We start from the raw sequence: 212,401 nt of genomic DNA, 5'->3' as shown, positions 1-212,401 counted from the left end.
AAAATCGACCCCCAAAATATTAGATTTTTGGTCTAACTTTTGGGGGTCGGTACAGTTCCCTGATTTAACGGTCACTGCTTTTTCTTTACTTCTCTTCTATTAACTCTGATTCCAGCAATAACAAAGCTGCAGCGGCAGCCCCTTCTTCATCATCACCCTCATAAGAGCCGATGACGTCCTTGCCGAATAGTCCGACCCCTCTATAAATTTTACCGTCTTTACACATTCCCACTGCATCCTTACCAAATAAACCGGTTCCGCGATATATTTTATTGTCCTTGAATGAGCCGACTTGATCCTTGCCGAAAAGACCGCTGCCCGTATAAATTTTGCCATCTTTATAAGAACCAACAATGTCTTTACTAAACAAACCGGTCCCCTCGTATACTTTCCCGTCATCGAAGATCCCAAGAGCATCCTTGCCAAAAAAGCCAGAACCACGATATATTTTTGCCATAGTCATCCCTCACTTTCTTGATTCATGCTTTAAGTATAGCATGAACTGCTTTTTTTGGTCCTCTTAAGAAGGTTTCGAAAAAAATGCACAGAACTAGATTTCTCCAATTCTGTGCATCGGTCACTCATGATTTTTTATAAATTACATGATTTCAATATCTAAATCAATATCCTCATCTGCCAGTGAATCTGCTGCGCTTCCTACTTCAGCGATTGGTTTTTTCAAGGCGACTACGATACCTGCCGTGATGACTACTCCGACCAAAGTGCCTGCAATATACATCAACGGATTTTGTGCGACTGGAGCAACGATCCATCCGCCCCATGGTGCTGGATTTCCCGCACCTAATACCATCGCTACCGCTGCACCGACAGCACTGCCGATCATATTAGCCGGTATACAGCGCAGCGGGTCTGCTGCTGCAAAAGGGATTGCACCTTCTGAGATTCCGACTAATCCCATGACGATCGCAGCTTTGCCTGAATTTCGTTCCTCCAACGAGAATTTTTTCGGCGCAACCAATGTCGCAACCCCCATCGCCAAAGGAGGAATACAAATAGCCGCACCGATTCCTGCCATAATAGATAGAGCTGTCGCACTAGGCATCCCGGTCACTGAATCGATCGTGCCTACCATTGCGGAGCCAAAGCCAAAAGCAACCTTATTGATTGGTCCGCCCATGTCTGAGGCGATCATTGCGCCTAATACCAAACCTAACACAACCATATTGGTAGTCCCCATGGACTCTAACCAAGCAGTCAGTCCAGTCATTAATCCGGCAATCGGCTTACCGATCACCCAATACATCAAGCACCCCACGATCGTCGTACCGACTAATGGAATGATAAAAATCGGTCCTAATGAACGCAAGCTGGAGGGAAGCTTGATTTGTTTCAAATAATAAACAACCACACCGGCTAATAAACCAGACAAAATTCCACCAAGAAAGCCTGCTCCAATATTACTGGCGATCAAGCCGCCAATCACTCCAGGTGCCAGTCCTGGACGATCGACCATCGAGAAGGCAATATACCCTGAAAGAATCGGCACCATCATCCCTAATCCAGTGATACCGATCGTTGCAATATCTGCCAGCATTCCCTCTTCCGGAACAGCGGCACTGCCGGAGAAAAGCACACTCAAGGCTAATAAAATCCCACCAGCAACCACAAAAGGAATCATGTAGGACACACCGGTCATCAAATTCTTTCTGGTATCTTTCAACAAACTGATCATTTCTTTTCCTCCTATTTCACGTGATGTACATTGGCAATCAAGCTGCCAAGATTTCGCACATTTCTTTTTGTACTCTTAGCCTAATTTTGACTGAAGCTTTTTGACGATTGCATCTGCTTTATTGATGCAGTCTCCAGCACTCACACGAACGACCGGCTTGCCTTTAAAACGTTCCTCGTTTTTGATCCCGATATTGTTGGTTAAAATCACGGCATCTGCAGCAGCAATCTGATCACTTGTCAGCGCATTTTCGATCCCAATCGAACCTTGCGTCTCCACGTGAATAGCTATATTGTTTTTCTTGGCTGCGACCTCTAAACTTTCGGCGGCTAAATACGTATGTGCAACTCCTGAAGGACATGCGGTTACGGCTACTAATTTCATTTCTTTTTCCTCATTTCATTCTTCTATTTTTTAGTTCAATACCATTGCTAAACTATCATTGATCACTTTAACGATCTCTTTTTCACTGGTCGAGGTTTTCAACAACTCACGAAATTCTTCATGGACCAGCTTACGAGACAGTCCTGCGATGATTTTTAAGTGTTCGTCTCCTGCACAATCTTCTGGGACAGCTAGTAAGAAAGCCATCTCTACAGGTTCTCCGTCCAAACTATTCCATTCTACTGGCTGCTGAAGCCTTCCAAAGGCAACCGTACACTCTTTTACATGCTTGCTTTTGCCATGAGGGATAGCAATACCAAACCCGATTGCTGTCGAGGTCAGTTCCTCACGATCGATCACACTTTGAAAGTAGCCGGCATAATCCGTTAAACGATCAGTTGATTCGATTCGTTTGGCTAATGCCTCGATAACTGCTCGACTCTTTATTCCTTCTACTGCTAAATCCACTAACTCCTCTGTAATGACCTCTGTCATACTCCTACCTCCTGAGAATTCCTTGATAAATCTCTTCTGCACTCTGTTGATCGAAAAAGTGCTTTATGTTCACCTCTGAGCGAACGATTTTATGAATATCCGCAATAATTCCACGAACCAGTTTTCGCTCACTTTGGGCTACACACATTAACAAAACGTACGAAACTTTTCGCTGATCCCATAAAATTGGTTTTTTTAACGTGAGAATCGATACTTTCGTTTTTAATACATTTTGTGGAGCCGCATGCGGGATGGCTACCCCCGTCTCCAGTGCGGTCTCACCCAATTGCTCCCGCTCAAAGACTTCTTGTCGAAATGCTTGAGTGACGATCCTTTCTTTTTCCAACCGATCGATCATATGGTTCAGGCACTCGGTCTTGTTTTCGAACTGCTGATGGGTCTCTATAAAACCCGGATCGATCACCTGCTTTAACGCATCGAATTGAACATTTTGCTGGCTGTTTTCTTCCTCCTGATAAAAGAAATCAGAATACAAAGAAGTGATGTTTTTAATGTCTTCCTGTGTCACCAGCGTGGATACCTTGATGATCGGTTTGTCGATATCAGTCAAATGGATCGATGAAATGATCAGATCCACGTTCTCCAGATTTTTCTTATACAGCTTATCGACAGTGGTCACCTCGGCGATATCTTGTGCTGGTAAAATACGTTTGATTTTGTTATAGATCAATTCTGAAGTACCCACACCTGTCGGACAAACGATCAAAATCTTTTTCCCATTTTGACTTTTTTCCAGAGATACTTGAAAATACATCGCTAAAAAAGCTACCTCTTCATCATTGAACTGAATATGCAGCTCCTGCTCTACATTCGCCAGAGCATACCACGTCGAGCTGAAAATAATCGAGTATTGATTTTTGATCTCTTCCACCAATGGATTCGTGATCTCGATGCCTAATTTCAATCGATAGACCATCGGAATAAAATGATTGGAAAAACGTTCTCTTAATACGTCATCCTCTGTAAAATCGACTTGCATAATCTCGCTCATGGTCTTTAAGACCCTTTGAATGATCGGGGCATATTGTTCGAAGACTGCTTCCGAGCTTGAATGAACTTTGATTCCATAGCCCAAAAGCTGGCGATTCACGTAAGAAACATCATCCTCTCGATAGGTGATCGCTAGCTCTTCGCAAACAGCTTTTACTAATCCACTGGCTAAATAGTAGGTATCGATCATTTGAATCTGATCGAACAGGAATTCACTTTCTTCAATATGCCTGTTCTTACTTAGACGATGAAAGAAAACCAGCATCCGTAAAAACAACGACTTCTGATATTGCGCTGGAAAAAAGAGTTCCTGATTGTGTTTTAGCAGTTGAATCTGTTCAAATACCACTAAGACCAGCTTTGGTTCGAAAATCTGGTGGACCTGCTCTTGTCCTTTCAATGAAAAAAGCATGTCATCCGAGATGCCAACATGACTGAGCCATTGCTCCATGAACCGAAATAAGGCTCGCTGGATTTCTTCTTCTCCGTCTTCGATACACGTTCCTCTTTTTGAGGGAACGATGGTGATTCCGTAGCTCTCACTGATTTTGTCAAGATCTACCGCGATCGAGCTGGGACTGGTATGAAACTGTCTAGCCAGTCGTTGTTGGGTGATCGTTGCTGCATCGACCAAGAGCATTTTAGCAATAGACAACCGGCGATCCATTGGGCTGAAAGTCTCAAGCATGATCTGTTCGGATTCCCCGATGGCTTCCAATAGGGCCATTTTAGCCTTCGCATCACCGATCAGTTTTACGCCGATCCGCGGCTTTTTCTCGATCACCACTTTTTCTGCGGAAAACACACGTTGAATCTTATCCAGATCGGAATAAATCGTTCGACTGGTTTTGCCTACTAGCTGTGCATAATGAGCCACCGGTAGATAATTCTCATTTTGCAAAAGCAGCTGGATCAATTTTTTTTGGCGTTGATTCAGTCCTTCCATTTGTTTCCTCCAATTGTAAGCGCTTATCAATCTAACAAAAATATAGCATAGACATTTTGTGCTGTATAACACATGTTGTTTACACATTAATGTTGAAATTTTTCATTTCAATAAAAATAGACTGCAGATCCAGCCTAATTACTGAAGATATCTGCAGTCCTGATTATTAATTTTCTTCCAGTGGGTGTTCTATCGGTTCTTCTTTTTCAAGATAGACCTCACGAGGCTTGCTGCCTACAGAAGGTCCAACTACCCCTTTTTCTTCTAATTCATCCACGATCCGTGCTGCTCGATTGTAGCCAATGCGGAAACGACGCTGCAGCAAAGAAATGCTGGCTGTCTGCATCTCGATAACCAATGCTTTAGCTTCTTCATACAGATCATCCTGAGGAACGTCTGATGGTGACGTGGTCGTCTCTTCAGTCGGCATCATTTTTTCCTCGTAATGGGCTTCCTGCTGATCGGAGACAAAAGTCACGATCCGTTCCACCTCGTGATCGGAAATAAAGGCGCCCTGCACCCGAATCGGTTTGTTTTCACCCATTGGTAAAAACAGCATATCGCCTCTTCCTAACAGCTTTTCTGCACCATTGCTGTCAATGATTGTTCGAGAGTCTGTTCCGCTTGAAACAGCGAAGGCGATACGTGAAGGAACGTTGGCTTTGATGATCCCAGTAATGACATCCACACTCGGACGTTGCGTAGCCAAGATCATGTGAATACCAGCGGCACGTGCCATCTGCGCCAAACGTGTGATGGCATCTTCCACCTCATTGCTGGCCACCATCATCAGGTCCGCCAATTCATCCACGATCACGACGATAAACGGCAGGATCGGACGATTTTGACCATCCTCTAGATTTTTTTGGATGATCAGTTCATTGAAGCCAGAAATATTTCGTACACCGGTCGCCGCAAACTTCTCGTACCGTTCTTCCATTTCCTGAACGACCTTTTGCAGCGCCTGAGCAGCCTTGCGGGGATTCGTGACAACAGGTGTCAGCAAATGCGGCACCCCATTGTACACATTCAGTTCCACCATCTTTGGATCGATCATCATCATCTTGACCTCGTGGGGCTTAGCCCGCATTAATATACTGGTGATGATGCCATTGATGGCCACCGATTTCCCGCTTCCCGTGGAGCCGGCAATCAGCAAATGCGGCATTTTGCTTAGATCAGCGGTTCGCACCATCCCCGAAATATCGCGGCCTAACGGAACCTCCAGCAGCTTATCTGGATGGCTTGGCTGTGCTTCAATGATATCCCGGAAGGATACGGTACTGATCGTATTATTGGGAACCTCGATACCGATCAATGATTTCCCAGGAATCGGAGCCTCCATCCGTACGTCCTTTGCTGCTAAAGCCAAGGCGATATCGTCTGTTAAGCTGACAATTTTGCTGACCTTCACACCAACTGCCGGCTGAATCTCAAATTTGGTTACGGATGGTCCTAGACTGGCTTTTACAACAGTCGCATCTACACCAAAACTGTCGAAGGTTTTCTCCAGTACCTTGATATTGTTTTCAATGATTTTGTATTCATCGCTTTGATCCGTTGCAGGAATGGAGTCCAGCAAGCTGGAAGAAGGCAGCTGATAATCGCGATCTTCCGGTTCAGCATTGATCTCAAATTCCAAATCTCCTGTGTCTCCCTCTTCAGGATTCACCATCTCTTCTTGCGGCAACGGTTCTGACACCTCAATATTTCCTTGATAAGCTTCGATCGGTACTAGCTTCATTTGTTCGGGTTCTTGCAGGTGGGTTTCTTGATTTTCTTTAGCCAATTGTTCTCCAGGAGTCAACGAGCGGACACGGTTGCGTTGCTTTTCTTCTGCTGCAGCCTGCTCTTCAGCTTGTTTTTCGGCTTTCAGCTTCGCTTTTTCCGCCTTTTGGGCTGCCCGCTTTTCAGATTTAACAGCTTTTTTTTCATCCGACTCGGAGAATTTCTCTTTCAAGAAGTCGATGCCCTGATTCAACACATCCGTCACTTGCGAAAATTCCATCATGGTGAATAAGTAGAGCCCTAAAATCAAAAGCAGCACTGCAATGATGTAACTGCCTACCTGTGAAACCAGAAAATGCGTCAAGCTGTACAATGCCCCGCCAAACATCCCGCCGCCGACATTTTGGCTGACTTGATTTCCTAGAAAATCCGTCATCAGCAGATCCCATGTCGTCTGCAAAACATTTGGATTCTGGCCTTCGACATTTGCAAACAATCGTGCATGAAGAATCAGCAGAATACCAAGGTATGCAACACCAATCCCCGCCCATCGTCGAATCTTGGTTACTTTCAAGCTTGTATTTTTAACCACCAGTAGGACACCATATATCCCTAACAGCAGCGCTAAGAACTGATACGTATTGCCGCCGACCATGCGCAGCACATTGGCGATTAAATTCCCTAGAAAGCCTAAGCTAAGAAGGGAAAACACCGCAAATAGAATAAAAACTAAGCCGATGATCACGATCAGGCGCTGTTCTTGCAGTTGTTTTTGCTTTTTGGTTTTTCTTTTCTTTTTAGTACGCTTCTTTTGCGCCATTGTATCCCTCTTTTCATCTGTTTCATTATACAAAAAAAACGAGGCAAACAAAAGTTTTGCTAGAGTTTTTATCCGTGGGCATTCGTTGTTCCACTTTTTACTTTCGACAGTAGTTTTACCGCGTATTTACCAGTTAAAGGTGCTGAAAACACCGCTTTTTCTGGCGAATTGCTTCAGATGAAAAATGTTCCTTAGCGAAAATTTAAGAAATCATTTTTTTGATAAAAGAAAGCCGCCTGATTGATCAGAAGTCGTCTTCTTCCAATCTGCCAAGCGGCTTTCAAAAATCATTATTCATGTAGGATGTCTCAATCGAGTGGGATCTATTCTGCTGGCAACTCCATGGCTTTGCCAAACCATTTTTCCGTGATTTCGGCATAACGGCCATCTTCTTCCAGCTTTTTCATTCCTTGATTGATTTTATCCACCAGTGCTTTGTCCCCTTTTCGTGCACCTACGGCTAAACTATCGCCTTTGAAACCTGGATTGAACAAATTGAAATCATCCAACTTATCATTTTGCTTCAGGTAGTATTCCGCATAGATCACAGAAACCAAAATACCATCCAAACGTCCATTTTCCAGATCCATAAAGGCTTCATTAAAGCTGGCATACTGGACCGCATCTTCGTCTTTGACTAAATCCTTTAATTTCTCGGGATTTTTCAAGAAGGATTCATAACTGGACGAACTCTCCTGCGTTCCTAGTATCTTGTCCTTCATTTCTTCACGCTTCGTGATGCCGCTGTCCTTACGGGTCATGATGATATGATCGTTTTCAGCATAAGGAATCGTAAAGCGAACTTTTTTCTCCCGAGCCTTTGTCACTGAATAACCGTTCCAAATCAAATCGATCGTGCCATTATCCAGCTCGTTTTCCTTCATTGACCAATCGATTGGTTGAAATTTAGGTGTAATACCATAATCTTTAAAAATCGCAGTGGCTATATCTACATCGAAGCCCACGATCTCCCCCTGGTCATTTTTGAAACCTAGCGGAACAAAAGTGTCATCTAAACCGATCGTAATCTCTTTGGCATCTTCTATCTTCGTCCAGCTCTCATCGCCAGAAGCTTCCTTTTCTTTCCCACAGGCCGCTAGATTGATCGTCATCAATACTGCCAAAACCCCAACTACCCATTTTTTCATTGTTTTCCTCCTCTTTTTCTGGTTGCATTCAACCAAACCTCTTACCGTTTATTCTTCAGGAATACTCCACTGCTCACCAAACCATTTCTCAGAAATTTCGCCGTACTTGCCTTCCTCCTGCAATCTGTCAAATGCTTCATTGATTTTTCCAACCAGCTCTGTGTCGTCTTTTCTAGCACCAACAGCAAAGTTTTCATTCTTGAACCCAGCGTTGAAAACTGTAAAATCATCCATTTTCCCGGCTTGCTTCAAGTAGTAATCTGCGTATACTCGATCGATCAGCAGTCCATCGATTCGACCACTTTCCAAATCAATAAATGCCTCGTTAAAGCTGGCATATAAAGTAGCATCTTGATCTTGTACCATATCCTTCAGTTTATCTGCTTGTTGAGTGAAAGCCTCATACCCAGAAGAACCTTCCTGTGCTCCCAGCACCTTGTCTTTTAAATCTGCGTCTTTTGTGATGCCGCTATCTTTTTTGGCTACGATCACCTGTTCATTTTTGGCGTATGGTTTTGAAAAGGCTACCTTCTTCTCACGCGCTTTCGTCATCGTGTAGCCATTCCAGATCAGATCGATCGTGCCATTATCCAATTCATTTTCCTTCATCGACCAGTCAATCGGCTGGAAGGTTGGTTTAACGCCGTATTCTTCAAAGACAGCAGTAGCTAAGTCAATGTCGAAGCCTATGATCTTCCCATCCTCATCTTTGAATCCCATAGGAACGAAGGTGTCATCCAATCCAATCGTGATTTCTTTTGACTCTTCTACTTTTTTCCACGTGTTTTCGTCGCTGGCTGCATTCTTTTCATTTCCACAAGCACTAAGAAGGGTTAAGCTGATCACTGCTGCTGCCCCTAATACAATTTTTTTCATGTTCATGTGTTTTCCTCCTTATTTGATTGGTTCTACCTTTAATAATTTATCTGCAATATTCTCAGCAAAAACGAGATCATGGGTGACCACAATCTGGGTGACTCCGTCTGCTTTCAGTTCCAAAATCAAATTTTCAACCTGCTGCCGCAACGCAGGGTCCAGCGCGCTGGTAGGCTCATCATAGGCCAACACCTTCGGATTCATCGCCATAGCCCGAGCGATTGCCAACCGTTGTTTTTGTCCGCCCGATAATTGGAAAGGATAGCTGTTCAGCAATTCGTCGATCCCCAATAGACTTGCCAGATTTTCTGCTTTTTTCGTGTAGGTCTCTTTGTCCTGCTTAAGCACCAACCGTGGTCCGATCGTTATGTTGTCCAAAACATTTAGATGAGGAAACAACTGGAAATCTTGGAAGACCACGCCGACGACTTGTTCGGTCTGTTTACTGGCAGCGGGGTCAAAGGGCTGTCCATCAAGTAAAAAGGTACCGCTGTCTGTGGTTTCCAAACCTGCGAGTGTTCGCAGCAAAGTAGTCTTTCCTCCGCCGGATGGCCCTACGATCGCAAGAATCTGACCGTCTGGGATCACCAGATCCAAATCATTGATAACTTTTTTATTGCCAAACGATTTATTGATTTTCTTTAGTTCAATCATAATTTTTCTCCTTCAGTCCTGTCGAATAGGTTTCTGTTTAGCGATAATAATTCAACCGGTTTTCCAGCTGCTTCATAATGACTGTAGCGATCCCGGTCATCACGAGGTATATTATAGCTACTCCTAATAGTGGAAGCAGCGTAGTGTCGCGTTCCATCGCGATCTTTCCAGCACGCATGACATCGGATAGACCAAGGATATACACCAAAGAGGTGTCCTTTACTAAATTGATCACTTCGTTGCCGACAGAAGGCAGCACGATCTTCACGACTTGAGGAATGATGATCCGTGTGATTGTTTGAAAAGGCGTCAATCCCAACACGCGAGAGGCTTCATATTGGCCCAAGGGAATCGACTGAATCCCGCCGCGAAAGATTTCAGCATAATACGCAGCATAGTTCAAAATGAAGGCAAAGAGAGCAGCCTCGAAACGGTCGAATACGATCCCTACTAACGGCAATCCGTAGAACACAAAGATCAATTGCAAAAGCAGCGGAGTGCCCCGCATGATCCATACATACAGTTGCAGGATCCATTTGATGGGTCTAAATCGACTGGATAATCCAAATGACAGCAGGATTCCTAAAGGCAAAGAACCAATGATCGTATATAAAAATAGTTTTAGTGTAGTGGTAGCTCCGGTCAGCAATTGCGGCATTACGTCGATTAAATAAGTCATCTTGATGTTTCCTCCCCAGCTCGTACGACGCGCGTACGGCGATATCCTCTTTTTGATTGCAAACGAACAAAAAAGTCCTCTGGTTTTGTTAACCAGAGGACGTATGATCACGTGGTTCCACCTCATCTTTGTCTTTTCCTCACAGAAAAAACCTCGTTTAGTCATGGTCAGCGGTGAAAACAAAAAAATCCTTTAGTCTTTCGACTAAAGGACGTACATTACGTGGTTCCACCTTTTTTCGCCGCTGCTTCACAACAGACGGCCTCAACTGGTCATCATGACCTTCGCTGTAACGGGCTCTCCCGGATCAGCCTACTGATTCAGCTGATCGACTCAAAGATGTGGTTCACAACTCCCCGCTGCCTCTTTCCACCTGCCAGAGACTCTCTAAAAGCGAATGACCTGCTACTCTTCTTTTCATTGTCGTTCGATTAAGTTGTTTCTAACTTTACACCGCTGCGGATTATTTGTCAATCAATTTTGTCATCATTTTTTAATTTTTGGATAAGGCTCATTTTTCAACAAATTGGAATTTGGTCCATGGCCGCAAATACTCCAGCAAGACCAGTTCTTCTTCGGGGATTCTGCCGACCAGGTTTTTCCGGGCATCTGTATGCGGCTCTAGGATAATCTGCAATTCATTTTTATACTTTCCAAAGTCATCATTGCCGATCACGACATCTCCGATTTTAAATTCCTGTTGATGATCATGCGGCGGATTCTCTGTGTCACTGTACTTCACTCGAACCTGAGTAGAGCGAACCATGAGAGCAGTGATATCGCCACGACGAAAATGCTTCGTATCCGAAATAATTTTGCGTTCTATCTCACTTGCTTCAGCCACCATCTCGATACCCAAACTAAGTTTGTAACGGTCTACTGCCGCTACCTTTTCCAGTTCTTCATCTGAGGCATAGGCATTTCCAATGATGACCGTATCGATCAAACCAGTCGCAAACATGTGACGAGCCTGCAGATCGATCGGCAAATCCCGATGCATCTCCAATGTCGGCAATCCATCATTGATATCCCAAGGCCCATATTCGGCTTGATGACTTGTGATAAAGGCTGCTGTTTTGATCCCGTGCCTTTTAAAGCGCTGGCTGCACGAAACAAAGAAGTCATATGGTAACGCGCTGCCTCTTTGCGGATAAAAATTGTGGCAGCCGTATAAGAATGGCTGATTGGCTTCATAGGATAAAATATTTTCCAGATAGGCCACATTGTTGCTCATATTCAATTCGATTGCTAGCCCATAAGGATTGTACGTCAGCATTGCCTCTTTACTACCGTCAAATCCCTCGTCCAAACGAATCCCTTGTGCTCCTAGTTCCGCAAAGAAACCTAAGTCATCATAGGAAATTTTTAAGTCATCAAAAATCGAAGGAGCAATATCTAAAATCGTTTCAAATCCTAAGTTTTTAGCATATTCAATGATACTCTTGAACTTCTGGCTTACTTTTTCTTTACCTTCAGTTACCTCAAGCATGCTCATAAAAATCCGTTGATACCCCAGATCAGCAGCCTTTTTAATGTATTCCCGGTCTTTTTGGGGATCGCTGTGATCCGGGTAAACGGAAATTCCTAATTCTCGCTTCATGAATGTCCTCCTGTACGGTGTTTTTGCTTATTTTATTGGAGTTCTGTTAGCCCATTTTGTTCAGCTACTTCTTTGAACCAGTAACCTGATTTTTTAATAGTTTTGATTTGTGTGTGGATGTCGTTGGAGATAAAGCCATATCGATTTTTATAAGCATTCAACCAAGACCAGCAGTCAATTGGTGTCCACATATGATAACCGAAGCAATTCGAACCTTCTTCGATTCCTTGATGCAGCCATTCCAAATGCTCCTGTACAAAGTCAATTCGATAGTCATCTTCGATTATGCCCTCTTGGTTCAAAAAGCGCGTCTCATTTGAGACCCCCATCCCATTTTCAGAGACATACCAAGGGATATTTTTGTAATTCTCTTTGATGTTTACGGCGATATCGTACAACGCCTTTGGGTAGATCTCCCAGCCGCGATCCAGGTTTACTCTTCTTCCAGGCATGTCAAACGCATCGTAATAACGGTCTGGCATCCAAGAGCCCACTGAATTTGGAGCAACATCAGGCGCCTTCACTCGATTTGGGTGATAAAAGTTCACCCCAAGGAAATCAACCGTGTTTTCCTGCAAAATCGCTTTTTCTTCATCCGTACTTTCCCATAAAACGTTGTCGTTGGACAACAGTTCTTCCAATTCCGCTGGGAAATGGCCGTAAATCGCTGGTTCTAAGAACATTTTGTTGTTCCAAAGCTCTGCAATTCGAGCTGCTTCTTGATCCTCTGCACTGTCGGAAGCCGCATAGGTTGGCGTCAAATTCAAAATGGTGCCAATTTGCGCATCCTCAATGGCCAGCTTACGAAATGCTTGAATGGCTTTAGCCGAAGCAAGATTCAAATTGTAAGCCACTTGAACGGCTTTTTTACCATCTACAATGTTTGGATAATGAAATTGGAAAAGGTATTCTCCTTCTACTACTACCATTGGCTCGTTGTGAGTCGCCCAATATTTTACGCGATCGCCAAACAATTCAAAACAGCGTTTGGCAAACCCGATGTATAAATCGACTACTTTTTTCGATTCCCAACCACCATATTTATCAAATAATTCCACCGGCAGGTCAAAATGATGCAAATTCATTACCGGCGTCATGTCTTCTTCCAACATCGTATTGATTACATCGTTGTAATAACGCACAGCATCTTCATTCACTGTATTGGTTTCTAAATCATCGATCAAACGGCTCCATTGAATACTGGTACGCAGACTGTTCATCCCGATCGAGCGCATCATGCGAATGTCTTCTTTGTAGCTGTTGTAAAAATTAGAGGCGGTGTCTGGCCCCACCTGATCATAAAAAGCAGTTGGTTCGATCTCATAATGGTAATCAAAAACGTTGGCATGCTGTTTATTAAAACGTCCTTCGCTTTGTGGGCCTGAAGTCGCTGCGCCCCACCAAAAATTTGCTGGAAATTGTTTCATTTTCTTCTCCCTGCTTCTAAAAAGTTTTTTGACTAACAAAGGGATTCAAGGACCCATCGATCCTCGAATCCCCATTGATTAATTTGCTTGTGCTTCGCGTTTTAATTCTTGCTTAGTAGAAAGCATAACGAAAGGCATATACATAACGATTGAAATTGCTAAGTTCACTGCGGATAATACCGCACCAGAAATACTTTGTGTTGCTAAGAATCCGCCTAAGATTGGTGGTGTTACCCATGGTGGCATAACAGTTGCTGGCGGCACTAAGCCGAATTTTGTAGCAAAGTAAGCAGTCGTTACACAGACCATTGGCGTTAAAATAAATGGAATGAACATGATTGGGTTCAATACCAACGGCAAACCAAACATTAATGGCTCATTGATGTTGAATACGCCAGGAGCTGCTGCCAAGTTGTTTACGACCATAAATGCTTTATGCTTACGCCCTACTAAATAAATTGCGATGATCAAGCCAAGGGTTACCCCAGTTCCCCCCATGTTAACGAATGAATCGATAAATGGTTTGTTTACGATATAAGGAGCTGTTTCCCCTGCGCTAAGTGCTGCCATATTTGCTTCAATGGCTGGCGCATTGATCGCTTGCATGAATGGGTCGATCATGTTGGCACCATGCAACCCAAAGAACCATAAGAATGGCGTAATGAAAGCAATCAGTAATGCTGAACCATAGGAATTCGCCAAGCCCATGAATGGTTCTTGTACCATTGCATAGAAAGATGCAAACATATCTTCAACACCAAAACCTGCGATAACTGCTGCAACTAACCCGAATAAAGAAATCGTAATCATTGCTGGGAACAATGCCGCAAATGATTTTGCAACTGCTGGCGGAACGCCATCAGGCATTTTAACAATCAATTTAGGATTGCCCAAAAGACGACGAAATAGTTCAGTCACAACAATCGCGACGATCAAAGCGACGAATAAACCGCTAGAGTTCATGCCGCTGGTAGCTGCACCTAATGTAAAGAAGCAGGCTACTGAAACAACACCAGTTGAAATACCGTCTTTGCCGTAACCATTTGCCAAATTATAAGCAACTAGAAAGGCAATAAAGACAGATAACACACCAAAAGTTCCGTTCCAAACGCCTCCGCCGAATCCTTTCCAAGATTCGCCGCCAAAAATGCCATTCATAAAGTTGCCGAAAGCTGGAATGGTCAACGATAGGTTATTGATCATAACCGCCAAGGCCCCTAAGATCATCAGCGGCATGGTAACCATAAATGAATCACGAATTGCAACTAAGTGTCGCTGTGCGCCGATTTTAGACGCTACTGGAATAAAGCGCCGTTCCATAAAATTAATAAATCCATCCATTGAGATATCCCCCTAAATTTAGTAATAATCGTAAAATGAGGTTTTGCCTGTTTTTACGATCGCTGTATCCTTGTTCTCTCTCACTTCTATCTTGCCGAGCAGGACCGCTTGGTCGATCGTTAAGCTGCCTACTATCAATTCTGTCCAGGCCTCGATTGACCCTAAAATATCTGCTTGCTTTCCTGAAACTTTTTCAACTCTCCCAGCTTGCACCCGCCATTGACCTTTGTTCCAAGGACAAACAGCATCCTCCGTCACTTCAATGATTCGTCCATCGATTTCAAAAGAAGGAGAATGTAATAATTGCTCGAAATTGATGATTCGACTCATCATATAAGGCTGCTGATTGATTGTGATGCCTGCTTGTTCACTGAAACAATCTTCTAAGCATTCATGAATCGGCGCTGCATAGGTAAAGTCCGAAAATGAAGAAACGTGCGCTTTGACATAGCTCAATAGCTTTCGCAAAGCAAAGACGTTCTCATAACCCAGTTCATCGATCTTAAAGGTGCTTCCTTCAAGTCGATAAATCAGATAACCGCAGGCCCTTCCTTGCGGATCATCGCACACGGTGTAAAAGCGGAATGGGAAGTACGCATCCAAGCGATCCCACCACCATTTTTCTCTAATAACTGTCGCGAGCTGATCTCTTTCAATGAAACGCTGATGAAGCGTCATAATCTCCTGCTGCATTTCTTGCCAGTTTCCACGTCGGACCTCTCCTGCCGCTTCACTTTTAAAGAAGCGAAACTGATCAGCAGGGATGTGATAAAGCTTTTGGCGGATCGTTCGTTCAAAGCCGAATTGACGATAAAAGGGCTCTGAAAAAGGTGCCAGCTGTGCGAAAGGAATTTGCTGCTGATGCAGGTCATGCAAAATTTCGCGCATCACATCCGAAACGCCGCCTTTTCCGCGGAATTCTGGATAACTGGCCACATAGCCGATACCAGCCATCGGAATCGTTTCTGAAAAAAGCCGAACTTTAAAATGATTGACCATCACCAGGCTGCTTAATCGCTCTTTTTGGAAAGTCCCATAGCAATCCGCATGCTCATATCTTGACAGGAACAACGGGTCCTTCATGACCGACTGCCGCTTATTAAAGGCATATTCGATCAAATCGGCAACAGCTTGCAGTGTTTGCCGATCCTTCAGCAGTTTCATGTACTCACTCCTACTCTGCTAAACGCTGATACACTTCAACTACTTCTTTCGCAAGATCGTTGAACGTGATAGCAGTCATCAAGTGATCCTGACTGTGAACTGCCAAAAGTGTAACATTCATTGGATTGCCGCTTGCTTCAGCTGTCAGCAGACCGGTTTGGGCGTGATGGGCTTCCACTAAGCCCTGTTCAGCCGTTTTCAATTTTTCTTCCGCGGCTTGAAAGTCGCCTTTTTTGGCTGCTTGGATAGCTTCCATAGCATCGCTTTTGGCATTTCCAGCATTGATGATCAATCCCATTACCGCTTCCAATTGTTCTTGCGTCATTTGCTCACTCATTGTCAAACCAACTCCTTTTATTGATCCATCAATTCGATCGCTGTTTTCAGTACGCTTTCGCCATTCATCATGCCGTAGTCCTTCATATCGATCACATCTAATGGAATATTTTTTCCTGCTAATTTTTCTTCAAACTGTGCTTTCATAAAACGAACTTGGGGGCCTAATAGCAAAACGTCGACTGGTTTGGCTGCATCTTCTAATTTTTCATCTGCTTCAGAAGCTGAAACTGCGAAAATATCTGCTTCGACGCCTTGATCTGCAGCTGCTTTTTCCATTTTTGTCACTAATAAACTTGTACTCATTCCAGCTGAACATACTAACATAATTCTTCTCATGATTTTTCTCTCCTTGTTTTTTGATAGGTTCACTTTATATAAAGCAACTATCGTGCCAAGTTTTTCAAAGCGTTTTCCTTGATCTGATAAGGGTTTGACTTTACACACAAAAAGAAAAGGGATTACACACTGTGCAATCCCAATTCAATACTATTATCAAGAAAGGTTTTGACGATATAGGCTTTGTCATCTTCTGTCAGTATAACCTCAAAGGCCTGCTCCAGTGGTTTGAGCTGCATCGTCACCTCCGCAAACATCGAGATGTTCTCCTGACGATAGTGATAAAGCTCAGGAAACTCTGGTCGTTGCAGGTCTTTCTTTATTTTGTCTACTACAAAAGCGATATGGATCATCATTCCCTGAAGCACGTTTGGATCAATGATCAGTCCACGGTTTTTCCGAATCCGTTGAATCCCTTCTTCCGTCATGTTGAAGAGTTTTCTGACATCGATTTCCGGCGAGAAATCATCCGTCAATGATTCAGCCATTTCTGGCAGGGAAATTTTGGTTCCAAGGATGTCCTGAAATTCCAAAATCTTTTGCCGATTGAACAAGTTCAACGCTGGTACGAATGGAATTTTTTGGTAATGGATCTCCATCGTGCCGACGATCGCCACGATGTCTTTTCGAGCAATCAGCTGGTCGATTTTATGCTTAAAGCTTTCGCGCTCCAACGACTGCATTTGAATCACTTCAAATTCATCTGGATCTACCAGCTGAGAAACAACTTGATTGAGCTTCTTAGAAACACCTTCCCCAGTAAAACAGGCCACGATAATAACCTTTTTCTCATCCTTTGGTTCTGGCTGCTCCATTTGAATCAGGTTATTGAACATACCGACGACACTGTGGTAAATATCTTCTAATGAACGTCCGAGAATTGCCAGTCGGACACTTTCCAATACCAGCATCGTGCTGGCCATGGTGATAACCTTAGTACGAATCCCCATCTCGTGATAAATCAAATTCCCAAAATTATTTGGCGATCCCATGTCAGTCAGCAAGATGATCCCTTCTGAAAAGTCTTCCTTTGACTCGGCGATCTGATTGCGGATCGTACGGTACATCTCTTCTGTTTTGACAGTCAATGGCATGTTGAAGGCTCTGCCGTATTGAATTCCTAACAATTCCTGAACGGTTTCCAGCATACTTGAAGCAGTTGAGCGTCCGTGCATGACTACGATAACCTCTACTTGCTTTTCTACCTCCGAAGTATCGACGCTGGTTTCCATCGTCAAGAACATCGTGATAAAGCCAATCTCATCCAACGGAATCATCACATCGTATTCTTCCTCGATCCGTCCAGACAATTCGATGGCCAGTTGAAACTCCTTTGAATACTTTCGGCGGATTTCATTTAGATTCGGATGAGGAATGATCTGATTGGCTCGAATCCGTTCGATTGTTGAATTTAGATGCAGTGCAAAAGCGAACCGCACTTTTTCTTCATAGGTACGTTCTAATTTTTTCGAAGCGATCTCATACATCTCGTTGATCAAGCTCCAAAGATCGTCAGAAATTATTTCACGATACGCATTGGTATGCGACAATTCTTCGACATACGTTTCAAAATACTGCTCGACATCCTCGGTAATCAATTCCTCCAAATCGATCTCTGATAAATTCTCACGGTTCAAATTGTCTAATTTATAGGTGATCGAATGATAGACATCCATGTTCTTAGTAGGGTCCTGGCCCCAGACAACCTCTTCGGTACCAGGCTTGAAGCTCAGAAATAGATTTTTTCGATCCATGAAGGGACCTAGCTGTTCCGGTTTGTCCTTCATATGTAATAACCCCTTTTGGACATTGACAGGAAGGTCTTCCTCCGTGATCAGCAGTTTTTCTGAATCACTTTTTGTTTGATAGTGTAAAAAAGCTTTGGCACAAACCAGCTTTAAATCTCGTTTTAATTGACCGATATTGCCTTCCACTTTATATAGTAGAAACGCGAGCAGGCTGCGTTTATCGATGGTGATGTCTTGCATCAGCCGATTGGATTCTTGCTGCAGAAACTCTTTGATGATGTCTAACCGTTCATCCAATGACCGTTCTTCTAACGAAGGCAGTTCGATTTGCATAGGAATTCGTCGATTGAAGGTAGATAAAAAGGTCGCACTAGTTTCAGTAGTGGCTCCTAATATTTGGACAGAAGCGGTATGCTCCTGGCTGTCGCCCAAGGGTCGAAAAACACCTTTGTCAATGAAGGTAAACAGCATCTCCTGTCCTTCCGGCGGCAGTCGATGAATCTCATCTAAGAAAAGAATCCCACCATCCGCTTGAGCCATCAAGCCCTCCCGCGTCTCTTCTGCCCCGGTAAATGCCCCGCGTTTAACACCAAACACATGTCCATACAACAACTGAGGATTTTGGGCATAGTCAGCACAGTTAAATGTGATAAATGGTGCACTGGCATCCAGAACACCTGATGAAACCGCAAAGCGATACATACACTCCGCAAACATGGTCTTGCCGGTTCCGGTTTCTCCGAAGATGATCGTGTGCAAGCCCCTGGGTGGATACAAAATCGCGGCTTTGGATTTTTGGATTTGACTCTTTAAAGATTCTTCCCGTCCAATCAAGTTATCAAACGTGATGTGACTATCCGCAGTTTTAGCGATCACCTGAAACTTGACTGGGCGACCGTCAATTTTTTTGACAGAACCGTCTTTTGTAAGTTCATTCAAATAGCGGCTGATATTCGTGCGGTCAATTGCCATCTTTTCAGCCAGCTCTTGCGCCGTCCACTCACGATTCTCCTGTGTTAAAACATCTAAGACTTCTTCTTTTCTGCCTTTCAAAACAGCACCTCCTATGAAGAAACGGTATAAACCAATTTTAATTATACTTGCTTTTGTAAAAAAATTCTAGTAATCGTTTTCTTTGAATACACTCTCGCAACTGTTGATCTTTGAGATCTATCAAAAAAAGACAAACCTCGAAAGATTTGTCTTACTCATTTATTCTTTTTCCATCGCTGCTTTCAACGCTTGAGCCAACGCGCTTTCCTGCGGCTCCTCTTGGGTATTGATTTTTTTCAATAAGCGCCGTTCTTCATGCTTGGTCATTTTTTTCTTACGATCATTTTTGGTCGGCATTTTTTCTGTCGTTCCATCGTACTTGCAACGGAAGTAAGCGCCGTTCTTTCCGTCAATGATTTCCATCTTGCGGTGGCATTGAGGGCAACGGTGATTGGAGACTTTGGGATCTTTCCGCCGACGGTAATTACACTCTGGGTTCGTACAGTTGTAAACTTTCCCGTCACGCGTATTTTTCTCACGCAGGAAGGAGCCGCATTCCGGACACTTTTTCTGCGTGATTGAGAAATCCTGATACTTTTGCTCGCTCTGCTTGACTTCAAGCACCAATTTTTTGGTATCCTCTTCGATTTCTTTCAAAAACTGTTTGCCAGAATACCGACCGTTGGCAATGGCTTCTAATTGTTTTTCCCATTTTTCAGTCAGCTCTGGAGTCACAAGAGAAGGATTGACTAATTCCAATAGTTGTTTTCCCTTCGGACTTACCTGCAAGCCGTTTGGCGTTCGTTCCATCAGCTCAGATTTGATCAATTTCTCGATGATTTCTGCACGAGTCGCTGGCGTTCCTAGGCTGTGTTTCTCCATCAACCCCAATAAAGTTCCCTCATTCAGAGGTTTAGGCGGTGTAGTCAACGCTTTTTCAATACTAAAATCTGGTTGGATTCGCATGCCTTTTTGCCATTGGATCTGACTTGTTGCGGTCTCCGTTTTCTTCCAGCCGGCTGTCAGGATCTTGGCTTGTCTAAAGGTAAAGCTTTGACTGCCAAAGATTACAGTGACTTTTTGCTGGCTCTCCTTGTGAGGTTCTGCAAATAAGCCCAAAAACCGAGAGACAATCATACTGTAAATGCGTTGTTCATCGTTTGAAAGCTTTTCATAGCGAGGGCGTTGTTCTGTCGGCAGCAAAGCATGATGATCTGTCACTTTACTGTCTTGGAAGACCTTCGTTTGTCTGACCTGTCCGCCATTTTTGATATAAATTTTTACTTCAGGCGCAAAATCACTGACGGCCTGCAAGCGTTCCTTCATTGTCGCCTTCATATCGCTGGTCAGATATTTGCTGTCTGTCCGAGGATACGTGACAATCTTATGCACTTCATAAAGGCTTTGTACAAGAGACAACGTCTTTTTGGCCGAAAATTGATAGCGCGCATTTGCTTCTCGCTGGATCTCGGTTAGATCATACGGCAAGGGAGCGGGCTCTACCTTTTCCTTTTCAACGATCTCTGTGACCGTGCCTTTTTGCTGCCCCAATTCTTTAACCAATTTTTCTGCTGCCTCTCGTTCGGTGATCGCATAAGGATTTTTTTGATTCATTTTTGCCTTTTGATCCTCTACCTGCAGCGAGATGACAAAATAATTTTGCGGGCGAAATTTCTCGATTTTTTTCTCCTGTTGACGCACTAAGGACAATGTCGGCGTTTGTACCCTTCCGGCAGATAAATTGTCTTCGTATTTAACAGTCAGTGCACGAGTTACGTTTAAGCCAACTAACCAATCGGCCTTGGCTCTGGCTAAAGCCGAATAATACAGGTTGTCGTATTCCTTGGCTGGCTTCAATTTGCTGAACCCTTCCTTGATAGCTTTATTGGTTTGAGAAGAGATCCATAGCCGTTTGACCGGCTTGTCGAATTTGACATATTCTAAAATCCAACGTGCGACCAGCTCTCCCTCACGACCCGCATCTGTAGCAATCACTGCTTCGGAGACGTCATTGCGTTTGGCCAGCTGTTGGATCGTTTTTAATTGGCCGCGCGTTTTTGGCAATGGCTTGGTCCCGATATATTTTGGGATCATCGGCAGTGTTTCCATCTGCCAGCTTTGCCAGTCCTTGTTCAGATCTTCGGGCATTTTTAAGCCCAATAAATGACCAAGGGCCCAAGTAACGATTACTTTGGGTCCTTCGTAATAGTTCTTATGTTTTTGAGTCGCGTTAAGCACCTTGCTTAAGTCTTTTGCAACACTTGGCTTTTCCGCTAGAATTAGTTGTTTCATAAAGTTCCTTTCTGCTCTCGATCGTTAACGGCTGATCGTTTTCTAACAATGCCAGACCCCAATATTGCTGCAGGTAATCATCGCATTCTTCACACCAGCGTTCATCGTCTTCATTCCAAAACGCACTAAGATAATTATGTTTTGCACTGTGTAAGTGATAGTCATTGGACATTTTGTGCCATTGATCCAAATAATAAGCTTCGGCTTCTTGAAAAGAATCAAAAACCTTTTCCTCAGTCACATCTTCTTTCCAGTCTTCAAAAAACCACCATGGCTCATTATCCCCATACATTTTTATTACTTGATACATGTGGTTCCCCCTTTTCTCTCAAAGGACATCATAAAGAGCAAATACATTTTTTTCAAGTGTTCTGTTTCCCATCAAAATTTTTCATTTTTCTGCTGATTCTCTCATCTCTACTTTATCACAACAGTCAAGAATTGAGTATCTCATTTTTGAAAGAATAAAAGACCTTCCATTGAAATAGAAAGTCTTTTGCTGTTTTTAAGCTCTTTTTGACCGCTTTGCAAAAAACAAGGCACTTAAAATCCAGAAACTGTAATAGATGCACGTGAAAATGAATTGCTCATTTTCCGCAAAATAATAGTAGTAAATCACCATCGAAGCAATTCCACTGATCACAGCTCCCAAAATAAAGCGTTTCCCCTTTTCTCGATTCAACAATAAAATGCTGTATCCCGAAATGATCGCACAAAGCCCACATAGTCCAACAACAAACCAGTCCATAGGCAGCATTCTCTCTGCACTCCCTTCTCTGTCTAACCCATAGTAGCATATTCTTCCCATGAAAAAAACAGCGATTCATCATTCGAATCACTGTTTTTCTTCATTAAATGTATTGAAGCGTCTTAGCTTCTTTATACGCATGGTCGATCAATCCACCGCCCAAGCATTCCATGCCGTCATAGAAAACAACCGCTTGTCCCGGAGTGATCGCTCGAACAGGCGCATCAAACATCACCTCTGCTCGATCATTGTCCAGTAAACGAACAGTGACAGGCACATCTTGTTGGCGATAACGGAATTTAGCAGTGCAACGAAATTCCTGTTCTTTCAGATCATTTGTGGTGAAATGAATCTCGCTGGCATCCAAGCTGGTCGCATACAACGCATCATGATGGAAGCCTTGTCCAACGTACAATGTATTCGTACTTAGATCTTTTCCGATCACAAACCATGGTTCTTGAGTTTTGCCGCCGCCGCCAATCCCTAGACCTTGGCGTTGACCGATCGTGTAATACATCAATCCATCATGCTGCCCTTTAACTTCTCCATCTAAAGTCACCATGTTGCCTTTTTTAGCTGGCAGATAGTTGCTCAAAAATTCTTTGAAGTTTTTCTCGCCGATGAAGCAAACACCTGTCGAATCCTTTTTCTTCGCAGTGGCCAATCCAGCACGTTCCGCAATAGCCCGTACTTCCGATTTCTCCATTCCGCCTAAAGGAAACATCGTTTTTGCTAATTGTTCTTGAGACAATTGGCTCAAAAAGTACGTTTGATCTTTGTTATTGTCCACGCCACGGAGCATATGAACAACGCCGTTTTCGTCCGTTTTCACTTGGGCATAATGTCCAGTCGCTACATAATCTGCTCCTAAACTCATGGCATAATCAAGAAACGCGTTGAACTTGATTTCCTTGTTGCACATCACATCTGGATTCGGTGTACGACCTGCACGGTATTCCGCCAAGAAATACTCGAATACTCGATCCCAATATTCTTTTTCAAAATTAACAGAATAGTAGGGAATCCCAATTTGAGCTGCCACCTTGGCTACGTCCTTGTAATCCTCTGTAGCGGTGCACACCCCGTTTTCATCCGTGTCATCCCAATTTTTCATGAAAATACCGATCACATCATAGCCTTGCTCCTTCAATAAAAGAGCTGTGACTGATGAATCGACCCCGCCGCTCATGCCGACGACGACGCGTGTGTTGCTGTTTGACACATTTTTCACCATCATTTCATTATAGATTCCGAAAATTCTACGATTTGAAGGTCGCATCTTTCAGTATGACGTATTATACGACAAAACGGGGGATTTTTCGACTATTTCTTTTCAAATTGCTTTTTTGTATTGTTTGTATTAATATAAATAATACAAAGGAGGAGTTCAAATGATCTTAGAAATTGATCCTCATTCAGATGAGCCGATTTACCGCCAATTGCGACAGCAGATCATTATCGGCATTGCCAAAGGAGAATTGAGGCCGGGCGAACAGCTGCCGACGGTTCGACAAATCGCTGACGAGCTGGGCGTGAACAGCATGACTGTTTCTAAAGGCTACCAATTATTGAAAGAAGAAGGGTATCTCTTAGCAGATCGCCGCAAAGGAACGGTCGTCGCCGAGTTGCCAGTTACACAAACCAAAGAAAAAGAATCTGCTTTGACCTTGCTCTTGGCGGAACTGGTCTTGTCCGGAATGGACAAGCAGCAGCTAGACAAATTGATCAAGCAAATTTTGAATGACTTTCGAAAGGACGAGCTGCAATGAGAATATTCATGGTGTTCATAATGATTCCCTGTTACCTGTTAATGGCCTTTATGATGTCGTTAGCTGCAAAACCCCACAACCATGTCGTGCTTGAGAATACTTTGCCGCTGGACAAGTTGAAGCATCCTGACGTGTTGGCTCTGACTATGCATTATCGAAAGCGCCAATTTCAACTGGCAGGGATACTAAGTCTTTTTTCACTGGTTCTACTGGTTCCAATGAAGGATTCGATTTTCATGACGCTGTTCTTCCTGCTGATTTTTATGGTGTCGTTGAGTTTCTTTTTGCAAATTCGCTATATTCGGCGGATGAGAGAATTGATCGTCAAAAACGAGTGGCAAGTCGTAGAAGTCCCGATCCAAGTGGATACCCAATTAATCATGAACAAAAATCAGCGACTGGTTTCCATTAAATGGTTTTTACCCAGCCTGCTGCTATGCTTGCTGCCCGTTCATTTCATGCGAAGCGGGCAACTGACTTGGTTGTTTGTGCTGCTCTCGTTCGGACTCCAGCTGCTGTTTCTTGCAATTTGGTACGGCATCAGCCGCTTGCCGGTAAAAGCATTGACAGACGATCAAGCAATCAATCAACAATACAATGATCTGACAAAATTTCATTGGTCCTTTTTAATGCTGGTGATCAGCTGGCTCTTTCCATTTTTAACGCTCTTACCTGCCTGGTCGCTGGTACTGTCCGCTTCCGTATTTTCAATGATCGCATTCGTACTTTTTCTGCTGCTGCTGTTTTTTTGCGCCTTTACCTTCTACTGGTTGTTCCGTTTGAGAAGGAAACAAGATGCCTTATTGGCTCAGACTTCTTCTTTTCGTTACCATGGCGATGACTATTATTGGCGATATGGCTTCTATTACAATCCAGATGACCGCAGACTAATGGTCCCTGATCGAATCGGCTTCAACCTCTCGGTCAATCTGGCTCGTGTCGGCGGAAAAATCTTTTTGGGGATTACTGGTGTGATTTTGGTAGTGACTATGTTCATCTCCATCGTGCCGCTGTACGTTTTGGATTTTCATCCGAATCCAATGACGCTTCAGGTATCGGAGCATCAGGTGCGATTGGACGGTCCCTATGTTGGAAAAAAGAGGATTCCGTTAAAAAAGATCCAGCAGGTCGCTTTGCTCGAACAGCTGCCAAATAGCGGAACCCGGACGAACGGGATGGCCACTGAAAACTATGCGGTGGGCAGTTTCCGTGTAAAAGGAAAAGCTGCCACTTTCTTGGTGGATCACCGGTCCACACCTATTCTAAAGATCAAGACCGCCGATCGCGACTATTACTATACAAACCGCGATGCAAAACAAACGCTGACAGACTACCAACGACTCAAAGCAAAACACAACTAGTTCGATGAATCAAAAAAGTCAGGACAAACGATCCCAGCCATCCGTTTTTAGGAGGGTGTTTGTTCCTGACTTTCTATTTTAATTTTTCCATTTCCTGCATCTTAGCTGCAGCGATCTCATCGATCAAGTTTTCTGAGATCGGTGTCCCGAACGGCAAAGGTCTTTGAAGTAACGCTCTTTCGGGTGCATCAACACCGACATTGATATCTTCGGCAATAGGAATACTGTAGTGATGAATATGCCCATGCAGATTTCGGATATTCAGGGTCTTGCCCAGCAGCATCGGGTAATGAGTCAAATAGTATTGATGATGATTGAATTTGACGATCGTTCCGACATCATGAAACTCAAATTTAGAACTGCCGTCTTTCTGTTTTGGGTCATGATCAGCTAAAAAATTGAAAAATGATCGAGAATCGTGATTGCCTTTAATAAAAACGATCCTTCCGTTCAACTGAATCAATTGCTCCAGCACCTCCAGATTGCCTTTTTCGTACAATGGATGCATCGCCACATCGCCTAAATGATAGACGGTGTCCCGCTCTTTCACCACAGCATTCCAGCTGGTTACCATTTGTCGATTCATCTCCTCAACCGTCTCGAATAAACGCGGCGCAAAGTCATTGTCGCCTAGTAATCGTTCGTGAAAAAAATGCGTGTCAGAAATAAAAAATTTCATCCGAATCACCTACAATATATCTAATGGTTGTTTGTGGCTTGGTGGCGGAAACTCCTGATCGATCAGAGCACATTCCTCTTCGCTCAGCCGAATGTTCAGTGCTTGCAAATTGTCTCTCACATGCTCAGCATCGCCAGATTGCGGAATCGCCAGAGTAGAGCCGTCTCGGACAGCCCAAGCCAGCAAAATCTGAAAAACGGTTCGATGGTGCAGATCGGCGATCGATTTCAAGACCGAATTGTTACGCAGATCACCACCCAAGGTATCTCCTTGAGCAATCGGTGAATAAGCCATCAGAGGCAGGTCTTTCTCTCGCATCCAGGGCAGCAGGTCATATTCGATCCCTCGGCTGCCCAGATTATACAAGACTTGATTCGTCAAGCACTGGGTTCCCTGCGGCACTTCGAACAGCGCTTGCATCTCGTCAACATCAAAATTTGACACGCCCCAATGGACGATTTTTCCGGTTTTCTTTAAACGCTCCAGCTCAGTTACCGTTTCTTCCAACGGCACATTGCCGCTCCAGTGAAGCAAGTACAAATCTAAGTAATCAGTCCTTAAACGTGCTAAGCTTTTATCCAAGGTGGCTTCTAAGTCTTCTTTTCCAGCATGCCATGGATAAAATTTAGAAACTAAATAGAGATCCTCGCGGGCAAAAGCAGCGATGGCCTCTCCTACCAAGCGTTCGGAACGTCCGTCGCCGTACATTTCTGCTGTATCGATCACTTTTGCTCCTGCTTCAATCCCTGCGCGCAATGCTTGGATCTCCTGCTCTCGTTTTGCTGGGTCATCGCCCATATGCCACGTGCCTAGACCGATAGCAGGAATTTCCTTTGCATCCATCATAATACTCACTTCCTTCACCTCGTTTCGTTTTAGTATACCTGTTTCACCAAAAAATCAAAAAGGTTACGACCAAAACTAGCTGTAACCTTCCTGCTGATACCTCATTTTAATGATTGCGATCACGACCTCCAGCTGGGTCAGATCGTCCAGCTGAGTGGGATCAAAATCCTTGCGGCGTCGAAAATACTTTCCGGTATCGATCAAATGAAAAATCTGGTTCCATTGTTCAAATTCCGATAGATTGTTTAGGTGACCGATGGGAAAAGCCGCACCATCACAAATTTCAGACAGCCGGAAAATCAGATAAGCGGTGTCAACGACTCTTCGATCCTGCAAAGGCCCATGAACTGGGATCAGTGCCTTTTCCGGCCGATAGGCCAAATACCAATCCAACAATTTAAAAAAGGCCGGCCAACGGAACGCTTCTTCAAACATTTTTTTGGTGTCAGGCATGTCGCGAAACAGCAGCGGCACGATATAGCCGTCCTTGTATTCCCAACAAGGCAAAAATTCCAGACGATGCGTCATATACCTGGTGACATACCCTGATCCTTCATAACGAAAAAGACGGTATTCCTCTACACCATAGCGCGAAAACTGTTCGGTCAAGTAAGCGCAATCATCGATCGAAACGGTTAGACAGTCCTCTTGATTGTACGTGGAGTTCGTATGGACTGGAGGGATGGTATTTATTTTTCGCATCAACTCTTCACCTCTTTTTCAACAGTTTTTCTTGGTAATTCCAGTGTACCATACTCTATTCCAGATGCCGCTTCTCATGCAAAAAAAGAAACAATTTCTCGGGGAGGTCCCAAAAAATTGCTTCGTTTGTTTAGTTTTCTTCTTTTACAAATAAACCACGATCGACCATTCCGTCCAACAAGAAATAGAATTTTTCCTGCAGCAGCTGATGCTTCTCGTCCTTGAAAATATTGACGGTTTTTAGGCCGTTGGCTGTCGTGATCGACATCTTCAATTGTTGAAGGTCTTTAGCGACGGTAATCTTCAGCTTGAATCCTTCTTTACTTTGCGGAGTCGCTTCCAACGGTCGGACCAGTTGAAAGTTTCCTGAAGTTGTTTCGGTAAATCCATTGTCCCGCAACGTATATTTTTTCGCACTTGGCGCGATCGCGTAAGTCACGGCTGCTCCTTGGACAGTTGCTGTTTTGTTAAATGCCATAATCATCACCTCTTCATTTTCTATTCTATCTAATTATAGAGGGATTTTGTTCGCATTTCAATCTACTTTGTCAGTTCTTTGATGCATTGAATCAAGGTTTCCGTAAATCGGGTAATCTCTGCTTGAGTATTTCCATAGCCAAAGCTGATTCGAATGGATTCCTTGACCTCAGGACTGTTCTTTCCGTACATGGCTTCGAGCACATGAGAAGGATCAATCGTTCCGGCCGTACAAGCTGAACCAGTGGAAATCGCCATGCCCTTCAAATCCAATTTCATCAATAACAGATCATTGGTGATGCCAGGAAACTGCAGATTTAAGACGTGCGACAGCTTATTTTCTAAATCGCCGTTGACATGAAACTCGATCTGCTTTCTTTTTAGTTCTTCCAGAATGTAGCTCGTAAAAGTTTCGTAGGCGTCCTGTCTGGCTGTTCGTTCTTCCTTTGTCAACAGTGCCGCTGCCTTGGCCATTCCATAGATTCCAGCAAGATTTTCAGTCCCAGGGCGGCGTTTTTCCTCTTGCTCTCCGCCATGCAACAATGCTGGCAAGCTGACAGCATCATTTTTAAAAAGAAATCCTACGCCTTTAGGGCCATTGATTTTATGTGCAGAGGTGCTGAGAAGATCGATTCCCCATTCGTGAGGGCGAATCGTTTGATTGCCATAGGCTTGAACCGCATCGGTATGAAAATAAGCAGGATGCTCCTTCAGCATTGCTCCGATCTCTTTGATCGGCATTAGATTTCCGATCTCATTGTTGCCGTACATGATCGAAACCAGTGTCGTATCCGGCCGTAATGCTTGTTTTAACGCTTCAAGGGAAAGGTGTCCTTGTGGATCGACCGGCAGATAGGTGACTTCAAAGCCTTCCTTTTCCAAATAGCGCATCGTATTTAGAACGGCGGGATGTTCCACTGCTGTGGTAATCAAATGTTTGCCTTCTTTTTGACGTGAACGAGCCGTTTCGATGATCGCAGTATTGTCGCTTTCGGTACCGCCGCTGGTAAAAATAATCTCATGGGGCTTCACCTCAAGGCTGTTTGCGATCACTTCCCGGGCTTCTTCCAATTTTTCAGAAGCTTTCCGTCCAAACCCGTGGATGCTGGAGGGATTGCCAAAATAATCGGTCATGATCTCCCTCATTGCGTCAATCACCGCAGGGTGCATCGGACTTGTTGCTGCATGATCTAAATAAATGCTTTCCACTTTTCTCGAACCTTTCTTAGTCATAGTAGGCTTATTCTAGCATAAGTTGACAGCTGTAAACAAAAAAAGGACACCACAATGCCCTTTTATCCGTTTTTTATTCATAATCCTTTTTTTCTATCGTAAATAATGGACTAACCGACTGATTATCATGGATTCGTTTCACTGCCTCGCCCATCAAATCAGAGCAAGTAATGATCGTCAAATTCTTTGGATGACGGCTTTCGTCTGTTAAGACGGAATCCGTGATACAAATATCTTTAATGTCTGTTTTATCTAAACATTGCTTCGCAGAATCAGACAATAGCCCATGGGAAGCACAAGCAACGACTTTTTTGGCACCGCTCTTTTTCAAGGTTTTCGCCGCCGTTTTGAATACTTGGCCGGTATTCAAGATATCATCCACCATGATGCAAGTTTTGCCTTCAACATCACCAATGACATAGCCGCTTTCTGGATTGCCCTCTTCCGTCAAATCAACGATTGCAATCGTCGTATCCAGGTATTCAGACAAGCTGCGCGCACGCTGTACCCCGCTGTTCTTCGGTGAAACGACGACATAATCGTCTCCCACCATGCCTTTTTCGCGATAATAATGGGCGAATAATGGCATCGTAAATAGATTGTCCACCGGAATATCAAAAAATCCTTGTACCTGGACCGTGTGAAGATCGAGGGTCAGCACTCTAGTTGCTCCCGCATCAGAAAGCAGATTGGCGATCAATTTTGCTGTGATCGGTTCATGCGGCTTAGCCGTTCGGTCTTGTCTTGCATAACCGTAATAAGGTAAAACGACGTTGACCGTTTTTGCACTCGCACGTTTCATAGCATCAATCATGATCAAAAGCTCTAGATAATGATCATTCACCGGTGCATTCGTTGATTGGATCAAATAAACATCATATCCCCGAACGGTCTCCTCGACATTGACAGCAATCTCGCCATCGCTAAATTGTTTGACTGTAGACTTCCCTAACTTTGTACCACAAACAGCAGCGATCTTTTCTGCTAAAGGCTGGTTCCCATTTAGACTAAAGATCTTAAATTTCTTCTCGCTATTTTGTTCCGTCATGATGTTGATTTCCCTCCAAGCATTCTGTATCCATAGTTTAACATATTTTTATAAACTTGATGACTATTTTAAGGAAATGAAATGGTGCCGTTTGCCCATGAAGCAGGAATGATTTTTTGATAATTCCCCCAATTGTCATGGATCTTATAGTAGCGTTTGCCTGCAGCAGATTCGTAAAAACCATATGCGACTACCCAGTGATTGCCATAGGTGCTTCCGAGAACCTTCAAAACGCCGACCATCACGGGCTTGCCTTCAGAGATTCGTTTGACCGCGCGCTGCCAAGCCCCGACGCTGGTAAATCGGCTGCGGTACGGACTGTTGACATGAGCAAAAAAACGGCACAGACCGAAACTGATTTGAACAGGCATCGTGGGCGCATCAATCGGCTGCAGATAAGGCTTTAGTTGAGGGATCATCGTTCGATTGCTGCTCGTTCCCTTCCGCCGTACATCCACAGGCAGGATCTGTTCATCGATATAATCTTGATAATAAGCTAACAGCACACTGCTGGCATAGGTGCCGCACAAAAAACCACTTGGTGTCTTCCAATGCTGATAGGTTTTGAATCGTTCCGCAGGTAAGGATACCCACTGATTGATCGGATAATCCATCTGTTCCTCCTATGACTATTTCTTTTGTATATTCTTCTAGTCTATATGATAATAGAGAAGGAAGAAAGGGGAATGAATTGAATGAACAAGGAAATGCTCAAAAAGGATTTATACACGGCCGTCAATGGGGACTGGATCGATCAGGCGGCCATTCCAGCTGACAAGCCAGCAACTGGCGGTTTTCAAGACTTGGTGGACGAGATCGATGACCTCATGATCAAAGACACTCTCAACATGAAGGAACACCCTGAAACCATCCCGAATGAGTTGATGAAGCAATATATCGCTTATTACACACTTGCTCAAAATTACGAAAAACGCGACCAGGATGGAGCAGAACCCTTACTGCCTTTATTGAAACGGGTTGAAGACATTTCTAGCTTTGATGATCTGAATCAACAGCTCTCAGACTGGCTGCTTTCCGGTATGCCGCTGCCTTTTGGTCTAGACATCGATGCGGACATGAAAAACACCAAAATCAATGCACTGTTTGCTGGTGCGCCGGGGTTGATCTTGCCGGACAAAACCTATTATGCAGAAGGGCATCCGCAGGCCCAACAACTTCTAGACATCTTTAGTGATATGACCTTACAGCTGTTCCAATTGGCTGGTGTCTCTTTGGAGAAGGCAAAAGCATACACAGAGGAAGCTCTTCGTTTTGACCAATTATTGGCCCCTCTTGTGAAAAGTGCCGAGGAAAGTGCGGATTACAGTAAGATGTACAATCCTCAAAGCGCTGAAGAGTTTGTCCAACACAGTACACACCTTGCATTGAAGAAACTGCTGCAGGATCTGATCGGAGCGCAGCCTGAGAAAATCATCGTTACTGAGCCCAATTATTTCGAGCAGATGGATGCATTTGTTAATCCTGAGACTTTCTCACTAATGAAAAGCTGGATGATGGTGATGACCTTGAACTCGCTGACTGGGTATCTAAGTGAAGAGTTCCGCCAAGCTGGCGGGATATACAACCGTGCCTTATCTGGAGCACCTGAAGCACGGCCACAGAAAAAGGCGGCTTTCTATTTAGCTTCTGGCCGTTTCAGCCAGGTCGTCGGCGATTATTACGGCAAGAACTATTTTGGTGAGCAGGCCAAAAAGGATGTTCGGAAAATGGTCGAGACGATGATCGTTGTCTATCAAGAACGGCTGGCCGCAAATCGCTGGCTGAGCGATGAAACTCGAGAAAAAGCAATTTTGAAATTGAACACCTTAGGGATCCATGTCGGCTATCCAGACAAGATTCCGGCTATCTATACACAGTTTAACGTTGTTTCCGCTGAAGATGGAGGCACCCTGCTTTCCAACGCATTGCATTTTAGCCGATTGTCTCGGGAAGATGAATTTAAAAAATGGAATAAAGAAGTGGATCGCGACGAGTGGGAAATGAGTGCTGATACGGTTAACGCCTACTACCATCCATTTCGAAACATTATTGTATTTCCGGCAGCAATTTTGCAGGCGCCTTTTTACAGTCTGAAACAATCAAAGAGTGCCAACTACGGCGGGATCGGTGCCGTGATCGCCCACGAGATCTCTCACGCCTTTGATAACAATGGAGCCTTGTTTGATGAATACGGCAATCTGAACAATTGGTGGACAGAGACCGATCAGCAGCAGTTTAAAAAACTGGCAGAAGAGATGATTCAACAATTTGATGGACTGGAAATTGCTGGCGGTACGGTCAACGGGAAGCTTACCGTGTCAGAGAACATTGCGGATGCTGGCGGTTTGAGCTGTGCCTTAGAAGCAGCCAAACGAGAAGCAGATGTTGATTTAGCTGCTTTCTTCATCAATTGGGCTACGATCTGGCGGATGAAGGCCCGTCCAGAATATGCCCAGCTGCTTTTGTCGGTAGATGTTCACGCACCAAACCAATTAAGGGCTAATGTACAAGTTAAAAATATCGATGATTTTTACCAAATCTTCGACATCACTGAGCAGGATGCAATGTACCTTGCTCCAGAAAAACGCGTGCATATTTGGTAAAAAAAAGAGATTGAAGCCTCGTTCGCTTCAATCTCTTTTTTGACTTAATTTTTTGGTTTCTTTGAGTCGATGGCGTATTGACGGCGTCCGCCTGGTTTTGGCACCAAATCTCCGATCATGTTGCCAAAGCCGCCTTCTACGCGTAATTCGTGACCATTTGTATAGTCTGAACGTTTGCTGGCAAGATAAAGAACTGCATTGGCAATGTCCTGCACTTCACCGATACGACGGTTGGCAGTCATTCTTCTTCTGCCTTCTTCTACTTCTTCATCCTCATAGAATTTCGTAGACAATGGTGTTTTCACGAAACAAGGCAAGACGCAGTTGCTGCGTACGCCGTATTGTCCCCATTCTCCAGCGATCATCTTAGACAACATGTTCACGCCGGCCTTACTTGGGCTGTAAGCACCGGAGTAGGTCTCCGGCGCGATCGAAGCGATCGTTGAGATATGGACCATGCGTCCAGATTGCTGTTCAATCATTACGCGGCCCACCCGTTGTGAAACCAGGAAATAACCGTTCAGATTCACATCGATTGTACGCTTCCATTCATCTAACGCAAGATCTTCCAGTGGACTGAATGTAAGGATCGCTGCAGTTTGTACCAATACATCGATTCGACCGAAATCCGCCTTAACTGCTTTTGCCAAACCGTCTACCTGCTCTTCCACTGTTGAATTGCAGGCATATCCTTTAGCTTCTACACCGTACGTGCTCGCAAGCTCTTTCGCATAGCTTTCTGTTGCTTCCTCGTTTAAATCAACTAATGCCAATTTGGCACCTTGCTCAGCAAAATCGTTGGCGATCTTACGTCCCATTCCTCCTAGTGCCCCTGTGATAATGACCACGTCACCAGCTAAATCTAACCATGTTTTTTCCATTGCTTCCTAGCCCCTTTTGCTATTATTCTTCTATCTTCAACTATACGTTACTCTTCGGAATTAAACTAATTGCTTTTTTTGATTAATCCATAGGTTTGCGTGATACATCTTCTGCGAAAAACTGCTGCAGAATCTCTGTTCCAAACGGTGGATCTACTGGATAGATCAATACGGGATTCAACAATAACGGCGAAAAGACTAATCCGTAAAGCTCCTGAACGAATGCCGTTGCTGCGATTTCGCTTAGACTATGCAACCGCGCATGCTTCTTGAAGGGTCCTACCCGATAGGTCAGATGCTTTTGTGTTGTATACAGCTTTTTGCATGTCTCGATCGAATGATACAATTCATGCGCGATCAAAATAGTTTCGATGCTCGTTTGCTCAGTTACAAAATGCAACCGCGTCTCTGCTTTGATCCATGCTTCTCCTGCATCGATCAAGCTTCGATTTAGAAAAACCTGATCCGGCAAAGTAATCCTTGCCAGCGTGTAATCCTTTTTAGTCACAGCAGAGACTTCTTCAAAATAGTGAATGGCTATCTGTTGTTCCTCGAGATACTGGGGAATACTCTGATAATCCACTTGAAAAGTCTGTGCCGCAGCTCGCCCACAGTCTAGAGCTTTCTTAATCAAACCGGCACGCTCATTCGCAGGAATCTTGTGTTCAAGAAAATCCTGCTTTAACAAATAGCGGCCGAAAAACTGTGGATCTTTTCCCTTCAATCCTAAAATTTGTTGGATTACTGATTCAGCCGCCATTTTTTTCAACCTTACTCTTTCTATTACTTGAAGCGATTTGCTGCAATAACGATGATTTCTTCGGTGCCGACGATCTCACTCATTTCAATATCGATCAGCATCGTCAATTGTGTGAAATCTGTACTGGCAAAGTCCAGCAAACGCGGGCCTACACAGAAATAAAAATCCGGGCGGATAATCAAATCACTTTGGTAATTCGCCATGCTTTCCCACAATTGAGTGACCTGTTCCAAATAGTTTTGGATCGATGTACGAACCACCTTCGCATGGGCTCGCTGTACACGAATGAACCCTTTTTTATCGATCACGCGAATCGCATCACCGGTTTTTGCTGAAGAAGCACCGAAAATATAAAAATTGTCCGTTTTTTCGATCAAATCTACTTGCTCAGAAGGCAAACGAAAGTCCTGTTCGGCTATCGAACGGGCTTCTTCTGGCGTTGCCGCACTTTGCAATTCAGTTGCCTGTGCTGCAGTGGACCCAGAAGCCCGTGCAGTGATTTTCTGAGTTTGCGGATCAATTTCGATATGGACCTCGACACTATCTTCAGTCGCTCCACTTTCGATCGCCATATCGGTTACTTCCCGTTTGATGGCTTGAATGTCCGACTTAGTTGGGCTGGGAACGATCCGTTCAACCACGTCCTGAACAGCTGCTAGAGCAACTCCGATCGAGGAAATCACTTCAGCATTTTCAGGGATTTTGTAATTCAAGGCCATGCGCTCTGCTGTGTACTTGATCAAGGATGCCACTCCGCCGCCAACACCTACCAGTGTCATTTGGTTGCTCTCCAACTGGTATTTTCGGGCGAGCGATTGGATGACGGGTTCGATTTTCTCAACGGCTTTATTCAGTATTTGGCGGGCCACTTCCTCCACGGAGATTCCTAAATATTCCGCAAGCGGCTGCATGGCTTTTTTTGCCGATTCGACATGGCCATACGAAAAGTCTTCGCTGGTCACATAGCCTAATACGTTGGCCGCACAGGAATTCGTAATGGTGACTGCTTTCCCGCTAGCTAAGCGAATCGCGACATAATCTTCCGGATCGCCTTCTTTGGGAGCAAAAAGCTCCAGCTTAGGATCAACGATCTCTTCTTCAGGTGTGTAAACGGCATACTCTAACCCAGCAATATGCGCACTTCGCGGCCCTACATCTTTGACACCGTTTTTGCTGACACGGATCATACTGCCGCCAGCTACACCCAACACGCGAACATCCAGCGAATTCACATAGGTTTTATGTCCGGAGATCTCTGAATAATCGATGACTGGACGGCCATTTTTGATTACTCCAAGGTTGGTGGAGGTGCCGCCTACTTCAAAATAAATGCCGTTTGACGTTCTTAAATACATCAATGCGCCCATTACACTAGCCGCCGGACCTGAAAGCATCGTCAACACAGGTCGTTTCTTCATTTCTACTACGTCCATCAAACCGCCGTCGCCGCGCATGATCATTAAGGGAACATCTACACCTGATGAACGAACACTCGCTTCTGTCGAATTCGCTGTTTCCAACATTTTCGGCAAAATCGATGCATTGATCGTCGCCGTTCGTGTACGCCTAGAAAGGCCATAAAGCTTCGTCATTTCTGAAGCCAAAGTCACCTGTACGCCCTTTTTTCGTCCAATCTCTGCAATTTTTTCCTCGTAGGATAAATTGTCGACCCCAAAGGCTGCGGAGGCGACAAGTACATCGATGCCTTCTGCCAACAGCTCGTCAATCGTCTTCGATATCGTCGCTTCATCGAGATGCTTTTGCGAAACAAACCGTGAGGTCACATAGATGCTTCTGCCGGTCCCTAAATCAATATCCTTTAAGTTTGTCTGCGGACGTGCCAGCCAGCCTTCGATCCCCGCACGAGCCGTACTGATGATGCCAATTTTAGCTACGTCGCCTTCCAATAGAGCGTTCGTTGCCTGTGTTGTACTGTGGGCGACGAAGACCACCTCGTCAGGAGCAATGTTGAATTCTGATAAACACTTCAGAAAGGAGTTAACCACCCCTTCTGCAACACCCTTTTCATTATCATGGGTGGTTTTGACGGATGATTTTCCGATAATTTCTTGTGTGTCATTGTCGATAGCCACTGCTTTTGTATGGGTACCGCCAACGTCTATTCCAATTCGAACACGTCGTTTCATGTTGAAATTCTCCTTACTTCTTAAAATCTATATTGGATTGTTGAGGAAAAAGTTGGCAATTTCCAAAATCAGCGCAACCACTGTTCCAGGGATTAAGGCGATCTTCATATAGTCCACACTCTTGATTCGGTTGAAGCCCAATCCCCAAGCATTCCAAGAGATTGTGATATCAAAGTGAGCCATCCCGATCAAAACAGAGGCAAACAATGGATACAGGAATGTTGTTGGGTAATTCGTCGTCTGACTAACCACTGCCAATAAGGCGGCTCCTGATCCAATCAATGATAGCGGACCCTTAAACCAAGTCAAAGGAGCCAAAACACCAAACAAAATGCACAATGCCAAAGGCGATTGAGGAATTAAACCACCAATGATCTCTTGAAAATAAGGAGCTGCATAGACTGCTGCATCGTTGAACATGGCCAGTGTGATCCAGAAAGCGATCAGAGCGGACATGTCCTTTACTCCTTCAGTGAAGATTCTGGAAATCGTCCGGCAAATGTCTCTAAAGCTGCCTTTCAATCCACCACAGACGCCTAGTCCATATAAACTAGCGAGAATAAAGCAAAGAATCACTGGTAATTTAAACACGATCACTCCTACAACAGGTAAAAAAGGCGTGATTAACGAAATTCCTGGTGCATCAACGACCTCCGTTTTTTTTGTCGCTGCCCATGAATAGGTCAGATTTTCCATTTTCAAATAGAACATAGAAGCGATCGACACGACGGTAATCATCACTGCAAATGCCAAAATACCAAACGGAAAATAATCATTGTAGGTATATTCTACTCCGCCTTTTGAGTTAAGGAAAAAGGCCGAGTATTGTCCAAAGTTGATTGGATTTAAAAAGATTCCTGCTGCAACGGATCCTGTAAAAGAAAAGAAACCAATCACTTTGGGAATTCCGATCGAAAAGAGGATCGGCAGAACGATGACCGCAATCGCAATCACCGAGCCTCCACCTGTCATCGAAGTAAAAATGAAGCCGCTGATCAGATTCACGATTGCCAAGATGACTGCAGGGTTGTCCCCGCCAAGCTCCACGCTTTTTCGAATAATGGTGGCTGCAATGCCTGTGTCCAATAGAATACGCCCAAAAAATGCTCCCAAGAAGATATTCATGACGGAAGCACCGTATTTTTCTGGCGCAGTCTGGTAAACCTGCTTCAGCATATCGTGGATCGTCAACCCATCAAACGCCGCATTCGGCGATAACAGGTTGCCGATGATCGGCAAGAAGGTCCAGATCGTTGCCATAATGAAGAAGCCGATCATCAAATTGTGCCCTTTGATACAATATGTAACCATTCCTGCAAAAGAAAGAATCAATAACATCCCAATTAAAATATTCATGGGTACCCCCTAAAATCCCTAGTATCCACAATTTGGATACGTTCTATCAATTTTTTACATACATACTCGTATATAGCAAAACAAGGAGGCAACTATTTTCTCAAAAAAGAAAATAGTCGTTCCTCCATTTTTTTCTCACTTGTAAATTAGTCGCGCAGTTTATCAAATGCACTGTAACCAAAAACTTTTTTATGTTGTCCAACAAGGTAGAACATCATTACAGTTGCTATGACAGCTGCGGCTAACAACAGTACCATCATCAGATAAACGGCTTGCGTTTCCCCGACCGATCTTGTCATCGCTGCTACGACGAAGGGTAAGAAGGTACTGGCAAATCCCATGAACGTATAGTAGATCCCAGTATTTCTCCCTTTAGGTCCTGGACAAAACATTTGACGTACGCCCAGTCCTGTTTGCAGTGCCCCGCCGGAAGCGAAGAAGCCCAGAGCAGCGATACTGATGTAGATAACTGTTGGATGGCGAATGATCAATACGATCGCCAACGCCAATGCCGTGAAGATAGAATCGATCACTAACACCTTTAATGGGTTCCAACGAAGCTTACCCATCATGATTGCCCAGAATACAACAGCGATGATTCCGCCGAAGGTATAGATCGAAGTTAATCCGGCTGCTTGGATCTCAGATAAACCTGCATTGCTCAACCCAAACGCTTTCGTGTATTGCTGCGCACCGTACATGATAAACATACATAAGAACGCGTAAAACATTGTGATAAAGTTTACTAATCCGTTTGGTTTTACCAACAATTTTGCTTTTGCATCGTCGATCTCTTTTTTAATAGCATCTGCATGACTGCCGTCTTTGGAGTCTCCACTGCCCTTCATCAAATCGTCATAAACGAATGGTGAAACGGCTGCTAAAACCAGACAGGCAACAGACAATACCAACGGAATGATCACGTTCAATTGAGGTGAACCCATTTCAGTGAAATTCACGACCATCAATGGATAGAAGATGCCGCCTAGCGAAACGAACAATTTGATTCCGATCAATGCAGACCCAGCATACTTAGGTGCCGCTTCTTGTACTGCTGGATAAAGGGATGCATCCCAGAAACCAGAGGTTGCCACACCGGCCATGAAGGCACAGATCGAAGCAATGATCATGCTTGGGCTAAGCAGCAAACCAGCAAAACAAATAATGTAAAGCAGGGCACCGCCGATCGCCATTTTTTTACGGCCGATCTTATCAGAAATCTCTCCACCGATCCAAACTGAGATAAATTTACCAAAACCAGTCGCTGTAATGGCCAATGAAACGGCTGCAGCTCCAGCGGTAACATCTGTGTAGCCCCATTTTTCATAGAAATAAGGCATATTTTGACTAAGAATAAGTGCTTGCATACCATGTGTAAAATAGCACAAATATACAGTGAGTAAGGACATAACATATTTTTTTGCTCTCATTTTTCTCTCCTCGATTGCTTAATTGATCCTGTTGATCCCTTCGTGTGCTTCTCCTCTTGAACAAGCACACGAAGAACAAGTCATTATTTCGGTTTTACAGGAAGTTCTTGTCCTGTGAAAATTTTGAATGCTGCTTTTCCTTGTGCCAAAAGCATTCCTTCACCAGTCACGGTCTTGCAGCCTTTTGCTTCTGCATCCTTGATCATTTGGGTTTTTGGCGGGTTGTAAATAGCGTCGGCCACGATCAGATCCTTGTGGAATAAGTTGGTATCTTTGACCAAGGTATCTGTCGAGTCCTTGCCCATGCCGACGATCGTTCCGTTGACTAACACATCTGCTGCTGCTATTTTTTCTTTCACTAAATCGTTATCTGCTAAATCATAAATAGCGATATCCAACTCTGGGTAGTTTGCTTTGACCCGTTCAACGGTCTGTTCGCCCTTAGCAAAGAACTGATCCTTCATATTGAAGATCGAGATCGCTGAAGCCCCCTCGATCGCCAATTGAACCTGAATCGCTGTGGCTGCACCGCCTGTACCAAAGACCACAAATTTTTTACCCTTCGGATCAACACCGTGGTCTTTTAAATTATCCACAAAGCCGACACCATCAGTAATATGTCCAGTCAATTTGCCATCTTCATTTTTATAAACGTTGATTGCACCGACCATTTGTGCTGCTGGCGACAATTCATCCATGTATTTGGCTGCTTCGCCTTTGCAAGGCATCGTCACGTTTCCACCCAATAAGCCAAAAGTACGAACGGCTTCAACCGCCTTTTGAGTTTCCTCTAATTGCACATCGAACGCTAAATACACGGCGTCTATTCCTAATTGTTCAAACGCATAATTATACATGGCTGGTGATCCTGAATGTCCTACAGGAGTGCCAAACAAAGCATACAAGCTGGTTTTTCCTGAGATTCCTTCTAACATGTCTTCTCTCCTTTGTTATTCCTTTATGCTCATCGGATAGTATACTATTAAATCCTTGTTTATTGAACCTTTATTTTAATCCAACAGCTCTGGCCAAGCTTGTTTGATCACATCGATACTTGTGTCATAATTCATTTTTGCTGCTTTTTCGTAACCAAGACGCAAGTTGTTATCTGAGATCACTTCTGTTCCCACGACACGCGGGTTCACACCGTGCTCTTTCAAGGCTTTCAGGAAGCCAACTGTATCTCCCCAGCCCGTTCCTGGGCAAAGGCGGTCATGCAATGATTCTTCACGTAAAATCTCAGTTGGATAAGGACGTTCTAAAACATCACAGATTTGGATGGATACGACTTTTTCAGCCGGTATACCTTTCAAATCTTCTGGTTTTGAATTCGCACGTGCCCAGTGCCATGTATCTAAAATCAACATTCCGTTTTCGCAATCTGCCCCTTTTACGATCTCCCAAGCCGTTTTTAGATCCGGCACACCGCTGTAAGGCATGAATTCTAACCCAATCACTAATTCCTTCGCACGTTCACACAATTCTTTGAATGCTTGGATCTGTACCTCTAAGGAATCATTCTCCATCAGTCCGCAGTTAATGTGGCCCACTCCGAATAAACGAGCCATGTGGTAAATCGTTTGTTCCTTGAACTGCTGCAGCAAAGTGCTTGGTGCTTCTGCTGTTTTGTTCGGATCTGTCCACATCGTGATGTATTCTACTTCTGTGACCTTCATGTCATTCTCTTCTAAGATTTCCAACATTCTTTCATCAGAATACCCTTGTTTTACTGCCAGCATATACGTTTCTGCCCGAATACCGATTCCATCAAAGCCTGCCGCTTTTGCTGCTTTCACACGTTCCTCGAAGTCGATCTCAACACCTAAGGTAAACGAACTGATTGTTAAAGGTACTTTTTTCATTTTGGTTCCTCCCAAATTTCTATTAATGTTATGACTTTCACATGACTAGATAAAAGAAAGCCAGGTGTACTAGGTTTTTAAAAAAAAAGCCGTACTGCATCTGGAAAAGCGTATTTTTTTTCAGTGATATTTTTCGTAAAATCGTTTCATTGCAATGTTTTTTATTTCACAATCACTTTTCGTTATTATTCTATCGTGCTTATCCCAAAATATCTAATTGGTTTTTATCGAATAACCTATAGGTAAAAGATATAGATTTTGCTATAATATATAAAAAATGAGTGGAGTTTACGATTATGAATCTACAACACTTGAAATATTTTGAGGTGCTGGCCAAAGAACAGCACTATACTCGTTCAAGCAAACTTTTGAACGTGACACAGCCTAGTCTCAGCAATGCGATTGCTTCTTTGGAGGACGAGTTAGGGGTGACCCTGTTTGAGAAAAAGGGACGCAATGTGGTTTTAACCAAACCGGGCAAGATTTTTCATGATTATGTTGGCCGTACGTTAGAGTTGTTGGATACGGGCATTGAAACGGTTTCTAAGATCAGTAAAGGGAGCGGATACATCAGTTTCGCATTTTTGCCTGTACTAGGAACGAAGTATGTGCCCCGATTGACGAAAGGCTTCATAGACAGCAATTCAGATAAGGAGATCGAATTTGATTTTCATTCCTCCGCTGGAGTGACCAAGGAGATCGTCGAAGGCATTAAGTCTATGCGTTATGACATTGGCATTTGTTCTTATCTGCCTGATGAACCCACGATTGAATTTATTCCAGTTGCCAACCAGGAACTGGTAGTGATCACACCACTAGACCATCCGCTGGCACAATTTGATGAGATTTATTTAGAGCAAACACAACCTTACGATCAAATCGGTTTTAGTCAGAACAGCGGCCTGCGCAGCATCATCGACAGTGTGTTTCAAAAGCACGATTGTACGTATAACATCATCTATGAGGTCACCGTTGACCAAGTCATCGCTGGTTTTGTGAGTCAGGGTTTCGGTATCGCTGTAATCCCAAATATGAATATCTTAGAATCGCTGCCGTTAAAAAAAATTCGGCTAAAGAACCTGCGCTGGGAGCGCTACTTTTATTTGGCCACCAACAAGGATGCGTATTTAACGCCTGCCGTGATCAATTTCAAAGAATATATTTTGGCTCACTCGGATTCCAAGGAAACGATCTATTAAAGACGAGCAGTTGCGCGCTTATTGTAAATCAAACCAAAAAATCTCCCCTAGAATGGTATGTTCTGGGGGAGATTTGATTAATTCTCAGTTTTGCTGATTCTTACGGCAGTCTCGTAAGAATAATAATTTTTAGCCAATTCCTTTTTAAAATTTTGGCCGATCAACTGAAATATTTTGTACGGCACATCACTGTATTCCTCTTCCATCAATGGTTTCAGCTGCTGCAGCAGTTGAGGCTTCTCCTTTAAATGCTGCAAAACAGAAGTTTCCATCAAAGAGCAAGCGTACTCTACTAAGTAATTTTCATAATAGATCGTTTCCAGAGGAACCCCCTGTTCCACATTTTTTTCAAGCGAAGCTTCGAGCAAGGACAAGAGCTGGCCTTCGTTGTCAGAGTAGCCCTTTACTTCCTCCAGCTGACCCAGCAAAACAACCTCGTCCAACTGTTCATAGGTTTCTGCTAACACAGCCTTAGCAAACTGATCGGTCACAAATGTCGTCCGATCCATGACCTGAAGCAGCTGTTTTGCAGCAATTCGAATGGCTTCTTGTGGTGAATTTTCTTCAGCTATGCGTTGCGCTTGCTTGACGATCGTTTCTGCTAAGGGCAAAAGTCGTTGGGGGGCTTGCAACGTGCTGTACAAAAAGCGATTGGCCAAATTGCTGACCATGACTTCAAATTCTGTTTTTGTTTCCAAATTCGACACCTCCTCCTTTATTATAGAGAATTGCTTTTCTAAAACGAAAGAATATGACTTGTACCAGCCACCATCAACGCAACAAAAATTGCCTTGTAAGAGGTTCTGTGTTACTATTTTCCTCGGGTCTACCCCCAAAAATAAATCAGAGTAGAAAGCAAAGCGTTAAGTGCTGAAAGGATGGGATGTTGCCTTTTGGACGAAAGACTTCGGTCTGCGGTTTTGTTTTCGCATTCGCTGCATGAAGATGTAGCAGCTCTTAAAGGAGATGCTAGAAATGAAGAAAAAAATGGATGCTAGAAGCATCACTACTATGGCTTTATTGATTGCCTTGATGGTCACGTTGTCTCGTGTACTTGGGATTGAAACACAGTTTTTGAAGGTCAGTTTCACCTTCGTTCCAGAGATCATCATGGGTATGTTGTTTGGACCGTTATGGTCTGGGATCGGAGCTGTCGTTGCCGATTTTGTCGGCATGGCTTTGCTGCCAAAAGCGCCGTTCTTCATCGGATTCACCCTGAACGCTTTTTTAGAAGGAGCGATCTATGGCTACTTCTTTTACAAAAAAGAGATCACCTGGAAAAATTCGATCCAGTCAGTCTTGGTGGTCAATGTATTGATCAACTTGATCCTGACTCCCTTGTGGTTGGCGATCATGTACAGTGTTCCGCTGAACAGTTGGATCATCTGGGCACCGCGCCTGATCAAAGCAGTCATCTGGATTCCTGTACAAAGCATCATGACCTATTTCCTAGGCAGCGTGTTGCCTTACAAACGCTGGGTCTCACACTTCAAGGCTCACAGTCATTCCTAATAGTTAGCGGAGCAGGATCAAACGATCCTGCTCTTTTTTCTCTGTGCAGTTTTCCACAAGCAAAAAAGTCGTTATTTTCTTCCACGAACACTATGATGGTGCCACATCCATATAGAAAGCCGTGAGCAGAATGAATGACCACCGAATACTTCTCGTTGCTAAAGATCGAGAACTTTACTTTTTTTCAAGCATTGTGGATTTAGATGTCTGTTCAGCCCATCAACTCTTTGACCCAGCCGAACACGACCTGTTGCGCCGTCTTCCTTTTTATGAATTGATTATTTTTTTAGATTACGGGTTTGATCCTGAGATGGCAGAGCATATTCGTCCGTATACTAAGGCAAAGATCGTTCTGTTTTTTTGGAACCATTTTCTAGATCGGCATTATCGCTTGCTGGATGCTGGGTTACACTCTCCTGCGATTGATCAGATTGCCCACTTTGATCCTTTAGAAGCCCGTGATCTTGGGTTGATACACAACAGCTCCTTTTACTCTGGAAACATGCGATGTCCAACTCCGCAAAAGGCGTACGACATTTTCTTCGGTGCAGCAGACAATGGCCGCAAGCAGGAAGCGATGGCGCTTAAACAGGACTTCGATAAACTAGCGTTGACAACGTATTACCACATTTTGCCAGCTCGGGGGAATGATCAAAAAGGCTATTTGCCTTATTCTGAATATGTCGCCTTAATGGCAAGTGCGACCAGTATCTTAGAGATCATGCGTGCGGGGCAATTTGGCGTTACTCTGCGGACCTTTGAATCTAGTTTTTTCCGAAAAAAGCTTCTAACAGAAAATCCGATGATTGCTTATTACCGTCTTTACAAACCAGAGAATGTTTTTCAATTGCAACAGCGGTCGTTTGAAGAATTGCCTTTGTTTTTAGAGACACCCTTCCAGCCAATCGATTCAGAAATGTTGACTTTCTTCGAAGCACGCAATTGGGCAGAACGTTTTTTGATCCACGACCCGCAGGCTTTTGAAAGGTATGAATACGTTCCAGAGTTGATGGATCAAGCAAGTGCACTCTAAAAAAACAGCAGGTCGGCGATGGTAGGATCGCTTCCCTGCTGTTTGTTTGATTCGTCTATTTGTTGGCACGTTTTTGATAAGTGCCTTCAGTGGTGTTGATTTCCAACATCTCGCCTTCTTCGATAAAGTCAGGTACGTTAACGACCAAACCAGTTTCCATTGTGGCTGGTTTTCCAGAGCCGGTTACTGTTGCGCCTTTGATTGATGGTTGCGTTTCAACAACTTTTAGTACAACTGAAGTTGGCAACGTAATGCCGATAACTTCTGAACCGTAGAATTGGATCTTCACTTCCATGTTTTCCAAGATGTATTTCATTTCTTCTTCAATGGTGGAAGTTGGGATCTCATATTGTTCATAGGTTTCCAAATCCATGAAAAATGCCACATCTTCTTGGCTGTACAAGTATTGTACAGGCTTCGTCTCCATCATCGCTTTTTCGAACTTTTCATCTGGGCGGAAGGTCGTATCGTAAGTTGCGCCCGTACGCACATCGCGTAATTTCATGCGCATTACAGTATTGCCTTTCCCAGGTTTATGGTGACTAGCATCTAAAACTTTAATTAATTTGCCGTCCTGCACGAATGTCATACCGGCACGTAAATCACTTGCTGCAATCATTAAAAACACTCCTTCTACTATCATTAACCTTACCCATTGTAACAAATAACCCGCCTAGTGACTATAAAAAAATCATGAGTTCTCTCACGAGGAATTTTAAAAGCTAAAAAAAGACTGCACGCGGCAGTCTTGACTTATTTATTCACGGCTTTGGTTCGAAATGCGGGGATTCTAGGCAGGTGATTCAAGGCGATCTCTAAAGAAGGCCCCGTCAACAGCAGCACAATGACTGTGCCGAATCCGATCGTCCCGCCTAACAAATAACCAGTTAGAAAGAAACTGCCATCCAGCAAAATCCGTGATACCTTAACTGAACGCTTGGTCAGACGCTGAATCACAATCATCAAACTCTCGTAAGCCGCAGACCCTGCATGTGCCAAAAGATAGATCGCTGTTCCGGTCCCAAAGATCACCGTGCCCAAGATAACCGAAGGATAAGTCATGGAAGCTGGGATGGTCTGCAGCACCTCAGCCGCATCCATTAGATTTAAAACGAAGCCCACTCCGAATCCGTTGATGATGCTGCCAATTCCAATCAGACTGCGGTCGTAAAAATAAATCGCTGTCAACACTAAGATATTAAACAGCATACTTAGTGTTCCGAATTGAAATGGCACATGCTGCATCAGGCCTAAGACCAAGGTGCTGATCGCATCCGCCCCAGATCCGCTGAGGACGATCAAACGAATCCCAACAGCTGCGAAGATCGTGCCTGCAACCGCTAAAGTAAACTGTTTTACTAATTTTTCTTTTCCAATCAAATTGAATCCCTCACTTATAGATAAGAAAAGAGCCTTTTCGGCTCTTTTCTAAATCATTTCACGTTTTATCCGTTTTTTGTATGCATTCATTCGAGCCGTCAGTGGCTGTGCAGCTTCCTTGATGGCACAATACTTGTCCACCATGGTCACGATATAGCCTTCTTTATACTTAGGCGGTGTAATCGTCGCACCCCACATGTGTTTGATGATGATGTCTCTTTCCAGCTCGGACAATTCCGTGATCTTTTCCGCATTTTTTACGGCGATACGCGGATGCATGTAAGCGTGAGAGCCTTCATCAAATTTAGTTGTATGCCAATCGTAGTAGAACAGGTCATGCAGCAACCCAGCTCGAGCCGTTGCTCTGGCATCTCCATTGAAGCGTTTTGCTAATTTGTAACTTTTATAGGAAACACTGATGGAATGTTCCAACCGTGTAGAGTTCATGTGTTGGGTGTAATTTGCTAATTTTTGCACTTCGTCTGTTGCCAATAAGTCTTCGATGTAAGACATGTATTCGTGGTCTTTCCGCCAATTTTCAGCCATAGAAAGCAAAGCCCCTTTTCTTTTATCTCTATTGTGCATTATAGCACGTGAAAAGAAAAAGCGACAGGTTCCGCTTTCAAGTGACTCCCAAGTTTAACAGTTCCTTAATAAGCGTGTCTTCTTCGTAAAAATTATTTTAACAAACGGAATAATAAAATGCCCGCTGCTATTGCTACGTTCAGCGATTCTGCCTGACCCTTGATTGGGATGTACAGATTCTTGCTGCTGAGCTCCTGCAGCTCTTTGTTTAGCCCTTGTCCTTCATTCCCCATGATCACCCCAACGTCGGTCTGTGCTTGGACTTGCCGATAATCCAGCGCCTGTCTATCTAAAGCCGTGCCGTAAACAGGCATCTTTTCTTGAAGTTTAGGAACAAGGTCTTTCAAGTCAGCCCGCAGAACCGGAAGATGGTAGTGGCTGCCTTGTGTGCTGCGCAGTGTTTTGGGATTGTATAGATCAGCGGTGCCCTCGCCCAGAACAACACAGGAAAAGCCCGCAGCATCTGCCGTACGAATCATCGTTCCGACATTTCCAGGGTCCTGAACATTGTCCAGCAGCAGCCATCCGCCTTTAAAAGCAGGCATTTTCTCTTCAGGCTGAGCCACGACTGCAACAATTCCTTGAGGTGTCGGTTGACTTGCTAGGGACTTCAACACTTCCTCAGATACTACATAATAATCAGCAAACTGCTCCTGAAGCCATTCAGACCATTGCTTCATTCCTCGTTCACTGACAAATACTTCCATCAAGTGCTGGCCGGATTCAACTGCTTCTTCGATGAGATGGAAGCCTTCCAATAAGTAGGCACCCTTTTGTTCTCGGTATTTTTTTTGGTTTAATTTCTTGGTTTCTTTGATCAATGGATTCTTAACCGATTGGATTTCTTTCACCTGTTTATCACCTCCCAAGCATTATAGCACGCGTTTTCTTGAAACAGCTAGAAAAACTAGTTATGATAAAGGTACTAATCGATGAGGAGGCGAAGATTCATGAAATTGCAGATTCAAGTAACCGGCCGTGTGCAAGGCGTTGGTTTTCGTTACACTACCCAACAGATCGCCAGAGAGATCGGCATCACCGGAACCGTTAAAAATGAGCTGGACGGCAGTGTTTCGATCCAAGCGATTGGTTCAGAGAGTGATCTGGAGGAATTTCTGGAGCAATTGGCAAAACCGCAAAATCCCTTTTCCAAGGTGGACTCGATCCGTAAACACGAAGATCCTTCCATTGAAGACCGAAAAAAATTCGATGTGATTTATTAAAAAAGTGTCAAGCCGCTGCTTTTTTAGGAATTCAATTGAAAAGCCCCATGATATCTAGTATAGTATGACCTGTGTGAAATTTTTTAGCAGAGGAAGAAGTACATGAATAAAGTAAAAAACTGGCTTTTAGGCTCCGGCCTATTGGGTCTGATGATCGTATTATCCGGCTGTGTCCGCATGGGGGACGATGGAAGACCTGATACGACTGGGATCGTCTATCGTTTTTTAGTGGTTCCTTTAGAGAACTTCTTGCAATGGATGGTTTCAAACTTCAACTGGTCTTACGGACTGGCGATCATCGTTTTGACCATCATCGTTCGGATCATTATTATGCCGTTAGGGATCCATCAATCTCGGAAATCCCTGATTCAATCTGAAAAAATGCAAAGCATTAAGCCGCAGGTCGATGCTGCACAGGCTAAGTTAAAACAAGCAAGTACCCCAGAAGAACAAATGGCTGCCCAACAAGAAATGCAAGCTGTATATAAAGAAAACGGCGTGAGCATGATGGGCGGAATCGGTTGTTTGCCATTACTGGTACAAATGCCGATCTTCTCTGCCTTGTACTATACCGCTCGTTTTTCTGCCGGCATTCAAGAATCGACCTTTTTAGGAATCGACCTTGGACGACCAAACTATGTATTAGTAGTAATTGTAGGAGCAGCTTACCTATTGCAAAGCTACATCTCTCTGATTGGTATTCCAGAAGAACAAAAGAAAACCATGCGCAGCATGATGATCGCATCACCATTGATGATTACCTTTATGACTTTCAGCTCTCCTGCGGGTCTGGGATTGTACTGGGTCGTCGGCGGGATTTTCAGTTGTATCCAAACCTTCATCACCAACGTGCTGATGCGTCCGCGGATCAAAGCAAAGATCCAAGAGGAATTGAAAAAAAATCCGCCAAAACAAGTCGTGACTCCGCAGACAATGAAAAAGGCCGAACCGATCAAGCCGAAACCAAAGCAAGTCAATGCACCGAAAAATTCGTCAAACGGTCGAAACGCAGGCAAACAAAAACGCAAGTAAACCTAGCTGGAAAGTTAGGTTTTTTTATTTGCCAGACTTGGTACCAAAAAAGCATCCCCGCGTAGGAGATGCTTTTTTAGCGCAGCAAAGGCAGGCTTCCCGTTAATTTGTTGACCTGCTTTTTCGGTCCCATCAAGGTCAATCCGAAATAATCAATGTCCGCTTCCGGTATCTGCTTCATTTTTTCAACATATTCTTCATAGGTTTTGCAGCCTTGTGCCACATCGAAAAAATCAACGACAGTCAAAGCCGAAAATTGCGGATCATACAAAAAGCTGCGCAGCTCTTTTAAACAAGCACGATCCCCCTTTAAGATCGGGATCGGAATTTCAATAATCCCTTGATGGGTATGCCCCGTTTGGTCCAGCACCCTCTCGCCAATAATCTCTGGATAAAGCTTGCCAATGGTTGCTCCCATAACTGCTGTGCTGTTGGCGATGATTCCCATTGGCAAGGTTTCATCCACCACCATGACACATTTTAAGTCGGTTCCTGTCATCTAATCCCTCTTTTCAAAAGCTTGATTGCTGCTTCTTTTAGTTTAGCTGCCGCTTCGCTCCATCGCTTGAAAGATATTGACTTGTTTGAACACACCTTCTTTTTACACAAAAAGAGCACTGATTTTCATCAATGCTCTTGCAACATAATATAACCTGTACGGGATTCGAACCCGTGATTCCGCGCTGAGAACGCGACGTCTTAACCCCTTGACCAACAGGCTGTCGGTTTAACGAGAAAAGTATAGCGCGAAAGACTTTTTTCGTAAACTATTTCGTCCTCAACTTGGGAATTCTATTATGCGTTTATTTATTCGTTTATGTTGTTTATATGTTGGATTGGTGTATAATATGTGATGTACGAATGAAATATTAGCACCGTAGGAGGAACTATGAATCTATCAGAACGGCAAGAAAAAATCATCGAGATCGTTAAAGAAGCCCAGCCGTTGAGCGGTGAAAAGATTGCGGAGCATCTAGGTATCTCTCACGCGACACTGCGAACGGATCTTTCTTTTTTGACGATGGCTGGTATTCTGGAAGCCAGTCCAAAAGTCGGCTATACCTATACAGGCGTCGGTATCGAACAATTTCTTTTCGACAAAATCTTTTCAGTCAAGGTCGAGGATATTATGCTGCCTCCTTTATTGACGCCGCAAGATACGTCGATCCATGACGCGATCACCAATCTGTTTATGTATGATGTCGGATCCATTTATGTCACCGACAAGGAACAGCATCTTGTAGGACTCTTGTCACGTAAGGATTTGTTGCGTGCCGCACTCAACAGCAATTTACAAAGTACCCCAGTAGCTGTCGTAATGACTCGAGCACCACATGTGCGGACTTGTACCAAAGATTATACGATTCTAGAAGCAGGTGCGGTCCTGCTGGATTACCAAGTAGATTCTTTGCCCGTCGTCAGCGAAGATGATCCTAAAAAGGTTATTGGAAAAATTACCAAATCGCGGATTTTCAATTATATCATGCAGCAAGCCAAACAAACTGAGACAAATCGATAGGAGATAATAAAGATGAAAAAAAGTGTTCCGTTGTATATGATTTCTGATGCTGTTGGAGAAACTTCTTTAAAATTAGTCAATGCTGTTACTGCGCAATTCCCGACGGTCAATTTTGATATGACCTATCGGTTTCCGTTCACCAAAGACGAAGTAGAATTAAAAGGCATTTTAAGCGATGCACTCAAGGATAGCGCCATCGTCGTAACGACCCTCGTGAACGAAAATCTTTGCAAGATCGTTTCTGATTTTAGCAAACGAACGGGGCTGCAATACATCGACCTTATGAATCCCTTTATGGACATCATCCATCAAAAAACAGGCGTTGCTCCTTTAGAGGAAGCCGGTGTCGTGCACAAACTAAACCAAGAATACTTTAACCGTGTGGCAGCGATCGAATTTGCCGTCAAGTATGATGACGGCAAAGATCCTAAGGGGTTCCTCGATGCCGATATCGTGCTGCTGGGGATCTCTCGAACCTCTAAAACACCGCTGAGTATGTATTTGGCCAACAGCCGATATAAGGTAGCCAACCTTCCGTTGATTCCAGAGGTTCCCTTGCCAGAGCAAATCAAAAAGGTACCGAAGGAAAAATTGGTTGGCCTGATCATCGAGCCGGATGTTCAGCAAAAGATTCGAACCAGCCGCTTGCACTCTTTAGGCTTGGCAGAAAATTCGCGTTACGCGGATCTTGAACGTATCAAGGAGGAATTGGATTACGCGTTGAATGTCTTTGACGAACTGAACGCCTTTACCCTCGACATGACTAATAAATCGATCGAAGAAGCCGCGACCTTGATCATTGAACAGATGGATAGTCGCTTGGCAGAATAAATGGAGGTCTCCATGCATGTTATCTACCCGTGAAAAGTATTATCAAATGCTGGAAAAAGAATTTCAATCAAAAGAAGCGATTTTGACCGAGCTGATTAATCTTGAAGCGATCATGCATCTGCCCAAGGGTACTGAATTGTATATCAGCGATATTCATGGTGAATACACGGCCTTCAATCACATCCTGCGGACTGGTGCGGGAAACATCAAAGAAAAAATCAGTTTGTTGTTTGAGGACCGTTTGACCTCTCATGAGATCGATAAACTCACGATTTTGGTCGCCTACCCGCGGGAGTCTTTAGCCAGCGACAGCTTTTTCGAGCATAAGGACCGTTCCTGGTACCGCAAGAAAATCCGGCAGCTGCTGGAGCTGTTGAGTTTCTCTTCAACTAAATACACACGATCTAAGGTACGTAAGGCTTTGCCCAAACAATTTGCTTATATCATTGAAGAGCTGATGTACACAGACACCAATTACAAGGATAAAGCCGATTATTTCCATCAGATTCTGTCTCATCTATTGGAGCTGGAGCAGGGGGATGCCTTTATCATTGCGCTTTGCTACAGTATTCAGCGTCTGGTAGTTGACCATCTGCACGTCGTGGGGGATATCTTTGATCGCGGCCCCGATGCTGACCAGATCATGGATCATCTGTGCAAGCAGCCTTCTGTCGATGTGCAATGGGGAAACCATGACATCTTGTGGATGGGTGCGTATGCAGGCTCGCGGGCTTGTCTGATGACGCTTTTGCGGATCGCTGCACGCTACAATTATCTCTATGAAGTCGAACATGCCTATGCCTTAAATCTGCGTCCTTTGTTCATGTATGCAGAAGAATATTATCAAAATAATCCGGTTTTCACGCCTAAGGAAACCACCTGCAGTGATCATTATTCGATCGAAAGCATGGATGCATTAGAAAAAGTCCATCAAGCATTGTCGATCCTGCAATTTAAGCTGGAGGGTCAGCTGATCAAGCGCCACCCCGAGTTCGAGATGGAGGATCGCTTACTGTTTGATCAAATCGACATTGACCAAAACACGATTACACTAGAGGGCAAAACCTATCCGTTGCAAGGCAGCTGTTTTCAAACCTTGCTGGAGGATCCGTATCAGCTGAGCGAGCAGGAAGAATACGTGGTCGATATGTTGCTGACTTCTTTTCAGCAATCCAGCAAAATGCAAGAACACATGAACTTCTTGTTGGAAAAAGGTTCGATGTATCTGGTCTACAACCAGCATCTGTTGTTTCACGGCTGTATTCCACTGACTGAGAAAGGTGAATTTTTGCCTTTGCACGTAGAAGGTGTTGATTATTCCGGCAAGAGTTTGCTGACCTTTTTTGAGGAGCATATCCGTCAAGGGTGTGACGCGCAAACCAGTGACAATCCGCATGCGGATTGGGTCTGGTACTGCTGGTCTGGAAAGATCTCTCCACAATTTGGCAAAAGTGCGATGACCACCTTTGAACGCTATTTTATTGCAGATAAGAAGACCCATCGCGAAATCAAAAACAGTTATTATTCCTTCAGAGACACAAAGGAAACCTGTCAAATGCTCCTAGAAGAATTCGGCCTGTACTCTCCCTGTTCGCGGATCATCAACGGCCATACGCCGGTAAAAGTAAAGGGCGGCGAATCGCCGATCAAAGGAGAAGGCATGCTGTTCGTGATCGATGGCGGTCTGTCAAAGGCCTATCAGAAAACGACTGGGATCGCAGGCTATTCCCTTCTGAACAATTCCTATGGCTTTCAGCTGGTGACTCATGATCCCTTTTCTTCCGTAGAGAATCTATTGGAACGGCAATCGGATCAAACCTTGCTGAAAAAGGTCATTGATCGTGAGTTGCAGCGCATCTTGATCAAAGATACGACGGTCGGCCAAAGCATCGAGGAACAAATCGAGAATTTGACTGGTCTGCTGCATTATCAGAAAACCTAGCAGAAATTTTCACACCTTTTCCAATTTAGCTTGTTGGAAAAGGTGTTTTTCTGTATAGTTGATGTGAGGTGTAAAAAACGATGCTGTCTGCGTACATAAATATTTTCCTGATCTTTGCCCTCATGTTCATGGGCTACTATTTAACCTATAAGCAATTATTCAACAATCTGGTAGGAGATGTTTTTTCGAAACTGGTTCTACAGATCGCCCTGCCTGCCAATATGTTTTTAAACATCACTAGGAATTTTTCGCGCGAAGCCTTTTTAGAATTGTTCAACGGCATGATCATCCCGCTGATCTCAATGCTGGTAACATTTGCCATCAGTTATGTCTATGTCAGACTGGGAAAGGTCAGTGAAGGGCGTCAAGGGGCGTTTTCAACGATGTTTACCTGTTCAAACACTATTTTCATCGGGTTGCCGATCAATTTGGCGATCTTCGGAGAACAGTCCGTTCCTTACGTCCTTCTGTATTATATCGTCAACACTACATTGTTCTGGACGATCGGGATCTATCTGATCGCCAAAGACCACCCGCAGATTGAACAGGCCAAGGTGCACTTCCACCCTGTACAGGTTCTGAAAAAGATTTTTTCACCTGCTCTGCTGGGTTTTTTGATCGGTGTCGGCTGGGTACTGCTGAATCTGCCGATGCCGCAAGAAGCAGCAACTTTTCTCGCGTACCTAGGAAATCTGACTACTCCCTTATCGATGTTTGTCATTGGGATTATCGTCTATAACGTTGGAATACGCAATCTGACCATGAACAAAGACATTTTCGGCGTCTTGATTGGCCGCTATCTTTTTTCTCCGCTGATCGTCTGGCTGCTAGGGCAATGGATTCCCGTACCGCCTTTGATGCTGTCGGTTTTCATTATTCAAGCTGCCATGCCAGTGCAAAATTCAGTACCGATCCTAGCCCGCTCCTACGGTGGTGATCAGCAATATGCCGCTGCTTCACTCGGTTATTCTGTCTTGATCTATCTGCTTTATATTCCTTTGCTGCTGAAATTGATTTTATAACAAAACGAAACCCACGCGCTGTCTCTGCCAGCGGCGTGGGTTTCTTCGTCTTATTTGGTGATGATCTTATCGATACTTGCCAACGCTTCAGCGATATCGGCGATCTGAGCCAACTGGCTCAGCCGATTGTTGCGTACCTGCTCGTCCTCTGCCATGACCATGGTTTGATTGAAATAGCGTTCGATCACTGGCCGCAGATCAGCCAGCATTTGATAATTTTCCGCCATGGACTGCTCGCCAAATTGATCTTGTACTTCTTTAACTGCTTGATACAATTCCTGCTCACTGTCATTTTCAAACAGACTTGGATCGACCTGCTGGGTAACTGTTTCTGGCTCTTTCTTCTTAGCCAGATTGATCACACGTGTCAAGGCCTCCATTGCTTCCTTGAAGTCCATGTCTTTGGTATGCTGATCAAAGATTCGAGCTGCTTCAAAGATTTGGGTCAGATCGTCCTGTTTTGAATCCAATACGGCATCAATCAAGTCATGCCGGATGTTTTGTAGTTGTAGTCGTTGTCGCAAACGCCCTTTGAAGAAATTGACTACAGCCTGCTGGTCTTGATCAAAGTGGATCCCATAGTTCAGCTCGTCTGCATTGATCGCCTCAACGATTTTTCCATGCATCGCTGTGAATGGGAAGGTCCAGCCTTTTGCTTCGATGATTCGAACGATGCCGTAGGTTTGTCTTCTCAACGCATAAGGGTCATTGGAACCACTAGGCACCATCCCCACTGCAAAGAAACCAAAAACACTGTCCAGTTTGTCGGCAATTGCCAAGACCGCGCCTACATTTGATTCCGGCAAATCGCCTTCTGCGGAAACCGGCATATAGTGCTCTCGAATCGCCTGAGCAACCGCCGGACTTTCTCCTTTTAAGCGAGCATATTTTTCTCCCATGATTCCCTGCAGCTCAGAGAATTCACCGACCATGTTGGTGACTAGGTCAAATTTATAGATTTCCGCTGCGCGTTTCAATGCGGTCAATTCCTCAGCAGTCAGGCCGACACTTTTTCCGATAATCTGACTGATCATGCCTACCCGCTGCATTTTTTCATACATACTGCCGATCTTCTCGTGGAAAGTGACATTTTTCAGCTTTTCGACACATTCTTCGATTGACAGCTTCTTATCTTCCTCGTAGAAGAAATCCGCGTCCTCCAGCCGAGCAGTCAGCACTTTTTGATTGCCTTTGATGACGTTCTCTAACTTGACTCGGTTGCCGTTTCGCACGGAAATGAAATGCGGCAGCAGCATGCCTGCTTGATTTCGAACTTCAAAATAGCGTTGATGTTCCTTCATAGAGGTGACTAAGACCTCTTCAGGGACAGACAAGAATCGTTCTTCAAAATCGCCAATAAAAACGGTTGGGTACTCTACCAAGTTCGTGACTTCCTCCAGCAGGTCCGCATCCAGATTAACTTGCCACTTGTGTTCTGCTGCCAACACATTGATTTGATCGATGATCATTTGCTGACGCTCTTGGGCATTGGCAATCACGAATTGTTCTTTTAATTTTGCTTCGTATTCACTTGGATTCACCAGCATAGCTGTGTTCCCTAAAAAGCGATGGCCTAGCGTTTCTCTGCCGGTAGTCACATCCAATAAAGTAAATGGGATCACTTCATCATCCAGCAGCGCCACGATCCAATGGATAGGACGGATATATTCAAACGAATTGTCGCCCCAGTGCATCGTCACCGGGAAAGTCATGCTTTTGATCACCGTGTCTAAGCCCGTTAAAACGTCTTTACTGTCTTTTCCGTGAATGTACTTCGTCACATAAACATATTCAGTTCCATTGACTTCTCTGAATGTAATCGCATCTGTCGTCAAGCCTTGTCCGCGAACAAAGCCTTCTGCTGCTTTGCTCCAATTGCCTTCCGCATCCTGAGCGATCTTCTTCGCAGGTCCCTTGACTTCTTCCTGCACATCTTCTTGTCGGTCAGGGATGTCGGTCACACGAATCCCCAAGCGACGAGGAGTTGAAAAGTTTTCGATCGAGCCAAAGGTCAGGTTTTGTTCCTCTAAAAAGGCGGATACCCGTTCTTCCAATTGTTTGCTGCTGGGCCAAACCACATGGGCTGGCATTTCCTCTAAACCAATTTCCAATAATAGATCTTTTGCCATTTTTATTTGACCTCCTCATGATTCAACAATGGGAATCCTAATTTTTCACGTTCTGCCACGAAAATTTTCGCAACTGAACGAGCCATATTGCGGATTCGCGCCAAATAGCCTGCACGTTCTGTCACGGAAACGGCGCCCCGTGCATCCAACAAATTGAAAGTATGACTGCATTTCAAAATGTAATCATAGGCTGGATGGACCAAATCGTCATCGATACAACGCTGCGCTTCTTTTTCAAATTTGTCGAAGTTTTCCAACAGCATTTGCTGATCGCTGACTTCAAAGGAATATTTGGAATGCTCGTATTCAGGCTGCTTGAATATCTCTCCGTATTTAACATCTGCAGACCATTGCAGATCGTAGACACTTTCGACTTCTTGGATATACGAGGCCAACCGTTCTAAACCATACGTCAATTCAGCTGTCACTGGGTGGCAAGGCAGACCGCCGACTTGTTGGAAATACGTGAACTGAGTGACCTCCATGCCGTCCAGCCAAACTTCCCAGCCTAGACCTGCACAGCCCATCGAAGGGTTTTCCCAGTTATCTTCTACGAAACGAATGTCATGCTCCAAAGGATCGATCCCCAGCAGCCGTAAGCTTTCTAAATACAATTCTTGAATATTTTTTGGTGAGGGCTTCATAACGACCTGGAATTGATGATGCTGGTAAAGACGGTTTGGATTTTCGCCATAACGACCGTCTGCAGGACGACGAGACGGTTCTACGTAAGCTGCCCGCCAAGGCTCTGGCCCAATCGCACGTAAAAACGTATAGGGACTCATGGTTCCCGCCCCTTTTTCTGTATCATATGCCTGCATCAGCATACAGCCGTTGTCAGACCAAAACGTCTGCAAAGTCAAAATGATTTCTTGCATGTTTTTTTTACTCATTTGATTTCCTCCTTGTTTTTTTGCCAAAATGAAAAAAGTCCCTATGTCTGGTATCAGACATAGGGACGTATCAACGCGGTTCCACCCTACTTCCAGGTCTCCTGACCCGGCAGCTTTTTTCTTCTGTGCTCACAAACGCCTGCGATGATCCATATCATATTCGGCTTCCACTGCTCCGAACTCGCTATCCTGAGGGATGAATCTCTTTTTTTGCTCCTCGCACCTATTAACTTGCTACTATAATAGCGACTTTTAGGTCATTTTGTCAAATCGAATTTCCCCTAAAGAGGAATCTTTTGAAAAACACCGTCTTTCAGCTGTACCGTTGAAGTAAAGCCTACGCTTTTCAGTAATTCTTCTGTTTCCGCAAAATGACAATTCAAAGTACCAATCTCGTGGCTGTCGCTAGTCACGATGACTGGACACGCTCGCTCCTGCATTTGGCGCAACAAGAAGGGATTCGGATACGGCTGGGTTCGCCAATTTCGTGAAATAGCTCCCGTATTGATTTCGATCAGCCCATCGTAACTTTTGACCAGATCGATCACGTCGTTCAAGGTCTTTAAAGCAACCTTTTGATAGACCGGACTTTCTTCATCCAGCCAAGGCTTCTTTTCATTAAATTTCGTGATCAGATCGAAATGACCGACGATCTTAGGCCGGTGTTGGTCCACATGCTTCACGATGGTTTCATAATAGTCCTGAACCATCTTGATTTTATCACCTTCATACCAGTCGTCCAGCGTTCGCATCAGACTCTCTGGACTTTCGTCCACTGACCGATATTCCCCATCCCGCGGCGGGAAATAATGGACTGATCCGACAAAATAGTCATAGCCCTCTTGGGGTGCAGGACTATAATAATCCCACTCCAGACCTGTCAGAATCGTCAACTGTCCTTGCAGATGCTTTTGAACTTCCTTGATCTCCTTTTGGTAACCCTCCTCGTCAGAAACACCCGGACAAGATGGATCAAAAGGGGCGGAAGAATGGCTGGTAAAGCCGATATCCGTGAAGCCGATCTGAAGTGCTGCCTCTGCCATTGCAATCAGTGTGTCTTTGCCGTCACACCACGTACTGTGAGTGTGTGCATTAGAATAAAACATCGAAACCCTCCCTTACATTCAGGTACTCCGTGCTCCTGTCCTCTCGACCACACTGAAGACAGGCTATTGCAGTCTTTCTTGCTTTACTTTATGATCGACCACATGACGTTTTGACAGTTCTTGGCGAACATCCTCAACTGTGATCCCCATTTCTACCATTAATACTAGCAGATGATAGGCCAAATCAGCAACCTCAAAAATAGTTTCCTGCTGATCTTCCTTCATGGCACCAATCACGACCTCCGTTGATTCTTCGCCGACCTTCTTCAAAATCTTTTCTTTGCCCTTTTCAAACAAATAGCTGGTGTAGCTGCCTTCTTTCGTCTCGTTTTTGCGTTCGCTGATTAGTTGGTATAATGCCCCCAATTGTAGTTTTCCTTCAGTTTTTTGATCCTCGAACAGAACCTCTGTAAAACAGCTCTCTGTTCCAGTATGACAAGCCGGACCCTCTTTTTTTACTTTGGCGACTAGTGCATCCTGATCACAATCCGCAGTCAACGAAACCAGATGTTGGTAGTTTCCGCTGGTTTCGCCCTTACGCCATAATTCTTGGCGGCTGCGAGAATAAAAGGTCATCAAACGATCCTTCAGCGTTAACTCCAAGCTTTCCTGATTCATATAGGCCAAGGTCAATACCTGATCCGTCTCTACGTCTTGAACAATCACAGGGATCAAGCCTTGTTCATCAAATGATACTTTCATATGCTCCTCCTTAAATGATCCGCATTGGTATCTGCTGGTCTGCCAGTTCTTGTTTCAACTCAGGGATCTTGACTTCTCCGTAATGAAAAATTGACGCAGCAAGGCCGGCCTCAATCTTAGGCAGTTGGAACAGCTCATAGAAATCCTGTACCTTTCCCGCACCGCCAGACGCGACGATCGGCAGGTTGGTCAGTTCACTGACTGCCTGCAGCAGCGGCAAGTCAAAGCCTCGTTTGACCCCATCAGTATCCATGCTGTTAACCACGAGCTCTCCGGCACCCAGCGCGTCTCCTTGCTTGATCCATTCCAAGGCATCCAAACCAGTATCCTCACGACCGCCTTTAGCAAACACTCGCCACTGGTCACCGACCTTACGGATATCAACTGACAAAACAACACATTGACTGCCATAGCGCTTGGCACCTTCTTCGATCAATCGTGGATTTCGCAATGCGCCTGAATTCACACTAACCTTGTCTGCGCCGCAATTCAAGACACGTTCAAAATCGCTGACCTCATTGATCCCGCCACCAACTGTCAAAGGAATAAAAACCTCCGAAGCCACGCCTTCTAAAATATCTGTAAACAATTCTCGTCCTTCTGCCGAAGCAGTGATGTCGTAAAACACGAGCTCATCGGCGCCCTGTTGATTGTAAAAGCGGGCCAAGGTGATTGGATCATTGACATCCTGCAGCCCGGCAAAATTAACGCCCTTGACCACTCGACCGTCGCGCACATCTAAACACGGGATGATTCGTTTGGCGATCATTGGTCGTCCCCCTTGCTGGCTGCCAGTACGTCGGTCAGCTTCAAATTTCCGCTGTACAAAGCCTTGCCGACGATAGCACCGCCAATGTGGATCTTCCGAAGCTCCTCGATATCTGTTAGAGCGGCTACACCGCCAGATGCGACGATTTCCAGATCAAGCTGATTCAGCTGCTGATACAGGGGAATGTTGATGCCTAATCCTGTTCCGTCGCGGGAGATTTCTGTAAAGATGATGGTCTTTGCTCCCCACGCTTGAAGCTGACGGCAAAAAGCGAGGGCATCCGTTTCCGTGGTTTCCAACCAGCCCTCAACAGCGACCTTCCCGTCCTTAGCATCCACGCCGATTGCGATCTGCGATCCATATTTTTTCAGCATCTCTTGGGTAAACTGAGGATCTTTTTGAGCAATCGTCCCTAAGATCACTCGATGAACACCTGCATCCAAGCAGTGATTGATTGTAGCTTCATCACGAATACCGCCTCCGACCTCAACAAAAAGATCAGTGGCCTCAACGATCTGTTTGGCGATGTCAAAATAATGCAGGCTTCCTGCTTTAGCACCATCCAAATCCACTAAGTGAAGGTATTCTGCGCCTGCGGCTTCAAATTCTTTCGCAAACGCAACAGGATCATCGCCAAAAATCTCCTGTTTTTGATAATCGCCTTGGTACAAACGCACGACCTTTTTATTCAACAAATCAATTGCTGGAAAAATTTTCATCTTGTCACCTCCGCAAATGCCTTCAACATGTTCAAGCCGACTTCCCCGCTTTTTTCCGGATGGAATTGGGTACCAAAGACGTTGCCGTTTTGCACGACACCGGGAACCTTGACTCCATACTCGCTAAATGCGACTAATGACTTTTCACATTCTACTCCATAATAACTGTGGACATAATAAACATAATCACCCGGTTGAACTTCCTTCATCAACGGACACTCTGCCTGGAGGATCTCCAGCTGATTCCAACCGATTTGAGGAACCTTCAAGTCGATCTGCTGCTGTTGAAAAGCCTCGGTCATCGAAACGATTCGACCCGGAACCAGCCCCAATCCTTGATGCGTTCCGAATTCTTCACTCGTTTCAAACAACAGCTGCATCCCCAGACAAATGCCTAAAAAGGGTTTTCCCGACGCTGCCAACGCCTTAATCGGTTCGATCAGCGCCAGCTCTTGCAGCTTGTTGACTGCATCGCCAAAGGCCCCCACCCCTGGAAGAATGACCTGGTCGGCTTTCTCCAGCTGTTTTAGGTCGCGCGTGACGACACTTTCCGCGCCAATGTATTCCAAAGAACGGGCAAGACTGAACAAATTCCCGACACCGTAGTCAATGATTGCTATCACATTTTTTCCTCCAGTCTAAATGATCGTTCCTTTCGTTGAGGGGATCTCATCCGGTGCAGCCTGGTTGATCGTGACTGCTTCTCCCAGTGCACGGCCGATTCCCTTGAAGCAGGCTTCAACGATGTGGTGGCTGTTTTTCCCGGCAACTTGATGCAGATGGATGGTCGCTCCCAGCTCACGAGCCAAAGCAATAAAGAATTCCTCCACCAACTCCGTATCGAATTGCTGGCCGATTTTTTCAGTTGGAATCGCCAATTCTACCACTGCCATCCCGCGGCCGCTGATGTCCAAAGCCGTCATCACCAGTGCTTCATCCATCGGCAGAAGCATGCTGCCGTAGCGCTTGATTCCGCGACGTTCGCCTAAGGCCTCTGAAAATGCCCGCCCGATGGCAATACCGATGTCCTCTGTCGTATGATGCGCATCGACATACACATCGCCGTCGCATACGATTTCCAAATCAAAACGACCGTGCCGAGCGAACAGCTCCAGCATATGATCTAAAAAGCCTACACCTGTCTTGATCTTTTGCTGCCCTGTGCCATCGATGTTCAACTTTAATTGGATCTTGGTTTCCGATGTGTTGCGAATGATCTCTGCTTTTCTCATACCTGCACCTCTTTCAAGATTTCCTGCAATGCTTTTACCAACTGCTCCATCTGTTCCTGTGTTCCTACCGAAATTCGCAAGTAGTCTTTGGTTCTAGGCTGATTGAACCAGCGAACCAAGATATTTTTTTCCCGCAACGCCAAAAACAATGCTTCTCCCGAAACCTTTGGATGGCGTACAAAAAGAAAATTGCAATAGCTGTCAGTCATCTCAAAACCCAATTGCTTCATTGCTGCACTGCTCCACTTTCTGGCCGCAATGGTTTTTTCGATACACCGTTCGACATACTCCTGCTCAGCCAACACTGCGGCTCCGGCTGCCTGAGTCAAACTATTGATGTTGTATGGATTCACACTGTATTTCAAGCGATTTAAATCACTGATCAGCTGGCTGTTGGCTGCTCCATAGCCTAAACGGGCTCCGGCCAATTGCCGCGATTTCGAAAAGGTTCCTACCACGATCAAATTCGGATACTGATCGATATAGGGCACCATCGATTCTCCGCCAAAATCAATATAGGCTTCATCAACGATGACTAAACGATTTGGGTGCCGATCGAGAAACGCGCAAATTGTCTGATAGCTCAGCAGCAATCCCGTCGGTGCATTGGGATTGGCGATGATCACTGCACCCTCCAATGCATCATAGGCTGCCAATTCTAGTGTAAAATCATCCTTCAACGGAACGACCGTCGCTTCTACCTGATACATGTCGCAATAAATTTGATAAAAGCCGTAGGTTACATCCGGAAAAGCGATCCCTTTTTCCGTAAAGCCTTGGAAGATGTAAGACAGGACTTCATCACTGCCGTTGCCTAAAAACAGCTGATCCTCTTGGACACTTAATTGTTTGGCCAATGGTTTGATCACCACGTGGGTCGAAGTGTCGCAATAGCGGTTCAACGTAGCCGCTGCTGCTTCGACAGCCTTTTTGACTCCAGGTGCTGGTTCAAATGGACTCTCGTTGGTGTTCAGCTTGATCAGCGACTGATTTTGGGGCTGTTCACCAGGAGTATAAGGAATCAAGCGTTCATATTTTTGATTAAGAAAAGTCATTTTGCGGGTCCTCCATTCGAATCGTCATTGAGCGGGCATGTCCATCCAGCCCCTCGCTTTGGGCAAACAACGCAACATCCTCGGTCACTTCAGATAAAGCCGCTTTGGAATAGTACAAATAGCTGCTTTTTTTCACGAAATCATCCACTGACAAAGGCGAATAAAACCGGGCGGTCCCTTCCGTGGGCAGCGTATGATTGGGTCCAGCAAAATAATCCCCAAGCGCTTCAGGTGTGTAGTTGCCTAAAAAGACACTCCCCGCATTTTTCACCTTTCCTAACAGATCAAACGGCTTTTCGACAGCCAATTCCAAATGCTCAGGAGCGATACGATTGGCCAGTTCAAGCGCTTCAGCCAAATCACGAACCAAAATGATTTTGCCGTTCGTCTCGATGGACTCCTGAGCGATCGCTTGGCGCGGGAGTTCTTCCAGCTGCTCTGAAAGGGCAGTCTGAACTTCCGTAACAATCCGCTGACTGGTAGTTACTAAAATCGCCTGTGCCAACACATCGTGTTCAGCTTGAGCCAGCAAATCGGCCGCCACCCATTGCGGGTTCGCCTGTTCATCTGCAACGATCAAAACGTCACTCGGTCCTGCAATCATATCAATATCTACTTGACCATAGACCATTCGTTTAGCGGTGGCCACATAAATATTTCCCGGACCGACGATCTTGTCCACACGAGGAATCGTCTCCGTGCCATAAGCCAAGGCAGCAATTGCTTGGGCTCCGCCGATTTTATAAATCTCGTCGACACCGGCTATTTTCGCAGCTGCCAGAATCGCAGCCGGAATGGTTCCTGCTTGGCTCGGTGGAGTGACCATCACAATCTTTTCGACCCCCGCTATCTTAGCCGGCAGCACATCCATCAGTACAGTGCTGGGATAGGCCGCGGTTCCACCAGGCACATAGACCCCCACTGCCGCTAATGGCAATATACGCTGTCCCATCACTAAACCTTTGGAGTCAGTCGATACAAAGCCTTCTCGTACCTGTTTTTTATGAAAAGCTAGAATATTTTCCTTCGCCTGCTGAATCACCCGCAGCAGATCTTCAGAGATGGAAGACATCCCTGCTTCAATCTCCTCCGTCGAGACCCGCAACGCGGACAGCTCCACCTGATCAATGTCTTTGGTCAATTGATACAAAGCGGAATCGCCTTGTGTATTCACTTGTTCTAAAATCGTTGAAACTGTGGCCGAAACGTCAATCGTTTCAGACATTTTTCGTTGCAGGATCTCTTTGGTTGTATGTGTCTCAGTCGAGAAAACTCTCATAGCTGATGCCTCACTTTCTCAATCACTTCTTGAATCCGCTGCTGTTTAAAACGCCATGTGGCATGATTGATAATCAATCGCGCTGAGGAGGGACAAATATCTTGAATCACTTTTAAATCATTTTCCTTCAAGGTCGTGCCCGTCTCCACGATATCAACGATCACATCGGACAGGTCCAAAAGCGGTGCCAGCTCGATCGACCCGTGAAGCGGAATGATCTCGATCGAACGGCCCAAACCATTGTAATACTTGCGGGTGATGCGCGGATACTTAGTCGAGATTCGCAACGGACGGCTTTCATCTTCTTGGAAATTATTGCAGGCCGCCACGGCGATCTTGCATTTCCCCAGATGCAGATCCAAAAACTCAATCACGTCGGCCGCGTTTTCCAACAACACGTCTTTTCCAACGACCCCTATATCGGCTGCCCCATGCTCCACATAGATCGCCACATCACTGGGCTTCACTAGGAAGAAACGCAGCTTTTTCGCCTCATCGACAAAGATTAATTTGCGATTGTCTTCAAAAACACCTTCCGAAGCGATTCCCGCTTGCGTGAACAGCTGATACACTTTATCTCCCATGCGGCCTTTCGGCAATGCAATGTTAAGATATTCTGAATCCTTCGGAGCTGTCTTGATTCCTGCATCATTCAGCTTCATTCCAAAGCCGATCGCCCCTTGACTTTTCCCTTGCCGCTCCAGCAGGTGATCATAACGGCCGCCATGTAAAATAATTTCTTTAGATGCCTTGATAAAGCCTTGAAACAGCAGTCCGCTGTAATAATCTGCATCATTGATGATCGAAAAATCCAAACGCAGCCTGATTTTATCTGACAGCGACTGATCCTTCAACTGTGCTTCCTGCAAGACCTTCAATTCGTTCAAGCCTTCCAGTGCCTTCGGAAACAGAGCCAATAGATGCTGAGCCTTTTCAAACTTCTCATCAAACGTTCCGGACAAGCGAACCAATTTCTCTAAATGCTCCTGTTCCTGTTGCGGCAAGCGATACATTGTTGCCAAATCACGCATTTCGTGAGAACTCTTCCGATTCAGAGCCTGCAGGACATTTTCCCGTTCCTCCACAGGAAATCGGTCGCAAATCCCATCAATGATCTTGATGTGTGATAAATCCAGCGTTCCCTCGCCAACTAATGCCAGACTTTGCCAAGCAAGGCTAAGGGCCTCCAGCTCATCTTTCTCGGTGATCTCATCAATAATCTCCAGTCCGATCTGTTGGATCTTCTGGTATTCTCCTTCATGACGATCATGCCGGTAAACATCCTCCACATAGTAGACCTTTCGCCGTTCTCCAGAAGGCGTGTTCTTGACGATCGAGATCGTCACATCCGGCTTCAAGGCCATCGTCCGACCATCATTGCCGGTAAAGGTAATGATGCTGGAATCTCTTAAAAAATTGCGCTGCTGCTGGTAATTGTCAAATTCTTCAAAGCTGTTCAAGCGATACAGATGAAAATGATGCTGCCCATACAGCTTTCTTAATTGCAATTCAATCTGCTCTTCTGGCCGCAGCACATTCCATAAATCCTTCATCTATACCACTCCTCTTTCGTCGATCCATCCTCGCTTTATCTTTTACCAAATGATAAATAGATGAATCTATTTTTAGATATATTAATGATTTTATCATGAAAGGTCAATGAAAATCCGTGAAAGTCTCAAAAAAATCCCAAAGTTATTCCTAATCGTCCGTCTTTTCTAAAATCTCTTACGAAATCGCAAAATCAATGCTTCTGGAAACGATCGACAAAGCAGCTGATTTCCGCTATCTTATAAGAGAAACGTGCGAAGGAGTTGAGGATTGTGAAGTCAAATAAACAACAGAGCCAGCCCATTCGCTTTTTGCCCTACGCATTGAGCTTTGTTTTAGTGAAGCTTTCGTTTGACTGGGGCCTTGACCTGTTTTGGACTGGCTGGTCGCTCAAAACCGCTTTGAATTTTCCAATCGTCTATCTGTTCCTGCTTTTTTCCTATCTTTTAGAGGCCAAAACGGCCCTGCATCTTCAAGTACGTCTTTTGTTGTATACCACTTACTTTTTTATTGTGGGCAGCTGCATGTCTATGCTGATCTACCAGAATGCGGTTTCACTCAGTCTAATACTGGTTTATCTGCTCTTGGCATTTCTCGGTGCACTGGCCTGGTCACTAATTTGTTTTTACCTTAAAAAATAGGCTGAATGGATTTCGATTGTCCATTCAGCCTATTCTTTTTGGTCTTCCTTCGGTTTTAAAATCCCTTGCCATTCGCCCATCTGATCAATGAATCGTTTGCTTTTTAAATGCAGGCCGATGTATTCCTCATACAACTGATCGATGGTTTGACGGATCGCCTGCTTGGTCTCTGGTTTTAGCTGGACCTTGCTGATCTGATCGTAAGAGATCGCAGCAAACATCCGTAAAAAGTGAACAGCACGCGGATCAGCATGATAACGCCGCTCATCCATCGGCCAATGCTCCTGGCAGAGAACGCCATGGTAGTTGGAGGAGAAATCAAAAGCTCCCGTCGTCTTGCCGCAGACACTACAAGCTTTCCAGTTCAAAGCTACACCAAACCGCTGCATAATCTGCAATTCGTAGATATTCAGAATGGTCTCCCCATCCTGTCCCTCATTCATTAACGAGAGGGCCTCCTTGGTAAAACCGTACAGAGCTGGATCATACACATGATCATCGATCGCCGCATCTGCCAGTCCAAGGATATATGACCCATACGCGTTTAAAAAAATATCCTCCTGCAGCTTGCGAAACGGTTCCACTGCCTTCGCACTATTCAAAAAAGACAGTCCGTCTGCCTTAAAATTTCCTATGTACACCGCTTCTGTAAAAGGCATGACTGCTGTTCGCAGCGGATTGTTCGGCCGATGGATGCCTTTGACAAAAAACATCACCTTGCCTGCCGATTCCGTAAATATTTTCACCAGCTTGTCCTTTTCTTTATAGTCCCGGCTGAAAAGAATCAAACCCTTTGATTCGCTGACCTGCGCCATGGGTTCTCACCTCCGTCATCGTCTATTCTAGCAAAAAAAGACGAAACTGTATTCCGTCTTTTTCCTTCTCGTTAATAGTCATCCTTTCGATAGCCGTAATCCTGCAAATAAGTTTTCTTGTCACGCCAATCTTTCTGGACCTTGACCCACAGCTCTAAAAAGACCTTATCCCCCAGCAAGCGTTCAATGTCTTTGCGGGCTTGCGTGCCGATATTCTTCAGCATTTTTCCGCCCTTGCCGATGATGATGCCTTTTTGGCTGGTGCGTTCAACAATGATTGTCGCTTGGATATGGACCTTTTCGTTTTCTTCTCGCTTCATGGAATCGATGACAACGGCGACTGAGTGAGGCACTTCATCTCGTGTCAGCAGCAGAACTTTTTCACGAACCAACTCAGAGACCACGAAATATTCCGGATGATCGGTGATCTGGTCGTCCGGGAAGTATTGAGGTCCTTCCTCCATTTGATCGACCAATGTCGCCATTAGATTGTCTACGTTGTTGCCCTCTGTTGCTGAAATAGGAATAATTTCTTTGAACTCCATGATTTGACGATAGTCGTCGATGATTGCCAGCAGATCGTCTGGATGGATCGTATCGATCTTGTTGATGATCAGATAGACTGGCACTTCTTGTTTCTTCAGGCGTTCTAAGATAAAATCATCGCCCCGCCCGCGTTTTTGATCGGCACTGACCATGAAAAGGATCGCATCGACTTCTCGCAGCGCGCTGTAAGCCGCCTCCACCATGTAGTCGCCTAAACGATGCTTCGGTTTGTGGATCCCTGGAGTATCGATAAAGACCAGTTGTGCTTCATCAGTCGTGTAGACCCCTTGAATTTTATTACGGGTCGTTTGGGCCTTGTCGCTCATGATAGCAATTTTTTGACCGACGATGCGATTTAGCAACGTCGATTTTCCAACGTTCGGACGACCGACGATCGCAATAAAGCCAGATTTATGTTCTGTCATATCCTTTGTCCTTTCTTTATCGGAATAGGCTTAGCAGCTTGGGCAGAAAAATGATCGCTCCCACGATCACGGCAAAGAGCGAGGTCATTAAGACAGCTCCTGCCGCCATGTCTTTAATCTTCTTTCCAATCGGATGAAAGTGGAAATCAGTAAACATGTCTACCACATTTTCAAACACCGTATTGATGATTTCAACGATCCAAACTAAAAATACAGCCAATAAGATCCACAGCCATTCAAAGCGATTCAGCTGCAGAACCAATCCTGCCAAAATAGCGGTCACACCAAAAATGACATGCTTGCGCATGTTGCGTTCTTCATCAAATACGGTTTTGATTCCCTGAATCGCAAACTCCAGAGAAGTAATAAAATGCTTGTTTTTTTCAGGTTTATCTTTCAAGTCCATAGGCATCCAAAATCTCTTTCTGTAGTCCAAACATCACTTTTTCGTCTTCAGGGGTCATATGGTCATATCCATTGATGTGCAGAAAGCCATGAACCGCCAAAAAGCCCAGTTCTCGGTCATAACTGTGTCCATAATCCTCCGCCTGCTCTCTGGCTCTTTCGATCGAGATCATGATATCGCCTAAATTGCGGGGCATCGTGTCTTCTGCATCAAAGATGACGGGCATCTCATCTTCACCCTCTTCTTCAAGTGCAAAGCTGATCACGTCTGTCGGAGCATCCTTGCCTCGGTACTCACGATTAATCGTCTGGATCGCTGCATTATCCATAAACGTCACAGACATTTCTGTATCCTTCGCCAGCTTCAAATGATCTGCCGCAAATTGCAGCAGATCATCGATTTCCTGAATCTTATCTGGTGAGACCTTTTCGGTTTCGTCAATAAAGGTAATGTCCATTACCGTTCGCCTCTTTCTTGCTCTTCTTTCATCTTTTCCGCCTCTGACTGCATTTTCGGATACTTGATCCGCGAATGGAAGGTGGAGCTTAAACTGCTGACCAGTGATTTTTCGACGATCCGAATTTCCTTCAACGTCAGGCCGGAATCATCCAGCTGACCATCGGAAATTCGTTCCTCGATCAGATCATGGACAAAATTCGTGATCTTTTCGATTGACGGATGATCCATCGCCCGAACAGCCGCTTCACAGCTGTCAGCAATATTCACCACGCCCGCTTCTCGGGTCTGCGGCTTAGGACCAGGGTAACGAAACTCCGCTTCGGTGATCTCCGGGTTGCGTTCTTTGGCTTTCATATAGAAGAATTTCATCAAGGTTGTACCATGATGCTGGTAACAAATATCGATCACCATTTTCGGCATCTTGTATTCTTCTAAAATTTTGGCGCCTTCGATTACGTGTCCGAAAATAATTTGTTTGCTGTCTTCCGGCAATAAAAAATTGTGCGGATTCTCCGCACCCGGCGGCAGATTCTCTACAAAGAAATTGGCATGGCGGATCTTCCCGATATCGTGGTAATAACAAGCCACTCGCGTCAGCAAGGACCGTCCGCCGATCTCGGCTACTGCGTTGGCACTCAGATTCGCTACCATCATGGAATGGTGGTACGTTCCCGGTGCTTCCTCCAGCAGCTGTTTCAGCAGCGGATGGTTCGGATTGCTCAACTCGTTTAAGGTGATTACGCCATTGTCTGTCACCAACAATTCAATATACGGCTGCAGGCCTGTTCCCAGTAAGAAGGAAAGCAAAGCTCCCGCAGCTGCACAGATAAAGGTTCCCCAAGTTTGACTGTTGGTAAACGCCAAGCCCTGGTATACATTCAACACAATGTTCCACATGAAAGGAAAGACGACCAGCCACAGCAATGCCTGGCGAGCCTGGTCGGTGACCCGTTTTTGCTTCACCATTACAGCCAACACTCCAGAAAACATGTAGGTCATCAAAATAATTGTCAGCATATTGGTTCCAATTGCCGCGTAGTACACAAATAAAGCAAACACGGTTTGGAAAACAGCGGCAATACTTCCGGCACGCCGATTGACAAACACCGTCAGGATCAACGGAATGAAGGCCGCTGGGAAAAACAGAGCCAAGTTGCTGGTGGTCGTACTTTGGAAAACCTGCAAGAACTTCATCAGCACCACACTGAAAATCATTGAGGCTGAATAAAATAGGATAAAACGAATCCGTTGAAATTCAACATCAAATTGGCGGCTGTAAAACCATAAAACTACGCCTTGCAGCAGGGTTGCCAAGATCATTGCCACCAGCGGAAAGACGGAGCCGCCCGAACTGGTCAGTCCCAGTAATTGCAGCTTGTTGAAGGCGTTGGCATCGATCTGACTGCCTTCACGGACGATGACCTCCCCTTGATAGATCATTACCGGCTGAACTGAGTTGCTGGCTTGTTCTTTTAAGTCTGCCGTGCGTTTTTCATTCAACAGATCGTTGACGACGATTCCATCTTCGATCAAGTAGCGAACCAGCTGATTTTGTTCCTCGTTTAATCCTTGTTCCTCAATCTTATCGTTGGCCTGCTGCTTGTAAGAAGCAACATCGCTTTCGCGAATTCGCTTTTCCATCTGCTCGTCGATCAGCTTTAGACTGCTGGATTCGATTTGATCCAGCTGCTGAGAGCTCATCTGAACAGCCAATTGGTAAAAACCATCAGGAAGCTGCTGGTAAAAGCTGACATCGTCCTGATTGATCGTTTCAAAATTTTTCTTCACCGCTGCCACACGTTCGTCGGCTGTCGGCTGTGGTACCGCCTCTCCATCTTTGGCTTGAGAGACTTTGCTTTGGTAGTTTTTATCGAGCTCACTATTGGTTTTCTGGATCAAATCGATCAGTTGGCTCACTCGATCGTGCTGTGTTTCGGCTAACTCCGGCTGATACGTATACTCCGGCGTCACCGCTTCAGAAGCAAGCTTGCGCTTTTGCTCAGTCTCGGTTTTGTTCTCGATCGTTTTGTTCGCTCGAATACTTTCTGATGCCACTTGTCCTTCTTTAAAGTTGACACTTTTTTGCCGAACACTCGTGAACATCAACCCAGATAAAATCAAAGCAAAAAGAACCAAGATCAAGGGAATGAACTTCGATCCAAGTTTTTGGCGCAACTGATTGATCGGTTGATTCAACATAACGTTCCCTCCAATCTAGTCTTCGATGTGACGTAGATTTTCTTGCTCATAGGCTTCAATGATCTCTGCAACGACCGGATGCCGCACCACATCGGATGCTTCAAAATTCACAAAACGAATACGTTTGATGTTTTTCAACGTTCGTTCTGCATGCATCAAGCCGCTCATTTGCCCTCTTGGCAGGTCGATTTGACTCGTGTCGCCATTGACGATCATTTTTGACTGAAAGCCTAACCGAGTTAAAAACATCTTCATTTGTGCAATCGACGTATTTTGCGCCTCATCCAAAATCACGAAGGCATCGTCTAATGTCCGCCCACGCATATAAGCCAACGGAGCGATCTCGATGACCCCGCGGTCTAGTAAACGATTTGTATGTTCGACGCCAAAAATTTGGTGCAATGCATCATACATTGGACGCAAGTAAGGATCAACCTTTTCCTTTAAATCCCCCGGAAGAAATCCTAGGCTCTCACCAGCTTCAACCGCCGGGCGAGTCAGGATGATCCGTTGCACCTCACCCTTTTTCAACGCAGCAATCGCCATCACGATCGCCAGATAAGTCTTACCAGTCCCTGCAGGACCGATCCCAAAGACTACGTCGGACTTGCGGATCGCCGATATATAACGACTTTGACCAATATTTTTAGGACGGATCGGGGAGCCGTTTCGATCCTTTAATAATTCTTCTTCATACATCATGACGAATTCGTCTAGATGGTTTTCCTTTGCCAACCGCAGCGCCGTCATCACGTCTGGTGTTGCCACCTTGATCCCGCGATCAATCAGCAGCTGCAGAGAACGAATCACTTCTGCGACCATTTTTATTTCTTCATCAGCCCCTACGATCTGAATCGTTTCGCCTCTTGTGTTAATAGTAGTTGCCGTGTTCTCCTCTAAAAATTTGATATGTTTGTCGTGAGAACCTAGCAGCATACTGATATCATCTTTGGCATCGAGTTTTATTTCCAACGATGTAGAATCGTTCTTTTGCAAAAATCGTTCATCTCCTCATTCTAAGCATCTACCCTATCATACCACACTCTAAATAAAAGCAAAATTCTCACTCTTTCAGCTTAAGAAAGAACTAAAAGAGACGAAAAAGAAAAACCTTCTTCAGAAAAAAAATCATTTCATAAATGCTCTTTCTGATAATGATGCCTGTTCTACCCTTTATGTATTATCGGACGACAGTTGATTTTAAAAAACAAGCATTTATCAAAAGACTGATTATGAAAAATGGATAATAAAACACATGATACAAATTCAAACTATTAAATTAGTTAAATCAAACCAAATCTTAATCTCTATACAATCATATTTCAACCACTAAAAATTAACTTTCTAAAACATCCGTTAATCGTTTGGAAATAACAAAAAAATATGATAGATTGAAAAACTAGAGGTCCATATAATAAAACAAAGGAGCCGATTTTTATAGTGAAATGTCCAAATTGCCAAGCCGAATTGGATGAACGATTGGCTATCTGTCTCAGCTGTGGGTTTTCCTTAACGACTGATCACTCGCAGAAAGACATCGAATGGTCTGAGCTCGCTCAAATGACGATCGAAGAAGTCGAACAACATTTTGAGCAGCATTCAAAGGACATCGAAGAAGAAGATTCAAAAGAGGAAACCAATCCCATCTTGGCAGAGTATATTCGTGAACATAAAGAAGAAGCCACCCCTGACCCGAAACCCAAGCCAATTGAGATCGATCTGTCACAAAAAGCCGATGATTCTCCGGAGGAAAAAGTCGAAGAGGAACCTAAACCTCCGGAAGTGAATAAAGAGCCGGAGGAACCCCCTCTCGAAAATGAATCCGAGCCTTCAACCAATGCAGGATCGTCAAAACCTAGACACTCGTCCCATAAGTTACGTTACTTTGCCCTTGTCGCTGTTTTAATCTTTTGTGTGTGGAGCGGTTACCAATATTACTCCGTTAAACAAGCAGAGGCCAAAGAAATTGAACTTGCTAAAAAAGAAAATCAGCAGGTTAAGCAGGTCAAGTCAGCGATCGCTGATTTTTATACAGACAAGCAGCAAACCTTTCTTAAACCAGAAGCCCTTGAGAAGGATACGACTGATCTGAAAAAGTTGATCGAGGACCATAAAGACCATCAGGCATACACCCAGCTTCAATCGGCTTATGATCGTCTGGTCGAAAAACAAAAGCTGACCCAATCAGTCAATCAACTCTTCACTGCGCCTGCTATTCAAGGGGATGCCTTGGCCGACAGCCTCCAGCTGAAATCTGATCAAGCGATCTTACTAACCGCTAATACGGCGGATCAAAGCTTCAATCAGCTGATGAATCAAGCCATCACCACAGCAAAGGAGCAACGAGCAAAACTTGAGATCGCCAAACAAATGACTGAACAGCTGTTGTCTGAAGAAACGTTGACCGAGTCAGCAACAAGAGAACAATATGATGCAGCCAAAACCGCGGTAGCAGCCGTTGCCAATCAGGCACTGGTAGAACCACAAAAGCAAGAGTTGACCAAGGTCGAGCAAGCGTTGACTGAAAAAGAGGCGCAAGCAGCCGAACAAGCTCGACAGACCCCGCTTTTTCAAACCAATCGTCAAAATCTGCCGATCCTTAACCAAGACCAAGGGCAGATCAACGATGCGAGCAATCCTGCTTGGACCTGGAACGCTGGCATTCAGTCAAAAGTGATCCAAACCTGTATTGACCGAGGGTATATCGTAGAGGGCGGCTATTCCTTAGAGCCTGTGCAGATCATTAATGGTGAAGGCTATTACAACCTGTATGCGACCAGCAATCGAGCTCCTCTGACCAGCGGATACAGTGCTTCAGATCTGCCGATGTACTTAGTAACCATCAACTGTAAGACCGGATGGTTTCAAGGCAATGGCGGCCATTGATTGGAAGAGACTGTGACATCACTGTCATAGCCTCTTCCTTTTATTATAAAACCATACACGTTGTGCACCGTAAAAAATACTGAAATTGAAACAACTTAAACAACGACACTTATTTACCATGAAAAGAGAAAGTTTAGAATATCGATTGATGACCTATTATGAGGAACAGCAAAATGTTCCTTGTTTGTTCCAACCACGCAGTTGTGCTAAACAGCATTCGAACTGCGATAGAAAGTGGCTTGGACCTCAGACATTACCTCTAGAAGAACTAGATATTCATTTAAGCTGCAATGCCCATCGTAAAGAACCTCAGGATACCTTCAGTAAAAGCAAAACTCTATCAAAAAAGTGCAAGACTTCTGTTTCGAAATCTTACACCTGCTGCATTCTCTAAATTATCAATGACACTTTCCCTTCTAAAAGTGAGAAGGGGCCTATTTCTTATGGTTAAAATTTCTCGTACTCTTTTCAAGGGCAGTGATCATCAAAACAGCAACCGCTGCTCCAGGGTCTTTTAATGTTCTTGACGCTTCTCCGCGAGTGGCTGCCCGTCCGTGTACAGCAAGCATACCTGCAGTACGATCGTATCCCTCTACAGCTCCACTTACGCCTTTTTTAGCAGCTGTAAAAGCATCAAGGCCCTGGGCAAAGGCTTCATCCATTTTCTTTATAGCTGGCATAAGACCATCAATAAAAGTTTTTTCACCGGGCTGTGCTTTTCCCCTATGCATGACTCCTTCTGCATAGGCTCGCAGCAAATCAACAATCTCTTTCGCTTCAATAACGTCCTTGCCCTTAAAAGCTTTTCCAGCCTGCATGAATCCCGAGGCCATCAGGGTGCCCATCGTAGAAGGCACGGCAGAGGACATTGCTTTTCCAGCAGTGAACAATAATCTGCCCAAGTCATTTTCTTCTGATGTTTTGATTGCCTCAAAAGCTGCCTCGAAGCCATCACTCATCGTTAATCCAAGATCACCATCTCCGACCACGCTATCGAGTTCGATCAGATACTCTTGCTTTTCCTTCATTATGGTAGATAATTCGTTCAGATAGTCGATAATAAACAACCGATCCATTTCGCTCACCTGCTTTATATTAAAATTGTTTGAAGAAGGGCGTGTTTACTGGTCCATCAATGTATTTCTTAAGTTCCTCATCTAGTTTCAACAATGAAATAGAAAAACCAGCCATTTCTAAAGCTGTTGCATATTCACCAACGTAATACCTGTGAACCGAAATACCAGCTGCTTTAAGACGCGCATTGACCCTGCGAACCACGATATATTGTTCATCCAAAGGAGTAGCCCCTAATCCATTGACTAAAACCGCTACCTCATTTCCTTTGACATAAGGAATATCTGCTAAGATTTTCTCCAGCAATTCATCAACGATCACATCTGCGGGCTCTAACGGTCCACGACGGAACCCGGTTTCTCCATGGATACCCATCCCGATCTCCATTTGGTTTTCTTCGATCGTAAAGCCGGCTTTTCCAACACGTGGAACGATACACGGAGTGAGCGCAACGCCCATCGTCCGAACGTTAGCGGCAGCCTTATCAGCTACACGTTTTACTTCATCAAGATTCAACATCGCATCTGCAGCTGCTCCAGCACATTTGTAAACAAAGAAGATGCCCGCCACTCCGCGACGCTTATTTTTTTCGTCTGGTGAAGCCGGTTTTTCCGTTGCGACATCATCCCCAGCCACCACGCTTTTCACTTCGATCCCGTCTTCAAAGTCCGCCATTTCTGCGGCCATATCAAAATTGAAAATATCCCCGTTATAGTTTCCGTAAATGTATAGAACACCTGATCCCGAATCGATTTCTTTGGTAACATTGTACATTTGCTCTGGACTAGGCGATTGAAAAACATCGCCGATCGTGCAGCCATCCAGCATTCCTTCACCAACATAGCCTAAAAACAAGGGCAAATGGCCCGACCCACCTCCTGTAGCAAGGCCGACTTTACCTGCTTTTTTAACTTTGGATACGTAACAATGCAGATCGTCTCCGGTAAATGCGACCATATCCGCATGGGCCGTATAAATTCCTTCCAGCATTTCTGTGACATAGTTCTCAGGAGCATTCATAATTTTTTTCATCATTGTTTTTAGCACTCTTTTAGGTGCTGTCTCCTTTCATAGATACTCATGGATAAAATGAAAAACAGTGACCGAGCTCAAAAATCCGGTCACTGTTTTCAAACGTTATTCCATATTTGCGTGACGGTAATCCATATCTTCTTGTTCCTGCTTCGTCGCCTTTTTCAAGTCCACGATCATGCTGTCATAGACCAACCAGGACAACTGTTCAAAAGAAGATCCATTTGGTTGAACAGAGGGGGCCTTTTCTACCGCTTCATCACGAGAAGAGATTCCTGGGATTCGAATATGGGCATCTGCCATCGAACCGATCGTGTTTTCAGGATGGATCGTGACCGTCGCCAGCAATGCACCTTCACTTTTGGCTTTCTTCGCCATCGTGACCAAGCTTTCCGTTTTTCCAGATCCAGAACCAACGATCAGCAAATCACCCTTTCGAATAGACGGTGTCGTAGGTTCCCCCACAAAGTTTGAATCAAAACCTAAATGCATCAGACGGTTCGAAAACGCACGAGCAGCAAAGCCAGAACGGCCCGCACCAACAATAAACACACGCTTCGCCTGCAGGATCAGCTCCTCGATTTTGGCTAATTGATCATTGTCCACTTGTTTTGCATCCTGAGCCAGCTCTTCAATGATCGCCAGCAAGTTTTTACATTCAGCCATCTTATTTCCCTGCCTTCTTATGTTCATCGATCGCATTACGAATCAAGCGAGCTTCCTCAACTGGATTTTCCGCCCGCGTGATTCCAGTTCCAACGATAATGATATCTGGGTTTAACTCCACATATTTTTGGATAGTTTGACTATTGATCCCACCTGCGACGGCGATTTTGGCTTTTTTCGCATGTTTGGTCATTACTTTTAGATCATCTAGCGGAGTACGGCCTAACACCTGTACATCTGCACCGGTATGAACAGCCAAAACATGTGCACCGATCTCTTCCAACTCCTCAATTCGTTTCGGCATATCCTCGACACAGATCATGTCTACCACAGTTTGCTTCTTGAAATCATTGGCTGCTTTAATACAGCCTTTGATGGTTACCAAATCACTAACGCCTAATGCCGTTACATATTCTGCTCCCGCTTCAAATCCTAGCTGCGACTCATAATAACCGCCATCCATGATTTTTTCGTCTGATAAAATTTCTTTTTCAGGAAATTTTTCTTTGAAACGACGTACCGCCTCCATGCCAGAATCAATGACAAAAGGGGTACCGATCTCAATGATGTCTATATACTCCGCTACCTGCTCTGCAAATTCCAATGCATCCTCTAATTTGTGTTCGTCCAATGCTAACTGTAATTTCATTTCTTACGCTCCTCAACTGTATTCTTTAGTAATTCTTCATCCCCACAGGACGACCTGACATATCCATCAATTCCTTGATCTCTTCATCTAAGTCAATGAACGTCAAAGAAGCACCTGACATATCCAGCGAGGTCACAAAGTCTCCAACGTAGACCTTATGAATAGTGTGCCCCTTTTCCTTCAAGATCTCCAAGACTTTTCCGACCAGGATGTACTGCTCCATCAGCATCGTACTGCCCAATCCAGAGAGCATGACCGAAAGCTCCCGCCCATCCTCAAAGGCAAAATCCTCTAGTAGCGTGCTCACCATTTCTTCTGCGATGGCATCTGCCTTTTTCAGCTCTTCCTTTCGAATCCCAGTTTCTCCATGGTGACCAATCCCAAATTCCATCGTTCCTGCTTCGATCTCAAAATTCGGTTTGCCGACTGCCGGAATCATGCACGGCTCCAAGCCGACACAAATACTGCGAGTCCGATCAACCACTTTTTGAGCAACTGCGATCACTTCATCCAAAGTACCGCCGGCTGCTGCTTTAGCCCCGCCGACCTTCCACATAAAATAGCCGCCGGCAATGCCATGACGCTTTTCTTTGGTTTCTTTTGGCGAAGACGCAACATCATCCGTTGCAACCACATACTTGACTTCGACCTCATCATCTTCTGCCATTTTGATCGCCATTTTTACATTCATGTTGTCTCCAGCATAATTTCCGAATAGGCAAGCGACACCTGCACCCGTATCTGCTTCAAGCATCGCGTCATAAAAGGCTTGAGCAGGAGGAGAAGCAAAGACTTCACCAATCGCTACCGCATCCAGCATTCCTTCCCCCACATAGCCGAGAAAGGCTGGCTCATGACCACTGCCTCCGCCGGTGATGACACCGACTTTTCCGTTTTGTTTTTGCTTTTTCACTACAACACGATCATTGGCCTTTGCTAGTTCGACCTCAGGATTTGCCAAAACAAAGCCCTTTAACATGTCCTCAACGACGAAATCCGGATCATTCACAAAACGCTGCACAAAATCTCCTCCTTTAAAGTAAGTTCTTCGTTCCTTCTGCTAAAGCCTCCAGTATCAAATAACATGAGGTCGCTCCAGCATCCTGGTGTCCTAGAGAGCGGTCACCGATTCGACTTGCCCGACCGACTTTTGCGGCCATCTGTTTGGTTGATTCCAGTCCAGCTTTTGCAGCCCGCTGCATTTCCTCCAGACACTCCTCAAAGCTGCTCGCTGACTCCTGCGCTTGATACGTCTCTACAGCTGGTATCAGCACATCCATCAAGGTTTTATCACCGATCTTCGCTTCTGTCAGCATAGCAATATTTTGATAGGCCTTTTCCAGCATCGCCCCGAAAACTTCTTTGGTAATCGCTGCTTGTTTTCTTGAAGCCACACTCAACCCGCGAAAGAAGCTGCCATACAACGGACCCATCGAACCCCCGATTTTATTGACCAGCACACCGCTGATGATCTTAAATCCCTCGCTCATGTTGATCTGTCCCTGATTCTCTATCTCTTTTTCTGCCATGGTGAAGCCCTTGCTCATATTGATCCCATGATCCCCATCACCACCAACACTATCAACTTCACTCAAATATTCCCGATTGGATTTGATCGTCTCGATGACCTTCACCACTACAGACAATCCGTCTTCATTCGTAAATGACTGTTCCATCAGCGTTCACCCTTTTGCTTTTGTAATTGTTGGTACTTTTGTACGATCGCTTGATGCATGGAACCTTCTGGCGGCAATTCAGTATAATGAGATACTGCATCGGAAATCCCATGTTCCTCAACGTAAGCCAGCAACTCTTTTGACTGCTGATCTTCAGAATCATCAAAAAGAAACACAGCCGCGATCCCTTCCAGCAGGTGATCATTTTTCAACTGATTTTCCTCACATTGATTAGCAGGCCCAACCAATCGTTCATTCGGCTCCAGCTTACGAATTGGCGAGCGGCAGACACGGGAAACCGTGTCTACTACTCCCGGCGTTTGGAAGCGGCGAATCGCAAAATCAATATAGCTGTCCAAGTCCTCTTTCGTGAATCCATATTTTTTTGCTAGTAAATCGGCGGATTCACCCATGACTTCTCGAGTTGCCTCTACCAGTTGTTCGTCTGCAAAGATATCTGACATGAGCGTATAGCCTTTGATTGCACCCATATAGCCAGACCATGCATGCCCGCAATTGATGATATAAAGTTTGCGCTCAATGTATTTCACCAAATGATCCGTATATTCTGTACCTTTGATCGGTAAACTTGTTGGATCGGCCAATTTAGTGCGTTCGATCACTAATTCAAAGTCTACACCGATGTTGATCACTTTTTCACCTGCTCGCTCATCTTCCAGCACCATTCGATCCACAGCAGTATTCGGAAAGGTCGCGACCTGCTCTAACTGGTCTTCAGTCAATTGTCCCAGCTTCAAGATCTCCTTTTTCAAAATTTCACTGTTGAACATTGCATTCTCACAAGCCAAAACATTGATTCTTTCCTTCGATTGCAAGAAACGTTGGTGTAACCCTTCCGAAATCATCGGTGCTACCTTTGGCAAGTTGTCTGCCCAAACAGCGGTCGTGAGAATATTCGCCGAAACAATTTCTTGGATCACCTCAGCCGCCTCGTCTACAGGAGATAGCGCCTTCACTCGGTCAATCGTTTTTTCCTGATACTTTTCTTCAATTACATAAAGATGATAGGAATGTGTCTGGTTGATTTGCTTATTCAGTTGTGCGTTGACATCTACCAATGTAATCTCATAGCCGGAATCATGCAGTAAATCGGCAATGAAGCCTCTGCCGATACTGCCCGCACCAAAATGCACTGCCTTCATAATTGCTTACCCCTCTTTATTAAAGTATGCCGGTAATTGCCCCAACCAATGAGATCGCTAAGATGATCAGCATGATCGCCACCATGTTTTGATTTTTCTTATTCAACCACCAGTAAATCCCTAACACAGCTAACAGCGGAAGTAGGCCTGGGACGATACTATCGATAATATTTTGTACGACAAACGGATCATTGCCCTTTCCAAACGTAAACTTCAACGGCGAACTCAATGCGACATAATTCGAGGAAAGTGCCCCCATCATAAACAGCCCCAACGTACTGGCACCATTGATCAATTCCTTGATTCGACCTGAACTCAGGATCTCGCGAATTGATGCACGCCCCATTTTATAGCCATAGACAGATAATTGTGTGCCGATAGCAATTTGAATGATTGGAAGCAGCAAGAGAACAAAGGCTCCAATGGGATTCCCGCTGGCAGACAGGCTGGCACCCAATGCGAAAATAATCGGTTTTAATGTCGCCCAGTCGATCGAATCACCTACTCCGGCTAATGGACCCATCAAACCAGTCTTCAAACCAGTGATCGCATCATCTTCGATCGGTTCCCCCTTCGCCTTTTGTTCCTCCAGTGCAATAACGATCCCGTTGATCGGAGATCCAAATACAGCCTCCGTATTGTAAAAAACGAGGTGCCGCTGTAATGCCGCCTTCATGTCTTCCTTGTCAGGATAGATTTTTTTGAAGATGGGAATCAATGAATAGCAAAAGCTAAGTGCTTGAAGGCGTTCATAGGAAATTCCGACTTCACAAAACATGTAATAGCGCAGCCAAGCATTTCTGACATCTTTTTCAGAGATTAATTTTTCTTCCATTTTTTTACCCCTCCACACTTGCTTTTTGATACATCGTAATCAGTAATATGGCACATAAGCCGAAGATCGCCGCCCCCAGCACTGGAATACCGCTGAACTGGATCAAGAAATAGCCGATGAAGAACCATGGCAGCAGTTCCTTTTTTCCGATAACGAACATCGTCAACGCAAACCCTAATGCTGGTAATAAGCCGCCTGCGACAGAGAAACCATGTGTCAGCCACTCAGGGACACTTGCCATAAAGTTGTTCACAGCATCTGCTCCATAGTAATTCGCTAAAAACGGAATCGGGAAACGAAGAATCAAGTTCAAAATCGTCGGATACACATTGTTGCACAGCATAATTTGTCTCGTGTTTCCTTCTTCCGCATAACGATCGGCCATGTGAACGAACGTAACATTCAACGTCTTTCTCAGCTGATCAATAAATACCCCCATTACCCCCACTGGTACAGCGATCGCAATCGCCAGCTCTGTCGACAAACCAGAATGCAGAGCAATTGGAATAGCGATCAAGCCAGCTAAACAATCATCAGCTGGTAGATTCGATCCAGCTGCGACCAATCCAATATAAAGGATTTGAACCGCCGCACCAATGATGATGGCCTGCTTTAAGTCGCCCATGATAACCCCAATAAATAGTGCAGAAAACAAAGGCTGCCGTATTGCGTGTGTGATACCGTATCCAACGTCAGTTTTCATGATCCAATAATAAATACCTGTAAAAATACTAACCCCTAACATACTCTCAACCCACTTTCTTACTTGCTTTTTCTAAGCTCAATTTTGGTTCCTCCGGTGTAACTTGGAACGTTACCTCAGCACCTTGCTCCTGAACAAAAGTTAAATTGGCGATGTCTGTTTTATCAACAGAAATTCCTTTGACAACAGATGTTCTGCCATTGCCGCTGCCTAGTCCGCCAACCTGTACCTGCTTAAATGTCACTCCCTTCTCAACTACTTCTCGCGCATCCTCAATATTTTTAAACAAAACAAGGATTTTTCCAGAATCAAATTTTCCGTCTTTTGCTCCTTGAACGAACTGTTCCTTCGAGATCACATCCACCTGCATACCCGGTGGTGCTGCGATCACATAGATATCTGCCATAAACTCATCAGCCGCTAATTCATCATTGACGACGATGATTGATTTCACATCGGTCAATTTGCTCCACTTTGTAATGACCTGACCATGGATCAATCGAAAATCAATCCGTACTAATCGAATTCCTTCCATCATTTTTCTGCCTTCCTTTCTTGCATGATTGTTTTTACATCTTTGATCCCTTCCATCGCACTTTTCATCAATTTCTCAGTCAACCCGTCATAATCCCCCTGCATTCTTGCCATTTCCGCCTCGATCAACATCGGTAAATTCACACCAGACAAGACGATCACATGGTCCTCTAAAGAAAATCGCGTCGCCACATTACAAGGCGTACCGCCAAACAAATCTGCGAGAATAATATACTGATCAAAGCCCTTTTCTAAAAGCGTTTTCAATTCTGTCATTAATTCCATTGGCTCCTTTTCAGCCTCTAACGAAATCGAAAAGACATCCTTCAGCTCACCTAAAATAAGTGCTCCCGAAGCAATCAGCTCTTCCCCAAAGTGTCCATGTGTCATTAATACGATTGCTGTTTTCATCTTCATCCCCTTCTATCCTCGTGACTTTCCTCCTGTAACATTGATGATCGTGCCAGTGATATACGATGAATGATCTGATTGCAAATAACTAACAAGATCAGCCACTTCTTGAAGCCTCCCGATTCTACCCAAAGGAATGATCTTGGTATAATCACCTTTGATTTCGTTCGATTGAATTCCACGCGTATAAGCCAGCTTTTCCATGTGCTTTTGATTACCCATTGGAGTCGGCTCGTTGATACCTGGCGCTACACCAATGACCCGAATGTTGAATTGACCTAATTCCTTAGCCCAGGAGAGAGTGAAGGAATTCACCGCTCCTTTAGTAGCTGAGTACCCACTTTGACCCTTGGACCCTTCCATCCCAGCTTCCGAAGAGATATTGACGATGACACCGCTTTTTTGCTTTATCATTTCCCGTGCTGCTGCTTGAGAAATTAGAAACAGCCCCTTTTGATTGACCTGGTACATGAGATCCAATTCCTCTTCACTCATTTCAAATTCAGGATTCTGATGATAATAATCCACTAAAAGATTCGGACGATTTGCCCCAGCATTGTTGACGAGCCCATCGACACGTCCAAATTCATTCACTGCCGTCTCGATACATTTCTCTGCATCTGCCTTTTTTGTGATATCGCAAGGAATAAATAAAACACGGTCACTTGACGTCTGCTCCTCATTTTCCACCAGATCAGCGATAACTACTTTGGCCCCGTTATCCAGTAAATTGCGAACGATGTTCTCGCCGATCCCCATACTTCCTCCCGTGACTACGATTACCTTTTGCGAAAGATCAAGCCATTTTCCACACATAGTTTTCCTCCTCTTTTGACATAGAGACATCATTACGTCACTACATCGTTATAATATGTATTATAGAGAAATAGTTGCATTTGTCAACGCTTTCTTTTCAAGATTTCTTAATATTTTTGCCTTTAACACCAAATTTTGATATCATCTTAAGTGGTAATGACGTCATGATTAATACAGCGATACTAAGAAAGGATAACGATATGGAAGCAATTGACAAGACCAGTCCTCTTCCCTTGTATTTTCAAGTAAAAGAGGACATTGAAAAGAAAATCAAAGACGAAATCTATATAGAGGGAGAGGCACTGCCTTCAGAAATCGCCCTAATCGATCAATATAATGTGAGCCGTACGACCATTCGCCAAGCTGTTGAGCAGTTAGTGAATGATGGTCTTCTTGAAAGGAGACGCGGGAAAGGAACGTTTGTCAGAAAAAGAGAGGTCTTTTCTTGGGATGTTTCGGAATTACGCAGTTTTAATGATGTTGCTCAAAAGAAACAATTTTCGACGAGTACAAAAGTCTTATCGATCGAGATTGTAGAGAGCGATGAGGTTGTTCGCCGCATTTTTAAAGATAAATATACCCATTTTTATCATTTGGAACGGTTGCGGTACGTCGAAAACCAGCCTTCAGAAATTGTGACTACCTATGTTCCTACTTCGATTGCGTCAAATTTAGACAAGTTTGACTTTTCAAAGATCTCCTTGTTTGATATTTTGCGGGAAACCTATAATATTGATATTTCTCATGCTGAAAAAAAATTCACTGCAATCAATTGCTCTAGTGAAGATGCTCAGATCTTAAACATCAGAAAAAACGATGCGCTGCAGCTAGTAGAAACTGTCACCTTTGACAGTTCAGATAATCCGATCGAGTACTCCATCGCTCGTGATAAGGGCTTGATCTCTACCTTTAAGGTTACGTTTAAAAAGTAGAGCATTTTCTTAACCTGTGTTTACGAAGATGTTTTTCAGCACAAATTAAAAGAAACAGCGATGGGAATTTCCTTTGGGGAAATCCCGCCGCTGTTTTTGTCCAATAATTATGCTTTCAAGAAAACAAATACGTTTGATCTACCTGATCATTTTCTTCGGCAATTCGAGATTCATACTGCAGGATTTTTCGTGCCTGCAGTATTCTGTAGTGCTGATTGTCAGAAACACAAGACATTTATCAGAGAACGGCTTACTATGCAACCTCTAAGATGCACAAAAAAGCCCAAGGAAAGCAAACTCTCCTTGGACCTCAGTGATCATTCTTTAGAATTAATCTTGCAGCAACTCTTTGACGATGGCATTGACTTGATTTCCGTCGGCTTTTCCTTTGACCTTCGGCATCACAGCCCCCATCACCTTGCCAAATTCCTTTGGTGAAGTTGCGCCGGTAGCTTCGATCGCTTCTTTGACGATGCTGCGGATTTCCTCTTCGGAAAGCTGCGCAGGCATGTAGGTTTCCACGATCTTGATTTCATTTTTGACTTTTTCTGTCAAATCGTCACGACCAGCTTTTTCAAACTCTGCTAGTGAATCGCGGCGTTGTTTCATCTCACGAGACAAAACTGTTAACTCTTCATCACCGCTCAATTCGTGACCTGCATTGATCTGTTCATTTTGAATCGAAGCCTTCAACATGCGGATGACCTGCAAGGTTTCTTTGTCCTTGCTTTTCATTGCGCGTTTCATATCTTCGTTCAACGTAGTAAGTAGTGACATCAAATCACTCCTGTCATACTAGAATTTCTTACGTTTTCTAGCTGCTTCTGATTTTTTCTTACGTTTCACACTAGGCTTTTCATAAAATTCACGTTTACGAGATTCTTGCAAAGTCCCCGCTTTTGAAACGGAACGTTTGAAGCGACGAAGAGCATCGTCAAGAGATTCATTTTTACGAACCACTGTTTTTGACATATAAATTCCCTCCCTCCGAGCTTAAAAAGTAACCGTTTTTGTTATTGAAATCTACTTTCAAAAAACAAGACTGTCCATTAGTTATTATATCGAATGCAGAAAAGTGAGTCAAGGCAATGAGGAGGTTTTTATTTTCCCAGAAATTAAACGAATTTTTTACAGTCTGAGCAACGACCGTATAATTCGAAACGATGTCCCTCGATCTCACAGTCATCCAGCTGCTCTTTGAAAAAATCCATCGGACACATATGGATCTCCTTGGTTTTTCCGCAAACGGTACAAATGAAGTGATGGTGATGCCCAAAATCTTCGCTGCAGCTGAAACGAAACTTCATCTCCCCCTGATAATCGGTATCCTCAACAATGCCGATCTCGACGAACTCTCTCAAGTTTCGATAGACCGTATCGTAACTTAACCCAGGAAACAAGCCGTTCAAATGCTCATAGATCTCCCGGGCAGCCGTATACCGGTTCTTTTTGATTAGAAAGTTCAACAACGCTTCCCGTTTTTTTGTATACTTAAATCCGTTCTCCTTCACCTTAAACAAGGCCTTTTCCAGCAGCGTTGGCTGTGCCATATCCTATTCCTCCCGAAGTTAAATCGTAATGATTCTGAATAAGAAATATGGTATAATAGATTTACTAATTATGCAAGGGGAAAATTTATGGAAAACGAAAACCAACCAAGTTTAGTAACGATCTTTATTATTTCAGACTCCGCTGGAGAGACGGCATCTAAACTTGCTCAAGCCTCTATGGCACAATACCCGACCGTCGAATTTTGTCTTTTTCGCCGAACCTTTATTCATTCAAAAGAATTATTGCTAAAGGCACTAAAAGATGCGAAAGAAGAAAACGGCATGGTCATTCACACCCTGATCAATCCTGAATTATCAAAATTAACTGAGGAATTCTGCGATCATGCAGGCCTTTTCCATATGGATCTATTGAATCCAGTCGTAACAGAGATCGGCAAGCGGGCACAAATCGAACCTACTGGTGAACCTGGGGCGCTTCACCACCTGAACGATAATTATTTCAAACGAATCAAAGCCATGGAATTCGCTGTGAAATACGATGACGGCAAAGACCCGCGAGGCTTTTTAGAAGCGGATGTCGTTCTTTTAGGCGTATCCAGAACCTCAAAAACACCCTTGAGCTTGTATCTGGCAAATAAAAACCTAAAAGTGGCCAACCTGCCCTTGATCCCACAGGCACATATTCCAAAACAGCTTTTCGAGATGGATCCGAAAAAAATCGTCGGCTTGACCAATGATCCCGAAGTCTTAATCGGCATTCGCAAAGAACGCATGCGGGCCTATGGAATGAACCCAGAGACCGCCTATTCAGACCGCAATAAAATTCAGGCCGAGCTTGATTTTGCCAACGACCTGTATCATCAACTAGGCTGTGAGATCATCAATGTAGCCAATCTCTCGATCGAAGAAACCGCAGCGATCATCATGAGCGCGCTGGATCTTGAAGACCATAGTTATTACTTTATGGAGGAAAATGGGGAGTGATCTCTTTTTGAATCAATCGCACAGACGGCTAAGTGGAACGCTTGGCCGTCTATTTTTGATTTTCTAGTCTTAAAAACTAAAAAGCGCCTTTTTAAGCTGTTAAAAGAGAAATCAAGTCACCCACACCCAAAACAGCTGTACATCTTCACTCCGATGCACAACTGTTTTCCATTCTATTAGTGAAAACTACCTTCTTTGACTCTGAATCTCAAAAATCCTTGAGCGTTCATACGGTGTTTCCTGATACACATCGTTGATCCAGTTATGGAAAAATAGATATGCATGGCCGCGCCAGCGATTAATGATCTGGCCCTGCTCATCCTTATAATTTTCTGGCGGTTCAGTCGACATCCCTTTTGACTGATCCCGCAGATACTCATTTTCCAACGTGTCTGAATCATATTCGAAATGGCCCAGCAGAAAGACTTTGTGCCCATCATCAGATAACAAGATGGAGGGTGCCCCTGTCTCATCTACGGCAACGACTTCGATTGGGCTGTCGTTGACTTGCTGCCGATTGATCCCCGTGTACCTAGATTGAGGTGCCCAAAAAACATCATCAAAACCGCGAAAAAGCCGATGCTTCGTTAGCAGCTTCTGTGGAAAGATCCCGAAAAGCTTTTCTTCAAATAAGATTTTTTCAATCCCAAAATGATAGTACATTCCTGCCTGTGCACCCCAGCAGATATGGATGACCGAAGTGACATGTGTCTGGCTCCAAGCAAGGATTTCGGTCAGTTCCTTCCAATAATCCACCTTTTCAAAGGGCAGCTTTTCGATTGGAGCCCCTGTAATGATGAAGCCGTCATAGCAGGTTTCTTTGATTTCATTGAAGTCTAAATAGAACTTATCCAAGTGACTTTTGCTGGTATTTTTATGAACATGAGAGGCGATTTTCATAAAGTCGACATCGATCTGCAAAGGGCTCTGGCTGATCAAGCGCAGCAACTGCGTCTCGGTAGCGATTTTATCCGGCATTAAATTTAAGATCAGTAATTTCAAAGGTCGAATATCCTGATGCTCTGCTCGATGGTTGTCGATAGCAAAAATGTCCTCCTTCTCCAAAACCGATTTTGCCGGAAAGTCTTCATGTAAACGAATCGGCATGGCTTATCCCTCCAATGCGTCGAAGGCTTGCTGCAGGTCAGTCAAAATATCGTTGATGTTTTCGATCCCGCAAGACAAACGGACTAAGCCAGGTGAGATCCCTGCCTGCTCCAATTCCTCTTCAGTCAACTGACGATGGGTCGAGGTTGCCGGGTGCAGGGCACAGGTACGAATATCGGCGACATGCACTTCCAGCGAGACCATCTTCAACGCATCCAGCCATTGTGCTGCAGCTTCTTTTCCGGCAGCGATCTCAAAAGAAATTACGCCGCACAACCCGTTTGGTACATATTTCTGTGCCAGTTCATAGCTTGGGTCCCCTTCCAAGCCAGGGTACTTCAGATTTTTGACGGCCGACTGCCGGCTCAAAAACTTTGCGGCTTCAAGTGCATTTTGATAATGACGATCCATTCTGACCGCCAATGTTTCGATCCCTAGATTCAACAAGAAGGAATTTTGCGGTGAAGGGGTCGATCCCAAATCTCTCATCAGCTGTACACGAGCCTTAGTGATGTAAGCTGCTGCTCCAAAAGTATCGGTATAAACAATACCATGATACGTCTCATCTGGCTCAGAAAGCTGCGGAAATTTACCATTAGCCCAATTGTACTTGCCGCCGTCTACGATCACGCCCCCAGTCTGAACAGCGTGTCCATCTAAATATTTCGTAGTACTGTGCACCACGATATCTGCTCCATATTCAAATGGCCGACAGAAATAAGGAGTCGCAAAAGTATTATCGATAATGAACGGTACATCAATTTCTTTGGCAAATGCAGCAAACTTCTCGATATCCAATACATACATCGCCGGATTGGCGATCGTTTCAGCAAACACCGCCTTGGTATTCGGTTTGACTGCCTTTTTCAATTCTTCGACAGAAGCCATTTGATCCACGAAGGTGACTTCGATTCCCATTTTGCGGAAGGTATGCGCGAATAGGTTAAAGGTGCCGCCATAGATGTAGGAAGAGGAAATGAAATGATCTCCTGCTTCTAAAATATTCAGAATCGCATAAAAGGTTGCTGCTTGCCCTGATGATGTGCACAGTGCCCCTACACCGCCTTCAAGCTGGGCTAACTTTTCTTCAACTGCCCCAGTCGTCGGATTTGCCAGTCGTGTATAAAAATAGCCAGATTCTTCCAGATCAAACAATTTGCCGATATCTTCAGTGGAGTCATAGGTGTATGTCGTGCTTTGGACAATCGGCAAAACTCTCGGCTCCCCATTTTTTGGTGTATAGCCTGCGTGTAAACATTTCGTTTCAAATTCCATATTATTTCCTCCTCGTCATTTTTATCATCAAAAAAAGCCTTCATCCCCCGTTAGGAAAGGACGAAAGCTGCTTCGTGTTACCACCTTTGTTCATCAATCATTGATTGATCTCAGACCGATCCACAGATCAGTCAGCTGTAACGGGCTTTCCCGTAAGTTACTACTCGGTTCATAACTCAGTGCTAAAAGACCATCTTCTAGAAGGTGCCTCCTGCTTCTTTTCAGCTGCCGAAGCTCTCTGTAAAGGCTGCATTTCTTCTATACTCTTCTTCTACGCATGTATTCATTTAGTAAACTTGAACGCCTTCCTGATCAACAGACAATACATCCAATCGAACACTGGCATCTAAATCCTTCAGACGTTTCAGCATTCGTTCTGTCCGATCAGGCGGCATTATCATTAAAATAGTTGGTCCAGCACCGCTTAGATAACAGCCGTAGCCGCCTTCTTCCTGGCTGATTTTTCGAACAGCGGCCAAATGAGGAACCAGCTTGGCACGATAAGCTTCATGGAATAGATCTTTCTCCATCATCTTGCCAGCCAATGGCAAATTGCCGTTTAGGACAGCCGCGATCATCACATTGGCGATCGAACTGGCCTTGACCGCTTCGCCAAAGGTCAGCTCACTCGGCAGAGCCTCGCGGCTTTCCTTCGTCAGCAATTCTTCATTCGGAATATAGGCGATCACATCACATTCAGGAAAATGATGCTTTACATAGCTGACTTCCTGATCATTGTAGCTGGCAACCACAAATCCTCCGCAGATCGCCGGGGCTACATTGTCAGGATGCCCTTCAATAGTAGTCGCAATATCCAGCTTTTCTTTCACTGAAAGATTCAGATTGCCTAGTCGATTGGCCAGCTCGATCCCCGCAATGATCACGGAGGAGCTGCTGCCCAATCCTCTGGCTACAGGGATGTCCGAAGTCATCTTTATTTTATGGGGCGGCAAGTCAGCCTTCACCTGCAGGGCCGTTTGGACCAGCAGATTTTCCTCATTCGTTGGGATCGAAGCAGAAAGATCATGTTCGATCAGCCAGTGCTCCCGAGGCTCCAAGACTTCGATCACCAAGTATTGCGAAAGCGCGATCCCGCAAGAGTCAAAACCTGGACCTAGGTTCGCACTTGTTGCTGGGATGCGGATTTTCATAATTTCGCCACTCCTTCTTTCAGATGCTGGCGCATATCTTCCAAATCACTCATCTTGCTGATTTGAACATTGGTTTCATTAATCGCAGTATCCGGATCCTTTAAGCCATTGCCGGTAAAGATCGTAACGACTGTTTCACCAGGCTTGATTTTTCCACTCTTCACGTGTTGGATCACACCGGCTAATGAAGCTGCTGATCCTGGCTCAACGAAGACACCATCCTGTGCTGCCACTTTACGATAAGCATTCAAGATCTCCTCGTCAGTCACAGCATCGATATGACCATTTGACTCATCGCGAGCGGCTTCTGCTAGTGTCCAGCTGGCCGGATTGCCGATGCGGATCGCTGTTGCTACAGTTTCAGGTTCTTCGATGACTTCACCGCGAACGATCGCAGCTGCGCCTTCCGCCTCGAAGCCATGCATCCGCGGTAAATCAGTTCCCTTCACATCATGCCATTCTTTAAAGCCTTTCCAATAGGCCGAGATATTTCCAGCATTTCCCACCGGGATTGCCAACACATCCGGGGCCTTTTCCAACTGCTCGCAAATTTCAAAAGCGGCTGTTTTTTGGCCTTCCAAACGATATGGATTTACAGAATTGACTAAAGCAACCGCTTCTGTTTCCGCAATGTCTCGCACGGCCTTCAACGCTTCATCAAAGTTGCCGGGAATCGAGATAATGTCTGCTCCGTAAGCGATCGCTTGAGCCAGCTTGCCCATTGCGATTTTTCCATCAGGAATCACGACATACGCTTTGATGCCGGCACGTGTTGCATAAGCTGCCGCTGCCGCACTCGTGTTACCTGTTGAAGCACAGATGATCGCCTTCGCGCCATCCTCAACTGCCTTGGCAACTGCCATGACCATTCCACGATCTTTGAACGAGCCCGTTGGATTTAGGCCTTCATATTTCCCGTATAAAGTGATCCCTAATTCTTTTGACAGGTTGTGCAGCGGGATCAACGGAGTGTTGCCCTCTGCCAGTGAGATCATCGGGGTGTTTTCTGTAATCGGTAAACATTCTTTGTATTGTTTCAGCAGTCCTTCGTACATGCCTATCCCTCCATTACTTTCATGCTTGCTAACAAGTCAAAATTAGTCTTCTCAGCGATTTCTTTTTTGATCGTTGCCAGCATGGTTTCAGACAGCTGATGCGTGATTACTACGACACGGGCTTTTTTACCGTCTGATTTTCCTTGCACGACCTGCTCGAAGCCGACTCCTGCATTGGCCATGATCTCAGCCAGCTGCAAGAATTGACCGGTTTCATCCGGCATTTCTAAAGAAAGGAAATATTTGCTGAAGCTTTCTTCTGGAGCGGTCAACTTCGTGGGTTGTGTATATTCACTGAAGCGATGCCCTAAAGTTCCTAATTGGATCTTATTCACGATCGTCATCAAGTCAGCGACGATACTGGTCGCTGTCGGACGCGCACCAGCGCCTGGTCCATAGTACATAGATTCGCCGATCCCAGAGCTCTTCACGAAAACCGCATTAAACTCGTTGTGGATCGATGCCAATGGATGTGTGTTCGGTACCAGTACTGGCCCTACCTCTGCTGAGATACTGTCACCTGTTTTCTTGGTAGAACCGATCAGCTTCACTGTATAGCCGAGGCTGTCTGCCATCGACACATCTTCTGAAGCCAAGCCGCGAATCCCCTTGACCTTCACCTGATCCATCGTAATCGTCATCCCAAAAGCAAACTTGCTCAAAATCACCATCTTGTAAGCCGCGTCGATCCCATCCACATCGTTGGTCGGATCACTCTCAGCAAAGCCCAGCTCCTGTGCCTGCTTCAAAGCGACATCGTAGCTCATCTGCTCCGTGACCATCTTTGTCAGCATGTAATTGGTCGTCCCATTGACGATCCCTAGTACTTCCGTGATATCGTCTGCTGCCAGACTATTGGCAATCGTGCGCAGGATCGGAATACCGCCGGCAACACTTGCTTCATAGTAGAGGTTGCGTTTTTGCTCATGTGCCAAAGAAGCCAGTTCACTGCCGTGCTGTGCCAGCAGATCTTTGTTCGCTGTCACCACATGTTTTCCGGCTTTCAACGCTTCTGCGATAAAGGTCTTGGCAGGCTCGATCCGGCCCATGACCTCGACCACGATATCGATCTCAGGATCCTCAATAATATCAGATAACTCATGAACCAGCTGAAGATCGTATTTCTCAGCGATGGCTGCTTTGTCCTCTGTTGGGCGAATCAATGCTTTGGTGACTGCCAACGGACAGCCGATGCTTTTCTCAATTTTGTTCTGATGATCTGAAAGGATCTCTAATACACCTGTTCCAACGACTCCTAGACCTAATAAGCCTACTTTAACCGGTTTCTCCATAGTCCGCCTCCATTGATTGCACGAAGATTAAACGTGTTTCATTGTTTTTTAATAGTTTGCTTTTTAGTATAACGAAAAAAGAGAAAAAAAACTAGTGATTTTCCATATAAAACTGGAAAATCACTAGTTGTCGCTTATTCGTGGGCAATATGCCGGAAGGTTTGATCCAAAATATCTAAAACATGGTGATCGTCAAGACTGTAAAGCATTGCTTTTCCGTCTCGTCGTGCCTTAACCAGCCGATTGTCTCGCAATAGTTTTAGCTGATGAGAAACAGCGGATTGTTCCATCTCCAGATTTTCACTGATGGACGACACATTGCGTTCACCCTGCTTGAGAAACAATAAGATTCTTAATCGTGTTGGATCACTCAACACTTTGAATAACTGACTGACCGCTTGGATATCCGTTTGCTGCATACTCACCGAATCCTCTCTTTTACTCAGCGATTTTGCGGATCGCTGCTTCGAATGTTTCTAATTTTTCTTCGGCCTCTGCTTGGGACTTTCCTTTGACTCCAATGTAGAACTTGATTTTTGGTTCTGTTCCTGAAGGACGGATCGCTAACCAAGTTTCATCTGCCAAGGTATACTTCAGTACATTGGAAGAAGACATATTGATTTTTTCAATCTTTCCATGATCGTCGGTTGCTTCTTGTTTCAAGTAGTCTTCAGTCAATACCACTGGAACTTCGGCGAAGTCAGTTGGTGCTTGTTCACGCAGGCGTTCAAGGATCTCCTTGATCTTGGCTGCACCTTCTGCACCGCTTAAAGTCACAGAAATGGTTTTTTCTGCATAATATCCATATTCGCGGAAGATTTCTTGCAGGCCATCATATAATGTTTGCCCTTGCTTCTTATAATAAGCAGCTACTTCAGCCAGCAGCAGCAACGCTTGAATCGCATCTTTGTCGCGAACAAAAGGCTTGATCAAATAGCCGTAGCTTTCTTCAAAGCCGAACATGAAGGTATGAGAATGATCTTCTTCGTACTGTTGGATCTTTTCCGCAATAAATTTGAACCCAGTCAAAACGCTGTACATCGTTGCCCCGTAATTTTTCGCGATCGCTGTTGGCAACTCGCTGGACACGATCGATTTCAACACGGCGGCATTGGCAGGCAGATCATCTGCTTGCTTGTGTGCTTCCAAAATGTAACGGATCATCAAAGCTCCGATCTGGTTTCCAGTCAACACTTGGTATTCTCCGCTAGGCAGGCGGACAGCAGCACCTAAGCGGTCGGCATCCGGATCCGTCGCAATCAGCACATCTGCGCCTTCTTTTTCACCTAATTTAATGGCGTATTCAAACGCAGAATGCTCTTCTGGGTTCGGTGATTTCACAGTCGAGAAGTCTGGATCGGCCACTGCTTGCTCCGGAACTAGAACGTATTGTTCAAAACCGGCTTGCTTCAATGCTCGTTCACCGATCATTGTGCCCGTTCCGTGAAGCGGCGTATAGACTAATTTCAACTCTTTGCCCATTTCATCGATCAATTCTTGGTCGATTACGACAGCCTTCATTTCTTCTAGATAAGCCTTGTCGATCTCTTCACCAATGATCGTGATCAAGTCGCTTTCTTCATCCGTCAACACTTCAACTTCAAGCGGGTTTTCGACCGAACGGACGAACTTCGTCACTGCATCTGCATCTTCCGGCGGCATTTGTCCTCCGTCTTCCCCATATACCTTGTAGCCGTTGTACGCAGCGGGGTTATGCGAAGCTGTGATCATGATCCCTGTAAAGGTTTTTAAATAGCGTACAGCAAAAGATAGCTCTGGTGTTGGTCTAAGACTTTCAAACACATAGGCAGGAATATCGTGCTTAGCTAACGTGCGAGCTGCTTCCATCGCAAATTCAGGAGAAAAATGACGAGAATCATACGCGATCGCGACACCGCGGCGCTTGGTTTCTTCATCTTGTGTTTCCATAAAACGTGCCAAACCTTCTGTCGCTTGACGAATCGTAAAAATATTCATCCGGTTCGTTCCAGGTCCTAAAATTCCGCGCATTCCAGCTGTTCCAAATTCAAGGGATGTATAGAAAGCATCTTGTTTTTCTTCATCAGTCAGGTTATTTAATTCCGTTTGCATTGCTTCATCCAATTTGTCTGATTGAACCCATTGTTCATAAACTTGATCCCAAGTCATGCAGGACACCTCTTTCAATTTTTTCTTACTATTCAAGTATATCATTCCTGTTATATTCAGCAAACAAAAGCTTCAAAAATGACAAAAAAAAGAGTGTCCACAGACACCCTTAGAGTTTCTCTTCAATATACTTATACACTTGTTGTCCAGCGATCCCGCCTTCACCGACAGCTGTGGTGATTTGACGCAGGTCTTTGGCCCGAGCATCTCCGATAGCAAACACGCCTGGAATGCTGGTCTTCATTTCAAGATCGGTCTCGATCCAGCCTTCGTCGTTCGTGATCCCGCTATTTCTAAAGGGCTCTGTCAGAGGTTCCAGCCCGACATAGATGAAGACTCCCCCGATTTCTTCCTCGTGGACCTCGCCCGTTTTGACGTTCTTGATTTTGGCACCTGTTACCATCATTTCATTTCCAGTGATTTCTTCTAAGACACTATCCCACAAGAAGGAGATCTTTTCGTTAGCAAACGCACGGTCTTGAATGATTTTTTGAGCACGCAATTCGTCACGGCGATGAACGATAACTACTTCAGAAGCAAAGCGAGTTAAGTAAATCGCTTCTTCTACCGCAGAATCTCCTCCACCAATCACTAATAAGCGTTTGTTGCGGAAAAAAGCTCCATCACAAACGGCACAATACGAAACACCGCGGCCAGCAAAAGATTCTTCCCCAGCAACACCTAATTTACGGTGTACACAGCCTGTCGCAAGGATGACTGTTTTGGCAAGGTAGCTTTTTTCTTCCGTAATTACTTCTTTATGATCGCCATGATCTTTGATATCCTGAACGATGCCATACGCATTTTCTGTACCAAATTTTAACACATTGTCATACATTCTTTGCGACAATTCTGGGCCCATGATTGAATCAAATCCCGGATAATTTTCGATCTCAGCTGTATTATTCATCTGTCCGCCTGGTGCGCCTCGTTCAATCATTAATACTGAAAGGTTCGAACGAGAAGCATACAAAGCAGCAGTCATTCCGGCTGGTCCCGCGCCGACAACAATTACATCATACATTATATCCCCTCCAATTGGCTTAACTGTACAGCGTCTTTACATTTCTGTCGAGTAGTTTGCTTACAAAAAGAAAGACAACCACTCCGCAGTGGTTGACTCTATCTTTATTGTTGATTTTTCATTTGCTGCATCATTTGACGAATTTTCTTTTCAGAAGGCTTTTGACCCATGGACATCATCATTTGGCGCAACATATCCTCATTGATTGGAGGATTCTTTTTAAAATAATCTTGCATATATTTACGAGCTAAGAAGAAACCACCCACGGCCCCTAGTAACAAAGCAATGAATGCAATTAATACAACGATCCCTGTTGACATGTTTATCGCTCCTTTCTTCCTGACATTCGCTACATATTTTACTAGAACTTCTACGAAAAGAAAAGAACTTTCGAAAAACTTGAGAACATCCTTAGATTCAGGCGCGCAATCCATCCGGCTGTGAATTGTTCGATTCGATTAACTGCCGTGCTGTTGGATAATCTTTCGCTAATAGGGCCTGATATAATTTTTCATGAAGATCTGTATTGTCTCTGAAGTCACTGGTCTTCAGCATTTGCTGACTTAAATATCTGTGAACGCTGGGAAGGATCTCCTGGTACCACTTTTCCAGCAATGGATGGTGTGCCATTTCAATAATCTTCGAATGAAATGCTAAATCAGCTTCTACATAACGTGAAAACCATCCTTCAAACAGTGCCTGGTTGCGCTGAAAAAGCAGCTCTTTTAGGTGAATCATTTCCTCCAGCTCATAGCCTCGTTTAATAATTATTTCAACCGCCTGGATCTCCAGCATTTTCCGTGCTGTCAACAGGACTGAATCTGAGAGTTCTTCTTGAAATTTTGTCCCTTTCACGTAGGTCCCAGAACCTTGCCGAACATCCAGAACGTTTGAAAAAGCCAGTATTTTCACGGCTTCTCTCAGGGTAGAACGTCCAACCTTCAGCTGTTTTGCCAGTTCGGCTTCTACAGGCAATTTCGCTCCAATCGGAAGTTGCTGGTCTTCAATGAACTGCAGCAATTCTTCAATGGTTTGATTGACTAAACTACGATGGTTGCTCATCTTTTCTCCTTCCTTCACTCATACCGATAAGAAACAACACTGCTGCTCCGACGATCATCGTTATATATAAACTTTTATGGTTGTGGCTTAAATCAATCAGACCGCCGATCAGAATAGGTGCAGCACCACCTGCGATATACCCGAAAGCCTGAACAAAACTCGTATATGTGCTTGCTTCCGCCGCTGTTCGACTGTTTTGGATAGGCAATAGCATTGCGATCGGAAAAAAGCCTCCTGCTGCAACAGCTGAACATAAAATGGCTATTCCAGCACTTATCCTAGTCGTAGTGAACAAAAACAAGCCGCTGGCTGCCAACATCAGTATACAGCAGCTCATGATCCAGTAATCAATACGTCCTATCCGATCCATCATTGCCGGAATGATAAAGCTCGAGATCATTTGAACGGCTGTAAACAGGGTCAGCAAGCCAACACTGAACGTTACTGACAGTCCTCTTTCGATCAGAGCTGAATTGATCCACGTCACTAATCCATAAAACATGCCCGATTGAATGCCAAAAAAGACGATCATTTTCCAAACAGAACGTTCTTTGATCACGTCCTTTAAAAGGATGGGATTTTCTTTCACAGAACTTTTCTTTTTATCTTTCTGCATCGAGTACCAGATCACTGCACTGATTATCGCTAAAATCCCCCAGCTCCCCAGCGCATAATACCATTTATTGTCAAGTAAGCGTGTCAAGGGAAGCATCACACTTGATGCACTGACTGACCCCAGTCCCATACTCAATGAATAAATACCAATCAATAAACCAGATTGATTCGGAAAGCTCTGCTTGATGTACCCCGATAGCAATGGACCTATAACTGCAATCGCAAAACCGATAAAAAGGGCAGACAAAAGCAGGCCACTATAATTGACTAAAAACCCACGGCTTAACAAACTGCCGCCCAAAAGCAGCAGAAAAAGGAAAATCCCCTTTTCTCGACCGACGCTTTGTTGGATCTTGGAAACAAAAAAGGCTAAAACACCCATACAGATCACCGGAATGCTGGTCAAGAGGCTGCTCTGCAGATTGGTTAGCTGAAACGACTGTTGAATCATCGTCAGCACCGGCGGCATGCTCGAAATCCCCAACCGCAGGTTAAAGGCTACTAAAAAGATTAAAACGATTTGTTTAAATTTCATGAATCTTCCCTCAAATGATATGATGAATTACAATTCATCATATCATTTGCAGTTCTTAATGACAACAAAAAAGACAAACGTGTTTATACGCTTGCCTCTTTGGTTTATTCATTCAGCTCAGGAAAGGCCTCAGGATCGAAAGCTTGCTTTTTAAACATTGCGATCTCTTTTCCATACGGCGCATACGCTGTTTTTTTGTCCGCTCCTACATACGGTGTTTCAAGAATTTTAGAAACATCCGCAAAACGTTCATCGTGTACGATCTTGTTTAATGCATGAAAGCCGATCGTTCCATAGCCAATGTTGGCATGACGGTCTTTTCTGGCTCCCTGTGGATTTTTGGAATCATTAATGTGCAATACTTTTAAACGGTCTAATCCGATCACACGGTCGAATTCGTCAATGACCCCATCAAAATCTTCCTTGACATTGTAGCCCGCATCATTAGTGTGACACGTATCAAATGTGACCGACAGCTTTTCATTCAAGTTCACCCCATCAATGATGTAGGCCAGCTCTTCAAAGGTCTTTCCCACCTCGGTTCCCTTGCCTGCCATCGTCTCCAGAGCGATCTGAGCTTTCTGTTCCTTGGTCAATACTTCATTCAAGCCCTTAATGATTTGATCCATCGCAGGTTTTTCACCAGCACCGACATGGGCACCCGGATGCAAGGTAATCTGCGTAGCTCCTAAAGCTTCCGCTCGCATGATCTCATCTCGCAAGAATTGAACAGCGAAGCCGAACATTTCTGGCTTTGTAGTATTTCCTAAATTAATGATATAAGGCGCATGCATCACAATATTGGAAAGTCCATGTTCCTGCATAAAGGTTTCTCCAGCAGGAATATTCATTTCCTCTACCGGTTTTCTCCGGGTATTTTGCGGCGCACCGCTATAGATCATAAAGGTTGACGCATCGTAGCTGGCAGCTTCCTTCGCTGCGCCTAACAGCATCTCTTTGCCCTTCATGCTTACATGAGAACCAATCAGCATAACTCATTCCTCCTACTATTTTTATAAAACGACCATCAAGACGGCGGTCATCAAAGGCAGACTGACTAAAAAACTGACAGAAGAAGTGAATCCAACGACTTCTGCTCGCATCCCCGCTTTCACACTGTTGATTACCCCGAACGTCGTCAATGGCCCCAATGAAACCAGACACAAGACCACTTTAACAATCAACGGCAGCGGCAACAGCGCAATGATCCCCGCCAGAATTCCTCCAACAGCATATTTGATTCCTAATAAACGAGCGACCAAAGTAAGGTCTGCTCTGGGCAAACGCAGCTCCAAAAACAAGCCAATCATAAACATTGAAAGAAAGGTATTGGCATTGGCGATTGGTTGGATCATCGCTAAAAACTCATTGGGCAGATCGATTGAAAACCCTCGAAGGATTAACATAATCAAATAGCAAAGAAACGGGACAGACCGTATCAAACGCCGCATGATATTTTTTAAGCTTGGAACTTCTTTACTGTAACCGCTGAGACTTTCGATCAAGACGTTGGAGCCGCCTGCCAGCATGACACTGTTCCCGATATCAAATAACGACATTAACGGGATCGCCTGAGGCAAAAAGCTTTGGACGAACGGCAGACCAAAATTCCCGACATTATATCCAGAAACGCTGTACATCAAAAATTCTCGTTCCACCATCGTCTGTTTTTTGGACAGTACATGGCCCGCAACAATCAGGATCACATTCATCACAACCCCTACTAAGATCAAAATCAGCATCTGTGCTTGGATCGCTACATCTGCCAAATTAATGATGACTACACTTGGCAGTGTGATCGTCACGATGATCATAGAAAGTGCTGTACCATCCGCCTTCGTCAATAGATTGACTCGTTTCGTCAAATAACCCAAACAAACGATCAGAAACAAACCAACTGAATTCAATAAAATTTCTACCATCGATAACTCCTCGATATGAACCGCCAAAACAACCTGCAACTATTGGATTTCTTGCTAAAAATAGAGTTGGCTAAATCATAGGATTTAGCCAACGTCGATTTAAAACTGCAATACGTAATATTTTTTCTTCCCACGTCGAATAACAATAAACTTGCCGTCCAGTTTGTCTTCGCCACTCAGCTCATAGTCTAATGCTTGAACACGGTCACCATTGACATAGATCGCACCGTTCGTTATATCTTCCCGGGCTTGACGCTTCGACTTTTCGATCCCCGCAGTGACCAAAATATCAACCAAATTCAGCACATCTTCTGTTTGAACCTGATAGCTTGGAACATTTTTAAAGCCTTGCTGGATTTCTTCACCAGACAGATTTTTCACATTTCCGCTGAACAAAGCTTCTGAAATTCGTACTGCTTGATTATAAGCTTCTTGTCCATGAACCAGTGTCGTCACTTCTTTTGCCAATGCTTTTTGAGCAGCACGCTGTTCAGGTGCCGCGGTGAATGCTGCCTCGATTGCAGCAATTTCTTCTAGCGGCAAGAAAGTAAAGTATTTCAAGAATTTCACAGCATCCCGGTCATCTGTGTTGATCCAAAATTGATAAAATTCATAAGGTGATGTTTTTTCCGGATCCAGCCATACCGCATTTCCTTCGGTTTTTCCGAATTTTGTTCCATCGGCTTTTGTGATCAGCGGCATGGTAAAGCCAAACGCCTGCTTCCCTGATTCCCGACGAATCAATTCAATCCCCGATGTGATGTTGCCCCATTGGTCGCTGCCGCCTAATTGTAAGAGACAGCCGTAACGCCGATTCAATTCATAAAAGTCGTAAGCTTGCAACAATTGGTAAGCAAATTCTGTGTAAGAAATCCCAGATTCGATCCGGCGTTTCACACTTTCCTTGCTCATCATGTAATTGATCGTGAAATTTTTACCGATATCGCGTAGAAAGTCGATCAATTTCAACTCGCCTAACCACTCATAGTTGTTGGCAACGATTGCTGGATTTTCTTTGTTTTCAAAATCAATGATCCCTGACAGCTGATTTTTAATGCTTTGCGACCAATCTTGGACGGTATCTAAGGTGTTCAACTGACGCTCTGCGTCTTTAAAAGATGGATCGCCGATCATTCCAGTTCCCCCGCCGACTAGCGCGATCGGTACATGCCCATTTTGCTGGAAACGACGCAACGTCAAAATTGGCAGCAGATGACCAATATGCAGGCTGTCTGCAGTGGGGTCAAACCCTATATATAATTTGACAGACTCTTCATTTAATTGTTTTTTTAACGCTTCTTCGTCTGTAACTTGAAAAATCAAGCCGCGGTCTTTTAATTCTTGAAAAAAGTCTGAACGCATTTTTCTTCCTCCTCAATGATATATACCTCCTCATATTAACTGAAAAAATGATGAAATAAAAGGTGTAAGATTCAAAATGACTACGAATAGTTGAAGTTTTGGTTACAAAACTTCGAAGCGCTTGTTATAGGAATAGAATTTTTGCTATAATTCAACAGATAATTAGTCGAATTCTATAGTTAATGAGGTGAACTTTTTGGCTCACAAGAAAAAAATAAAAAAATCGCCAAAGCAGAAGAGGCGAGCCCCCGCAACGGGCGGTTCTTTCTATATGAATGTGACGATTCGTGTAGTGAAGGCGCTGCTGTTAGGATTTGTCGTCGTTTTATTTCTCGGCGGGATGCTGGGAATGGGGATCGGAGCTGGTTACTTTGCCTATCTGGTAGAAGGAACAGCGACACCGACAAAAACCGAGATCCAGCAAAAAGTCGGCGACGTGACAGAATCCTCCAAGATGCTTTACGCAGATGACCAAGAAATCGCAACAATCAGCGCGGACCCCATTCGACAAAAGGTCAACTCTGATGAGATATCCCCTTGGGTCAAGAAGGCCATCGTTGCGACTGAGGACGAATACTTCTATGAGCATCACGGAGTCGTTCCTAAAGCCGTTGTTCGTGCACTGATCAGCGAGGTCACTGGCCTAGGCGGCAGCTCAGGCGGATCCACGTTGACACAGCAGCTGATCAAGCAGCAAGTGTTGACCAATGAAACCTCCTTCAAACGTAAAGCCAATGAGATCGTCTTGGCACTGGATGTAGAAAAATATTTAAGCAAGGATGAGATTCTGACTGCCTACTTGAATGTATCCCCGTTCGGCCGCAACAATAAGGGCCAAAATATCGCGGGTGTTGAAGAAGCTGCGATGGGTATTTTTGGTGTCCACGCCAAGGACCTAAACCTTCCTCAAGCCGCATTTATTGCTGGTCTGCCTCAAAGTCCGATCATTTACAGCCCTTATACAAGTACTGGCGATGTAAAAGAAGACTATTCGATCGGGATGGACCGGAAGAACAATGTCTTATTCAATATGTACCGAGAAAAGCTGATCTCAAAAGAAGAATACGAGGAAGCAAAGAACTATGATCTTTCTCAAAACTTTCAGCCAAGACAAGAGGTCGAAGTTGAAGAGCATGGCTTCTTGTACTATACGATCTATAATGAAGCCGTTCAGCTGCTGGCAAAACAACAAGCAACGCAGGACGGTGTGAGCGAAGAAGACTTTGCCAAAAGTGAAGTCAGCACCCGTTATGTGGAGCAAGCAAAAGTAAAAATGCAAAATCATGGATTGACCGTTCATTCAACGATCGACAAAAATGTTTATGACGCGATGCAGCTTGGTGCTGCCGAATATGGACAATATCTGGATAATGGCTCAGGGATACCGATCGAGACCGGAAATATCTTAATGGACAATAAAACAGGCCGTATCTACGGATTCGTAGGGAGTCGTGATTATTCAACTAACCAAAACAACCACGCGTTCGACACGATCCGTCAGCCAGGCTCTTCTATCAAACCGCTTTTGGTCTATGGACCAGCGATTGATCAAGGATTGATCGGCAGCGGGACGCGTATCGCAGACTTTCCGATGAAATACCAGCGAGGAGAACATGCTGGACAGGAGTTGGAAAATGCGACTGGCAAAGGATCCAGCACTTTCCAAACCGCAAGAGAAGCTTTGGTGGAATCGACCAATATTCCGGCGTACCATGTGTATCAAGATCTCGTGCAGCAAAAAGGGTCTGAACAATTTGTCTATGATCATTACTTGAAGAAAATGCATTATCCAGCCAATGATGCCTGGGGCGTTGAATCGGCTCCGCTAGGTACCGTGGAAACAACGACGCTAAATCAGGTCAATGGTTTCCAAGCCTTGGCGAACGAAGGGGTCTATCAAGAGGGCTACATGGTTGATTCCATCACCGACAACGCGGGAAATGTGGTTTATCAGCATCAGGAACAGCCTGTTCAAGTGTATTCAAAAGCAACAGCAACAATCATGAATGATATGATGCGCAGCGTGATCAATGAACAGCAAACAACGCCGTTCAAATCACTACTGAGCGGTGCCAACTACACCTTAAGCACAGCAGACTGGGTTGGTAAAACAGGTACGACAGACAATTATAAAGATAACTGGCTGATCGTCTCCACGCCATCGGTCACATTAGGCAGCTGGACCGGACGCGACGATAACCAGCCGATGGACAGCAATGCAGGAAATCGAACGGCCAATTACATGGCTTGGTTAGCCGCACGAATCTATAGTGTCAATCCTACGATCTTCGGTGTCGAACAGAAATTCGAACTTTCTGATGATGTGATCCAAGAAAGAGTCTCTACTTTTACTGGCCTAAAACCAGGCAGAGTTTCAAACAATGGCACCAGCTATCAAGTACCTGCGGGGGAATCGACCTCTCTGTGGGCCAAAGATGGTCCTGGAGACAATGCTTATGAATTTGGGATCGGCGGCAATGAAGACAATTACCGTTCGTATTGGAACACGCGAAATCGTTCTGGTAATACACAAAACAACAATCAAAATAATAATAATCAAAACAACCAGAACAATAACCAAAACAATCAGAACAACACTCGGAATCAAGATGCGAACACCAATACGCAAAACAATAATAATTACAACTATAACAACTACAATAATTACGATCAAAACACCAATCAATAACTCAGGGCGTTTGGAGCAATAGCTTCAGACGCCTTTTTTAATGATTCAAAAACAAAAAAACTCGCCTCCGGCCTGGAAGCGAGTAGAAAGCAGAAATTAGTTTTTTGTTGATCCTTTTTCAGCGATTCCGTGAGGTAAAATGATGGTTTTTTGTTCGATCTCTTCTTTATTCATCATTTTCGTTAACAGACGCATCGCCACAGCACCAATATCATACAAAGGTTGAGTTACACTGCTCAACCGTGGTCGAGCAACTTCTGTCAGCAATGAATCATTGCTGGTGATGATCTCAAAGTCTTCAGGGACCTTCATTCCTTTGTCCAATAAGCCATCCAACAGGCCAATAGCCAACTCATCATCTGTCACATACGCGGCAGTCGCACCACTGTTCAAGATACGATCGGTCAAAGCCAAGCCCTCTTTGAAGCTGTATGCAGATTCGAAAACTAAGCCTTCATTGTAGGCAATACCATGCTTGTCCAAGGCCTCCTTGTATCCGCTGATGCGTGCTTGACCATTGATTGCATCGATCAATGCGCCGCTGATAAAGGCGATCTTTTTATGTCCGTGTTGTGCCAATAGATCAACGGCTTCTTTCGTTGCATCACTGTAATTGATATTTACACTGCCGACCTGTTCGTCTGGATCGATTGAACCAGCTAAAACGATCGGTGTTTTAGAACGTGAGAATTCTGCGCGAATTTCATCCGTAATACGGTGACCCATAAAGATGACACCATCTACTTGTTTCGCTAACAAATTGTTCAACACGTTGACTTCTTTTAAGGTTTCCCCATCCGAATTTGCCAAGATGATATTGTATTTATACATCGTTGCGATATCGTCGATTCCGCGAGCCAATGAAGCGAAAAACATATTGCTTACGTCTGGGATAATCACACCCACGGTCGTTGTTTTTTTGCTGGCTAATCCTCTAGCCACTGCATTGGGACGGTAGTCTAAGCGATCAATCACTTCTAATACTTTTTTGCGGGTCGTTGGTTTTACATTGGGATTGCCGTTTACTACGCGTGAAACAGTCGCCATTGAGACATTGGCTTCACGGGCAACATCGTAAATAGTAATTGTTTGTTTTTCCATTTATGTCTTGCTCCTATCTTTCTTTCGTTTTCAGAAAATCTCATTTACATTTCCTAAAGATAATAGCACGTTGTTTCCTTTATTGCAACCGTTTTACTCGAAAATATTAAAAGATTTGTAAGCGTTTTTTCATTCTTGTTTGAAAAGACTAGATTCAATGCTACAATAACCGTAGTTTGAAGAGAAAGAAGGATAGGTATGAATCAAGAAAAAGTAGCAGAACTGCGCAAATGGATGGCCTCAAATGAGGTGGATCTGGCGTATATTTCCGACCCAAGCCACATCGGCTATTTTTCTGGCTTTGAAAGCAATCCAATGGAAAGAATTTTAGCACTTTTTATTCCAATTGACAAAGATCCTTTCTTGTTTGCTCCAGGGTTAGAGGTTGAAGATGCAAAAGCCAGCAGCTGGGCTTATGAGGTAGTTGGTTATCTTGACAGCGAAGACCCTTGGACGATCATTACCGCTGAGATCAATAAGCGATATGGCACACCTAAAAAATTGGCAGTTGAAAAAGGACAGCTGGTATTGGATCGCTACCAACGCTTGGCGGATACCTTTTCAGGCACAGATTTTTCGGCTGACTTGACCCCGCTGATCCAACAACTGCAGCTGTACAAAACAGAAGAGGAATGTCAACGATTGATCGAGGCTGGCGCATCAGCCGATTTAGCTTTTGAGATCGGCTTTAAATTAGTCAAACCCGGCATGACCGAAGAAGCGATCGTCGCGGAGATCGAATATGAATTAAAAAAACAAGGAATCAAAGAAATGTCCTTCCCCACCGAGGTTCTAGCCGGTCCTAATGCGGCCAGCCCGCATGGCTCTCCCGGCAAGAACACAGTGAAGGAGAACGAACTAGTGCTTTTCGATCTAGGAACGATCGTCAACGGCTATTGCAGCGATGCGACCCGGACCGTTGCCTGCGGAACACCGACAGATCACCGCAAAAAAATCTACGACATCGTATTGGAAGCACAGCTGAAAGCGCAGGAAGCAGTAAAACCTGGTGTTACCGCCGCTCAGCTGGATAAAATCGCCCGTGATGTCATCGAAGGCTATGGCTACGGTGAATACTTCAATCATCGATTAGGGCATGGCATCGGCACTACCATCCACGAATTTCCGTCGATCGTAGGCGGCAATGACATGGAAATCAAAGAAGGCATGTGCTTCTCTCTGGAACCAGGGATCTACCTGCCAAATGATGTTGGTGTGCGGATTGAGGACTGCGTTTATGTGACCAAAGACGGCTGTATTCCGTTCACAAAGACACCAAAAGAATTGATCGTATTATAAAAAAATTCCAGCTCCCGATCATCGGGAGCTGGATTATTTTTTATTCAGGATTGTTTTTCTCGACTTCTTCTTTGATCTCTTCCTTGATTTCTTCAAAGCTTTCAGGGTCTTTGAGATCCTCCGGCTGAATTTCCTCTGCGTCGATCACAATGTCCTCTGCTGCATCCTCTGCAGATTCTCTTGCCTCGTCAGCAGCTTTTCTAAACCGGCTGGAAAGGTCAGAGCTTTGCTGCTTTAAATAATCAAAGGTTTCGGTTTGGATATCCGACATATCCTCTGCCGTATCTTCCCCTTTGTCCTTCACTGATGAAGCAAATTCACCCGCTTGACTGCTTAGATCGGCTGCTCGATCTTTAACAATGCTGCTGACCTCACTGGTTTTTGCTACGATGTCATCGGTGTAATCAGAAGCGATATCACGCCAATCGTCCGCTTTTCTAGCCAATTCATTTCTGAGTTCTTTTCCAGGTTTTGGTGCCAAGAGCAATGCGACGGCTGCTGCCGCTGCTCCTCCAATCACTGCTCCTAATAAAAATCCGCCTGTTTTCTTTCCCATCGTGATCCCTCCAATTAGTTGGTTGATTGCTTACGCTTTTTGAAAAACTTCATCGTTGCTTCACCGGCTTTTCCGGCCACCGTTGCCTTGGCAGTCGTCTTTCCAACCGTGCTTACTTTCCCGGCCAGATTACGACTTGCCAGATTCAAATGCGAAACACTCTCGCTCAAATCCGCAACTGCTGTAAACAGTGGGTCGATCGTTTCCACCTTCCCGTTGATGTCATTTAACAAATGGTTGCTTTTGACTAACAGTCCTTCTACCTGCTGCATCAGCAGATCCACGTCTTTGGTTAAGACATCGATCGTGGTATTCGCTTCTTTGATGGTCGTATCGACTTTCTCTACCGTCGTTGCTACCTGGCTGAGTACCTTGACCAAAAAGAAGACTAAGACGACGAAAGCTAGCGCTGCGATGATTGCAGCAATTCCGCCTAGGCTCATTCCAACACCCCTCAATCCTTGATTTATTTTCAATTATTCATTTATTTTACTGACTTTTATTATACCATTCTTAAGAAATGAATCAAAAGTATATCAATCAAAACACCTAAATTACTCGGCTGCTGTTTCTAACAAAAAATAAACCAGCAAGCTGCTGGTTTAAATCACGTTTATTTGGCTTTTTTAGGCTTGTTGCCGTCTAACTCTTTTCCTAACTGGATAATGTAGTCTTTTAGCTTGTCCTTGATCTCCGGATGAGTCAGGCCGTATTGGATACTGGTGGTCATGAAGCCGAACTTGTCGCCGACATCAGAACGTGTTCCAGTAAATTCTTGGGCAAACACTCGCTGGGTTTTATTCAAGGTATCGATGGCATCCGTCAATTGGATCTCTCCGCCGGCACCTGGTTTTTGATCGTCCAAGATGTCAAAAATCTCCGGTGTCAGCAAATAGCGGCCAATGATCGCCAAGTCACTCGGCGCTTCCTCTGGTTTCGGTTTCTCCACAAAATTCTTCACGTTGAACAAGCCCTTTTCGACTTCTTCACCAGGATTGATGATGCCGTATTTGGAGGTGTCTTCATGCGGAACACGCATCACAGCGATCGTTGACGCATGGGTCTTTTCATAATCGTTCATCAGCTGTTTGGTCAAAGGAACTTTGTCGTCCATCAAATCATCGCCCAACATGACAACGAACGGTTCATTTCCAACAAAGGCTCTGGCCTGCAAGACTGCATGACCCAACCCTCGTGGATGCGATTGACGGATAAAATGCAAGTTGACATCGGTAGTTTCTTCAACTAAAGCCAATAGGTCAGTCTTGCCCTTTTCCTTCAGGTTCATCTCTAATTCGATATTCGCGTCAAAGTGGTCCTCGATCGGACGTTTCGCTTTTCCAGTCACGATCAAAATATCTTCGATCCCAGACTTCAAGGCTTCCTCTACGATAAACTGAATCGTCGGCTTGTCCACGATCGGCAACATTTCTTTTGCCATCGCTTTGGTTGCAGGCAGGAAACGTGTCCCTAGACCCGCTGCGGGTATAACTGCTTTTTTTACGTGCATGTCTTCTCCTCCAACTTTTACTCTAAGGTAAATTCATTTTCAAACGTGCCTTCTCGCAGCATTAATTCTGTGCAAGCTTGGCGAACGTCTTTTCCTTCATAAAGCACTTTGTAGATTGTTTCCGTGATCGGCATTTGTACCCCGATCGTTTCCGCTAATTCTTTGGCTGCCTTAGTAGTTGAGACCCCTTCGACGATCATTCCCATGTTGTCCAAAACTTCGTCCAAGTTGTGCCCTTTCCCCAACAGGTTGCCAGCCCGCCAATTTCGTGAGTGGACAGACGTGCAGGTTACGATCAGATCCCCTACTCCGCTTAAGCCGATAAAGGTCAGCGGGTTGGCACCCATCGCTACCCCTAGACGACTGATTTCAGCCAATCCTCGTGTCATGATCGCCGCCTTGGCATCGTCTCCATAGGAAAGGCCATGCAGCGCTCCTGCGCCCAAAGCAATGATATTTTTCAATGCCGCACCCATTTCGACACCGACTACATCGGTATTGGTGTAAATCCGCAGGTATTGATTCATGAACAATGTTTGGACATATTTGGCTAAGTCTTCGTCTTTGCTAGCCGCTGTTATCGTCGTAATGTCGTGGACAGCTACCTCTTCGGCATGGCTGGGACCAGAAAGAACAACGATCCCTTGACGGTTCTCTTCAGTGATTTCTTCTGCTAAAACCTCTGAGATCCGTTTATGAGTGTCCTGCTCCAATCCCTTGCTAGCATGGATCACGACGGGTTTATTTTTGACTGCTTCGTTGAATTGTCGTGCGACTATACGAATCGCCTTTGTTGGAACAACGAATAATACGGCATCTGCTCCTTCAATCGCTTCTTCGATCTCTTTGCAGCCTTGAATCGATTCGGGAATTTTAAGATCCGGCAAATAGTGACGATTCGTATGGTACGTATTGATTTCATCGATCTGAGCAGGATGATTGCCCCAAATCTTTACCTCATGGCCATTTTCTGCCAATACCTGAGCTAAAGCTGTTCCCCAAGATCCGGGACCTAATACAGCCACTTTTTGTTTCACAAATGGTTCCTCCTCTTAGTAAAAATCATGTGGTCCTTTAAGCAGCGCCTTATTCTTACAAAAGAAAAAACCGACACTTAATTCTAACATAATTATACTTTTCTCATTTAGATAATGCTTTGATTCGTTCCCTGGTCACGGGTATATTGTGGAAGCTTCGGTTGTTTTTTCCGACGATAATAGATCAAGCCTATGCTTCCTAAAAACAGGACTACAGACACGACTTGCGACACGCGTATCACACCGAAAACGTATAAACTGTCTGTCCGCAAGCCTTCAATGAAGAATCGGGCAAAACTATACCAGCCGACATACGCTAGAAACAATTCCCCCTGTTTGAATAGATGGGTATATTTTCGTAACAGGATCAAGATAAAAAAACCTAAGAAACACCACAAAGACTCGTATAAGAAGGTCGGCTGGCGATAGGCACCATCGATCAGCATATTGTCAATGATCACATTTGGCAAATGCAGCCCTTCTAAAAAACTGCGTGTCGTTTCCGGACCAAAGGCTTCATGGTTCGTAAAGTTTCCCCACCGTCCCAAGCCTTGGGCCAAAATCACACCAGGAACAATAACGTCTAAAAACAACCACGGATCAATGAAATGGTGCCGAGTATAGAGGATCAGTACGATCACTGCTGCGATCAATCCCCCATAAATCGCTAATCCGCCACTGCGGGTATTGAACACCTGGATCGGATCTGCAAGGTAGATCGGCAGATCAAATAGAACATAATAAAGTCTCGCTCCAATGATTCCCATCGGCAAAGCCCAGATCAAATAATTTGTCATGTCGTCTTCTTTCAAGCCGACACGAAGGGCTTCTCGAGAGGCCAGCCACAAAGCGATGGCGATTCCCGAAACGATGATTATCGCGTACCAATAAATCTGCAGGCCAAACAATTCAAATGCTACGCGATTGATCTGTGCCAGCATCACTGCTGCCCCGAATTCTCATCGATCAAAGCAGTCAATCGATTTTCAAAGGTTTTTGTTGCATCATAGCCCATGGTTTTCGCCCGGAAGTTCATTGCTGCTACTTCAATAATGATGGCCACATTTCGTCCGGTTTTAACAGGAATCTTGATTTGCGGTACCTTGACTTCTGCGATCTCCACTTCAGTGTTGTCGCTGCCTAAACGGTCGTATTTCTTATCCTTGGACCAATTTTCCAAGTAAACCACCAGTTGAACCGGCATGTACCCGCGAACTGCACTGGCTCCAAAAAGATCCATCACATCGATGATCCCAATGCCGCGGATCTCGATCAAATGCTGCAGAATACTTGGCGGCTCGCCCACTAAGGTCAGCTCATCTTGCTGGTACACATCGACACGATCATCTGCAATCAGACGGTGCCCGCGTTTGACCAGCTCCAAGGCGGTCTCACTCTTCCCAATTCCACTGTCTCCTTGAATCAGCACACCCAATCCATACACATCTACTAGAACCCCATGCACGCTGGTTCTAGGAGCCAGGCTGCCGTTTAGAAAGCTTGAAATTTCTCCTAACAACCGTGACGTGCCGATCGGAGAACGCAAGACAGCGATTCCATGTTCGCTTGCTGCCTGGATCATTTCTTTAGGCGGAGTCAGTCCGCGAGAAATGATGAATGCCGGTGTATCTTCACTGCACATTCTTCGCAGGACCATCAGCCGTTCCTCTGGAATCATCCGCTCTGCAAAGGTGATTTCTTTATTTCCAAATAACTGTAAACGATCATGGGAATAGTAATTAAAGTAACCGGTTAATTCCAGACCAGGCCGTGAAATATCGCCTGTAACGATCACACGGTCCAGACTTGCTTCGTCACCAGTTACGACTTCTAATGAAAGTTTTTCCACTAAGGCTTTCACTTTAACTGTTTCAGACATTTTGCTCCTCTTTTCTTCAGTTTCCGTTCTATTTTATCATTTTATTGTAAGAGTGGCTAGATTGGCCCATTTTATCTATGACAAAATTTAGAAAGGCTGATTTTTCTGACGAGTTCGCAAAAAGCCCTCTTGTGTTAAATCTACAACACAAAAGGGTACTCTTTGGGTGCTCACTACCCATTCTTCAATTTTTCTATTTCTTCGCTGCCTAACCCGGCTGCCTTAGAAACTTGATATATTGTACCGCCCATTTGCAATGAATGTTTGACATAATCACGAAGCGAATTTTGGTATCTCTCCTCGGACTCTGGATCAGAGTGTCTCTGGTATTCCGCGTAACCAAATTCGTAACCGCACTCGTAGGATGCAGACTCGACGGCTTGAAAGATATCAGGGGATTTCCCCTCTCCTCCCCCAAGTCATCGTATCTTTGTTTACTTTAACTAAAACTGAATAGAGAATGAGTGATTAGAATCGTGGCTACTCAGAACTAACACTTATAATTTAGTACTTGGATTATAAATAGGATTAAGAACATTCAAGCACAATCAAAAAAAGCCAGTCGAACCAAGTTTACCCGTTGAAAGTTCGTTCGACTGGCTATTTTTAAAGCGATTCAAGCTTTTTTAACTAAGGAAGTTTAATCACTTCTTCTGATTCCTTGTCAAAGAAATGCCCTTTTGAAATATTGAAGGCTAATTCCATGATTTCTCCTGGGTTATGGAAATCACGAGCATCTACTTTAGAAACAAACTCCGTATCTCCAACTTTTGTATAAAGCATCGACTCCGCTCCTAATAGTTCAGAGACCACTACTTCTGCTCTAACAGTCGCCTGTGGTGAAGCCGAAAGTGCAACTTGTTCACTGTGGATGTCTTCTGGACGAATCCCAAAGATGACTTCTTTTCCGTTATAGCCTTTTTCCACTAGCACTTTGTTTTTTCCTTCAGGAATTCTCAATTTCAACCCGTGATTATCCGAAATGATCCCGTCATTAAGTGTCACCTTAAAGAAGTTCATTGCAGGAGAACCAATGAATCCAGCAACAAAAACATTGATTGGCGTATCATACACTTGTTGAGGTGTTCCAATTTGCTGAATGAAACCATCCTTCATAATAACGATTCGGTCTGCCATGGTCATAGCTTCTGTTTGGTCATGGGTGACATAAATCGTTGTCGTATCTAACCGTTGATGCAGTTTGGCGATCTCTGCGCGCATGGCCACCCGCAGCTTCGCATCCAAGTTGGATAGCGGCTCATCCATCAAAAATACTTTTGCGTCTCGAACAATCGCTCGACCTAAGGCAACCCGTTGACGTTGCCCACCGGATAAGGCTGCTGGTTTGCGATCCAAGTACTCCGTCAATCCAAGGATTTCAGCTGCCGAGTCCACCCGCTGCTTGATATCTGCTTTATCATATTTGCGTAATTTCAAGCCAAAGGCCATGTTATCAAAAACGGTCATGTGGGGATACAACGCATAGTTCTGGAAGACCATTGCGATATCTCGATCTTTGGGGGCAATATCGTTCATGACGGTATCTCCAATGATCAATTCTCCTTCAGAGATATCCTCTAGCCCGGCAATCATACGCAGCGTGGTCGATTTCCCACAACCTGAAGGACCAACAAAAACAATAAACTCACGATCGGCAATATCAAGGTTAAAATCAGTTACTGAGTAATTTTCAGCATTGTCATATTTTTTATATACCTTCTGCAACGCCATTTTTACCATTCTAAATTCCTCTTTTCGTTCTTTCTATGATTGCTCTATCAAGTGTTCTTATTCCTCCCAACGTGCAGCTGGGCATTTCTTATTGGCAAGATGGGCGCGAAATTCGTAGAAGCAGCCGCATTTAGTACAGGTGTGCAATGAACGAAATAGACATTGCTCGCAGGTCTGTATCCGCTTCTGAAAAAGCTTCTCGGGGGCGAGGTGCTGCTCTAAAGCTAGCTGCTCTTCGATCAACGCTTGAATATCCATATTCTGAGCTTCTTCTTTGATTTCGCAGCCAACGCAAGCCATCTGCTACACCTCGAATTGTAGAGTAATAACACTCATTGCCGGTACTGTTGCTTTCAAGGTACTGCCTTCCAAGGCAAAGTCACTGAATTCTTTGATAACAATATCCTCTGGATGGTCAAAATCGTTATGGGCGTTCATTTTGTCTCCAACAATGTAGCGAGCGCTTTTAACGTTCTTCACCTCTTCAAAATCAACGATCACTTGTTCGCTGCCAGTAACGGCGTAATTGCAAAGAGATAGATTCACGATGTTTTCTTTTTTCGAAACAGTGTGTGTCATCGTCTGTGGCAAGTCGTCGCCGTAGCTGTCGATCCGTTCCGCATCCTGATGGACTTTGTACAAATCAAACACATGATAGCTAGGCGTTTTCACCATTTTGTCGCCTTCTGTCAAAATCATCGCCTGCAGCACATTGACTGTCTGCGCAATATTCGTCATATAGACCCGCTCCGCATGCTTGTGGAAAATATTCAAAGTGATCGCTGCCACCATGGCATCGCGAATCGTATTTTGCTGGTACAAGAAACCAGGATTGGTACCGGGCTCCACGTTGAACCAAGTCCCCCATTCATCGACAATAATACCGATACGTTTTTCTGGATCGTATTGATCCATGATTGCACTATGGCGGGTGATTAATTCATCCATGTGGTCAGCCTTTTCACAGGTAACGAACCATTCTGCCTCATCAAAGTCTAGCGCACTGCCCTTTTTCTCCCAGCCTTGAGGATGAACATAGTAGTGCAGGCTTAAGCCATCCATCATCGAATGGGCATTTTTCATTAATACTTCTGTCCAATTGTAATCATCAACGTTGGCGCCACCGGCGATTTTATAAATCTTGTCATCGCCATATTGGCGGACATAGGTTTGGTAACGGCGATAAAGGTCTGCATAATATTCTGGACGCATATTCCCGCCACAGCCCCAGTTTTCATTGCCGACGCCGAAGAACTCCATCTTCCAAGGCTCATCTTGTCCATTTTTACGGCGCCAATCCGCCATTGGAGAAGTGCCACCCATCGTGATGTATTCCACCCATTCAGACATTTCTTGAACGGTGCCGCTACCCACGTTGCCATTTACGTAGGCTTCACATTCTAGCTGCCGCACCAACTCAAAAAATTCGTGGGTGCCAAAATGATTCGTCTCAGTCACACCACCCCAGTGAGTGTTAACGATTGTTTTGCGACTTTCCAGCGCACCGATCCCATCTTTCCAATGGTATTCATCCGCAAAGCATCCGCCTGGCCAGCGCAGCACAGGAATATCAATATTTTTTAGCGCCTCTACCACGTCAGTCCGCATCCCATTTACGTTCGGTATGTCAGAGTCTTTTCCAACATAAATTCCTTCGTAGACGCAACGTCCCAAATGTTCTGCAAAATGACCATAAATGTATTTGCTGATTTTAGGTCCTTTTTTCTTCGTTAAGATTTTCATTTGATTGTCCTTTCTGACTAAGTTCTCAGATTTTCTATTCTCCCGGTATCCCAAAAACAGGAAAGCCTTGTTCATCCCACGTAAAAGCCTGTACATGAGCATGGCGATTGGGGTTATCTAAAGGATCGCCAGAATGATTTTTTTCTGGTCGAGCATGATAGATAATCAAGTCTTGACTGCCATCTTCTGAAACGGTAAAGGAATTGTGTCCCGGTCCAAAAAGTTTATTTTCTTCAGATGTCTCAAAAACAGGAACTGGATTTTTCTGCCAGCTGTATCCATCTAGCAAATCGCTATTCTCATCTGCCCACAATAATCCCATACAGTAATTTTCGTCCGTAGCGCTTGCCGAATAGGTAATAAATACTTTGCCATTGCGTTGAATCGCTGCTGGCCCTTCATTGACCTTAAAGCCTACTTTTTCCCAATCATACTCTGGAATAGACAGCAATAATTCTTTCCCAGTTAGTGTCCAAGGGTTTTCCATTTTCGATAAATACAAATTAGAATTTCCTGGAATCGCAGGACCTAATTGCGCCCACACATAATAAAGCTCGTTCCGATGAGTAAAAACTGTTCCATCTAAACTAAAACTCTCTTGTTGGGTCTTGATTTGCCCTTTTTCTACCCACTCTCCTTCAAAAGGGTTCGGACTGCTGTTTTCTATGACGAACATGCGATGGTGATGGTGTTCGTCGCGAATTTTTTCATTATCGCTGGCTGCAAAATAGATATACCATTTTCCTCGGATAAAATGAATTTCAGGTGCCCAAATCAGTCGACTCAATGGTCCAGTCTCATGAGCTTGCCAAACATTGTGTCGCTCAGCATCCGCTAACTCATTCAAGCTCTTTGCCCGCCGAACTTCTATTTCCTGATACCCTGGAACCGAGCCGGTAAAATAGTAATAACCATCTGTGTGTTTATATACCCATGGATCAGCTCGCTGCAATACAATTGGATTGTTATAGTGTCCCTCCATCTTCATCTCTACCCCTACCTTATTTCTTCATTCGAAGCATGTTCCATGAATAGCTCGGAATCCTCGCTTCTACTTTTCCATCATTTAGTGTGACGCGATTCGCTACTGTTTGCGGTTGAATATGCTTTTGATTGTCACGACTGTTTTTGTCCTGTAACTCATACCCGCCAATATAGCGATGTTCGATTAGTGAAAGTTTCTGATCAAAATCATGATCGACTTCCACAAGCTGTTCTTCTTCAGAACGATTGACTAAAAATAATACCAATTCTTCTTCGTTATTCACTAAACAGGTATCCACGTACTCTACCTGCTTGATCTTATTCACGTCGTATGTTGGACCTGAAAATTGTGTCTGCAGGACTTCCCCTTTGGCATAATTCGAGAGCTGCTCCATTACATAATAGGTTGGATTCACCCAGCAATCGCCGCCCGCATCCGTCAAGATCAATGGGATGGTGTTAACCAGTAGCGATTGACACCCGATTTTCACTCGATCTGCATGGCGCAAAATGGCTAGACCTAATGAACCAAACAAGAGTGTATCCTCCATCGTAAACTGACACCAATCAATTGGGCTGCCCACCTCAAAAGGTTGGTTCTCTTTTTCTGGTTGCGCATGGACGTTCCACTCGTCAAAGGCTAAGTACATCGTTTTATCGCTGCGTTTCAACGCCTTGACATAATCGCAGGTGGCGATGATTTCTTCGATTTGACGATCAAAGCGTTTTGATTTAGCCAAATAGGTCGGTGTATCGTCACGCTCTGTTTTTGGCGGACGCGTCAAATCGTCCTCGTCATACTTATCAATATAATTGTGGAGAGCAAGGTAATCGACGTTCTCATAAGCCGCTTCTAAAACTAATCGATCCCATTCTGGATAACTAGCTAAACGTGGTGTAGAGCTGCCGACTAAGACCGTTTCGATGGTGTCATCCACCCATTTCATCGCTTTGGCTGCTTCATTGGCTATCCGCCCATATTCCTCAGGCTGCTTTGTTCCAATCTGCCAAGGACCGTCTAACTCGTTGCCTAGACACCAAAGTTTAATCCCGAATGGGTCAACAGCACCATTTTGTTGACGCAGATCACTCCAATAGGTTCCTCCGGAAAAATTACAATACTCAACAATATCTCGGGCATCATCAATTCCCTTAGTCCCTAAATTAATGGTAAATATCGGCTCAGCACCTGTCTGCTCCACCCACTTCATAAATTCATGGATACCAAATGTATTTGGCTCAATTGCCCGCCAAGCAATATCGATTTTTCGCGTACGTTGCTCAATCGGTCCAATCGTATCCTTCCAGTCATACCCCGATGTAAAATTTCCTCCAGGATAACGAATCACGCCTAAATCTAACTCTTTGATCAATTTCATCACGTCTTGACGAAAGCCATTTTCATCAGCAGTTGCGTGTCCCGGTTCATAGATTCCGGTATAAACGACACTCCCCATATGCTCGACAAAAGAACCAAATAAGCGCGAGCTAATTTCACCAATCGTAAATTTTTTTCGTGCTGTAAGTGTTGTTTTCATGTTATAAACCTCAATGTTAAAATTTTTGCGCCAATCCTAATTGAATTAGTTTCCAATAGCCGCCCGCGAATAGAAAGATAAAAGGCGGAAAAACAAAGACCAAGCCAATAAACAAAAGTGTGATTCCTACGACCAATAGATTAGATAAAAAATAGGTCATTACACTAAAGACTGCAGCTCGTAAAACAGACTGCCAGGATTGCCGCTCGCCTGTCATCTGCCAAATAATCCGAAACAGCAAGCTTATGCTAACAATCAGAGACATCAGATAGATCACTGCCAACCATTGGTTTGATAATCCGCCTTGCAGTTGCTGTACATTTGAATCACTGACGAAATACAGACTGAGATACAGCAAACTAACCAAAAGCGACAATGACAATTGCCGTTTGAAGCCAGTCCAGTAATTCCGTAAAATTTCTCCTGATCCTTGTCCGTGCCACTGCCGCATGGTGTACGCGATTCCGTTGCAGGATGCCACAAAGGTCACTAGTGGTAAACAACCGACTACCCATAAAATTCCGATTAAAATGTAATCCGTAATAAGCATTAAAAATGCGTAAACCCTTGTCTCTACTAATCTCATTTCTTTTTCCTTCTATTCTTTCATTCCTGACATGGCAGTACTTTGAACAAAATATTTTTGCGCAAACATGTAAATAATCAAAAGCGGTAGCATCGAGATCACGGTTCCCGCCATTACCGGTCCATAGAAGGAAATATTTTGTCCGGTAAACAACGCAAGTCCAGCCGGCAACGTGCGCATTTTTGAACTGGTCGTCATAATCAATGGATACAATAGATCATTCCAGCTGTTCATCAAAGTAAAAATTCCTAGTGACAGCATGGTCGGTTTGCTTAACGGCAACATGATTTTCAAGAAGATACTAAATTCGTTTAACCCATCAATTCGTGCTGCTTCTTCCAAATCCTTTGGCAAGGTGATAAAGAAGGATCGCATCATGAAAATACCAAAAGCAGTCGTCATTCGCGGAATAATCAATCCAGGATAGCTGTCAATGATTCCTAAGAAATTAACTTCCATATAAAGGGGGATCATGAATACTTGGAACGGGATCATCATGGTGATCATGACGAAATAAAAGAAGGCTGATTTCCCTTTAAAGTGCATTCGGGCAAAGGCATAACCGGCCAATGAATCAAAGAATACGGAAGTGATCACAACACCCCCTGCGAAGATCACCGTATTTTTGATGTAATCCATTAATGGGATAGTCGTCCACACCTTGGTATAGTTTTCCAAAGTATAACGATCAGCGAAAATCTTTGGTGGAAAGGAAATAATGTCTTTCTCATATTTAAAGGAAGAAATCAAAAGCCATAGGAAGGGAAAAGCAACTAATAAAATCACTATACAAAGAATTAGTTTTCCCACAATTTGTTTGGTCTTTTGCTTCTTTTTTGAAATTGGTTTAATCGCTGTAGAAGCTTCCATGTCCTTTCTCCTCCTATCTCATTTGTTTTTCTTTACGTGACATATACAAGTTGATAGAAACTGCTAATACAGCAATGATCACAAAAAGGACACTTGATAATGCTGAGGCATAACCTAATTCATAAGGTGCGGTAAAGCCTCGAGAATAGATGTATTGAACAGCCGTTTCTGTCTTAAACTGCGGGCCGCCGGCAGTCGCTACGTAAACTTGGTCAAAGACCTGCATTGATCCAATAAAGTTGGTCAAAATACAAAAGCCTAGCGAAGGCACTATTTGCGGCAACGTTATGTTGAAAAATTGCTGATTCTTTGTGGCCCCATCCATCTCTGCTGACTCATACAAGGAAGGTGAAATTCCTTGAATCGCTGTTAAGAGAATCGTCATAGTCACCCCAAAGTTTTTCCACACCGTCATGAATGCAACCGTCGGCATCGCCAAAGTTGGATCGCGGAAAAATTGCGGGGTCTCCATGCCTAGTTGAGTGAACAAGTATGGAATCGCACCAATATTCGGATCTAAAAGCATGGAAAAAATAATGGCAATTGATGTCAACGAACAAATGACAGGAATATAAAAGGTCGATCGACAAAAACGATTAAAGAATGTGTTTCTTGAAAGAACCACTGCAAAGAGTAAACCGACAATAATTTGGGCAGGCGTTTCCAACAAGGTAAAGTACAGTGAGTGGATAAACGAGTTGACTGCCCGGGGGTCTTGAAAGACCCGATTAAAGTTATCCAAGCCGACAAAATCTTTGCTCGTGAAGAAAATATTCATGTTGGTAAAGCTTAAAACAAAGGTCCCGATTAATGGGATAACAGTAAACAATAAAAGAATTAAAAAGGATGGCAGCAAGAAAAGATATGCTGCATGATTCGGTTTGTTCCAATAGGTCAGCAGTCCATGTTTCCCTTGGTTCATTATGTCTCCCCCTAGATTGATTCGTTTACTCTTTTCATCACCAAGAAAAGAGTCATTTGAAAGTCAACATCGACAATCAAAAACTTGTCGGTGTTGACTTCTGAATTGCTTGAAAACTACTCAGCAAGTACTTCGTTGATCTTCTTGTCTGCTTCTTTCATTAGTTTTTCAGCATCTTCCCCTGCTAACAAACGCTCAATGAGCGGATTGATAATATCATTGTTAATGGTTGGCAGTTTTTCAAATCCAGGTAGGAATGGTTCTGCAAAATCCATTTGTTTAGACAGCTCTGAAACGATTGGATCTTCTTTTACTTCTTTATCTTCGTTGACAGAGTTCAGGTATGCAGGGAAACCATTTTCCATACTCCATTTTTTACCAATCTCGGTTGAATTCCAATATTTCAAGAATTCGTAAATCGCTTCTTTTTTCTTCGGATCGGTACTTGCAGGAATCGCGTAGCCTACACCATCTAAAATGGCTTGCTTCTTGCCATCTTCACTGCCTTGTGGGATCGTTGTCACACTGTAATTGATCTCATTGGCTTTCAAGCCATTGTTCAACCATGGTCCATTCAGCTCAATCGCTAATTGGTTGGCATTCATCACATTGTCCATCTCAGCACCTGAAATCGATTCTGGACCTGCTTTATCATCATGGATCATTTTTTGGATAGCTTCCAATGTTTTCAATGTTTCTGGTGAAGCAAATTCAGACTTGGTGTAGTCGTCATTGACCAATTTACCGCCATTTGCCAACATCCAATTGTATAATGGCCAAGTACCATCCTTGTTGAAAATAAAGCCATGAACATTTTTAGAAGAATCGGCTAACTTCGGTGCCATTTCTGCTAATTGATCCCATGTGCGAGGTGGTTGATTCTCATCTAGACCTGCTGCCTTGAATAAATCTCTGTTCCAGTACATATACATTCCTTGTACCTGCATTGGAATGAAGTATTGTTTATTCTCCACTTTTCCTAGATCTAATGCAGTGTCTACAAAATCGCTCTTATCGACACCGTCGTAATCCCAAAAATCGCCCAAATCTTGAACAGCTCCATTTTTCACGTACTGAGCAAAATCACCGAAATTCAAAGCAACGAAATCTGGAGCCTTTTTCGCAGAAATTGCTGGCGGTAATTTTTCATTCAAGTTTGCCCATGTCATAACATCCATTTCAATCGTAATATTTTTATCATTTTCTTTATTGAAGGTATCCACGATTCCCTTCAAAATCTCTCCGTCAGACGCTGTGAACCCGTTCCAAAACGTTAAAGTTGTTTTGTCTCCGCTTCCGCCATCACCACTAGCTTTCCCTTTGTTCCCACACCCAGCGAGTAGAGAAGTGGTCAAAGCAAAGGCAGCTGCCCCAATTAAAAATTTCTTCAGTTTCATTTATGATTCTCCTTTTTAAATTTTTTCTGAATGAATAGAAACATTCAACTTTAAAACAAAATAAAATAGTGCATCGTTAAGTAAGCGCTTTTTAACTTCTACGCAAATAATACAATTTAAAGAAACCGCTGTCAACAATATTTTTGTTAATATATAAAAATATTTATAGCGCTTCATTAATGTTTATATTAACTAACGAACCGATTCAACTGTCTATTTTACATACATTAATAAATATGTTAATATACAAGCAGATAATAACTATATGAAAGGATGTCTCTTAATGCAAATAGATATCTCTTACGAATCTTTGCCAATTTTTGAAGCGCTCTCAAGCAAAGTCCGCATTGATATCATCAAACTGCTCTCAAAAGACAAGTTGAGCGTGAAGGAAATTGCGGATAAGCTGCATTTGAGCAGCGCGATTGTTACGATGCACATCAAAAAGTTAGAGGAAGCGAATATTATTCGAACAGAGCGGGTTGCCCAAAGAAAAATTTCAAGCCTCCGCGTCGATGAAATTGACATTCATTTTCCGAAGAAGATTTTCAATGCCTTCGATACTAAAGAAACCTGTATTCCTGTTGGGCATTACACTAATTACTCTATTAAGCCTACTTGTGGATTGGCAACACTGCAGGAATTTATTGGAAAAGTGGATGAGCCAAGATACTTTATGGATACTCGTCGGATGGATGCGCGGATTCTTTGGTTTACAGAAGGTTTTGTGGAATACCAAACACCGAATTATCTAAATGAAGATGAAAAGGCGGAAATGATCGAAATTTCTATGGAAATTTCTTCTGAATTTCCATTCCATAATAATAATTGGCCTTCTGATATCACCTTTTACTTAAATGATGTTGAGCTTGGAACGTGGACAAGCCCCGGGGATTTTGCAGATATTCGTGGAAAGCTGACTCCCGAGTGGTATCCAGACAACCTAAATCAGTACGGTATTTTAAAAACGATTCGGATCAGCAATCATCTAACCAATATGGATGGCGAACCGTTATCAAACATTACCATCGAAGATATTCCAACACAAAGCGAAGTTTGGACTCTGCGCATAGAAGTCAAAGAAGATGCTAAAAATGCTGGCGGCTGTACCCTATTTGGTAAAGGCTTTGGTAATTACGATCAGGATATAAAGATTAAGACGTACTATAGTTAAAAAAACGCTGAAAATACTAGGAAAAGTATTTTCAGCGTTTTTGTGTTCATTATTGGCTACATAAAATAAAAAGGAGATTATATTCAAATTGAAATCAATAGCTACTTATAAGAATTATTTGCCACTGGGAACAGAGAGTTAAACTTAATGATAAATCCATACGGGTTTCGTTGTTTTATTCTTTATATACTCCTTACCATTCTTAGTATTTTTAGAGAGAAATAATGGCGTTTGTTTTAGATAATTAGCACGTTTGTTGAAACTTTCGAAAAGTCTTAGGATGCTTTTTTGTAATCTAGTCTCGCCTGATATAATTTCGTATAAATTTAATGAAAGGATGCTTCATTCTATGGGAAATATTTGCAGAGATGCCCATGAGTATTGCGACCACAGCAGAGCATTATTAAAGGAATCCAAAATATGCGGATGCTTTTACTGCCAGAGTCTATTCAACTATGACAAAATAACCGATTGGATAGGCGATACCGACTTATGCCATTCTTGTGATATTGATTCCGTTATTTCATTTTTCTTTGAGGAACACACAAAAAAGCAGAAGAGAAATCCTCTTCTGCTTAACGTTCTGAATATTTGTCGATGTTGCGGTCTGAAACGATCATATTGACGATCGCCATCACCACAGCAACGATGATCGCTGTCCCAAAGCTTGAGAATCCAAAGCGATAGCTTCCTACGATACTTGATGTTAACTGCAGCATACCAGCACTGATCACAAAGCTGAACAATCCAAAGGTCAACAAGTTTAATGGCAGTGAAAGGATCGTTAGGATCGGTTTCACCAACGTATTGAGGATGGATAGTACAAAGCTTGCAAGAACCGCTATCCAAATGCTGCCTACAAAGATATAGCTAGGAAACAGAACAGACAACGAGATAAAAATCAGTGTGTTGGCAAACATGCGCTGCAGATAGGTCATTAAAAATCGCTCCAGTCGTCTTCATCGATTTTCTCTGCTTTTTTAGTTTCTCTCTTCTTGTAGTTATGGCCTTTGTAAGACTGCGTGCGGCCATAGTCTGTTGGACGTGTTCCCGTTCCTGAAGGCATAAGCAATGCCATCAAGATATATAAAAGGACAGGAGAACCAAGCAATCCAAAGCTCAAGAAGACATAGATCACTCGGACGATCGTTGGATCGATACCAAAATATTCGGCAATTCCTGCAAGGGTACCCGTCAGTACCACATTGCTCCGTGATTTAGTCAGTCTCTTTTGCATAATTATCTTCCTTCCTTACCTTCTCTTAATTGTCGAAATCTTTTAAGAAGATGCTCCCTGTAGTGGTCGAAACATCGATCTGTGCCATCGCATCTGCTGTTCTTCTGAATTGCAACATCCGATTGGTCTTTTCTTTCTTCTCTCTGACAACTTCGTAATCGCTCATGCGATGATTGATGCTGCCAAGGCTGGTTTTAGCCGTTCCTTCTAAGCCTATCATTTTTGGCAAGGATACTTTTACATTGCCGTTGACTGAGTTGGCTTTGATTTTCTTAAGTGTGTCATAACCAACAGTGATTTTTACATCTCCATTGATCAATGAGATACCATAATTTTGTACTTGGGCTTTTGAAGTGATCGTTCCATTGACAGTTTCAATGATCGAATCTAAAATCTTACCCTCGCGAATCTCAATGTTGCCGTTGACCCCTTGAATCTCCAGCATTGTTGCATCAATGTGTTTGAAGATGATGTTGCCGTTCGTCGATTTTGCATACACATCTTTGGCATGCAGGTCTTCTACTACTAGATTGCCATTCAACAGCTTCAAAGCTACATGGTCATACGTGCGTTTTGGCAAGTAGAAAGTCAGTTCAGCGTTGACACGCTTGTTCGGGATTTGGAACAAGATTTGATCATCGTTGACTTCGATCTGGCTGCGTTCCATAAAGGATTGCAGCGGTGTTGCTTCACTCATCTTACCATAAAGCTTGATTTTTGCATCGACTTTGATATCTTCTTCATCCCATGTTTTGAAGAGAACTTTCCCGTTGGCTAATTTCACATCGATCAAGGTTGGTGCAACATCTGAATACAAGAATTGATGTTCAAACTTTGTGGTTGCTACACCGGGAACCTTGATATTGATATCTTTCCAGTCAACATTTTCTTCGACTGTTTCTGACACCGTTTTAAAGGTCTTCTTCATGAACTTGCCTAATTGTGTTCCTGCTTCACCAAGCTTTTCACTCACATGGCTGAAGGTTTCTGCTGCTTGGTCTTTCAAATCATCCGGAATTTCAAAGGCGATATGTGTTCCTTTTCTTCCTCCTTGTTGATCCTCCCGAATGTCTTCCAGTTGTTCTTTTTGCTGCATCTCTTGATTTTCTAAACGAAGCAGCTCTTCTTCAAGTTCAGCAATTTCTGCTTCCACTTCTTCGATCAAGTCGGCATCTTCTTCCGATAATGTTTCCAATTCTTCTTTGGTGTTCAGCTCCATCAAGGTTTCCTTTTTCTCCTTGATCGCAGCGTTGACTTCTTGTTTTTCTTGATTGATCTCATCGATCATTGCCGAGATTTTGTTGGCTTCTGTTGCTAACTCGTCGAAGTAAGCTTCAAGATCCTCTAAGTCTCCTTCGAGCTCTTTTTCCCAGTCATCTCCCAAATTTGCTGCTTGGTCGCGATGATATGAGTCTACTTTGTCGGCATCTTGTTTGATTTGAGCTTCGTCTTTTGCTTTTGCCATGCTTTCAAGCAAATCCAGCCCTTCTTCTGTTGACAAGATTCCTTTTTTCACTAATTCTAAAATTCTTTGTCTTTCATTCATAAAAAATTGCCTCCTTCAGCAATCAAACTCAGTAGTTACTTTTCTGTACATTCATATTATGCAATGTTTTTTACTATTTGTCATAGGACTAAAGGCTTATCTTTTTCTCCAACTATCGTGCATTTTGTAAAAATAATGCTTTCTGTTCTATTGTAGCATCAACGAAGACCATAGTATAAGCATTTTGATTAGAATGCGTGAGACTCTAAAGTTTATGCTAAGATCGCTTATTCGTCCTCATATTATAAAAAAAGACACGTCATAGACGCGCCTTAAAAGGTTTCATTGCGGTTGCTGTTTAGTTCGGTGATTTTTCCGGTCGCCAGATAGACGATCCATTCACAGATATTGGTAACATAATCCCCGATCCGTTCCAAATAACTGGCAACATTTAAATAGTCGGTGCCGCTGATGATCGTTTCCGGCTGCTGCTTCATTTCACTGGTCGTCATATCATAGACCTGCTTGAAATAGTCATTGACCCGATCGTCCATCTTAGCAATCATTTTGGCATCCTTGGCATCGGTCTTCACGTAAGCGATCAACACATTGTCCACCATTTTTTTGACATAATCCGACATCTCCGAAATAACCTTTTCCACTTCCAAAATTCGGGGAAGTCCTTTTAGCCGAATCGTTGACTTTGCGATGGAAACGGCATGATCTCCCATTCGTTCCAAATCCGAGCTGGCCTTCATGATGGTGATGATCGTCCTAAGGTCGGTGGTGACCGGCTGCTGCAAAGCGATCATTTCGAAGCTTTTCTTTTCAAGATTGACTTCCATCTCATTGATTTTGATGTCTTGCTCGATCACTTCTTTTGCCAAGTGTTTGTCATGCTCAATGTAAGAATGCACCGACTTATGTACGGCACTGGAGACAGACATCCCCATCTCATAAAACTGATTGTGGAGATTTAACAGGTCTTCCTCAAATTGTGTACGTAACATTCATTGCCCTCCTCATGTAATCCTGTACCCTTTTCTTTGCGAAGAAAAAGTGTTGACTTTTTCCTAACCGAATTTTCCGGAAATATAATCTTCTGTTTCTTGTTTAGCGGGATCTAGGAAAATCTTTTTCGTTTTGTCGAATTCGATCAACTCGCCTTGCAAAAAGAAAGCCGTCCTGTCCGAAATTCGCGATGCCTGCGACATATTGTGCGTTACTATAATAATTGTATAGTTTTCTTTCAACTGTAACAACATATTTTCGATCTTCCCGGTAGAAACGGGATCCAGTGCGCTGGTTGGCTCATCCATTAAAATGATTTCTGGATTGACTGCCAGTACTCGGGCGATACAAACCCGCTGCTGCTGCCCGCCGGAAAGTGACAGAGCGCTTTGATGCAGTTTGTCCTTCACATCATTCCAAACGGAAGCTGCCTGCAAGCTCTCTTCCACGACTTGGTCCAATTTTTGTTTGTCTTTTTCCCCTTTAAGCTTCAGACCGTAAACAATGTTTTCATAAATCGAAAACGGAAATGGATTGGGCTGCTGGAAGACCATCCCGATTTGTTTACGCAGCTCAACTGTATCGGTTTTAGGACTGTAAATATCCTTCTCTTTGTATACAATGCTGCCGGTAATAGTCACATTTGGAATCAAGTCATTCATCCGATTTAAGCACCGTAAATACGTGGATTTCCCACAACCGGATGGTCCGATCATGGCAGTGATCTCCCCTTTTGTAAAGGCGAGGTCGATGCCTTTCAACGCTTCCTTTTCACCGTAATACAAATGGAGATCTTTCGAAGTAATAATCTTTGACATTTCTTTCCTCCGTTTTCTAACCAAAATGCCCTGACACATAATCTTCTGTGGCCTGAATCTTTGGTCGGGTGAATATCTTACGGGTTTCATCGTATTCAATCACATGTCCTAAATAGAAAAAGGCGGTGTAATCGCTGATACGAGCAGCTTGTTGCATATTATGGGTCACGATGATGATCGTGTAATCTTCTCGCAGCTGAATCAAGGTTTCTTCCAGCTTCCCTGTCGAAATTGGATCCAACGCACTGGCTGGCTCATCCAGCAACAAAATGTCTGGTTTCATCGCAATTGCTCTGGCAATACACAATCGCTGCTGCTGTCCGCCAGACAAAGCCAACGCACTCTTGTCCAAATTGTCTTTAACCTGTTCCCATAAAGCAGCTTGCTTTAAACTGGTCTCAACGATTTCTTCCAGCCGGTGCTTGTCCTTTTCTCCGTGCTGTTTCAATGCAAAAGTAATATTTTCACGAATTGATTTGCTAAAAGGGTTCGGGCGTTGAAACACCATGCCGATATGCTTGCGCATTTCATAGACATCGACTTTGTCGCTGTTGATATCCACACCTTTATACATGATCTTTCCCGTCACTCGAGCACTGCTGATGCCATCATTCATGCGGTTAAGTGATCGCAGGTAAGTTGATTTTCCACAACCGGAAGGGCCGATCAATGCCGTGATTTTATTTTTCTCAAATTCTAAACCAACACCCTTGATGGCTTCATTAGTGCCATAAAAAACATGCAAGTCTTCTGTATGCAGCTCAACATCCTCAGACATCGTTAGAATGTTGCGCTCATCCCAATTGTATTCTCTCATCAAATTCTCCTTATGCTGAGGTCATCTTTTTGTGCAGGCGTTTCCCGATTGCACGTGCACCGAAGTTAAACAGCAGCACCGCAATAATCAGAACCGCGGATGCTCCCGCAGAAACACTGTCGCCATCCGGCATCGTTCCTTCGGTATTGATTTTCCAGATATGCACAGCCAACGTCTCCGCTTGACGGAAAATGCTGATCGGACTGGAAACACTTAAAGGATTCCAGTTGCTGAAATCCAAAGCTGGCGCGCTTTGTCCTGCTGTATAAATCAGGGCGGCAGCTTCCCCAAAAATTCTGCCTGAACTCAAGATGATGCCCGTTAAAATTCCCGGAGAAGCATCTGGCACGACGATTTTAGTAACCGTCTCCCAACGAGAAAGCCCCAACGCCAGTCCTGCTTCACGCTGGGTATAGTGGATCGCCCGCAAAGATTCTTCAATATTTCTGGTTAGTAAAGGCAGGTTGAAGAGTGTTAATGCCAACGCCCCTGACAAAATTGAAAAGCCGTACCCAAATTGAATTACGAAAACTAAAAAACCGAACAAACCGACTACCACAGAAGGCAGTGAGCTTAAAATTTCGATCGAGGTGCGGATAATGCCAGTCACCCAATTGTCCCTGGCGTACTCTGACAAATAAATTCCTGCACCCAAAGAGATAGGAAAACTAATCAGCATCGTGACAAACAGCAAGAAAATCGAGTTGAACAGCTGGATGCCGATCCCACCACCCGTTTGGTAAGCCTTTGAAGGCGATGTTAGGAAGTCCAGCGAAACATGAGGCAATCCACGAATCAGAATATACAGAAGCAAAAAGGCTAAAATACAAACAATCAATCCTGAGACCACATACAGGACACCTGTAGCGATCTTATCCGCGCGTTTTGCTTTATCCATTGTTCACCTCTCCTTTTTTCCCAATGTAGCGAATCAAGATATTAAAGACTAACGACATGAGCAACAGAATCAGCGCCAGTGACCAAAGAACATTGTTTTCTACCGTTCCCATGATCGTATTTCCGATCCCCATCGTTAAGATCGAGGTCAATGTCGAAGCCGGTGTCGTTAAGCTGGTAGGCATCAATGCCGCGTTCCCGATGACCATTTGGATCGCCAATGCCTCACCAAAGGCACGAGCCATACCGAACACTACCGCAGTCAAAATTCCCGGGATCGCCGCCCGCAAAACAACCTTATAAATCGTTTGCCAGCGTGTGCCCCCTAGTGCCAGAGAGGCTTCGCGATAATAACGCGGGACGGATTTCAAGGTATCCACAGTCATGGTGGTCACCGTTGGTAGAATCATCACAAACAGCACAAAGGTACCCGACAAGATACCGAAGCCGGTTCCACCGAATATCGAACGAATCATAGGTACGATCACCGAAAGACCGATAAAGCCGTAAACGACTGAAGGAATTCCTACAAGCAGCTCAATGACTGGCTGCAAGAATTTTTGTCCCTGTTTTGGAGAAATTTCTGTCATAAAGACAGCCGCTCCAATCGCAAAGGGCGTTGCCACGATCGCAGACAAAAAGGTCACGATAAATGATCCGGCGATCATTGGCAAAGCACCAACTAACGGTTTTCCGTCAGGCCCCATGGCACTCGGATTCCAGGTAGTACCGAATAAAAAGTCAAACACATTGATTTTGTCCACAAAAAAAGTTGCTAAACCTTTGCTTGCGACAAAGTAAAAAATCGCTGCCACTACAAATACGATCAGTGCAATACAGACAAAGCTGAGCAGTCTTCCGCGCTGCTCAATTCGTGCGCGCTTCGATTTAGTGGTTAGTGCTCGTTTTATTTCTTCATTTTCCATTGAGGAAACGCCTCCTGCTTTCAGTTTACTTGCTTGGATTTTATTCAAATAATGGATAGATAAGAAAGCTCATTAATGTTTACATTCATTTTCTGGAAGGAGCTAACGGATTCATTTTACAGTTTCAACGTCAATTTCCTTTTAACCTTATGTGAAGCTTAAGTAACAATTGTAAAGATTGTGTAAACGCTGGAAATGATCTTCACTGCAATTCTATCGTATTTCCAAGAGGGTGCAAAGAAATCGCACTTTTGCTGGAGCATTCTCCATTTAGAAACAAAAAAGCGCTGGGAACATGATTCCCAGCACTGTTTGTTTACTCAATTATATTTCCTTGCCAATCTCGTTCGACCTTCATGTGAGAGATCGGGATGTAGCCTAGTTGTGGAACGATTCGTTCCTGTACCTCTTCTGATTGAATGTATTCTAAGAATTCCTTACTCAATTCAGTCGGCTCGCCCTTGGTATACATATGCTCGTACGCCCAGATCTTCCACTGATTGTCTGTTACATTCTCATCCGTTGGTTTTATTCCATCGACACTTAAGGGCTGTACATCATCCGTCACATAGGAAAACGCCGTATAGCTGATGGCTCCAGGTGTATCGGCTACGATCTGCCGAACCATTCCGCTCGAGTCTTGCTCCTGTGCACGAACAGCTGTCTGGCCGTCCAATACCCATTTTTCAAAGGTCGCTCGGGTACCGCTTCCGGTCGCTCGGTTCAAGATCACGATATCCTGATCCGCTCCGCCCAGTTCTTGCCAGTTGGTGATCTCGCCTAAGAACACTTTACGCAAATTTTCAAGAGAAAGATCGGTCACGCCCACTTTTTTATTCGCAATCGGTGTGATCCCCACGACTGCGACTTTGTGGTCCTTCAATGCAGCCGCATCAATCCCGTTTTTTTCTTCAGCGAAAACATCGGAGTTTCCGATTTCAACTGCACCTGACTGTACCTGACTAAGGCCGGTTCCGCTCCCGCCACCTTGGACATTGACGAATTTTCCAGGATTTTTTGTTTGGTATTCTTCAGCGACCGTCTCAACCAAAGGCTGCAGCGCGGAGGAACCTACAGCGGTGATCGATTCGCCGCGGTCGATCCATTTTGAACATCCAGATAATAAGAGTACTGTTCCTAATAAGGGCAGCAACCATTTTTTCATGTGTATTCTCCTCATCTAACATTCTAGAATTTTGCCATTTAAAAGTAGAAAGCTCATTTATTTTAACATGAGACGCAAAAAGAGCAAGCTTTTTACAGCAGCGGCGAGATGAGACGCGCAATTCCTTCTTTAAACTTAATGATTACACCACGGTAACGATAACGCTCCTCTGTCAACAGCTCAGAATTCTCCGAATCAGCAAAAAAGGCCGCCCGAATCTTTTCGGCAAACAAACTGTCATAGATCACCGTGTTGACCTCAAAATCCAATTTGAATGAACGGACATCGATATTGGCCGATCCGACCGACACCAACCCTGAATCCACCACCATCGTTTTTGCATGAATAAAACCATTTTCATAGGTTTCAATGATCGCGCCATATTCTAACAGCTCGGCAGCAAACGAATACGTCGCCCAATAGACTAAGATATGATCCGGTTTATTCGGAATTTGAATTCGAACCTTGACCCCAGATAAAAGTGCTAGTTTCAACGCCTCATGGATCGACGCATCCGGAATATAATATGGGGTTTGGATCAAGATCTCCTTTTTGGCCAAATTGATCATTTTTAAATACGTCATTTTGATCTGCTCGTGCTCACTGTCGGGCCCGCTGCTGACGATCTGCAGTGCTTTATTGCCAGAAGCTGCAATTTCCGGAAAATAAGAACGATCATACAAGACATCACTTTTTCTTTGAGAGTTCCAATCCATTAAAAATCGGTTCTGCATCGAATACACAGCATCGCCATGCACTCGCAGATGATTGTCTCTCCAATAACCGAACTTTTTGACCAATCCCAAATATTCATCTCCGACATTGAACCCGCCAGTATATCCGATTTCACCATCAATCACGACGATCTTGCGGTGATTGCGGTAGTTCATTCGTGGATTTAAATATGGTACAAATAATGGAAAGAAAAATTCGACCTCGCCGCCCTCACGAATCAGATCAGCAAAAAAGCGGTGATTGACTTGTGTTGACCCCCAAGCATCCAGAAGCAGCCGAACCTTAACTCCCCGCTTTGCTGCGGCGACAAGGGCATCCCTGACCTCAATTCCCAGAGCATCCCCGCGGTAAATATAATATTCCATGTGTACATGTTCCTTCGCTGCATGGATATCAGCGATCAGGGCATCGAACTTCTTCCTGCCATCAGTAAACAGCTGCACTTCATTGTTGGTAGTATAAAGCGAGTTTTCAAACATCGTCAGCATATAGATCAATTGCCGCGGATCGACCTGATCTGTATTCGGTTTAGGAAACAGCCTTCGGGCAAGCGCCTGCTGCTGCTGTTCCAGCTCAACATTCATCCCGACCTTTGTCTGAACCTTTAATTCAAAAATTCGCTCCTTAGAGATTCCCTTGCCAAAGAAAATGTACATTACAAATCCCACGACGGGAAGAAACGTCAAAATCAATAGCCACGCCCAAGTGGTGACCGTGTCCTTCCGTTCGCGGAAAACGATGATCAACGAGAGAATCGTATTTACAAGCAAAAAGAGAGCACCTGAATGCTCCATAATAAAGGTCATCCCATCCAACTCCTTCATCCTTAAAGAATAGCGAAGAAAGCTCAAATTGTAAACCGAAAAAATGACCCGAAAAAAAAGAAAGGATTTATCCCTTAAAGACACATCGCTTTCCTCAAAAAAATCGCCGACAGCTCAGTCGGCGATTCGTTAGTGTTAGATTTTTAAAAAACGGCGCATTGAGATAACTGAGCCGAGCGAACCAATCAGGTAGCCGCCAACTGCCATAAAGACATCCAGCTTCCAAACCAAGTTCTCTGGTGACAATAAATTCAAATTGGATTGCAGCAGGTAGGGCGCAGCCAATTCATAGATGCGTTGATAGCCGAAGGTCACGATCAAAATCGGAACGATCGCACCGATCAAGCCGATCCAGCCTCCTTCTAAGAAGAACGGCCCACGGATATATCCATTCTTAGCACCAACCAGTCGCATGATCTGAATCTCACGTTTTCGCGACAAGATTGTGATTCGAATCGTATTTGAGATCAGGAAGATCGCTACGAAGATCAACAAGGCCGCAGCAGCTAGTCCCCATGTGCGAACGACGCTGGAGATCTTAATGATTCGGTCAGCTGAATTTCCGCCGTAATCGGCACGATTGACACTTGCCAATTCCGTTGCCTGATCGGCGACCTGCTTGATATAGCGTGATTCAGTGGCGCTGACAATGTAGACATCGTAAAGAGGGTTGTTGTCGCCTTCAAAAAGATTCCACGCATCACCTAAAGCAGCTTGGATTTTTTTCAGCTGATCCTCTTTGCTGGAAAATTGAACCTTGTCCACATGTCTAAGATCGGCCAGCTCTGTTTTTAGTTCTTTTAGTTCTTTTTCTTCAGTACCGATGTCCACAAATACAGTAACATCCACATTGCCCTCAACGTCTTGAGCAAGCTTAGTTGCATTCATTATAATCGCTAAAAAGACACCCGCCAAAGTAAGTGTAATCGTTACAGCACTGACAGAAGCTAAGGTCATCCAGCCGTTTCGTTTCAGGCTTTTGATACTCTCCAACAAGTGTCGGAAGAAATTTCTAATCATCGAATTCGTATTCTCCTTCCGCTTCATCCCGAACGATCAATCCGTTTGCGATAGCAATCACTCGATGACGCATCGTATCTACGATCGTTTTGTTGTGTGTAGCCATAACGACCGTCGTTCCCTGCCCATTGATTCGTTCGATCAGCTGCATGATCTCCATTGACGTATCTGGATCCAAATTCCCTGTCGGCTCATCGGCGATCAATACTTTCGGAGTATTGACAATCGCACGAGCGATTGACACCCGTTGCTGTTCTCCTCCAGACAGCTCGCTTGGAAAAACACGAACCTTGTGCTTTAGGCCGACCAGATCCAGCACTTCCATCACTCGCTTTTTAATGTCACGAGGTTTGCGGCCAATAACCTGCATCGCATAAGCAACATTTTCATAGACTGTTTTTTTTGGAAGCAGCTTGAAATCTTGGAAAACTACGCCGACATCTCGACGCAGATAAGGTACATCTTTGTTCTTAATCCTTAATAAATTATGACCGGCAACTTCCAGCTTTTTACCAGAGGTTGCTTTTTCTTCACGATACATTAACTTGATAAATGTTGATTTACCACTACCAGAAGGGCCGACTACATAGACAAATTCCCCGCGATCGATATTGACCGTCAGACCACGCACTGCTGTCGTCTTGTTGGGGTATTTTTTCACGACATTCTGCATTTCAATCATGATTATCTCTCCGTATCCTCTTAAATTCTAAGCTATTATAGCATGTAAACATTGCAACAGGCTTTCAGTAGTTTACAATTTCATTTCATTTTGCTCAGTTGCTCTGGGTCAAGTGCCATTTTAAATAGGCATCGATAAAGGGATCCAGCTCTCCATCCATCACGGCCTGAACGTTGCCGGTCTCGTGACTGGTCCGATGATCCTTCACCATGGAATAAGGGTGGAACACATAGGAGCGGATTTGAGAACCCCAACCGATATCCATTTGTTCCCCTCTTAAAGCAGCAGCCTCTTGTTCTTTCTTATCGAGTTCCAATTGATACAGCTTTGCCTTCAACATACGCATCGCTGTTTCCCGGTTGTGGAATTGCGAACGTTGCGCTTGGCTGGCCACAACGGTTCCCGTAGGCAAATGAGTAATGCGAACTGCTGATGACGTTTTATTGATGTGCTGCCCGCCAGCTCCGCTAGCCCGGTACACATCAACCTTCAGATCATCTGGATTGACTTCGATCTCGATCGTCTCATCCAATTCGGGCATCACATCGACCGAACAAAATGAGGTATGACGCCGATTGGCCGAATCAAACGGAGAAATACGTACCAAGCGATGGACGCCCTTCTCAGATTTTAAATAGCCGTACGCATTTGTTCCTTTGATCAATAGGGTCACACTTTTGATCCCAGCCTCATCGCCCGCCTGATAATCGATCGTCTCTACCGTAAACCCATGCTGTTCTGCCCATCGTGTATACATTCTTAGAAGCATCGAGCCCCAATCCTGCGACTCTGTTCCCCCGGCACCCGGGTGAATCTCTAAAATGGCACTGTTTTTGTCGTAAGGTGCATCCAGTAATAGGGTCAGCTCAAAGCTGGCAACCTGTTCCTTTAACTGCAGCAGACGCTGCTCCAATTCCTTTTGCATTTCCGGATCGAATTCTTCTTGTTGCATCTCCCACATCAAATTCAATTCTTCGGTTTCGTTTTTGATCTCATTAAACTTGGTAAAGGTGTCTTTATCGCCATTGTTTTTATTGATCAGCTTTTGAGCCTCTTCCGGATCGTCCCAAAACGTCGGTTCCCCCATCTGATGCTCCGCCTCAGCAATATCCTCTTCTAACCGATCTAGGTCAAAGAGACCCCCTAAAACTTACGACTTGTTCCTGGATCGCATCCAATAAGTTTCGAATCTCTGCATTTTCCAAGCTTATTCCTTCTTTCCTCAATTCGTCCTTTTGGCTCTAAAGTAACACACAAAGACGAGACATAGCAATTATGTCCCGTCCGATTTCCCCTTTTTTATTCCCCTTTGCCGTGACAGTTCTTATATTTTTTTCCGCTGCCGCATGGACAAGGGTCATTGCGTCCTACTTTTTTGACGTGTGTAGGCATCCGTTTGGTGCTGGTCAAATTCTTCGGATCGCCATCTGCTTCAACTGGATGGGTCTCCTGATTTTGAGTGACTTGCTCACGCTGCACATTTTGACGAATCTCAGCCTTCATGAACAAACGAGTCACTTCATATTCGATTGCACCAACCATGTCTTCAAACATTTTGTATCCTTCTGTTTGATATTCTACCAATGGATTGTTCTGACCATAGGCACGCAGCCCGATCGATTGACGCAATTGATCCATTGCATCGATATGGTCCGTCCATTTCGTATCTACCACGCGCAGGATAACTACTTTTTCAAACTCCAGCAATTGCTCCGGACTTTGCAATTGACCAGATTTTGTATCAAAAATCTCTTTCGCGCGATCAAACAAATTAGTCTTGATCTCTTCCGGTGCTTTTCCTTCAAGATCACTCACCGCGATCGAATCTTCATGGACAAGTGCGTTGCCTGCAAAGTCAACGATGCTCTCCAAATTCCAATTGTCTTTTTCCAGCTGAGTATGTGTGTCCACTACACGAGAAATCGTACGACGCACCATGTTCAACAGCTGCGGTGAAAGGTCATTGTCTTCCATAATCACATCTTGACGCTGTTTGTAAATGACTTCACGTTGCTCACGCATCACATCATCGTACTGCAAAACATTTTTACGTGTATCATAGTTGTTTCCTTCCACACGTTTTTGCGCGGATTCAACTTGCTTCGTCAGCATCTTGCTTTGGATCACTGCATCTTCTTCTTCAACCTTCATGCGATCCAAGAATGCTTTGATTCGTTCAGAACCAAAACGTTTCATTAAATCATCTTCCAATGAAAGGTAGAATTGAGAAACCCCTGGATCTCCTTGACGTCCCGAACGGCCGCGCAGCTGATTATCGATACGTCGAGATTCATGACGCTCTGTTCCGATAACGGCCAACCCGCCCAATTCTACGACACCAAGTCCCAGCTTGATATCCGTACCACGACCGGCCATGTTGGTTGCGATAGTAACAGCGCCCTTTTGTCCGGCGTTCATAATGATTTCCGCTTCTTTGAAATGATTTTTCGCATTCAAGACTTCATGAGGAATCTTTTCTTGGTTCAACATATCTGAAAGCAATTCAGATGTTTCGACTGCGACAGTCCCCACCAAGATCGGCTGACCTTTGCGATGACGTTCTTTAATATCCTGTACGACAGCTTTGAACTTGCTTTCCAAGGTTGGATACAGCAAATCAGTTCGGTCATCCCGGATTACTGGTCTGTTCGTAGGGATCTGAACAACTTCGATATTGTAGATTTCCCGGAATTCTTCTTCTTCCGTTTTGGCTGTACCCGTCATCCCGGCCAATTTTTTGTACATCCGGAAATAGTTCTGGAAGGTGATTGTCGCCATGGTCTTCGTTTCGTCTTCAATCTCCACGCCTTCTTTGGCTTCGATCGCTTGGTGCAAGCCGTCTGAATACCGACGTCCATCCATGATACGTCCAGTAAATTGGTCAACGATCAACACTTTGCCTTCTTGAACAACATAATCAATATCGCGGATCATGATATAGTTTGCCCGTAATGCTTGATCCAAATGGTGGGTCAATGCAGTGTTTTCAAGATCATACAAGTTCTCTAAGCCAAAATTATCTTCAGCTTTCTCGATCCCTTGTTCCGTTAAGCCAATCGTTTTTGATTGAATGTCGATTTTGTAATCTTCATCTTCTTTCAATCGCTTGATAAAATTGTCAGTTCGGGTGTATAGCGCAGTAGATTTTTCGGCCGCCCCTGAAATGATCAGCGGTGTTCTAGCCTCATCGATTAAAATCGAGTCTACTTCATCGACGATCGCATAGCTCAATGGGCGCTGTACCATCTGATTGCGGTAAACAACCATGTTGTCCCGCAAATAGTCAAACCCTAGTTCGTTATTGGTACTGTAGGTAATATCACAAGCATATGCTTCCCGTTTTTCATCCGAAGTTTTGGAATTGATATTCAATCCAACGCTCAGCCCTAAGAAATTGTAAAGCTCGCCCATCTCCGTTGAGTCACGAGTTGCCAAATATTCGTTGACGGTCACGACGTGTACGCCTTCCCCCGTCAATGCGTTTAAGTATACTGGCATCGTGGCGGTCAAGGTTTTCCCTTCACCTGTTTTCATTTCGGGGATATTCCCATCATGCAAGACGACCCCACCCATCAGCTGCACATGATAAGGATACAGACCCAACACACGTTTTGCCGCTTCACGCACGACAGCAAATGCTTCAGGAAGCAGTTCATCCAGCGTTTCGCCGCCTTGATACCGGGTTCTAAATTCATCTGTTTTTGCTCGAAGCTGTTCATCGGAAAGCTTCTCCATGCCGCTGGCAAAGGCTTCAACCTTTTGAGCGATCCCATCCAACCGCTTTAATTCTTTTTTATCGTTCTCGATCATTTTTCGCAAAAAATTCGCCATCTACTTTTCTTACTCCTTTATAACCATTAGTCATTTTGTGTACAAATCCGCTAGTCTATTTTATCATTAGTTTCTAGGAAAAGAAACTTTTGCTGTAAATAAAAACAAGAACTTTTATAATTCCCTAAGACTTACTTTTTAAGAATATTTTTTGAAAATGGAAAAACCCCTCAGCCGCTGGCGGACTGAGGGGTTTATTAGTTTTGATTAATCGGTTTCGATCAAACCGTATTTGCCGTCTTTACGACGATAAACAATGCTTGTTCCATTGGTTTCAGCATCTTCAAAGATAAAGAAGTTGTGTCCCAGCATGTTCATTTGCAATACAGCTTCTTCGCTGCCCATTGGTTTCAAAGAAAGACGTTTTGTACGCACGATTTCCAATTCTGAAGTTTCTTCCGCTTCATCATTTATCTCTACCGCCGCCACTTCGCGTGCTGGTAAAGAAGTTTCACGTGCTTTACGATTGATCTTTGTTTTAAACTTGCGGATCTGACGTTCTAATTTATCCACAACCAAATCAATACTTGCATACAAATCTGGTGAAGTTTCTTCGGCACGAAGAACTAAGTAAGGAAGTGGAATCGTCACTTCGACTTTCGCAGTTTTTTCCGTATAAACTTTTAAGTTAACATGTGCAGTTGCGTCAGGCACATCAGTGAAGTAGCGTTCCAATTTTCCTACTTTCTTTTCTACGTAATCACGAATTGCTTCAGTTACTTCGATGTTTTCTCCTCGAACGTTATATCTAAACATACAAATTGCCCCTTTCATCTGCCAACTGAAGATAGAAGGAAGGACCACTCTTCGCTCTTCTTCTTAATTCTATTATAGCGAACTCTAATCGGTTTGCAAAGTAAATCGCTATCATTTTCCCGATGAAAAAAAGAAAAATTACCGGGCAAATGTTAGGCTTTTTACGGTCGTGAAGCCATTTTCCAATAAGCAATCTGCCGCATGAAAAAGTGTTCTTCCCGTTGTATAGACATCGTCCACCAGCAAAACTTTCGAAGCTCTCATTTTTTTACCATCTGGGGCCATTTCAAAAGGCTGCTGCAGCTGAAGCCGTTCTTCTCGTTTTTTCCCGGCCTGCGGTGTATCGTGCCTTTTTCGTTTCAATAATGGAAAATAGGTGACCCCAGCAGCATCCAAACACGCCGAAACTTGGTTGAACCCCCGATCCCCAAAGCGTTCCTCAGACAAAGGCAAGGGACAGATCGTGTAGTGCGGATAGGCACTGAGGGCTTCTTTTAACTCTGTCGAAAATGCAAACCGGCGCTGGTAATCTCCCTTGAACTTAAAAAACTCGATCCATTCCTGAAACCCGTCACTGTATTCAAAAAGAGCCCGATTGTTCAGCAAAAAGCTGGATTGCTTCTGCCATTTCTGGCAATCCGAGCAAAGTGCTGGGTTGTTTTTTCTGCCGCATCCCGGACAAGCCTGCTCCCAAACAATCCTTTTAAACTGCTCCTGACAATGAAAACACCGGATGTTTGAAGGAAAGAACAATTCAAGCAAGGTTAGATTTTCTACGATCTCCCTATGACAACTGCTGCACTTCATCGAGAAGACCTGCCTTTTCTGCTAGTCGATTGTTTTCCCGAATCTCAGCAATGGCAGCCTTGATGGCTCGTGTCCGCTCACTAGCAGCAAAAACCACCTCTGCCTGCTGATACTCCCCTTTGCGGTCGGCTCGGCCTGCTATTTGTACCAAAGCCGCTTTGTTGAAGACCGGATGAGAAGCCTGCAAAATCATCACAGATACCCCTTCAAAGGTCACTCCCCTTTCCAAAATCGTGGTGGTGATCAACAATCGGTATTTCCCTTCGCGCATGTTTTCGACCTTCAAGAGGCGTTCATCATCTTTAGCGTAAACGGTTGTCGCTGCAGCATCAGGATAGACCTTCATTAGCTGCTTGAATACCTGTTCCAGTAAATCAATGCTGGGACAAAAAAGCAACAAATCGTTTTTTTCAAGCAAACGACCGATTTCTTTTAACAGTTTGACAGACAATTTTGCTTTTCTCAGCTGCTTATCTAACGACATCAAAAGCATCAGACGGGGAACAGGCAGAGGCCGGCGATGATACCTTGCCGGCAGACGATACCAACGATCCACTGTCTGTTTCACATTTTTTGGCGGGGTCGCACTTAAGTAGACTAGCTTTCCTTCCGGGTGCAAGGCTTTCAGCGTGGCACGCTGCAAAAGAGGATCTCCGGCATAAGGAAAGGCATCCACTTCGTCTAAAATGATCAGATCAAACAATTGAAAGTAACGAAAAAGTTGATGAACAGTGCAAACAATAAATTGATTGCCTGCATCGATCCGACGTTGACCGTGATAAAGTCCGATCTTCTCGTAAGGGAAGGCTTTAGTAAAACGCAAATACAGCTCATTGCAAACATCGACCCGAGGAGAGGTCAAGGCCACTCGTCGACCCTTTGATAGATTTTTTTGGATCAATGGAAAAAGAATCTCTGTTTTTCCCGCTCCAGTGACAGCCCAAATGAGAAACTGACTGCCTTGATCCTGATCAGACACCAATTGATCCGCGATGCTTTTTTGTGCCTCGGATAATTCTCCTGTCCACTGGCAAAGAATCCTTCTCGCCTTGATTTGCTGCGGTTCAAAATAGTAAAAATCGTCTTTCGTCGTCACCCTTCCTAAAGTCAAACAGGCAGGACAATACGAAAAGCCTGCTGGTACATTGACGAGACTCTGATTGTCGCAGCGTTGACACGCTTCTTGACTCTGGTTGACTGACTTCACTGCTGCGCTTTTAATCGCAGCAGATAGATCGACTGAGGGATAAAACTTTTCCCACTCACTTCTTAATAATCGTTGCCCTCTATAGGCCTCCATCCTGACCACCTCGGATAAAAATACGCAAAAAAAGTGATCAAGCATTCTATCTTGATCACCGGTCAAACAATCCTGTCGATTTTACTAATTTATTGAAAACGATATATTCCTTTTCTAAATTTACATGGACAACTTCATACTTGGCATTCAACCAGCCATAGGCGCCCTTCTCAGGATGCTTGTAGTCATTGGCCCACCAGTCTAAATCTTCCCGTGCGGTCTTTGGCAACCCGCTGTTTGGAAACAGCAACTCGTCGTACTGAGTAAAGGTCAAGGTCACCTGAGAGCCGCCATTATGCTTCAGATATTGGGTGATTCCATCATATTTTTTTCTGCGAACCATTTTCTACGCCCCTTTTTTTGGTTGATTTAGTTGAAACAAGGTCCGGTTATCTCCTATACTTAGACATGAGGTGAGAAGATGTTAGAGACTTATCGGACAATAAAAGAAGACAGTATCCATGAAACAGAGATAAAAAAATCACGTTTCATCTGCTCCTTGAAACGGATCGAATCAGAAGAAGAAGCAAAAGCCTTTATTCAATCGATCAAAAAAGAGCATTGGAAAGCCAATCATAATTGCAGTGCTTATGTCCTAGGCGATCGTCAGGAAATTCAGCGAACCAGTGACGATGGCGAACCCAGCGGAACAGCCGGTGTCCCAATGCTGGAGGTTCTAAAGAAAAAAGAATTGATCAATGTAGCTGCCGTCGTGACCCGCTATTTTGGCGGTACCAAACTAGGAGCCGGTGGACTTATTCGTGCTTACTCTGGTGCTGTTGCGGATGCTGTTCAACAGACTGGAATCGTTGAAGGCCGGCTTCAGCAAGAACTTTACGTCTCGTTGAGCTACGCTGCCTGGGGAAAAATGGAAAACTTCATTGATCTGCAGCAGATCGCTGTCAAAGAAACGCAATTTACCGATCAGGTTATCGTTTTATGCCTGGTCAATGAGTCAACATTAGAGGACTTCAAGCATCAGGTCATCGACCTGTTAAATGGACAGGTTCAATTTGAAGAAGGCGTTGTTCGCTACCACGAACAGCCAATCAAGGAAGCAGAGTAGCTGCTTCCTATTTTTCTAAATAAAATTCAAAACGGTTGCCCACATACTGTGTGCGTACATACTCAAAAGGCTGTCCATCTTCTAGATACGAAATCTGGCGCAAACGTAAAATAGCGTCACCGCGTTTCATTTCCAAGTAATCTGCAATTTGTTCCGAAGCCAAGATCGCCGAAACAGTTTGATTCGCTCTGCCAATCTCCATGCCTTTTTCCTTCAGCGTATGGTAGAAGGAATCTGTGATCTCTTCTCGGCTGAACCCCTTGACCAGCTTAGCCGGAATACTGGCAACCTCAAAACAGATCGGAATATCGTCCGCATAACGAATCCGTTCCATTCGTAAAATCTGCTCCCCTTTTTCCAGCGCAAGATTTTGAATCTCGCTGGAGCTGGCAGGTGAGTAAAAAAAGGAGATGGTCTTGCTGGAAGGCACTTTGTTCTGTGATTCCATGATGTCTGTAAAACTGGTGGTCCCGCTCATTTTTTCCTGTACCTTCTCATTGGCAACATACGTCCCCGAACCAATTTTGCGTTCTAAAATCCCTTCATCCGCCAGCGTTTGGATCGCCTGACGCAAGGTCATACGGCTCACACTGAATTTGACCGACAGCTCTCGCTCAGAAGGCAGTCGATCCCCGACCTTCCAGAGGCCCTTTTCGATTTCATCTTTTAATTGATCGTGTATTTGGATATACACCGGTACTTGATTTGCCATTTGAATCCTCCCCGATCGTTCGTTAAACATTTCGTTCATCTATTTGTTTTATTATTGAAAAAATGAATTGTTCTCTGCTCTATTATAACTGGTATATACCTAATTCTCAACCAAAAAAGGATAGACCATTTTGACAAAAAATAGTCTATCCTTCTTGATAACAGGATTATTTTAGATTTACCTTTTCCTCATCCAGCATTTTATTGGCAGTGGCCATCATCAAACGAATGCGATTCAGCTGGTTGACTAAGGAAACTCCCGGATCATAATCGATCGCGGCGATGTTGGATTTTGGAAATTGGTGGCGCAATTCCTTGATGACGCCTTTTCCAACAACGTGGTTTGGCAAACAACCAAAAGGCTGCATACAAACGATGTTGTTCACACCGGTTTTCAACAGATCGATCATTTCTCCTGTTAAGAACCAGCCTTCTCCTGTATGATTTCCGATCGACAAGATTTTGCTTGCATCCTCTGCTAACTGATAGATCGAGTGGATCCCTGTAAAACGTGTCGAAGCGCGCAGCGCCTTGTCCATTGGTTTTTCTACCATTTCAATCAGCTTGATCACAAACTCTGCCAAATTCTTATTCTTCTTCGGCATTCCCATGTTGTCATACTTCCAGATTTGGTTGTACAAGGAATAGTTCATAAAGCCGACAAGGTCTGGAACGACTGCTTCTGCGCCTTCTTCTTCCAGCAAGCGAACGATATCATTGTTTGCGGTAGGAGAGTATTTTACTAAGATCTCGCCGACTACGCCGACTTTAGGCTTGACTTCATCAGAGATCGGCACAGTATCAAAATCCTTGACGATTTTCTTCATGTTGCGGTTGAATTGCGTCAGCGAGCCATTTCGTACATTGCCCTCCACTTTTTTCAGCCAACTTTCATGCAGGGCATCGATTTGTCCTTTTTCCAGCTCATACGGACGCGTTCGATAAACAACACGCTCAAACAAATCGCCATATAAGATTGCTACGACGATTCGTTTGATCATCGGCAGTGTGTATTTAAAGCCTGGATTGGACTCTACTCCTTTGTTCCCCATTGAAACCGATACGACAGGAACTTGAGGGAAGCCTGCATCATTCAAGGCCTTTCTCAACAACGGGATGTAGTTGGTCGCACGACAACCGCCGCCGGTCTGACTCATCATTACACTGACATTGTTGACGTCGTATTCTCCGCTTTGCAACGCTTCAACCAATTGACCGATCGAGATGATCGCCGGATAACAGGAATCGTTGTTGACATATTTCAGTCCCACGTTGACGGCCTCGCGGTCCATCGCTGGCAAGCAGACCACATTGTAACCAGAAGCTTCCAGCGCAACATCGAATAACCCACTTTGATGGATTGGACTCAACATCGGCAAGAGCAGAGTATGCTTTTTACGCATATCTTTGGTAAACGTAATCTTAGCCGGTTCCTCAAACCGTTTGACTGGTTCATAATTGCTCTTGTCTCGCTCATTGACCGCGGCTTTTAGTGAACGCAGACGAATTCGGATCGCCCCTAAATTCGCACCTTCATCAATCTTCAGAACCGTATAGATCTTCCCATACTGTTCCATGATCTCCTCAACTTGGTCTGTCGTGACCGCGTCAAGTCCGCAGCCGAAGGAATTCAGCTGAACAAGTTCTAGATTTTTCGTTTTGGCCACTACTCGAGCTGCCGCATACAGTCGAGAATGATACACCCATTGATTCACCACCCGCAAGTTGCCGACGTTGGCTAGATGAGAAACACTGTCCTCTGTCAATACATGAAATCCTTCTTGGGTAATCACTTCAGCAATCCCATGGTTGATCTCAGGATCCAAGTGATACGGACGACCTGAAAGAACGACGCCTCGCTCCCCTTTTTGATTCATCATCAACAAGGTCTCTTCCCCTTTGGTACGGATATCCTCTTTAAAAGTCTCTAATTCCTGATAGCCATGGTGTAGCGCTTCAATGATTTCTGCTTCAGAGATTCCAAGATCCTCGAAGGTATGGGAAAGCACCTTTGCCACTGAAGCTTCATTAGCTAAATTTAGATAAGGATTGCGATAATCTACTTTTCCTTCACGAATGTCATCGACATTGTTGCGAATCACATCAGGATAGCTTTGTACGATTGGACAATTGAAATGGTTGTCTGCCTCTTTGGATTCTTCTCTCTCGAAAACAACACCAGGATAAAAAATCATCGGAACACCTTGATCGATCAAAGCTTGAATATGACCATGCGCGATTTTCGCTGGATAGCACGCAGTATCGCTTGGGATCGTCTCCATCCCCTGTTCGTACAGATCCTTGTTGGAGCGTGGCGACAATTCAACACGAAAGCCCAATTCGCTGAAAAAGATATGCCATAATGGGTAGTTCTCATACATATTCAGTACACGCGGAATCCCGATGGTCCCCCGAGTGGCTTCTTTTCTTCGCAGTGAGCGGTATTTGAACAATCGCCGATATTTATAGTCGATTAGATTGACTTTCCGATCCTCTCGTTTTATCTTGATCCGGGCACCACGTTCACACCGATTTCCGGTAATAAACTCACGTCCATCTGAAAAAATTGTGACCGTCATCATACAGTTGTTCTCACACAATCCACAATGAGTAAACTCTTTTTGAGCCGTAAAGTCATCCAATTCTTGAGGCGTAAGAATCGTGGTTTCTTCTCCAATCTCATAATTCTCCAACGCGATCAAAGCTGCCCCATAAGCACCCATTAATCCTGCGATCGACGGGCGAACTACCTCACGTCCTGTCACCAGCTCAAAAGCGCGTAAAACGGCCTCATTATAAAAGGTGCCTCCTTGGCAAACAATTTTTTCGCCCAATTCTTCAGGACGTCGAACCTTGATGACTTTATAGATCGCATTTTTGATGACAGAATAAGACAATCCTGCTGAAATATCGCCGACTGAAGCGCCCTCTTTTTGGACCTGCTTGACTTTAGAATTCATGAAAACCGTACAACGCGACCCTAAATCCACCGGTGTTCGTGAGGCTAAGGCGGCCTCAGCAAAATCTTCCACTTTGTAATTCAACGATTTAGCGAAGGTTTCAATAAATGATCCGCAGCCGGATGAACACGCTTCGTTCAATTGAATCGAAGACAACGCCCCTTCTTTGATCGTCATGGCTTTCATGTCTTGCCCGCCGATATCCAGAATAAAGTCTACCCCCGGTTGAAAATGATTCGCTGCTTTGTAATGAGCCATAGTCTCTACTTCACCAATGTCGACCTTCAGCGCATTTTTGATCAGCTGCTCGCCATAACCAGTAACTGCGGCTTTGCCGATAAACACTTGGCTAGGTAATTTGCGGTAAAGATCTTTCAAAACCTTCATCGTAGTTTCTAATGGCTGGCCTTGATTGTTTCCATAAAACGAAAACATCAACCGACCGCTCTCATCAATCAAGGCCACCTTCGTCGTAGTCGATCCGGCGTCGATGCCTAAAAAGGCCACCCCTTCATGCTGGGTCAGCTCCTTTTTTTCAGCCTGTGCTTGACTGTGGCGTTTACGAAATGCCGCAAGGTCTTGCTCATCTTCAAACAACGCATCTAAAGTATCTGAAGGAGATAAATTCCCACCGTTTGCTTTCGTCAAACGACTCAATAATTGATTCAAGGTCACAGCATCTGCCCCTTCAGAGTAAAAAGCTGCACCCATCGCAACAAATAATTGTGGATTTTCTGGAAAAATCACATTTTCAGGAGTGATCGCCAAAGTCTCGATAAATCGTTTGCGCAATTCAGACATAAAAAATAAAGGACCGCCTAGAAAAGCAATCTTTCCCTTGATTTTGCGGCCAGCTGCCAAACCGGCAATGGTTTGATTTACGACTGCCTGAAAAATACTGGCTGCGATATCCTCTTTGGCCGCGCCTTCGTTAATCAACGGCTGAACGTCCGTTTTTGCAAAAACACCACACCGTGATGCAATTGGGTACAGCGTTTGATAGTTTTTCGCCAGTTCATTGACACCGTTAGCATCGGTTTTTAGCAGCACAGCCATTTGATCAATGAATGCACCGGTCCCCCCCGCACAACTCCCATTCATTCGTTGCTCCAAGGCTCCTTCAAAAAAGGTGATCTTCGCGTCTTCTCCGCCTAATTCGATGGCAACATCTGTCTCTGGAATCACTTCTTCGACGGTACGTGTACACGCGATAACCTCTTGAACAAAAGGAATCTCCAGCACATCCGCTAGACCCATTCCACCTGATCCAGTGATCGTCATCGTCATCATTGCATCATTAATCACTTCATTGGCTTCTCTCAATACGCGTTCTGTGGCGGTTTTCACATCTGAAAAATGCCGTTCATATTTAGAAAATAACGTCTGATTTTTTTCGTCTAGGATCACCAGTTTAACTGTGGTTGAGCCAACATCGATCCCCGCACGTAAATTCATCTTTTCTCCTACCTTCTCTTTTTAACAACAGGTGTTGATTATCTTACATACTGTTTGTTATACTACTCACGTATATTTTAAGAAGTTTTTTATTTGATTGCAACAACCAAAATAGCCAATAGTGTGAGATAAGCAACAGTCCATTCAAGAGTGTTGCAAAAAGCTGAAAGGAATTTTCAATATGCCGAAAAAAATGGATTTACGCGTTAAGCGAACCCACAAAATGATCGTAGAAGCGTTTGTTTCGTTGGTCGAAACTAAAGGCTACGATAATATCACTGTTCAGGAGATCGCGGATCAAGCGATGATCAATCGTGCAACCTTTTATGCCCATTTTAAAGACAAGCAAGATCTCTATGACTTTATTTTTCACAATGCCATTGAAGCCTTTGCCTCTGTACTGGACCCGGATCAGATCGTTCAAGGAAATCGTCTAAAGGTCAAACAGGTGGAGTTGGTCTTGACCAGCATCTACCAGCGAATCCAGGAAAATCGAAAGTTTTTTCTTACGATTATGGATGCTTCAGCCAATGAAATGCTGAGAAAACAGATCGCTGATATTTTAGACGAAAAATATGCCCACATTTTTCGTCGATTGAAAATCACCGAAAACGATATTGAAGTTCCAATGGACTTTATCTTGGAATACATGACCTCGATATTTGTCGGGACGCTGCATTGGTGGATCACCAGCGGCACAACGATGGATGCAAATAGTTTGGCTACATTGGTGATCAAGCTAGTCGGCAATGGGCATCTCACGATCTTAGGAATCGAAATTGAACGCTAAAAAATAAGGAGATGCTAACGCATCTCCTTAATGATTTTTGGCTTTCCATTTGATTGTATGTCTTGTCGGACGCACCTGGCGAACCTTCAATCGCTTGTCTTTTGAATGGATCGTCACCTCGTAATGGTTGTCCTTCAATAAATCGTAAATTCGTTCAGCCGCTTCTGTCACAAACTCTTTGGCTCTATTCTTCATCTTTACCAGCTCCTCTCTCTCAGAGTAGCGCAAAACAAGCATTTTCTCAAGTTATTAAAACTGCTAAAGCCGCTTTTGGCAACAAAAAAAGCCAGACGATCTCGTCTGACTGGAACTGGGGTAGCTGGATTCGAACCAACGCATGACGGAGTCAAAGTCCGTTGCCTTACCGCTTGGCTATACCCCAATGGTGGAGGAAAGTGGATTCGAACCACTGAACCCTAAGGAACGGATTTACAGTCCGTCGCGTTTAGCCACTTCGCTATTCCTCCATCGTATCAGCTGTTCTTTTTCATTCTATAAAAAGAACGTGCACCATTGACAGGCTTCTAAAAACCCGACTCAGTTATAATACCGAACTTCAAAAAAAAATGCAAGTATTTTTCACGGGATTTTTCATGATTTTTTTAATCGTGGAGATTCCAGTTGCGAATCACCGCTTCAATCCCATCATCAAGGGTTTTCACCGTTCCTAATTGAGTATCCCCTGCCCATACGCGGAATCCTTTTCCTTCCGCAATGATCTCGCCGATCACTTTTTTTCCGATAACCAATTGCGTGACCTCAGTTTTTTTACCATTGATGAGCTTTGCAGCTTCTTGTACCTGGACTTGAATATCTTTGTTCTTTTTTGCCATTGCAATCATTCCTTTTGTCTAAAAATCTTACGTTCTCAATCCTCGTGGCTTCTCCTTTAACGCAAGAAAAGCTTGCCGAGCATTCATTGTAGCATACTCTAAAATAAAACAAAACTGACCGCTATAAAAACGGCCAGTCTACTGTTGATCAAGGATTGGTTAGTGTAGCCTCTGTTACTTCAAAGCCTGCCGCTTCTAAAATCCCTTTAATTCTCTCAGGTTCTTTTGATTTTAATTGCATTTCGACAATGGCGCCTTCATCAGTATGATCAATAATCACTGTTAAAATACTATAGTCATTGTCAGCGAGAATCTTCGCTACCTCGGCAAGGATCCCTTTTTTATCTTCACGGATACAAATTTGAATCCGTGTTCCACCTTCATGATAGCCGGCAAGCTTCAAAAAGGCATCGAAAATGTCATTGTTGGTAATGATCCCAACGAGCTTTTCACCTTCCAACACCGGAAGAACCGCAATATTGTTCTGACGCATCAGATACACCGCATCCTCCAATTGTGCTCTTGGGCTTACTGTCTTTACCTCTTTGATCATGACATCAGCCACGACAGTCTTGTTCAATAAATAGTTCACTTCATACACACTTAAAGAAGTCGCTTTGGAGGGTAAGGCTTCTTGAATCGTTCCCTCTGTGATCAAGCCGACCAGCTGACCATTTTTAACGACCGGCAAACGATGGATATCATGCTTCTTCATTAAATCTACTGCATCAAAAATCTTAGTCTCCGGTTCAACTGTGATCAATTCAGCAGACATAAAATCCTTTACACTCATCTTTTATCCTCCCAAATAAGCTTTCTTGACTTCATCACTGGCCAGCAATTCTTGTCCAGTCCCTTGCAGCACGACATTTCCCGTCTCTAAAACATAGCCGCGATTAGCAATGGTCAACGCCATCTTCGCATTCTGTTCGATCAATAAGACAGTCGTTCCCTGTTTTTGAATTTCTTGAATGATGGTAAAGATCTCTTTGATAAAAATTGGCGCAAGTCCCATGGATGGCTCATCCAGCAATAAAAGACGTGGTTTTGACATTAATGCACGACCCATTGCCAGCATCTGCTGCTCCCCGCCAGAAAGAGTCGACGCATCTTGCTTCACTCGCTCTTTAAGAATTGGGAATTTTTGGAAGACCGTTTCATATTCACTGGCTAGGTCCTTTTCTTTTCGCAAATAAGCCCCCATCTCCAGATTTTCCTGTACGGTTAGGCCAGGAAAAACATGACGGCCTTCAGGAACCTGAGAGATGCCTTTTTCAACGATTTTGCGCGGCGGGCGTTTTTGGATCGCCTCGCCTTCAAAGGAGATGGTTCCCTTTGAAGGCTGGATCAAGCCTGAAATCGTCCGCAGGATCGTTGTCTTTCCTGCACCGTTGGCTCCAATCAATGATACGATCTCGCCTTCATTGACCTCAAAGCTGACATCCCGAACAGCTTGGATCATGCCGTAATGCACGGATAAGTTTTCAATTTTTAACATTACAGTTCACCTCCAAGATAAGCTTTGATTACCTCTGGATTCGCTTTGATCTCAGTCGGTGTCCCTTCCGCTAGGACGCGTCCATATTCCAACACATAAATTCGCTCACACACTTCCATGACCAAGCTCATGTCGTGTTCGATCAGCAGGATTGTAATCTGAAATTCCTTTTGAATACGCCGAATCAGCTCAGTCAATGCAGCCGTCTCTTGCGGATTCATCCCCGCTGCTGGCTCATCCAAGAAAAGAATTTTTGGATGAGTCGCCAATGCACGGACGATCTCCAAACGCCGCTGCTCGCCGTAAGGCAGATTACGCGCTAAATTTTCTGCCTTGTCTTGCAGATCAAAAATGGCTAGCAGATCCAATGCCTCTTTTTTCAACGCTTCCTCTTTTTTATAAAAGCTTGGCAAGCGAAATACGCTCGATACAAAGCTTTCCTTGTTTTTGCTGTTCATAGCGATCAATACATTGTCCAGCACCGTTAAATCCTTGAACAATCGGATATTCTGAAAGGTTCTGCTAAGCCCTAAATCAGCGATGGCATACGGCTTCTTGCCGTTCAAACGAACTGCCTGTCCATTGTCACTAAGCAGAACATCTCCTTCACTCGGTTCATAAACGCCAGTGATTAAATTGAACAACGTGGTTTTTCCTGCGCCGTTTGGACCGATCAGTCCAATCAGCTGATTGTCCTCCAGCTGCATATTGACATTGGAGACAGCCGCCAGACCGCCAAAGTTTTTGGTTAGATCCTTAATTTCCAATAGAGGCATTCTGGTCATCTCCTTTTTTGAATTTGCGGAAGAGTTTCTTTACAGAAAGTTCCTTGGTACCCAAAAGTCCGCCTGGTTTGAAAATCATCAGGATGATCAAAGCCAATGCGTAGATGATCATCCGCAATGCACCAAAATCTTGCAGATACATATTAATGATACCTAGTAAAATCGCTGCGATAAAACTGCCGGTCACACTTCCGATCCCACCTAACACGACCATGATCAAAATGTCGATCGATTTGGTAAAGGCAAAATCCTTTGGAGCAATCGATTGCAAATAGCCCGCGTATAATGCACCAGCAACACTTGCAGTCATCGCACCAATCGCAAAAGCGATAACTTTGTATTTGGTTGTATTTACTCCCATGGATTCAGCAGCGATCTCATCTTCGCGAATGGCCATCGTTGCTCGCCCAGCACCCGAATGAATATAGTTCACTACGATCAAGGTAGTTACTGCCATAAATCCGTACACCATTTGCCAGTCCACAAAAGGCAAGATCCCAAAGATCCCAGAGGGTCCATTCGTGATGTCCTTCATATTAATAATCAAAATACGAATGATCTCAGCAACCCCTAACGTCGCAATCGCCAAATAATCTCCAGTTAAACGCAAAGTAGGTATTCCGACAATCACAGCAACAGCGCCAGCTAATACAACACCTACTGCCATCCCCAGGAAAAATCCAGCGTACGTAGGATTACTCATTGAGATCAATGCTGCAGCGTAGGCGCCAATCGCCATAAAACCAGCATGTCCCAAAGAAAACTGTCCTGCAAATCCGATGATCAAGTTCAGTCCAACTGCCAAAATAATGTTGATCCCAATCTGTACTAGGATGTTGTCCAAAAATAGATTGACCATTCCAGCGGAATAACTAATATACAATGCTAAATAACCGGCAATAACTAAAGCAAGCCAAATCAGATTGTACTTCAAATTTTTCTTCATTTGACCCACCTACACTTTCTCTTTCATGTACTTGCCTAAAATCCCGGCAGGACGAACTAACAAAATCAAGATCAGTACAGCGTATACTACGGCATCCTTGAAATCGGAGAAGCCTAATGCTGTCGTGATCGTTTCGATCAAACCGATTACAAAGCCGCCTAATGCTGCTCCAGGAATCAATCCAATCCCACCTAAAACGGCCGCGATAAAGGACTTCAGCCCTGGAATATACCCCATCATTGGTTCAATGGAATTGTAATAAAGACCGATCATCATTCCGCCGGCAGCTGCCAGTGCAGAGCCCAAGGCGAAAGTAAAGGAGATCGTCCGATTTACATTGATCCCCATCAATTTTGCAGCATCTGTATCCACACTAACCGCACGCATCGCTTTTCCCATTTTGGTTTTTTGCACAATAAGGTTTAATAAGACCATCAGGAATAAGGAAAGCCCTAAAATCAACAACTGAATATTCGATACTTGCAAAAAGCCGATATGGTAAGTCTGCAGCGGGATCACCTGTGGAAAGGGTCTCGTTGTGGAACTGAAGAAATAGATCATCGTATTTTGCAACAAATAAGAAACACCGATCGCCGTGATCAAGGCTGCGATCCGAGTAGAATTACGCAATGGGCGATACGCTAAGAACTCGATCGTAACTCCTAAAATGGCGCTGCCCGCCATCGATAATACCAATGCTGGGAAAAATCCCATCTCAAATTGATTGATTAAAAAATAGCCGATAAAAGATCCGATCATATAAATATCGCCATGGGCGAAATTGATCAGCTTGATAATGCCGTAAACCATCGTATAACCGAGGGCCATCAACGCATAGATACTGCCTAAAAATAGGCCGTTTACCAGCTGCTGAATGAATATCTCCATCTTATCACTCTCTCACTTTTAAATAGAATAAAGGCAAGACAAGCAGTCCGCTCGTCTTGCCTTGCCTGCTCCCAAAAACTATGGATTAACAGTTTCAGCAGAAGATTCTTTTCCTTCTGTCAGACCAAGCACTACCGCTGATTTCACAGGGTTGTGATCTTCGTCCATCGTGATCTTACCAGTAACACCTTCAAAGTCTTTCAAGTTAGCAAGCCCCTCAGTAATTGCTGCAGGTGTTGCTTCACCCTGATCTTCAATCGCTTGTTTGATCATGTACACAGCATCGTAACCCAAGGCATTGAATGAAGAAGGCTTGCGGTCGTATTTTTCTTCAAAGGCTTTAATGAACGGTTCAACCTTGTCAGTTGCTGGAGCTTCTGTTGAGAAGTGTCCAGTATAGTAAACGTTTGACACATTGCTTGCGCCAGCTGTCTCAACTAACTTTTCATCACCGAATCCATCTGCCCCGATGATCGGCTTGTCGATCCCCATCTCACGTGCTTGTTTGATAATCAAACCAGCTTCTGTGTAATATCCAGGAATAAAGATCACATCAAAATCCTTGTCTTTGACTTTTGTCAGCATTGCTTGGTAGTCTTTGTCGCCGGCAGTGAATTTTTCCTCTGCAACAATTTCACCTTCATAGGTTTTTTTGAAGGCTTTCGTTAACCCATCTGCGTAGTCGCTCGCATTATCACCAAAGATAACCGCCTTTTGTGCTTGCATGTTTTCTTGTGCATATTTTGCTAACACGACCCCTTGGAAGCTGTCTTGGAAACAAGCTCGGAAAATATAAGGTTGAACGTTATCCCCTTGCTTAGTGATCGCATCATCCGTGCCTGATGGAGTTACTCCAGGAATCTTTGCTTTCGTCAAATTCGGTAAAGTTGCTTTAACGGCACCGGAGGTAGCTGGTCCAACCACCGCTACGACCTCGTCTTTGGTTGTCAAATTCGCTGCAACTGAAGCAGCTTCATTGTTATCAGATTTGTTATCCTTCGACACAAATTCTACCTGCTTGTCAAGGATGCCCCCGTCAGCATTGATCTGCTCAACGGCCAATTCCGCAGCTTCTCTCTCAGCCTCACCATAGGCCGCTGTTGCACCGGATAATTCAAAGTTTCCGCCGATCTTGATCGTATCGCTGTCCGCCGAGCTTCCACCGCTGTCGTTCGAATCACTAGCAGAAGGCGATCCACAAGCACCAAATAAAAATAGCCCTGCTGCCAAAGCAAGAAATATACTCTTTTTCATCCTTTTTCCCCCTAATAGAAATTATTATAACTTGTTGAGATAAGATAAAATATATAGGAAAAGATTCTCACTGTCAATTAAATTTTCTGAATATTTTAATAATTCGCGAATATTGAATATTTCAAAACGCTTTCAGAAAGAATGAAATAAAAAAACGACCCTTTTCTAAAAGAATCGTTTCATGATGATTTGATCTTTTAATTGTTGATCCCCTTCAAAGATTGGTTCAGCACAGTAGTCGACGAAGTAATTCTTCCTTCGTTCGCTGACTTCAAATCCATGCTTTTGGTAAAGTCGCATAGGCCCCTCAGGAATCTCTCCAGTTCTGACGATCCCAGCCTTGACGGCAGGTTGCCGATGAACTTCTTCCAAGAAACGTTCCATCAATCGATCCGCGATCCCTTGTCTTTGCATTCGTTCTGAAACAGCCATGTTCATGATCTCAACCGTCTCCTCATCGATCATTTTGAAAACAAGGACGCCAACGATTTCGTTTCTCCACTCATAAACCAAGACCTTGCTATCATAAACATACGCTTCGATCTTCTCCTTTTCAGGATCTGCCAGCATCAATAATTCCCATGGCAGTGCTGTTTTCTCTGATAACAAATGAATCATACTTTCCCTCCTGAATAATCTGGTTCTTCTTCATCCTTTACATTCTGTCTTAATGAAAACGTCGTAGGTACATAATCGATCCCACCCTTGGTAAAAGGTTGACAACGCAGGACTCGAGAGATCCCCATCAACAGTCCTTTTATAGCACCATGGATTTGGACTGCTTTGATCATATAACTCGAGCAAGAAGGATAGTACCTGCAGGATGGCTGAAACAAAGGAGAAATGAAGCGTTGATACCCGCGTACCAGGCCAATGATCAATTTTCCCACCATAAAAACATTCCTTTCTCTTCAATGATTGAAAAAAGACCCTTACAAATGTAAAGGTCTAACGTACAAATTCTAAGATATGCCGCCAGACACCCGGCAGCAAGACACCAAAGGGATTGCCATCTCCCATAACACCGTAGCCAATCATACTGCCAATGATAAACAGAACAACACCAGCCAGTAAAATACCGACTACTACGATCAACGTACGTAAAATGTGTTCACTTGAACTCATCTGCTCACACTCCTTAGGCATGTACAGCAGGCTGAACGATCGATTCGCCAGATTTGCTGTCTACTCGTTCAACATCCGCCCCTAGCTGTTGCAACTTCAAGTGGAATTGGTAATACCCACGATCAAGATACTTCAAATTGCGGACACGTGTCATGCCTTTCGCTCTTAATCCGGCTAAAATCAGAGCTGCGGCAGCACGAAGATCAGTCGCATACACCTCTGCTCCCTGCAAGTCAGCACCGCCCTTGATTAAAGCGACACTGTTGTCGATTTTAACATCCGCATTCATTCTGCGCATTTCTTCTAAATGTTGGAAACGATTCTCAAAAACGGTCTCTGTGGTTGCGCTGGTTCCTTCAGCAACCAACTGGATCGCTGTCATTTGAGCTTGCATATCCGTAGGGAAGCCTGGATGAGGCATCGTTTTGATATCCGTTGCTTGAATATGTTTTGGACCGATGATCCGCAGTCCTGATTCTTCTTCTTGGATGCTGACACCCATTTCAATTAATTTAGAGATCAACGGACGGTTATGTTCAGGGATCGCATCTTCGATCAATACGTTTCCTTCAGTCATTGCGGCAGCGACCATAAAGGTTCCAGCCTCGATTCTGTCTTGAACAATCGAATGAGCCACCGCATGCAGCTTGTCAACCCCTTCGATTCTCATGGTTTCGGTACCCGCACCGATTACTCGAGCGCCCATTTTATTCAAGAAGTTCGCTAGATCCACAATTTCAGGTTCACGAGCGACATTTTCGATCACTGTTGTTCCTTTGGCTTTAACAGCTGCCATCATAATATTTTGTGTAGCACCTACACTAGGAAAATCCAAATAGATCGTGCTGCCAGTCAACTCGTCAGCAATCGCTTCGATGTACCCATTTTCCTGAATGATTTTAGCCCCTAAAGCTTGGAATCCTTTCAAATGCAGATCAATCGGTCTTTTTCCGATCGCACATCCACCAGGCATAGCTACCTTCGCGTGTCCATTGCGTGCCAATAAAGGCCCCATCACTACGATTGACGCGCGCATTTTGCTTACATATTCATAAGGAGCTTCTACGTGCAGTTGTTTCTCCGCATTAATCTTGATTTCTTTGGTCGTTTCATTAAATGCTACATCTGTATTTAGGTAACGAATCACTTGGTTCATTGTAAACACATCAGAAAGAATCGGAACATTGCTTAATGTTGTTTCTCCTTCTTCTGCTAATAAACTTGCAGCCAAAATCGGTAATACCGCATTTTTAGCTCCTTCGATTTTCACTGTACCGGTTAATTTTTTTCCACCACGAACGACGATCTCTTCCATTTTGTTCCCTCCAAAAAATCGCTTCAGTCAATTTAAATTTTCACTTATCAGTATGTACGAGTATTAAAAACTCAAAAAGATATTTTTACACAGAACGATGATTTCTAAGAAGAATGAGCTGAATGTATAGCCTAACGCGACCGAACCCATCATCAAGACCATTCGAACCTGCGTTTCATGAAATGCTTTAAAAATATTTTCGATACGCAAAGATCTGAGTCCCCAAAATGCCAAATAAATAAACGCAAAATGAGAAACGATCCGAATGATTGCATCGATACCATATACTTGCATCCATGTCTTCCTTTCACAAAATCAATAATCGGATTATACCATAGAATAAAAGAAAGGAGAATGCTTTCTCTTTTCTTAAGTCTTTAAAAAAACTTTTAAAAATTTTTATCAAATAATTTTCTTAGTATTATTCGATTTATCCTCCGAAAAAAGGTCATTTAGGCCTTATTTGTATTACTTTTTTTAAAATTTTATGAAATTAATTACGTTTTCACTTCAATTTACTTTCTAGAAAGCTAAGTGTATTGATCTGCAAATAATAACACTTATATTTATAACAACGCGCCTTATCACTTTCTCAAAAAAACGTGGAATTGTCAAAAGAATTGTACTGAGATTTGAAGGGCTCTAGTGACATGTCAGTTTGTTCTTCATTTGACAGTAAAAAAACAAAAACGAATCGCAACTCAAGGTCACGATCCGTTTTTTATCTATGTTTTGAGACATTGATCCGATTGATTGCTCGATGCAAAGCGACTTCTGAACGGCGCAGCTGGTCTGTATCATGACTCGCTTTTGCTTCTTCGATCCGCTGCTCAGCACGCTGTTTTGCACGCTCCGCACGCGATACATCGATATCTCTTTCACGTTCGGCCGTATCTGCAATAATCGTTACGACATTGTCACGAACCTCCATGATCCCGCCATTGACGGCGATCCAATCCACGTGAGTGTCTGAATCGGTTCGACGGACCCGAACTTCATCAATCGCCAAAGGGGCAATAATCGGCGCGTGGTTAGGCAAGATTCCTAATTCCCCACTGATCGTATTGGCGACAACGATCGTCGCATGATGGTCATAGATCAAGCCATCAGGAGTTACTACATTCACGGTGAGCTGACTCTTATTTTCCATCGCGCACCTCTTTCTAGTAGCCTAGTGATTTCGCTTTTTCAATCACTTCATCGATTTTACCGACGCTTCGGAACGCTTCTTCTGGCAGATCGTCGTACTTGCCTTCCAAAATCTCTTTAAACCCTTTAACTGTTTCTTCCACAGGAACATAAGACCCTGGTTGGCCAGTAAACTGTTCTGCGACATGGAAGTTTTGAGATAAGAAGAATTGGATGCGCCGCGCCCGGGAAACGACTACTTTTTCTTGATCGGACAGTTCATCCATCCCCAAAATAGCAATGATATCTTGCAATTCACGATAGCGTTGCAAAATACGCTGAACCTCTGTTGCTACTTGATAGTGTTCTTCACCAACGATCTCTGGCGCCAATGCACTTGATGAGGAAGCTAACGGATCCACCGCAGGATAAATCCCTTGCTCTGTCAGCTTACGTTCCAAGTTGGTCGTTGCATCTAAGTGAGCGAATGCTGTCGCAGGAGCAGGGTCCGTATAGTCGTCCGCTGGCACATAGATCGCTTGGATCGATGTGATCGAGCCTTTTTTCGTTGAAGTAATCCGCTCTTGCAATTGTCCCATTTCGGTAGCCAATGTTGGTTGGTATCCAACGGCTGAAGGCATACGGCCTAATAGAGCAGAAACTTCAGAACCTGCTTGGGTGAAGCGGAAAATATTGTCAATAAATAAGAGAACATCTTGCCCCTCTTCATCGCGGAAGTATTCTGCCAATGTCAAGCCTGTCAATGCTACACGCATCCGAGCACCAGGCGGTTCGTTCATTTGTCCAAACACCATCGCCGTTTTCTCAATAACACCGGATTCCTTCATTTCATAATACAAATCGTTTCCTTCACGTGTTCGTTCACCAACACCCGTGAAGACAGAAATCCCACCATGCTCTTGGGCGATGTTATGGATCAGTTCCTGGATCAACACGGTTTTGCCGACTCCGGCACCACCGAACAATCCGACTTTCCCGCCTTTTAAATAAGGAGCCAATAAGTCGATAACTTTGATCCCTGTTTCCAAAATTTCATTGCTCGTACTTAATTCTTCGAATGCAGGTGCCTTCTTATGAATACCGCTTTTTTCTGCATCTGCTGGAAAAGGTGCTTCATTATCGATCGTTTCACCTAAGACGTTGAACACTCGGCCTAATGTCTCTTTCCCGACTGGGACCGAAATTGGTTTCTCCGTATCAACGACTTCCATCCCCCGCTGCAATCCATCGGTAGATTCCATCGCGATCGTTCGGATTACGCCGTCTCCAAGCTCCAGTGCTGCCTCAAGTACGATCTTGCTTTTATCATTTTTATAGACCACCAACGCATTGTTGATGTCTGGTAAGGATTGATCTAAAGAAAATTCCACGTCGACAACGGGACCAATTACTTGAACAATCTTGCCTGAACTCATGTTTTTTCCTCCAATCTCAAAACTATTCTAGTGCGGAAGCCCCGCCGACAATTTCTGTGATTTCTTGTGTGATCGCTGCTTGACGTGCTCGGTTGTACGAGATTGTCAAATCACCAATAATATTTTTAGCGTTGTCCGTTGCTGTTTTCATCGCTGTCATCCCTGCTGCGTGTTCTGCTGTTTTAGCATCAACGATCGCACCGTAAATCAAACTTTCTGCGTATTGCGGCAGCAGCTGATCTAAAATATCCTCTTTCGAAGGTTCAAAAATATACTCCTGCGTATATTTTTCTGCTTCATCTGGATCCAAATCGGAGATCGGCAGCATTTTTTCTACTCGAAATTGACTAGATAATGAATTGACATGGTGATTGTAACAGACATACACTTCGTCAAAAATTTCACTTTCATACATGCTGGTGGTCATTGAGACGATTTTGCGAACTTCGTCAAAGCTTGGCTGATCTGAAAGATTTCTCAATTCGTAAGCCAATTTAATTCCTCTAGCTTTGAAGAAATCCGCACCAGTAGCTCCAATCGCCAGCAAAACATACTCATCCGCCGAATCATGATCATTTTCCAGCATCGTCAATGTCTGTTTTAAGATTGAGCTATTGTAGCCTCCAACCAAGCCACCATCCGATGTGATTACGATATAACCAGTTTTTTTCACCGGACGATTGATCAACATGCTGTGGTAGTTGATTCCGTTGACCGTATGATCTGTATTTGCCAATTCTTCCAACTCGCTTGCTGTCAAGTGAGTCAGTACTTCCCGCACCTTCGACGCATACACTTGAAAATGAGCCGAATAAGCCTCAGACTTCGTTAATTTGGCAGCAGACACCATTTGCATCGCATTGGTGATCTGGCTGGTTTTCTTAGTTGATGCGATTCGGGTCTTGATTTCATTTAAAGATGCCATGACATTTTCTCACCTCGATTATGCTGGGATTATTTGGCAGCAGAAGCATCAAATATATCTTTGTATTCTTGGATTGCTGCATCTAGCTTCTCACCGTCCGGCAGATCCTTGGTTTTCCGGATCGTTTCAAAAAGATCAGCGTGATTTGCATCTAAATACTCAAACAGTTGTGCTTCAAACGTTAAAATATTGTTTACTGGGATACTGTCTAAAAATCCATGTGTCAATGCATACAAAATCACGACCTGTTTTTCCACAGCCAGTGGATCGTGCAGTTTTTGCTTCAATACTTCTACCGTTCTGCGTCCTCGATTCAACTTAGCCTGTGTGGCTGCATCCAAATCGGATCCAAACTGAGTGAAGGCTTCTAATTCACGGTAGCTGGCAAGGTCAAGCCGCAACGTTCCAGCCACTTTCTTCATTGCTTTGATTTGAGCAGAACCACCAACACGTGAAACGGATAGGCCCGCATCTACGGCTGGACGGATGCCTGAATAGAACAAATCGTTCTCTAAGAAAATTTGTCCGTCCGTGATGGAGATCACGTTTGTTGGAATATAGGCTGAGATATCCCCTGCTTGTGTTTCAACAAAGGGCAGAGCAGTCAGTGAACCGCCACCCAATTCATCAGACAATTTTGCCGCACGTTCTAATAGACGTGAATGCAAGTAGAATACATCTCCTGGGTAAGCCTCACGACCTGGTGGACGGCGCAATAGTAAAGAGAGTTCACGATAAGCGACCGCTTGTTTGGACAAGTCATCAAAAACGACGAGTACGTGTTTCCCGTTATACATGAATTCCTCACCAATCGCAGTTCCGGCATAAGGAGCGATGTATAATAAAGGCGCTGGTTGAGAAGCACCTGCTGTAACAACGATGGTATAATCCATAGCTCCGAATTTACGCAAGGTCTCCACTTGTGAGCGGACTGTTGATTCTTTTTGCCCGATCGCTACATAGATACAGATCATATCTTGGCCTTTTTGATTGATGATTGTATCGATCGCAATAGAGGTTTTCCCGGTTTTCCGGTCACCAATGATCAACTCCCGTTGTCCACGACCAATTGGAACTAATGCATCAATGGCTTTCAAACCAGTTTGCATTGGTTCATTGACGGATTTACGTTGCATAACACCCGGTGCCAGTGTTTCCACTGGTCGTGTGCTGCTGGTTTCAATAGGACCTAATCCGTCTACAGGCTGTCCAAGAGGATTCACCACGCGACCGATCATTTTTTCGCCGACTGGGACTTCCATGATCTTCCCTGTTCGTTTTACTTTATCGCCTTCACGAATGGACTCAAATTCCCCCAAAACGATGATTCCGACATCATTGCTTTCCAGGTTTTGCGCCATCCCATACGAGCCATTTGAAAACTCAACAAGCTCTCCACTCATTGCGTTTTCTAGTCCATGAGCGCGTGCGATTCCATCACCGACATAGGTGACCGTTCCGACTTCCTCTACAGACAATTTATTATCATAGTTTTCAATCTGTTGCTTGATTAAGGCACTGATTTCTTCTGCTTTGATGGCCATTCATTTCACCTCTTCTTACTTTTTGCTAAGTGCTGCTCGTAGACCATTGAGTTGGCTGGCGAGGCTTCCGTCGATCACTTGATGATCGGCTTCAACAATGACACCGCCAATAATCGATGGATCGACTACTGGAGATAGGTCGGCCCTTTTATAGCCGAGAACATCAGCGACTTTTGCTTCGATTTGCTGTTTTTTCTCCTCAGAGATCGCCACAGCAGTAGTGATTGAACCAAGAGCAACTTGGTTCAGCTGATCATATCTTCGTTCATATTCATCGATCATGAATAAAAGATCGTCGCTTCGATTGTATTCATAAACGATCAGCAGGAAATTTTTGACTACGCCATCAAAACCTTGCGCGAAGGCCTGCATGATCGCGTCTTTTTCATATCCGTGCAATCGAACATCTGTCAGCATATTGCCCAAATCCGGAATTTCTTCAAATACCTTGCGTATCGTCAATAAATCTTGGTAAACTTCTTCGGTTGCTTGTCCTTCGACCGCCAATTCGAACAAAGCTTTGCCGTATCGTTTCCCAACAGTATATTTGTCAAGCTTCATGCTTAGTCGTTCCTAATTGATCGATGTATTGATCAATCAATTCTTGATGTGCCTCACCGGTAAGCTCTTTGCTTAAGATCTTTTCGGCAATTTTAAGAGAAAGATCTGCGACGTCATCTTTAACAGAAGTCAATGCGGTTTCCCGTTCTTCCTTGATTTCTGTTTTTGTCCGATCCTTCAAGCGCATTGCTTCATCTTTCGCATCGTTAATGATGGTTTGACGACTCAATTCGCCGTTTTCTTTGGCACTCTTTATAATATCTGCTGCATCACTGCGCGAGCTTGCTAGTTGAGTTTCGCGTTCTTTAGCCAGCTCAGCCGCTTTGATCCGTGATTGTTCAGCAGAATCTAAATCGTTGGCGATCTTTTCTTCGCGTCGTTTTAAAATATCACTGACGCTCTTCCATGCAAATTTTTTCAACAGCAGCAACAAAATCAGAAATGCTCCTGTCACTACGATCAAATTACCGAGCGTTGGATTGACAGCCTCAGCAATAACTAGATTCAGCATACTCGGTCTTCCTTTCTGAATAGATAACGTTTAATTCTTTTTTGCAACACAAAAAAGTAGCAACGAGAACCGTTGCTCTTACCCTTGGAAGACCATCAACATTGCCAATACGACACCTAGGATCGGCACCGCTTCAATCAAACCAACCCCGATAAACATCGTTGAACGGATTTGGCCTGACATTTCAGGCTGACGAGCCATTGATTCAATTGCTTTTGAAATAACCTTACCATTCCCGTAACCAGCCCCAATAGCTGCACCTAAAATTGCGATTCCCGCACCGATAAAGTTCATAATAAATTCCTCCTAATTTTATACTGACGTGTCTTTGTTACACCATCACTTGCTCTTTGACTATTCTTCTACTTCTATCTGATGACTGATATACACCATGGATAAAGTGGTAAAGACAAACGCTTGAATACTGCCGATAAATAATGAGAATGCGATCCAAATCATTTCCAGCGGTATCGCGAATGGGATTGACCACCAGCCTAAACTGGTCACCATACTTGCTATCAAGGTCAACAATACTTCTCCTGCGTAAATGTTTCCATAAAGACGAAGACCTAATGTAATGACATTAGTAAATTCTTCCATGATCTTGATGGGCAACAGCATCGGCATCGGAGACAAAAATGAATTTTTGATGTAGCCGCGCAGGCCAAATCGTTCTGATGCTAATAGATTGGATAGTACAAGGATCATCATTGCCAACCCCATTGTAACGAAAGGATCAGCGGTTGGACTCTTCCATAGTGTGACCTCCTGTGGTGTGACGATTTTGGTGATCAAACCGATCTGGTTCGCAACAAAAATAAACAAGAACAATGTGAATGAAAAGAAACTAAAATTCCGAACTTCTTTTCTTGGCATATTGTCGCTGACGATCCCAGAAGTAAAATCGATCAGCCATTCAATCGCATTTTGTTTTCCAGTGGGCTTCATCGAAAGGTTTCTTGTACATGCAAAGACGATCAAGAAAACGATCAAACAGGTAATGATAACCATGGTCGTGACTGTTCCGTCAAACCAAATGGGACCAATATGGAAAAACCAAGATTTTTCATCCAATTCATTTCACCTCTTTCCTTACTGACCTCAGTCATTGCTTATCTTCTTGTATTTGGCATATCAAGTCAAAATACTCTCGTATGGTACCACCATTGAAAGAAAAATACAAAAGATTTTCATGAAAAAAACGGAAGTTTCTTTACACTCTTTATTCTTTCGCAAGAATTAGGGGAAAACCTTTTTATCATGCTTGTTTTTGCCCAAAAAGAGCTATTATAGATAATAATTAATCGTATCAAAATTCACCTGTAAGTAAAGGAATTCTCATTAAATATGCGAAAAAGAATATTTGGTCATCGGCTGAAATTTTTTAACGTCCGACTAATTTGTCGGTCTACATCTTTGCGCTTTAAATCTTCACGTTTGTCGTATTGATGCTTCCCTTTGGCTAAACCGATTAATGCTTTAGCATAGCCATTCTTTAGATATACCTTTAAGGGAACTAAAGTAATCCCTGTGTTTTTCGTTTCTCCGATCAATTTAGAAATTTGTTTCTTGTGCAGCAGCAGTTTTCGTGTTCTGACAGGATCGTGATTAAAAATATTCCCCTGTTCATACGGGCTGATATGCACATTGTGTAAAAACACTTCTCCATTTCGGACTCGGGCAAATCCATCCTTTAGATTGATTCGTCCATTTCGAATGGATTTGATCTCCGTTCCTTGCAAAACAATTCCCGCTTCCATTGTATCGATGATCGTATAATCGTGGCGCGCCTTTTTATTTTGCGCAATCAATTTGCCTTCCCCTTTAGGCATACTACCCCTTCTTTCTTCCACCCTTTTTCTTTTTCGCTACGGATTTGTAAAAAGGCTTTTTCCCTTTTGCTTTCTTTTTTGCTTTTTTTGCTGGTTTCTCTTTAGTCCAATTCTTCCGTTCCGTATGTTTAGCAGGCTGTTTTCTACGCCGCTTCTGATGCGAGGGCGCCTCCAATGAAGGAATATCTTCAGCCTCCAATAATTCAAAATCAATTTCTCGTGTCTCAGGGTTTGATTTAACTACCTTGATCTTAACCTTTTGGCCAATCTTAAACGTCTGACGGGTCCGTTCTCCAACTAGAGCCAGCTGATTTTCAATAAAGTGGAAATAATCTTGCTTCAACTCATTTAAATGAATCAGCCCTTCCACTGTATTCGGCAATTCGACGAAAATACCAAACTTTGTAATCGAGCTGATGATTCCGTCGAATTCTTCCCCGATTTTTTCAGCCATATACTCGGCCTTCTTCAAGCTGTCGACTTCTCGTTCTGCGTCAACTGCTCGGCGTTCCATCTGCGAACTATGATCCGCGATTTCCGGCAGCTGCTCCGCCCATTTAGTTTGGACTTTTTCAGACTGGCTTGATCCGTATTCTCTAATCAAACGATGAACGATTAAATCTGGGTAACGACGGATCGGTGAAGTAAAATGCGTGTAATATTCCGCTGCCAATCCATAATGCCCGTAATTATCCTCTGAATAGCGTGCCTGCTGCATGCTTCTTAACAGCATCGTATTGATAACTGCCGCCTCAGGCTTCTCTTCTACTTCCAAGATTACCTTTTGCAAGGCCTTAGGAGTGATCGTTTCTTTCGTTCCTTTGACCAAAATGCCTAAAACGGCAGCAAAATCAAAGAAGCGCTGCATTTTCTCTTCTTTAGGTTGCTCATGAATCCGGTAAATAAATGGTACTTTCAATCGGCTGTAATGCTCTGCAATCGTCTCGTTTGCAGCCAGCATAAACGATTCGATCAAACGTTCGCCCACTCCGCGGTTGCGAAGCTCGATCCCTAAAGGCGTTCCTTCTGGATCAACCAGTATCTTAGCCTCGCGGTCTTCAAAATTGATCGCGCCGCGTTGAACTCGACGATTTTCTAAAACCTCATGCAATTCCTTCATCAAAACAAACATGGGAACAAGCGCTTGGTATTGTTCCAGCAATGTCGAGTCCGCCTCTTCTAAAATGCCATTCACAGCAGAATAGGTCATCCGTTCAGTCGTTTGAATCACACTCGGGAAAATCGCATGATCCACGATCGTACCATTGGTGTCGATCTCCATCTCACAGCTGATTGTCAACCGCGGCACTCGTGGATTCAAGGAACAGATCCCATTCGATAATCGCTGAGGGATCATCGGTACGACTCGGTCTGTTAAATAGACACTAGTTCCACGTTCAAATGCTTCGCGATCCAGTACACTATCCTCGGTGACATAATAAGAAACATCCGCAATATGAACCCCCAGAAAATAGTTGCCATTAGGCAATTTTCGCACGGTTACTGCATCATCCAAATCCTTCGCATCCGCACCATCAATCGTCACAATCTGCTGGTCTCGCAAATCTCTTCGGTCTTTTACGTCCTCTTCAGAAATATGGTCAGGAACTTTATCCGCAGCCTCTAAAACCTCATCAGGAAAACTAGTTGGAATCCCTTGAGCGACGATCACTGACAAAATGTCCATTCCAGGGTCGTTTTTGTGCCCGATCACTTTTTTGACCAGTCCTTCTAAACTAGAAGCATATTCTTTTTCAGGGTAGTGAGTAATCTCTACGATCACCACACTGCCGTCGACCGGTTGGATTCCATCAGCAGCAATGTAAACCTTGAACTGTGCACTCTTTTTATCTTTTGGAATAACGACACCGTATAGATCCGTTTCCTTGACCTCTTCAGGAGGGAACGCGGTAAACTCTCCTACGATCTGCTGGATCGACCGTTCCTTGATAGCCACTACTTTTCCTTCAGCCCCCCGATCACTAAACGGATCTGCATTTTTGACGATATCGATCAGTACGGTATCTCCGTTCATCGCAAAATTGGTCTGATCATTCGGAATGTACACATCGGGTTCCTCCGGATCGATCGTCACAAAACCGAACCCGCGTTCATTGCCGCGAAAGGTTCCTTCTATTACGATCGGTGATAAAGGAAGCTTTATCTTTCCTCGTTTGTTAAATTCGAGCAATTTTTCTCGCTCCATTTGGGCAACTGTTTGGATCAGCAATTTATAATCCGTGCTTTTTTGCATATCCAACTGTTGTGCTAGTTCCTCCATAGAAAAGCTTTTTTTCTTTGCTTCTTTAAGGAACGTTAAAATTGCCTCTTTGATTGATTTTCTAGTCATTTTATTCTCTCCACTCAAGAGTCGCTAAAAAGTCAGCGACATCCCGTTCAAATTCTCTGCGTTCCGGTCCCACAGTGATGACATGTCCGCTTTCGGGGTACCACTTTAAAGTAAAGTGTGTGTTTTCCAACGCTCGAGCGGTTTGAAATACGCCCGATGCATCGATCATCTTGTCTTTTCCTGCCTGCGCCATAAAAAAAGCAGTTTTAATCTGCTCAAGCCGCTCAAAACTTTCAGCCGCCTGAACCTGAATCGCCTCTAGTTGACTCTTGACCTGAGGTCGCAACGCTTCGACTTGTTCAGAGACCTCTTTTTCCTGTGCTTGAGTTAACAGCTGCTTGGCATACTCCAAAAAGTTCTCTTCGACCTGTGTCTCTACCGGAGCAATCGGCGAACAGAAAAAACCGCCTCCAAGCAGCGATGCATCTGTTGCTAGCAATCGTGTTGCGAAGATACCGCCCATAGACAAACCAAAGACTGCAATTTGTTCATATCCCTTACTCTTTAAAAAAGAGATAGCCTCTTGAGATTCCTTCCACCAATCTGCTGGACTTTTTTCAAGAATATCTGCTGGATTAGCGGTTCCATGGCCGTTGAACATCGGCGCATACACCGTGTATGTTTTCTTTTCTAATGCGCGAGCCAACATTCTGACATCGTTGGGGCTGCCCGAATAAGCATGCAGCAATAGAACAGCATTTGGACCACTCGGCAGAAAAATCGATCTAGGACTTTTGATTTGTACCATTTGCTTCAACTCCTCGATTTATTTTACCATACCTTTATACATACTTGATTTTTATTGATCAGGAAGTCAGGTATACTATAAGGAAAGAATAAAAAGAAAGGACGCAAAATGAAGAAATACTTCCTTTTTTCGCTGTGCCTTCTGGGTCTGAGTATTACTGCTTGCCAGCGACCAACATCAACTACACCATCTTCGCAATCAGCGAGTGAGACTATTGAGGAGCATGAGTCCATGTCTACGATATTTATCGGCGAATTAGCAAAACAACCCACCGAACAGGACGATCAAGATACCCTGCAATTGTATTTGAAGAAGATCACCAAGGTGGAAGACCCTGAATCTGTGTTAAGCAGCTTTCACACCAACGGTGTTTTGCTGAATGTTCCCAAAGAACAGTTGGCTTTTTCCATCGATCAATTCACTCCAGGTATAAAGTTGCGGTGCACTTTATCGGCAGTTCCCATAATGACCATGTCGATTCCCCCGCAGATTCCTGGAAACTCTATCAAGTCAGTTGAGTTCGTTTGATCGAATCATCGACCGTAAAATGGGATCAACGAAAAAACCTCTCATTTCTGAGAGGTTTTTTTGCATTATTTACTAGATAAAAACATTAAAACAAACAACAAGATCATCCAAACAGCCCCAAGTACGGCTGTTGTACGCTGCATCACGGCTTCGAATCCACGAGCCTTCTGCTTGCCGAACAATTGATCTGCTCCGCCTGTGAATGCACTAGCTGCACTATTTTGTTTGCTTGGCTGCATCATGATAGTGATCACAATGATCACTGACAAAACAATGATCACACCTAAAATAAAATTGTACAAAAAAAGCTCCTCCTTTTTCCCAAACTATCTCAGCATTACTTTAGCACAAATACGATGGCTTGACTAGGGGGAGTCTTTTTTTTATTGCCTCATTTTTTTTACTTTCTTAAAACGTCGCCATATTCTGACTTGTTGTCGAATTCACGTTTGGCAAAGGGGCACAGCGGAATAACTTCCTTATGGTCGCGACGCGCGATCTCCACTCCTTGTCGAACCAATTTTTCTGCCAGCTTCTGTCCACGATAGGCTGGATCAACAAACGTATGGTCAATGATCATGATATCGGAGCCAGCATTTGACCAAGTCATTTCACCCGTTTCTTGTCCTTCATCATTCAATAATACAAGACGATTCTGTTCTTCTTTGATTTCCATTACGCATCCTCTTTTCGAAAAATATACTTTAATGCACCGCTGGGACAGGTATCCACAACAAAGGCCGCATTCTTCTCAGAACCATTGTCCGGGATGATCCAAGGGCGACGACCCACTTCAAAAATCTCCGGATTCCCTCGAACACAGTTACCGATATGGGCACAGATATTCTTGTCATAATAAATATCGATGTTCTCCCCACGATATCTCTTATAGCCTTTCTGCTCCAACAGCTCACGCGTTACCTCTTGTCCGTTTATCTTATTGCCATCCATTGATAACACCCCTATACTTACAATTTACTAGTTACTAACTTAACTAAATTATAACAAGGATCGCCAAAAAGATACATCAAAGTGATTTTTCTAGGTGCATCTTCCTACTATTGGTACGTTTTCCTCAGAAATAATGGAAATCGACAGCCTCTTTTTCTCACTCCATTTTCCGATACGTTTTCTTCAAATAAGCTTGTCCTTGCGCCTCGTAATGCAAAGCATTTTGACGATTTTTTTCAATTTCTTCGTCTGTCAACGTTCGCATAACCTTCGCAGGTGAACCGAAAGCCAAACTGTTCGGAGGAATGATCGTCCCTTCTGTCACCAAAGACCCGGCTCCGATCAAACAATTTTCACCGATTTCAGCATGGTTTAAAATCGTTGTTCCCATACCGATCAAAGCACCCGATTGAATCGTACAGCCATGAATGATGCAAGCATGTCCAATCGTTACCTCATCACCGATCACAACTGGCGCATCATGATCCACATGCACAATCGACCCATCTTGAATATTGGTGCGGTCTCCGATTGTAATGGTGTTGCTGTCGCCGCGAAGTACCGATTGAAACCAGATTGTTGACCCTTCCCCAAGCGTTACCTCTCCATAAACATCTGCACTATCTGCAATAAAATGTGTCACGTCCTCACCCCTATTTTTAAGTCACGATATTTTTAAGTGTTCCGATTCCCTCGATTTGACATACGACCACGTCGCCTTTTTTCAGGAATTTTGGTGGATTGAATCCCATTCCTACGCCTGAAGGTGTTCCCGTCAATACGATATCCCCAGGCTCTAGAGTAATTCCTTGCGACAATTCGCTGATCAGATGCGGGAGATCAAAAATCAAATCTTCTGTATTGCTGTTCTGCCGCAATTCATCGTTTACATAAGCTTTTAGATTGATATGCGGCGGCCGAGAAAACGCATCCTCGGTAACGATCCAAGGTCCGATAGGTGCAAAGTGATCAAGTCCTTTGCCAAACGTGTACTGTCCGTAGGCAAATTGAAGATCTCGCGCAGAGATATCATTGCCAATTGTATAGCCGAATATATAATCAAAAACTTCTTCAGGTGCTACATGGCTGCAGGTTTTTCCAATAACAACGGCTAGTTCAACTTCATAATCCAATTTATTTGTAATATCCTCATGCGCGAAGACTGCCCCATCGGGTCCAACTGCTTGGTTTACCCGTTTGGAGAAATAGACTGGATGCACAGGCGGCTGATACTCTCTACCAGCAAAATTGGCTGATTCGATCGCATGAAGCTTATAATTTAATCCCACGCATAGTAAATCGTGTTTCGGCTGAGGGATCGGCGCAAGCAATTTGATCTCTGCCAGAGGAAGCGGCGTCACTTCATCCTTAGCCTTGTTGATTCGATCCTTGATTGTTGGATAGGCAGTAATCAAATCTTCCATTTTTGTGATTTCTGGAAACCGTTCGTCCAATGGATAAACATACTGTTCATCCTCTGAAACCAATCCAACTTTTATTTTTCCCTGTTTAAATGTACAAAATTTCATTCACTTGACCTCCTATAGCATTTAGTGTATTCGCTTACTCAATCACTGTCAAACAGGTTTCTATATTGAGCCGACGTGGCCTAGTTCAACAAAAAGGCGTACACCTTACGATGTACGCCGTCGACTAAACTCCTTAATCCCTTTCAAATCCATTTTTCCGATAATTTACAAGGAAGAGTATGGAGATGAAGACCAATTCGACCAACAAAACCAGCCAATTGACGAATGTCATCCCTTGCTGTTCACCGTTCACAAAAGAAGTCACCAGATTTCCTACGATGCCCGTGTAGATGAACCCACTGATGGATTTCAACCCGCTGGCAAGACTTCCGAACATTGGGATCAGCATCAAAACCAAGATAAAGCCTGTGCAAAGATTGCTGGAGGACATTTGATTTTTAGCAAATAAGCCGATCAGCATCCCTAATACACAGCTAGTTAAACAGGCGATCGTCGTCACGATCAGATACAATCCTAAGTTGACAGTTTTCAGATCGATCCCGCTCAAAACTAAAATAAGTTGATTGATGACAAAAGAAACCGCAAAAGAAGGAAGAACTGAACTGATAAAGTATTCACCGCCGTTCACCGAAGAGGTCATCAATGTACGCAGCGTGTTTTTTTCTTTGTCTTTTGCCAACATAGTGGCCGGCATCATCATGGAAACAGTGGTTAGGTTCATCAGCAAACCTAAATTCAATACCATTCCTAACATCATCGGAGGCATTTGTTCGCCATCGAGAATGTTGAGGTAAAGAAATCGCATGACCAGTGTCATTAATGGCACCATGCTGCTGGTGATCAAAAACGTTTTATTGCGAAGTAATTCCTTCCATTTGAACCGAGTTAAAACCACGACCTTTTTCATCGATACGCGCATCAGCTTAGCTCCCTTCCAGTTACTTTCAAAAATACATTTTCCAGCGTCGGCTCACAGGAATGGATTGATTCGATCAGATTTCTCGTGAGCCATTCTGAAAGCTTTTGAGTGTTTTCTGTAGTATGAGAGAGCACGATTTCTTCTTGCGTACTCAATAAAATACGGTATTGTTTTTCGGTGTTATACCTTAAACAAATCTCTTGGGGAGTGCCAAACTCGATGATCTTCCCATCATTCAACAAAGCAACATGATCACATAATTTGGTGGCCTCTTCCATGTTATGCGTCGTCAAAAAGATGCCCATTCCAGCCTCTTTCAGCTCCAGCAACAAACGATGGATCTCCAAAGCCGTCGTAGGATCAAGTCCAGATGTTGGTTCATCTAGAAACAATAATTTGGGTTGATGCAAAACGGCACGAGCCAAAATCAAACGCTGGCCTTGTCCCTTGGACAATTTTCCTGCCGGCTGCTTTTTTTGCTCGGTCAATCCTACTCGTTCAACCAACTGATCGATCCGTTTCCTTGGAATCCCCAGCAGATCGGCAAATAACTTTAAATTTTCATAGACCGTGAACTCTTCATAGATTCCACTGGCATCTGTCACAATCCCAATATTCTCATAGATATTTTCGTCGATTTTACGCGTGTCACTGCCTAAAATCGTCGCTTCTCCTGAACTTTGGGTCATTTGTCCCGTGATAATTTTGATCGTGGTTGTTTTTCCAGCACCGGATGGGCCTAAAAACCCTAGAATCTCACCAGCAGAAAGGGTGATCGAAATATCCTTCAATGCTTGCTTTTGAGAAAATGCTTTTGAAATATGTCTTAATTGCAACAATGTGTTTCCCATAACCGCTCCCTCTTCTCTATCCATTCTTTTCTCTACTATAAGATAAAATGAAATAGAAAAAGGGGAACCACCCTAAAAAGACAGAAAATCGTCCTTATCGGTAATTTTCTGTCTTTTAGGCAAGGGTAAAGGTCACCATTTGAATAAATTCTTGTTTTTCAACTCTTGTTTCCAGCCAAATATCCGGGTAACGGCGAATAATTGATTTCAAGTTATCCAGACCCAATCCACGATCGGCTCCTTTGGTTGAATAGCCGGTCGTCCAGATACGTTGAAGATCGACTGGTTGGGTAATTGAATTTTTTACCAATAACGTCACCTTCCCGTTTTCCTTCAACAAGACGATGACCACTTTTCGATTGGACTCCTTGGCTGCTGCCTCGATCGCATTATCGATTAAAATCCCGCCACACCTCAATAAATCAGAGATTTCCATTGGAATTTTTTGAATAGGCTCGAACACCTCAACAGCTAACTCCACCCCTTGGCGCTCCGCCTGAACGACCTTGACCATCAACAACGTTTTTAATTCGACAACCTCGATATTGGTCAATTGGTTTAATTGCTGCATACTGAGGTGGATGCCCTCATCGAGCTTCAGCATCTTTTTACTGATGTATTCCTGAGCAGCATCGATATCTCCTTTTTCCATTTGAGCGTATAACCCTGTTGCCGCATTTTTATAGTCATGGTGGATTTTCCGAAGCTCCAGCTGTATATCTTCCATGCGATTAAGATACGTCTGCTGCTGCAAAATCAGCGCTTCAGATTCCTGTAATCGTCTTTCCCTTAGAAATTCTCTCAACAAAAAAAGATAAACAACTACCACCAATCCATACGACAAAGTATACAAAATTGTTCGAACCATAGAAAAGCTGACGTCTAAAACCGCGTAATTGATTATCTCGATCACACAATTAAAGACAGTCACGATTAACGCAATGATAAGAGCCAGTCGGGGATAATCCGAAACTTTTCTCAAGACAAAGAAAACTTTTGTTTTTGAAAGCAGATAATAGACGGTAGAGTAAGAAAGAAAAAGAATGATATTGGTTACGAGCGCTCGAGCAACCCAGCTGATATCATTGTCTATGATCGCGATGATCGTTTGGCTCCAATAACTAAGAACTAAGCAAAAGATCGAAGAGATAAGCGCTAAAAAGAAAATGATGCGGCTATCGATCGTTTTGAAAATGTAACGATGGACCAACACTGAAGGAATCGTGTTAACTACCGCATTAAATAGCAGAAAAACGACGATCGGCCACCCCACCGTTGCATACATCACGAGTGCAAAAAAAGAGGAAAGCAACGCATAGATCGCTAAAGTATAGGATCGTTTGCTTTTCTCATGCAAGACATACCCAATCAGCTGATACTCCGAGAGGGTGATGACAAAGAAGGTCAAGCCGCCTCCAAGTAAATTGATAAACAAATCCTCCATTTTTACCTCCTAAGATTCAAACAGCTGTTTTAACAGCTTCTTTCCTATTCTAGACATCAAACATACCGAACCATCTTTCATGATCACCGTATTGTCCGAATAATTGACTTGAACGATCTTCTCTTTTTGAATGATGTACGACCGATGGATTTTTACAAAATCCTTTGGTAGCTGCTGTTCGATTTTCTTAAGCTCCCCGCGAAATTCCAGCAATCGATTCTCGGTATGCAAGACCACTCGATGCGACCCAACAGTTTCAAAAAAGAGAATCTCATCGATTGGAATTTGGTAGCTGCTGTCAGCTACTTTGACAGTGTAATACCTGCGCATTTCCCCATCTTCTTTGAGCAAAAGATGATGAACCTCCTCCAGGCATTCCTTGATTTGCTTATTCAACTTCTCAGGACGGTCTTTATACAAATAGCTCATTGCTTCTAGTCGATACTTAAACGTCTCAAAAATCAATTCTTCATGAGTCGTAATAAAAATCAAAAAACCACGTGTATCCAGTTCGCGGATTTGTTTTGCCAATGTGAAACCATTGTAGCGTTCATCTGCTAAATCCACGTCAAAAAAATAAATCGAACGCAAATGGTGACTTTCTCTATGTTGGATCACTGCTTCAGGATCCCCAGTTACGAGGACAATCTCCATATCGTAGGCATGGATCATAATCAGATTGGATAAGATCGATTTTAAATAGTCTCTCGTCTCTTTTACGTCATCACAAATATAGATTGGTACCATCCTTCAACTACCTTTTCTGCAAGTTATTCCTTAGTTTAGCACGAGTTTCTCATCGATTCCATATCATAATTTTAGAATAGCACTGTCTTTTCGTTCCGCAGCCACGTAAAAAGGACCGTTGCGTTCTAAGCAAACGGTCCATTCTAATTTATTCAGCTTCTTCAGAAAATTGACTATTGTAAAGTTTTTCGTAAAAGCCGCCCTGAGCCAATAAGCTCTCGTGCGTCCCATGTTCAATGATTTGGCCCTCTTTCATAACCAAAATCAAATCCGCATCACGAATTGTGGACAATCGATGGGCGATCACAAAACTGGTTCTGCCTTGCATCACTCGATCCATTGCCTTTTGGATCAAGCCCTCCAAACGCGTATCGACAGAACTGGTCGCCTCATCTAAAATCAAGATTTTTGGGTCGGAAATGATTGCGCGAGCGATCGTCAGCAATTGCTTCTGCCCTAGCGAAACGTTGTCGCCTTCTGCATTGATCTTCATCTCATATCCGCCCGGCATCGTCCGAATAAAGTGATCCACGTTGGCTGTTTTGGCTGCGTCGACCACTTCATAATCTGTCGACTCTAACCGACCAAACCGTATATTGTCTGCGATCGTTCCTTCGTAAAGCCAAGCATCCTGCAAGACCATCCCGAAAAGCGAACGAACATCTGACCGATTCATATCCTGTGTATTAACGCCATCGATTAGAATTCTTCCTGAATCAATATCATAAAAACGCATCAGTAAATTAATCAGGGTCGTCTTTCCAGCACCCGTTGGGCCAACGATCGCTACGGTCTCACCCGCTTTGACCTCGAAACTCAAATCTTCGATCAACGGCTTTTTAGGATCATAACTGAATTTCACGTGGTCAAAAACAACATCTCCTGAAACAGGTTCAGGCAACGGTTCATCAAACTCGTTCTCCCGCTCCTCGAGTTCATCTAAAATCTCGAAAACTCGTTTAGTAGATGCCGAAGCACTCTGGATCATCCCAGACAGCTGAGTGATCTCTCCCATTGGCTGACTGACTTGCCAAATGTACTGAATAAAGGCCTGCAACTGCCCAACAAGAATTACACCAGTAATGACGTTCCAGCTTCCCAGCACCGCCATGGCGATGTAGGTGGCATAGGCTGTTAGCTGAACAAGCGGCTGCATCGTACTAGAAACAAAATTAGCCCTAAAGCCAAAACGGCGCAGCGTATGGTTGACCCCATGAAACCCTTCTGCCGTTTCTTTTTCACGTCCATAAAGCTTCAAAATGCTGAAACCGGTTATGTTTTCCTGCACATAGCCATTCATTTCACCCAATGCATTTTGCATCGACTGGAAATCCTTTTGAGATACCTGGATGATTTTTCGTGAAATCCATAGAGAGGCTGGGATCATGATCATCGAAATCACCGCCATCAATGGGTTGATATAAAACATCATCGCAATGGCAAAAAGAATTCCTAAAACAGCATTCACCAGCTTAATGATCGCCTGCTGCATTGCATTGCTGACAGCGTCCACATCATTGGTGACCCTTGATAAGATATTTCCTTGTTTGTTGCGATCAAAATAAGAGACCGGCAGCCGATTGATCTTTCGTTCAATATCCTCCCGCAGGTCCCGCATTGCCGACTGAACAACGTTGGCCATCAACCAACCGCTGGCCAGCTGTGTCCCTGAATAAATCAGCCCTACGACAATGATTGCGACCAAACATTTGAATACATAATCAAAATTGATCGTTTCGTTTTGCTGGATGTTTCGAGAGATCTCTGTCGTTGGCAATCCAGAAAGATAAGGCATCAATGTATTCATTAAAAGAGTGACGATCGTCAAAAGCAATACTAAAATGAAAGTGCCTCTATAAGGATCAATGTAATGCATCAATCGTTTAAATGAAGAAAGGGTTTTTTTCATGCTAATTCCTCCTTCGACAATTGAGATGCGGCAATGTCATAATAAATCGAGCAATTTTCCAGCAATTCCCGATGAGTTCCCACTCCGACAACATCACCTTCATTTAACACGATAATCTTATCCGCATGCATGATCGTTCCTACACGCTGTGCAACGATTAAGACCGTTGATTCCGTGGTCTCCTTTTTCAAGCGAGCACGAAGCTTCGCATCTGTCTGATAATCCAACGCAGAGAAACTGTCATCAAAAATATAGATTTCTGGTCGTCGAATGATCGCTCGAGCGATGGCCAGTCGTTGTTTCTGTCCCCCTGAAAAATTGCTCCCTCCCTCTGCCAACAGTTCATCAAAACCTTTTGGTTTTTGGGAGATAAATTCTGCGGCCTGAGCAATTTCAACAGCCTCGCGCATCTCTGCAGGAGTAGCGTCTTTTTTTCCGTATCGGAGATTCTCAGCGATCGTTCCTGTAAAAAGCTGTGCTTTTTGAGGGATATATCCAATTTTTTGACGAAGGTCTTTCAATTGGTAGGAACGAACATCTACACCATCAACTAACACCTGACCTTCCGTCACATCATAGAACCGAGGGATCAGTTGGATCAAGGTGGACTTTCCAGAACCAGTACTTCCAATAAATGCAACTGTTTCTCCAGGCTTTGCGGTAAAACTTACATCGCGGATCACCGGACTTTCAGAATGTCCAGGATAAGCAAAGGTTACATTTTTGAACTCCAAATAGCCCTTTTGTTCTGGCATTTCGATGCTTGTCGGATTGTCTTTGATCTCAGGGTCTTTGTCAAATACCTCTTGAATTCGCAGAGCAGAAACATTGGCCCTAGGATACATCATGAAGACCGTGGCAAACAACATAAATGAAAACAGCGCATGGAAGATGTACTCGATAAATGCAATCAACGTTCCTACTTCTAATTGACCACTGTCGATCTGCAACGTTCCATTCCAAATAATCAAGACCATTACAATATTAAATAAGAAGAAAAAGCCTGGTTGTGCAACTGCCATTAAATGAAACAAACTTTTTGAACTGTTGGCATAGTCATCGTTGACCTTGCGAAAGCGCATCTCTTCAAACTTTTCATTTACAAATGCCCGAATGACCCGCAGCCCAGACAAATTCTCACGAAGGATCCCATTAATGTTATCAAGATTCTTTTGCTGTTTCTTTGATAGTGGTTCAGAATACTTCGCAATTAAAATTACTGCTAACAACAGCACTGGCAAAGAGCCTAAAACGAAAATACCTAGACTAGGACTGGTGCGAACGATCAAATACAAACTCATGCCAAACATCATCGGTGTCATAAAGCCTGTCGTCAAAATGTTTTGCATAAACAGCATGATCTGATAGGCATCATTCGTCGTTCGTGTGATCAAAGAAGGAACCCCGACACTTTCATACTCAGTATGTGAAAAGGTTTGGATCTTCGCAAAGAGATCATCTCGAATATCGGCAACCATTCTCGAGGTGATCTGTGAACTAAAATAGCGTAATGAGATATTCATCAAGACACCAATGATGGTGATCACGACCATCAAGATCCCCATCCTTTTCACATAATCAAAGTCTTGGTTGCGTATCCCATTATCGATCATCAATGCTAAGATCGTCGGCAATCCCAATTCAATTAAAATAAAACCAAAAACACTAATAAAATCAAAGAACAAGAGCTTTTTATAGCGCATGGTATAACGCCACATCAACTTCATCTCATCTCGCCTCTTTCTATAACGTAATGACTCCAATATAGCACAAAAAAATCGGCTTTGCCTGCTTTCTATTTGAATTCTTTTGACTACGCTATTCGTTTTCTGAAAATTTTTAAGTAAAGCTCAATTCCCTGCCTAGTTTCTATACTTCTTTATTATTCTGTGATAAACTACTAGTAATTGTTGTCTCAACAACACACAGTACGGTGAAAAATACGTTGACCTTGGAAGCAAAGTCGAGGCTTCCTCTTAAAAGATAGACCCAATCTACCTTTTAAGTATAAAATTTTTAGGCGGCAATTGGCCCCTCATTTTGTTATGGAAAAAAACTGCTTAGGCAGATAAAGGAGAATTATTTTTTATGATTTACAAAGTTTATTACCAGGAAACAAAAGAACGCAACCCCAAACGGGAACAAACTCAATCACTTTACATCGAAGCAGAAAGTGAAGAAGCCGTTCACACCCTTATGCGTGAAAATACCCCACACAACGTTGAATACATTCAACTTTTAGAAGGCAATCATTTGGACTACGAAAAAGAAAATGCCGACTTTAAGCTGACGGAGTTTTAATATGAAACTCTCGCTGAAGAACAACGAAACGGGCGTCTTTGCCCTAGGTGGCCTTGGCGAAATCGGGAAGAATATGTATGGGGTACAATTCCAAGATGAAATCATCATCATTGACGCAGGAATCAAGTTCCCAGAAGACGACCTTCTGGGCATCGATTACGTCATCCCTGATTACAGCTATGTGCTGCAAAATTTGAATAAAGTAAAAGCTTTGGTCATCACCCACGGTCACGAGGACCATATCGGTGGTGTGCCTTATCTCTTAAAACAAGCCAACATTCCAGTCTATGCAGGTGCGCTGGCTTTGGCCTTGATCAAGAATAAATTGGACGAACATGGTTTGCTGCGCGATGCAGAATTGCACGAAATCGATGAAGATACTGTCATTCGTTTCAGAAAAACATCAGTCAGCTTCTTCCGTACCACACACAGTATTCCTGATCCATTAGGGGTCGTTGTCAAAACACCATCGGGCAATATCGTAGAAACCGGTGATTTCAAGTTTGACTTTACACCTGTTGGACAGCCGGCGAATCTGCATAAAATGGCAAAGCTGGGAGAAGAAGGCGTACTTTGTCTTTTATCTGACAGCACCAATGCAGAGGTACCTACCTTTACGAAATCCGAAAAAACGATCGGAATGTCCATTTTGCGTATCGTCGAAAAAGTAGACGGCCGAATCATTTTCGCGACCTTTGCTTCCAACATTTCTCGTCTGCAGCAAGCAGCAGAAGCTGCCGTAGCTACGGGAAGAAAAATTGCTGTCTTTGGACGAAGCATGGAAAATGCGATCGTCAATGGACGCAATCTTGGGTACATTACTGTTCCGGACGAGACCTTTGTTGATGCAAGTGATATCAATCGTTTGCCAGCAAACGAGATACTGATCCTATGTACTGGTTCTCAAGGTGAACCGATGGCAGCATTGTCGCGTATCGCTAATGGGACGCATCGTCAGATTCAAATTCAGCCTGATGATACAGTGATTTTCTCGAGTTCACCAATCCCAGGAAACACGACGAGTGTCAACCATCTGATCAACTTGCTCTCTGAAGCAGGTGCAGAAGTCGTACACGGAAAAGTCAACAATATCCATACTTCTGGTCACGGCAGTCAACAAGAACAAAAATTGATGCTGCGTCTTATGAATCCGAAATACTTCGTGCCTATCCATGGTGAATTTCGAATGTTGAAGATTCATGCTGGATTGGCTCAAGATACCGGTGTACCAAAAGACAACTGCTTTATCATGGAAAATGGCGATATGCTGGCTCTGACTGCAGATAGTGCAAGAAGAGCTGGACATTTCAATGCACATGATGTCTATGTCGATGGCAGTGGTATCGGTGATATCGGAAATGTCGTTTTACGAGATCGTCGGATCCTTTCTGAGGAAGGCTTGGTCCTTGCTGTTGCCACGGTGGATATCGATAAAAAAGAAGTGCTTGCAGGGCCGGACATCTTATCTCGCGGCTTCGTCTATATGCGCGAATCTGGTGAGATGATCAACGAAGGCCAACGCATTTTGTTCCATGCCTTAAGAGAAGTCTTAAATGAATCAAATTGTACAGATGCGAAACTAAAGGATGCCATGGTGTCTGCATTGCAGCCTTTCCTATTCGATAAAACTGAGCGGCATCCAATGATCATCCCAATGATCATGACTCCTGGAAACTAACCTGACACACTTATTTCATTTAAGAGGGCCACTGAAAAAGTGCACTAACAAAAATGAAAAAATCCGTTGTAGATAGTGATTGTTGCCAATCCTATCCACGACGGATTTTCTATTTTCGGGCGACAAGCCTGTAGTTTAGAGATCATTGCGTTATCACGGAAGGCAAAAATCATGCATCAATCCTCCGATCAACCGGAAATAAGCCTTGTGCAGACTTGTCGGATAGTTTAATCATAAATTGCGCTGCTTCAATCACATCGTTGATTTTTCGTTCATTTATGAAGAATTGGAAGAAAATACTGACTCTTTGATGGTCGGAATGCCAAAAATTCGATGGTACATTCAACTACGTGATATGAAAAGCCATTGATCCAGCTTCTGGTGTCGACATTGTCGAACGAAGGATGAGGGACATGGCTTATCCGGATTTTCTGGGATTGAAAACAAAGACTGGGGTTATTGACTAAGCTTATTAAGCAATTTTCGTCGTCAACGATTAAAAGGTGAACAGTTGATGGATCTACTATGAGATTAGAAGATGAAAAAATAAAGACCAGACCCTTATAAGAAAACGCCTTCGATAAGATGATTACAAAAAAAGCGACTTTTTCATTGCTTCACATTTAAGCGATGAGTGTTTTTTTATTTTAAACAAAAAAAGAGTTTTGAAAAAACATGCCGTTTGATTTCCTAGAATAAAAAAAATACTCACTATTTTAAGGAAATTTCCTATTTTTTCATAGAATTATCAAGAAAATGTAATTGACAAAATCAAAATAAATTTGCACAATTAAACTTAGATACAATCCGCAGAAGAAATGCATGTTATTTAATAAGCACTTGCTTTTGCAGCTATCACTTTTAGGGGAAGAGGTCATATGGTTAGAACAAAACGTATCCAACGGGAACACATCATTGATGGTGCCTACCAATTGATCATCAACGAAGGGTTCAAGAAGTTCCACGCACGCAATATCGCGCAACAAGTATCCTGCTCCACTCAACCCATTTATCGAGAATTTAGCAATTTAAGCGAATTGAAAAGTGTACTGATCAAACGAATCATTGCGAAGTATCAAGATTTCCTTGACGATCAACAACCCACCTCCATTCGTGAATTGTCCGAGGTCATCGCTCGCTATGCCTGTGATTATCCCGATGAATTTCATCGCTTCTTTTTACAAGATCAAGAGACGATTCAACGAGCAAAGGAATTGACGAAAGTGCACTACGAAGCGGTCACCAAAAAAGATCACTCTTCACCACTGCTTTTCAACTTTTATTGGCACTATTGCATCGGCAAGGCCACTCTGACGATCAACAACACCGAAGAGCATGATGACATCGAATCTTTCCAACAATTTTTAGAACAATAAACAAAGCCCTAGAGAATCTCTAGGGCTTTGTTGGATTTCAGGAATTATTGTTTAACCACATTAACTGCTTGAGGTCCACGGTCGCTTTCTTCAACGTCGAAAGTAACTGCTTGGCCTTCTTCAAGAGTTTTAAAGCCGTCGCCTTGGATAGCTGAGAAATGTACGAATACATCGCTGCCATCTTCGCGAGTGATGAAGCCAAATCCTTTTTCTGCGTTAAACCATTTTACTGTTCCATTTTCCATGAATCTTTTCCTCCTCGTGCAAAAAGCACTAAATGATTGTAACGTTGCTCGTGTACGATAGAGGTGATACCTTCGTTTCAACTCCGACAAACAAAATTACAAGAATAGTTTACCATTTGTCTTGCATTTTATGCAAGGGTTCTCAATCGGCTAGTCCCAGTAATTTTCTTCCCGCAAACTGAGGTAATTGTCTTCCCCTACGATAATATGATCCAACACCTCGATACCCATCATCTCTCCGCATTTTCGCACACGCTTGGTGAAGTCTAAATCGTTAGCTGATGGCTGCGGATTGCCGCTGGATAGCGATAGGTAAACCTTTGATGTTATCGCCAGTTTTTCCCCCGCTTCACACCGTGCGTACGACTTTCACCGTACACGGCGTTCCCCCGTCAGTTCGTTACTTCATGTTTGTCTCAGTCCGGTTTTAAATTGATTACTGAATGAAATTTTTGTGTTTCCTACTGCTACTCGTAATTTATTGGCTTTCTCTAATTGGGAATCCGACAAGTTAAGGTCTTGCATATAAGATAGAAGTGTGTCTTCACGTGTAGCGTGAATCATTCGATGGATGGTATCACTAATCAAAACGAGATTAGAATATCGGTCATCTTTTGATTTGATCCATGGTATTTTGTGGTGACAGTGCATTTGTGTGATATCTAGTTCCTCACCCGTAATAGCGCATTTTCCTTGTTGAGCTACATATAGAGAAATACGATTATCGTTAAACTCAATCGTTGCTCGCTCACCAATTACTGGATGGCTTCTGAGCCATTGAAGCGCTTGCGCTGAAACTACTTGGAGCTTTTTATGAATCAGCTTTCTACCTTCTTCTGTATACTTGCACACACCGTTGTGTTTCATTAAAGCCGTTCTCGTCTTTATGAAACCAATTGGTATGATCGGTACATCGTTGATATACCTTGTCATTTTCGATTTTAGATAAGGTCGAATACCTTTGTCACGAGTTTTATATTTTGATGTTTTCCTTATTCCCAAGTGTTTAAATCGATGCTTTTCTACCTGAGTTAATTGATACTGGATCGTCATCAAATCGTCATTAACTTGCGTTGCGATTTGATAATAATTATGAATCCCGATAACCATACTATTGTAAATGTTTAGGTTACGGGTAACGTCAGTGCCATTTGGTGCCTTTTGTATCAATTTTATCTGATCTTTGAGCTGTTTCTTGATCCTCTTTTTGGCTTTATCACAAATATGAGATTGGCAAACGTAATTCTTACGTCCCATTTTATCGTATCCTTTACGCTCCATTTTCAATTCAAACCCAAGAAATTCACTGCTTTTCTTTTGCAGATTTGTAATCTTTGATTTTTCAGGAGATATGGGAAGTTTTAGCCGTTCTTCTAGCCACATTTTGCTAGCTGTAAATATTTTTTCAGCGTTGGCTCTTGTGGTCGTGAAGATTTTAAAGTCATCCGCGTATCTGACTATATACATTTCTTTCAGTTTTGAAGTTTTTCTCAACTGTTTATAGCGGTAGCCATGATTCCAGCAACCGGCCTTTTCAATGTAATGATCATTAATGTTTTCACACTCGAACCTTTCCCATTGTTTCGCTATCCACCAATCAAATTCATTCAAATTGATGTTTGCTAATAAAGGGGAAAGAATTCCGCCTTGTGGCGTTCCTTTCGATGGATAGATCGTTTCTCCATTCGGCATTTCGACAGGTGCTTTTAACATCTTACGCAAAATCACGAGTAGTTGTTTGTCTCGTATTCCCAATGTCCATATCTGTCGCAATAATTTTGTGTGATCGACTTCATCGAAGAATCCTTTGATGTCTACATCGACTACATATTGCATTTTTGCTGGATTGATTCGCCCTGCCGCTGTCGAAACAGCGTTTTCTGCTGAACGATTTGGACGAAAGCCAAAACTGTATTTATAAAACTTTGGCTCACAGATTGGTTCGAGGACTTGTAGAATGCATTGTTGTGCGACTCTGTCCCACATTGATGGAATTCCCAATGGTCTAGTTTTCCCATTGGTTTGGGAATCTCTACTCGTTTTACTTTTCGAGTGTTGTAATGAGTGAAACGTTTTCTTACTTTATTGACAAATTCCTCTGTATCCAGCTTTTCGATATCATAGATAGTCACCTTGTCTATCCCAGGTGTTGCACTACCATTATTTCGTTTGATGTTTCGATAAGCTAGAAGAATATTATCTGTTGAGGTAATGATCGCCATTAAATTTTTAAATTTTTCACCCTTATTACTTTGCTCATAGATTGAATCAAAGACTTCGGTCATACCATAATATTCTGTATGGCGTAACCGCGTATTTTTCATTCGAGGTATCTTCTTAAAACTTTCTTTCAAGGTCTATCACGCTCCCTTATCGGTACGTGACCTTTTGAGTCATACCAGAATCCTTTGTTATGACTGAGTTGAAGTATGTCAAACTAACGGCTAGAGGCTGTTGCTCCATTTCCATTACAGAAACTTCTTCGCTCGTGCCTCCACTCTCACTGTCATAAATTTAAGTTTCCTCTTTGGGATTCCCCTTAAAATCGCTTCATCGAGTATATTCTCTCCACGATGACAGCTTTCCACGTTCCCTTTGCTTTATCTTATTTCTCGACTTAGGTGCCAACTCTTGCCTAGTATCCTCTCCACAGCCTGTAACTGTGCATGGAGCTTTCGGAACCACCATAGGTACTCGCCCACGGAATACAGCTAACTTACTTGTTAGCCACGTACTCATTTCTGAGTGCTCGCCACTTATAGACATTTCATTCACTGGTTCGTCAGTGTTTTATCACATTCTCACCCTATCAAGTTTAACGACTCCCGGCCTATCAGATACACCCTCTACCGCTAGAGAGATTTCGTTGCCGTTCACTATTTTTTTTATCAACAGACGGTATCTTTCAGCCGACTTCACCGAGATTCACACCCCATTCTCAATATATAGAATGATGCATGTCGGAGTATCAGAGTAGGCGCTTTGGGGCGTTACTCCCTCATTTCACCTATCAAGCAAAGAGTTCACGACTCTCTTTAAAAAAATATCTAAGAGTAAGTGCGCAATCTTTTCAATTGCGAACGTGTCTCACGATGATTATGGCCTAATAAAATTCGAGCAGCGCTTACTCTGACTGCCTCTCGAAAAATCTCGCGGGGATGAGCAATACTTTGATTTAACGAGCCGATGAAGATCGTTCTTTGCTGGATGATCTCATTTTTTGTATTGAGAAACAGTGCCACCAGGTGCTCCTGCTGCAGTCCTCTCAACTCGTTCATCAGGTGCTGTCCGATCGCAAAGCTCGAATGAACCTTCCCATACTTGGGCTGCCGGGAACGCTCGATTCGTGTACCTAATTCCATCATCGCTTTTAATTCGATCGCTTTGGTTTTTCCGATTCCTTTGAAGACCATCAATTCTTCGAGAGTCAATTGTTTCAAATCGTACAGTGTTGAGACCTCCTTCAGGATCATTCCCGCCAAATCCATCACATGCTGGGATCGAGAGCCATTGCGCAGCATGATTGCCAGCAGTTCCTGATCACTCAGGTGCCGCTCTCCTTCCTTCAATAGTCGTTCTCTAGGCCAAGAACTTTCCGGCAGCTCTTGCAGAAGCAATGATTTTTCCATATAAAAACTCCTTTGCGTTTTTTTTAACATACGCAAAGGAGTTTGGATTATGCTTGAATGTAGTCGATCACGTCATGGAGACTGGTAAAAACAGCTTCTGTTTTTTCTTTTAGTTCCTCTGAAGGTGGGATCAAATCAGGAACCATAATGACAGGGATAGCCGCACCAACAGCTGCCATCACACCATGATGAGCGTCTTCCAATACCAATGTTTCTTCAGCTTCCGTTCCCAAACGTTCTCTAGCGATCATAAAAATCTCGGGATCAGGCTTGGCCAGTTGAACATCTTCCGCAGAAACGATCCCTTGAAATTTGTCGCGAATCTGGGCATGTTCCAAAAGAACCTCAATGATTGGACGCACATTGCTGGACGCCACGATTCGAGGAATTTGGTTTTCTTCTAAAAATTGCAGAAGTTCCAATGCCCCAGGCTTCAGCTCAACTTCGCCTGCCTTGAAGATGCGATGTGTTTCCCCCCAGCTTTCATCGATAAATTGCTGAACAAGTTCTTTTCCATGGCTCGCGTAACGTTCATGCAAGTCCACAAAAACTTCTTCATCGGCGACCCCGATATACTCCAAGTAGATTTCCTTCGAAAATGGGATCCCCAACCGATCCGCGGTCTCCTGCTGCACCTTGTAATAGATCGCTTCTGTATCGAAAATCAAGCCATCCATGTCAAAGATAACGCCCTTAATGTTTTTCATCGCTTCCTCCTAAGTTTAATAATAGTTGACGTACTTCTGAAACGAAGTACAAAGAGCCAGTAACCAATAGTAAATCGTCTTCCTCCATCGACTCCAACAATTCTGCTAAGCCAAACTGCCACATCGATACCACTGTAAATGCCTGATTCTCCCGATCATCGAAATGGCTAAGGTCCAAAGCTTTGGGATAGTCGAAGGTCGTAATATAAATTCGTGCTTTCGGAATCTGATGAAGATCTTTCAACATCTGATCGATATTTTTCGTTTCTAGCGCAGAGAACAAAATTTTTATCCGATAATGTCCAAATTCTTTCTTGAGGTTCTCCACTAAACGTTCGATTGCGTGGTCATTATGAGCGCCATCCAAAATGACTAAGGGCTCTTGACTGATTCTTTCCATCCGTGCAGGCCAGGTTGCTTTCAACAATCCGTTGCGTACATTTCTTTCTTCAAACGGCACTTTCTTTTGCTGGCAGTACAATCGATACAATTCAATAGCTACTCCCGCATTTTCCACCTGATGCCGACCCAATAAACCAACACGCAGCTGTTTGATTCTTCCGACTGTTTCGTCTCTAAAATCAAACCATTCCCCCCACTGTTTGTCTGGGCGCAGATAGGTTACAGCGTATTCCTGTTGATAGCGATATAGCATAGCGGATTCCTTCTGTGCTTTGTTCTCGATCTCTTTTAATGCTTCAGCAGGAATATTCCCAGTGACCACTGGAATTCGCTTTTTAATGATCCCTGCCTTTTGTTGGGCGATTGCCGTTAAAGTATCGCCTAATATTTCTGTATGATCATATCCTATCGTGGTAATGCCAGTCAATATAGGCTGGACAACATTCGTCGAATCCATTAGCCCTCCTAATCCAACCTCTACAACGGCAACATCCACTGCTTTTGTCAGGAAATAATCTAGAGCTAACGCAGTCAGAACTTCAAACTCTGTAATCCCATTGATTTCCGGCTGCTGATCCAAGTCATCCACGATAGGCTGATACTTCTCCACCCATTCAATCAACTCTTCGTCCGAAATCGCTTCACCATTGATCGCAATTCGTTCGTTAAAAAATTCAATATAGGGAGAAGTAAAGCTGCCCACAGTCAGTCCAGTCTCCTCCAGCATCGTACGAAGGTAAGCAATCGTTGAACCCTTTCCATTGGTTCCCGCGATATGGATTACGGGCAGTTTTTTCTCTGGATTATCTACTCGATCCAGCAAAGCTTGAACACGTTCCAACCCAGGTCTAGAGCCGAATTTTTTCCGGCTGTGGATCCATTCAATTGCTTCATTGATCGTCACTTTCCATCACCTCTCTTCTAGTATACCAGAGTTCTGCTTTGCATCGAAAGAAGGGCTTCTCAATTCTGCTTTGTTTTGAACCCATGGTCTAGTCAAGCACTCTTGCTCGCAATTTTTTTAAAAATAGAGCTGGAGATCGCTCTCCAGCTCTAAAACAGTTTAAATCGTACGCAGACTAGCGATTCTCTCTTGAACAGCTGCCTGTTTTTCTAAATAATCTTTTTCTTTTGTTCGTTCTTCCTCGACCACCTGTTCCGGAGCATTGGCAACGAAGCGTTCATTTGCCAATTTTCCTTGAACACGTTTCACTTCAGCGGTCCATTTGCCTAACTCTTTTTCCAATCGTTGAATCTCTTCTTCGATATTGATCAAGCCTGCTAACGGCAGGTAGATCTCTGCTCCTGTCAATACTGCAGACATGGCTAAGTCTGGTGCCTCGATCTTACTGTTGATTACCAACTCTTCCGGGTTGCAGAAGCGTTCAATATAACTGGTGTTTTCTACTAAGAAATCATTGATAGCCGCGTCACTGGTTTTGATCAGCAACGTGATTGGTTTCGACAATGGTGTATTGACCTCTGCACGAATATTACGCACGGAACGAATCAGTTCGGTCAATACCTCCATGCCCTTTGCAGCAGTCTCGTCATTGTAGGCTTCATGGACGGCCGGATACTCTGCAACTACCAGTGATCTTCCTTCGTGGGGAAGCTTTTCCCAAATAGTCTCCGTTACAAAAGGCATGATTGGATGCAGCAAGCGCAATGTTTGATCGAGTACATGCACCAAAATGCTCTTCGTGGTTTTTTGAGCGGTTTGGTCTTCTCCATAGAGAACCTCCTTGCTCATTTCAATGTACCAGTCGCAGAAATCGTCCCACATGAAATTGTATAGCTGACGGCCGGCTTCGCCGAATTCAAATTGGTCAAACAAACGAGTCACTTTTTCAATCGTTTCATTCAAGCGTGTCAGTATCCAGCGATCGGCGACAGTCTTCTCCCCGGATAGATCACTATCTGCCGTGGTGAAGCCCTCGATATTCATGATCACAAAGCGAGAAGCGTTCCAAATTTTGTTGATAAAGTTCCACGCTGCATCCATCTTTTCATAGCTGAAGCGAACGTCTTGTCCTGGTGCTGATCCTGTTGACAGGAACCAGCGCAAAGCATCTGCTCCGTATTTCTCGATCACATCCATCGGATCGATCCCGTTGCCTAGGGATTTACTCATCTTCCGACCTTGCTCATCACGAATCAATCCGTGGATCAGTACGTTTTCAAACGGACGCTCCCCTGTAAACTCCAGGCTTTGGAAGATCATACGACTTACCCAGAAGAAAATAATGTCATAGCCCGTCACCAAGGTATTCGTTGGAAAATATCGTTGATAGTCTTCGCTGTCCGTATCTGGCCAGCCCATGGTTGAAAATGGCCATAACGCAGAGCTGAACCAAGTGTCTAAAACATCTGGATCTTGTTCCCAATTCTCTATATCCGCAGGCGCCTCCATGCCAACATACATTTCACCTGTTTGCTTGTGGTACCACGCTGGAATACGATGGCCCCACCACAATTGACGAGAAATCACCCAGTCATGCACATTTTCCATCCAGCTCAAGAATGTTTGATCAAATCGTGGCGGGAAGAAATTCACTGCGTCGTCGGTGTCCTGATTTTGAATCGCTTGATCTGCTAAAGGCTTCATTTTAACAAACCACTGCGTGGACAGACGCGGTTCAACTACAACACCTGTTCGTTCGGAATGTCCCACGCTGTGCACCATTTTTTCAATTTTGATTAGATGTCCTCGTTCTTCTAGATCCTTCACGATGGCTTTACGAGCAGAAAACCGGTCCATTCCCGCATACTTGCCCGCGAGATCATTCATGCTTCCATCCTCATTCATCACATTCACTCGAGGCAATTCATGACGATTGCCTACTTCGAAGTCATTTGGATCGTGTGCTGGAGTGATTTTTACTACTCCGGTTCCAAAGTCACGGTCAACATACTCATCAGCGATTACAGGAATCTCCTTGTCCATCAACGGCAGGATCACTGTTTTTCCAATGTATTGCTGGTACCGCTCGTCTTCTGGATGAACAGCTACAGCCGTATCGCCCAACATGGTCTCTGGGCGAGTCGTAGCCAAATCCAGCGTACCGCTGCCGTCAGCAAGCGGATAAGACAAATGGTAAAAGGCGCCTTCGACATCCTTATGGATTACCTCAATATCTGACAAAGCGGTTTTCGCTTGTGGATCCCAGTTGATAATGTACTCCCCACGATAAATCAGCTTTTTCTCATAAAGAGATACAAATACTTTGCGTACTGCATCAGATAGGCCGTCATCCAGTGTAAAGCGTTCTCGTTGATAATCTAGCGAAAGCCCTAATTTTGCCCATTGTTCGCGAATGTGTCCAGCATATTCTTCTTTCCACTCCCACACTTGGTCAACAAACTTCTCACGGCCAAGGTCATAGCGAGAAATCCCTTGCTCCCGCAGCTTCTCTTCAACTTTCGCTTGAGTAGCGATCCCTGCATGGTCCATCCCGGGCAGCCAAAGTGTGTCAAAGCCCTGCATCCGCTTTTGGCGAATGATCATATCTTGCAGGGTCGTATCCCAGGCATGGCCTAAGTGAAGCTTTCCAGTGACATTTGGCGGCGGAATCACGATCGAGTAAGGTTTTGCTTGTGGATCCTCGGATGGTTTAAACAGATCCTCATCCAACCACTTTTGGTAACGTCCGGCTTCTACTTCTTGCGGACTAAACTTTGTTGGTAAATTTTCAGTCATTGAACTGCCTCCTTGATTGATTAAATGTGCAAATCGGAACTTTTCAACAAGCTGCTGCTTGTCTAGCGTTCGTTTTTGATTCACAAAAAAAGCCCTAAAACACAAATGTGTTTTAGGACGTAAACTACGCGGTACCACCTAAATTGCAGAAAAAATCTGCCGCTTAACCATGAATTAACGCTCATGACTCGTGCTTTTCTACTCTTCTTCAAAAAGCAATACTCCCAAGCTACCTTCCGAAACTCACTGTAAGAATGTTCCACCAGTCATTCTCTCTCTATCACAGCGAAAAGTCGTACTCCTCTTGATCTTCGTATGAGTCATTGTACAATGAAGCGGACAACTTGTAAAGAGCTACCTTTTTTGTGATTGAGCCAATTCGTCAAAGTAAATCAAGGTTTGTAATTCGGTTGTCAAATCAATATAATGAACGGTCACTCCCTCAGGAACCTTAATCGGATCTGGAGCAAAACTCAAGATGGCAGTGATGCCATTTTTAACGACTCTTTCGACTGCCGCCTGCGAATGATGACTAGGTACCGTCGAAATAGCTACAGTAACTTTTTTTTCCGCAAGTACTTGATCCAGCAGTTCCATCGAGTACACCTCGACTCCGTTGAATACTTGTCCGACCTTGTCGGAATCATTATCAAAAGCACAAACGATATTTAAATTATCGTTGCGCCGAAAATTATTATTGACTAACGCCTGTCCCAGGTTCCCGCACCCGATCAATGCGATCCGTTTTTCTTCGATCGTATCTAAAATACTGCTGAACACACTGATCAAATAGGTCACATCATAGCCATAACCGCTGCGCCCTAGTTCACCCAACTGTGAAAAATCGCGACGGATCGTGGCAGAGCCAACATGAGTCATTTGGCTGAAATCTGAAGACTTGATTCGCTGAACGCCTTCTTTTTGCAATTCCTTCAAGCAACGCAAATACAAGGACAAACGTTTTGTGGTTGCTTTTGACAGCTTGGGTTTTTCGATTAAATGATCCATGAGCGGTCTCCTTTGTTAATAAGTTCACATATTTATTCTAACACGGATTGTTCGTTGTGACAATGCAAAAAGGCAAGAAAGCATCGAATCTTCCTCACCCTTTCGCACGGCGTTTACACTCTTTGAAATTATTCAAAATGACCTACAGCAAATCTGCAAATTCGTCCATTTGTTCGTTGGTTTGTTCAGGCGTGATGGCTTCGATCTTTAGTCCGCCTAAACAACGTTCCATCATCCCATCGATGTCCAAGCGTTTTTCCAGTTCTAAAACCTTCTCCATTTTCGGACGTGTCTTAGGTTGAGGAGGTGCAAAAATCGTACAGCAGTCTTCAAAAGGCTGGATCGCCAATTCGAACGTGTCGATCGATTCTGCCAACTCGATGATTTCCAGCTTATCCATCGTTGCGACTGGCCGAATAATCGGCGTATTGGTTACCTCATTGATCGCTACCATACTATGCAACGTTTGCGAAGCCACTTGACCTAAAGATTCTCCATTGATGATCACCAGCCCATGACGCCTTGCTCGAATCGCATCCGTCAATCGCAGCATCATTCGTCTGGTCAAGGTCATCCAGTATCCTTGGGGCGTATGTTGCTTGATTTCCTCTTGTATTTCAGTAAATGGCACTTCGATAAATTGAATGCTGCCGACATAAGGCGTCAATTTTTCGGTTAGATCTTTTGCCTTTTGCAAAGCTTGTTCGCTAGTGTAAGGAGGACTGGCAAAATGAACAGCTTCGATCTCCACGCCGCGTTTCATAGACAAATATCCGGCAACTGGAGAATCGATGCCACCAGAAAGCATCAACATTCCCTTTCCGCTTGTCCCTACAGGCAGTCCGCCTGCACCCTTGATCGTTTCATAAGAAAGATAGGCGCCATCTCTTCTGATTTCTACCCGAAGATTGATATCAGGTTGCCGCATTTGTGCTCGGATTCCTGGAAACTGCTCAACAATCGCTTTTCCTAGGAACTGCTGGATCTCATTGCTATCCAATTCAAAGCTATGATCACTGCGTTTCGCCGTAATCTTAAATGTCTCTTTTCCCGTATAGATTGTCTGCATGATTTCTTGAGCGGATGCCTGAATGGCTTCCGGTGTTTTTTCAACCTGAATACTAGGAGAAAAATTTTGGATACCGAAAACTTTTTGCAATTTAGGAATAATCAAAGAACTGTCTGCCTCATTTAAAATCAAATGCATCCGATCACGGTCCGCATGAATCTTGATTGCAGGAAATTCCGCTAGAGCACCTCGGACGTTTTGAGCAAGCCGCATAATAAAACTGCGACGGTTTTTCCCTTTGGTTGAAAGTTCGCCGTAACGAACCATAATTTCAGTATATTGCACGTGTATTCTCCTTTAAAATGAACTCTTCGATAACAACCATTAGCCGATCTTGGCAAATTTTTTGTACAAGTGATTGAATACTACCATAAATTGTTCTGCCTCCGCTATCGTATTTGCTTCATCTAAACTAATACGAACGGCAGTCGTCGCTTTCTCGTGCGGCACATTCATCGCATGAAGTGTTGAACTATCGAGCTTCTTACGACTAGAGCAGGCACTGGTCGTGGAAAGATAGATCTGTTTCTCTTCAAACGCATGGACCATTACTTCCCCCCGAATTCCTTTTAAACCGAAGCATAAAATGTGCGGGGCAAAATCGGTCTCGCCAGAAAAAATCGTGACGCCTTCATAGCTGGATAAAGCTTCTTTCAAATAGCTGCGGATCACCTTCGTGTGCGCTGGACGCTCCGCGATTTTTTCCATGTACAAACGCAAAGCCTTGCTCATGGCAACGATTCCTGGGACGTTTTCGGTACTGCTGCGGAATCCGCCCTCTTGACCACCGCCATTCAACAAATTCGATAATTTTCTGCCTTGACGCCAGTAAATAAATCCTACTCCTCTCGGTCCATGAAATTTATGAGCCGAGAACGTCGCAAAATCAACTCGCGATGTCAGCCAAATGGCATGCGCCACCTTGCCGATCGCCTGAACAGCGTCCACATGGAAATGGATCGTTGGATAGTTCTCCAGCAATGTGCTGATCGCTTGAATTGGCTGGATCGCACCGATTTCATTATTGACTCCCATGATCGAAACCAGAATCGTTTCTGGACGAATCAAGGCAGCCAGCTGATCAACCCTTACAAAGCCTTGTTCATTTACTGGTGCAACACTCACTTCAAAGCCGAGTTCTGTTAACTGCATCGCTGCTTTCGTGACTGCTGGATGCTCCACACCTGAAATAATCAAATGATTGCCGAATTCCTTTTTAGCTAAGGCAGTGCCTTTAACCACCCAATTGTCTCCTTCTGTTCCCCCGCTGGTAAAAAAGATCTCGCTTGCCTCAACAGCAAGCAAATCAGCGATCTGTTTCCGAGCCTGTTGCAGCAACCGCTGCGCTTGAGTCCCTAGTTCGTGTAAACTTGAGGGGTTGCCGATGATTCGCTGACTCGTTTTTACATAGGCATCTAAAGCCTGTGGAAAAATAGCAGTTGTTGCACTATTATCAAAATAAATCATTTATTAGACCTTCCTTCGAAAATTCTTTCCTATTATAGCGGTAATGGACCAAGTCTTCAACCTTCTCAAGAAAACCATCAAAAAAAAGTAAAAATAACAATAGAACTATGCTAAAATAAAAAACAGCATGCGCAAAAAGAAGAAATTCAATGAACCGAGGTGAAGGTGTGAAAAAACTTATTGCTAGTCTGATGTTTATGGTCCCGATGCTTTCCTTTCCTTTAGTCGCTTCAGCAGAAGAAAGCATCATGGATATTACCCGAGATGCTGGATACGAAGAAGCCCTTGAGATTAACCAGCCCAAATCTTCCGTAATCATTGATGGGAACAATGGACAGCTGCTTTGGGCTCAAAACCCTGATCTTCCAAGAGAACCGGCCAGTATCTCAAAAATGATGACCGTCTTTCTGGTCTTTGATGCCATCAAGCAAGGAAAAATGACCTTGGATACGACGATTACTGCGACTGAAAAGGATGAGGCCATCAGTCAGATCTACTTGATCAGCAATAGCAAGATCCAAGCAGGAGTTGACTATCCGATCAAAGAATTGTTAAAAATGGTGACAGTTCCCTCGTCAAATGTCGCTACTGTTATGCTGGCGAATTATGTATCTGATGGCGATGCTGGAGGCTTCGTCCAGTCTATGAACGAGAAAGCCAAAGAAATTGGCATGACCAACACAACCTTTTATAACTGCAGCGGTGCATCCGCCAACAGCTTTGAAGGGTTGTACGCTCCTAAAGGCTTCGACCCGGCAGGCAGCAATATGTCGACGGCACGTGATTTAGCTACTATGGTCTTTTATTTGATCAACGACCATCCGGAAGTGTTGGCGTTCACGAATCAGCCCATCGTCACTACGATGGAGGGGACCCCTTACGAAGAAAGCTTCGAAACCTATAACTATTCGTTGCCGGGAGCAAAATATGGCCTTGAAGGTGTGGATGGACTAAAAACGGGATCAGGACCTTCAAGTGCGTTCAACTATATCGCCACCGCCAAACGCGGCAAGACTCGATTGATCGAGGTGATTATGGGTGTAGGGACTTGGGAAGACCAAGATGGCGAGTACTATCGACATCCTTTCGGCAATGCGCTTTTAGAAAAAACCTTTGACGAATACGAATACCGACAATTGCTGCCAAAAGGAAAACACACCATTCAAGGAAAAGAGGTCCAGCTGGATCAGGATTTTTATGGTGTCGTAAAAAAAGGCACGGACCCGGTCTTCGCTCTGCAGGATCAGCATATTACTTTAAGCCAACCAATGGAACAAGCGGCAGAAACCATGCCCCCTTTAGCAGTGAAGTATCAAAAAACTGAACACAAGGAGGCCGTCATCGACCAACAAGAGGATGGACTGCTGAGAAAACTGCCGCACTTCTTCTTGATGTTTATAGAACGAACTCGATTTTTGAGCAAGCCCCTTTATTTGATCGGCTTGACCTGGATAGGACTCTTCCTGCTGCTGGTTTCGTTAATCGTTGGTCGCGCTAATCGGCACAGAAGACGCTCCATTGTCAGTGTGTTGTTCTGTCTTATCGGCATTCTTTGTTTCATTACGGCTGCCGGCGTATTTATCACAGCTTACATTCTTTAACACAAACTCCTGAAGTTCGACTTCAGGAGTATTTTTTGTTTCAAAAGAAAAAGCCAGACATTTGTCTGACTTAAGCTAATCCTTGATTATTGAAGTAGAAGTCTTCAATTCGTTTAAATGCACCTGGTTCAACTCGCTCCAGCGCTGTTCCAATCTCGTCCAGTGCATCCTGATACCGGTAATCCTTATCAAATAATTCCAAAGTATTATCGATCGCTATGCGAATCTCAGGATGAGTATGGCGGTAACGATTGGCATATTGCATCATCTGCTCTGTGAGTGCTGCTGCATCAACCAAGTCATCGGTTTTCTGATCCAGAAGATCCATGTCTTCATCACACAGGTCAACCAAATGATTGATGTCTTGCATGTTGATCCGAATTCGATTCAATGAATTGCTCAGCTCTTCTACTCGATCTGTTGCAATAAAGAAAAACTCTAAATAATCGCCTGGAAGCCCTGGCAACCGCTGCTGCTCAACATAACGTTTAAGATTTCGCAGGCGGAATTCATATTGCTCCACCTTTTCATGGGCAATTTTTTCCCCTTTTCGAAGGTCCTTCAAATCATCCGTGATCTCTTTTTGTCGTGATTCAATATCCGCCAAAACTTTAAAGGCATCTTGGTAGAAATTTTGAATCTCTGAATAAGCCAGCTCGTGTTTGTCGATCATTGGATCAATGTTATGGTTGCGGCGCTGCAATTCTTCAATCTCTGTTTGGAATCCACGAGCGCGGCCTAATTCATTATTGTTTAAGGCATAGCTTTGAGAGACGTGGTCCAATTCGATCATCAATGAGTGATTGTTCTTAGCCGCATGAGCAATGAATTCTCCCACTGTGTGACGGTTGGTCATCACGTATTTGCGGGCTTCGAATTCTTTTTCCAAGGTTTCATAAAGGTCCTCGATCAAATTGGCTGTTTCCTTGTTGGCTGCTTCAACGGTCTCTAACTCGACTCGCTCAAGATCCTCTGCGGAAAGCGTCATCCGTTTTTTAACATGATCGATCCGGGCATCAAAGTTTTCTTCTGGAAGAACGTATTCTTCCTTCAGCATTTTCTTATATGTCGTTTCGATTTCTTCGATCTGTGCTGGGAAAGTGCGTTCAAGCTCCTCATACAGCGTTGGAATCTTTTCCATCAGCTCCTGTACATCGTAGACATGTGTCTCAGCAGCATCCAGTACTTCGCGAGCTTCGATCGGATCGCCAGAAGTATTCAGGGTAACAAATTGCGTGAATTCTAATTCGACATTTTTGATTTGCTTCTCTACTTCTGACAGCGCTGAACCAAAATTGTCGCGATTGTCCTTTAGTTTCTTCTTCAACTCTTCAAATACATCCAAGGCTTGCTGGACAGCTAGTGAATTGCGTTCTTCTGTTTCTCTTAACTCTTTCAGGCCGTTGCGGATCTCCTCCACCTGATCTTCCATTTCCTGCATCGTGCGTTCGGCACTTTCCACCGCTGAACGTCCTTTTAGGAAACGAAACGTTTCGTTTTGGCTCTCGACTTCAAAAATCTGACTTTCCAGTTCAGCAAATGATTTAGTTGAAACATCTGTCCATTTTTGATTCCAATCACGAAATGTGTTTTGACTTTGTCCGACAAAGTGCATCTTTTTGACATCTTCAACTTCTTCTAATACAGGAAGATCAAACAATGCTTCTTTTCTTTTTTCAAGGTCTCTTAACCGCTCTTGATTTTTCTTTTTCATCAGATAGCCGATCAGATAAAGTACTGCCGCTAAAATCACGATGCCTATGACAATACCTATGATAACATTACTTCCCATGCATGATTTTCCTTTCGCCATTTGAGATATGAATAGTCTCTACCATTTATTTTATGAAACAGTGATTCATCCGTTTTTATGCAAAAACATCTAACGTAGATTATAACATAAACTGCCGGTTCCATCACTAAATTGTTCACAAATTATCGAATTTTCTTACACAGGAATTCGATCCATTTGATTCTCTCCTCAAGTTCTCTTCATTTAAATTTCAGGAAATGAAAAATATTTTCATTGAGAAAGTACGAAAGAGCCTTGAAGTCCCGAGGGTTTTGCTATATTATTAGACTCACATTAAAATAAGAGGTGATCTGTGTGAAAGTAATTAAATTCGGGGGGAGTTCAGTCGCCTCGGCTCAGCAATTGAAGAAGGTCTTGGCTATCGTTAAGGACGATCCTAAACGCCGTTTTGTCGTGGTGTCCGCACCTGGCAAACGCCACAGTGAAGATAAAAAGGTCACCGACTTATTGATTGCTTACTACAACGCGGCTTTAGCTAACGAAGAGACATCAGAGCTGATCCAAAAAATCGTTGAACGCTATGGCGACATTGGAAAAGAATTGGGTGTCGATCCGAGCATTTGCGCAGCCTTTGCCGAGGAATTAAAAGAAGTTCAAACAACGTTAGACAAAAACAGCCCTTATTTGCTGGACCGTTTTTTAGCTATGGGTGAAAATTTAAATGCACAGCTGATCGCTGCCTTTTTTCAACAGGAGGGAGTTAGCGCGCGTTATATCAATCCGAAAGAACTGGGGATCATCGTTTCCGATGAACCTCAAAATGCACGGATTTTAGACGAATCCTACGACAAGATCTATCAGTGGCACGATTGTGAAGATATCTTAGTGATTCCAGGATTCTTCGGCTATACTAAAAACGGCGATGTCTGCACGTTCTCGCGTGGAGGGTCAGACATTACCGGTTCGATCGTAGCAGCTGGAGTGAAAGCCGAAATTTACGAAAACTTTACCGATGTAGATGGGATCTTTGCGGCGACACCGCAATACATTCACGAGCCAGCCTTGATCAAGGAGCTGACCTACCGTGAAATGCGTGAGCTGTCGTATGCCGGGTTTACTGTTTTTCACGACGAGGCATTAATGCCTTCGTTTAAGGCAAAAATCCCGGTAGTCATCAAAAATACTAACAATCCAAATTGTGTGGGGACGATGATCAAGGAATCGTATGACACAGACAGCAGTCCAAATCATGTTGTCGGCGTTGCCAGTGACGGTGGTTTTTGCAGTATCACGATCAACAAATACCTCTTGAACCGAGAGGTCGGCTTCGTTCGAAGAATCCTGCAGATTTTAGAAGATATGAACATCAGCTTTGAGCACATGCCATCAGGAATCGACAACGTGTCGATCATTTTCAAAGAATGTCAATTGACACCTGAAGCAGAAGCGAAGCTCTTAGAACGCGTCCAAAAAGAAATCGAGCCAGATGAATTAGAAATGGAGCACAATATCTCCGTCATTGCACTGGTAGGAGAAGGAATGAAAGAACATCCCGGAATCACAGCAGAAAGCTCTGCCGCATTGGCCCGTAAAAATGTCAACCTGCGGATGATCTCCCAAGGTGCCGACGAACGCAGTATTATCTTTGCAATCCGCGGAGAGCAAGAACGGTTGGCAGTTCGTTCCCTGTATTACACTTTCTTTGACTAAAAAAACAAGGCGACCTAGAATGATCAAGGTCGCCTTGTTTGATGTGTTGTTCTTTATTTTGCTTTTTGTCGTTCCAACTCTCGTTTGATTAAAGGTTCAGGTGCAAAATCGGCTGCCCAGTTGTCTGGCTTTTGGACTTTATGTGTCTCTGGATGATACCGCGGTTTGCCATCTGGAAATAATTTGCCCATATTCGCTCGGTGGACGACCTCAAATATCGGTTGAGGATCGACCCCGATCAATGCAAATGAGCCATAGGTAAAATATAACAAATCCGTCAGTGCATCCACTTCAGCAATCAGAGGATCTTCAACTTCGCTTTGCTTAGCTAACACCTTCTCTTTCGCCTGATCGATATTTTGATGCAGCTGTTCGATCATTGCTTCAAACTTCTGCGGATTTCCTTCAACAGCACCGTATACAAACTCTACGATTTCTTCGATTTTAAATCCAGCTCGAAATCCAGCACGCTCGGTTGAAAAAGCACTCGGTTTTTCTGGCGGCTGCGGTTCAAAAACGTGATGAAATTCTCTGGCCATTTCATAAGGACTCTTCTCTCTCTTCATACCTTCTCCTAAATAATATCAAAATGTTTTAACGCTTTGTAGATGCCATCGTTTTCGTTCGTATCTGTTACATAATCCGCACGATCTTTTGTTTCTTGCTCCGCGTTTCCCATGGCGACTCCGATTCCGACACCCTCCAGCATCTCCAGGTCATTCAAGTGGTCGCCAAAAGCCATGACCTCGCTCACGTCAATCTGATTGGCCTCTAAAAACTTTTGGATGCCCAAAAATTTCGAACCACCTTTAGGGACGATATCCACCGAATAGGGATTCGATCGTTGAAAGGTCACGTTGGGCAACCGATGCAGCAGCTTTTCAGTTTCAGATTCTGCACTGAACATGACACATTGGTAAATCGGCTCATTTAAAATGCTTAATCGGCTGTAACGACCTTTGCTGCGATTGGGACTGAAGGATTGCAGCAGGCCTTTCGTGGTCCTCACTGGAAACCACTTAGGCATCAGTGCAGCTACCCACTTGACCCAAGCCAACTGTGACAAACGCATCACAAAACTTCCATCGATCCGGCGTCTTGCACCAAATACGACCTGACGGTGCTCAGCATCCGCAAACGTTACGATTTCCCGCAGCACATCTTGTTCAAAGGGGCGTTGATAGATGTCTTGATCACCTTGATACACCAGTTGTCCATTATAGGTAACGAACATATCCATATCTAAGAAGTCGATGCGTTCGTCTAAATGGACAGGGCCTCTGCCAGTAGCGATCCCACAAAGAATCCCCCTTGCCTGCGCTTCCTTGATTGCTCTTTTTGTGCTTTTCAGCGCTTCAGACTGCCTCGTGACCAATGTCCCGTCTATGTCAAAAAAAATAGCTTTAATCATGTCTTTCCCCTTAAAATAGATCCAACTGACTCGGATTAAGTCCTTCATATTGTAATCCTAACAACTCCATCAGCCTCAGAGCATTCTCTGCCGCATCTCCTCCAGAATTGTTATTAAAAATGACAAACGTGTTTTGACTTTTTTGATCTGCTTCCTTGATTTTTGCAGCTAATTCCAACAGCTCTTGTTCGTTGTAGCGATACAAGGTCCGTTTTTTGCGCCAATCAGCATCCCGATTTTTCCAATAAGCTTGATTTCGGCCATGAAATCGAAACAAGCTGAATTGTGGTTGGGTGATCGTCACTTCCAGCGGCACGCTGTCCGGCAGTTTTGGTTCATCTATGATCGCCAAGCTAAATCCTAGTTTTTTCATCAAATGCATTGTTTTCTCGCGATATTCTTCACTGTACCAGCTAAAATCCCGCAATTCGATCGTAATCGGCAACTTTGGAAACAGCTGCCGAAGAATCTCCAAGTAAGCCACGTTTTTTTTTGTACACTTAAATTGTGCAGGAAACTGAGCCAAAAAACAACCCAGTTTGGGGCTTTTTATCATAGGCTCCATCATTTCCAAAAAAACGCGCGTCATCTCTTCCAACGAAGCGTAGTGTTCCTCCCATTTTGTTTGACCGGTGAATCCAGCATACATCTTTACGACAAATCGAAATGAATCGGGCACCTGCTCCAGCCAATTTTCTACATATTTACGATCTCTTAGACCGTAATAAGCCGTATCTAACTCCACCAAAGGCAGATATCCTGCATATTCGAATAACGTCGATTGGGATTTCCCTGTCAAGGCAGAATGTTCATTAAAAGAGGTTAATCCAATTCGAATCATAACGTTCTCCCAACTTGTTTTTATTTAGTATACAATACTCATGACAAAATGTTAGGAAAAAGAGTATCCTTAATTTGCCAGATTTTTTAAGAAAAAAACCAGAAGGAGCAAAAGTATGAAACGAATTTTAATTTTGCATACAGGCGGGACCATCTCTATGTCGGAAGATGAAAACGGTACAGTCCGTCCGGATGCCAAGAACCCTCTGTTAGCGGCAGGGCACGAAATCTCGCTTCCACAGGATGTTGAGCTGATCGTTGAAGATTTTTCGAATCTCCCCTCCCCTCACATCACAGTCGAAACCATGTTTCAACTAAAGGAACGCATTAAAGCAAGTCTTGAGCAAGGAATCGACCGAGTTGTCATTACTCACGGGACCGATACCTTGGAAGAAACAGCTTATTTTTTGGATATGACCATCGGAAATCTGCTGCCGATCGTGATTACAGGTGCAATGCGTTCAATCAACGAATTGGGCAGTGACGGTCTTTATAATTTTGAAAGTGCAATTCGAGTGGCTGCTTGTGAAGATGCGCTGGATAAAGGGGTCTTAGTCGTAATGAACGATGAGGTCCACAGTGCACGGTATGTCACCAAAACCCACACAACCAATGTGGCTACTTTTCGTACGCCTACGTTAGGACCTGTCGGACTGGTCACAAAATCAAAAATCCTGTTTATGCAGGAATTGCCGCCGATGACTCGCTACGACATTGCCTCGATCGACGCCATGATCCCGATCATCAAAGCGTTCGCAGGCATGCAGGGAACCTTTTTTGAATTACTGGATCAAGCATCTGGTGTCAACGGGTTGGTGATCGAAGCTTTGGGCGCTGGAAATCTGCCGCCAAAAACGTTGCCCGCTTTAGAACGATTGATTCATAAAAAGGTGCCTGTGGTGTTGGTTTCCCGCTGCTTCAACGGCATTGCTGAGCCTGTCTATGATTATCAAGGCGGAGGCGTTGAATTGGCTGAAAAAGGGGTCATTTTTTGTCGAGGCATCAACAGTCAAAAGGCTCGAATCAAACTGTTGATTGCACTGAATGCGCGATTGACTGAAGACCGATTAAAACAATTCATGGAAGAATAGATCCTGAGCAATCAAAAAACCAGAATGAATCGTTGGATTTTCAACGATTCATTCTGGTTTTATTTCTTTTGCCAGACAATATTGGCTTCACACGCTAATTGATCCCCTAAACGGATTTCGTGCAATGTTTTGGTCTGATCCTCTTCTATGATTTGATACAGGCTGTGGATATCGTTGCCATATAAGACTTCTTTATCAAATTTTACATTTACATAAACAGGGGTGTGTTCCACCATGAAATCATAACCTAATACGTCGATCATCCAATTAAAATACATGGCATTGTTGACATGATGGTTGCTGTCCAGGTCGTAAAATCGTACATGATACAAGCGCTGTTTGCCATCTGTGACTGCCTCTATTTTATCCCAGCGTTTGATTTTCTTGATCTGCTCTGACTCATAAGGAGCCATCAATTCCGCATCGACACTGCTCATCTTCCGCTCCTCGATCTTCATCAGTACAAACGCCATATCGATTTTTACTAACAAATTGCCTTGCCCATCATTGATCCAAAAGCTGCGATAACAGAAAAATTTGTTAAAGGCAGTCGGTTCGGTAATCACGGTGATCGTCTCACCATCTCTTGGCATACGATTGATGTTGATCTCCGTTTGAGTGATCACCCAAGTCAGCCCCAGCTGATTAATGGCCTCAGTACCTCTTTCCAACTGATCGCTTTGATCCGAAGAGGCTTTGATGACGACGCTCAGCATCGCCGGAAACGTCATCGTTTGGTTAATGTCACATTGATAATATGCTACTTCATGCTGCATTGAATACTTTTTGCCCAATTAGCTTCCTCCTAAAATCCGATCGACACTTGACCCATAGCTCTCTCCAAAAAGATTCAAATGGACGAGCAAGTAATACAATTGATAGATCGGCAGCCGCTCCTCCCAGCCTTGATACAGTGGCTGGGCTTCTTGGTAAGCAGTTAAAAACTCTTTCCTAAATCCGCCGAAAAGCTGAGACATGGCAATATCCAGCTCACGATGTCCGTAATAGACCGCCGGGTCGACAAAAACAGGCTCTCCCTGCTGGTCGAAATACGTATTGCCGCTCCAAAAATCACCATGCAAAAGAGAGGGTTTAAAATTTAGTCCTGCCCATTTCTCAAGCACCTGTGCTTTAAAGCTCTGATAAGCCATGTCGCGATTGGTGTGCCAATGGTTGCGCTTTTTGGCCGCTTCGATCTGTACTTCGATCCGATTGGTAAAATAAAATGTCCACCAGTCCTTTTCCTGTTGATTAATCTGAGGAAATAGTCCCATGAAATTATTTCTAGGGTAGCCAAATCGTTCACTTTTCACGTCGTGCAGCCGGCTCAACGCGTTTCCAAGATCTCGTTGATCCCCTCGTCCTGGTTCGATCCATTCCAATAATAGATACGCATCCTTTTGATAGGCCCCGACTTGTATTACCTCTGGAACTCGAACTGCTTGTCCCAATTCAGCTAGTCCATCCGCCTCGGCCTGAAAAAAATCAGCGGACATATTCGGATGGTATTTCAAAAAGTAATCTTTTTTTCCATCCGAAACACGGTAGGCCTGATTGATATCTCCACCGCCTATAGGGATCTTGCGATTTTTCAGCTGAAGCTGTTTTAATAATCCCTCCATGTTCCTTCACTCCTTAAACTAGATAGAGTTTCTGCAAATCTTGAATATCTCCGTTGCTCAAGCCAATGCCTTGTTTCAGGAAGTTGACCACATCGCCATATTGCTGATGGATTTGATCGTAGCTGGTTTGCAGGTATTCCAATCTTGCAGTCATCATATCGTCTACTCCATGAAGCAATGATTCGGGAACCCCAGCCTGGATCGCCTGCTCTCTGATTTCCGCCACTTTCTTTTTCAAAAACTGATTGGTTTTCATGTAATCTCGGAAGATCGTCTCCTGATCGACACCTAAGCCGCTTAAAATCAGCGCCGCACCAAATCCCGTGCGATCCTTTCCTGCAGTACAGTGGAACAAAATACTCTGATCCGGCCGCTCATTGGAGAGGATCAATTCAAAAAAGCGCTGGTACTGATGGTGTACATGCTCCATAGAAACAAAATTGCGATACACTTCGATCATTTGATCAAACGCAGAGTACCCGCCCTGCATTTTGGTCATCACGGCTAATGGAGAAGCAGAAACTCTGTTTTCATCGATTGGAAAAATCGGCAACGCAATATTTGCTGAATGAGGGATCTCTTGATCAGGTTGCGCTTCTCGTTCTTCTGGCGAGCGAAAATCAATGACCGTTTTGACACCATAGTCAGCCAAGTAAGCTTTGTCATGATCATCCAACAGATTGATCGATGCCGAGCGAATCAGCCTGCGGCTCCCCACCGTTCGGCCGTCTTTTGTCTGATACCCACCGAGCTCCCGCATATTTTCAGCATGATTAACTGATAATAATTGTTCCATTTCTTAACCCCCATTTTATTGAATCTGTTTATTTTTTAAGCCGAATAGTCTCGACCAAACTCCCAAACGTTCCCCTGCAGTTACAAAGGAGCAGTTCTCCTTTATATCTCTTTCGTCTTATAAAGTATAGCACAAATTCTTTTTTCCCCCTAAAGAGAATCCAGTCCCTTAGCAAAAGAGACTAGAAAGAAAAGCGTTTATTGTATTTTCTAAACGAAAAAAGTGAGCTTCACAGAGGCCCACTTTTTTCGTTATGATCCAGTTTGACTTTTTAAAACCTGCATAAAAGCCGCGCCGTATTTATCTAACTTGCTTTGGCCCACGCCTTTGATCTGTAAAAATTCAAAGGAGGTCTGTGGTTGTTTTTCGGCTAATTCCTGCAGCGTCTTATCCGAAAAAATAATGTATGGCGGCAAATTTTGTTCCTGAGCCAGCTGTGTACGCAGATCACGCAAAGCAGAAAACAGTTCGTCGTCACGTTCACGTTTTTGGACAGCCGCTTGTTTTCTAGTCACCTGCTGTTTGCCCAGCAATACATTGATCCCCAACGAAGAAATAGTCAGCAATGGATACTGGCTATCGCTTAAAGAAAAATAGCCTTCTGCGGTCAAATAATCGATCAGATCCGTGACTTCCTTTTGGCTTTTGTCTTTCATCAATCCATAGGTCGATAGCTGGTCAAACTTCCATTGGGTGATCTTCTGATCCTTTGATCCAGTCAGCACTTTAGCCACCAGTCCTTTGCCAAACCGTTCACCCATTCGTTTTACACAGGAAAGCACCTTTTGAGTGTCGACTGTGATGTCTGCGATCTCTCGATCATCCAAACAATTGCTGCACTGTTGGCACTCTTTGGCATCCTCTCCAAAGTAGCGCAAGATATAGCGCTGCAAACACATTTGGGTATGGGCATATTGATTCATTTCCCGCAGCTTCATGTACTCACTCTGCTTATAAGTGATATCGGATTCCGACTGATCAATGAAAAACTGCTGGACCTGCAGATCGTTCGGCGCATAAAGCAAAATCGCATCACTTGGCAATCCGTCCCTGCCCGCTCGTCCAGCCTCCTGATAATAGGATTCCAGATTCCCAGGAATTTGCGCATGGATCACAAAGCGAACATTGCTTTTATTGATTCCCATGCCAAAGGCGTTGGTTGCTACCATGACTTGGACTCGATCGAATAGAAAATCCTCTTGATTGCTGGAGCGCTCCTGTTCATTCATCCCGCCGTGGTAACGAGCCGCAGTGATTTTTTTATCTTTTAGCAAATAGTAAAGACGATCGACTTCTTTACGCGTACTGGCATAGACGATCCCAGCTTGACCGTGATTGGCCTTCAAGTATTCCAGCAAATAACTATCCTTGGCGCCTTTGACTACTTGAAACGATAGATTTTCGCGGGCAAATCCCGTTTTGACCTGATTGTCTTGAGGAATGTCCAACAATTGAAGAATGTCTTTTGCCACGTGTTCTGTTGCTGTAGCAGTCAACGCAACGATCGTTGGCGCATGATCTATTTGATGGATGATCTCAGACAAACGCAAATAGCTGGGACGAAAATCATGGCCCCATTGAGAAATGCAGTGGGCTTCATCCACTGCCAATAATTCAATCGGCACATGCTGCAGCATTTGGCGAAACTCTGCTGATTCTAGGCGTTCAGGTGCAATGTACAACAACTTGATTTTTCCATCTACGGCCAGTCGTATGCGCTGATTCATTTCTGCATTGTTCAAACTGCTGTTGATAAAGGCGGCTGGAACCCCCATCTCGTTTAAGCTGTCTACCTGGTCCTTCATCAAGGAGATCAACGGTGAGATCACAAGAGTCAATCCTTCCAGCAGTAATGCTGGCAATTGATAGCAGATCGACTTGCCGCCTCCCGTTGGCATGATCCCCAACACATTTTCTTGGCGCATGATTTTTTCGATGATGGCTTCTTGGCCGGTTCGAAACGAATCATACCCAAAGCGTTCTTTCAGCAATTCTTTTATTTGGTTCATTTTAAAACCCCTAATGTAAGATACGCCTATTATAGCGAGGAACGATGAAAAAAGCGACGCCTCTTGCAAGACTGCGCCGCTTTCTAAGCTTTTTTTAAGCAAGTGCCCCCATTGGATCCCAAGGCCGCAGCTCAACAGGCTCTGCTTCAAACGCAGCCAGCTGCTCAGAGGACAGATAATCTTTACGTACTACGATTTGATACGTGTACTGATCCATCCATGCATCGCTCATCACGAAAAAGCCTTTGTCTCCAACCTTTTCGCCCCAGCTGTTTTCGACTTTCCATTTTGTGCTTTGACCGTCGACTATATCGACACCGGTTAAGACCATCGCATGGGTCATCAAGCTCTCACCATAATCAAGACGTTCGGCCTTTGTCATCTCAAAGGAAACATCCACTAATTGATCGATCTCAAATGCATTGAGTGCCATAATCCCAGAATCTCGTGTCGAAGATTGGCCGACATCACAGCCAAACCAAACGGATTCCCCATCAGACAATTGGCGAATGGCTAGCTGCTTGAAGCTTTCTATATCAAGATTCAAGTATTTCACTGGTTTGCCGCCAACGACATTCCCCAGCATCGATACTGTGTAGCTTTGATTATAAGGCTTGTCCGCTGTTGGTGCGTTGATAATGCTGACATATTGATCCAAATCAACACCAATATACTTGTCGTAAAAGCTTTGCGGTGTCAGCTGTTGGTCAAGATGGTACGTTTTCTCTTCATCTCGATATTCGAAATCAAATTGTTCTGGCGGTGTCCCTAAAGAGATCACCAGCAATTGATAAACTTCTTGTAAAAGTTCAGCTCGTTTCGCTTCGATCGTCGAACCATCTGCCTGCTGCTCGACCAAGTTTCGTAAGATCATCGCGTGTTTGCGCAGTAGTTTATTTAGAAAATGATTCAAGTCTCTAGAATTTGAACTGCTGCTGCTTTCCGGCATAACCGATTTAGGCACGACACCATATTTTTGGAACAAGGATACGATCATATCCCATTGTCCGCCATCCTGTTGTGGTGTTTGCAACAGAAAAGCGACTTCGCGGCTAGTCATTTCTTGAGAAGCAGTAGCCAAAATATTTTCATAGAAATAATTGGCTTTCTCATATTTGTCCCAAAAGAACGTATAGTTCTGCGACAACTCAAAGTCCTTTAAGTGATAGCTGTTCAGTAATTTATGGCGAAACGTGTTTAATGCTGCAAACATCCAGCAGCGTCCGGACTGTTTCTGATTGCTGACCTTGCCAGTGGCGAGATCGACGGAGAACACAGGAGTATTTTCCACTGCGGCTGAAACATTTTCAGCAGAAGCCTTGATACCATTTTTGACCACACTTCGCTGGATTGCCTGTTGCTTTAAGTTTTTAGTAAACGCCTCTTGGTATTTCCTTGTTTGTTCTTTGCTGATTTCTGACATATAAAAAACGCCTCCTCGGCATTATTGTACGCCGAGAACGCGCAGAACACAATTTAATTAAACAAGGCAGGGCGCATAAATTTGCGTTTCACCTTGTCCATCCAGTGACGAAAACGCTCGCTGGATAACCCTGCGGTCAGCAGCATACTGAATCCAAAAAGAACAATGACTTCGACCGTATTGATCTCAAAATGTTCAATTTCCAAAGCACGCAGTCCTTTGACTAAAAAGCCGTGCAGCAGGTAAACAGTTAGCGTATTTTTCCCCCATTTCGAGAAAAAGTATCTGCCTCGAGGCACCAATAAAAAGAAGGCTGCGATCCCCACAAGGCCGAGGAAAAAGAAAATCAGGCGCTGCGGGCCACCGAAAATCGGATGGTTCAAATAATCCTCATACGGCTTTGAACCAAAAACCCAATACTTGTTCATCCACTCGTTCCATTGGACAAAAGCAAACAAAAGCGCAAATAACACTAAGGCAATCGTCCGTTTTGAGAGCATTTGCGATTTGGCTTTTACCTTGTCGACCCACTGGACAGGCAATGCATACCCCACCATAAAATAGGGGAAGAAGGTCAACGTCCGCTGAACAGCTAGATAGCGGCCAAAAATCGGAATGTACCCTACGATCAAAGCCGTCAAAAGACTGCCGATCACTAATTGTCTCACAGTAAAGAAACGTCGAAGATGCAGCAAGCAATTCCAACAAAATAAACTTAGTAAAAACCATAGCGACCATTGCGGAGTGGTCAAACTAAAGTCAAACGATTCCTGCAGTCCGATCAAGGTATAGTACCCTGAATAAATCAGCTGGAAAAAAACATAAGGCAGCAGCAATTTCTTAATTAATTTTTTAAGCGGTTTCGGATCTCCCTTTGCAAAATAGCCAGAGATCAAAATAAATGCTGGCATATGAAAAGTGAAAATGAAATAGTATAGGTCGTTGTACAATGCGTTCGTCTCGATGAATGGTTGAAACAAATGACCAAACACGACTAAGATCATTAATAAAAGCTTTGCATTATCAAAGTAGGCATCTCGTTGTGCCATCCGTTCAACTCCTTTCTCGTCAACAGTATAAAGAATTTTTCCGCCAAATGGTAGAAATCTGCTGTTGTTCTTAATGAATTCCTATCAGAACTCCAAAAAAATTCACAGACGATTCTCTTATTTCAAAAAATTTCACACAAAAAAAGACGACCTGCGATCGTCTTAAACTCCGGCAGTAGGACTCGAACCTACGACATCATGATTAACAGTCATGCGCTACTACCAACTGAGCTATGCCGGAAAATTAGTACTTATCTATAATACCAATTTTCCAATTGATTGACAACAGCTTTTTTGCACGACTTCAGCAGTAATCGTTGAATGAATTTTTGCGTTGATTGAATGAGCGAATCGACCATCCTGAGCTATCTATAAACAAGGAGCAATAGGACTGACTCTAGCATTTCTGTTCTCTTCATGCTAGGCTCTTAATTAAGAAAGAATTGGAGGAATAACTTATGCTAGATAAATCAGTTCCCTTTATCCCCTTTACAATGTTCCGTCCTGCTGAGAGCCCCCCGCTTCCAGCACCCAAACTGCCGGAGGGTTACCGCTTTACTTTTTATCAGCCTGGTGATGAAACGGACTGGTATCAAATCGAACAAGCCGTGCTGGAATTTGATTCCGTTGAACAAGCAGCAGATTATTTTAAAAAAACATTTGCGCCTTACCCACAAGAATTGCAGCAGCGAATGCTGTTCATTGAAAATCCAACCGGAAAGAAAGTAGCTACTTGTACCGCTTGGTGGACGTCTGACAGCAAGCCGCGCCTGCACTGGCTGGCCGTTTTGCCAGAGGAGCAGGGAAAAGGCTTAGCCAAGGCATTAACGATCAAGATCACTGCTTTAATGGAAAATTTGAATCCGCATCAAACGATCTATTTGACGACACAAACTTGGAGTCACTTGGCTGTCAGGTTGTATCAAAAACTAGGCTATCAAATTCTGCAGGACGAACATTATTCAACGATACTGGAACTATTGGAAGGCAAAAAAAAGTAGGCTGGGCGTTAAACAGCCTACTTTATTGGTGCAGAAACAATCCAACTTACCCCGTACTGGTCTTTCACACTGCCGCTGACGCCACTGTCGTCTGGCGGTGGATTTACAGCCAATCGGGCAAAAATTTCTCCTTTTTCTGCCAAAGCACGGAACACACGCTCTGCAACGGAGACATTAGCGAAATGAACCTGTATAGCAATTGCATCCCCTTGGACAAGAGGTTCCTTCGTGTCACCTCCACTGATTCCGCTGGCATCTGATAACATCAGGTAGGTATGCATTACCAATCTTTCAGCTGTCTTCGGATAGTAAGACAAGTGTTGAATTTTTCCCTCAAACACTTTTTCATACCAGCGAAAAGCAGCTTCGCAATTTCCATTAAAACGCAAATAGGGCATTAACATGATCCATTCATCCTTTCTACTTCATTAAGTATAAGTGGACATTTTGAATGGGTCATTGTAAAAAATAGACATTTTCTCCAAATAATCGTGAGGCGTGAGACGATAGATTTTTTTGAACTCATGAGAAAAATGAGCCGCATCATAATACCCATGTTCCTCTGCCAACTCGATCAAGGCTGTCTCCTGCTTGATCTGTTCCAATGAAAACTTGATGCGCAATAACCGAGAATAGGTTTTTACAGTAGTGCCAACGTGCTGTTGAAACAAACGATTCATGTGTTTTTCACTATAAAAAATTTCCTTTGCCAGCGCTTTGCTGGAGAGTCGCCCTCGGGAAACATAAATATGATTTAACAAAAAAGGAATGCTTGGATGAATAGAGCCAACCTCTAAGGCCTGCAAAAAAATCTCATTCAACGCTGAAACAAAACACGCAATCGTTTTTGTTGTACTGACGATTTGACTGATTTGCTGATGAAGCAGCGGCATTAGATCTTCAAAAGGAATCCCTCGATTCAACAGTTCCTTTTGGGGGATTCCACAAAATGGAAAAAAACCGCCTGGATGAAATTCAATTAACACTAAAAAATCAAATCGGCTGGCAAATGTGCCGATAGTCACAGGTTGAGTATTCACCCCTCGCAGCCCATTGAGCATGTGAGAGTGATCGATTGAATACACCAATGTATTACTGGCTGTTGGCAGCACTGTCTGATCAATGGAAATCATTTTTGGATCACTAAATGTATAATTAGCAATATATGGTTTTAACAATGGATGCGGCGCAACAACCAACATTCCATTGTTTTGAAAAAGTCGTTCCTCACAATATGCTGTCATTGCCTCCGTACTAAGCATCCAACCCCTTCTTTCACCATTTTTTCTATTTTATCACGTTCAAGGAAACGATCGTACGACCCGAACTTGCTTTTGCAATAAAAAAACAAAAAATGATTGACAAGAAGGAGGAAGTTAGGTATTCTAATTCTTGTGTTAAATAACTATGCCGCCTTAGCTCAGCTGGTAGAGCGCCACCATGGTAAGGTGGAGGTCGTCGGTTCAAGCCCGACAGGTGGCTTTC

General features: G+C 43.9%; 207 protein-coding genes, 5 tRNA genes, 2 pseudogenes, 1 riboswitch and 3 other annotated features. Of the genes and pseudogenes, 30 read left to right on the top strand and 184 right to left on the bottom strand.

The genetic code is table 11. The features are described 5' to 3' along the window. Positions 1-85 precede the first annotated feature (85 nt). The 21 genes from NRIC_RS07130 to mnmA form a co-directional block, all read right to left on the bottom strand. Positions 86-457: a 6-fold beta flower protein gene (locus NRIC_RS07130; protein ID WP_146622003.1), complete on the bottom strand. Its 372-nt coding sequence runs from the start codon at positions 455-457 to the stop codon at positions 86-88. 141 nt (positions 458-598) lie between these two features. Then, complete coding sequence (locus NRIC_RS07125) at positions 599-1,693, bottom strand: PTS fructose transporter subunit EIIC (protein WP_146622002.1); 1,095 nt, start codon at positions 1,691-1,693, stop codon at positions 599-601. 75 nt (positions 1,694-1,768) lie between these two features. After that, a complete protein-coding gene (locus tag NRIC_RS07120; RefSeq protein ID WP_146622001.1) occupies positions 1,769-2,077 on the bottom strand; it encodes a PTS fructose-like transporter subunit IIB in 309 nt (102 codons plus the stop codon). A 30-nt stretch (positions 2,078-2,107) separates the two neighbouring features. Further along, positions 2,108-2,572: a PTS sugar transporter subunit IIA gene (locus tag NRIC_RS07115; RefSeq protein ID WP_146622000.1), complete on the bottom strand. Its 465-nt coding sequence runs from the start codon at positions 2,570-2,572 to the stop codon at positions 2,108-2,110. A 4-nt stretch (positions 2,573-2,576) separates the two neighbouring features. Then, the gene (locus tag NRIC_RS07110; protein ID WP_146621999.1) at positions 2,577-4,529 is read right to left on the bottom strand and encodes a BglG family transcription antiterminator; all 1,953 of its coding nucleotides are present in this window, start codon (positions 4,527-4,529) and stop codon (positions 2,577-2,579) included. A 166-nt stretch (positions 4,530-4,695) separates the two neighbouring features. Then, the gene (locus NRIC_RS07105; RefSeq protein WP_146621998.1) at positions 4,696-7,077 is read right to left on the bottom strand and encodes a DNA translocase FtsK; all 2,382 of its coding nucleotides are present in this window, start codon (positions 7,075-7,077) and stop codon (positions 4,696-4,698) included. Between the two features lie 323 nt (positions 7,078-7,400). Then, the gene (locus NRIC_RS07100; RefSeq protein ID WP_146621997.1) at positions 7,401-8,225 is read right to left on the bottom strand and encodes an amino acid ABC transporter substrate-binding protein; all 825 of its coding nucleotides are present in this window, start codon (positions 8,223-8,225) and stop codon (positions 7,401-7,403) included. Between the two features lie 48 nt (positions 8,226-8,273). Beyond that, positions 8,274-9,107 (bottom strand): amino acid ABC transporter substrate-binding protein, encoded by an 834-nt coding sequence (locus NRIC_RS07095; RefSeq protein ID WP_146621996.1) that lies wholly within the window; start codon positions 9,105-9,107, stop codon positions 8,274-8,276. A 12-nt stretch (positions 9,108-9,119) separates the two neighbouring features. Continuing rightward, on the bottom strand, positions 9,120-9,755 hold the full coding sequence (locus NRIC_RS07090; protein ID WP_146621995.1) for an amino acid ABC transporter ATP-binding protein: 636 nt from the start codon (positions 9,753-9,755) through the stop codon (positions 9,120-9,122). A 37-nt stretch (positions 9,756-9,792) separates the two neighbouring features. Continuing rightward, positions 9,793-10,434, bottom strand: coding sequence for an amino acid ABC transporter permease (locus NRIC_RS07085; RefSeq protein ID WP_146621994.1), 642 nt, complete (start codon positions 10,432-10,434; stop codon positions 9,793-9,795). A 204-nt stretch (positions 10,435-10,638) separates the two neighbouring features. After that, positions 10,639-10,864: a binding site (T-box leader), on the bottom strand. 81 nt (positions 10,865-10,945) lie between these two features. Continuing rightward, on the bottom strand, positions 10,946-12,034 hold the full coding sequence (locus NRIC_RS07080) for a DUF871 domain-containing protein (RefSeq protein ID WP_146621993.1): 1,089 nt from the start codon (positions 12,032-12,034) through the stop codon (positions 10,946-10,948). A gap of 32 nt (positions 12,035-12,066) precedes the next feature. Further along, a complete protein-coding gene (locus NRIC_RS07075) occupies positions 12,067-13,461 on the bottom strand; it encodes a glycoside hydrolase family 1 protein (protein WP_146621992.1) in 1,395 nt (464 codons plus the stop codon). A gap of 78 nt (positions 13,462-13,539) precedes the next feature. Continuing rightward, entirely contained in the window at positions 13,540-14,802 is a 1,263-nt protein-coding gene (locus NRIC_RS07070) for a PTS sugar transporter subunit IIC (protein ID WP_146621991.1), read from the bottom strand. Between the two features lie 18 nt (positions 14,803-14,820). After that, positions 14,821-15,966: a GNAT family N-acetyltransferase gene (locus tag NRIC_RS07065; protein ID WP_146621990.1), complete on the bottom strand. Its 1,146-nt coding sequence runs from the start codon at positions 15,964-15,966 to the stop codon at positions 14,821-14,823. A gap of 10 nt (positions 15,967-15,976) precedes the next feature. Further along, a complete protein-coding gene (locus tag NRIC_RS07060; RefSeq protein WP_146621989.1) occupies positions 15,977-16,303 on the bottom strand; it encodes a PTS lactose/cellobiose transporter subunit IIA in 327 nt (108 codons plus the stop codon). 17 nt (positions 16,304-16,320) lie between these two features. Next, a complete protein-coding gene (locus NRIC_RS07055; protein ID WP_146621988.1) occupies positions 16,321-16,641 on the bottom strand; it encodes a PTS sugar transporter subunit IIB in 321 nt (106 codons plus the stop codon). Positions 16,642-16,763: 122 nt separating this feature from the next. Then, on the bottom strand, positions 16,764-19,442 hold the full coding sequence (locus NRIC_RS07050; RefSeq protein WP_146621987.1) for a sigma-54-dependent transcriptional regulator: 2,679 nt from the start codon (positions 19,440-19,442) through the stop codon (positions 16,764-16,766). Between the two features lie 159 nt (positions 19,443-19,601). Next, a complete protein-coding gene (locus NRIC_RS07045) occupies positions 19,602-21,674 on the bottom strand; it encodes a DNA topoisomerase 3 (RefSeq protein WP_146621986.1) in 2,073 nt (690 codons plus the stop codon). Then, positions 21,613-21,984, bottom strand: a complete 372-nt coding sequence (locus tag NRIC_RS07040) for a DUF1033 family protein (RefSeq protein WP_146621985.1) — start codon at positions 21,982-21,984, stop codon at positions 21,613-21,615. The genes NRIC_RS07045 and NRIC_RS07040 overlap by 62 nt, the downstream gene beginning before the upstream one ends. A gap of 195 nt (positions 21,985-22,179) precedes the next feature. Beyond that, positions 22,180-22,431, bottom strand: coding sequence for a hypothetical protein (locus NRIC_RS07035; RefSeq protein ID WP_146621984.1), 252 nt, complete (start codon positions 22,429-22,431; stop codon positions 22,180-22,182). Positions 22,432-22,525: 94 nt separating this feature from the next. Beyond that, complete coding sequence (gene mnmA / locus NRIC_RS07030) at positions 22,526-23,656, bottom strand: tRNA 2-thiouridine(34) synthase MnmA (RefSeq protein WP_146622011.1); 1,131 nt, start codon at positions 23,654-23,656, stop codon at positions 22,526-22,528. Between the two features lie 157 nt (positions 23,657-23,813). Here mnmA and NRIC_RS07025 point away from each other — a divergent pair, with 157 nt between their 5' ends. Both NRIC_RS07025 and NRIC_RS07020 read left to right on the top strand, forming a co-directional pair. Beyond that, a complete protein-coding gene (locus NRIC_RS07025; RefSeq protein ID WP_146621983.1) occupies positions 23,814-24,191 on the top strand; it encodes a GntR family transcriptional regulator in 378 nt (125 codons plus the stop codon). Further along, positions 24,188-25,552 carry a PH domain-containing protein gene (locus NRIC_RS07020; RefSeq protein ID WP_146621982.1) on the top strand — a complete coding sequence of 455 codons (1,365 nt, stop codon included), beginning with the start codon at positions 24,188-24,190 and terminating at the stop codon, positions 25,550-25,552. The genes NRIC_RS07025 and NRIC_RS07020 overlap by 4 nt, the downstream gene beginning before the upstream one ends. 73 nt (positions 25,553-25,625) lie before the next feature. Here NRIC_RS07020 and NRIC_RS07015 read toward each other — a convergent pair whose 3' ends face one another. From NRIC_RS07015 to NRIC_RS06985, 7 genes are all read right to left on the bottom strand, one after another. Then, positions 25,626-26,231 carry a metallophosphoesterase family protein gene (locus NRIC_RS07015; RefSeq protein WP_146621981.1) on the bottom strand — a complete coding sequence of 202 codons (606 nt, stop codon included), beginning with the start codon at positions 26,229-26,231 and terminating at the stop codon, positions 25,626-25,628. Positions 26,232-26,240: 9 nt separating this feature from the next. Further along, positions 26,241-27,077 carry an aldo/keto reductase gene (locus NRIC_RS07010; RefSeq protein WP_146621980.1) on the bottom strand — a complete coding sequence of 279 codons (837 nt, stop codon included), beginning with the start codon at positions 27,075-27,077 and terminating at the stop codon, positions 26,241-26,243. A 75-nt stretch (positions 27,078-27,152) separates the two neighbouring features. Continuing rightward, positions 27,153-27,779 carry a hypothetical protein gene (locus tag NRIC_RS07005; protein WP_146621979.1) on the bottom strand — a complete coding sequence of 209 codons (627 nt, stop codon included), beginning with the start codon at positions 27,777-27,779 and terminating at the stop codon, positions 27,153-27,155. 130 nt (positions 27,780-27,909) lie between these two features. Beyond that, entirely contained in the window at positions 27,910-28,257 is a 348-nt protein-coding gene (locus NRIC_RS07000) for a DUF1831 domain-containing protein (protein WP_146621978.1), read from the bottom strand. 62 nt (positions 28,258-28,319) lie between these two features. After that, positions 28,320-29,465, bottom strand: a complete 1,146-nt coding sequence (locus tag NRIC_RS06995) for a cysteine desulfurase family protein (RefSeq protein ID WP_146622010.1) — start codon at positions 29,463-29,465, stop codon at positions 28,320-28,322. Positions 29,466-29,562: 97 nt separating this feature from the next. Further along, positions 29,563-30,537, bottom strand: coding sequence for a ribose-phosphate diphosphokinase (locus NRIC_RS06990; RefSeq protein WP_146621977.1), 975 nt, complete (start codon positions 30,535-30,537; stop codon positions 29,563-29,565). Between the two features lie 68 nt (positions 30,538-30,605). Beyond that, positions 30,606-31,151, bottom strand: coding sequence for a hypothetical protein (locus NRIC_RS06985; protein WP_146621976.1), 546 nt, complete (start codon positions 31,149-31,151; stop codon positions 30,606-30,608). An 81-nt stretch (positions 31,152-31,232) separates the two neighbouring features. Between NRIC_RS06985 and NRIC_RS06980 the strand changes: the two genes are divergently transcribed. Then, positions 31,233-33,140 carry a M13 family metallopeptidase gene (locus NRIC_RS06980; RefSeq protein WP_146621975.1) on the top strand — a complete coding sequence of 636 codons (1,908 nt, stop codon included), beginning with the start codon at positions 31,233-31,235 and terminating at the stop codon, positions 33,138-33,140. A 44-nt stretch (positions 33,141-33,184) separates the two neighbouring features. Here NRIC_RS06980 and NRIC_RS06975 read toward each other — a convergent pair whose 3' ends face one another. The 7 genes from NRIC_RS06975 to NRIC_RS06945 all read right to left on the bottom strand — a co-directional run bounded on the left by NRIC_RS06975 (position 33,185) and on the right by NRIC_RS06945 (position 41,576). Continuing rightward, positions 33,185-34,021 (bottom strand): SDR family NAD(P)-dependent oxidoreductase, encoded by an 837-nt coding sequence (locus tag NRIC_RS06975; RefSeq protein ID WP_146621974.1) that lies wholly within the window; start codon positions 34,019-34,021, stop codon positions 33,185-33,187. Positions 34,022-34,103: 82 nt separating this feature from the next. After that, entirely contained in the window at positions 34,104-34,781 is a 678-nt protein-coding gene (locus NRIC_RS06970; RefSeq protein ID WP_146621973.1) for a hypothetical protein, read from the bottom strand. A 23-nt stretch (positions 34,782-34,804) separates the two neighbouring features. Further along, a complete protein-coding gene (locus NRIC_RS06965) occupies positions 34,805-36,928 on the bottom strand; it encodes a hydantoinase/oxoprolinase family protein (protein ID WP_146621972.1) in 2,124 nt (707 codons plus the stop codon). Between the two features lie 27 nt (positions 36,929-36,955). Then, the gene (locus NRIC_RS06960; RefSeq protein WP_146621971.1) at positions 36,956-38,284 is read right to left on the bottom strand and encodes a citrate transporter; all 1,329 of its coding nucleotides are present in this window, start codon (positions 38,282-38,284) and stop codon (positions 36,956-36,958) included. A 146-nt stretch (positions 38,285-38,430) separates the two neighbouring features. After that, positions 38,431-39,714, bottom strand: a complete 1,284-nt coding sequence (locus tag NRIC_RS06955) for an MFS transporter (RefSeq protein WP_146621970.1) — start codon at positions 39,712-39,714, stop codon at positions 38,431-38,433. An 83-nt stretch (positions 39,715-39,797) separates the two neighbouring features. Further along, positions 39,798-40,649, bottom strand: a complete 852-nt coding sequence (locus tag NRIC_RS06950; protein WP_146621969.1) for a shikimate dehydrogenase — start codon at positions 40,647-40,649, stop codon at positions 39,798-39,800. A 75-nt stretch (positions 40,650-40,724) separates the two neighbouring features. Continuing rightward, positions 40,725-41,576, bottom strand: coding sequence for a sugar phosphate isomerase/epimerase family protein (locus tag NRIC_RS06945; protein ID WP_146621968.1), 852 nt, complete (start codon positions 41,574-41,576; stop codon positions 40,725-40,727). Between the two features lie 296 nt (positions 41,577-41,872). Here NRIC_RS06945 and NRIC_RS06940 point away from each other — a divergent pair, with 296 nt between their 5' ends. Further along, a complete protein-coding gene (locus NRIC_RS06940) occupies positions 41,873-42,775 on the top strand; it encodes a LysR family transcriptional regulator (RefSeq protein ID WP_146621967.1) in 903 nt (300 codons plus the stop codon). Positions 42,776-42,852: 77 nt separating this feature from the next. On the opposite strand, the gene NRIC_RS06935 is transcribed toward NRIC_RS06940, so the two are convergent. Beyond that, on the bottom strand, positions 42,853-43,473 hold the full coding sequence (locus NRIC_RS06935; RefSeq protein ID WP_146621966.1) for a hypothetical protein: 621 nt from the start codon (positions 43,471-43,473) through the stop codon (positions 42,853-42,855). 144 nt (positions 43,474-43,617) lie between these two features. Beyond that, a riboswitch (THF riboswitch) is annotated at positions 43,618-43,715 on the top strand. A gap of 35 nt (positions 43,716-43,750) precedes the next feature. Between NRIC_RS06935 and NRIC_RS06930 the strand changes: the two genes are divergently transcribed. Together NRIC_RS06930 and NRIC_RS06925 are read left to right on the top strand one after the other, a co-directional pair. Next, positions 43,751-44,287 carry a folate family ECF transporter S component gene (locus NRIC_RS06930; RefSeq protein WP_146621965.1) on the top strand — a complete coding sequence of 179 codons (537 nt, stop codon included), beginning with the start codon at positions 43,751-43,753 and terminating at the stop codon, positions 44,285-44,287. A gap of 130 nt (positions 44,288-44,417) precedes the next feature. Further along, positions 44,418-45,320, top strand: coding sequence for a WaaS/CpsH family glycosyltransferase (locus NRIC_RS06925; protein ID WP_146621964.1), 903 nt, complete (start codon positions 44,418-44,420; stop codon positions 45,318-45,320). 55 nt (positions 45,321-45,375) lie between these two features. Here NRIC_RS06925 and efp read toward each other — a convergent pair whose 3' ends face one another. The 4 genes from efp to NRIC_RS06905 form a co-directional block, all read right to left on the bottom strand. After that, on the bottom strand, positions 45,376-45,939 hold the full coding sequence (efp, locus tag NRIC_RS06920; protein WP_146621963.1) for an elongation factor P: 564 nt from the start codon (positions 45,937-45,939) through the stop codon (positions 45,376-45,378). A 134-nt stretch (positions 45,940-46,073) separates the two neighbouring features. Beyond that, positions 46,074-46,700, bottom strand: a complete 627-nt coding sequence (locus tag NRIC_RS06915) for a YczE/YyaS/YitT family protein (RefSeq protein ID WP_146621962.1) — start codon at positions 46,698-46,700, stop codon at positions 46,074-46,076. A 48-nt stretch (positions 46,701-46,748) separates the two neighbouring features. Continuing rightward, complete coding sequence (locus NRIC_RS06910) at positions 46,749-47,246, bottom strand: HD domain-containing protein (protein WP_146621961.1); 498 nt, start codon at positions 47,244-47,246, stop codon at positions 46,749-46,751. Between the two features lie 131 nt (positions 47,247-47,377). Continuing rightward, positions 47,378-48,136, bottom strand: a complete 759-nt coding sequence (locus NRIC_RS06905; RefSeq protein WP_146621960.1) for a TrmH family RNA methyltransferase — start codon at positions 48,134-48,136, stop codon at positions 47,378-47,380. Between the two features lie 99 nt (positions 48,137-48,235). Here NRIC_RS06905 and NRIC_RS06900 point away from each other — a divergent pair, with 99 nt between their 5' ends. Continuing rightward, positions 48,236-48,508: an acylphosphatase gene (locus NRIC_RS06900; protein WP_146621959.1), complete on the top strand. Its 273-nt coding sequence runs from the start codon at positions 48,236-48,238 to the stop codon at positions 48,506-48,508. Between the two features lie 102 nt (positions 48,509-48,610). Beyond that, the gene (yidC, locus tag NRIC_RS06895; protein WP_146621958.1) at positions 48,611-49,540 is read left to right on the top strand and encodes a membrane protein insertase YidC; all 930 of its coding nucleotides are present in this window, start codon (positions 48,611-48,613) and stop codon (positions 49,538-49,540) included. A 76-nt stretch (positions 49,541-49,616) separates the two neighbouring features. On the opposite strand, the gene NRIC_RS06890 is transcribed toward yidC, so the two are convergent. Beyond that, complete coding sequence (locus NRIC_RS06890) at positions 49,617-50,039, bottom strand: DUF2000 domain-containing protein (RefSeq protein ID WP_146621957.1); 423 nt, start codon at positions 50,037-50,039, stop codon at positions 49,617-49,619. A gap of 150 nt (positions 50,040-50,189) precedes the next feature. Further along, positions 50,190-50,261, bottom strand: a tRNA-Glu gene (locus NRIC_RS06885). 168 nt (positions 50,262-50,429) lie between these two features. Here NRIC_RS06885 and NRIC_RS06880 point away from each other — a divergent pair. The 4 genes from NRIC_RS06880 (at position 50,430) to NRIC_RS06865 (ending at position 54,854) form a co-directional block, all read left to right on the top strand. Further along, the gene (locus NRIC_RS06880) at positions 50,430-51,059 is read left to right on the top strand and encodes a helix-turn-helix transcriptional regulator (RefSeq protein ID WP_146621956.1); all 630 of its coding nucleotides are present in this window, start codon (positions 50,430-50,432) and stop codon (positions 51,057-51,059) included. Between the two features lie 12 nt (positions 51,060-51,071). Continuing rightward, the gene (locus NRIC_RS06875) at positions 51,072-51,890 is read left to right on the top strand and encodes a pyruvate, water dikinase regulatory protein (protein ID WP_146621955.1); all 819 of its coding nucleotides are present in this window, start codon (positions 51,072-51,074) and stop codon (positions 51,888-51,890) included. Positions 51,891-51,906: 16 nt separating this feature from the next. Beyond that, complete coding sequence (locus NRIC_RS06870; RefSeq protein ID WP_146621954.1) at positions 51,907-53,832, top strand: fructose-1,6-bisphosphatase; 1,926 nt, start codon at positions 51,907-51,909, stop codon at positions 53,830-53,832. 80 nt (positions 53,833-53,912) lie between these two features. After that, a complete protein-coding gene (locus NRIC_RS06865; RefSeq protein ID WP_146621953.1) occupies positions 53,913-54,854 on the top strand; it encodes an AEC family transporter in 942 nt (313 codons plus the stop codon). 50 nt (positions 54,855-54,904) lie between these two features. Here the strand turns inward: NRIC_RS06865 and glyS are convergent, their stop codons facing one another. From glyS to hisG, 11 genes are all read right to left on the bottom strand, one after another. Then, a complete protein-coding gene (gene glyS / locus NRIC_RS06860) occupies positions 54,905-56,983 on the bottom strand; it encodes a glycine--tRNA ligase subunit beta (protein WP_146621952.1) in 2,079 nt (692 codons plus the stop codon). Positions 56,984-56,985: 2 nt separating this feature from the next. Beyond that, positions 56,986-57,876 (bottom strand): glycine--tRNA ligase subunit alpha, encoded by an 891-nt coding sequence (glyQ, locus tag NRIC_RS06855; protein ID WP_146621951.1) that lies wholly within the window; start codon positions 57,874-57,876, stop codon positions 56,986-56,988. A gap of 281 nt (positions 57,877-58,157) precedes the next feature. Then, a complete protein-coding gene (locus tag NRIC_RS06850) occupies positions 58,158-58,982 on the bottom strand; it encodes a histidinol-phosphatase (RefSeq protein ID WP_146621950.1) in 825 nt (274 codons plus the stop codon). A gap of 63 nt (positions 58,983-59,045) precedes the next feature. Continuing rightward, on the bottom strand, positions 59,046-59,684 hold the full coding sequence (gene hisIE / locus NRIC_RS06845) for a bifunctional phosphoribosyl-AMP cyclohydrolase/phosphoribosyl-ATP diphosphatase HisIE (protein WP_146621949.1): 639 nt from the start codon (positions 59,682-59,684) through the stop codon (positions 59,046-59,048). Positions 59,685-59,694: 10 nt separating this feature from the next. Further along, the gene (gene hisF / locus NRIC_RS06840) at positions 59,695-60,453 is read right to left on the bottom strand and encodes an imidazole glycerol phosphate synthase subunit HisF (protein WP_146621948.1); all 759 of its coding nucleotides are present in this window, start codon (positions 60,451-60,453) and stop codon (positions 59,695-59,697) included. Next, a complete protein-coding gene (gene hisA / locus NRIC_RS06835) occupies positions 60,450-61,172 on the bottom strand; it encodes a 1-(5-phosphoribosyl)-5-[(5-phosphoribosylamino)methylideneamino]imidazole-4-carboxamide isomerase (RefSeq protein ID WP_146621947.1) in 723 nt (240 codons plus the stop codon). Before hisA ends, hisF begins: the two co-directional genes overlap by 4 nt. Continuing rightward, positions 61,169-61,795 carry an imidazole glycerol phosphate synthase subunit HisH gene (gene hisH, locus NRIC_RS06830; protein ID WP_146621946.1) on the bottom strand — a complete coding sequence of 209 codons (627 nt, stop codon included), beginning with the start codon at positions 61,793-61,795 and terminating at the stop codon, positions 61,169-61,171. Before hisH ends, hisA begins: the two co-directional genes overlap by 4 nt. Before the next feature lie 15 nt (positions 61,796-61,810). Next, positions 61,811-62,404 (bottom strand): imidazoleglycerol-phosphate dehydratase HisB, encoded by a 594-nt coding sequence (gene hisB, locus NRIC_RS06825; protein ID WP_146621945.1) that lies wholly within the window; start codon positions 62,402-62,404, stop codon positions 61,811-61,813. After that, a complete protein-coding gene (hisC, locus tag NRIC_RS06820; RefSeq protein WP_146621944.1) occupies positions 62,401-63,459 on the bottom strand; it encodes a histidinol-phosphate transaminase in 1,059 nt (352 codons plus the stop codon). The genes hisB and hisC overlap by 4 nt, the downstream gene beginning before the upstream one ends. Beyond that, entirely contained in the window at positions 63,446-64,738 is a 1,293-nt protein-coding gene (hisD, locus tag NRIC_RS06815; RefSeq protein WP_146621943.1) for a histidinol dehydrogenase, read from the bottom strand. The genes hisC and hisD overlap by 14 nt, the downstream gene beginning before the upstream one ends. After that, a complete protein-coding gene (gene hisG, locus NRIC_RS06810) occupies positions 64,735-66,291 on the bottom strand; it encodes an ATP phosphoribosyltransferase (RefSeq protein ID WP_146621942.1) in 1,557 nt (518 codons plus the stop codon). Before hisG ends, hisD begins: the two co-directional genes overlap by 4 nt. Positions 66,292-66,561: 270 nt before the next feature. Here hisG and NRIC_RS06805 point away from each other — a divergent pair, with 270 nt between their 5' ends. Beyond that, on the top strand, positions 66,562-66,930 hold the full coding sequence (locus NRIC_RS06805; protein ID WP_146621941.1) for a hypothetical protein: 369 nt from the start codon (positions 66,562-66,564) through the stop codon (positions 66,928-66,930). Positions 66,931-66,959: 29 nt separating this feature from the next. Here the strand turns inward: NRIC_RS06805 and recO are convergent, their stop codons facing one another. The 6 genes from recO to NRIC_RS06775 all read right to left on the bottom strand — a co-directional run bounded on the left by recO (position 66,960) and on the right by NRIC_RS06775 (position 72,716). After that, complete coding sequence (gene recO / locus NRIC_RS06800) at positions 66,960-67,745, bottom strand: DNA repair protein RecO (RefSeq protein WP_146621940.1); 786 nt, start codon at positions 67,743-67,745, stop codon at positions 66,960-66,962. Positions 67,746-67,816: 71 nt separating this feature from the next. Further along, a complete protein-coding gene (gene era, locus NRIC_RS06795; protein WP_146621939.1) occupies positions 67,817-68,716 on the bottom strand; it encodes a GTPase Era in 900 nt (299 codons plus the stop codon). Between the two features lie 16 nt (positions 68,717-68,732). Beyond that, positions 68,733-69,128, bottom strand: a complete 396-nt coding sequence (locus tag NRIC_RS06790; RefSeq protein ID WP_146621938.1) for a diacylglycerol kinase family protein — start codon at positions 69,126-69,128, stop codon at positions 68,733-68,735. Continuing rightward, positions 69,106-69,579 carry an rRNA maturation RNase YbeY gene (gene ybeY / locus NRIC_RS06785; protein WP_146621937.1) on the bottom strand — a complete coding sequence of 158 codons (474 nt, stop codon included), beginning with the start codon at positions 69,577-69,579 and terminating at the stop codon, positions 69,106-69,108. The genes NRIC_RS06790 and ybeY overlap by 23 nt, the downstream gene beginning before the upstream one ends. Then, positions 69,579-71,780 carry an HD family phosphohydrolase gene (locus NRIC_RS06780; RefSeq protein ID WP_146621936.1) on the bottom strand — a complete coding sequence of 734 codons (2,202 nt, stop codon included), beginning with the start codon at positions 71,778-71,780 and terminating at the stop codon, positions 69,579-69,581. The genes ybeY and NRIC_RS06780 overlap by 1 nt, the downstream gene beginning before the upstream one ends. Positions 71,781-71,795: 15 nt before the next feature. Then, positions 71,796-72,716, bottom strand: coding sequence for a PhoH family protein (locus NRIC_RS06775; protein WP_175580020.1), 921 nt, complete (start codon positions 72,714-72,716; stop codon positions 71,796-71,798). Positions 72,717-73,220: 504 nt separating this feature from the next. On the opposite strand from NRIC_RS06775, the gene NRIC_RS06770 reads away from it, so the two are divergent. After that, on the top strand, positions 73,221-74,666 hold the full coding sequence (locus NRIC_RS06770; RefSeq protein ID WP_227873754.1) for a cell division site-positioning protein MapZ family protein: 1,446 nt from the start codon (positions 73,221-73,223) through the stop codon (positions 74,664-74,666). A 434-nt stretch (positions 74,667-75,100) separates the two neighbouring features. Here the strand turns inward: NRIC_RS06770 and NRIC_RS06765 are convergent, their stop codons facing one another. The 12 genes from NRIC_RS06765 to NRIC_RS06710 all read right to left on the bottom strand — a co-directional run bounded on the left by NRIC_RS06765 (position 75,101) and on the right by NRIC_RS06710 (position 84,225). Beyond that, the gene (locus NRIC_RS06765) at positions 75,101-75,742 is read right to left on the bottom strand and encodes a dihydroxyacetone kinase subunit L (RefSeq protein ID WP_146621933.1); all 642 of its coding nucleotides are present in this window, start codon (positions 75,740-75,742) and stop codon (positions 75,101-75,103) included. A 19-nt stretch (positions 75,743-75,761) separates the two neighbouring features. Then, positions 75,762-76,775: a dihydroxyacetone kinase subunit DhaK gene (locus tag NRIC_RS06760; protein ID WP_227873753.1), complete on the bottom strand. Its 1,014-nt coding sequence runs from the start codon at positions 76,773-76,775 to the stop codon at positions 75,762-75,764. A 102-nt stretch (positions 76,776-76,877) separates the two neighbouring features. Next, positions 76,878-77,438, bottom strand: a complete 561-nt coding sequence (hxlB, locus tag NRIC_RS06755) for a 6-phospho-3-hexuloisomerase (RefSeq protein ID WP_146621932.1) — start codon at positions 77,436-77,438, stop codon at positions 76,878-76,880. A 1-nt stretch (position 77,439) separates the two neighbouring features. Then, a complete protein-coding gene (hxlA, locus tag NRIC_RS06750; RefSeq protein ID WP_146621931.1) occupies positions 77,440-78,087 on the bottom strand; it encodes a 3-hexulose-6-phosphate synthase in 648 nt (215 codons plus the stop codon). Between the two features lie 25 nt (positions 78,088-78,112). Then, positions 78,113-79,108: a dihydroxyacetone kinase subunit DhaK gene (locus tag NRIC_RS06745; protein WP_146621930.1), complete on the bottom strand. Its 996-nt coding sequence runs from the start codon at positions 79,106-79,108 to the stop codon at positions 78,113-78,115. Between the two features lie 13 nt (positions 79,109-79,121). Next, positions 79,122-79,763, bottom strand: a complete 642-nt coding sequence (gene dhaL, locus NRIC_RS06740; RefSeq protein ID WP_146621929.1) for a dihydroxyacetone kinase subunit DhaL — start codon at positions 79,761-79,763, stop codon at positions 79,122-79,124. Beyond that, positions 79,763-80,926 (bottom strand): mannitol-1-phosphate 5-dehydrogenase, encoded by a 1,164-nt coding sequence (locus NRIC_RS06735; RefSeq protein ID WP_146621928.1) that lies wholly within the window; start codon positions 80,924-80,926, stop codon positions 79,763-79,765. The genes dhaL and NRIC_RS06735 overlap by 1 nt, the downstream gene beginning before the upstream one ends. Positions 80,927-80,945: 19 nt before the next feature. Continuing rightward, on the bottom strand, positions 80,946-81,761 hold the full coding sequence (locus tag NRIC_RS06730) for a PTS system mannose/fructose/sorbose family transporter subunit IID (RefSeq protein WP_146621927.1): 816 nt from the start codon (positions 81,759-81,761) through the stop codon (positions 80,946-80,948). A 4-nt stretch (positions 81,762-81,765) separates the two neighbouring features. Next, positions 81,766-82,506 carry a PTS mannose/fructose/sorbose/N-acetylgalactosamine transporter subunit IIC gene (locus NRIC_RS06725; RefSeq protein ID WP_146621926.1) on the bottom strand — a complete coding sequence of 247 codons (741 nt, stop codon included), beginning with the start codon at positions 82,504-82,506 and terminating at the stop codon, positions 81,766-81,768. A gap of 4 nt (positions 82,507-82,510) precedes the next feature. Beyond that, the gene (locus tag NRIC_RS06720; RefSeq protein WP_146621925.1) at positions 82,511-83,002 is read right to left on the bottom strand and encodes a PTS sugar transporter subunit IIB; all 492 of its coding nucleotides are present in this window, start codon (positions 83,000-83,002) and stop codon (positions 82,511-82,513) included. Then, positions 82,999-83,409 carry a PTS sugar transporter subunit IIA gene (locus NRIC_RS06715; protein ID WP_227873752.1) on the bottom strand — a complete coding sequence of 137 codons (411 nt, stop codon included), beginning with the start codon at positions 83,407-83,409 and terminating at the stop codon, positions 82,999-83,001. The genes NRIC_RS06720 and NRIC_RS06715 overlap by 4 nt, the downstream gene beginning before the upstream one ends. A 12-nt stretch (positions 83,410-83,421) precedes the next feature. After that, positions 83,422-84,225, bottom strand: a complete 804-nt coding sequence (locus tag NRIC_RS06710) for an SDR family oxidoreductase (RefSeq protein ID WP_146621923.1) — start codon at positions 84,223-84,225, stop codon at positions 83,422-83,424. Between the two features lie 200 nt (positions 84,226-84,425). On the opposite strand from NRIC_RS06710, the gene NRIC_RS06705 reads away from it, so the two are divergent. Beyond that, the gene (locus NRIC_RS06705; RefSeq protein ID WP_146621922.1) at positions 84,426-85,157 is read left to right on the top strand and encodes a GntR family transcriptional regulator; all 732 of its coding nucleotides are present in this window, start codon (positions 84,426-84,428) and stop codon (positions 85,155-85,157) included. A gap of 330 nt (positions 85,158-85,487) precedes the next feature. Here NRIC_RS06705 and NRIC_RS06700 read toward each other — a convergent pair whose 3' ends face one another. The 3 genes from NRIC_RS06700 to NRIC_RS06690 all read right to left on the bottom strand — a co-directional run bounded on the left by NRIC_RS06700 (position 85,488) and on the right by NRIC_RS06690 (position 86,707). Then, the gene (locus NRIC_RS06700) at positions 85,488-85,934 is read right to left on the bottom strand and encodes a GatB/YqeY domain-containing protein (protein ID WP_146621921.1); all 447 of its coding nucleotides are present in this window, start codon (positions 85,932-85,934) and stop codon (positions 85,488-85,490) included. 18 nt (positions 85,935-85,952) lie between these two features. Further along, positions 85,953-86,129 (bottom strand): 30S ribosomal protein S21, encoded by a 177-nt coding sequence (gene rpsU / locus NRIC_RS06695; protein WP_002356740.1) that lies wholly within the window; start codon positions 86,127-86,129, stop codon positions 85,953-85,955. 143 nt (positions 86,130-86,272) lie between these two features. Continuing rightward, on the bottom strand, positions 86,273-86,707 hold the full coding sequence (locus NRIC_RS06690) for a Fur family transcriptional regulator (RefSeq protein WP_146621920.1): 435 nt from the start codon (positions 86,705-86,707) through the stop codon (positions 86,273-86,275). 87 nt (positions 86,708-86,794) lie between these two features. Here NRIC_RS06690 and NRIC_RS06685 point away from each other — a divergent pair, with 87 nt between their 5' ends. After that, the gene (locus NRIC_RS06685) at positions 86,795-87,652 is read left to right on the top strand and encodes a pyruvate, water dikinase regulatory protein (RefSeq protein ID WP_146621919.1); all 858 of its coding nucleotides are present in this window, start codon (positions 86,795-86,797) and stop codon (positions 87,650-87,652) included. Between the two features lie 186 nt (positions 87,653-87,838). Here NRIC_RS06685 and NRIC_RS06680 read toward each other — a convergent pair whose 3' ends face one another. The 14 genes from NRIC_RS06680 to tyrS form a co-directional block, all read right to left on the bottom strand. Continuing rightward, positions 87,839-88,759 (bottom strand): homoserine O-succinyltransferase, encoded by a 921-nt coding sequence (locus tag NRIC_RS06680; RefSeq protein ID WP_146621918.1) that lies wholly within the window; start codon positions 88,757-88,759, stop codon positions 87,839-87,841. Between the two features lie 3 nt (positions 88,760-88,762). Beyond that, the gene (locus NRIC_RS06675; RefSeq protein WP_146621917.1) at positions 88,763-90,034 is read right to left on the bottom strand and encodes an O-acetylhomoserine aminocarboxypropyltransferase/cysteine synthase family protein; all 1,272 of its coding nucleotides are present in this window, start codon (positions 90,032-90,034) and stop codon (positions 88,763-88,765) included. A 53-nt stretch (positions 90,035-90,087) separates the two neighbouring features. Continuing rightward, positions 90,088-90,317 (bottom strand) — a binding site (T-box leader). Between the two features lie 4 nt (positions 90,318-90,321). Then, positions 90,322-91,185: a homoserine kinase gene (thrB, locus tag NRIC_RS06670; RefSeq protein ID WP_146621916.1), complete on the bottom strand. Its 864-nt coding sequence runs from the start codon at positions 91,183-91,185 to the stop codon at positions 90,322-90,324. Then, the gene (thrC, locus tag NRIC_RS06665; protein WP_146621915.1) at positions 91,182-92,240 is read right to left on the bottom strand and encodes a threonine synthase; all 1,059 of its coding nucleotides are present in this window, start codon (positions 92,238-92,240) and stop codon (positions 91,182-91,184) included. Before thrC ends, thrB begins: the two co-directional genes overlap by 4 nt. 2 nt (positions 92,241-92,242) lie before the next feature. Further along, a complete protein-coding gene (locus NRIC_RS06660; protein ID WP_146621914.1) occupies positions 92,243-93,532 on the bottom strand; it encodes a homoserine dehydrogenase in 1,290 nt (429 codons plus the stop codon). 134 nt (positions 93,533-93,666) lie between these two features. Further along, positions 93,667-93,951 carry an ArsR/SmtB family transcription factor gene (locus NRIC_RS06655; RefSeq protein ID WP_146622008.1) on the bottom strand — a complete coding sequence of 95 codons (285 nt, stop codon included), beginning with the start codon at positions 93,949-93,951 and terminating at the stop codon, positions 93,667-93,669. 19 nt (positions 93,952-93,970) lie between these two features. Next, the gene (locus tag NRIC_RS06650; protein ID WP_146621913.1) at positions 93,971-95,680 is read right to left on the bottom strand and encodes a phospho-sugar mutase; all 1,710 of its coding nucleotides are present in this window, start codon (positions 95,678-95,680) and stop codon (positions 93,971-93,973) included. A gap of 109 nt (positions 95,681-95,789) precedes the next feature. Further along, positions 95,790-96,704, bottom strand: coding sequence for a thioredoxin-disulfide reductase (gene trxB / locus NRIC_RS06645; protein ID WP_146621912.1), 915 nt, complete (start codon positions 96,702-96,704; stop codon positions 95,790-95,792). A gap of 104 nt (positions 96,705-96,808) precedes the next feature. Then, positions 96,809-97,024 carry a YneF family protein gene (locus NRIC_RS06640; protein ID WP_146621911.1) on the bottom strand — a complete coding sequence of 72 codons (216 nt, stop codon included), beginning with the start codon at positions 97,022-97,024 and terminating at the stop codon, positions 96,809-96,811. Between the two features lie 97 nt (positions 97,025-97,121). Next, entirely contained in the window at positions 97,122-97,766 is a 645-nt protein-coding gene (locus NRIC_RS06635; RefSeq protein ID WP_146621910.1) for a FadR/GntR family transcriptional regulator, read from the bottom strand. Next, positions 97,750-98,916: an MFS transporter gene (locus NRIC_RS06630; protein WP_146621909.1), complete on the bottom strand. Its 1,167-nt coding sequence runs from the start codon at positions 98,914-98,916 to the stop codon at positions 97,750-97,752. The genes NRIC_RS06635 and NRIC_RS06630 overlap by 17 nt, the downstream gene beginning before the upstream one ends. Positions 98,917-99,020: 104 nt before the next feature. Next, entirely contained in the window at positions 99,021-99,908 is an 888-nt protein-coding gene (locus NRIC_RS06625; protein WP_146621908.1) for a deoxyribonuclease IV, read from the bottom strand. A 21-nt stretch (positions 99,909-99,929) separates the two neighbouring features. Next, entirely contained in the window at positions 99,930-100,838 is a 909-nt protein-coding gene (locus NRIC_RS06620) for an AEC family transporter (RefSeq protein ID WP_146621907.1), read from the bottom strand. Positions 100,839-100,937: 99 nt separating this feature from the next. Next, positions 100,938-102,200 carry a tyrosine--tRNA ligase gene (tyrS, locus tag NRIC_RS06615; RefSeq protein ID WP_146621906.1) on the bottom strand — a complete coding sequence of 421 codons (1,263 nt, stop codon included), beginning with the start codon at positions 102,198-102,200 and terminating at the stop codon, positions 100,938-100,940. Positions 102,201-102,396: 196 nt separating this feature from the next. On the opposite strand from tyrS, the gene NRIC_RS06610 reads away from it, so the two are divergent. After that, positions 102,397-104,889, top strand: a complete 2,493-nt coding sequence (locus tag NRIC_RS06610; protein WP_146621905.1) for a transglycosylase domain-containing protein — start codon at positions 102,397-102,399, stop codon at positions 104,887-104,889. A gap of 96 nt (positions 104,890-104,985) precedes the next feature. Here the strand turns inward: NRIC_RS06610 and ccpA are convergent, their stop codons facing one another. After that, a complete protein-coding gene (gene ccpA, locus NRIC_RS06605; RefSeq protein ID WP_146621904.1) occupies positions 104,986-105,990 on the bottom strand; it encodes a catabolite control protein A in 1,005 nt (334 codons plus the stop codon). Between the two features lie 198 nt (positions 105,991-106,188). On the opposite strand from ccpA, the gene NRIC_RS06600 reads away from it, so the two are divergent. After that, positions 106,189-107,289, top strand: a complete 1,101-nt coding sequence (locus NRIC_RS06600) for a M24 family metallopeptidase (RefSeq protein ID WP_146621903.1) — start codon at positions 106,189-106,191, stop codon at positions 107,287-107,289. Between the two features lie 40 nt (positions 107,290-107,329). On the opposite strand, the gene NRIC_RS06595 is transcribed toward NRIC_RS06600, so the two are convergent. The 15 genes from NRIC_RS06595 to NRIC_RS06525 form a co-directional block, all read right to left on the bottom strand. Further along, complete coding sequence (locus NRIC_RS06595) at positions 107,330-107,845, bottom strand: YtxH domain-containing protein (RefSeq protein ID WP_146621902.1); 516 nt, start codon at positions 107,843-107,845, stop codon at positions 107,330-107,332. 14 nt (positions 107,846-107,859) lie between these two features. Beyond that, entirely contained in the window at positions 107,860-108,288 is a 429-nt protein-coding gene (locus NRIC_RS06590; protein WP_146621901.1) for a DUF948 domain-containing protein, read from the bottom strand. Positions 108,289-108,458: 170 nt separating this feature from the next. After that, positions 108,459-109,355 carry a UTP--glucose-1-phosphate uridylyltransferase GalU gene (gene galU, locus NRIC_RS06585; protein WP_146621900.1) on the bottom strand — a complete coding sequence of 299 codons (897 nt, stop codon included), beginning with the start codon at positions 109,353-109,355 and terminating at the stop codon, positions 108,459-108,461. Positions 109,356-109,372: 17 nt separating this feature from the next. Then, complete coding sequence (locus NRIC_RS06580) at positions 109,373-110,392, bottom strand: NAD(P)H-dependent glycerol-3-phosphate dehydrogenase (protein WP_146621899.1); 1,020 nt, start codon at positions 110,390-110,392, stop codon at positions 109,373-109,375. A 107-nt stretch (positions 110,393-110,499) separates the two neighbouring features. Further along, on the bottom strand, positions 110,500-111,333 hold the full coding sequence (gene lgt, locus NRIC_RS06575; protein WP_146621898.1) for a prolipoprotein diacylglyceryl transferase: 834 nt from the start codon (positions 111,331-111,333) through the stop codon (positions 110,500-110,502). Next, positions 111,333-112,271 carry an HPr(Ser) kinase/phosphatase gene (hprK, locus tag NRIC_RS06570; protein WP_146621897.1) on the bottom strand — a complete coding sequence of 313 codons (939 nt, stop codon included), beginning with the start codon at positions 112,269-112,271 and terminating at the stop codon, positions 111,333-111,335. The genes lgt and hprK overlap by 1 nt, the downstream gene beginning before the upstream one ends. Before the next feature lie 630 nt (positions 112,272-112,901). Beyond that, positions 112,902-114,011: an ABC transporter ATP-binding protein gene (locus tag NRIC_RS06565; protein ID WP_146621896.1), complete on the bottom strand. Its 1,110-nt coding sequence runs from the start codon at positions 114,009-114,011 to the stop codon at positions 112,902-112,904. Positions 114,012-114,059: 48 nt separating this feature from the next. After that, positions 114,060-114,260 (bottom strand): DUF6171 family protein, encoded by a 201-nt coding sequence (locus tag NRIC_RS06560; RefSeq protein WP_507762477.1) that lies wholly within the window; start codon positions 114,258-114,260, stop codon positions 114,060-114,062. 45 nt (positions 114,261-114,305) lie between these two features. Next, the gene (locus NRIC_RS06555; RefSeq protein ID WP_146621894.1) at positions 114,306-115,745 is read right to left on the bottom strand and encodes an alpha-N-arabinofuranosidase; all 1,440 of its coding nucleotides are present in this window, start codon (positions 115,743-115,745) and stop codon (positions 114,306-114,308) included. Between the two features lie 34 nt (positions 115,746-115,779). Beyond that, positions 115,780-116,727, bottom strand: coding sequence for a glycoside hydrolase family 43 protein (locus NRIC_RS06550; RefSeq protein WP_175580018.1), 948 nt, complete (start codon positions 116,725-116,727; stop codon positions 115,780-115,782). Positions 116,728-116,746: 19 nt separating this feature from the next. Next, positions 116,747-118,267, bottom strand: coding sequence for an alpha-N-arabinofuranosidase (locus tag NRIC_RS06545; protein ID WP_175580017.1), 1,521 nt, complete (start codon positions 118,265-118,267; stop codon positions 116,747-116,749). Positions 118,268-118,283: 16 nt separating this feature from the next. Further along, positions 118,284-118,853 carry a DUF624 domain-containing protein gene (locus NRIC_RS06540; protein ID WP_146621892.1) on the bottom strand — a complete coding sequence of 190 codons (570 nt, stop codon included), beginning with the start codon at positions 118,851-118,853 and terminating at the stop codon, positions 118,284-118,286. 12 nt (positions 118,854-118,865) lie between these two features. Beyond that, on the bottom strand, positions 118,866-119,723 hold the full coding sequence (locus tag NRIC_RS06535) for a carbohydrate ABC transporter permease (RefSeq protein WP_146621891.1): 858 nt from the start codon (positions 119,721-119,723) through the stop codon (positions 118,866-118,868). A 13-nt stretch (positions 119,724-119,736) separates the two neighbouring features. Next, a complete protein-coding gene (locus NRIC_RS06530) occupies positions 119,737-120,645 on the bottom strand; it encodes a carbohydrate ABC transporter permease (protein ID WP_146621890.1) in 909 nt (302 codons plus the stop codon). A gap of 116 nt (positions 120,646-120,761) precedes the next feature. Next, positions 120,762-122,042, bottom strand: a complete 1,281-nt coding sequence (locus NRIC_RS06525; protein ID WP_146621889.1) for an ABC transporter substrate-binding protein — start codon at positions 122,040-122,042, stop codon at positions 120,762-120,764. 283 nt (positions 122,043-122,325) lie between these two features. On the opposite strand from NRIC_RS06525, the gene NRIC_RS06520 reads away from it, so the two are divergent. Next, positions 122,326-123,216, top strand: coding sequence for an ArsR/SmtB family transcription factor (locus NRIC_RS06520; RefSeq protein ID WP_146621888.1), 891 nt, complete (start codon positions 122,326-122,328; stop codon positions 123,214-123,216). Positions 123,217-123,791: 575 nt separating this feature from the next. On the opposite strand, the gene NRIC_RS06515 is transcribed toward NRIC_RS06520, so the two are convergent. The 18 genes from NRIC_RS06515 to NRIC_RS06430 form a co-directional block, all read right to left on the bottom strand. Further along, positions 123,792-124,154, bottom strand: a complete 363-nt coding sequence (locus NRIC_RS06515) for a phage holin family protein (protein ID WP_146621887.1) — start codon at positions 124,152-124,154, stop codon at positions 123,792-123,794. Beyond that, positions 124,154-124,453 (bottom strand): PspC domain-containing protein, encoded by a 300-nt coding sequence (locus tag NRIC_RS06510; RefSeq protein WP_146621886.1) that lies wholly within the window; start codon positions 124,451-124,453, stop codon positions 124,154-124,156. The genes NRIC_RS06515 and NRIC_RS06510 overlap by 1 nt, the downstream gene beginning before the upstream one ends. A 25-nt stretch (positions 124,454-124,478) precedes the next feature. Continuing rightward, on the bottom strand, positions 124,479-125,999 hold the full coding sequence (liaX, locus tag NRIC_RS06505; RefSeq protein WP_146621885.1) for a daptomycin-sensing surface protein LiaX: 1,521 nt from the start codon (positions 125,997-125,999) through the stop codon (positions 124,479-124,481). A 272-nt stretch (positions 126,000-126,271) separates the two neighbouring features. Beyond that, on the bottom strand, positions 126,272-126,949 hold the full coding sequence (gene phoU / locus NRIC_RS06500; protein WP_146621884.1) for a phosphate signaling complex protein PhoU: 678 nt from the start codon (positions 126,947-126,949) through the stop codon (positions 126,272-126,274). A 63-nt stretch (positions 126,950-127,012) separates the two neighbouring features. Further along, positions 127,013-127,768 carry a phosphate ABC transporter ATP-binding protein PstB gene (pstB, locus tag NRIC_RS06495; RefSeq protein ID WP_146621883.1) on the bottom strand — a complete coding sequence of 252 codons (756 nt, stop codon included), beginning with the start codon at positions 127,766-127,768 and terminating at the stop codon, positions 127,013-127,015. 16 nt (positions 127,769-127,784) lie between these two features. Next, on the bottom strand, positions 127,785-128,585 hold the full coding sequence (gene pstB / locus NRIC_RS06490) for a phosphate ABC transporter ATP-binding protein PstB (RefSeq protein ID WP_146621882.1): 801 nt from the start codon (positions 128,583-128,585) through the stop codon (positions 127,785-127,787). Positions 128,586-128,595: 10 nt separating this feature from the next. Beyond that, positions 128,596-129,483 carry a phosphate ABC transporter permease PstA gene (pstA, locus tag NRIC_RS06485; protein WP_146621881.1) on the bottom strand — a complete coding sequence of 296 codons (888 nt, stop codon included), beginning with the start codon at positions 129,481-129,483 and terminating at the stop codon, positions 128,596-128,598. After that, positions 129,476-130,408 carry a phosphate ABC transporter permease subunit PstC gene (gene pstC / locus NRIC_RS06480; RefSeq protein WP_146621880.1) on the bottom strand — a complete coding sequence of 311 codons (933 nt, stop codon included), beginning with the start codon at positions 130,406-130,408 and terminating at the stop codon, positions 129,476-129,478. Before pstC ends, pstA begins: the two co-directional genes overlap by 8 nt. Positions 130,409-130,724: 316 nt before the next feature. Then, a complete protein-coding gene (locus tag NRIC_RS06475; protein ID WP_146621879.1) occupies positions 130,725-131,573 on the bottom strand; it encodes a phosphate ABC transporter substrate-binding protein PstS family protein in 849 nt (282 codons plus the stop codon). Positions 131,574-131,665: 92 nt separating this feature from the next. Then, positions 131,666-133,114, bottom strand: a complete 1,449-nt coding sequence (gene cls / locus NRIC_RS06470; RefSeq protein WP_146621878.1) for a cardiolipin synthase — start codon at positions 133,112-133,114, stop codon at positions 131,666-131,668. A gap of 153 nt (positions 133,115-133,267) precedes the next feature. Beyond that, a complete protein-coding gene (gene ftsX / locus NRIC_RS06465; RefSeq protein ID WP_146621877.1) occupies positions 133,268-134,152 on the bottom strand; it encodes a permease-like cell division protein FtsX in 885 nt (294 codons plus the stop codon). Next, complete coding sequence (ftsE, locus tag NRIC_RS06460; protein ID WP_146621876.1) at positions 134,145-134,834, bottom strand: cell division ATP-binding protein FtsE; 690 nt, start codon at positions 134,832-134,834, stop codon at positions 134,145-134,147. The genes ftsX and ftsE overlap by 8 nt, the downstream gene beginning before the upstream one ends. Before the next feature lie 94 nt (positions 134,835-134,928). Next, positions 134,929-136,039 (bottom strand): peptide chain release factor 2 gene (prfB, locus tag NRIC_RS06455; RefSeq protein WP_146621875.1). Its coding sequence is split into 2 segments (ribosomal slippage): positions 134,929-135,966 and positions 135,968-136,039, totalling 1,110 coding nucleotides; the frame shifts between segments, so codons are not numbered across the junction. Positions 136,040-136,133: 94 nt separating this feature from the next. Beyond that, positions 136,134-138,665, bottom strand: a complete 2,532-nt coding sequence (secA, locus tag NRIC_RS06450) for a preprotein translocase subunit SecA (RefSeq protein WP_146621874.1) — start codon at positions 138,663-138,665, stop codon at positions 136,134-136,136. A gap of 207 nt (positions 138,666-138,872) precedes the next feature. Continuing rightward, complete coding sequence (gene hpf, locus NRIC_RS06445) at positions 138,873-139,421, bottom strand: ribosome hibernation-promoting factor, HPF/YfiA family (protein ID WP_146621873.1); 549 nt, start codon at positions 139,419-139,421, stop codon at positions 138,873-138,875. Positions 139,422-139,559: 138 nt separating this feature from the next. Then, complete coding sequence (locus NRIC_RS06440) at positions 139,560-140,228, bottom strand: ComF family protein (protein ID WP_146621872.1); 669 nt, start codon at positions 140,226-140,228, stop codon at positions 139,560-139,562. Continuing rightward, positions 140,206-141,528: a DEAD/DEAH box helicase gene (locus NRIC_RS06435; protein ID WP_146621871.1), complete on the bottom strand. Its 1,323-nt coding sequence runs from the start codon at positions 141,526-141,528 to the stop codon at positions 140,206-140,208. The genes NRIC_RS06440 and NRIC_RS06435 overlap by 23 nt, the downstream gene beginning before the upstream one ends. Positions 141,529-141,583: 55 nt before the next feature. Continuing rightward, on the bottom strand, positions 141,584-141,871 hold the full coding sequence (locus tag NRIC_RS06430; protein ID WP_146621870.1) for a DUF7662 domain-containing protein: 288 nt from the start codon (positions 141,869-141,871) through the stop codon (positions 141,584-141,586). Between the two features lie 78 nt (positions 141,872-141,949). Here NRIC_RS06430 and NRIC_RS06425 point away from each other — a divergent pair, with 78 nt between their 5' ends. Further along, positions 141,950-142,594 (top strand): YigZ family protein, encoded by a 645-nt coding sequence (locus NRIC_RS06425; RefSeq protein WP_146621869.1) that lies wholly within the window; start codon positions 141,950-141,952, stop codon positions 142,592-142,594. 7 nt (positions 142,595-142,601) lie between these two features. Here NRIC_RS06425 and NRIC_RS06420 read toward each other — a convergent pair whose 3' ends face one another. Beyond that, positions 142,602-143,306, bottom strand: coding sequence for a GntR family transcriptional regulator (locus tag NRIC_RS06420; RefSeq protein ID WP_146621868.1), 705 nt, complete (start codon positions 143,304-143,306; stop codon positions 142,602-142,604). Positions 143,307-143,472: 166 nt separating this feature from the next. Beyond that, positions 143,473-147,720 carry a 2-hydroxyacyl-CoA dehydratase gene (locus NRIC_RS06415; RefSeq protein ID WP_146621867.1) on the bottom strand — a complete coding sequence of 1,416 codons (4,248 nt, stop codon included), beginning with the start codon at positions 147,718-147,720 and terminating at the stop codon, positions 143,473-143,475. 181 nt (positions 147,721-147,901) lie between these two features. On the opposite strand from NRIC_RS06415, the gene NRIC_RS06410 reads away from it, so the two are divergent. Further along, positions 147,902-148,510, top strand: a complete 609-nt coding sequence (locus NRIC_RS06410; RefSeq protein WP_146621866.1) for a TetR/AcrR family transcriptional regulator — start codon at positions 147,902-147,904, stop codon at positions 148,508-148,510. Between the two features lie 27 nt (positions 148,511-148,537). Here NRIC_RS06410 and NRIC_RS19270 read toward each other — a convergent pair whose 3' ends face one another. From NRIC_RS19270 to NRIC_RS06285, 26 genes are all read right to left on the bottom strand, one after another. Then, entirely contained in the window at positions 148,538-148,705 is a 168-nt protein-coding gene (locus tag NRIC_RS19270) for a hypothetical protein (RefSeq protein ID WP_175580015.1), read from the bottom strand. A gap of 115 nt (positions 148,706-148,820) precedes the next feature. Beyond that, a tRNA-Gln gene (locus NRIC_RS06405) sits at positions 148,821-148,892 on the bottom strand. Position 148,893: 1 nt separating this feature from the next. Continuing rightward, positions 148,894-148,977: transfer RNA gene (locus NRIC_RS06400), tRNA-Tyr, on the bottom strand. 135 nt (positions 148,978-149,112) lie between these two features. Further along, positions 149,113-149,343, bottom strand: a complete 231-nt coding sequence (locus tag NRIC_RS06395; RefSeq protein ID WP_146621865.1) for a DUF2969 domain-containing protein — start codon at positions 149,341-149,343, stop codon at positions 149,113-149,115. Positions 149,344-149,491: 148 nt separating this feature from the next. After that, a complete protein-coding gene (locus NRIC_RS06390; protein WP_146621864.1) occupies positions 149,492-150,136 on the bottom strand; it encodes a CBS and ACT domain-containing protein in 645 nt (214 codons plus the stop codon). Positions 150,137-150,139: 3 nt separating this feature from the next. Next, positions 150,140-150,841, bottom strand: coding sequence for an ABC transporter ATP-binding protein (locus NRIC_RS06385; RefSeq protein WP_146621863.1), 702 nt, complete (start codon positions 150,839-150,841; stop codon positions 150,140-150,142). After that, positions 150,841-151,617, bottom strand: a complete 777-nt coding sequence (locus tag NRIC_RS06380; protein ID WP_146621862.1) for an ABC transporter ATP-binding protein — start codon at positions 151,615-151,617, stop codon at positions 150,841-150,843. The genes NRIC_RS06385 and NRIC_RS06380 overlap by 1 nt, the downstream gene beginning before the upstream one ends. Further along, positions 151,598-152,572, bottom strand: coding sequence for a branched-chain amino acid ABC transporter permease (locus NRIC_RS06375; protein ID WP_146621861.1), 975 nt, complete (start codon positions 152,570-152,572; stop codon positions 151,598-151,600). Before NRIC_RS06375 ends, NRIC_RS06380 begins: the two co-directional genes overlap by 20 nt. 9 nt (positions 152,573-152,581) lie before the next feature. Continuing rightward, positions 152,582-153,460, bottom strand: a complete 879-nt coding sequence (locus NRIC_RS06370; RefSeq protein WP_146621860.1) for a branched-chain amino acid ABC transporter permease — start codon at positions 153,458-153,460, stop codon at positions 152,582-152,584. Between the two features lie 78 nt (positions 153,461-153,538). Then, a complete protein-coding gene (locus NRIC_RS06365) occupies positions 153,539-154,714 on the bottom strand; it encodes an ABC transporter substrate-binding protein (RefSeq protein WP_146621859.1) in 1,176 nt (391 codons plus the stop codon). 165 nt (positions 154,715-154,879) lie between these two features. Next, a complete protein-coding gene (locus NRIC_RS06360; RefSeq protein WP_146621858.1) occupies positions 154,880-155,332 on the bottom strand; it encodes a GNAT family N-acetyltransferase in 453 nt (150 codons plus the stop codon). Next, the gene (gene yidD / locus NRIC_RS06355; protein WP_373862071.1) at positions 155,329-155,607 is read right to left on the bottom strand and encodes a membrane protein insertion efficiency factor YidD; all 279 of its coding nucleotides are present in this window, start codon (positions 155,605-155,607) and stop codon (positions 155,329-155,331) included. Before yidD ends, NRIC_RS06360 begins: the two co-directional genes overlap by 4 nt. A 55-nt stretch (positions 155,608-155,662) precedes the next feature. Further along, positions 155,663-155,839: a DNA-directed RNA polymerase subunit beta gene (locus NRIC_RS06350; RefSeq protein ID WP_146621857.1), complete on the bottom strand. Its 177-nt coding sequence runs from the start codon at positions 155,837-155,839 to the stop codon at positions 155,663-155,665. A gap of 13 nt (positions 155,840-155,852) precedes the next feature. Continuing rightward, positions 155,853-157,154: a UDP-N-acetylglucosamine 1-carboxyvinyltransferase gene (murA, locus tag NRIC_RS06345; protein WP_146621856.1), complete on the bottom strand. Its 1,302-nt coding sequence runs from the start codon at positions 157,152-157,154 to the stop codon at positions 155,853-155,855. Between the two features lie 63 nt (positions 157,155-157,217). Next, positions 157,218-157,448, bottom strand: coding sequence for a DUF1146 family protein (locus NRIC_RS06340; protein WP_146621855.1), 231 nt, complete (start codon positions 157,446-157,448; stop codon positions 157,218-157,220). Positions 157,449-157,875: 427 nt separating this feature from the next. Then, positions 157,876-158,304, bottom strand: a complete 429-nt coding sequence (locus NRIC_RS06335; protein ID WP_146621854.1) for a F0F1 ATP synthase subunit epsilon — start codon at positions 158,302-158,304, stop codon at positions 157,876-157,878. A 13-nt stretch (positions 158,305-158,317) separates the two neighbouring features. Beyond that, positions 158,318-159,718: a F0F1 ATP synthase subunit beta gene (gene atpD, locus NRIC_RS06330; RefSeq protein WP_146621853.1), complete on the bottom strand. Its 1,401-nt coding sequence runs from the start codon at positions 159,716-159,718 to the stop codon at positions 158,318-158,320. 22 nt (positions 159,719-159,740) lie between these two features. Continuing rightward, positions 159,741-160,643, bottom strand: a complete 903-nt coding sequence (locus NRIC_RS06325; protein ID WP_146621852.1) for a F0F1 ATP synthase subunit gamma — start codon at positions 160,641-160,643, stop codon at positions 159,741-159,743. A gap of 29 nt (positions 160,644-160,672) precedes the next feature. Further along, the gene (gene atpA / locus NRIC_RS06320; protein ID WP_146621851.1) at positions 160,673-162,187 is read right to left on the bottom strand and encodes a F0F1 ATP synthase subunit alpha; all 1,515 of its coding nucleotides are present in this window, start codon (positions 162,185-162,187) and stop codon (positions 160,673-160,675) included. Positions 162,188-162,202: 15 nt separating this feature from the next. After that, positions 162,203-162,748: an ATP synthase F1 subunit delta gene (gene atpH, locus NRIC_RS06315; RefSeq protein ID WP_146621850.1), complete on the bottom strand. Its 546-nt coding sequence runs from the start codon at positions 162,746-162,748 to the stop codon at positions 162,203-162,205. After that, positions 162,738-163,259 carry a F0F1 ATP synthase subunit B gene (gene atpF, locus NRIC_RS06310; RefSeq protein WP_146621849.1) on the bottom strand — a complete coding sequence of 174 codons (522 nt, stop codon included), beginning with the start codon at positions 163,257-163,259 and terminating at the stop codon, positions 162,738-162,740. The genes atpH and atpF overlap by 11 nt, the downstream gene beginning before the upstream one ends. A 78-nt stretch (positions 163,260-163,337) precedes the next feature. Then, a complete protein-coding gene (gene atpE / locus NRIC_RS06305) occupies positions 163,338-163,553 on the bottom strand; it encodes an ATP synthase F0 subunit C (protein WP_146621848.1) in 216 nt (71 codons plus the stop codon). A 60-nt stretch (positions 163,554-163,613) separates the two neighbouring features. Further along, a complete protein-coding gene (atpB, locus tag NRIC_RS06300; RefSeq protein WP_146621847.1) occupies positions 163,614-164,333 on the bottom strand; it encodes a F0F1 ATP synthase subunit A in 720 nt (239 codons plus the stop codon). 293 nt (positions 164,334-164,626) lie between these two features. Next, positions 164,627-165,091 (bottom strand): SsrA-binding protein SmpB, encoded by a 465-nt coding sequence (gene smpB, locus NRIC_RS06295; RefSeq protein ID WP_146621846.1) that lies wholly within the window; start codon positions 165,089-165,091, stop codon positions 164,627-164,629. 1 nt (position 165,092) lies between these two features. Beyond that, positions 165,093-167,441, bottom strand: a complete 2,349-nt coding sequence (rnr, locus tag NRIC_RS06290) for a ribonuclease R (RefSeq protein ID WP_146621845.1) — start codon at positions 167,439-167,441, stop codon at positions 165,093-165,095. A gap of 1 nt (position 167,442) precedes the next feature. Then, on the bottom strand, positions 167,443-168,189 hold the full coding sequence (locus NRIC_RS06285; protein WP_146621844.1) for an alpha/beta hydrolase: 747 nt from the start codon (positions 168,187-168,189) through the stop codon (positions 167,443-167,445). 231 nt (positions 168,190-168,420) lie between these two features. On the opposite strand from NRIC_RS06285, the gene NRIC_RS06280 reads away from it, so the two are divergent. After that, positions 168,421-168,717, top strand: a complete 297-nt coding sequence (locus NRIC_RS06280; RefSeq protein ID WP_146621843.1) for a hypothetical protein — start codon at positions 168,421-168,423, stop codon at positions 168,715-168,717. Positions 168,718-168,782: 65 nt separating this feature from the next. Here NRIC_RS06280 and secG read toward each other — a convergent pair whose 3' ends face one another. From secG to NRIC_RS06225, 11 genes are all read right to left on the bottom strand, one after another. Beyond that, positions 168,783-169,019 carry a preprotein translocase subunit SecG gene (gene secG, locus NRIC_RS06275; RefSeq protein ID WP_146621842.1) on the bottom strand — a complete coding sequence of 79 codons (237 nt, stop codon included), beginning with the start codon at positions 169,017-169,019 and terminating at the stop codon, positions 168,783-168,785. 98 nt (positions 169,020-169,117) lie between these two features. Then, on the bottom strand, positions 169,118-169,393 hold the full coding sequence (locus NRIC_RS06270) for a GNAT family N-acetyltransferase (protein ID WP_146621841.1): 276 nt from the start codon (positions 169,391-169,393) through the stop codon (positions 169,118-169,120). Then, on the bottom strand, positions 169,393-169,668 hold the full coding sequence (locus NRIC_RS06265; RefSeq protein WP_146621840.1) for a (4Fe-4S)-binding protein: 276 nt from the start codon (positions 169,666-169,668) through the stop codon (positions 169,393-169,395). The genes NRIC_RS06270 and NRIC_RS06265 overlap by 1 nt, the downstream gene beginning before the upstream one ends. 157 nt (positions 169,669-169,825) lie before the next feature. Beyond that, a complete protein-coding gene (locus NRIC_RS06260) occupies positions 169,826-170,311 on the bottom strand; it encodes a gamma carbonic anhydrase family protein (protein WP_146621839.1) in 486 nt (161 codons plus the stop codon). 16 nt (positions 170,312-170,327) lie between these two features. Continuing rightward, positions 170,328-171,197 carry a fumarylacetoacetate hydrolase family protein gene (locus NRIC_RS06255; RefSeq protein ID WP_146621838.1) on the bottom strand — a complete coding sequence of 290 codons (870 nt, stop codon included), beginning with the start codon at positions 171,195-171,197 and terminating at the stop codon, positions 170,328-170,330. A 133-nt stretch (positions 171,198-171,330) separates the two neighbouring features. After that, on the bottom strand, positions 171,331-172,077 hold the full coding sequence (locus NRIC_RS06250; RefSeq protein WP_146621837.1) for an ABC transporter permease: 747 nt from the start codon (positions 172,075-172,077) through the stop codon (positions 171,331-171,333). After that, positions 172,077-172,928, bottom strand: coding sequence for an ABC transporter ATP-binding protein (locus tag NRIC_RS06245; RefSeq protein WP_146621836.1), 852 nt, complete (start codon positions 172,926-172,928; stop codon positions 172,077-172,079). The genes NRIC_RS06250 and NRIC_RS06245 overlap by 1 nt, the downstream gene beginning before the upstream one ends. A gap of 115 nt (positions 172,929-173,043) precedes the next feature. Further along, entirely contained in the window at positions 173,044-174,372 is a 1,329-nt protein-coding gene (locus NRIC_RS06240; protein WP_146621835.1) for a sensor histidine kinase, read from the bottom strand. A gap of 9 nt (positions 174,373-174,381) precedes the next feature. Then, a complete protein-coding gene (locus NRIC_RS06235; protein ID WP_146621834.1) occupies positions 174,382-175,119 on the bottom strand; it encodes a LytR/AlgR family response regulator transcription factor in 738 nt (245 codons plus the stop codon). Between the two features lie 148 nt (positions 175,120-175,267). Continuing rightward, positions 175,268-177,028 carry an ABC transporter ATP-binding protein gene (locus NRIC_RS06230; RefSeq protein ID WP_146621833.1) on the bottom strand — a complete coding sequence of 587 codons (1,761 nt, stop codon included), beginning with the start codon at positions 177,026-177,028 and terminating at the stop codon, positions 175,268-175,270. Further along, complete coding sequence (locus NRIC_RS06225) at positions 177,025-178,755, bottom strand: ABC transporter ATP-binding protein (RefSeq protein ID WP_146621832.1); 1,731 nt, start codon at positions 178,753-178,755, stop codon at positions 177,025-177,027. Before NRIC_RS06225 ends, NRIC_RS06230 begins: the two co-directional genes overlap by 4 nt. A 361-nt stretch (positions 178,756-179,116) precedes the next feature. Between NRIC_RS06225 and NRIC_RS06220 the strand changes: the two genes are divergently transcribed. The 3 genes from NRIC_RS06220 (at position 179,117) to NRIC_RS06210 (ending at position 182,383) form a co-directional block, all read left to right on the top strand. Continuing rightward, the gene (locus NRIC_RS06220) at positions 179,117-179,329 is read left to right on the top strand and encodes a DNA-directed RNA polymerase subunit epsilon (RefSeq protein WP_146621831.1); all 213 of its coding nucleotides are present in this window, start codon (positions 179,117-179,119) and stop codon (positions 179,327-179,329) included. A 1-nt stretch (position 179,330) separates the two neighbouring features. Beyond that, positions 179,331-181,007 (top strand): ribonuclease J1, encoded by a 1,677-nt coding sequence (gene rnjA / locus NRIC_RS06215; RefSeq protein WP_146621830.1) that lies wholly within the window; start codon positions 179,331-179,333, stop codon positions 181,005-181,007. An 878-nt stretch (positions 181,008-181,885) separates the two neighbouring features. Next, complete coding sequence (locus tag NRIC_RS06210) at positions 181,886-182,383, top strand: TetR/AcrR family transcriptional regulator (protein WP_146621829.1); 498 nt, start codon at positions 181,886-181,888, stop codon at positions 182,381-182,383. 44 nt (positions 182,384-182,427) lie between these two features. On the opposite strand, the gene NRIC_RS06205 is transcribed toward NRIC_RS06210, so the two are convergent. The 10 genes and pseudogenes from NRIC_RS06205 to NRIC_RS06155 form a co-directional block, all read right to left on the bottom strand. Then, positions 182,428-182,628: a cold-shock protein gene (locus NRIC_RS06205; RefSeq protein WP_146621828.1), complete on the bottom strand. Its 201-nt coding sequence runs from the start codon at positions 182,626-182,628 to the stop codon at positions 182,428-182,430. A gap of 150 nt (positions 182,629-182,778) precedes the next feature. Next, positions 182,779-182,928 (bottom strand): annotated as a pseudogene (locus NRIC_RS06200) (JAB domain-containing protein); the annotation flags it as partial. 105 nt (positions 182,929-183,033) lie between these two features. Beyond that, positions 183,034-184,952 (bottom strand): annotated as a pseudogene (ltrA, locus tag NRIC_RS06195) (group II intron reverse transcriptase/maturase). Positions 184,953-185,675: 723 nt separating this feature from the next. Beyond that, the gene (gene radC / locus NRIC_RS06185; RefSeq protein ID WP_146621827.1) at positions 185,676-186,257 is read right to left on the bottom strand and encodes a RadC family protein; all 582 of its coding nucleotides are present in this window, start codon (positions 186,255-186,257) and stop codon (positions 185,676-185,678) included. A gap of 47 nt (positions 186,258-186,304) precedes the next feature. Then, complete coding sequence (locus tag NRIC_RS06180) at positions 186,305-186,964, bottom strand: HAD family hydrolase (RefSeq protein ID WP_146621826.1); 660 nt, start codon at positions 186,962-186,964, stop codon at positions 186,305-186,307. After that, entirely contained in the window at positions 186,951-188,270 is a 1,320-nt protein-coding gene (locus NRIC_RS06175; RefSeq protein WP_146621825.1) for a bifunctional folylpolyglutamate synthase/dihydrofolate synthase, read from the bottom strand. The genes NRIC_RS06180 and NRIC_RS06175 overlap by 14 nt, the downstream gene beginning before the upstream one ends. Before the next feature lie 159 nt (positions 188,271-188,429). Then, the gene (locus NRIC_RS06170; protein WP_146621824.1) at positions 188,430-191,066 is read right to left on the bottom strand and encodes a valine--tRNA ligase; all 2,637 of its coding nucleotides are present in this window, start codon (positions 191,064-191,066) and stop codon (positions 188,430-188,432) included. 110 nt (positions 191,067-191,176) lie between these two features. Then, positions 191,177-191,387: a binding site (T-box leader), on the bottom strand. Between the two features lie 33 nt (positions 191,388-191,420). Further along, a complete protein-coding gene (locus tag NRIC_RS06165; RefSeq protein WP_146621823.1) occupies positions 191,421-192,074 on the bottom strand; it encodes a redox-sensing transcriptional repressor Rex in 654 nt (217 codons plus the stop codon). Positions 192,075-192,216: 142 nt separating this feature from the next. Next, positions 192,217-193,428, bottom strand: a complete 1,212-nt coding sequence (gene thiI / locus NRIC_RS06160) for a tRNA uracil 4-sulfurtransferase ThiI (protein WP_146621822.1) — start codon at positions 193,426-193,428, stop codon at positions 192,217-192,219. Positions 193,429-193,467: 39 nt separating this feature from the next. Continuing rightward, a complete protein-coding gene (locus tag NRIC_RS06155) occupies positions 193,468-194,610 on the bottom strand; it encodes a cysteine desulfurase family protein (protein WP_146621821.1) in 1,143 nt (380 codons plus the stop codon). Positions 194,611-194,759: 149 nt separating this feature from the next. Here NRIC_RS06155 and NRIC_RS06150 point away from each other — a divergent pair, with 149 nt between their 5' ends. Beyond that, positions 194,760-196,211, top strand: coding sequence for a DUF1958 domain-containing protein (locus NRIC_RS06150; protein ID WP_373862070.1), 1,452 nt, complete (start codon positions 194,760-194,762; stop codon positions 196,209-196,211). Positions 196,212-196,281: 70 nt separating this feature from the next. Here NRIC_RS06150 and NRIC_RS06145 read toward each other — a convergent pair whose 3' ends face one another. After that, positions 196,282-198,003, bottom strand: coding sequence for a septation ring formation regulator EzrA (locus NRIC_RS06145; RefSeq protein WP_146621820.1), 1,722 nt, complete (start codon positions 198,001-198,003; stop codon positions 196,282-196,284). A gap of 315 nt (positions 198,004-198,318) precedes the next feature. Between NRIC_RS06145 and NRIC_RS06140 the strand changes: the two genes are divergently transcribed. Then, a complete protein-coding gene (locus NRIC_RS06140) occupies positions 198,319-199,674 on the top strand; it encodes an aspartate kinase (RefSeq protein ID WP_146621819.1) in 1,356 nt (451 codons plus the stop codon). A gap of 53 nt (positions 199,675-199,727) precedes the next feature. Here NRIC_RS06140 and NRIC_RS06135 read toward each other — a convergent pair whose 3' ends face one another. From NRIC_RS06135 to NRIC_RS06125, 3 genes are read right to left on the bottom strand one after another with little or no spacing between them, the layout of a single operon-like run. Further along, the gene (locus tag NRIC_RS06135; protein ID WP_146621818.1) at positions 199,728-200,240 is read right to left on the bottom strand and encodes a pyrophosphohydrolase domain-containing protein; all 513 of its coding nucleotides are present in this window, start codon (positions 200,238-200,240) and stop codon (positions 199,728-199,730) included. Between the two features lie 8 nt (positions 200,241-200,248). Continuing rightward, on the bottom strand, positions 200,249-201,085 hold the full coding sequence (locus NRIC_RS06130) for a Cof-type HAD-IIB family hydrolase (RefSeq protein WP_146621817.1): 837 nt from the start codon (positions 201,083-201,085) through the stop codon (positions 200,249-200,251). A gap of 10 nt (positions 201,086-201,095) precedes the next feature. Further along, entirely contained in the window at positions 201,096-201,926 is an 831-nt protein-coding gene (locus NRIC_RS06125) for a DUF72 domain-containing protein (RefSeq protein WP_146621816.1), read from the bottom strand. A 115-nt stretch (positions 201,927-202,041) separates the two neighbouring features. Between NRIC_RS06125 and NRIC_RS06120 the strand changes: the two genes are divergently transcribed. Next, entirely contained in the window at positions 202,042-203,016 is a 975-nt protein-coding gene (locus tag NRIC_RS06120) for an asparaginase (protein WP_146621815.1), read from the top strand. A 59-nt stretch (positions 203,017-203,075) separates the two neighbouring features. Here the strand turns inward: NRIC_RS06120 and NRIC_RS06115 are convergent, their stop codons facing one another. The 7 genes from NRIC_RS06115 to NRIC_RS06085 all read right to left on the bottom strand — a co-directional run bounded on the left by NRIC_RS06115 (position 203,076) and on the right by NRIC_RS06085 (position 210,156). Further along, entirely contained in the window at positions 203,076-203,810 is a 735-nt protein-coding gene (locus NRIC_RS06115) for an acyl-[acyl-carrier-protein] thioesterase (protein WP_146621814.1), read from the bottom strand. Continuing rightward, on the bottom strand, positions 203,811-204,638 hold the full coding sequence (locus tag NRIC_RS06110) for a fructosamine kinase family protein (protein WP_146621813.1): 828 nt from the start codon (positions 204,636-204,638) through the stop codon (positions 203,811-203,813). Between the two features lie 13 nt (positions 204,639-204,651). Further along, positions 204,652-205,434 (bottom strand): tyrosine-protein phosphatase, encoded by a 783-nt coding sequence (locus NRIC_RS06105; RefSeq protein ID WP_146621812.1) that lies wholly within the window; start codon positions 205,432-205,434, stop codon positions 204,652-204,654. A 251-nt stretch (positions 205,435-205,685) separates the two neighbouring features. Next, positions 205,686-207,443, bottom strand: a complete 1,758-nt coding sequence (gene recQ / locus NRIC_RS06100; protein WP_146621811.1) for a DNA helicase RecQ — start codon at positions 207,441-207,443, stop codon at positions 205,686-205,688. A gap of 94 nt (positions 207,444-207,537) precedes the next feature. Next, positions 207,538-208,866, bottom strand: a complete 1,329-nt coding sequence (locus NRIC_RS06095) for a C1 family peptidase (protein ID WP_146621810.1) — start codon at positions 208,864-208,866, stop codon at positions 207,538-207,540. Between the two features lie 53 nt (positions 208,867-208,919). Beyond that, the gene (locus NRIC_RS06090; RefSeq protein WP_146621809.1) at positions 208,920-209,915 is read right to left on the bottom strand and encodes an acyltransferase family protein; all 996 of its coding nucleotides are present in this window, start codon (positions 209,913-209,915) and stop codon (positions 208,920-208,922) included. 167 nt (positions 209,916-210,082) lie between these two features. Then, positions 210,083-210,156 (bottom strand) — tRNA-Asn (locus NRIC_RS06085). A gap of 217 nt (positions 210,157-210,373) precedes the next feature. Here NRIC_RS06085 and NRIC_RS06080 point away from each other — a divergent pair. Next, positions 210,374-210,916 (top strand): GNAT family N-acetyltransferase, encoded by a 543-nt coding sequence (locus tag NRIC_RS06080; RefSeq protein ID WP_146621808.1) that lies wholly within the window; start codon positions 210,374-210,376, stop codon positions 210,914-210,916. A 17-nt stretch (positions 210,917-210,933) separates the two neighbouring features. Here the strand turns inward: NRIC_RS06080 and NRIC_RS06075 are convergent, their stop codons facing one another. Beyond that, complete coding sequence (locus NRIC_RS06075) at positions 210,934-211,320, bottom strand: VOC family protein (protein WP_146621807.1); 387 nt, start codon at positions 211,318-211,320, stop codon at positions 210,934-210,936. Positions 211,321-211,344: 24 nt separating this feature from the next. Further along, entirely contained in the window at positions 211,345-212,178 is an 834-nt protein-coding gene (locus NRIC_RS06070) for an AraC family transcriptional regulator (RefSeq protein ID WP_146621806.1), read from the bottom strand. A 147-nt stretch (positions 212,179-212,325) separates the two neighbouring features. Here NRIC_RS06070 and NRIC_RS06065 point away from each other — a divergent pair. Beyond that, positions 212,326-212,398: transfer RNA gene (locus NRIC_RS06065), tRNA-Thr, on the top strand. Positions 212,399-212,401: the final 3 nt, after the last annotated feature.

The organism is Enterococcus florum (genome assembly GCF_004309355.1).
Classification (GTDB): domain Bacteria; phylum Bacillota; class Bacilli; order Lactobacillales; family Enterococcaceae; genus Enterococcus_A; species Enterococcus_A florum.
This window is presented reverse-complemented; position numbering and strand designations above follow the sequence as displayed.

Coding starts and splice junctions, on each gene's coding strand:
- NRIC_RS07130 (WP_146622003.1), bottom strand. CDS start 457: ATGGCAAAAATATATCGTGGTTCTGGCTTTTTTGGCAAGGATGCTCTT.
- NRIC_RS07125 (WP_146622002.1), bottom strand. CDS start 1,693: ATGATCAGTTTGTTGAAAGATACCAGAAAGAATTTGATGACCGGTGTG.
- NRIC_RS07120 (WP_146622001.1), bottom strand. CDS start 2,077: ATGAAATTAGTAGCCGTAACCGCATGTCCTTCAGGAGTTGCACATACG.
- NRIC_RS07115 (WP_146622000.1), bottom strand. CDS start 2,572: ATGACAGAGGTCATTACAGAGGAGTTAGTGGATTTAGCAGTAGAAGGA.
- NRIC_RS07110 (WP_146621999.1), bottom strand. CDS start 4,529: ATGGAAGGACTGAATCAACGCCAAAAAAAATTGATCCAGCTGCTTTTG.
- NRIC_RS07105 (WP_146621998.1), bottom strand. CDS start 7,077: ATGGCGCAAAAGAAGCGTACTAAAAAGAAAAGAAAAACCAAAAAGCAA.
- NRIC_RS07100 (WP_146621997.1), bottom strand. CDS start 8,225: ATGAAAAAATGGGTAGTTGGGGTTTTGGCAGTATTGATGACGATCAAT.
- NRIC_RS07095 (WP_146621996.1), bottom strand. CDS start 9,107: ATGAACATGAAAAAAATTGTATTAGGGGCAGCAGCAGTGATCAGCTTA.
- NRIC_RS07090 (WP_146621995.1), bottom strand. CDS start 9,755: ATGATTGAACTAAAGAAAATCAATAAATCGTTTGGCAATAAAAAAGTT.
- NRIC_RS07085 (WP_146621994.1), bottom strand. CDS start 10,434: ATGACTTATTTAATCGACGTAATGCCGCAATTGCTGACCGGAGCTACC.
- NRIC_RS07080 (WP_146621993.1), bottom strand. CDS start 12,034: ATGAAGCGAGAATTAGGAATTTCCGTTTACCCGGATCACAGCGATCCC.
- NRIC_RS07075 (WP_146621992.1), bottom strand. CDS start 13,461: ATGAAACAATTTCCAGCAAATTTTTGGTGGGGCGCAGCGACTTCAGGC.
- NRIC_RS07070 (WP_146621991.1), bottom strand. CDS start 14,802: ATGGATGGATTTATTAATTTTATGGAACGGCGCTTTATTCCAGTAGCG.
- NRIC_RS07065 (WP_146621990.1), bottom strand. CDS start 15,966: ATGAAACTGCTGAAGGATCGGCAAACACTGCAAGCTGTTGCCGATTTG.
- NRIC_RS07060 (WP_146621989.1), bottom strand. CDS start 16,303: ATGAGTGAGCAAATGACGCAAGAACAATTGGAAGCGGTAATGGGATTG.
- NRIC_RS07055 (WP_146621988.1), bottom strand. CDS start 16,641: ATGAGAAGAATTATGTTAGTATGTTCAGCTGGAATGAGTACAAGTTTA.
- NRIC_RS07045 (WP_146621986.1), bottom strand. CDS start 21,674: ATGAAACAACTAATTCTAGCGGAAAAGCCAAGTGTTGCAAAAGACTTA.
- NRIC_RS07040 (WP_146621985.1), bottom strand. CDS start 21,984: ATGTATCAAGTAATAAAAATGTATGGGGATAATGAGCCATGGTGGTTT.
- NRIC_RS07035 (WP_146621984.1), bottom strand. CDS start 22,431: ATGCTGCCTATGGACTGGTTTGTTGTTGGACTATGTGGGCTTTGTGCG.
- mnmA (WP_146622011.1), bottom strand. CDS start 23,656: ATGGTGAAAAATGTGTCAAACAGCAACACACGCGTCGTCGTCGGCATG.
- NRIC_RS07025 (WP_146621983.1), top strand. CDS start 23,814: ATGATCTTAGAAATTGATCCTCATTCAGATGAGCCGATTTACCGCCAA.
- NRIC_RS07020 (WP_146621982.1), top strand. CDS start 24,188: ATGAGAATATTCATGGTGTTCATAATGATTCCCTGTTACCTGTTAATG.
- NRIC_RS07015 (WP_146621981.1), bottom strand. CDS start 26,231: ATGAAATTTTTTATTTCTGACACGCATTTTTTTCACGAACGATTACTA.
- NRIC_RS07010 (WP_146621980.1), bottom strand. CDS start 27,077: ATGATGGATGCAAAGGAAATTCCTGCTATCGGTCTAGGCACGTGGCAT.
- NRIC_RS07005 (WP_146621979.1), bottom strand. CDS start 27,779: ATGCGAAAAATAAATACCATCCCTCCAGTCCATACGAACTCCACGTAC.
- NRIC_RS07000 (WP_146621978.1), bottom strand. CDS start 28,257: ATGGCATTTAACAAAACAGCAACTGTCCAAGGAGCAGCCGTGACTTAC.
- NRIC_RS06990 (WP_146621977.1), bottom strand. CDS start 30,537: ATGACGGAACAAAATAGCGAGAAGAAATTTAAGATCTTTAGTCTAAAT.
- NRIC_RS06985 (WP_146621976.1), bottom strand. CDS start 31,151: ATGGATTATCCGATCAATCAGTGGGTATCCTTACCTGCGGAACGATTC.
- NRIC_RS06980 (WP_146621975.1), top strand. CDS start 31,233: ATGAACAAGGAAATGCTCAAAAAGGATTTATACACGGCCGTCAATGGG.
- NRIC_RS06975 (WP_146621974.1), bottom strand. CDS start 34,021: ATGGAAAAAACATGGTTAGATTTAGCTGGTGACGTGGTCATTATCACA.
- NRIC_RS06970 (WP_146621973.1), bottom strand. CDS start 34,781: ATGGCGGCTGAATCAGTAATCCAACAAATTTTAGGATTGAAGGGAAAA.
- NRIC_RS06965 (WP_146621972.1), bottom strand. CDS start 36,928: ATGAAACGACGTGTTCGAATTGGAATAGACGTTGGCGGTACCCATACA.
- NRIC_RS06960 (WP_146621971.1), bottom strand. CDS start 38,284: ATGAATATTTTAATTGGGATGTTATTGATTCTTTCTTTTGCAGGAATG.
- NRIC_RS06955 (WP_146621970.1), bottom strand. CDS start 39,714: ATGAGAGCAAAAAAATATGTTATGTCCTTACTCACTGTATATTTGTGC.
- NRIC_RS06950 (WP_146621969.1), bottom strand. CDS start 40,649: ATGTTAGAAGGAATCTCAGGAAAAACCAGCTTGTATGCTTTGTTTGGC.
- NRIC_RS06945 (WP_146621968.1), bottom strand. CDS start 41,576: ATGAAAAAAGTACCTTTAACAATCAGTTCGTTTACCTTAGGTGTTGAG.
- NRIC_RS06940 (WP_146621967.1), top strand. CDS start 41,873: ATGAATCTACAACACTTGAAATATTTTGAGGTGCTGGCCAAAGAACAG.
- NRIC_RS06930 (WP_146621965.1), top strand. CDS start 43,751: ATGAAGAAAAAAATGGATGCTAGAAGCATCACTACTATGGCTTTATTG.
- NRIC_RS06925 (WP_146621964.1), top strand. CDS start 44,418: ATGAATGACCACCGAATACTTCTCGTTGCTAAAGATCGAGAACTTTAC.
- efp (WP_146621963.1), bottom strand. CDS start 45,939: ATGATTGCAGCAAGTGATTTACGTGCCGGTATGACATTCGTGCAGGAC.
- NRIC_RS06910 (WP_146621961.1), bottom strand. CDS start 47,246: ATGGCTGAAAATTGGCGGAAAGACCACGAATACATGTCTTACATCGAA.
- NRIC_RS06900 (WP_146621959.1), top strand. CDS start 48,236: ATGAAATTGCAGATTCAAGTAACCGGCCGTGTGCAAGGCGTTGGTTTT.
- yidC (WP_146621958.1), top strand. CDS start 48,611: ATGAATAAAGTAAAAAACTGGCTTTTAGGCTCCGGCCTATTGGGTCTG.
- NRIC_RS06890 (WP_146621957.1), bottom strand. CDS start 50,039: ATGACAGGAACCGACTTAAAATGTGTCATGGTGGTGGATGAAACCTTG.
- NRIC_RS06880 (WP_146621956.1), top strand. CDS start 50,430: ATGAATCTATCAGAACGGCAAGAAAAAATCATCGAGATCGTTAAAGAA.
- NRIC_RS06875 (WP_146621955.1), top strand. CDS start 51,072: ATGAAAAAAAGTGTTCCGTTGTATATGATTTCTGATGCTGTTGGAGAA.
- NRIC_RS06870 (WP_146621954.1), top strand. CDS start 51,907: ATGTTATCTACCCGTGAAAAGTATTATCAAATGCTGGAAAAAGAATTT.
- NRIC_RS06865 (WP_146621953.1), top strand. CDS start 53,913: ATGCTGTCTGCGTACATAAATATTTTCCTGATCTTTGCCCTCATGTTC.
- glyS (WP_146621952.1), bottom strand. CDS start 56,983: ATGGCAAAAGATCTATTATTGGAAATTGGTTTAGAGGAAATGCCAGCC.
- glyQ (WP_146621951.1), bottom strand. CDS start 57,876: ATGAGTAAAAAAAACATGCAAGAAATCATTTTGACTTTGCAGACGTTT.
- NRIC_RS06850 (WP_146621950.1), bottom strand. CDS start 58,982: ATGTTTTATTCTAATGCACACACTCACAGTACGTGGTGTGACGGCAAA.
- hisIE (WP_146621949.1), bottom strand. CDS start 59,684: ATGAAAGTATCATTTGATGAACAAGGCTTGATCCCTGTGATTGTTCAA.
- hisF (WP_146621948.1), bottom strand. CDS start 60,453: ATGATCGCCAAACGAATCATCCCGTGTTTAGATGTGCGCGACGGTCGA.
- hisA (WP_146621947.1), bottom strand. CDS start 61,172: ATGAAAATTTTTCCAGCAATTGATTTGTTGAATAAAAAGGTCGTGCGT.
- hisB (WP_146621945.1), bottom strand. CDS start 62,404: ATGAGAAAAGCAGAGATCATTCGCAACACATCGGAAACCAAGATCCAA.
- hisC (WP_146621944.1), bottom strand. CDS start 63,459: ATGACTTTTCTTAATCAAAAATATGAACGCTTGATTCCTTATACTCCT.
- hisD (WP_146621943.1), bottom strand. CDS start 64,738: ATGAGAGTTTTCTCGACTGAGACACATACAACCAAAGAGATCCTGCAA.
- hisG (WP_146621942.1), bottom strand. CDS start 66,291: ATGAAGGATTTATGGAATGTGCTGCGGCCAGAAGAGCAGATTGAATTG.
- recO (WP_146621940.1), bottom strand. CDS start 67,745: ATGGCGCAGGTCAGCGAATCAAAGGGTTTGATTCTTTTCAGCCGGGAC.
- era (WP_146621939.1), bottom strand. CDS start 68,716: ATGACAGAACATAAATCTGGCTTTATTGCGATCGTCGGTCGTCCGAAC.
- NRIC_RS06790 (WP_146621938.1), bottom strand. CDS start 69,128: ATGCCTATGGACTTGAAAGATAAACCTGAAAAAAACAAGCATTTTATT.
- ybeY (WP_146621937.1), bottom strand. CDS start 69,579: ATGGACATTACCTTTATTGACGAAACCGAAAAGGTCTCACCAGATAAG.
- NRIC_RS06780 (WP_146621936.1), bottom strand. CDS start 71,780: ATGTTGAATCAACCGATCAATCAGTTGCGCCAAAAACTTGGATCGAAG.
- NRIC_RS06775 (WP_175580020.1), bottom strand. CDS start 72,716: ATGCTGCTAGGTTCTCACGACAAACATATCAAATTTTTAGAGGAGAAC.
- NRIC_RS06765 (WP_146621933.1), bottom strand. CDS start 75,742: ATGGATCGGTTGTTTATTATCGACTATCTGAACGAATTATCTACCATA.
- NRIC_RS06760 (WP_227873753.1), bottom strand. CDS start 76,775: ATGATGAAAAAAATTATGAATGCTCCTGAGAACTATGTCACAGAAATG.
- hxlB (WP_146621932.1), bottom strand. CDS start 77,438: ATGGCTGAATGTAAAAACTTGCTGGCGATCATTGAAGAGCTGGCTCAG.
- hxlA (WP_146621931.1), bottom strand. CDS start 78,087: ATGAAATTACAGTTAGCATTGGACGAACACAAATTAGAGGATGCATTG.
- dhaL (WP_146621929.1), bottom strand. CDS start 79,763: ATGGAACAGTCATTTACGAATGAAGACGGATTGTCTGTAGTGGTGAAG.
- NRIC_RS06735 (WP_146621928.1), bottom strand. CDS start 80,926: ATGAAGGCAGTGCATTTTGGTGCGGGCAGTATCGGCAGAGGCTTCATT.
- NRIC_RS06730 (WP_146621927.1), bottom strand. CDS start 81,761: ATGGAAGAAAAATTAATCTCTGAAAAAGATGTCAGAAATGCTTGGCTG.
- NRIC_RS06725 (WP_146621926.1), bottom strand. CDS start 82,506: ATGTTAGGGGTTAGTATTTTTACAGGTATTTATTATTGGATCATGAAA.
- NRIC_RS06720 (WP_146621925.1), bottom strand. CDS start 83,002: ATGATGGAAGGAATTCGATTAGTACGGATTGATTTTCGATTGATCCAT.
- NRIC_RS06715 (WP_227873752.1), bottom strand. CDS start 83,409: ATGAAAACAGCAATCGTATTAATGACACATGGACACTTTGGGGAAGAG.
- NRIC_RS06710 (WP_146621923.1), bottom strand. CDS start 84,225: ATGTGTGGAAAATGGCTTGATCTTTCGCAAAAGGTAATCGTAGTCACG.
- NRIC_RS06705 (WP_146621922.1), top strand. CDS start 84,426: ATGGAAGCAATTGACAAGACCAGTCCTCTTCCCTTGTATTTTCAAGTA.
- NRIC_RS06700 (WP_146621921.1), bottom strand. CDS start 85,934: ATGTCACTACTTACTACGTTGAACGAAGATATGAAACGCGCAATGAAA.
- rpsU (WP_002356740.1), bottom strand. CDS start 86,129: ATGTCAAAAACAGTGGTTCGTAAAAATGAATCTCTTGACGATGCTCTT.
- NRIC_RS06690 (WP_146621920.1), bottom strand. CDS start 86,707: ATGGCACAGCCAACGCTGCTGGAAAAGGCCTTGTTTAAGGTGAAGGAG.
- NRIC_RS06685 (WP_146621919.1), top strand. CDS start 86,795: ATGGAAAACGAAAACCAACCAAGTTTAGTAACGATCTTTATTATTTCA.
- NRIC_RS06680 (WP_146621918.1), bottom strand. CDS start 88,759: ATGCCGATTCGTTTACATGAAGACTTTCCGGCAAAATCGGTTTTGGAG.
- NRIC_RS06675 (WP_146621917.1), bottom strand. CDS start 90,034: ATGGAATTTGAAACGAAATGTTTACACGCAGGCTATACACCAAAAAAT.
- thrB (WP_146621916.1), bottom strand. CDS start 91,185: ATGAAAATCCGCATCCCAGCAACAAGTGCGAACCTAGGTCCAGGTTTT.
- thrC (WP_146621915.1), bottom strand. CDS start 92,240: ATGTACGAAGGACTGCTGAAACAATACAAAGAATGTTTACCGATTACA.
- NRIC_RS06660 (WP_146621914.1), bottom strand. CDS start 93,532: ATGGAGAAACCGGTTAAAGTAGGCTTATTAGGTCTAGGAGTCGTTGGA.
- NRIC_RS06655 (WP_146622008.1), bottom strand. CDS start 93,951: ATGCAGCAAACGGATATCCAAGCGGTCAGTCAGTTATTCAAAGTGTTG.
- NRIC_RS06650 (WP_146621913.1), bottom strand. CDS start 95,680: ATGACTTGGGATCAAGTTTATGAACAATGGGTTCAATCAGACAAATTG.
- trxB (WP_146621912.1), bottom strand. CDS start 96,704: ATGTATGATGTAATTGTTGTCGGCGCGGGACCAGCCGGAATGACTGCT.
- NRIC_RS06640 (WP_146621911.1), bottom strand. CDS start 97,024: ATGTCAACAGGGATCGTTGTATTAATTGCATTCATTGCTTTGTTACTA.
- NRIC_RS06635 (WP_146621910.1), bottom strand. CDS start 97,766: ATGAGCAACCATCGTAGTTTAGTCAATCAAACCATTGAAGAATTGCTG.
- NRIC_RS06630 (WP_146621909.1), bottom strand. CDS start 98,916: ATGAAATTTAAACAAATCGTTTTAATCTTTTTAGTAGCCTTTAACCTG.
- NRIC_RS06625 (WP_146621908.1), bottom strand. CDS start 99,908: ATGCTGATTGGTTCTCATGTAAGCATGAAGGGCAAAGAGATGCTGTTA.
- NRIC_RS06620 (WP_146621907.1), bottom strand. CDS start 100,838: ATGGTAGAAATTTTATTGAATTCAGTTGGTTTGTTTCTGATCGTTTGT.
- tyrS (WP_146621906.1), bottom strand. CDS start 102,200: ATGCGTTCAGACTTTTTTCAAGAATTAAAAGACCGCGGCTTGATTTTT.
- ccpA (WP_146621904.1), bottom strand. CDS start 105,990: ATGGAAAAACAAACAATTACTATTTACGATGTTGCCCGTGAAGCCAAT.
- NRIC_RS06600 (WP_146621903.1), top strand. CDS start 106,189: ATGAATCAAGAAAAAGTAGCAGAACTGCGCAAATGGATGGCCTCAAAT.
- NRIC_RS06595 (WP_146621902.1), bottom strand. CDS start 107,845: ATGGGAAAGAAAACAGGCGGATTTTTATTAGGAGCAGTGATTGGAGGA.
- NRIC_RS06590 (WP_146621901.1), bottom strand. CDS start 108,288: ATGAGCCTAGGCGGAATTGCTGCAATCATCGCAGCGCTAGCTTTCGTC.
- galU (WP_146621900.1), bottom strand. CDS start 109,355: ATGCACGTAAAAAAAGCAGTTATACCCGCAGCGGGTCTAGGGACACGT.
- lgt (WP_146621898.1), bottom strand. CDS start 111,333: ATGCTGGCACAGATCAATCGCGTAGCATTTGAATTGTTTGGCCTGCAG.
- hprK (WP_146621897.1), bottom strand. CDS start 112,271: ATGTCTGAAACAGTTAAAGTGAAAGCCTTAGTGGAAAAACTTTCATTA.
- NRIC_RS06565 (WP_146621896.1), bottom strand. CDS start 114,011: ATGGTAAAAATGGCGTTGCAGAAGGTATATAAAAAATATGACAATGCT.
- NRIC_RS06560 (WP_507762477.1), bottom strand. CDS start 114,260: ATGGATATTCAAGCGTTGATCGAAGAGCAGCTAGCTTTAGAGCAGCAC.
- NRIC_RS06555 (WP_146621894.1), bottom strand. CDS start 115,745: ATGAAAATCTTAACGAAGAAAAAAGGACCTAAAATCAGCAAATACATT.
- NRIC_RS06550 (WP_175580018.1), bottom strand. CDS start 116,727: ATGGAGGGACACTATAACAATCCAATTGTATTGCAGCGAGCTGATCCA.
- NRIC_RS06545 (WP_175580017.1), bottom strand. CDS start 118,267: ATGAAAACAACACTTACAGCACGAAAAAAATTTACGATTGGTGAAATT.
- NRIC_RS06540 (WP_146621892.1), bottom strand. CDS start 118,853: ATGAGATTAGTAGAGACAAGGGTTTACGCATTTTTAATGCTTATTACG.
- NRIC_RS06535 (WP_146621891.1), bottom strand. CDS start 119,723: ATGGAAGCTTCTACAGCGATTAAACCAATTTCAAAAAAGAAGCAAAAG.
- NRIC_RS06530 (WP_146621890.1), bottom strand. CDS start 120,645: ATGAACCAAGGGAAACATGGACTGCTGACCTATTGGAACAAACCGAAT.
- NRIC_RS06525 (WP_146621889.1), bottom strand. CDS start 122,042: ATGAAACTGAAGAAATTTTTAATTGGGGCAGCTGCCTTTGCTTTGACC.
- NRIC_RS06520 (WP_146621888.1), top strand. CDS start 122,326: ATGCAAATAGATATCTCTTACGAATCTTTGCCAATTTTTGAAGCGCTC.
- NRIC_RS06515 (WP_146621887.1), bottom strand. CDS start 124,154: ATGACCTATCTGCAGCGCATGTTTGCCAACACACTGATTTTTATCTCG.
- NRIC_RS06510 (WP_146621886.1), bottom strand. CDS start 124,453: ATGCAAAAGAGACTGACTAAATCACGGAGCAATGTGGTACTGACGGGT.
- liaX (WP_146621885.1), bottom strand. CDS start 125,999: ATGAATGAAAGACAAAGAATTTTAGAATTAGTGAAAAAAGGAATCTTG.
- phoU (WP_146621884.1), bottom strand. CDS start 126,949: ATGTTACGTACACAATTTGAGGAAGACCTGTTAAATCTCCACAATCAG.
- pstB (WP_146621883.1), bottom strand. CDS start 127,768: ATGTCAAAGATTATTACTTCGAAAGATCTCCATTTGTATTACGGTGAA.
- pstB (WP_146621882.1), bottom strand. CDS start 128,585: ATGAGAGAATACAATTGGGATGAGCGCAACATTCTAACGATGTCTGAG.
- pstA (WP_146621881.1), bottom strand. CDS start 129,483: ATGGATAAAGCAAAACGCGCGGATAAGATCGCTACAGGTGTCCTGTAT.
- pstC (WP_146621880.1), bottom strand. CDS start 130,408: ATGGAAAATGAAGAAATAAAACGAGCACTAACCACTAAATCGAAGCGC.
- NRIC_RS06475 (WP_146621879.1), bottom strand. CDS start 131,573: ATGAAAAAATGGTTGCTGCCCTTATTAGGAACAGTACTCTTATTATCT.
- cls (WP_146621878.1), bottom strand. CDS start 133,114: ATGACCTTTATTATGGAGCATTCAGGTGCTCTCTTTTTGCTTGTAAAT.
- ftsX (WP_146621877.1), bottom strand. CDS start 134,152: ATGATTAGAAATTTCTTCCGACACTTGTTGGAGAGTATCAAAAGCCTG.
- ftsE (WP_146621876.1), bottom strand. CDS start 134,834: ATGATTGAAATGCAGAATGTCGTGAAAAAATACCCCAACAAGACGACA.
- secA (WP_146621874.1), bottom strand. CDS start 138,665: ATGGCGAATTTTTTGCGAAAAATGATCGAGAACGATAAAAAAGAATTA.
- hpf (WP_146621873.1), bottom strand. CDS start 139,421: ATGTTTAGATATAACGTTCGAGGAGAAAACATCGAAGTAACTGAAGCA.
- NRIC_RS06440 (WP_146621872.1), bottom strand. CDS start 140,228: ATGAAGTGCAGCAGTTGTCATAGGGAGATCGTAGAAAATCTAACCTTG.
- NRIC_RS06435 (WP_146621871.1), bottom strand. CDS start 141,528: ATGGAGGCCTATAGAGGGCAACGATTATTAAGAAGTGAGTGGGAAAAG.
- NRIC_RS06430 (WP_146621870.1), bottom strand. CDS start 141,871: ATGGTTCGCAGAAAAAAATATGATGGAATCACCCAATATCTGAAGCAT.
- NRIC_RS06425 (WP_146621869.1), top strand. CDS start 141,950: ATGTTAGAGACTTATCGGACAATAAAAGAAGACAGTATCCATGAAACA.
- NRIC_RS06420 (WP_146621868.1), bottom strand. CDS start 143,306: ATGGCAAATCAAGTACCGGTGTATATCCAAATACACGATCAATTAAAA.
- NRIC_RS06415 (WP_146621867.1), bottom strand. CDS start 147,720: ATGAATTTACGTGCGGGGATCGATGTTGGCTCAACCACAGTTAAACTG.
- NRIC_RS06410 (WP_146621866.1), top strand. CDS start 147,902: ATGCCGAAAAAAATGGATTTACGCGTTAAGCGAACCCACAAAATGATC.
- NRIC_RS19270 (WP_175580015.1), bottom strand. CDS start 148,705: ATGAAGAATAGAGCCAAAGAGTTTGTGACAGAAGCGGCTGAACGAATT.
- NRIC_RS06395 (WP_146621865.1), bottom strand. CDS start 149,343: ATGGCAAAAAAGAACAAAGATATTCAAGTCCAGGTACAAGAAGCTGCA.
- NRIC_RS06390 (WP_146621864.1), bottom strand. CDS start 150,136: ATGAGTGTAAAGGATTTTATGTCTGCTGAATTGATCACAGTTGAACCG.
- NRIC_RS06385 (WP_146621863.1), bottom strand. CDS start 150,841: ATGTTAAAAATTGAAAACTTATCCGTGCATTACGGCATGATCCAAGCT.
- NRIC_RS06380 (WP_146621862.1), bottom strand. CDS start 151,617: ATGCCTCTATTGGAAATTAAGGATCTAACCAAAAACTTTGGCGGTCTG.
- NRIC_RS06375 (WP_146621861.1), bottom strand. CDS start 152,572: ATGAAGAAAAATTTGAAGTACAATCTGATTTGGCTTGCTTTAGTTATT.
- NRIC_RS06370 (WP_146621860.1), bottom strand. CDS start 153,460: ATGGAGATATTCATTCAGCAGCTGGTAAACGGCCTATTTTTAGGCAGT.
- NRIC_RS06365 (WP_146621859.1), bottom strand. CDS start 154,714: ATGAAAAAGAGTATATTTCTTGCTTTGGCAGCAGGGCTATTTTTATTT.
- NRIC_RS06360 (WP_146621858.1), bottom strand. CDS start 155,332: ATGATTCATTTGTTATCAGAGAAAACAGCACTGCCATGGGAATTATTG.
- yidD (WP_373862071.1), bottom strand. CDS start 155,607: ATGGTGGGAAAATTGATCATTGGCCTGGTACGCGGGTATCAACGCTTC.
- NRIC_RS06350 (WP_146621857.1), bottom strand. CDS start 155,839: ATGAGTTCAAGTGAACACATTTTACGTACGTTGATCGTAGTAGTCGGT.
- murA (WP_146621856.1), bottom strand. CDS start 157,154: ATGGAAGAGATCGTCGTTCGTGGTGGAAAAAAATTAACCGGTACAGTG.
- NRIC_RS06340 (WP_146621855.1), bottom strand. CDS start 157,448: ATGCAAGTATATGGTATCGATGCAATCATTCGGATCGTTTCTCATTTT.
- NRIC_RS06335 (WP_146621854.1), bottom strand. CDS start 158,304: ATGGAAAATAAGAGTCAGCTCACCGTGAATGTAGTAACTCCTGATGGC.
- atpD (WP_146621853.1), bottom strand. CDS start 159,718: ATGAGTTCAGGCAAGATTGTTCAAGTAATTGGTCCCGTTGTCGACGTG.
- NRIC_RS06325 (WP_146621852.1), bottom strand. CDS start 160,643: ATGGCATCTTTAAATGAAATCAAGACCCGAATCGCATCAACTAAGAAA.
- atpA (WP_146621851.1), bottom strand. CDS start 162,187: ATGGCCATCAAAGCAGAAGAAATCAGTGCCTTAATCAAGCAACAGATT.
- atpH (WP_146621850.1), bottom strand. CDS start 162,748: ATGAAGCTTGACAAATATACTGTTGGGAAACGATACGGCAAAGCTTTG.
- atpF (WP_146621849.1), bottom strand. CDS start 163,259: ATGCTGAATCTAGTTATTGCTGAGGCTGTCAATCCAACGCTCGGTAAT.
- atpE (WP_146621848.1), bottom strand. CDS start 163,553: ATGAACTTTATCGGTGCGGGAATCGCAATTTTAGGTGCAGCTATTGGG.
- smpB (WP_146621846.1), bottom strand. CDS start 165,091: ATGCCTAAAGGGGAAGGCAAATTGATTGCGCAAAATAAAAAGGCGCGC.
- rnr (WP_146621845.1), bottom strand. CDS start 167,441: ATGACTAGAAAATCAATCAAAGAGGCAATTTTAACGTTCCTTAAAGAA.
- NRIC_RS06285 (WP_146621844.1), bottom strand. CDS start 168,189: ATGGTACAAATCAAAAGTCCTAGATCGATTTTTCTGCCGAGTGGTCCA.
- NRIC_RS06280 (WP_146621843.1), top strand. CDS start 168,421: ATGTCTACGATATTTATCGGCGAATTAGCAAAACAACCCACCGAACAG.
- NRIC_RS06270 (WP_146621841.1), bottom strand. CDS start 169,393: ATGGAAATCAAAGAAGAACAGAATCGTCTTGTATTATTGAATGATGAA.
- NRIC_RS06265 (WP_146621840.1), bottom strand. CDS start 169,668: ATGGATGGCAATAAGATAAACGGACAAGAGGTAACGCGTGAGCTGTTG.
- NRIC_RS06255 (WP_146621838.1), bottom strand. CDS start 171,197: ATGAAATTTTGTACATTTAAACAGGGAAAAATAAAAGTTGGATTGGTT.
- NRIC_RS06250 (WP_146621837.1), bottom strand. CDS start 172,077: ATGCGCGTATCGATGAAAAAGGTCGTGGTTTTAACTCGGTTCAAATGG.
- NRIC_RS06245 (WP_146621836.1), bottom strand. CDS start 172,928: ATGGGAAACACATTGTTGCAATTAAGACATATTTCAAAAGCATTTTCT.
- NRIC_RS06240 (WP_146621835.1), bottom strand. CDS start 174,372: ATGGAGGATTTGTTTATCAATTTACTTGGAGGCGGCTTGACCTTCTTT.
- NRIC_RS06235 (WP_146621834.1), bottom strand. CDS start 175,119: ATGGTACCAATCTATATTTGTGATGACGTAAAAGAGACGAGAGACTAT.
- NRIC_RS06230 (WP_146621833.1), bottom strand. CDS start 177,028: ATGAAAAAAACCCTTTCTTCATTTAAACGATTGATGCATTACATTGAT.
- NRIC_RS06225 (WP_146621832.1), bottom strand. CDS start 178,755: ATGAAGTTGATGTGGCGTTATACCATGCGCTATAAAAAGCTCTTGTTC.
- NRIC_RS06220 (WP_146621831.1), top strand. CDS start 179,117: ATGATTTACAAAGTTTATTACCAGGAAACAAAAGAACGCAACCCCAAA.
- rnjA (WP_146621830.1), top strand. CDS start 179,331: ATGAAACTCTCGCTGAAGAACAACGAAACGGGCGTCTTTGCCCTAGGT.
- NRIC_RS06210 (WP_146621829.1), top strand. CDS start 181,886: ATGGTTAGAACAAAACGTATCCAACGGGAACACATCATTGATGGTGCC.
- NRIC_RS06205 (WP_146621828.1), bottom strand. CDS start 182,628: ATGGAAAATGGAACAGTAAAATGGTTTAACGCAGAAAAAGGATTTGGC.
- radC (WP_146621827.1), bottom strand. CDS start 186,257: ATGGAAAAATCATTGCTTCTGCAAGAGCTGCCGGAAAGTTCTTGGCCT.
- NRIC_RS06180 (WP_146621826.1), bottom strand. CDS start 186,964: ATGAAAAACATTAAGGGCGTTATCTTTGACATGGATGGCTTGATTTTC.
- NRIC_RS06170 (WP_146621824.1), bottom strand. CDS start 191,066: ATGACTGAAAATTTACCAACAAAGTTTAGTCCGCAAGAAGTAGAAGCC.
- NRIC_RS06165 (WP_146621823.1), bottom strand. CDS start 192,074: ATGGATCATTTAATCGAAAAACCCAAGCTGTCAAAAGCAACCACAAAA.
- NRIC_RS06155 (WP_146621821.1), bottom strand. CDS start 194,610: ATGATTTATTTTGATAATAGTGCAACAACTGCTATTTTTCCACAGGCT.
- NRIC_RS06150 (WP_373862070.1), top strand. CDS start 194,760: ATGAACCGAGGTGAAGGTGTGAAAAAACTTATTGCTAGTCTGATGTTT.
- NRIC_RS06145 (WP_146621820.1), bottom strand. CDS start 198,003: ATGGGAAGTAATGTTATCATAGGTATTGTCATAGGCATCGTGATTTTA.
- NRIC_RS06135 (WP_146621818.1), bottom strand. CDS start 200,240: ATGAAGAGAGAGAAGAGTCCTTATGAAATGGCCAGAGAATTTCATCAC.
- NRIC_RS06130 (WP_146621817.1), bottom strand. CDS start 201,085: ATGATTAAAGCTATTTTTTTTGACATAGACGGGACATTGGTCACGAGG.
- NRIC_RS06125 (WP_146621816.1), bottom strand. CDS start 201,926: ATGATTCGAATTGGATTAACCTCTTTTAATGAACATTCTGCCTTGACA.
- NRIC_RS06120 (WP_146621815.1), top strand. CDS start 202,042: ATGAAACGAATTTTAATTTTGCATACAGGCGGGACCATCTCTATGTCG.
- NRIC_RS06110 (WP_146621813.1), bottom strand. CDS start 204,638: ATGGAGGGATTATTAAAACAGCTTCAGCTGAAAAATCGCAAGATCCCT.
- NRIC_RS06105 (WP_146621812.1), bottom strand. CDS start 205,434: ATGGAACAATTATTATCAGTTAATCATGCTGAAAATATGCGGGAGCTC.
- recQ (WP_146621811.1), bottom strand. CDS start 207,443: ATGAACCAAATAAAAGAATTGCTGAAAGAACGCTTTGGGTATGATTCG.
- NRIC_RS06095 (WP_146621810.1), bottom strand. CDS start 208,866: ATGTCAGAAATCAGCAAAGAACAAACAAGGAAATACCAAGAGGCGTTT.
- NRIC_RS06090 (WP_146621809.1), bottom strand. CDS start 209,915: ATGGCACAACGAGATGCCTACTTTGATAATGCAAAGCTTTTATTAATG.
- NRIC_RS06080 (WP_146621808.1), top strand. CDS start 210,374: ATGCTAGATAAATCAGTTCCCTTTATCCCCTTTACAATGTTCCGTCCT.
- NRIC_RS06075 (WP_146621807.1), bottom strand. CDS start 211,320: ATGTTAATGCCCTATTTGCGTTTTAATGGAAATTGCGAAGCTGCTTTT.
- NRIC_RS06070 (WP_146621806.1), bottom strand. CDS start 212,178: ATGCTTAGTACGGAGGCAATGACAGCATATTGTGAGGAACGACTTTTT.